The following is a 227303-nucleotide window of genomic DNA, read 5'->3' as shown; positions in this document are numbered from 1 at the left end:
CGACTGGCAACACGGGGCAAGTTTTCGCCCGGTCACGACTGCTTGCGCGGCCCCGCAGGGCGCGCAACCGGCAGCAACACTTGCCCACAGCGGCCGGCTGGTTCCTGGCCCGTGATCGGCGCCGCTTTCGGCCGTCGGCGGTTTCCCTGGTGGTGGTCAGCCATGCCGCGCTGGGGCTGCTGGCGCCGGTTCTGGGCCAGGAACGCGACGGGTGGATCGCCCTCGCCCGTCGCCCGGCGCTGGCACGCCTTGACGCTCAGGAAATCTGACCCCTTTGCGCTCACGAGAATGGATCCATTGTAGGCGCAGGTCGCGGTGCTGAGCGCGGCTGCAGACGAGGGTTGAAGCGGTTGAAGAAGCGGTGTTCGGCAAGCCGTGCGGTGGGTGTTCGGTCGTCTGTGGCATCGAGCCTTGTCTCTCACCACCACTCCCTCCACCCGGTCGATTTCCCCCCGCATTGGCGTAAAATGAGCCTTATCCCTCAGCTGGACATAGCCATGGCCAACCCCCCCCCCCGCAAGTGCGGCGCAGCGTGAAGCGCGCTGCCGAGGCCCCGGCAACCGCACCTGACACGCCCGCCGCGGCCATCTCGGCGAGCGACTTCCCCATCGTCGGCATCGGCGCCTCCGCCGGCGGGCTCGAAGCGCTCGAACAGTTTCTGAGCCATGTGCCGCCCGCCAGCGGCCTCGCCCATGTCGTCGTGCAGCACCTCGACCCAAACCACAAGGGCATCATGGTCGAACTGCTGCAACGCGCCACGACCCTGCCGGTGCGCCAGGTCACCGACCGCCTGACCGTCGAGCCGAATCACGTCTATGTCATCCCGCCGAACCGCGACCTGTCGATCCTGCACGGCGTCCTGCATCTGCTCGAACCCGAAGCGCCGCGCGGCCTGCGCCTGCCGATCGACTTCTTCCTGCGCGCGCTGGCCGCCGATCGGCAGGAGCGCGCCATCGGCGTCATCCTCTCCGGCATGGGCTCCGACGGCACGCTGGGTCTGCGCGCCATCAAGGAAAACGCCGGCGCGGTGTTCGTCCAGGACCCGGCCAGCGCCAAGTTCGACGGCATGCCCAGAAGCGCCATCGACGCCGGCCTGGCCGACGTCGTCGCCCCCGCAGAAGAACTGGCCGAGCGGATCGTCGCCTACCTAAACCATGTGCCGCTGCTCAGCCCGCCGGAGAGTGTCCCGTTGAGCGACAAGGAGCACAGCGGCCTGGAGAAAGTCGTGCTGATCCTGCGTGCGCAAACCGGCCACGATTTCTCCCTCTACAAGAAGAGCACGCTCTACCGCCGCATCGAACGGCGCATGGGCCTGCACCAATTGCCCAAGCTGGCCGACTACGTGCGCTACCTGCGCGAGAATTCGCAGGAAGCCGCGCTGCTGTTCAAGGAGTTGCTGATCGGCGTCACCAGCTTCTTCCGCGACCCGGAGTCCTGGGAACAACTCAAGAACGAGGCCATCCCGACGCTGTTGGCGGCGCACCCCAAGGGTGGCCTTCTGCGCGCCTGGACCACCGCCTGCTCCACCGGCGAAGAAGCCTATTCGCTGGCCATCGCCTTTCGCGAGGTGATCGATCAACTGCAACTGCGCGACCCGGGCGCGCCGCACTATGCGCTGCAGGTGTTTGCTACCGATCTCGACCCCGACGCCATCGACCGCGCCCGCATCGGCGCCTACCCGGCCAACATCGCTGCCGATGTTTCGGAGACCCGGTTGCGCCGCTTCTTCGTGCAGGAGGAACGCGGCTACCGGGTGAGCAAGGAAGTCCGCGAGATGGTCATCTTTGCGCCACAGAACCTGGTGATGGACCCGCCCTTTACCAAGCTCGACCTGCTCACCTGCCGCAACCTGCTGATCTATCTTGAGCCCGAGCTGCAAAAGAAGCTGTTCCCGCTGTTTCACTACAGCCTCAACCCCGGCGGCGTTCTGATGCTGGGCACCTCGGAGACGGTGGGCGCCGCCACCGACCTGTTTGCCGCGCTGCCCGGCAAGAGCCGGATCTACCGCCGTCAGGGCGCCGTGCGCGAGGCCGAATTGGTCGAATTCCCCACCGCCTTCGCCCAGAATCGTGTGCCCGCTACGAGCGCCGCAGGTGCGGCGTCGACCCGGGTTCTGGCACCGCAGCTGTCGGCTGCCAGCCTGCAGGCGCAAACCGAGGCGCTGTTGCTGTCGCGCTTTGCCCCGGCGGCGGTGCTTACCACGGCCCAGGGCGACATCGTCTTCATCAGCGGCAAGACCGGCAAATACCTCGAACCGGCCGCCGGCAAGATCAACAACAACCTCTTCGCCATGGCGCGCGAGGGCCTCGCCGGCGCGCTCAGCGCCGGATTTTCCCGCGCGGTGCGCGAGCACAGCGCGGTGACAGTGAAAGATATCCGCGTCGGCACCAACGGCGGCACCCAGAGCGTCGAAGTTACCGTGCAACCGCTCGCCGAACCGGCGGCACTGGCCGGCATGGTGCTGGTGGTGTTTGCCGATCTGCCCGCTGCCGACACACCGGCCATGGAGACCGGCAAGCGCGGCAACGGCACCACCTCGGCACGGGCCCGTGCCTACGAGGCGCAACTGGCGGTGCTGGCGCACGAACTGCAACAGGCCCACGAAGACCTGCAAACCACCCGCGAGGAAATGCAAAGCTCGCAGGAAGAGCTCAAGTCCACCAACGAGGAATTGCAAAGTACCAATGAAGAGCTGCAAAGCACCAACGAGGAACTGACCACCTCGAAGGAAGAAATGCAGTCGATGAACGAGGAACTGCAAACCGTCAATCACGAGCTGCAGGCCAAGCTGGACGAACTGTCGCGCGCCAGCGACGACATGAAGAACCTGCTCAACAGCACCAACATCGCCACCTTGTTCCTGGATGGCGAACTGCGCGTGCGCCGCTTCACCACCCAGGCTGCCCAGATCATCAAGCTGATTCCCGGCGATGCCGGGCGGCCGGTCACCGATCTCGCCACCGAGCTCGATTACCCTGGCTTGGCCGACGACACCCGCGAGGTGCTGCGCTCGCTGGTGTTTCAGGAAAGACAGGTGGCCAGCCGCGACGGGCACTGGTTCAACGTGCGCATCATGCCCTACCGCACCCAGGCCAACCATATCGACGGCGTCGTCATCACCTTCATCGACATCAGCGCCGTCAAGCAGTTGGAAGCGCAACTGCGCCAGGCCCAGGCCGAACTGGAGCGACGCTACGCCGATCAAACGATGGAACTCAAGCAGTCACAAGCGGATCTGAAAGAAGCCAAGGCGAGGAAATCATGAAGCCGCCCCCAATTGCCGTCCCGCCAGCGTCGGCTTTTGCCGACCCCGAGTTGCGCCGCCGCGCTGAAGCGGCGCTGCAGCGGCAGCCCGCGGCGGACAGCGCGCCGACGACGCAGGAGATGCAAAAGCTGCTGCACGAACTGCAGGTGCACCAGATCGAGCTGGATTTGCAAAACCAAGAGTTGCGCGCGGCACAGGCAGCGGTCGAAGCCGGCCTGGCGCGCTACACCGAACTCTACGACTTCGCCCCGGTGGGCTATCTCACGCTTGATCGCCAGGGCGTCATCAGCCAGCTCAATCTGGCCGCGGCCGCGCTGCTCGGCGCCGAGCGCGCAGCGCTGTGTGGCCGGCGCTTCGGTCTCTTCCTCGATGAAGGCGACCGCCGTGCCTTTGCCGACCTGCTCGGCCGGGTGTGGGCCAGCACCGTGCCGCAAGTCTGCGAAGTGCGCGTCGACGTTGCCGGACGAGCATCGCGCATAGTGGAGATTCACGCCACGCGCAGCGATGACGGGCTGAGCTGCCGGATGATGGAGATGGACATCACCGCGCGCAAGCTGGCTGATGAAGAATTGGACCGCCATCGCCATCACCTGCAGCAACTGGTCGAAGAAAAAACCGTCGAGCTTGAGCAGGCCAAAGTCACCGCCGAAACCGCCAACATCGCCAAGAGCGCCTTCCTGGCCAACATGAGCCATGAAATCCGCACGCCGATGAACGGCATCCTCGGCATGGCCAACATCCTGCGCCGCGAGGGCGTGACGCCGCAGCAGGCAAAACGCCTCGACACCATCGACGCCTCGGCCCGGCACCTGCTATCGGTCATCGACGACGTTCTCGACCTTTCCAAGATCGAGGCCGGCAAGCTCATTCTGGAGGAAGCCCCGGTCGCCATCGGCAGCCTGCTGGCCAATGTCGAGTCGATTCTTGCCGAGCGTGTCAAGGCCAAGGGGATCCACCTGCTGATCGAAAGCGGGCCCCTGCCGCATCAACTCCTGGGCGACCCGACGCGCTTGCAACAAGCCCTGCTCAACTACGCCACCAACGCCGTCAAGTTCACCGAAACGGGGACGGTAACCCTGCGTGCGATGATGCAGGAGGAAGCCGCCGCATCGGTCATGCTGCGCTTCGAGGTGCAGGATACCGGTATCGGCATCGCGCCCGAGGCCATGGCACGGCTGTTCAGTGCCTTCGAGCAGGCCGACAACTCGATGACCCGCAAGTACGGCGGCACCGGTCTCGGGCTGACGATCACCCGGCGCCTGGCCGAGTCGATGGGCGGAAAAGTCGGCGCTGACAGTACGCCAGGCGTCGGCAGCACCTTCTGGCTTACCGTGAAACTGAAAAAGTGCGGCGCAGCGGCCCTGGCACCGGCTGTGTCTGATGCCGAAGCCGAACTGATGCGGCGCTACGCCGGTCAGCGCGTCCTGGTGGTTGAAGACGAGCCGATCAACCGGGAAGTAGCCTTGATGCAGTTGGAGGCTGTCGGCCTGGTTGCGGACACCGCCGAGAATGGCGAAGAGGCCGTCGCCATGGCGCGGAAGACTCGCTACGCGGCCATCTTGATGGACATGCAGATGCCGCAACTGAACGGGGTGGAGGCAACGCGGCAGATCCGACAGCTGCCCGGCTATCAGGACATCCCGATCATCGCCATGACTGCCAATGCCTTTGCCGAAGACAAGGCGCAGTGCCTGGCTGCGGGCATGAACGACTTTCTGAGCAAACCCTTCATCCCCAAGGAATTGTTTGCGATCTTGCTGCAGGGGTTGAGTCGGCGGGAGGGTTGGCGGTCCCTGCCACCCGCCTGAGCTCGGAGATGTCCTGACAGAAGTCGATATCGCCGATGAAATCGCCAGCACAGTCAAAGCGCGGGGTGCCGGCATCCTCGATCCAAGGGTACTCACCGTTGCTGGCGCGCAGGCGATACGCGATCCGGAACGGCGGCTGGCGGTCGAAATGACTATCGTAGGTGCGCCGGCAGTGATCGGGCTCCAGCGGATGAAGGCCTGTGGCCCAGCCCGCGGCAAGCTGGCCTGCCGGCGACTGGCCGGTGAAACGCAGCCACGGATCGTTGAAGCAGGTGTCGCGGCAGTCCGTGCGGGAGGTCCAGATCAGCCCCGAACCACCGCAAGTTCTCGGCAAGTCACGACTGCTTGCGCGGCCCCGCAGGGCGCGCAACCGGCTGCACCACTTGCCGCGGTGGCGCGGGATCTCCTATCCTTTGAGCCAGTGACGTTCCACCCGACCCTCTGCGGCGTGAAGCGGCTCGACGGCGATGGCGACTGTGTATCCCGCGCGTCGCCGTAGCGGCCGCAACGAGTTCTCCATGCTCCCTCCACCCCCACCCGTCGTCCTGATCCTCGGCACGGACGCCGCGGGCAAGGATTACGTCGCAGAGTTCCTGATCAGCCGCTGGCGAGCGGCCGGCCATCGCGTCGAGAAGCGCGCCGGCGGATTCGTTGCGGCGGCCGCCGACGCGCGCTCCAGCAGCGAACGCAAGGGGAGCTGGGGTCGGTTTCAGGAGCGCGCGTTCCTCGGCCTGTTCCCGCTGCTGCGCCCGCTACTGCCCGCAGTGGCCGGCTGCTTCCTGCCCCCCGACCGGCGCCGCTTTCGGCCGTCGGCGGTTCCCCTGGTGGTGGTCAGCCATACCGCGCTGCGGCTGCTGGCGCTGGTTCTGGGCCAGGAACGCGACGAGTGGATCGCCCTCGGCCGTCGCCCGGCGCTGGCGCGTGCCCTGCGTGCGGTGGCGCCGCCCGGAACGATGGTCGTGGTGCTCGATGTCGCCCCGGAGACTCGCCGCCGGCGGATTGCCGCCCGGATTCAGTCGGGCACCGTCGATCCTTTCGACCACTACATGCTTGCCGACCCGGAACGTGCCGAGCGCATCGAGGGATGCCTGGTCGAGCTGGCGACCCACTACCTGAACGCGACCGTCATCGGGAACGATGACCTGGATGACGCCGCACTCGAAGGCGAACTCGCTCGCGCGCTCGGCGCGCCCGTTCCGTTCCTCACCCCTTGAAACGCGAGTGGCCGTCATCGCCGACGCGGCCTTGGTCTGCAGCTGCCGGCGCGGCGGCAGGTCGGGCCGGAGCGGCGTCAAAGCGGGCGAATGGCCGGCGATGTGGCACGCTTGGAGCCGCTGCCGCGAGAGAGTTGTACCGGCAGCAACCCGACCTCAGCGTCCTTCACCACGCGCCGCGAGGTAGATGCCGGCGCGCAGGAGGACGAAGCCGAGCGCCTGCATGCAGGCAAATGATTCGCCGAAGACGAGCCAGGCGAGGAGGGTCGGGTCGGTTTGGCTGCCGGGTCTCATCTTTCTGGCGGGTTTGGCAACTGGTGCGGGCAGCTTGCCCTTTGATCTTGCAGGCGTGCTGCTCATGTCGGGCATAGAGCAGATTTCGTGCCAGAATTGCGACGCTCTGCCATAAATGGAATTCATGCGGTGGTGGGGACTGGACTGTAAAGCAATCCAACGCTCGGCCGCCCGCTGACGACACTCTTTTCCTTCGCCCGATCAGGGTTCCCCGTCTTGGTCCTGATGGCAATGGGCCGCTTCGTCAACCGTCAAAAGGCTGTCCCGATGTCACGGGCGCTGTGCAGGACTCGCGCGATGCGAACGACGTCGCCATCGACCCGATAGAAGATGAGGTAGCGCCCGTGTGGCAGCAGTCGCAAGCCGTTGCCCAGCTCGGGACGTGCCGCACCGACGCCAGGCTGTGTGGCGAGCCTGGCGCAGTCGGCTGCAAGCTCGTCCACGAAGGATCTCGCGCGAGCCGGATTGTCCCGCGCAATGAAAGCCGCGATCTCAAGCAGGTCGAGCCGACTTTCCGGTGAGAACTCGATACGCATCATTCCGCTGCGCCGCCGGCAACCTCGTCAATCCGCCGCCGCAGGTCGTCGAACATCTGTTCGGCGGGAATGCCCGGTCCACCGTCGATACCACGCTGTAGTTCAGCTCGCAGCGCCTCGAGTTTCAGCGCGCGCAGCTTCTCCTGGTCTTCGAGCAGCCGCAGTCCTTCGCGGACGACTTCGCTGGCATTGTTGTACCGCCCCGAAGATAGCTGCGCCTTGATGAACTCTTCGAAGTGGAAACCGAGCGCGACACTGGTTGGCATGGCAGACCTCCAAACAACAGGTAACAACAAGTATTTTCATCCTCTCGCCGAACGGCTGTCAATGCGCAGAGGGCCCCGTCACCGGTGCGTCGCCGACCCAGCCGCGGCGGGTTGTCCTGCTGTGGTGGCCGCCCTTGCCGCCTCCTTGAGGGATCGCCGACCAGTAACACGGGGCACGTTTTCGCCCAGTTACGAATCCGCCGCTGGCGAGCGGCCGGCCATCGCGTCGAGAAGCGCGCCGGCGGATTCGTTGCGCCGGCCGCCGACGCGCGCTCCAGCAGCGAACGCAAGGGGAGCTGGGGTCGGTTTCAGGAGCGCGCGTTCCTTGGCCTGTTCCCGCTGCTGCGCCCGCTACTGCCCGCAGTGGCCGGCTGCTTCCTGGCCCGCGACCGGCGCCGCTTTCGGCCGTAGGCGGTTCCCCTGTTGGTGGTCAGCCATACCGCGCTGCGGCTGCTGGCGCTGGTTCTGGGCCAGGAACGGGACGGGTGGATCGCCCTCGGCCGTCGCCCGGCGCTGGCACGGGCCCTGCGTGCGGTGGCGCCGCCCGGAACGATGGTCGTGGTGCTCGATGTCGCTCCGGAGACTCGCCGCCGGCGGATTGCCGCCCGGATTCAGTCGGGCACCGTCGATCCTTTCGACCACTACATGCTTGCCGACCCGGAACGTGCCGAGCGCATCGAAGGATGCCTGGTCGAGCTGGCGACCCACTACCTGAACGCGACCGTCATCGGGAACGATGACCTGGATGACGCCGCACTCGAAGGCGAACTCGCTCGCGCGCTCGGCGCGGTTCCGTTCCTCCCCGGTTGACAGGCGAGTGGCAACCATTGCCGACGAAGCCCCGGTCTGCAGCTGCCGGCGCGGCGGCAGATCGGGCCGGAACGGCGTCGAAGCGGGCGAATGGCCAGCGAGGTGGCACGCTTGCAGCCGCTGCCGCGAGAGAGTTGTACCGGCAGCAGCCCGCCCTCAGTGCCCTTCGCCGCGCGCCGCGAGGTAGATGCCGGCGAGCAGGAGGACGAAGCCGACCGCCTGCAGCGGGGCGAACGCTTCACCGAAGAACAGCCAGGCGAGGAGTGCGCTGCCGACTGGCTCGCCGAGCGTGACGACGGCGATGAAGGTCGGCGAGACGTGCTTCAGCGACCAGTTGTACGAGCTGTGGCCGAGCAGTTGCGGGCCGACCGCCATGCCGAGGGCGACGAGCCAGGCGGCGCTGCCGTAACCGCTGAGCGGGGTGCCGCTGCCCAGGCAGGCGACGAAGAGAAAGCAGGCGGCGCTGCCGTAGGCGAGCCAGACGTAGGCCGGCAGTGGCAGGCTGGCGCGCAGCCGGCGGCCGAGCAGCAGGTAGGCGGAGAAGCACCAGCTGCCAGCGACGGCGAGGAAGTTGCCGAGCAGCGGGTTGCTGCCGGCGGCGCTGTGGCGGCTGTCGCTCCAGAAGATCAGCAGGCTGCCGCTGAGCGAGATGGCGATGCCGACGCTCATCAGCCGGCTCGGCCGCTCGCCGAAGAGCAGGAACGAAGCGATGCCGATCCACAACAGGTTGGTCGTCACCAGCGCCGTGCTGCTCGCCACCGAGGTGTACTCGAGCGAGCTGATCCAGGTGGCGAAGTGCAGCGCGAGGAAGAAGCCGGCACCGGCCGTGAGCAGGGCCTGCCGCGCGCTCAGCGTGCGCAGCGGGCGGGCCGACTGCCAGAGCGCGAGCGGCGTGATGATGAGTGCCGCGAGACCCAGGCGCAGCGTCGCGATGGCCAGCGACGGCAGCCCCTCGGCCTGCGCGAAGCGCGCCAGGATGGCACCGAAGGAGATCGCCAGCAGGCCGACGGCGAGAACCAGGAACGGCAGCCAGCGGGGCGGCGCGCCCGCCTGCTCAGGTGGCTCGGGCGGCATGGCCTCCTTCGAGATAGGCGGCATGCACCTCCGGATTCTCGAGCAGTTCGCGACCCGTCCCGGTGAGGATGATCTGCCCGTGCTGCAGGACGTAGCCGCGGTGCGCGACGCGCAGCGCGTGATGGGCGTTCTGTTCGACGAGGAGGATCGTCATCCCGTGCTCGCGATTGAGTTCGCGGACGATCTGGAAGATCTTCTTGATGTACAGCGGCGCCAGGCCGAGCGAGGGCTCGTCGAGCAGCAGCAGCTGCGGCCGGCTCATCAGTGCGCGGGCGATCGCCAGCATCTGCTGCTCGCCGCCGGAAAGGGTGCCGGCGCGCTGCTGGCTGCGTTCCTCGAGGATCGGAAAGAGGGCGTACATGCGCTTCAGGTCGACGGCAAAGTTCGCTTCCTCGCCGAGTACGGCGCCCATCTGCAGGTTCTCCAGCACCGTCATGCGCGCGAAGATGCGTCGCCCTTCGGGCACCAGCGCGATGCCGCGGCGGGCGATGTCGTGCGTCGCGAGGCGGGTGATGTCCTCGCCGTCGAAGACGATGCGCCCGCCGGAGGCGCGCGGCTGGCCGAAGATGCTCATCATCAGCGTCGACTTGCCGGCGCCGTTGGCGCCGATCAGCGTCACCACCTCGCCGACCTGCACCGACAGGTCGACCCCGTGCAGCGCATGGATGGCGCCATAGTGGGCGTGTACGCCCGCCAGTTCGAGCATCATGGGCGGACCTCCGCGGCGAGTTCCTCGTCGGCGTCTTCCTCACCGAGGTAGGCCTTGATCACGTTCGGGTCGCGCTGCACTTCCGCCGGCGTTCCCTCGGCGATCTTGCGGCCGTAGTTGAGGACGCAGATATGGTCGGAGACATTCATGACGACGCTCATGTCGTGCTCGATGAGCAGGATGGCGATGCCTTCGTCGGTTGCCAGGTGTTTCAGCAGGACGTTGAGTTCCGCCGACTCGCGCGGATTGAGGCCGGCGGCCGGCTCGTCGAGGCAGAGCAGCAGCGGGTCGACGCAGAGCGCGCGGGCGATCTCGATGCGTCGCTGCATGCCGTAGGGCAGGGCGCCGGCAGGCGAGTCGGCCTTGTCGATGAGCTGCAGCCGCGTCAGCCAGCCGACCGCCTTGTCGATTGCCGCCCGTTCGGCGCGCCGGTAGCCGGGCAGGCCGAGGAGGCCGGCGAGCGAGAAGCGCGAGGCTCCCTGCAGCATGTTGTGCTGGGCGACGATCAGGTTCTCGAGCACCGTCATCTGCGGAAAGAGGCGGATGTTCTGGAAGGTGCGCACGACCTGCGCCTTGCGCGCCACCTCGTGGCTGGCCAGTTGCTCGAGGCGCATGCTGCCGCGTTGCGGATGGTTGAGGCGGACGCTGCCGGTCGTCGGCTTGTAGAAACCGGTGAGGCAGTTGAAGAAGGTCGTCTTGCCGGCGCCGTTGGGGCCGATGACGCCGGTGATCCGGCGCGCACCGACATCAAGCGACAGGTCGTCGATCGCGAGCAGGCCGCCGAAGCGCATCGTCAGCCGGTCGACGCGGAGCAGCGGAGTGGTCGCCGGCGTCATCGTCCGCCTCCTCGCGCGAGATGGCGCAGCGTCGGTTCGCGGTGCGCGAGGATGCCGCCGGGTTTCCAGATCATGATCAGGATCATCGCCGCGCCGAAGAGCAGCATGCGGTACTCGGCGAAGTCGCGCCCGAGTTCGGGCAGCAGCACCAGCACCAGCGAGGCGAGGACGACGCCGAGCTGGCTGCCCATGCCGCCAAGGACGACGATGGCGAGGATGATCGCCGATTCGTTGAAGGTGAAGGACTCCGGCGAGATGAAGCCCTGGCGGGCGGCGAAGAAGACGCCGGCGAAGCCGCCGAGCATGGCGCCGATGGCGAAGGCCGAGAGCTTGACGTTGCGTGCGTTGATGCCCATCGCCTTGCAGGCGATCTCGTCCTCGCGCATCGCTTCCCAGGCGCGGCCGGCCGGCAATCGGCGCATGCGCGAGACGAAGAGGTTGGTGAGCAGCGCGAGACCGAGGATCAGGTAGTAGAGGAAGATGAGGCGCTGGTTCGGCGAGTACTCGAGGCCGAAGAACGAGGCGAAGGTCGGCGCGTCGCCGGGCGGCTTGAACGGCAGGCCGAAGAACGAGGGCCGCGGAATCGAGGTGATGCCGTTCGGGCCGCCGGACATCTCGGTCCAGTTGACGAGGATGACGCGGATGATCTCGCCGAAGCCGAGGGTGACGATCGCCAGGTAATCGCCGCGCAGCCGCAGCGTCGGCCAGCCGAGGAGGATGCCGAAGGTCGCCGCCATCGCGCCGGCGACCGGCAGCGACTGCCAGAAGCCCCAGCCGAGCTGCGTCGACAGCAGGCCGTAGGTATAGGCGCCGACGGCGTAGAAGGCGACATAGCCGAGGTCGAGCAGGCCGGCGAGACCGACGACGACGTTGAGGCCCCAGCCGAGCATGACGTAGATCAGCACCGTCGTCGCCGTGTCGACGACATAGCGGTTGTCGGCGAAGGCGATCGGCAGCAGCAGCGCGACCGCAAGCGCCAGCCAGCCGATCCAGTTGAGCAGCGCGCCGCCCGCCGCCGGGCGTGCACCGACGGTCGCTTCGGCTGCCGTCTCGCGCGCCAGCCGGCGCGCGCGCAGCAGGTCGAGGCCGTAGCGCAGCAGAAGGCGGCCGGCAAAACAGACGGCGACGAAGGCGAACAGCGTCGGCCAGCGGGTGGCGACGCGCAGCACGCCGCCCTGGTCGACAGTGGTCAGGCCGATCATCGGGATGCCCAGGAGCAGCGCGATGAGGGCGGTGGTGGCGGCGTCGCGCAGCCGTTCGGCCGGCGAAGTCGGCTGGCGGGCAATGACGAGCGTGTTCATCAGACCTTCTCCACTTCGGGCCGGCCGAGCAGGCCGGAGGGGCGGAACATGAGCACCAGGATGAGGATGCTGAAGGTCGCCACGTCCTTGTATTCGGCCGACAGGTAGGCGGCCCAGAAGGCCTCGATGAGGCCGATCAGCAGTCCGCCGAGCATCGCGCCGGGCAGCGAGCCGATGCCACCGAGGACGGCGGCGGTGAAGGCCTTGATTCCGGCGACGAAGCCGATGAAGAAATCGACGACGCCGTAATACACCGTCACCATGACGCCGGCGACGGCGGCCAGCGCCGCGCCGAGCATGAAGGTGAGCGAGATCGTGCGGTCGACGTTGATCCCGAGCAGCGCGGTCATCGTCCGGTCCTGCTCGCACGAGCGCTGCTGGCGGCCGAACGAGGTGCTGCCGATCAGCCAGGTGAAGGCGGCCATCAGCGCGATGGTGACGATGACGATGAGGATCTGCGAATAGGCGAGGCGGACGGTGAAGCCGTCGATGGTCAGCAGGTCGATGCCGCCGACGAGGACCGGCGCGATCGGCTTGACGCGCGCGCCCTGCGTCAGTTGCACCATGTTCTGCAGGAAGATCGACATGCCGATCGCCGAGATCAATGGCGCCAGCCGCGTCGAGCCGCGCAGCGGGCGGTAGGCGATGCGCTCGACGGTCCACCCGTAGACCGAGGTGAACAGGACGGCGACGAGCAGCACGAGCAGCAGCGAGAGCGGGATCGAGCTGATGCCGAAGCCGGCGAGCAGCGTGAACACGGTCACTGCGATGAAGGCGCTGACCATGTAGATGTCGCCGTGCGCGAAGTTGATCATGCCGATGATGCCGTAGACCATCGTGTAGCCGATGGCGATCAGGCCATAGACGGCGCCGAGGGTGAGGCCATTGATCAGTTGTTGCAAGGCCAGAGCCATGAGCTTCCTCCTCCTCGTTGCAGGCGCTCGCGCGCCGCTGGTTGTCGTGGCTGCCGGTGGTGGAGCTGCCGCACCATCGTCGGGGGCATCTCGCCGCCGTTCAGGGGCAGCGAACCGCGGCCATCCGGTGTCCGGCGTCGCTATCCGCCAGCGCGCGACAAAGCCGGAGCGGTTCGCCCGCAAGGGCAGCGGCGGTGTTCACCCGTCACCCTCGTCGAGCGCCATCAGCCCGGCGTTGCCGCCGGCGGCGGTGGTATCGACGCTCAGCGTGCGCTCGCAGGCGAAGCGGTAGAGGTAGTGCGGGCCGCCGGCCTTCGGGCCGGTCCCCGACAGGCCCTCGCCGCCGAAGGGTTGCACGCCGACGACGGCGCCGATGATGTTGCGGTTGACGTAGGTGTTGCCGACGTGCAGGCGGCTGGTGATGCGCTGGATGGTCTCGTCGATGCGGCTGTGGATGCCCAGGGTCAGACCGTAGCCAGTGGCGGCGATGGCGGCGCAGACGGCGTCGAGATCGTCGGCACGCCAGCGGATGACGTGCAGGATCGGCCCGAAGACTTCGCGCTCGAGGCGGCCCAGATTGTCGATCTCGTAGGCGCGCGGGGCGAAGAAGCTGCCGTGCCGCGTCGCCTCCTCGTCGATGGCGCAGGTGTGGATCGGCAGCGCGAAGCTGTCGAGCCAGCGGGCATGCGCCTGCAGCACCTGTCGCGCCGCTTCGTCGATCACCGGACCGACGTCGGTTTCGAGTTCGGCCGGGTTGCCGATCCGCAGTTCCTGCATGGCGCCGGCGAGCAGCTCGCAGACCCGGTCGGCGATATCGGCCTGGATGAACAGCACGCGCAGCGCCGAGCAGCGCTGGCCGGCGGAGTTGAACGCCGAGGCGACGACGTCGCGCACGACCTGCTCCGGCAGCGCCGAGGAATCGGCGATCAGCGCGTTCTGGCCGCCGGTCTCGGCGATCAGCGGCAGCAGTGGCCCCTCCTTGGCGGCGAGCGTGCGGGCGATCAACCGCGCCACCTCGGTCGAGCCGGTGAAGGCGACGCCGGCGCACTCGCGGCCGCCGACCAGCGCCGCGCCGATGCGCCCGTCACCGGGCAGGAAAGCGAGCGCCGCCGCCGGGATGCCGGCACTGTGCAGCAGTTCGACCGCCAGTGCCGCGACCAGCGGCGTCTGCTCCGCCGGCTTGGCGACGACGCAGTTGCCGGCGGCGAGCGCTGCCGCGACCTGGCCGACGAAGATGGCGAGCGGGAAATTCCACGGGCTGATGCAGACGAAGACGCCGCGGCCGTGCAGCGACAGGCTGTTGCGTTCACCGGTCGGGCCCGGCAGCAGGATGGGAGCGGAGAACTTTTCCTTCGCCTGCGCGGCGTAATAGCGGCAGAAGTCGATCGCCTCGCGCACCTCGGAGACGGCGTCGGCCTGCGTGCGGCCGCCTTCGCGGACGAGCAGCGCGACGAGTTCGGGCAGGCGTCCCTGCATCAGGTCGGCGGCGCGCATCAGTGCCGCCGCGCGTTCGCTGGCCGGCGTCGCTTCCCAGGCCGGGAAGGCCTGCTGCGCCGTGGCCAGCGCCTGGCTGGCGTCGTCTACGCTTGCCTCGATCACCAGGCCGACGATGTCGCGCTGATCGGCCGGTGAACGCACCGCTCGGCTGGTGCCGGCACGCGCGCGGCCGCCGATCAGCGGCGCCGCCACATAGCTGACGCGCGTGCTGTGTTCGATCGCGTGCCGCAGGTCTTCGAGGGTCGTCTTGTCGTTCATGTCCAGTCCTTCGCTGTTGGCGCGCTCGGCACCAAAGAGGTCGCGCGGCAGGGGAATCCGTGTCTGGCGCTTGTCGGTAAGGGCGGCGGCCTTGTCGACCGGGTCGGCGATCAGCGTATCGATCGGCAGATCGGCATCGGCGATGCGATTGACGAAAGACGAGTTGGCGCCGTTCTCGAGCAGGCGGCGAACGAGGTACGCCAGCAGGTCCTCATGACTGCCGACCGGCGCGTAGACGCGGCAGGCGCGCCCCCATTTGTCGTCGCCGACGATCTGGTCGTAGAGCTCCTCGCCCATGCCGTGCAGGCGCTGGTACTCCCACTCGTCGCTGCCGCCGGCGCTGATCGCCAGTTCGGCGACGGCCGCCAGGGTGTGCGCGTTGTGCGTCGCGAACGCCGGGTAAAAGGCCTGCGGATCGGCAAACAGCCGCCGCGCACAGGCGAGGTAGGAGAGGTCGCTCGACACCTTGCGCGTGAACACCGGGTAGTCGCTCAACCCGCGTTCCTGCGCCAGCTTGATCTCGGCGTCCCAGTAGGCGCCCTTGCACAGGCGGACCATCAGCCGCCGGCTGCCGCGGTGGGCGAGGTCGGCGAGCCAGTCGAGCACGGGCATGGCGCGCTTCTGGTAGGCCTGGACGGCGAGCCCGAGGCCGTTCCAGCCGGCGAGTTCGGAGTCCAGCGCCAGCGCCTCGATGAGGTCGAGCGAGAGTTCGAGTCGATCGGCTTCCTCGGCGTCGATCGTGAAGCCGATGTTGCGCACCTTGGCGCGCACGGCGAGTTCCTTGACCGCCGGCAGCAACTCGTGCCGCACTCGCTGCTCGTTGGCGACCTCGTACCGTGGGTGCAGTGCCGACAGCTTGATGGAGATCGACGGCGCCTCGAAGGCCGGCCGGCCGGCCGCGGCGTCGCCGATGGCGGCGATCGCGTCGCTGTAGGATTCAAAGTAGCGCAGCGCGTCGGCGCTGCTGCGCGCCGCTTCGCCGAGCATGTCGTAGGAATGGCGGTAGCCGGCCTTCTCGGCAGCGCGCGCCCGTTCGATCGCCTCGTGGATGTTGCGCCCCATGACGAACTGGCGGCCAAGGATGCGCATGGCGGTGATCACGGCCTGCCGGATCACCGGTTCGCCGGCGCGCGCGACCAGTCGCTTCAGCGTGCCGCCGAGATTGCGGTCCTGGTTGTCGAGATTGACGATGCGGCCGGTGAGCATCAACGCCCAGGTGCCGGCATTGACGAAGGTGCTGTGCGAGGCGCCGAGCCGTCTCTCCCATTCGGTGCTGCCGATCTTGTCGCGGATCAGGCGATCGACGGTTGCCGCGTCGGGAATCCGCAGCAACGCCTCGGCGAGACACATGAGGACGACGCCCTCGCGCGACGAGAGGTCGTAGGTGGCGAGGAAGGCGTCGATGCCGCCGGTCTTGAGGCGGCTGTCGCGCACCGTCTGTACCAAGGGTGCTGCCCGTGCGTGGATTCCCTGCTGCTCGGAGCCGCTGCAGCGGGCGAGCGCGACGAGTTCATCGACGACCCGTGCTTCGTCGATGCGGTGGTATTCGCGCAGCCGCTGGCGCAGGAGTTGGGTACGGGCTGGGGTGTGGGCTTCGCTCATGCTGCTGTCCAGTCGAGTTGCCGACGCCAGCGGGCGTCGCGCGGGATCGGCCATGGTGCCGCGGGCTGCCGGTGGTCGCCGTCGCCTGCCCGCCCGCAGCCCGCGCCCGCCGGCCTTGTTGCGACGAGGCTGGCGCAGCCGAGCGGCGATACACGCGCCGCCGTGCGATGCCCGTCCAGGCGCGACACACGGCGGTGGTCCACTGCCTTACTTCTTGACGTAGTCGTACTGGCCACCTTTCCACTGGTAGACCATGAAGCCCGGCAGCTTGTTGTCGCCCTTGCCGTCGAAGCTGAGCTTGCCGATGACGGTGTCGAAACTGCCTTCACGCAGCGCCTTCTCCATGTCGGCGTATTTGGTGCTCTTGGCCTTGGTGGCCGCTTCGGCGAACAGCTGCATGGCGGCGTAGGCGTACATGACGTAGCCCTCGGGTTCGACCTTCGCGTCGCGGAACTTCTTCACCACGCCGGCGGCGGCGGGGTTCTTGCGCGGATCGGGCGCGAAGGTGAAGAGGACGTTGTCCGCGGTCGGGCCGGCAGCGGTCACGAGTTCCGAGTTGGTCATCGTGTCGCCGCCCATGACCGTCAACTTCAGCCCAGCCTGCTGCGCCTGCCGCAGGATCAGCGCCACTTCCGTGTGGTAGCCACCGAATGCCATGACGCTGACACCGGCCGCCTTGAGCTTGCTGACCAGGCCGGAGTAGTCCTTCTCGCCGGCGGTGATCGACTCGCGCAATGCCGGCTTGACGCCCTTGGCTTCCATCGCCTTGGCGATCTCGTCGGCGAGGCCCTTGCCGTAGGCGCTCTTGTCGTCGACGACGGCGATCTTCTGGCCCTTGAAGTTCTCGGCGAGGAAGGTGCCGGCCACCAGTCCCTGCTGGTCATCGCGGCCCATGATGCGGAAGATGTTCTTCAGTCCGCGCTCGGTCACCTGCGGATTGGTCGATACGGTCGCCATCGGGATCTGCGCCTCGTTGTAGACGTCGGAAGCGGGGATCGTCGAGCTCGAACACCAGTGGCCATGCATGAAGCTGATCTTCTTGTTGACCATCGTGTTGGCCACCGAGACCGCCTGTTTCGGGTCGCAGGCATCGTCGCCAACCTCGAGTTTCAGTTTCTGCCCGAGGACGCCGCCCTTGGCGTTGATGTCGGCAATCGCCATTTCCGCACCCTTGCGGATCTGGTCGCCGGCCGATGCGTACTGGCCGGTCATCGGGCCGGCGATGGCGACGACGATGTCGGCGTAGACGCTTCCGGCGGCGAGCGAAAGCAGCCCGAAGCTGGCTGCGAGGATTTGCTTCTTCATCTGTGTCCTCCTTGGTTGCGGTGGTCGTTGAGATAGGTGACGAGTGAAACACCCGCATCGAGCACATGTGCCCGAGTGAGTTCTGCCGCCGCGTCGGCGTCCCGGCGGACAAACGCGTCGAGGATCCCGGCGTGTTCCTGCCCGGCCTTCGGCATTTCGCTGGTGACCGACAGCAGGGCGCGCACGTAGCGCTCGACCCGGTTGTACAGCGAGCGGATCTCGCCGAGCAGGATCGGGCGTGCGGCGGCCGCGTAGAGCGTCGAGTGGAACAGCCAGTTGAGCTCGCCCCAGCGGCGGCTGTCGTTGGTGCGCGAAAATTCGTCGAGATGCTGCCGCGCCTCGTCGATCGTCGGCTCGCTGATCAGTGGCGCCGCCAGTCGTGCCGCGCGGGCTTCGAGCAGCGCACGGATCTCCATGTATTCGCTGATCTCGGCAGCCGAGAGCGAGGCCACGACGACGCCGCGGTTGCGCTGGAAAGTGACCAGACCCTTGGCCTCGAGGTGTTTCAGCGCCTCGCGAACGGGAATCTTGCTGACGTGGAAGTGGGTGGCGATCTCGTCCTGTCGCAGCAGTTCGCCGGCCGGCAGCAGGCCATCGACGATCGCCTTCTTCAGCGTCTGCGCGACATGATCCGACGCGCTCAGACGAGGCACTTTCTGCGCAGCGACGAGGTCAAGGGCTGAAGACATGGGCAAGGGTCAGGGTCCCGAATATCGTATACGATATAAACTGCAGGGCGCGACCATACAGGTTCATTTCAGGTCTGGCAAGCTGCGCTGCAACATTTTCTGCCCTTGGTCGCAGTGCCCGCATGTGGCGCGACTTGCTGCACACGAGGGCTTCAAGGCCGGCCGCAGGTACATCGGCACCCTGGCAACGCGGATGGGCATCGAGGCCCTGTATCGGGAGGTCGACGCCGATTGAAAACCGACACACCGTTTCGCTCGCCACCGATTGAATCCTGATACCCCTCCAACGCTGCAACGCTGCGCGGGTTCCGTCCGGCAGGAAGGGCCGTGGGCCCGAACGGAGGGGCGGACCCGCACGTACTCGGACAGCCGCCGTCACCGCTCCTTTCGTGGCCCGAACCCTGCCGGCCTGGCGCTGATGCTTGAGCCGGCAACTCCTGCCGGCGATCGCGACGCTGGGCGCGTCATGCAGCAGGCGATCCAGTCGTGCGGCCGTCAGCATCGCCTCTTGGGCGAAGGTCGCATCGCGCTGGCCGAAGGGCAGGTTGCGGGTGACGATCAGGCTGCCTCTCGCGTAGCGCGCCGCGATCACCTCAGGCTGCTGCGCGACATACCCAGCAGCTGGCTTTGCCGTTGAAGGGACAGCTCCGCGTTCGGCTTGATCATTGCCCGCCTTTCAGCAGCCGGGCAATGGCGGGCTGTCCCGCCAAGAAATCCCGTTCGACCTGCAGTTGCCCAATCTTCTGGTGCAGCCGGTCGATGGTCTTCTGCGGATCGGCGGCCGTCTTGCCGCCGCGCTCGAACAACCCCCCAGCCCGCTTCACCAATTCCTGCTTCCAGGTGCGATCATCGTCGGATGCACCCCGTGTTCCGCCGACAGCTCGGCCAGCGTCTTCTCCCCTGACAGCGCCGCCATGGCGACTTGCGCCTTGAATTGCGCACCGTGTTGCTTGCGTTTCACGCCCATCTTTCATGCCTTCTCCGTTCCGTCGGCCTTAGCTGATCCAACTGTCCGAAAAACCGGAACCGCCGCACCTCGGAGGCGACTCGCTGCTGTAGTCAACCGGGCGCCGGCCGGCCGTCGCCCGGTTGATTGCTGGCGTCGATAAAGGGAATGAACGGGCGGGATTTCGGGACCGATCGCAAAGCTTGGGCACGAAATTCACGGTGGGCACTGAAGGGAACGGACGAGAGACTTTCCAGTGGGCATTGAAATTTCCATCCCTCCCGATCGGCGGGGCCGGAGTTGCCGCCGGCTTGACGCCATGCGCGCCATCGACCAGTGCACGCGCGCCGCCGTCGCGCTGTGACAAGGAAGAGCGGCAAATTCGCCGGGCTGATCCGCGGGGAGTCCAGATGACCCATGGTTTCCGGGTCGCGCTTCGGTTGCCGGGAACGACGAGTCCATGCAAACGGCAGTCCGCTTTCGGCCAATTGACATCTGATGCCACTCGCGGCCATCACCAGCCGGCCGCCGCCGGATCAGTCGGCAGAACGGCCGGCTGTCTGATTGTTGTGCCCGCCCGGCGGATTTCTCTGGCCGACCACAGCTTCGGCGGCAGTGCCGGACGAGGTGTCACCGCAGTCGTCCGGCCGTATGCGGCCACCGGCGAGGTAGGCGAGGCCACCGACAGCGCCGACGAGGACGCGATTGAGGAAAACCGTCAGTGCCAGGAGGGCGGCTGCTGGGGCACTGACCCCAGACTGTGCCAGGACGAACGCCATCGTTCCCTCACGGACACCGAGTCCGCCTGGTGACAGGGGCAGCACCGTCGCCAGGTAGACGAGGGGCATCGTCACGAGCAGGGTCGGTAGGCCAAGATCAATGGCGAGCGCACGGCCGATCGCCTGGACGACGACGATGTCGATCAACTGGAATCCAATCGACAGGGCGAGCGCCAGCAACAGGTCGGTGACCCGGATGTCACGCAGCGCGCCGATGGTCGCACGGAGGCGACCGAGGAGCGTCGCCCCACCTGAACCGCGTGCGCTCGCCGGGTCCGTCCAGCTGCGGTCCAACCAGCGCAGGCAGCGGGGCAGGGCGAGGAGCGCGGCGAGGAACAATACGCCCACTGCGGGCAGCCAGCGGGGAATTCCGGTGGCGGTGCTGCCGCCGACGGTGGCGATGCCGAGAGCGAGGATCGACAGCAGGGCAGCGACGCCGAGGGCGCGTTCGGCGACCACCGTGCTGGTTGCCAGCGCCAGTGGTGCGCGCGTCTCTCGGCTGCACAGAAGGATGCGAGCAGCGTCGCCGGCGATGACCCCCGGCATCGCCAAGCCGCAGAAGACGCCGACGAGGTAGGTTCGGTAGGCGGCCAGGAGCGGGTACTGCAGGTGCACCGCCGCCAGCAGGCGCTTCCAGCGGAGCGCAGCCGGGACGAAGCTGGTGAGCGACAGGAGAACGGCTGCAGCCAGCCAGCCGAGGTCGGCAGCTGCCCAGACGCCGGCGGCTGCTGGCCAGTCCACCAGCGCCGCGACCGCCGCCAGGGCGATGGCGGCAATGCCGAATTGCAGCCAGAGCAGCAGGCGGCGACGGCTGCTCACCGGTCGGTCCGGCGGCACGCGCGTGCAGTGGCCCGCCGCCCGGCGGCGGTAGCAGCTGCGGGCATCAGGCGCCTTGCCGCCGCAGGTCCTCGAGCGCTGCCCGCAGGTCCCACTGTCTCTCCCAGCCGAGCTGTCGTCGTGCCCGCTCGCAGTTCATGAACTGGCTGCCTGCCTCGTCCGGGCGCGTCGCGTCGAGCACCAGTCCGGCTGGATTGCCGAAGACCTCGTTGATCGTCTGCGCCACCTCGATGTTGGAAAAAGCGCGTTCGCCACCGATGTTGTAGATGCCACCGGCGCGCTCGTCGTCGAGCGCCAGCACGACGGCGCTGACCACATCCTCGACGTAGACGAGATCGCGTGCGGCGGCGCCGCTGCCCCACAGTGGCAGGCTTTGCTGGTGGTGGGCGCGGGCGATGAACTGCAGCAACATGCCCTGTCGTCGACGCCGGTCGTCACCGATGATCTGTGCCATGCGCAGGGCAACGACCCGCATGTCCGCCTGCTCGCCGTGCAGCGCGACCAGATGCTCGCAGGCCAGCTTGCTGATGCCGTAGGGGCTCTGCGGCGCCGGCACATCGCTTTCGCGCCAGGGTCGGGGGTGGTCGCGCCCGTAGACGGCGATCGATGAGGCGAGGCAGAAGCTGCGGACGCGGTTTGCCCGTGCCGCGATGAGCAGATTCTCCGTGCTGCGGACGTTGGCCTCGAAGTAGGGCCAGCAGCCGCTGCGATCCGCCTCGGCGTTGGCGCGCAGTGCGCCCAGGTGGATCACGGCTTCGACGTCGCGCAGGAGCGGCTGCAGATCGGCCAGGCTGTAGTCGGTGGTGCGTCGGGCAACGCCGGGCGGCATCGGCGCGTGCGCTGCCCCGTCGCCCCGTCCCAGGGCGACGACCTGGTCGCCGCGGGCAGCGAGGTGGCGCAGACACGCCCCCCCGAGCATGCCGCTGGCGCCGGTCAGGGCAATGCGCATGCCGGTTCCCGCAGCAGGCAGTAGCCGACCTTTTCGAGGTGGCCGTTGATCGGCGTAACGGGGTTGCCGTCCTGCAGGTAGAACTCGCTGTAGAGCGCCGTCGCCGGTGGGCGGTGGGAGGCGCGCGCGAAGCGCCCGCCGGGTGGCTGCTGGAAGAAGTGCAGGCTGACGTGGTCGGTCCGCCGTGGTCCGTCGAGGGCCTGCAATGGTTCGCCCGCGAGCAACTGGAAGCTGCCGGCCAGCAGGTCGATGCCGCGCGCCTCGCGGATCAGGCGCCAGATGTGGCAGCCGTCGAGGCGCGGCGTGATCTCGATCACGCGCGGACCGTTGGGGGTCATCTTCATCTGCAGGTAGACCGGGCCGTTGTCGATTCCCAGCGCGCGGACGCACTCTGCGGCGAGTACCCGGGCCTGTGCCAGTGCCGCCTCGCTGGCGCACCGCGCCGGCAGCACGTGGCCGCGCGGGATGCCACCGGGAAAGTCGGCGACCACCAGTCGGTCCGAAAGCTCATTGACGACGATTCCGCCGTCGACGACGAAGACGTTGGCCGAGACCTCGGGGCCGTCGAGAAGCTCCTCGACGATGGCAGTGGCGCTGCGCGATGCAGCCAGCGCCGGCTCCAGGCACGCCAGGAGTTCAGGCATCGAGTCGGCCCGGCAGACGCCGCGCTGCCCCTGGCTGTCGGCTGGCTTGACGATCGCCGGGAAGTGGTCCCAGGCAGCGGTGTCGGCGGGCCGTCGCAGCTGCCGGTAGTTGACCGGGCTGATGTTGCGGCAGCGCAGGTAGTCGCGCAGGCTGACCTTGTTCTGTGTCAGGTCGGCAAGCTCGGGCGAGACGAAGCACCGCAGTCCGAGGGCACCGGCAACCCGCGCGACGGCCGGCATGGCGAGGTCGGAGCCCACCGAATAGACGATTTCGACGCCTTCACTGCGCGCCAGATCCTCGAGCCCCACGACGTCGGTGATGTTGATCTGCCGGAACTCGTGCGCGAGCCCCAGCCCCGGGCCCTCGCACAGGTAGCTGCAGGCGACCACCCACCAGCCGGAGTCCCTGAGATGGCGGATGGCATCGACCTGCGCGGCGCCGGTGCCGAGGATGAGGGCTTTCCTCATGGTTGCTTCTTCTCCAGTGGTGGCCTGCTGCCCGTGTCCGTGCGGATGACGAAGGCCGGTTTGCCCAGCGTGCGGAAATGCATGCGGCCGAGGTACTCGCCAACGACGCCGATGGCCAGCAGTTACAGCCCGGCGAAGAGCGTGATCAGCGCGGCGAGCAACGCCAGGCCGGGCGTCTGGCCGTCCGCCAGCAGCATCCCGGGTAGCAGCCAGAGGAGCAGCCCGATGCCCAGCGCGGCCGACAGCAGCCCGAGGCCACTGGCCAAGCGCAGCGGCAGCGCCGAATAGCCGGTGAGCATGCCGAGGGTGATCGTCAGCAGCTTGCCCAGGTCGTACCCCGAGCGCCCCTGCCGCCGCGGATGATGATCGACGGCGACGCAGGCCACCCGGTCGGCGCTCCAGGAAAGGAGGACGTCGATCGACACCTGCGGATCGCGAAAGCCGGCGAATCCTTCCTTGAGTTCGGCGCGGAACATGCGGAAGGCGCTGCTCCGTTCCGCCATCTCTGCACCAAGCGCGAGCCGCATGGCGCGCTTGGTGAGGCGCGAGGCGAGGTTGCGCCACGGCGAATGCTCACGCCGCTGCGCCTTGCCGTAAGCGACATCGTTGCCGGCAGCGATCGCCGCCAGCAGTTTCGGCAGTTCCTCGGGCGGGTGTTGCAGGTCGTCGTCCATGGTGACGATGATCGAATTCCTTGCCCGCGTGATGCCGGCCAGCAGCGCATTGTGCTGCCCGTAGTTGTGCATCAGGTCGAGGCCACGCACCTGCGGTTCGCAGCGCGCCAGCGCCTCGATGAGTTGCCAGCTGCCGCGCCCGCTGCCGTCGTTGACCAGGAGCACCTCGAGGTCGCAGACCAGCGGCGACAGGGCGGCCTGTACCCGGCTGACGAGTTCGCGCAGGTTGGCCCCGCTGCCAAAGACCGGAACGACGACCGAGACCGAAGGTGGTGACGCGTCAGGCATGGCTGGGCCGCTCGTCTCGGCGGCTGCGGTGGTGCTCATCTCAGCCGCATCCCTGCTCCGGAATGCGGTAGACGTAGGCCGGCCGTGGCTGTGCCAGCGGGCGCAGCGCCTGTCCGGCACGCCCCGCCAGCGTCTCCGGCAGCAGCGTCGCGCCGGCGGCGAACTGCCGCAGGAGCCAGGCGCCGAAGCCGTATGCCGAGGGTTGCAGGACGCCTTCGCGCGTCCAGCATGCGGGGACCTGGCTGATGTCGCGCAGCGGCTCGTCGACGGCCCAGCTCAGCGTCTCGGTGTCGATCACCGCGTAGCGGGCGGCGGCCGGCTTCGTTGCGGCCTGCTCGCGGTCGCCGCCGGTGACGGCGAGCAGATCGGCAAGCGGATGGATCTCGACGAGCGTCGCGTGCGGCTGTACGAGGCGCGCGAAATGCGCCGCGCGAACGGCATTGGTGCTGCCGTAGACCTCGGCATCGGCGTGTGCCCGGGCGAAGTCGACGGCCGCCTTGCTGTTCGCGGTGAAGACGTGGATCAGACTCTGTTGCATTGCGGTCAGCAACAGCGCTGGTGCGGCGACGAGCAGCAGCAGGACGATGAACGCCCGACCGCGGGCACGGGCCAGTGCGTGGCCGGCGAGGAGCGCCAGCGGCGCGACGAACATCAGCATGTAGTTCGTCTGTTTCGGGATCAGGACGAGCGGTTGCCACGAGGCGACGAAGAGCGAAAAGACGATCAGCAGCCCGGCTGCCCACCAGACGAGGAAAAGCATCGCGTCGTCGTCGCCGCCCGCTTGCCGCCGGCGGCGCAACCACCAGAGCACGATCGCCGCCAGAGCCAGGTGGAAGACGATCCAGGTGTGATAGACGCGGCCGAGGAGATAGACGAGGTAGTAGCCGGCGGAGACATGGAACGGATCGGCGGCGGCGGCCGCTGCCCGGTCGACGCTCGTGTGGCGGGCGCGCATCGCTTCGACGAGGAAGAAGAAGTCGCCGCTGAGGAAGCGGAAGAGAAGGCAGTTGGCCACGATGATCAGGCCGCAGGCGGCGGCCATCGCCAGCCAGCGCCGGTCCCAGCGCCGGACGAGCAGCGGGTAGGCGGCAAAGACCGCGAGGTAGATGATGGCGTGTGGCTTGATCCAGAAACTGCATCCCGCCGCCACGCCGGCGATGACGAAACTCCGGCAGTCACGGGTGCGCTCGCCGTGCCAGAAGAAGAGGAAACTGGCGGTGATCATCAGTGCCAGCGGCGCGTCGGCCATCAGGCGTCCGGCATAGTGTGCGTGCAGCGGCAGCAGGGCGAGCAGCAGCGCGGCGAGGACGGCGGCGCGCAGGCCGAGCAGTTGGCGGCCGAAATGGAAGACCAGCGCGACCTCGCCCAGCGAGCAGAGCAGCGGATAGGCATTGGCGACCAGTTCATGGCGGCCGAAGAGGAAGGCCAGCGCGGCGAGCGGCAGGTTCATGCCGTAGCGGTTGCTGCCGACGTAGCTCGAGACCTGCCAGTCGCCGTCGAGGAGCCGGTAGGCGTTGGCGACGTAGGTCACCTCGTCCGATCCGAAGAATCCCGTGTAGAAGAGCAGCCGGATGCCCAGGGCGGCGCCGAGCAAGGCGGCAAGCACGAGCCAGTTGGCTCCTGCGCCGGCCTGCGGGCCGGCATGGGCGAGATCCATCGTGCCGTCGCTGGCTCTTGGATTCATCGGCGCCCCGCGGTGTGTGTCTGGCGCATCGTCTGCCTGGTGGTCATGAAGGAAGGTGATCGTGGTCGTTGGCCGTCGCTGCGGCCCGTCCCGGCTGCGGCCGGTGCGGCGCCGGGTCTTCGCGTAGCGCGACGAGTAGAGAGGGGCGCGTCCGCGCCGACAGGGACTATTTCTCGTTTCCGGCGTTGCCACGTCTGGCTGCCCGCGGCGTTGTCCGGTGCGCACGATCTTCGATTTGCAGCATAATCTGCCCTGCCGCGTGCCGCCGCCGGGGGTCAGCGCAGTCCAGTGCCGGCGGCAGGCGGGTGCGCGGCTGCCGGTGCCATGGCGGCCGCATGGCGATGACGAAGGGCTGGCCGGGAGAGAACGATGAGCCGATCGCTGTTCGGGGCCTGGGGTGCCGCTCTGCCGCAGGAGTCGTTCGCCCGCGCCGTCGCCGCTGCTGCCCTGCTCGGTGTCGGGCGCGACCAGGCGCCGCCGCTGGCCACCGCGCGCAGCCTTGGCGCCGCCGTTGGCGAAATCGCCGTCCTGCGGCTCGAGCGCCTCGCTGACGTGTTGTCGGCGATCGCCAACGGTGGCGTCGCCCTGCCGCCGGCAGAGGAGTTCGTCGCTGCCTGGCAGGGCTTCAGCGAGTCCCGGCCGCCAGCAGGCAATGGCGGGCGCCCGCTGCTGCGGCTCGAGATCGAGCCGCAGTCGGGCGCCGACCGCTCATCGATGATGCCGGAGTTGCCATGGTTGTTCGGACTGCTCCTCGGCAATGGCGGCGATGTCGCGAGTTCGGCCTACCTGCGTTTCGCCGGGCCATCGCGAGCGATCTCCTGGGACTGGCCGCTGCGCATCGCCATCGTCGGCGACACGCGCGCCGCGGATCTGGCGGCCGGGCTGGCAGCCAGCCGTTGGCCCGAGTTGCTGCGCATCGTCGCCGCCGGCGAGGATTGCCAGTTGCTGTTGTTGCCGCAGGATCTGCGGCGCGGCCTGGCGCGGGTGCTGCAGTCGACGCGACGATTGCGCGCCGCCAGCGTGTTGGTGCTTGGTGGCGCCGGCACCGACGGCGAGCGCATCCTGCCGCTTGCCGCTGCCCTGTGCGCCGAGGTGTCGGCGGGTGGTGCCGGCGTTGCTGCGGTCGAGCACGAGCGGCAGGGCGAGTACGTCGAATCGCTGCTGGCGCACCTCGCCCGCGACCTGCCATTCGACGTCGCGCTGCAGGGGGCGCTGCGGGCAGTGCAGGATGACGCCGGCGGCGAACCGGCGCTGCTCATCGCCTCCCGCCGGCTGGCAACCGAGGCTCGCCTGTCGGCGGTGGCGCAGCGGCTGGCGCGGCAGGTCGATCGCCTGCTGTCGGCAGGGCAGTCGTCGGTCGGCGGGGCCACCGCACGGTCGTCGGTGGAGCGCAGCGGCCAGCCGCTCGGCGACGCGGTGGCGGCGCTGGCACGGTCGCTTGCCGCCAGCACGGCACGCAGCTCGTGGGCGGACGATGCCGGTGCGGCCAGCGAGCTGGCTCGTCTGCGCAGTGCGCTCGCGGGTCGACTCGGCGGATCGCGCGGCGGACAACTGGCGGGGCGGGCGACGGCGGCCCGCGACGGCGGCGGCGATGCCGGGAGCGGGGCCGGCGAGCAGCGGCGGCTCAACGGCTGCGTCATCGACGTCAGCGACGCCACCCGACCGCTGCGCGTCGAGGAACGTCTGGCGGTTGACCGGGCTTACGTCATCGATCTCGACATCGGGCTGCCGCGGGCGCAGGTGTTCAGCGCCCCGGAAGTCTTTCCGAGTGGCCGTCTGCCGCCAGCGGACGCCGGTCACTGGCTCGACCTCTTCTTCGTGCCTCTGGTACGAGGCGCCGGCGGCCGCCTGCACACGCCGCAGCAAGGGCGCCTGTTCCTGCCGGCGGAGGGCGATAGCCAGGCTTGTCGCCTGAGCTTCCGCACGCATGGTGTGCGTGACGAGTACCGGGCTCGCATCCTGATCGTCCATGAGACCCGGATTCTGCAGACGCTGATCCTTTCCTCGCCGCTCGCCGGAGCCGCTGGAAGATTGGCGCTGACGGTGGAGAATCGGGTGGCGGCGTCCTTCGACCCGTCGCCGGCGGCGCCGCCATTCGATGCCGCCATCGTCGTCAATCACGCTGCCAGTGGCCAGGCGGGCTTCACCACCGTCGTCGGCAGCGAGGTCAGCTTCCGCGAGCCGCTCGGCATCGATCGGCTGGTCGACGAGGTCAAGGCGCTGCTTTCCGCCGAGGCGAGCTTCACGGCCGCGCGCGGCTCGCTCGACGATCCAGCGTTGCTGCAGCTCTTCGATGCACTCGCGCGTTACGGGCGTTCGCTCCTCAAGGCGATGCCGGCGCCGTTGCAGGGCCGGGTGCCCGAGGGGGCGCGCATCCAGATCGTCGAAGCGCGTGCCGGTGCCTGGCTGCCGGTCGAGATTCTCTACGCCGCACCGCTGCCACAGGCCGGCGCGACCCTCTGCCCGAACGCACGCGCGGCGCTCCTCGGCGAGGGCAGCCATGAGCAGTGTGTGCACCGCGACGATCGCAGTGTCCACTGTCCGTTGCGTTTCTGGGGGCTGAACTGCGTCATCGAGCGGCAGCCGGAAATGGCGGCGGCGAGCGGAGCGGACTACACGATCAGCCTGCCGCAACCCGCTGCCGATCGCCTCGATGTCCTGCGCTCGGTGCTCGTCGGCGCCAGCAAGCGCGTGCGGGCGCAGGATCTCGCCGACCCCGGCGGCATCCTCGACGCCGTGCGCCAGGCCGCGACGAGCGCGCGGACGGTGCGCGACTGGGCCGAGTGGGAGCAGGCGGTGGCCGCGGATTCGCCGTCGCTGCTCCTGCTGTTGCCGCATTCGCAGGAGGATCCGGCGCATCCCGGGATCAGCGGGCTGGAGATCGGCGGTGTGCTGCTGACCCGTCCCGAACTCGAGAGCTCGTACGTTGCCGGGCCGGCCGCGGCGGCGCCGGTGGTGCTGCTGCTCGGCTGCAGCACGCAACTCAGCGAGGTGCCTTTCCTCAACTTCGTCGAGGCGTTCAAGCGCGAGCGCGCCGCGCTGGTGATCGGCACGCTGGCGACGATCCGCGGCCGGCGCGCCGTCGCCTTCGTCGCCGAACTGCTGGCGGCGCTGCAGGCGGCGGCCGGCGGCGAGGAGAGTTTCGGCGAGGTCTTTCTCGCCACGCGGCGGCGCCTGCTCGCCGCTGGTGACGGCTTTGCCCTGAGCCTGACCGCCTACGGCGACGTCGGCTGGCGGTTGTGAAGCGGCGCCACGAGCGCCGACGAGGAGTGACGACATGTATCGCATCGACCTGTTGCCGGCCGAGTACGGCGACGCCATCTGGCTCGAGTACGGGCAAGGGCGGCGGATCAGTCGCCTGCTGATCGACTGTGGCACGGCGGCCGTCTACCCGCGCATCCGCGAGCGCATCCTGGCGTTGCCGGAGGGCCAGCGTCACTTCGAACTGCTGCTGGTGACGCACGTCGACCTCGACCACATCGGTGGCGCGCTCGCGCTGCTGCGCGACAGTGCCAGTCTCGGTGTCAGCTTCGGCGAGATATGGTTCAACGGCTACATGCACCTCAGCCCGGGCGGCGTCGTCCCGGCTGCCGCAGACGACACACTCGGGCCGCTGCAGGGCGAGGAGTTGAGCGACCTGATCGTCGCCCACGGTCGCCAGCGCTGGAATGCGGCAGTGCATGGCGGCGCGCTGCTGGTGCCGAAAACCGGACCGCTGCCGCAGCTGAGCCTGCCGAGCGGCATGCGGCTGACCCTGCTGTCGCCGTACCAGGAGCAGCTCGACGCGCTCCGGCCGGCCTGGGAGGCCGCGTGTCGCAAGGCGGGAATCGTCCCCGGCGTTGCCACTGCCGACGACGCCAGTCGTCTCGAGGAGGATGATGCCGCGCCGGAGGAAGACGATCTGCTCGGCGACCCGGATCCGGAGCAACTCGCGGCGCGGCCGTACAAGGCCGATCGCGCACGCCCGAACGGTTCGAGCATCGCCCTGCTGGCGGAGTACGGCGGGCGCCGCGCGCTGCTCACCGGCGATGCCTTCGCCGAAGTGCTGCTCGCTTCGCTGGCGCGGCTGCCCGGCAACGGCGGTGGCCGCCTGGCCGTCGACGCCTGCAAGCTGTCGCATCATGGCAGCCGTGGCAACACCAGCAGCGAACTGGTGCGCGCCCTGCACTGCCGCGACTGGCTGGTGTCGAGCAACGGCAAGCAGTTCCGCCATCCCGACGGCGAGGCGATTGCGCGCGTGTTGCGTGACGGCGGCGGCGACGTCCGTCTACACTTCAACTATCGCAGCGAGTTCAACGAGATGTGGTCGTCGACCGCGCTGCAGCGCCGTTATCGCTACGCCGCCACCTATCCCGCGAGCGAGGCCGGTGGCGTGCGGCTCGACCTGTCACGGCGACGCGTGCGGTGAAAGGCCAGCCGACGGTGCAGTCGCCGCCGACGACTTCGACGCCTCGCCACAGCCTGCTGGAAGACGTGCAGGCGCTGGTGGCGGCAGCCCTCGTCGGTTCGCTTGGCCTCGGCCTGCTCAAGCAGGCCGGGCTGATCACCGGTGGCACGGTCGGACTCGCCTTTCTTGCCCATTACGCCAGCGGCCTCAACCTGGGCACCCTGTTCCTGGCGATCAATGTGCCGTTCATGGCGCTCGCCTGGTTCCGTGTCGGCCATGCCTTCGCCATCAAGACCCTGTGCGCGATCGCCCTGCTGTCTGTGGCCACCGATCTGCTGCCGCGCTACGTCGGCCTCGCCGGCGTCGATCCGCTCTACGCTGCGGTCATGGGCGGCCTGCTGGCCGGCATCGCGATGATCATCCTCTTCCGTCATCAGGCCAGCCTCGGTGGGCTCAACATCGTCGTTCACTGGTTGCAGGAACGTTTCGGCTGGCGCGCGGGCTACATCCAGTTGGCGATCGACCTGGCGATCATCGGTGCTTCACTGGCCATGCTGCCGTTCGAGCGAATCCTTGTCTCGCTGCTTGGTGCGGCGACGCTGAACCTGACCCTGGCGATCAACCATCGACCGGGGCGATACATGGCTGCCTGAGCCCGGCCACTTTACGGGTGGCGATCGCCGGCAGCAGGGAAGCGAATTCCAGCCGTGCCGCCCCGGGTCGCTGGCGAGTCGCCGGGCGGCAGCTTGCCGGCAGGGCTGCGCAACGCCAGCACCTCGTTGCCGACCAGCGCCGCGAGGACCAGTGCGCCACCGGTCAGCGTACTCCCGCCCGGTTGCTCGCCGGCGCCGAGCCAGGCCCAGGTGACGCCGAAGACGACCTCGAGCAGTCCGAGCAAGGCAATCTCGGGTGCCGCCAGTTCGCGCGACAGGCGCACCACCAGCAGGCAGGGAATCGCCAGCTGGACGACGCCAAGCAGCGCCAGCAGCGCCAGATCATGCGGCGTGGCCTGCAGCGGATGGGCGAGTGGCAGGGTGCAGGCGGCGGAAAGCGCGGCGCCGATGAAGACCGCCGGCAGCATGTCCTGCGGCAGCGCCGCCGCTGCGCCGCTGCGCCGATGTCCGACATGCTGCAGGGTGGTGAAATTGAGCGCCGCCGCAACGGGCACCGCCAGCGCGACGATGCTGCCGGTCAGCGACAGGCCGGCCGCCGCTTCCTGGCCGAACATCCAGGCGATGCCGGCGCCGGCGACGGCAATCGCCAGCCAGGTGCGCGCCGGTAGCCGGTGCTGCAGGAAGAGACGGGCGAAGAGAGCGGTGATCAGGGGCCCGATCGCCATCGCCACGAGGACATTGGCGACGCTGGTCAGGGTGATCGCCAGCATGAAGGCGGTGAACATCACCGCCCAGCAGAAACCCGAGCACCAGAGCGGCCAGCCGCCGTCGATCAGGCTGCGCCACAGTCGCCGTCCGCGCAGGAGGCTCAGCGCGCAGCCGAGGGCGAGGGCGTTGAACAGGCTGCGCCAGAAGGTGACCTCGAAGCTGTGGGCGCTGTCGAGGTGGCGTGCGACGACCCCGGCGATGCTCCAGAGCAGGGTGACCAGTATCATCAGGCTGACCGCGCGACCGTGCGACATCGGGACTCCTTCAGCCGCTGCCGTTGCGCAGCGGTGGCGAAAGCTCGGCATCGTGCCGGCTTTCCCCGTTCGTCAAAGCGTCATCGCCGCCCGGCGCAGCTCGGCGGCTGCAGTCGTAGCGTTGGTGGACGAGGTAGCCGCCAGCGCTGCCCGCCAGCGATTCGACCAGGGTGTAGCTGTTCACCTGCCAGCGCAGCTCGGCGCCGGAGACAGGGGGGATGCTGCCGGCGGCGCGGCGGGCCAGCGTCACGTGCGGCCGAAAGCGGCGTCTCTCGGGGATCAGACCGAGCGACCGCAGCGCGTCGCCGAGCCTGCCGTGCAAGTCCTGCAGGGCAGCCGCCGGTGATCCCGCCCGCAGCACGACCAGGCCGTGCGGCCAGATCTCGGCGCGGTCGAGGACGAGTTCGAAGGGCTCGAAGGCGACCTGCAGGCCGCTGCTCAGCTCCGCCAGTCGCTGCCGTGGCAGCGAACCGAGGAAGTGCAGCGTCAGGTGCAGGCGCTCGCCGGCGATCGCTGCCGCTGCCGGCGACCATGACCATTGTCGTTGCCGCTGCAGGAGTTCGTCCCTTGCGGCGACGGTCGGCCAGACGGCGAGGAACAGCCGGCACGCTGCGGCGGCGTCGTCGGCAACGGGCGCGGCGGTCACCGGTCGCCGCGGCCGGGATGCGGTCCGGCGGCGTGCCTCATCGTCTGGCATGACTGGCCGGCCGGTCGTTCAGGCTACCGCCGCGATCTGCGGAGGCCGGAGCGCTGCCGTCGTTCCCGCTTCTAGCGCGTTCTCTTGCCCTTGCCGCCCTGCGCTTCCTGGGCACCCTGGACGCCCAGGTTGCCGCCGGTACCAAGACCGCCCTTGACTTCCTGTGCCTTGTAGTTGCGCACTGCGCGCACCAGGTTGTTGTAGGAATCGGTGAAGGCGGCAACGATCACCTTGCCTTCGGCAGTGTTCGTATAACCACCGCCGCCGGCACCGAAGCCGCCGCCGAAAAGCGCCCCCATGGCACCGAAATCCATGTTGCGGGCACTGCCCTCGGCTGCCGCCAGTTGCACGCCCGAGCGGTTGTCGACCAGGGTCAGCAGCGTGCTCGCCTCCTTGACATTCACCGCGCCGACGACCGCACCGAGTACTCCGGCGCCACGGCCCAGGCCGCCCAGGCCACCGCCCATGCCGCCGGCGTTGTTGTTGCTGAAGGTGATCGTCGGGCTCATCGTGTAATCGGCCGAGACCATCTGCCCCTTGCCGAACTTCGAGCCCCGGCGCAGCTCGCCGCTCTGCTCGAGCGCGCGCTCCTGCATCATGTTGTTCATCGCCCGGCCGCGGTCGACGACGACGAAGCAGTTCGATTGCTGGATCAGCAGCTTGAGCACCGGGCTCGTCGATCCCAGTTTCATCTGCCCGGTCAGGATGCCGTACCAGGGAGCGTTCGTGTCCTCGTAGACGGCAACCGTGCCGAGCGAACTGGCGCATTTCTCGAGCTGGCTGCTGGCGTTTTCGGTGGTTGAGCCGGCGGCGGAACCGGTGGCGGTGGTCTTCGCGTCGGGCGAGCCCATCTGCATCTGGGCGCAGCCGGCGAGCAGCAGGCCGGCAGTGGTGGCAAGTGCGACCCGTGCAGCACGCTGCGGACTTGGCAAGGGCATCGGTTCTTCTCCTTTCGATTCGCTGATGGTGGCGTCAAGGGCCGCTGACGGCTGCCAGGTTGCCCCGGAACGGCATTATGCCCAAACACCCGCCGTCTTGCATCTGCATGCCGCGGCTCCCGGTGGTGCGGCCCGCATCGGGCTGGCGCGCGTGGTCCGTCGTCGCTGCGCCTGCCGCGTGCCGCTGCCGGCGCCGCTGGTCAGGGCAAGGCGTGCATCGGCGGTGGTTCGGCGATGAGGGCGGACCGGTCGGCTCGGGGTGTCGAGGGCTTGACAGCGCTGGCTTGCCTGCGGATAATCCGTGCCGCTCCTGCCCGGCAGAGGCGGCGCCGTAGTCGGCGAGGCGCCTTGTCCGGGTCCAGGCAGGCTTTGTACGCGGGAATAGCTCAGTTGGTAGAGCGATACCTTGCCAAGGTATAGGTCGAGAGTTCGAGACTCTTTTCCCGCTCCAGATCACGAAGGGAAAGTGCCACCGGCACTTTCCCTTCTTCCATTTTCCGGCAGGTATAATGGCCTGCGGCGCCCGGATGGTGGAATTGGTAGACACAAGGGACTTAAAATCCCTCGGCCTTGCGGCCTTGCCGGTTCGACCCCGGCTCCGGGTACCACGTCCACGTCTCTTGCTGCGCGCTTCGCGCTCCGGGTCCCGATGATCATCTTTGACCTTGCATGCCGGCACGACCACCAGTTCGAGGGCTGGTTCCAGTCGCGCGAGGATTTCGACCGCCAGTTGGCAGCCGGTCTCGTCAGTTGCCCGCATTGTGGCTCGGTCGAGATTCGGCGCGTCCCGTCGACGGTGCATCTCGGACGTTCCGTCACGCCAGCGGATTCGCCTCGCCGTCCACTACCGGTCGCCGCGCCGGCAGTCGACGGGGGTGCGGGTTCGCTACCGTCTCTTCGCCATCTGACCGAGATGCTGCTTGCCCAGTGCGAGGATGTCGGCGACGAGTTCGCCGCGGAGGCGCGGCGGATTCATTATGTCGAGGCGCCCGAGCGTTCGATTCGGGGCGTTGCCACTGTCGACGAATATGAGGAACTGCTCGACGAGGGAATCGAAGTGTTCCGTCTGCAGCGGGTGAAGGCGGGTGATCTGCACTGACGGCCGCGCCGCGGCTGCTGTGGACGGCCGGCGACGCGGCGCGCGCCTGTCCGGCAGCGGGGACCGATTGCCGCCTGCCGGCGGCGCCAACTGGAGGGAGGGTTGCTGATGATCAAATCGCGTGCTGCGGTTGCCTGGGCTGCCGGGCAGCCGCTGGAGATTACCGAGGTGGATGTCGAGGAGCCGCGGCAGGGCGAGGTGCTGGTGCGCATCGTTGCCTCCGGCGTCTGCCACACCGATGCCTTCACGCTCTCCGGGGCCGACCCGGAAGGCGTCTTCCCGAGCATCCTCGGTCACGAGGGCGGCGGCATCGTCGAGGCCATCGGCCCGGGCGTCAGCTCGGTGGCGGTCGGTGACCACGTGATTCCCCTGTACACGCCGGAATGCGGACAGTGCAAGTTCTGCCGTTCGGGCAAGACGAACCTCTGTCAGGCGATCCGCGCGACGCAGGGCCGGGGACTGATGCCGGATGGCAGCAGCCGCTTTTCGCGGCACGGGCAGACGATCTTCCACTATATGGGGACGTCCACCTTCTCCGAGTACACCGTGTTGCCGGAGATCTCGCTGGCGAAGATCGCCCGCGAGGCCCCGCTGGAAAAGGTCTGCCTGCTCGGATGCGGCGTCACCACCGGCATCGGCGCCGTGCGCAACACCGCCAAGGTCGAGCCGGGAGCGACGGTGGCCGTCTTCGGCCTCGGCGGCATCGGTCTGGCGGTGGTCATCGGCGCCGTGATGGCCGGTGCCGCGCGCATCATCGCCATCGACACCAACCCGGCCAAGTTTCCCATCGCCCGGCAGCTTGGCGCCACCGATTGCATCGACCCGGCCGATCACGCGCGGCCGATCCAGGAAGTGATCGTCGAACTGAGCGACGGCGGTGTCGACTACTCGTTCGAATGCATCGGCAACGTCTCGGTCATGCGCGCCGCCCTCGAATGCTGTCACAAGGGTTGGGGCGAGTCGGTGATCATCGGTGTCGCGGGTGCCGGCGAGGAGATCTCGACGCGGCCCTTCCAGCTGGTGACCGGACGCGTCTGGCGGGGCTCCGCCTTTGGTGGGGTGCGCGGCCGCTCCGAGCTGCCGGCTTACGTCGAGCGCGCCCAGCGGGGCGAAATTCCTCTCGACACCTTCATCACCCACACCATGGGGCTGGCGGACATCAACCGTGCCTTCGAGCTGATGGCCGCCGGCCAGAGCATCCGTTCGGTGATCCTGTTCTGAGCCGCCCACCGCGGCAGCCGGCGATCAGCGCAGGGGCTCCCAGGTGGCAAAGCTCGCTGCCTGCCCGACGCTCGTCGCCGCTTCGCTGACGAGATTCCAGACCGTCGCGCCGCAGATGCGGAAGCGCTCGCCGCTCGCCGCGATGCGAACGCCGCCGTAATCGTCGATGAAACCGTCGCGGGCAACGCGATCAAGCAGCCGCTGCCGTTCCGCGCGCGCCAGCGGTTCGGCCGAAAGTCGCGACGGCAGACGGACGATTTCCCGCCACGACATCGCGAACAGTTCCTGCGCGGCGAGGTTGGCGTAGAAGAAGATCGGATCGGGTGCCGCATCGTGGGCCAGGACGACGAACGGTGCGCCGTAGAGCCGCCGCCCGAGATCGCCCGCTGGACCGTCGGGCAGGACGTCGCGGTGCAACAGCCGCGAATGGCTGGCGACTATGAGGCGTGCGCTTGCCGCCTGGAAGCCGTTGCCTGCACCCGGCTCGCTGCGGTCGAAGGAGGCAGCCGTCATTGCCGCTCTGCCGTTCGCAGGCAATTCACACCCTCTCGGCCCGTCGTCGCCGGGGTCGCGACCTCGGTGGGCGGCAGCGCCCCAGGGGGGTCTGCGCCGCCGCAACTGCAGGGACGCATCGCAGTCAGCAGCTGCAGTTCGCCGAGCAGGCGGTCACCCGGCGGCACCTCGTCGGTCGCTTCGCGGGTGATCAGCGCGTCACCGGTGGCGTCGCGCGCGCACTTCAGGTGGACTCGCCGGGACATCTCGTCAGGCGGCGACGACGACTCGGTTGCGTCCGCTGCGCTTGGCTTCGTAGAGCGCGGCATCCGCCGCCTCGATCAGCGCCTGGCTGTCCTTGAGGCCGCTCGAGAGGTTGGCAACGCCGATGCTGAGGGTGACGGGAATCGCCTGCTGCTCCCAGATGAAGGCGTACTTCTCGACCAGGCTGCGGATGCGCTCGGCGATCTGCGCCGCAGCGCGGACGCTGGCATTCGGCAGGACGGCTGCAAACTCTTCACCACCGTAGCGGAAGACCAGGTCCTCGACCCGCGAGGCGCGCTTCAGCAGGTCGGCGAGCTGCCGCAGGACGGCATCACCGGCGGCATGGCCGTAGCCGTCGTTGATGCGCTTGAAGTGGTCGATGTCGAGCAGCAGGCAGGCCATCGGCAGCCCGTTGGAGTGGGCGAATACCCACTCCGAGGCGAGATAGTCGAGGCCGTGGCGGCGGTTCGGAAGCTGCGTCAGGGCGTCGGTCAGCGCGTCCCGCAGGAGGCGGCGGTGGGTGACGGCGAATTCGTCGGTCGAGCGCATGATGCCGCGCCGCTCACGCTGGATCTCTTCGCGCAGCAGCAGCATGCGCGTCGCCGTGTTGAGGCGGACGCGCAGCGTATGGATACCCACCGGCTTGACGAGGACGTCGTCGGCACCGGCGTCGATGGCCTCGAGGACGTGCGCTTCACTGCCCGGCGAGGCGAGCAGCAGTGCGTAGCTCTCCTTGCCCGCCGGCGTCTGGCGCAGGATGCGGCAGAATAGCGCAGGTTTCAGTCCGGGCATGGCCATGTCGGCAATGACGATCTGGGCTGGCTCGCGGAGGACCTGCTTGAGGTCGTCGATGTGGCTGTCGACGAGCACCGGCTGGTGGCCGAGGCTTTCGATCTGCTGCATCAGCGTCGGCAGTTCCGCCACCGGGATGCCGACCAGTTGCACGTGCAGGCGCGGCGCGCTGAGCCCGCCGTCCGGTTCCTGGGTGGCCGGGCTGACCCGCCGGCTGGGGGGGCTGGCCGCGAGGATCTCGGCGAAAGGGGGCATCTCGTGCGTGCGCACCTGCAGCATGGCGCCCCACTCGCGCCAGCGGCGGACCGTCCGGTCAGCCATGTCGTTCAGTGCGTCACCGCTGATGCCGAGCCGCGCAGCGCGCGTCAGGAGGCCGGGCAGCAGGCTCCAGCGCGCATCCTCTTCGGCCATGCAGACTTCGGCCAGCGCCCGCGCAAAGTGCAGCGAGTGGGTCAGCGTCTGCGCCCGTGAGCCGTCGCGAAAGCCTGCGAGGTCCGGCTGTTCGTGATGGTAGGCGGCCTGGATCAGCAAGTCCGGTAGACCCCATTCGGCGAGCATCGTCGCGCCCAATTGCTGGTGGTCCATCTCCAGGCAATCGCGTTCGAGGGTCGCCAGACTGGCGCCGCCTTCTTTCGCCTTGAGCAGAATGACGGCGTATTCTTCCGGGTAGAGCGAAGCCATCGCCAACTCGCCGACGCGCGCCAGCAAACCGATGGTGAATAGCTCTTCGCTCGAGATCTGGGCAAACTGGGCGAGTTCCTGGCAGGCGATGGCGGTTGCCAGCGAGTGTCCCCAGAAGGCCCCATAGTCGAAGGCCGAACACTGTCCGCTGCTGTGCGTATGCATCACCGACAGGCTGATCACCAGTTCACGCACGCGGAACGCACCGAGGGCAACGATCGCCCGCTGCAGCGAGACGATCGGTCGCGTGCGGCCGAAGGCCGCGGCGTTGGCGAACTTCAGCAGGCGGCCGGCGATCGCCGGGTCGGACTGCACCAGTTGCACCAGATCGGGGACGCGAAAATCGTCACGTTGCAGCAACTTGATGATCGAGAAGGCGACACCCTTGGGTGAAGGCAACTTGCCCGTTGCCTTCATCGAGTCGTAGCGCTGTGGGGGGACGAAGTGGATCAAGCAGGCCTCAGGTCCGGGGTGTGCGCGCGATTATGCTACAAATCCGGTCACACCGCCGGAACGGGGTCCGCTGTCCCCGTTGTCGCGTGCGGTCGCTGTCGCGCTGGCGACGGTCGCCAGCGCGAGCGAGGCGGTCGCGAGGGCATAACGTTCGCACACGGCGCCAGTGTCGCTATACTTGCGCCGGTGCGCGCGAACTGCATGCCTGCAAAGGGGGGTAAGAATGAGATCAGTTGTTGGCCGGGAGGCACTAAGCGGCGTCATCGGTGCCTTTCTGATGCTGTCCGCGGACGCCGCTCTGGCGCAGGAATCGCCGCCGGTTGCAGCGGTGGCGGCGGCTGAGCCTGCGGCCGCTGCAGCAGCGTCGGTACCGCGGCAGCCGTTCCGTCGCAGCATCGAGGATGCTGCCAACCTTGCCGGTGGGCTGGCAGTGAGGTTGGGCAGGGCGACCTATCGCGAAGGCGAGCCGGTGACGCTGAGTATCGATGTGCCGCGCGCCGGCCATCTGAACCTCGTCAGCGTCGGCCCGGACGATGTCGCGACGCTGATCTTTCCGAATCGGCAGCAGACCGACAACCGAGTGGCTGCAGGAACCTTCCGCATCCCCGGCGAACCGCCGCAGTCTCCGGAACTGTTGGCGAAGCCTGCCGGGGTGACGCTGCTGGCCGCCTTTCTCAGTCAGGAGCCACTCGACCTGCAGCCGAGTGGCAGCGGGCCCGACGGACAGCCAGCGGCGGACGACGCGTTCGCGCGCCTGCTGCCGGCTGCCCGTACGCAGCTCGAGAAGCTGGCGGCGCGGAGCTTCACTGGACTGCCGCGGACGGCACCGTTGCAGGGCGGAGTCTCCTATCTGCTGGTGTGCGCGCCCGCTGGCACCTGCGACGCAGCGAGCCTGGCGCTGGCGACGGGTTCGCCGTCGCCCGCCGAGCGACTGTCGCCGGGCCTGCTGCTCGAAGGCGAGACCGACCTGGCGCTGCCCAAGGGGGCCTGGCTGCGGCGCATTCCGGAGAAGGGCCAGCGGCTGACGCGGCTGTCGGAAGGTTTCGTGCCACGCCTCTATACCAACGCCGACAACCACTGCAGCATCGGCTACGGGCACGTGGTGCGGCAGGCGGCGTGCTCCGGCGCCGAGCCAGAGGCGCTGCGCCGCGGCATCAGCGAGGCGCAGGCGGAGGCGATGTTGGCCGAAAACCTGCGGCGCGCGCAGCGGGCGGTGATGAGCCTGGTGAAGACCCCCCTCAGCGACGGGCAATACGCCGCGCTCTGCGACTTCACCTACAACGTGGGCGCGATGAAGCTGCAGAACTCGACGCTGCTGAAGCTGATCAATGCCGGCGAGCATGAGCGCGTCCCTGCCGAGCTGCGGCGCTGGACTCTCGTCGGCGGCAAGGAGCAGCGCGGCCTGAAGTTGCGCCGCGAGCGCCAGATCGGGCTCTACTTCGAGGGCCAGCCGGTTCCCAGGACACCGCCGGGAGGCGAACCGGCGACACCGATCGATATCCGGGTCGGCGGCTAGACGGCCGGGCAGGAGCGTGGCAGCGCTCGTTTCTTGATCAGCAGCAAAGCCGCGGGCAGCGCACGCTGCTTAAGATGAGCGGCATGAACAAGTACAGCGCCAGCCGGAAATGAGTCTGCTCGCCTCCTGGCTGCGTGCGGGTGCCTGCGGACGACCAGACGCCTGCGCCCTGCGCGCGGCGACCGGCGAATGGACATACCGGGAGCTTCTGGTTCTGGCCGAACGGGGCGCCGCCTGCCTGCGCAGCGCTGACGTCGCTGCCGGCGGGATCGTCGGCTGTGCGGCCGGTGCGCTCGACCTGGCGCTGGCTGCCGTGGCCTGTTCGGCGGCGGGGACGGCGCTGTTGCCACTCGATCCGCTGACCGCCCCTGGCGCTTGGCCACGCCTGCAGGAGCTGGCCGGCGGGCGATTGCACTGCCTGCGCACACGCTCCGGCGACTGGCCGCTGGATCGGGGAGCGCCGGCGCCCGCCGTCGGTCCCGACGACCCCGACGACCTGGCACTGGTCATCGCCAGCAGCGGCAGTGAAGGCGAGCCGAAGGCGGTGATGCTGACCGCCGGCAATCTTGCCGCCGCGGTCGCCGCGTCGCAGCAGCGCTTGCCGCTGGCGGCCGGTGACGTCTGGCTCGGCTGCCTGCCGCTGCACCACATCGGCGGCATCTCGCTGCTCTACCGTTGTCTGCGTGCCGGCGCCACGCTGCTGCTGCACGGCAGCTTCTCGGCGCCGGAAATCTGGCGTGACCTCAATGAACAGGCGGTCAGCCACATCTCGCTGGTGCCGGTGATGCTGGCGCGTCTGCTCGACGTTGCCGGCGGCCGACCCCCCCCGGCCAGCCTGCGACATGCGCTCATCGGCGGCGGTGCGCTGTCGCGGCCACTCTGCGAGCGGGCGCTGGCGGCTGGCTGGCCGATCCGTCCGAGCTGGGGTCTCAGCGAGAGTGCGGCGCAGGCGGCGACGCTGCTCAGCCCGTACGAGGAATGGTGGCCCGGGCTGGTCGGCGAGCCGCTGCCCGGGCTCAGCGCGCGCATCGCCGCCGACGGCCGCATCTGCCTGCGCGGCGCGCAGGTGATGGCGGGTTACCTCAATCCGGAGCGGCGCCCGGGCCTCGGCCTGATCGACGGCTGGCTGATCACCGGCGACCTCGGTGACATCGATGCCGCCGGCCGCCTGAGTATCCGCGGCCGTGCCGACGACCTCCTGGTCAGCGGTGGCGTCAATGTCCACCCGGCCGAAGTCGAGGATTGCCTGGCCGCGTGTCCTGGGGTGCGTGACGTCGCGGTGACGGCGATCGCCGACGCGGAATGGGGCGATTCGCTGCTGGCGCTGGTGGTCGGTCACGCCGACATCGAACTGCTGCGTGACTGGTCGCGGCGGCATCTGCCGGCCAGCAGGAGGCCGCGGCGATTCCGCTGCGTCGAATACCTGCCGCGCAACGGCATGGGCAAGCTCGAACGGGCCGTCCTGCGTCGCCTGGCCGCGGAAGCTGCATGACGCCACGCCAGCTGCTCGACGCGACGCAGATCGCCTTGCTCGGACGCCGCCTGCGTGCCCTGTTGGACGGCGCACGCGGCAACGACCTGCTGAGCATCAGCCTCGACCTTGGTGGCGGCGACGACGACTGGCTCGGGGTCGAGGAAGGCGCCTGGCCCGGCGTCGACCTGACGCGGCCGGCCTGCCACTGGTGGGCTGCGCCGGCTACCTCGGGTGGCCGCGAGTACCGCCTGGCAATGGGCCGCGCGATCGACTTCCGGAGCGCCGGCGCGGCGCGCTTCTCCGCCCTGCAGGCCGCCTTCGCCGGGCTGCGGGCGGTCTGGCGGCACGACGACGCGCAGCGGAGCGGCCGCAGCCCGCTGGCGTATCTCGGCTTCGCCTTCACCGGCGAGAGCGCTGACGGCTGGCCGAACGCGCAACTGGTGGTGCCGGCGATCCTCCTGCAGAGCGCCGGCGGGCGGCGCACGGCAACCTTCAGTTGCGTTGCGGCCGCTGGCGAGACGGCCCTGGCGGGCTGGCTCGACGGATTGCGGGGCAACGCCTGCCAGCCGCCTCGTTCGCTGGCGCCGCCACTGCCGGAGACGGTCGGACCGCTCGCCCGGCAGTCCTTCATGGCGCGCGTCGCCGCCGCGCTGCGCGCGATCCATGGTGGGCAGCTGGAGAAGCTTGTGCTGGCGCGCAGCCAGCGCTGCACCACTGATTGCGCGATCGATGTGGCAGCGTTGCTCGCGACGCTGCGCGACCGGCATCCCGGGTGCACCATCTATGGCGTCGCCCGCGCCGGCGAGGCTTTCGTCGGCGCCACTCCGGAGCGCCTGCTGGTCCTGCGGCGGGGCGCGGTGCAGGTCGATGCGCTGGCCGGCAGCGCGTGGCAGGCGGGTGACCTTGGCTGGGCCGCGTCGCCATCCTTGCACGATGCCAAGAACCGGCGCGAGCAGCAGTTCGTCGTCGACGCCGTGCGCGCTGCGCTGTCGCCCTTCTGCAGCACCCTGGCGGCGCCGCAGGCGGCAGAGGTGCTGCAGTCCGGCGGACTGCAGCATCTGCGGACGACGGTGCACGGCTGCCTGCAGCCGGGAGTGGCTTTCTTCGAGCTGCTCGCCGCACTGCATCCGACGCCGGCCGTCGGCGGCTGGCCGGTCGCCGCCGCCAGCCGCTGGCTGCAGTCGCACGGCGAACGGCGCGGCGCCTGGTACAGCGGCGGTATCGGCTGGCTGGATCGAGCCGGTGAAGGCGACAGCGTCGTCGCACTGCGCTGTGCGCGGATCAACGGCCGGCAGGCCGAGATCTTTGCCGGCGCCGGCATCGTTGCCGGTTCCGATCCGGCGCAGGAGTTGGCCGAGACCGAGGTCAAGCTGGCGGTTATCGCCGACGCCTTGCGGCAGGCTCGCCGCCGCCGGCCGCTTGCCGAACGGGCGGCGAGCGCGTGACGAAGCCGCCGGAGAATGGCGTGCTCAACCTGCGCTACGCGCAGGCGCTGGTCGATGGCCTGTGCGCGGCCGGTCTGCGCGACCTCGTCCTCTCGCCCGGTTCGCGCTCGAGCCCACTGGCGCTGGTCTTCCTGCGGCAGCCGGCGATCACCAGCCAGGTCGTGGTCGACGAACGCAGCGCCGCCTTCCTCGCGCTCGGGATCGCCAAGGCCGGCCGGCGGCCGGTGGCGCTGCTCGCGACATCGGGTTCGGCAGTGGCCAACTGGTTGCCGGCAGTCGTCGAGGCCGACCTCGCCGCCGTCCCGCTGCTGCTGCTGTCTGCCGACCGGCCGCCGGAACTCGTCGGCTGGGGCGCCAACCAGACGATCGATCAGCAGCGGCTGTTCGGCGCCCACCTGCGCGCCTGTCATTCGCCCGGGCTGCCGGCTCCCGACTTCGCGGTCGACTACCTGCGCAGTCTGGCGCGGCGCGCGCTGGCTGAATGCTGCTCGCCTTTGCCCGGCCCGGTGCAGCTCAATCTCGCTTTTCGTGAGCCACTGCTGCCGGTCGGTGCTCTGCCCGCCGGCGTCAGCGGCGGCGGCCAGGCGGTGGTGCCGGTCGGCCGGCCACGCCTGCTGCCGGACCGGCAACTGGTGGCGGACTGCGGGGCGGCGATCAGCGGCCGGCCAGGGGTCATCCTCTGTGGCGGCGACGACTACCCGCCAGGTTTCGCCGCAGCCGTGAGCGCGCTGGCGCGGCAGCTCGATTGTCCGCTGTTCGCCGAACCGCTGTCCAACCTGCGTTTCGGTGGCCACGATCGCAGCCGGATCTGCGTCCGCTACGACGCCTTCCTGCGCCCACCATCGGCACTCGCCGACAGGCGACCCGAATGGCTGCTGCGCTGCGGCAGCTTTCCCGTCACGCGGACGCTGCAGGACTGGCTGCACGCCAACAGGACGGCACGGCACATCGTCCTTGGCGCCGACAGCCGCTGGCGCGACCCGCTGCACTGCGCGGCTACAGTGATCCAGGGCGATCCACTGGCGGTCTGCGAGGATTGGCTGGCGACGCCGCTGCGGCCGGCAGCGCCGCGTTGGCGCGAGATGTTCGCGCAGGCCGAGCGGCGTGTCGCAGCGCTCGCTGCCGACTGGCGTTCGCGGGAAGATTTCGAGGGTGCGTTGATTCCGGCGCTGCTCGATGAGTTGCCCACCGGTCATCGCGTCTTCTGCGGCAATTCGCTGCCGATCCGCGATCTCGACGCGTTTTCGGGCAGTGGCGAGCGAGCGCTGCGGTTCTTCGGCAATCGCGGCGTCAGCGGCATCGACGGCAACCTGTCGACCGCCCTCGGCGTCGCCAGCACGGGCCCGTGCGTCGCGCTGCTCGGCGATCTGACGCTGCAGCACGACCTGACCGCGCTGGCCGCCGCCGGCGGCCGCGACATCGTCGTCGTCGTCATCAACAATGGCGGTGGCGGCATCTTCGAGTACCTGCCGATGGCGACGCTGCCCGAATTCGAGCGCGCCTGGCTGACGCCGCAAGCGGTCGATCTCGTCGCCGCAGCGGCTGCCTTCGGTGTTTCCGGCGAGCGTTGCACGTCGCTCCGCGGGTTCGCCGCCGCTCTGCGGCGCGCGCTGCAGCGCGGCGGCGCGACGCTGCTGGAGGTGCCGATCGATCGCCGGCGCAGCGTCGCGCAGCATCGGGCTTTTTGGCAGGAGGCGGTGGACGTTGCCGGCAGCCTGCCGGTGTTGCCCTGATCGGCTCGGCGGACGCGCGGCAGCGCCGTGTTCGATCACGACCGCGTCACGGCGGTCCACTCGGCGGTTCTGCAGCGATCGTCCGGCGCCGTCTTGGCGGAACGTCGCGGACGCGGTCGCGCACGATCGCGCGGAACAAGCGGATGCCGCCGGGATCGCCGTCGGCGACTGCGGTCGAGTGGCGAAAAAAAAAAGCCTGCCCCTGGCGGGGCAGGCCTTGCCGGCGAACCGGCCGGCAGCGTTGCTGCGCTGGCTCAGGCTTTCGTGCCGAGCGCGCGCTGCAGTTGCTCGAGGGCGGCCGGGTCCTCGATCGTCGTCAGGTCGCCCGGGTCGCGGCCTTCGGCCAGCGCCTGGATCGAGCGCCGCAGCAGCTTGCCGGAGCGGGTCTTCGGCAGCACGGTCAGGAAGTGCACGCGGCTCGGGCGGGCGATGGCGCCAAGGCTGTCGTCGACCTGCTTCATGACGGCCTTCTCGAGCGCCGCTGCGAGCTCCGGGGTGGCGATGCTGTCGGCGCTCTTGACGACGGCGAAAGCCATCGGCATCTGGCCCTTGAGCTGATCGGCAACGCCGACGACGGCGACTTCGGCGATCGCAGGGTGGCCCTGGATGGCTTCCTCGATCTCGCGCGTGCCGAGGCGGTGGCCGGCGACGTTGATGACGTCGTCGGTGCGGCCGAGGATGTAGTGGTAGCCGTCCTTGTCCTTGATGCCCCAGTCGAACGACGAGTAGACCTGCGGCTCGCGGAAGAGCGTGAAGTAGGTCGAGACGAAGCGCGCGTCGTCACCCCAGACGGTCGACAGGCAGCCCGGCGGCAGCGGCGGCAGGATGCCGACGATGCCCTTCTCGTCGGGATCACAGACCGTGCCGTCCTCGCGGAAGATCTTCAGGTTGTAGCCGTAGACCGGGAAGCTCGGCGTGCCGAAGCGGATCTCGGTCTTCTCGACGCCGGGCATCGCCGACAGGATCGGCCATCCGGTCTCGGTCTGCCAGTAGTTGTCGATCACCGGCCGGCCCAGCTCGCTCATGATCCATTCGTGCGTTGGCTGGTCGAGCGGTTCGCCGGCGAGGAACAGGTGGCGCAGGCTCGACAGGTCGTACTTGTGCATGTACGCCGGGTCGTGCTTCTTCAGGACGCGCGCCGCGGTCGGCGCCGAGAACATGACGCTGACCTTGTATTTCTCGACGATCTGCCACCAGATGCCGGGGTCGGGGCGCAGCGGCGTTCCCTCGTACATGATCGTCGCCATGCCGGCGATCAGCGGGCCGTAGACGATGTACGAGTGGCCGACGACCCAGCCGATGTCGGAGGTCGCGAAGTAGGTCTCGCCTTCGTTGCCGCAGTAGATGTTCTTGATCGACGAGGCGAGTGCGACGGCATACCCGCCGGTGTCGCGCTGCACCCCCTTCGGCTTGCCGGTGGTGCCCGAAGTGTAGAGGATGTACGACGGCTCGGAGGATTCGAGCCAGGTGACCGGCACTTCGGCATCCATGAACTGCGCGCGCAGCGTCGCGTAGTCGACATCGCGACCTTCGACCTTGTTGAAGCCCTTGTCGAGCCCGCGATCGATCATCAGCACCTTCGCCGGCTTGTGCTGCGCCAGCGCGATCGCTTCGTCGAGCAGGTGCTTGTAGGGCACCGCCTTGCCGCCGCGCATGCCGGCATCGGACGAGACCACGAGTTTCGGCGCGGCATCGTCGATGCGCGTCGCCAGTGACCCGGAGGCAAAGCCACCGAAGACGACCGAGTGGATGGCGCCGATGCGCGTGCAGGCAAGCATGGCGAACAGCGCTTCGGCGATCATCGGCATGTAGATCAGGACGCGGTCGCCCTTGCCAACGCCGAGGCTCTGCATGATCGCAGCCGTGCGCATGACTTCCTTCTTCAGCTCGGCGAAGCTGTAGACGACTTCCTGGTCGGTCTCGGTCGAGATGAAGACCAGTGCGCGGTCGTTCGGGCGCTTTTCGGCGTGCCGGTCGACGGCGTTGTAGCACAGGTTGGTTTCGCCGCCGACGAACCACTTGGCAAACGGCGGCCGGGAAAAATCGAGCACCTTGGTGAACGGCTTGTGCCACGAGACCAGCTTCGCCTGTTCGCCCCAGAACTCCTCCGGATTGTCGATCGAGTGCTTGTGAAATTCCTTGACTGTCGTCATGTGACTCCCTCTCCAAAAAGATGTAGCACCTGCACCAATGGTTTTCATGCCTGCCGGGTGTCTTCGGACTCGCGCTCCCGTTCCAGCATGCGTTCACGAATGCCTGCCAGAGGCAGGCCCAGCTTCCACTCCCTTTCCAGCAACTCGAGAAAGGGCAGTATTTCCCTGCCGAGCTGCGCCAGATGCGGGACCACTGCATCGGCGTGCCCGGCGCGGATGAGGTCGATCGCGTGCCCGAGCCGGGGCACCGGCGCCCGCGCTTGAGCCTGGTCGACGCAGGCCAGGACCCGGTTGCCTCCCGCCTGGCGGGCCGTCTTCAGTCGCTCGCCCGCCAGCGCGAGCAACGAAGTGGCCGATACCGCCCGATCGACTGGCGTGTTGGCGACACCGACGCTGACGGACAGGGTCAGTCGCTGTCCGTGCACCGCGATGTGGGCGACGGCGAAGGCCTCGCGCAGGCGATTGGCAAACGCCTCGCACGCCGGATACGGGGTGCCCGGCGAAACGACCGCCAGCTCTCCGTCCGAATAGTGGCCCAGGGTGTCTTCCTTGCGTACCTTCTGCGCCAGTATGCTGGCCAGCCTCTGCTGCAGCTTGCCGGCCAGATCGTCGCCGTGTTCAATGCGCAGGGCGTCGAAGCGGTCGAAGCCCATGACCAGGATACTTGCCGGAGCGTCGTGCCGAAGGGACTGGGTGAGGGCGCTCGCCGCCTGCAGCTCGATGTGCTGCCGCGTCGGCAGCCCGGTCAGCGGGTGTTGCGCCGGGTTCGTCGCCTGCCGGGCCAGCTCGCTTTCCACCTGTGCGAGATCGATCAGCGTGGCGATGCGCGACAGCAGCTCGTTGCCGTCGATACTGCGGCTCACGAGATCCGACGCCCCGAGCTCGCGCGCCCTCTGGTTGGCCTCCTGGTTGTCACCGGCGATCACCAGGACCGGCATCTGCCGCAGTCGCGCCAGTCGCGATGCGCGTACCCTGACCAGCAGCCCGTCACCTTCGAGCAACGGCAGCGTCAGCGAGCAGATCACCAACTGGATCGAGTGGTCGAGCACCAAGGCCTGCCAGGCTGCCTCGCCATTGACCTCCTCGCGAAAACCGTAGCGATCGCGGACCCGCTTGATCAGGGCCGCGCGGGCCATGCGCGATTCGTCGACGATCAGGATGCGCGGGCTCTGGGCCGGATCTTCCATCGCGCCTGACGTGTCCCGATCGCTGCTGATCGCCTCAGCTGCCAGCAATGGCGACAACGACACGGCCATGCGCATGGCCCCGGATGAAGTCAGCGAAGACCTGTGGCAGGTCGTCGAAGGCGATGGTGCGCGTCATCTGCTGCAGGTGCTGCGGTCGCAGGTCGCTCGCCAGGCGCTGCCAGACGCCGCTGCGGTACGGCTCTCCGATGTAGCCGGAATCGACGCCGAGCAGACAGGCGCCGCGCAGGATGAAGGGCATCACCGTCGTCTTCAGTTCGTGGCTGGCGGCGAGGCCGATGCTGGCGATCGTTCCGCCCTGGCGCATCGTGCTCGCCATCCAAGCGAGCACGTCGCCGCCCAGGTTGTCCACGGCGCCTGCCCAGAGTGTCCTGTCGAGGGGGCGGATGCGTGTCGTGTCGAGTTGCGAGCGAAGCATCACTTCGCTGGCGCCGAGGCGCAGCAGATAATCGCGCTCGCTCTCCTTGCCAGTGAGTGCGGTCACCTGATAGCCGCGCGCGGCAAGCATGTCGATCGCCAGGCTGCCGACGCCGCCGGTCGCGCCGCTGACCACCACCGGGCCCTTGGCGGGCCGCAGGCCATTCTCTTCCATGCGCACCACGCCGAGTGCGGCGGTGAAGCCCGCCGTGCCGAGGGCCATGGCATCGTGCAGGGACAGTCCGGCCGGCAGGGGCACGACCCAGCGTGCGGGGATGCGGGCATACTCGGCGTAGCCGCCGTGATGGGCGACACCGATGTCGAAGCTGGTGGCGATCACCTCGTCGCCCGGCCGGAAGCGCGGGTCGCTGCTGTCGGTGACGGTTCCGGAGAGGTCGATGCCGCCGACGCAGGGGTAACGGCGGATGATCCGGCCAGCGCCGGTGGCAGCCAGTGCGTCCTTGTAATTGACGCTCGAGTAGGCGACGCGGATGGTCACTTCGCCGGCATCGAGCTGCGCCGGATCCATCCGCATCAGAGCGGCGTGCGTGCGACCGTCGCGGTCCTCGATCAGAAAAGCCTTGAAGGGGTTCATGCGCACTCCATGATGTGGATCGGTTGCGACCGATGCGCCAGCGGCAGCCGGGCAACGCGCTGGCAGAGCGGCGATTATAAACACAAACCACGGTACGTACGTTCCTCTTCCGACCGTGCTTCGTGCCGGCTCCGGCTGCCCGCCGGAGGGGGAAGAACAGAGGCGTGGGCCGATGCCAGCGCCAGTGACGCGGCCAGCGCGGATTGCCGCAGAATGCTCCCGTGGAGCAGGCAGAAGGGTGCTTTTCTCCTTTGATTGATGCTCCTGCGCGGCGGCGGTGGGGTGCTCCGGGAGAGCGGCATTTGACCAAAGGGGGTTTACAGTGTGACTTTTTTCACATAAATTCCGGTCCCATGCTCAGAAAACATCTCCTCCGCACCGTCTTGAGCGCCGCCCTGGTGAGTATCGCCGGGATGGGCTCCGTCCACGCCAGCGAAGCGCAGGTGGCCCTCGAGGAACCGTCGTTGCTCGAGCGCTACAGCAACAGCGCGCAGGATCTGATCCTCAAGGGCTTCGAGCTGATCGGCATCAACTACCGTTTCGGCGGCACGAATCCGGATACCGGGCTCGACTGCAGTGGCTTTGTCCAGATCGTCTTCAAGGAAGCCATGGGCATCCTGCTGCCGCGCAGCGCGCGCGAGCAGAGCGAGGTCGGTTCGGTGATCGACCGCGACGAACTGAAGGCCGGCGATCTCGTCTTCTTCAATACCATGCGACATGCGTTCTCGCATGTCGGCATCTATCTCGGCGACAACCGCTTCCTGCACGCGCCGCGCACCGGCGCCGCGATCCGCATCGACGACATGCGGCAGAGTTACTGGGTGCAGCGTTACAACGGCGCCCGCCGCCTGCTGTCGCGCTGAGGCGCAACCCGGGTTGAAAAAAAGCGACCATTGCGGTCGCTTTTTTTCAAACATTGGCAAGAACGATTCGCATTTACAATGCTGCCGGCCGCTGCTATGATCGATGCTTCGAAACGGTTTTCATCGCCAACCATGGAGGCAGCACCATGCCACTCTCGTTCCTGCGTACCTGCATCGCCGTCGCCCTGGTCAGCGTCTCGCTGGCTGGCGCACAGGCGCAGGAGAAAGTCGTCAACCTCTACTCGGCCCGCCACTACCAGACCGATGAGGCGTTGTACAGCAACTTCACGCGGCAGACGGGCATCACCGTCAAACGCATCGAGGGCAAGGAGGACGAGCTGCTCGAGCGGATTCGCAACGAGGGTGCGAGCAGTCCGGCCGATGTCCTGCTGACGGTCGATGCCGCCCGTCTGGCGGTGGCGCACGAGATGGGCCTGCTGGCGCCGGTGCGCTCGAAGCTGCTCGAAGCGCGCATTCCGGTGCACCTGCGCACCGACGACTGGTTCGCCTTCTCGCTGCGCGCGCGCGTCATCGTCTACGCGAAAGGCGTCGTCGATCCGCAGACGGTGCAGAGCTATGCTGACCTGGCCAACCCGAGACTGCGTGGCAAGCTCTGTTCTCGCTCCGGCTCCCATCCCTACAACCTGTCGCTGCTGGCGTCGATCATCGCGCATCAGGGCGAGGTGAAGGCCGAGGAGTGGGCGCGCGGAGTGGTCGCCAACTTCGCGCGCGCACCGAAGGGCGGCGATACCGATCAGATTCGCTCGGTGGCTGCCGGTGAATGCGGCGTCGCGCTCGCCAACACCTACTACCTGGCGCGCCTGATGCGTTCCGACAAAGCCGAGGACCGCAAGACGATCGAGCGCATCGGTATCGTCTGGCCCGACCAGAACGGCAGCGGGACGCATGTCAATGTGTCCGGCGGCGGCATGCTGAAGACGGCGCCACACCGGGAAGCGGCGATCAAGTTCCTCGAGTACCTTGCCAGCGACGAAGCGCAGCGCTACTTTGCCGATGGCAACAATGAGTGGCCGGTGGTGCCCGGGGTCAAGGTCGGCAACCCGGCCCTGGAGGCGCTCGGCAAGTTCAAGGCCGACAACCTGCCGGTGGGCTCGCTGGCAACCTACCGCGCCAAGGCACAACTGATCTTCGATCGCGTGGGTCATCGCTGAGCGCAGAGCCGGCGGCATCGCAGCCGCCGGCTCTGCGCTCAGCCGGGGCGCCGCGAGATCTGTTGCGAGAGGACGATCAGCGGCAGCAGGCCGACGGCGACGATCGCCAGCGAGGCGCCTGCGGCCTCCGCCAGCCGCTCGTCGGCGGCCAGCGTATAGGCCTGCGTCGCCAGCGTGTCGAAGTCGAAGGGACGCATCACCAGCGTCGCCGGCAGTTCCTTCATGACGTCGACGAAGACCAGCAGAGCGGCGGTGAACAGGCTGCTGCGCAGGATCGGCAGGTGCACCCGGCACAGCGTCGCCGCCTGTCCCAGGCCCAGGCTGCGCGCCGCATCGTCCATGCTGTGGGTGATCTTCCCCAGGCCGCTGCCGACGGACTGCAGCGCCACCGCGAGGAAGCGGACGAGGTAGGCGTAGACCAGGGCCGCGATGCCGCCGGTGAGCAGCAGCCCCGGATTCTCTCCCGACCAGTTCTGCCACGTCGCCGCCAGCCAGTGGTCGAGGCGGGTGACCGGGATCAGCACGCCGACGGCGATGACTGAGCCGGGGACGGCGTAGCCGAGCCCAACCAGGCGGTTGAGCGCTGGCGCAAGGACTCCCTTTGCCAGGCGGGCGCCGTAGGCGAGAAGAACCGCCAGCGCCAGCGCGATGAAGGCCGTCAGTCCGGCGAGCAGGAAGCTGTTGCGCGCCAGGGTGACGAACTGCGCGCCGAGCCGCATCTCGCTTTCGGCCAGCGTCAGTCGCAGGAGCAGGGCCGCCGGCAGGACGAAGCCGAGGCAGAGTGGCAGCGCGCAGGCGGCGGTGGCCAGCCACGCGCGCCCGCCCGACAGCCGTCGCTCGGCGAGCTGACGTCGGCGGCCGGTCGTGTTGTGGAACCGGGAACGGCCGCGCGAGCGCCATTCGACGAGCAGCAGCACGACGACGAAGGCGAGCAGCGCTGCAGACAGTTGCGCCGCCGCGACGCGATCGCCGAGCGAGAACCAGGCGCGGTAGATGCCGGTGGTGAAGGTCTGGACGCCGAAGTAGGAGACCGTGCCATAGTCGGCGAGCGTTTCCATCAGGGCGAGCGTCGCACCGGCGGCGACCGCCGGTCGCGCGAGTGGCAGCGAGATGCGGAAGAAACTCTGCCATGGCCCGAGACCGAGCGTGCGGGCGGCTTCGAGCATGCCGCTGCTGCGCTCGATGAATGCCGTTCGCGAGAGCAGGTAGACGTAGGGGTAGAGGACACAGACGAACATCGCCGCGGCTCCCCCGAGACTGCGAATCTCGGGAAACCAGTAGTCGTCCCTGCTCCAGGCGAAGGTGTCGCGCAACCAGGTCTGCAGTGGGCCGACGAACTGCAGGAAATCGGTGTAGACATAGGCCAGCACATAGGCCGGCATCGCCATGGGCAGCACCAGTGCCCAGGCGAAGATCCGCCGGCCGGGGAACTCATGCATTGCCGTCAGCCAGGCGCTGGTGACGCCGACGACGATGACGCCGATGCCGACGGTGACGCACAGGAGCAGCGTGTTGGCAATGTAATCGGGCAGTACCGTTGCCGCCAGGTGTGACCAGGTGGCGCCGGTGCCGCCGCTGAGGACGTTGCTCAGGACGCTGAAGACGGGCATGCCGACGAGCGCGGCAATGCCGACGGCGACGAGGAGCAGGGGGCTGTGGTGGCGGCTGGTCATGGCTCGGTGGGTGAATGAGAATTATAATTGACCGGTCGCAGTTTCCGGGCACCTTGCCGCCGTTGGCAGCGAGTGGCCGGCGCGGCGCAGGGATCGGTCAACTGATGAGCAGGTTCTGATGGCACAGCTTGAACTGCAGGGCGTCGTCCAGCGCTACGGATCGCACACCGTGGTCGATGCGGTCGGTTTCCGCGTCGAGTCGGGGAGCATCGCCTGCCTGCTCGGCCCTTCCGGTTGCGGCAAGACGACCCTGTTGCGCTGCATTGCCGGTTTCGAGGACATCCTTGCCGGTGAGATCCGCGTCGACGGTGAGGTGCTCAGTCGCGCCGGGTACCGGCTGCCGCCGGAGCAGCGGCGGATCGGCATGGTGTTCCAGGAGTACGCGCTGTTTCCACATCTGACCGTCGCTGCCAACGTCGGCTTCGGTCTTGCCGGTCTTGCCGGCAGGCAGCGGCAGCAGCGGATCGATGAGCTGCTCGAGTTGGTCGGTTTGACCGGCCATGGCAAGCGGTACCCGCACGAGCTTTCCGGCGGTCAGCAACAGCGCGTGGCGCTGGCGCGGGCGCTGGCGCCACGGCCACGGTTGATCCTGCTCGATGAGCCGTTTTCAAACCTCGACGTCGATCTGCGCGAGCACCTGTCGCTGGAAGTGCGCGAGATCCTCCGGCGTGAGGCGACGACTGCCGTCCTGGTCACGCATGACCAGCACGAGGCCTTCGCCATGGCGGACGAGGTCGGCGTCATGGCCGAGGGCCGGATCGAGCAGTGGGACAGCCCCTACCGCGTCTATCATCAGCCATGCAACCGTTTCGTCGCCGACTTCGTCGGCCAGGGCGTCTTTCTGCCGGGTGTCGTCGTGGACCAGAACCGGGTGCGCGTCGAACTCGGCATGCTCGAATCGCGCCTGCCGCTCGAATGCAGCCAGGGATGCGCCGCCTGCGGTGAGGGTTGTGGCGTCGAGGTCCTGTTGCGGCCGGACGACGTGGTTCACGACGATCAGGCAGGGTTGCAGGCGGAAGTCCGGCACAAGGCTTTCCGCGGCGCCGAGATCCTGTACTCGCTGCGTCTTGCCAGTGGCCTCGAGGTACTGTCGCTGGTGCCGTCGCATCACGATCATGCGATCGGCGAGCGGATCGGCATTCGCCTCGACGTTGATCATGTCGTCGCCTTCAAGACGCCGCCTCGGCAGGTGGCCGATGCCCGGCAGCCGATCCGCTTCGCGCGATGATCCCGTGGCTCGAGCGGGGCGCGGCTTTTCCGCCGCTGGAACGGGCGCTGCGCGAACCGAACGGGCTGCTCTGTGCCGGTGGCGACCTGTCGCCGACACGGCTGCTGACGGCCTATCAGTACGGCATCTTTCCCTGGTTCTCGCCCGGTGAGCCCATCCTCTGGTGGAGCCCGGACCCGCGCATGGTGCTGTTGCCGACGGAGTTCCGCATCTCGCGCTCGCTGCGCCGCTGCCTGCGCTCGGGTCGTTTCCAGGTGCGGCTGGACAGCGATTTCGTGGCCGTGATTCGCGCCTGTGCCGAGGTGCCGCGCGCCGGACAGGGCGGTACGTGGATCACGCCGGAGATGCAGGAGGCGTACTGGAAGCTGTTCCAGCTCGGCGTCGCCCACTCGGTGGAGACCTGGCGCGACGGCCAGCTGGTCGGAGGTCTTTACGGCCTGGCCATCGGTCGCATGTTCTACGGCGAGTCGATGTTCTCGCTCGCTGCCGATGCCTCGAAGGTGGCCGCAGCCCACCTCGCCCGCTTCCTTGAAGAAGAGCGATTCGGCATGATAGATTGCCAGATGAGCACCCCGCACCTGGCCTCGCTCGGCGCGCGCGAGATGCCGCGGACGATCTTCCTCGAGCGCCTGCGGACCCTCGTCAGTCAGGCGTGGGAGCCTGGCCGCTGGCCGGTCGATGCCGCCGGCGAACCCTGGACCTAGACGAATGTCGCGACTCAACGATTCCAACCTGCCCTTCTCGCTGCTCCAGTTCTACTCGACGGCGCCGTATGCCTGCAGCTATCTGGCGGGGCAATCGGCGCGCTCGCAGGTGGCGACGCCGAGCCACCTGATCAGCAGCGAGGTCTATGGGGAACTCGTGCGCGGTGGCTTCCGCCGCAGCGGCGTCTTCACCTACCGGCCGAAGTGCGACCACTGCCGGGCGTGCATTCCGGTGCGCGTGCCGGTCGATCGCTTCGCGCCGTCGCGCAGCCAGCGCCGCAGCCTCAGATTGCACGGTGGCCTGCAGGCGCGCGAGCTGCCGCTCGCCTTTCGCGAGGAGCACTACCAGCTCTACCTGCGCTATCAGTCGGCGCGCCATGCCGGTGGCGGCATGGACCAGGACAGCCACGAGCAATACACCCACTTCCTGTTGCAGAGCCGGGTGGATACGCGCCTGATCGAATTCACCGATGACGGAGTGCTGCGCATGGTGAGCATCGTCGATGTGCTCAGCGACGGCTTGTCATCGGTGTACACCTTCTTCGATCCGGCGCTGCCGGCGGCGAGTCTGGGCACCTACAACATCGTCTGGCAGATCGCCCAGTGCGCTGCCAACGAGTTGCCCTATCTCTATCTGGGTTACTGGATTCGCGACAGCCGCAAGATGGCCTACAAGGCCGGTTTCCGGCCGATCGAAGGGCTCATCGACGGTCGCTGGTGCGATCTGCCGGTGCAGCCGGGCCGCACCGGCTGCTAGGCGCCGACGCCACGAGGGTTGCCGTCGTCGGTCGTAGCGGCGACGCTGTTCGCGGCAGCACCCGGCGTCTCCTCCTCGACCGCCAGCACGTCGAGCAGCGACTCCATCGCCTGCGCCGCATGTTCGAGCTGCCTGGCGTCGCCTGTCGACAGGCTGCCGGCAGCGCACAGGCGGCGGCCGACCTCGACCATGCCGTGTGCGTGGTGCAGCAGGCGGCCGCGGATCGCGTTCAGCTTGTGCACCTTGACGATGCTGGCGGCGCGCAGCTCGGTGAGCGTTTCGTCCCGTTCCTCGTCGCCGCTGCTGGCGAGCAGCGCGCGACGTGCGATCAGCTCGTCCATCGAAGCCTTCCACCAGCCGAGGAATGTGGCGCGATGATCGAGCAGCGCATTCAGCGACTCGCCCATGGCATTGATCTCGTTGCGTCCTCCGGGGACGGTCGGGACGCGCTCGGTGGGCGTGCCGTAGGCCAGGTCGTCGAGGATCCCGGCCATCTGGCGCACCGGGCGGACGATGCGGATGGTGGTGCCGAGCGCCAGCAGGGCGGCGAGGAGGAGCGTCGACGCGGCGACGATCAGGCCCAGCCGGACCCTGGCTTGTGCGTCTTCGTCTATTTCGCGCGCGCGCCTGACCATGGTCTCGTTGGCCTGCGCGACGTTGGCCTCGATCAGTGGCGCCACCTGGTCGGCGGCGGCGTTCATCTCGACCGTCAGGGCGGCGATGTTGGCACGTTGTGAGACCAGGACGAGGAAGCTTCGCTGGTAATCGCGCAGCAGGGCCAACAGCTGCGCCCGGTCGCTTTCGGCGAGAGCGGACTCGCCGATCTGCGCGCGGATCGCGCGCGCGATTTCCACCACCATCGGCGGGTACGACTCATCGCCGCGCAGCAGGAAGTCCTTCTCGCGGCGCCGCAGCTTGAGGATGTTGGTTTCCAGATTGGGTACGTAGTGGTCGTGGAGAATCGCTTCGATGCGCTGCGCGGCGTCGCGGAACGGCCCTCTGCCGGCGCCGTCGTAGCCCGGCTTGAGTGCGCTCAAGGCGTAGCCTTCGAAGCTCTTCGCGTAGGCCGCCAACTCGGCGAGCAGCTTTTGCCGCGTCGCCTCGGGCAGTTCCGAAGTGTCCACGAGCTGGCGGAATTCGAGCAGCAGGCGGCGCACGCGGTCCCGGTAAGCGGCGTCCTGGCGCAACGCGAGATCCTTCTCGTTGCGGCGAATCTGCAGCAGGACGGTGAGCAGGCGGTCGACGTTGTACTGCGCCGACAGCTCGTGCAGGCGATGGATTTTCTGCCGGAAGGCGCCCTGGATGCCCGAGTTCTCGTCCAGGCCCATCGCTCGCCATGCTTCGGCGACGGCGGCGAAACGTTGCTGGTAAACGTCCATCAACGCCTGCAGTTGCTCGGCGGTGCGCTGCGATGGCTCATCGACGGTACACAGCGCGCTGACCTTTTCGCGCATCGCCTGCAGGTGGCGATCGACGTCCGCCGCGAAGCGCTCCTGGTGCAGCAGCAGGAAGCTCTTTTCCGCGTCACGCGCAGCCGCCATCTCGATCTCGATGCCGACCGCGAGCGACTTGCGGACCTCGAACACCCGCTGCAAGCGCTGGTAATCGTCGATCACCGAGCGCAACGTCTGGTGGTAGTGCCAGATGACACCGGTGAGCAGCAGGCCGACGAGTGCAAAGCCGAGACCGATCTTCTCGCCGATCCGCAATCTGCTCGATAGCTGCTCCACCTGTCGCTCCTGGCGAAAAAGAAGGGTACCGATCCGGCGCTTGCATCGCTGTCGGCGACGCCTGGCGAGGACGCCGCGACTGGCCGGCATCGACCGGTGCACCGCAAGCAAGCTCATGTCGAGCGGCAGTATATCCGTAGCGCCGGAGACTTGTCGAACGCCCTTTTTCGCTGCGCAGCCATCGCTTTGCGGTGGCCAGAGGTGCGGCCGCAGGGATCTCTCGCCGACCTTCCGGAGCAGCGTCTTCGGCGCCGGCGATGCGGCGCTGCGGGACCGGCCGGCGCGCCACGGCGGCATCGTCGCCCAGTTCGTCGCCGGGGGCTGGCAGGCCATGCCGGGGCCTGAAATGGACCGGGTTTCGTGCTATCTTGGCGCCCTTTCTCTTGTTCTCTGCCAAAGGGAGGTTTCCACATGTCCAAGGAACGAGCGACCATCGGCACCAACGGCGTCGCGCTGCCTGTCCTGCCGCCGGAGCGCGATGCGCGCGTCTGGGCGCGGCTGGTGCGCGTGATGTTCTACACCCCCGGTTTCCTCGCCCTGCTGCTGATCAAGACCGGTGAACCGGCCGGCTTCGGGATTTCGGTGGAACTGCTGATGCTGTCGAGCATCGCGGCGATCGTCGGCGGGCTGTTCATCGGTGCCCAGTCGAACGAGGAGGGGTCGGACCATTCGTCGCGCGTCGGTACCTGGAGCGGTGCGCTGATTCTCGAGCTGCTCTCGGTCGTGCCGATCCTCTGCGCCATCCCCTCGCTGTTTCACGAGTTGGCGAACAGCCGCCTGCTGCACGCCATGGCGCCCGGCGCGGTCAATGTGTCGCTCGGCGCCTCCGAGCTGATCCCGGCGGTTGCCATCCTGCCGTTCATGCTCTACCAGCTTGCCGGCATGGGCACCCTGCACTTCGTCGTTTCGCGGCCGCTCAACTGGGCGATCAACCTGGGCATCGTCGCGCTCATCGTCGCCGCCACGGTCGCCAACCGGCAGGGGGCATACGACCTCGAGAAGAGCTTCGTCTCGTTGCTGGTGATCGCCATGCTGGTGACGGTCTTCCACGGTGTGCTCAAGCTGCGCCGGATGCAGACGCTCTACGATGCCTACACCCCGCCCAAGCCGGCGAAGGAAGCGAAGGAAAAGGAAACGCCCGCCACCTGAGCGTGGCCAGCGGCGGCGCCGCGACCGGCGACGCGCCGGCAGCCGCCTGCTGCCGGTGGCCACCACCGGTCTTGTGCGTGATGGATTGCAGCGGAGGTCGCGGACGCGGATGGTGGACCTCGAGTATCTGAGGCAGATTCTGGCGGCGCTCGTGCCGATGGCGCTGACCGTCGCCCTGCACGGCGTCGGCATGGCTGTGGTGCGCAACAGCTTCGAGCGCTTTGGCAAGCCGTTGCTGAAACGGGAGAGGAACCGCGGTGCGCGCACGCTATTCACCATCGGCATCGTCGGCGTGATGGTGCTGACCCATTTCTCCGGCATCGTCGTCTGGGCGGTCGCCTTCCGGCTGCTGGATCTCGTTCCGAGCACCGAAGTCGCGATGTACTACTCGATGGAGTACTACACGACGCTCGGCGTCGGTGTGCGCAAGCTGCCCGACGGCTGGGCCGGTTTCGGTGGTTTCGAGGCGATGACCGGCATGCTGATGTTCGGCTGGTCGACGGCCGTCCTGGCGGCGGTCGTGCAGCGGATGCACGCGATCGACGACTAGTCGCGCGCGACGCAGGCTGTCTGCCGCCGCGGGGCGGTCAGAGGTGCCGGGCGCACCGGCCGGGAATCAGCGGCGATCCTTTTCCGCCGCGCGCAGGCTCAGGCGGACGAGGTCGGCGATACTGCCGACCTGCAGCTTGGCCAGCAGTCGCGCCTTGTGCACCTCGACGGTGCGCGGACTGATCGCCAGCTGGCGCGCGATCTCGCGATTGTGCCGGCCGGCGACCACCTGCGCCATGACCTCCCGCTCACGCGGCGTCAGCGTCTGCAGCAGGTTGGCGACGGCGGTGTCGCGTTCGGCATCGTCCTGGCGCAGATGCTGTCGCGCGAAAGCGTCGTCGATCGCCGACAGCAGCCGGCTGTGATCGATCGGCTTTTCGAGGAAGTCGACGGCCTCGCTGCGGAAGGCCTGGCGTGCGGATTCGACGTCGCCGTGGCCGGTCATGACGATCACCGGCAGCCACGAGCCGCTCTCGCGCAGGCGCCTCTGCAGCGTCAGGCCGTCCATCCCCGGCATGCGGATGTCGACCAGCAGGCAGCCGTACCAGTCGGGACGGCGCGCCGCCAGGAAGCTCTCGGCGTCGGCAAAGAGCACCACCGAGAGACCGTTCAGGCCGAGCAGGAGCGCCAGCGCGTCGCGCACCGACGGGTCGTCCTCGACGATGAAGACGGTATTGCTTCTATGCGGCATCGCCCGTTGCCTCCTCGATCGGCAGCGTCAGGCGGAACAGGCCGCGGTCGGCGACCTCCGCCCACAGGGCGCCGCCGTGCGCCTCGACGATTGCCCGGCTGATCGCCAGTCCCAGTCCGAGGCCGCTGGCCTTCGATGACTGGAATGCTTCGAAGAGATGCTCCGCCATTTGTTCCGTGACCCCCGGGCCGCTGTCCTCGACGGTGATGCAGACCTGTGCAGCGCCTTCCCGCTCTGCCGACAGGCGCACCAGTCTCTCCGCCGGCGGCCTTTCGGCAGCCGCCTCGAAGGCATTGGCGAGCAGGTTGCGCAGTACCACCTCGAGCTGCAGCCGGTCGGCGAACAGGGCACAGGGTGGTGCCGGCAGCAGCGACAGTTCGATGCCCTGTTGCCGCGCCTGGGTGGCAAAGCGGGCGGCTGCCGAAGACAGCAGCTCGCGCAGCCAGATCCGCTCGAGCCGGGTGGTGCCGGTGCGGAAGAAGTCGCGCAGGCGGCTGACGACGTCGGCGGCGCGTTGCGATTCGGCGACGACGCGATCGATGACGTCGCGCAGCCGGTCGCCGCTTTCGCCCTGTGCGAGCAGCTGCTGGCAGGCGCGCGTGTAGGCGAGCAGCGCCGTCAGTGGCTGGTGCAGCTCGTGCGACAGCGCCCCCGCCATCTCGCCCGCCGCTGCCAGCCGCAGCGTCTGCTGCAGTTCGGCACTCACCCGTTGCTTCTCATCGACGACGACGCCGATGAAGAAGCCCGACAGGGCGAGCACCAGGATCAGTACCTCGAGTTCGATCAGCGCCAGCGGCGAGAGACCGAGCAGGTAGGTGCCGACGACGACGCCGACCTGCGTCAGGCCGATCGTCAGCACCGCACCGGCGAGTCCCTGGCGAGCGGCAGCCCAGGCGATCGGCAGGAAGAGGGCCGGGAAGTAGCGCAGCTCGCTCATCTCGCCGGCGAAGAAGGTGAGCACGAGGACGCCGCCGGTGGTCAGCAGGCTCAGCGATTCGCGACCGAGCAGGAGCTGGCGCAGGCGGCCACGGCTGCGCTCGTCGAGCAGCATCGCGAGCAGCGGCATCGAGATCAGGATGCCGGTGACGTCGGCCAGCCAGTGCGCCAGCAGCGTCTCGCCCACGGCTGCCTTCGGCAGGTAGCCGGTGAGGGTCAGCCCGCCGATCAGCAGCAGGCTGTTGAGCAGGGTGCCGGCGACGATGATCGTCACCCAGGTGATCAACCCCGGCCGGTTGGCGAAGACCCCCTTGCTGCCGATCCGGCGCCGCAGGACTTCGGCGATCAGCCAGTAGCCGGCGGTCAGTTGCAGCGCCTGGCCGCAGGCGAGCAGCCAGGGAAGCTGCGGCGCGCGCACCCAGGCGTCGCTGATGAAGATCGCGAGCGCCAGCAGCGGCGCGACGCGGCCGCGGAACCGGGCGAGAAAGAGCAGGCCAAGGGCCGGCGCCGGACTCCATGGTGTGACATCGAGCCCGTGCAGGCGGTGGATGTGACTCGCCCAGTCCAGGGCAACGTAGCCGCCGACGAGCAGCAGTGCGTCGCGCCAACCGGGTCGCCGGGTCGCCGATTTCGGCATCTTGCGCCGTCGCAGGTTGATCGAGCGCCCATTCTGCCGGCGCCACCGCAGTTTGGGAATAGGGAAGACTACGTAAGGGTTGCCCTTATGGGTGTCCGGAATGCCCGCCGCGCGCGCGGTCTGCGCCCGCTGCCGGGCTTGCGACGCTGGCAGTATCGCGTACGTCGTTGCCCGAATTTTCAGCCGCGCGGAAGCCTGCGATGATCAATCGTCCTGTCATCGGCAGGCGACGAATCCAGCCATCCAACGATACCCGGAGAAACGCAGATGAACTCTCGCTCGATGTTGTGCAAGCTTGCCGTCCTGACGCTTGGCGTGACGGCCGCCGCCGGCGCATCCGCCCGCACCGAAATCCAGAACAAGGGCTCCGACACCCTGGTCAATGCCGCGCAGGCGTTGGCCGAGCAGTACGGCAAGGTCAATCCGAAGGTTGCCGTCGCGGTTTCCGGCGGTGGTTCCGGCACCGGCATCGCGGCGATGATCAACGGCACCGTCGACATCGCCAACTCGAGCCGCAAGATGTCGGAGAAGGAGATCAAGGAGGCGCAGGCGAAGGGGCGCCAACCGGTCGAGCACATCATCGGTTACGACGCGCTGGCGATCTTCGTGCACAAGAACTTCCCGAACGATTCGATCACCGTTACCGACCTGGCGAAGATCTACGGTCGTGACGGTGGCGCCAGCAAGTGGGCCGACCTCGGCATCACCATTCCCGGCTGCAAGGGCGAGATCGTCGTCGTCAGCCGGCAGAACAACTCCGGCACCTACGCCTATTTCAAGGAGGCGGTGCTCGGCGAGAAGGGCAAGTTCCGCCAGGGGACGCTCGACATGCACGGTTCCAAGGACGTCGCCGACCTCGTCGAGAAGACCCCCTGCGCGATCGGCTACAGCGGACTCGCCTACGTCACCGACCACATGAAGGCGCTCTGCGTCGCGCCGGCGGCCGGCAAGCCCTGCGTCAAGCCGAGCGAGCAGACGGCTTTCGACGGCACCTATCCGATTGCCCGGCCGCTGTTCATGTACACCAACGGCGAACCGAGCGGCGAGACGAAGAAGTATCTCGACTGGATCAAGAGCGACACCGGCCAGTGCATCATCGAGAAGGAAGGCTATGCGCCGGTCAAGAAAGTGAAGTGCAAGTAAGTCCCGTCGGCGGCGGTGCGCCGACGCCGCCGGCGCACCGCCAGAGCCCGTGTTCCCGCGCCTGAGGAAGAAGACCGCGATGAGTCACTACGAAGAACGTCTCGAGAGAGACCTGTCCCAGATCAAGAAACAGTTGGCCCTGCTCGCCGGCCTGGTCGAGAAGGCCCTCGCCGATGCTGTCCATGCGCTGCTCGCCGACGATGATCCGCTGGCCTACGCCACGATTCTCGGGGACAACCGCATCAATGCCGTCAGCAACGAGTTGGATCGCATGCGCATGGCCTTCATCGGCGTGCACCTGCCGACCGGCAGCCACCTGCGCCTGATGGGCGCCGTCGTCCACGCCAACGTCGCGCTCGAACGGATCGGCGACTACGCCGTCACCATCTGTCGCGAGGCGGTACGTCTCGGTCGCCCGCAGGGGCTGATGGCGCGCGAGATCGAACTGATGGCGAGCGAGTCGCGGCAGATGCTGAAACAGGCCGTCGATGCCTTCCTCGACGGCAATGCCGAGGCGGCGAAGGCGACGATGGTCATCGCCGACCAGGTCGAGCGAACCTTCGACATGGCGTTCAGTGACCTGCTCGGCGAGGGCGATCATTGCAACATCCAGGACCTGTTCGCCTACCTGACGGTGTTCAACTCGCTGGAGCGGGTTTCCGACCAGGCGAAGAACATCTGCGAAGACACGGTTTTTGCGGTCACCGGCCAGGCCAAGGGGCCGAAGTTCTTCCGCATCCTCTTCCTCGACGAGGACAACAGCCTGTTCGGTCCGATCGCCGAGGCGATCGCGCGCAAGAACTTTCCTGAAGTGGGCGAGTACCATAGCCGCGGCCGCACTGCCGGTGTCGCCGACGAGCGCTCGGTCGCCCTTCTGCAGGAACTGGGGATCGATCTCGGCAGCCACCAGCCGCAGGCGATGCCGGCACACCATCAGGAACTCGCCGCTTACCAGATCATCGTCAGCCTGCAGGGACCGGTCAAATCCTACGTCGAGCAGATTCCCTTCCATACGGTGGCGCTCGAATGGGAAGTCAGCCGCGCCGCCGGCGGACCGCCGGACCTGCGGACGCTGAGCCGGGAGATCGCCCTGCGCGTCAGCAACCTGATGGGCGTCCTGCGTGGCGAGGAGGGCAGCTGAGATGAGTACCGGTACGCAGGCGCTGGGCAACCGCGCCACCAGCGCACAAGTGGCAGAGGACTTCGACCGCCGCAACCCGGATTGGTACGTCGACAAGCTGATCGCCGGCCTCGTCTTCATCTGCGGCATCTCGGCGATCCTCTTCGTGCTCGGCATCTTCTTCTTCGTCACCAGGGAGGGGATCGGTTTCGTCTTCGAGAAGATGGATTTCCGCGAATTCTTCCTGACCCCCTACTGGTCGCCGAGCGATGCCGAGGATCCCGAATACGGCATCCTCGCGCTGATGGCCGGAACGGCGAGCGTCACCGGGCTGGCGATGCTGGTCGCGGTGCCGTTCTCGCTCGGCGCGGCGATCTACATCGCCGAGTTCGCCACCGGCAAGACGCGTGAGGCGCTGAAGGTCCTCGTCGAACTGCTGGCGGCGATCCCGTCGGTGGTGTGGGGGTTCATCGGCCTGGTGATCATGAACCCGCTGCTCATCAAGTGGTTCGACGTGCCGGTCGGCCTCTCGGTGCTCAACGCCGGCGTCATCCTCGGCCTGATGGCGGCGCCGATCATGACCTCGATCGCCGAGGACGCACTGAAGGCAGTTCCCGACCGTTACCGCGAGGCCGCCGAGGCGATGGGCGCGACACGCTGGCAGGTGATCTACAAGGTGGTGCTGCCGGCAGCGAAGAACGGCCTGCTCGGCGGCGTCCTGCTCGGTGTCGGCCGCGGCTTCGGCGAGACGATGGCGGTGCTGATGGCCACCGGCCATGCGGTCAACATACCGGACAGCATCTTCGACTCGGTGCGCGCGCTGACCGCGACGATCGCCGCCGAGCTCGGTGAGGCGGTCGTCGGCGGCGAGCACTACCAGGTGCTGTTCACCATCGGCATCTTCCTCTTCCTCATCACCTTCATCATCAATCTGAGCGCCGATCTGATCGTGCGCGGCATCCGCAAGGGGTAAGACATGGCCACAGCCAACCCAACGATGTTTCAGGCGAGCGACCTGAACCGCCACAACGACAGCGTGCAGCGACGCTATCGACTGCTCTTCGGGCTCATGACCCTGCTCCTGATCACGCCGGTGATGCTGATCCTCGGTACCCTGGTGGCGAAGGGCGGCGGCGCGATTTCCTGGGAGTTCCTGTTCTCGCCGCCGACCGACGGCATGCGCAGCGGCGGAATCTTTCCGGCGCTGCTCGGCACCATCTGGCTGGTGACCGTCGCGCTGCTGCTGTCGGTGCCGATCGGCATCTTCGCCGCGATCTATCTCAGCGAGTACGCCGGTGACAACTGGTTCACCCGCATCATCAATCTGGCGATCATCAATCTCGCCGGCGTGCCGTCGATCGTCCACGCACTGTTCGGGCTCGGCGCCTTCGTCATCTTCTTCAAGTTCGGCACCAGCATCCTCGCCGCAAGCCTGACGCTGGCGGTGATGACCATGCCGGTGGTCATCGTCGCCACGCGCGAGTCGCTGCAGGCGGTGCCACAGGCCTTCCGCGAGGCGTGCTGGAACATGGGGGCGACGCGCTGGCAGACGATCCGCCGCGTCGTCCTGCCGAACTCGCTGACCGGCATCCTCACCGGCGTCATTCTCGAAGTCTCGCGCACCGCCGGTGAGACGGCGCCGATCATGTTCACCGGCGCCGTCTTCTTCACGCCGTTCCTGCCGCAGAGCGTCTTCGACCAGACGATGGCGCTGTCGCTGCACCTCTTCGTGACCGCGACGCAGGTGCCGGGCATCTCGGAAGAGGTTCCCTTCGGCGTCGCCCTGGTGCTGATCGGTCTCGTGCTGACCATGAACAGCGTTTCGATCGCCTTCCGCATGTGGCTCAGGGGGAAGAAGAAATGGTAGAGCTCGCAACCCCGGCGCCGGTCGCCGACGCCAGCCAACAGGCGCTCGCCGCCGTCCCGCACAAGCTCGATGTACGCAACCTGACGATCCGCTACGGCAGCGCGGTGGCGCTGCGCGACGTCAGCCTGTCGATTCGCGAGCACGAGATCTTCGGCATCATCGGCCCGGCGAACGCCGGCAAGACCTCGTTCCTCAAGGCGATCAACCGCATGGACGTGTTCACCAGCGGCATGCGGGTGGACGGCGAGATCCACTTCGCCGGCCGTGACACACGCCGCCTGAACAATGTCTATGCCCTGCGCAGCCGCATCGGCGTTGTCTTTCCGCTGCCGGTTGGACTGCCGATGACGGTGTACGACAACGTTGCGCTGTCGCCGCGCCTGCGCGGGATCAACGAAAAGTCGGAACTCGACGTCATCGTCCAACGCTGCCTGACCCGCGCCGCGCTCTGGGACGAGGTCAAGGATCGCCTGAATGCGCTCGGCAGCCTGCTCTCCGGCGGCCAGCAGCAACGCCTGACGATCGCCCGTGCGCTGTCGCAGGAGCCCGACCTGCTGATGCTCGACGAGTTCTCGATCGCCGTCGACCCGGTGACGACGATGCGCATCGAGGACGTGTTGAAGGAGCTGCGCAAGGAGGTGACGATCATCCTCGTCACCAACCTCGTGCAGCAGGCGCGGCGTCTCGCCGACCGCACGGCCTTCTTTCTCGGCGGCGAGTGTGTCGAGATCGGCGTCACCGAGGACCTGTTCACCGGCGAGGTGAAGGACCAGCGAACGCGCGATTACGTCGAGGGCCGCTTCGGCTAGCCAGCAGGCGTCGGCCCGCCGCGGCGAGGCCGGCGCCAGCCCACCAAGGACACGGAAACCACGCAAGATGAACAACCAACAGACCGCTGCACTGACGCAGCCGATTCCCCGCCATGCCATCGCCAGCGAGAAGCTCAATCTCTGGTACGGCACCTTCCAGGCGCTCTACGACGTCGACCTGCGCATCCGCGAAGGACTGATCACCTCGATGATCGGCCCTTCGGGTTGCGGCAAGAGCACCTTCCTGCGCAGCGTCAACCGGATCAACGAGCGTCTCGGTTACGTGCGCATCGAGGGCAGCGTGCACGTCATGAACGAGAACATCTACGACCCGCAGGTCGAACTGGTGCAGGTGCGCAAGCAGGTCGGCATGGTCTTCCAGCGCCCGAACCCATTGCCCATCTCGATCCGCGACAACATTCTCTTCAGCCACCGGCTGCACGCCAAGGGCGGTGGCGAGGTGGCGCAGGGAACGCCGGACGAGATCGTCGAGCAGTCGCTGCGGCAGGTGCTGCTCTGGGACCAGGTGAAGGACCGCCTGCAGCGCAAGGCGACCGAACTGTCGCTCGAGGAGCAGCAGAAGCTGTGCATCGCCCGCCTGCTGCCAGTCAAGCCGAAGGTCCTGCTGATGGACGAACCCTGCTCGGCGCTCGACCCCAAGGGAACCGAAGCGGTCGAGGAACTGCTCTGGGAACTGCGCGGGCAATACACCATCCTGATCGTCACCCACAACATGGCGCAGGCGCGGCGCGCCAGCGAGGAGTGCGTGTTCATGCTGATGGGCCGGGTCGTCGAGCACGGGCGGACCGAGGAGATGTTCGTCACCCCGGTGCACCCGGAGACGGCCGACTACATCGAAGGGCGTTACGGCTGAGCGGCGGCGCGGGGCCGCGCTGCGCGAGGCGGTCGCGCAGCCGTTGTGCCGGAGCCGTGCCGGCAGGCCGGCGCTGCGGCGTACCGAAGGCTCCGGCGAGGGCGCTGGAATCGGCACCGCCGGGACCCTGGCCGGGGTCGCCACCGGCGCGGCGAACGCAGCGCTCGTCCTGTGCGGTGCGGGTCGACCACCAGCCGTCGCTTTCGAGGACGAGGAACGTGAGAGGGAGAGCGTCGGGACTTGGGTATACTGTCGCCCTCGTCGCAGCCGTCGCCCGGCAACGAGACTTTTGCAAACTGGCGACGAGATGGCCGCCCCGGCGTCTGCCGCGGCCATCGCCACCCTCACAGGAAAGAAGAATGAAGAAGATCACCACGGTTCTGTCGTTCGTCCTCGTTGCCGCCGCATTGCTCGCCGCCTGCGGCCGCCAGGAGGATGCCGCCGCAGGCAAGCCGGCGGCGGCGCCGGCGCCGGCTGTCGCCATCGTCGTCGGGCTGGACGACAACTTCCCGCCGATGGGCTTTCGTGACGAGAGCAACGCGCTCGTCGGCTTCGACATCGATCTCGCCCGCGAGGCGGGCAAGCGGCTCGGCGTCGAGGTGCGTTTCAAGCCGATCGACTGGAATGCCAAGGAGGCCGAACTGAACGGCAAGCGGGTCGACGTGCTGTGGAACGGCCTGACGATCACCGAGGCACGCAAGGAGAAGATCCTGTTCACCACGCCCTACCTCGAGAACCGGCAGATCATCGTCGTCCGCGAGGCATCACCAATCCGGACCAAGGCTGACCTCGCCGGCAAGGTCGTCGGTGTGCAGGAGGGCAGCAGCGCGATCGAGGCCGTCGAGCGCGACGGCGCCACCGCAAAGTCACTCAAGGAGCTGAAGAGGTTCGGCGACAACGTCACCGCGCTGATGGACCTGGGCACCGAGCGACTCGATGCGCTGGTCGTCGACGAGGTCGTCGGTCGCTACTACACGGCGAAGAAGCCGGGCGAGTACCGCGTTCTCGACGAAAACTTCGGCACTGAGGATTACGGCGTCGGGACGCGCAAGGACGACGGCGAACTGATGGCGCGCCTGCAGAAGACGCTCGACGAGATGAAGAAAGACGGTTCGGCCGCGGCGATCTCGACCAAATGGTTCGGCAAGGACATCATCAGGAAATAGTGCCGGATGGATTATCTGATGCGGATCATCGGCCCGCTGGCGGAGGGCACGGGGGTCACGCTGCAGGTCTTTCTCATCAGCTTCGTCCTCGCCGTGCCGCTCGGCCTCGCGCTGGCCCTCGTCCGGGTTTCGCGCTTCGCCTTCGCCAGCGGGCTGGTGAATGGCTACATCTGGCTGATGCGCGGCACGCCCTTGATGCTGCAGATGCTGTTCATCTATTTTGCCCTGCCTTTCGTGCCGGTCATCGGCGTCCGCCTGCCGGACTTTCCGGCAGCCATCGTCGCCTTCGTCCTCAACTATGCGGCGTACTTCGCCGAGATCTTCCGCGCCGGCATCCAGTCGATCGATCGCGGCCAGTACGAAGCGGCGCGCGTGCTCGGCCTGAGCTATCCGCAGACGATGCGGCGGATCGTCCTGCCACAGGTCTTCAAGCGCGTCCTGCCGCCGCTGAGCAACGAGACGATCACGCTCGTCAAGGACACCTCGCTGATCTACGTCCTGGCGATGAATGACCTGCTGCGCGCCGCGCGCGGCATCGTCCAGCGCGATTTCACGACGATGCCCTTCGTCATCGCCGCGGCCTTCTATCTACTGATGACGCTGGTCCTGACACTGGCCTTCCAGCACCTGGAAAGGAAGCACGCGGTCTACGATGGCTAGTCCGATGATCGACGCGCGCGGCGTGCACAAGCGCTTTGCCGCGGTGGAAGTCCTCCGGGGCGTGTCGCTGGCGGTCGACCGGGGCGAGGTGGTTGCCATCATCGGCCCGTCGGGCTCGGGCAAGAGCACCTTCCTGCGCTGCCTCAACCATCTCGAGACGATCAGCAGCGGCCGCATCGACATCGCCGGCGAGACGCTGGTCAGCAGCACGACCGACGGCGTCTGTCGCCATGCGCCCGACGCCGACATCCGGCGCATCTGTCGCCGGATGGGAATGGTTTTCCAGCACTTCAACCTGTTCCCGCACCTGACGGTACTGCAGAACGTCATCGAGGCGCCGCTCACCGTCAAGGGCCTGCGGCGCGACGTCATCGTCCCGCGCGCCGAGGAACTGCTGCGCCGGGTCGGCCTGTTCGACAGGCAGGCGAGCTATCCGTCACGGCTTTCCGGCGGCCAGAAGCAGCGCGTCGCCATCGCCCGGGCCCTGGCGATGGAGCCGGACATCATCCTCTTCGACGAACCGACCTCGGCGCTCGATCCCGAACTCACCGGCGAGGTCCTGCGCACCATCCGCGAACTGGCCGAAGAGCACATGACGATGCTCGTCGTGACGCACGAAATGGCTTTCGCGCGCGAGGTGGCGAGCCGCGTCGTCTTCATGGACGGCGGCGAGATCGTCGAAGCGCGTCCGGCGCGCGAGCTGTTCGCCGCCCCCGAACACCCGCGTACGCGCGCCTTTCTCGAGAACATGCTGTAGCGCGCCGCGGTCGGCACCGCTTCAGGAGGCCGCGAGACGGGCCCGCAGTTCCTCGATGCGCCGGCGGTTGAGCCCGAAATCGCTGCGTCCGACGCGCGACGCCGAGCGCACCTGGATCACCCCGTTGTCGGTGTCGAACCAGAACTCGAGGTCATCGACGAACTTCATCAGTCGCGTTTCGCAGCGGACGTAGAGATAGTCGGCGCGGCGGTCGACGATGCTGACGCCGGGCTGCCCCTGCAGCAGTGCCTGCAGCCTGGCGATCGTCGCCGGGCCATCGCCGCGCAGCGCCAGCGGGGCGATCTGCGCGTGCTCCCGCTGTGCGTGCCCGGGCCAGAGGAACGCCTGGCTGCTGACACTGTTGGCGGTCTCCGACGGTGGCTTGAGTCGGCCCGCGTGCACCCCGAGGTCGCCGGGAGGCGTGCCGCGGAACCATCCGATCTGGCCGGCGAGAACGGCCAGCAGCGCCGTGGCAACGACGCCGATCACGATCCACCTGAGCATCCGCATGCCGCGACCCATCGGCCGCTCAGACGATCCGGCAGGCCTCGTCGAAAGCGAGTCGCGGTCCCCGGGGATGCAATCCGGCGGGGTCGCCGATACCGAGGTTGCAGAGGAAGTTGGCCTGGAAGCGGCCGTCGGCGAAGAAGGCGGCGTTGAGCTTGCCGGCGTCGAAGCCGGACATCGGGCCGCAGTCGAGGCCGAGCGCGCGCGCGGCCAGGATCAGGTAGGCACCCTGCAGCGTTCCGTTGCGAAAGGCGGTGCTGGCGGCGAGTTCGGCGTTGGCGGCAAACATCGGCCGCGCGTCGTAGGCGGGGAACATCGTCGGCAGGTGTTCGTGGAACAGGCTGTCGGTGGCGATGATCACCGTCGCCGGCGCGGCCAGCGTCTTCTCCAGGTTGCCCGCTGACAGCGCCGGCGCCAGCAGCGCCTTGGCTTCCGGGCTGGTGACGAAGACCAGTCGCGCCGGCTGGCAGTTCATCGACGTCGGCCCCCACTTCATCAGGTCGTAGAGCTGCCGCAGGGTGGTCTCGGGAATCGGCTCCGGTCGGAAGACGTTGTGCGTGCGGGCGTTGAGGAAAAGCTGCTCGAGTGCTGCGCTGGAGAGGGATGGCATGAAGGATCCTTCGGGTTGTGGTGGGGACGAGGGGTGATTGGCTTCGGCGGTGAAAGTGGGGTGATCGGCGTGCAGCCCGGGCGCCTGTTGCCTGCAGCGCTTCGACGGCGCCGGGCGGCAGGAGTTCATGCCTGCCCGGCAGTGGAAAGCATCACCCGCTGTGCTGGCGGCCGCTGCCACAAGGCACCGACAGCATCACTTCGTGGCTGTTGGCGTGGCTGTTAGAATCACTCACCTCCCAGCCGGTCCCCCGTCAGCCCATGGCCGCCGCCGACAACCCGATCCTGAATTCGCCCTACGACGAACCGGCGCGGCACTACGCCACCGACGCGCAGGGCAACCTGAATTATCGCGACGTTCGCCCCGGTCGCCGCATCTTCACGCTCCATGACCAGCCGGCGGTCGATTGGGCCAAGCTTGAGATCGAAATCGACGACGAAGCCTTCGACCGCCTCTACGGCTTCGTTTCCCACCCCATTCCTTGCCGGGCCGGCAGGCGCGTGGTCAGCCAGTTTGGCGAGGAATCGACCAAGGTGCTGCAAGCATGAACAGCCCACCGACGACTCTGCGCAGACGTCTGCGCCTGAAAATCAGCCTCGAGCGCTTTCGGCCGACGATCTGGCGCCGCGTCGAGGTCGACGACGGCCTCAGTTTCGAGGAATTCCACCGGGTCATCCAAGTGGCCATGGGCTGGCGCGATGCCCACCAGCATGAATTCCGCGTCGCCGGCCTGCGGATCGCCATGCCGCTTGACTCGGGCGGCATGGTCGACGATGACGAACCGGCGGTTCCCGAAGACACCGCGACGCTCTTCCCCTGGCTGTCGGGGCGGTCGGGTCCGAAGAGGTTCCGCTACTGGTATGACTTCGGCGACGACTGGTGGCACAGCATCAGCATCGAGAGGCGGCTGCCCTTCGATCCGGCGGCACCGCGTGCCGTATTGATTTCCGGCAAGGGGGCGTGTCCGCCCGAGGACTGTGGTGGCGTGTCTGGCTACGCCGAACTCCTCGCCACTTGGAGCGACCCGGCGGCCGCCGACTACGCCCGCATCCGGGAATGGCTCGGCGACGACTTCGACCCGAACGCGTTCGACCTGGCGGCGCATTCCCGACGCGTCGGCCAGCTCTTCGCCCGCCGAGGCTGATCGCGGCGGCCGGAAGCCCATGCTTCGAGGTGGTTGCCCGGCCGCCTCAGGGAAGCATCCTGACGCATCAGGGAAGCATCCTGACGCATCAGGGAAGCATCCTGACGCATCAGGGAAGCATCCTGATGCATCAGGGAAGCATCTCGATCCATCAGGGAAGCATCCTGATCTATCAGGGAAGCATCCTGATCTATCAGGGAAGCATCCTGACGCATCAGGGAAGCATCTCGATCGATCAGGGAAGCATCCTGACGCCTCAGGGAAGCATCCTGACGCATCAGGGAAGCATCCTGATGCATCAGGGAAGCATCTCGGTCGATCAGGGAAGCATCCTGAGGCCTCAGGGAAGCATCGGGATGCCGCGGGCAAGCAATCCGCGGCGTCGCGCCTCGCCGGTGTCGCTTCTCTGGCTCGACTCGTGGCGCGCCACTGCTCCGGCCTGCCGGCCACCGGCCGCTGCCGCTGCACGGCAGCAGCCTGCGGTAGAATCGCGCTGTCGCTGCGGCCGGGCAGTGACGGCGATGCCGCAGGGCGGTGGCCGTTCGCCAGTCTCTTCGGACTCGTTCGCGCAGGCGCCGCAGCGCCGACCCACCGCTTTTTCCCATCCACCACGCCGCAAGCACACGTGAAGATTCTCGAATACGACGGCCTCGACACGACGCGCGTCCGGGCCAGCTACCGCAAGGTGGCGGAGGCCATCGCGCGCGGCGATTTCCGCGCCGCGCAGGTGAAGAAGCTGGTCAATCTGAGCCACGGCAAGTTCTACCGCGCCCGCCTCGACGATGCCGACCGGCTGCTCTTCTCGCTCGTCCGCCACGGCGACGAGGTATGCGCGCTGATGCTCGAGGTGATCGCCAACCACGATTACGACAATTCGCGCTTCCTGCGTGGCGCGGCGATCGACGAGAGCCGGGTCGCCGACATCGACGCCGCGACGGCGGTCGGCGAAGCCGAGCCGCTGCGCTACCTGCACCCGCAACGGACGGCGATCCATCTGCTCGACAAGCCGATCTCCTTCGACGACACGCAGGAGGCAATCTACCGCCAGCCGGCGCCGCTGATCGTCGTCGGCAGCGCCGGCAGCGGCAAGACGGCGCTGACCCTCGAAAAGCTCAAGCACGCCGAAGGCGAGGTGCTCTACGTCACGCACTCGCGCTTCCTCGCGCAGGGCGCGCGCGATCTCTATTACGCCAACGGCTTCGAACACGCGGCGCAGGAGGCGGTCTTCCTCTCGTATCGCGAGTTCGTCGAGTCGATCCGCGTGCCGGCGGGCCGCGAGGCGAGCTGGCGCGACTTCGCCGGCTGGTTCGCGCGCCAGCGGCAGGCGTTCCGCGACTTCGACGGGCACCAGGCCTTCGAGGAGATTCGTGGCGTCCTGGCGGCCGGCGCCGGTGGCATCCTGGGTCGCGAAGAGTACCTGGCGCTCGGCGTCCGCCAGTCGATCTTCGCCGTCGAGCAGCGCGAGCGGCTCTACGAACTGTTCGACAAGTATCGCGCCTGGCTGGCCGAGGCGAAGCTCTACGACCTCAACCTCGTTGCCCAGGAGTGGCAGGCGCTGGCGGCGCCGCGCTACGACTTCGTCGTCATCGACGAGGTGCAGGACATCACCACCGTGCAACTGGCGCTGGTCCTGCGAACGCTGAGGAAGCCGGGACACTTCCTGCTCTGCGGCGATTCGAACCAGATCGTGCACCCCAACTTCTTCTCCTGGAGCCAGGTCAAGAGCCTCTTCTGGAAGGATCCGAAACTCGCCGAGCGGCAGCAGTTGCGCGTCCTCAGCGCCAACTTCCGCAACGGGCTCGAGGCGACGCGCGTCGCCAACCAGTTGCTCAAGATCAAGCACCGGCGTTTCGGTTCGATCGACCGCGAGAGCAACTTCCTCGTCGAGGCGGTCGGCGGCGACGCGGGCCAGGTCGCGCTGATCCCCGACCGGGAGGCGACGAAGCGCGAACTCGACCAGAAGATCCGCCAGTCGACGCAGTTCGCCGTGCTGGTCATGCGCGACGAGGACAAGCTCGAGGCGCGCCGGCATTTCGCGACGCCGCTGCTGTTCTCGATCCACGAGGCGAAGGGGCTCGAGTACGAGAACATCGTCCTCTACCGCTTCATCTCCGATCACCGCGCCGAGTTCGCCGAGATCGTCGATGGCGTTGCCGCCGCCGACCTCGAGGTCGAGACGCTCGACTACCGGCGGGCGAAGGACAAGAGTGACAAGTCGCTCGAGGTCTACAAGTTCTTCGTCAACGCGCTCTATGTCGCGTTGACGCGGGCGATCCGCAACGTCTATGTGATCGAGTCGGACAGCGCGCATCCGCTGGTCGGCCTGCTCGGCCTGAGCGTCGGCCAGCTCAACGTCGCGGCACAGAAGTCGACGCTCGAGGACTGGCAGAAGGAGGCGCGCAAGCTCGAACTGCAGGGCAAGCAGGAGCAGGCGGAAGCGATCCGGCAGACGATCCTGAAGCAGGCGCCGGTGCCGTGGCCGGTGCTCGGCGAGGAAAAACTCGTCGAGCTGCTGCACAAGGTGTTCCGCGAACAGGCGCCGGGTGCCAAGCTGAAGCAGCAGCTCTACGAGTACGCCACCTGCCATGACGAGCCCCAGCTGGCCGCCTGGCTGGTCGCCGAGGCGCGCTTCGAGCAGGCGGTGAACTTTCCGAAGCAGCGCGCGACCTTCGGCCGCAAGACCTACGTGCCGTACTTCGCCCGGCATTTCAAGGACATCCTGCGGCAGTGCGAGCAGTACGGCGTCGAGCATCGGCTGCCGATGAACCAGACGCCGCTGATGGCCGCGGCGGCGGCCGGCAACCTGGCGCTGGTCGAGGCGCTGCTCGAGCGCGGCGCCGACCGCGATGCCGTCGACCAATATGGCCACAACGCGCTGCACTGGGCGCTGCGCGAGGGCTTTCGCGATGCGGCCTTCGCCGCCGGCCCGCTCGCCGCGCTCTACGAGCGGCTGGCACCGGCCAGCATCGACCTGCGCAGCGGCGACCGCCTGGTCCGCCTCGACCGCCACCTGGCCGAGTACGCGCTCTTCCAGACGCTCTGGGTGCTCTTCAAGTCGCGCTTCACACACCCGCAAAGGCGCCGCATGGGGGCCTTCGAGACGAAGGACATCCTCGATGCCTGGCAGCACCTGCCGGCCAACATCGTCCGCCCGGAACGCCGGCGGCGGCAGTATCTCTCCTCGGTGTTGGCGCGCAACGAGATCGATCGCGACTACGCCTACAACCGGGCGCTGTTCCGGCGCCTGCAACAGGGCTGGTACCAGTTCGACCCCGGCCTGTCGGTGCGTCGCCGCCAGGGCGAGGACGAGATCTGGTTGCCGGTCATCGCCGCCCTCAACCTGCCGCTGATCAGCGAGGTCTCGCACTGGGATCACGGCGAATGGGACAGTGTGCAGAAGGCGATCGACCGCCTGCTCGAACTCGCCGGGCTGCCGGCGCGCACGGCGCCGATTGCCGCCGAGCGCCTGCTGGCGGCCGAGCGCGCGCGCGAGGAGGCGCTCCTGGCGGAAGCCAGGGCGCTGCAGGCGCAACGCGCGGCGGCACGCGCCGCCGCCGCACAGCGGCCGATCCCGTGGGGCTCGCCCGAGGCCAGGCGCCTCGAGATCGAACGGATCCGGCAGCAGATCGAGGCGCGCAAGAAGGGCTGAGCGATGCACTGCCGGCGGCGCTGCGCCAGCCGCCGCGCCGCTGCCTTGTGCAGCCGCAGCACCGTATCGCGGACGACCGGCGGGTCGATCGCGCCCTCCCGGCCTCCTTTTCCGAGCGCAGTCGGTCGCGCCATCGGCCCTCACTCCCCCTGGCACGAGGTGATCAGAGCCAACGCCGCACGCGTTGACAGGAACCCGCGTCGCCGCAGATACTCGCCGCTGGCAATCATGCGGTGGTTCTCCTTGGCGCAGCCCCTATGAACGAGAAGTACGACGAAGCCGCACAGCGCCACTGGCGCGACGCCGAGTGGTTGAGCGGCGCGCAACGAACCGAAAACGCCGACCAGCTTTACGGTCTTGCCGCGGAGTGCGCGGTCAAGGCAGTGCTGTCGAAGCTGCCCGGATGCTCCTCGGGCGGGGGTTTGGCTTCGGCTTACTGGAAACATATCGACGAACTGTGGGACAGGATCCCGCTGCAGGGCGTCGCCAAGCTTGCCCCCACACTCCAGTCGTTGGTACAGGCCGGCAATCCTTTTCAGGACTGGCGTGTCGAACAGCGTTACGCGGGCGACGGCATTGTTTCGTCTTCGAGCATGGCGAGCCACCGGCAGGCGACGAAACGCCTGCTCGGTGCCTGCGGCCTGAGTGGCAGTCGCGGAACGTGATTCGACGATGAGCACGACCGTTCGCTGTTTTGATCAGGCGCTGCCGGCCGTCCTGGAACTTCTGTCCGAGCAGTTCGCTCCGCTCGCCGAGAAGGCGCGACCCGAGACGACGATCGTCCGCGACGCTTTCGGCGGGTTGTTCGTCGTTCTGCCCGACGACGCGCTGGCGGACACCGCCGCGTGGCAGGCACTCGCCGCTCGCCTGCATGCCACGCTGGGTCGCTACAGCCCCGGCGAGCGACGCGTTCTGCTGGCAGTTGGCGATCTGATCGACGCCAACGACGTGCTGGCTTCCGCCGATCGCGTAAGCCTCCCGGATGCGCCCAATACCTGTCTGGTTGATCGTTTGCAGACGAATCAGGACTGGCTGCGAAACCCGCTGGGTGCGCGCCCGCCGCTGCCGACCGCGGTCGCTTTCAGCATCAAGGGCGGCGTCGGGAGAACAACCGCTTGCGCACTCTGGGCTTGGTTCCTGGCGCGCGAGGGCCGTGACGTGGTGGTGGTCGATCTCGATATCGAGTCGCCGGGCCTCGCCGGCGTCCTGCTCGGCGATGAGTGGCTGCCCGACTACGGGCTCGTCGACTGGCTGGTCGAATCGTTGCGCGCGCCGCCCGACGAGTTGTTGCTGCACGAATACCTGTCCAATTGCGCGTTGGCGCACGACGCTCCCGGCCGTATTCGTGTCCTTCCCGCGTATGGGAAGAAGACGCGCGATTACATCAACAAGCTCGGCCGCGTCTATATGCCGTCAGCGAGCGCCGATGGGGCCGTTCTGCTCGGCATCGCCGAGCGCCTTTGGCAGTTGCTCGAGCAGCTCGCGCGACTGCCCGAGCCTCCCGACGCGGTACTGCTCGATTCGCGCGCGGGGCTGCACGATATCAGCTCCGCGGTGATGACCCGCCTGGCGGCGCAGGTGTTTCTCTTCGCTCGTGACGACCCGGCAAGCTGGCAAGCCTATGGACTGCTTTTCGACCATTTGCGCCAGGCACGCAGCGTACAGTGGGGAATGCCGGATGACGATCTGCGCTGGCGGTTGACGATGGTCGTGGCGCAGGCGGACATTGCCGAGAACACGCGCCAGCGCGCCCGGATGCGCTGCTACGAGACGTGGCAGCCGCTCTACGATGACGAGAACTACGACAGCGACGAGAGCGACGAACAGGGCGTCGCTACAGGCGCCGCAGCGCACAGCAGCGCGTGTGTCGACGACCGAATGGCCCATGACGAGCAGCGAGTCGCGCGGGTTTTGGCCCCCCTCGACGAGGATGGGCCGCACTGGCCGCTGTTCATCGCTTTCGACCCCCGTCTGCGGACGATCGATCTTGCAGACGCGGCGGCACGGCCCGATTGGCAAACGATCGCACCCACCTTCGCGGCGTTTTTCGCTGCGGCAACGGAACGCCTGCTGCCTGCCAGCGAACCGGATGGAGCTGCGTGAGCGCATCGCCAGGGAGATCACCGATGTCTGAAGGAAAGCGAGCAGACGGTCGCTCACCCGTCTTCGCGGCTGCCGAGTACCGCGGCGCTTTGCGCGAGCTGCCGGATGTCGCGGCCTGGGAAAACCTGGAACCGCCGCAACTCAGTGAGATCAGCGTGCCACCGACGCACAGCAAGGCTCTGTCGCCCGAAACAACGATCGTCGAAGGGATGCGCGGCGCAGGCAAGAGTTTCTGGACCGCAGTGCTGGCCAACGACACGACGCGCGACTTCGTGGCCGCTGAGGCGCGCCTGGCCACCAACCAGCAACTCGTCGTGCGCGTCGGCTTTGGTCTCGATCTGAGTGGCGACGATTTTCCTCCTGAGCAGGTGATGGAGGCGCTCGTCGCTTCCCGGCAGGCTCCGGATGCGATCTGGCGCGCCGTGCTCCTGCGCCATGCGCTGAAACTCCTGGGCAAGAATCTGCCGTTCGACGACAACTGGCCGGCCGCAGTCGGCTGGGTCGCCGCACAGCCGGCGGCGGTCGCCGAGATGTTGGCGACCGTCGACCGCGAGTTGGCGGCACAACGCCGAACCCTGCTGCTGCTTTTCGATGCGCTCGACCGTCTGGGCGGCGATTGGTCGCGCATCCGTGGTCTGCTGACTGCGGCGCTCAAACTCGGTCTCGAATGCCGCTCGCGTCGCGCGCTGCGCTGCAAGTTCTTCCTGCGTCCCGACATGGTCGAGGAGGAAGACGAGGTCTGGCGCTTTGCCGACAGTGCCAAACTCCTGCACGCGAAACAGACTCTCGACTGGCGCGCCGACGATCTGTATCGCCTTGTCGCCCAGCATCTGGCGAATTCGCCAGCCGCTGGCGCCGCCTTCCGGGCAACGCTGGCGCAGCATCTCGGATTGCGTTGGTCGGCGGCGCACGGAGCCTACCCGTTGCCACGCGATCTGCCGCCAGATGCACTGCGTTGGGTGATCGAAGACCTGGCGGGCCCCTGGGTCGGTCGCAGTGCGACGCGCGGTTTCACCTGGACATGGATTCCCGCTCACCTGGCCGACGCCAAACGGCGTCTCAGCCCACGCAGCATTCTGCTCGCCTTTCGCGAGGCCGCCGAGTGGACCGAGCAACACCAACGCAGCGACCCTCGTGCGCTGCACTTCCAGGGAGTGCAGCAAGGCGTGGTAAAGGCTTCGGCAATCCGCGTGCGGGAACTGCAGGAAGACTACCCGTGGGTCGAACCGCTGCTGCGCGCGCTCAGCCGCAGCACCGTGCCGCTGAGCGTCGATGAACTCGCGCAGCAGTGGACGCCCGCGTGCATCAGCGAATCGCTGGCGGCGGCAGCGAGCAAGCAACGGCTGCCACCGCGCCGCTACAGCAGCGCCGGCGGGGGCAACCTTGGCACGCTGCTGGACGACTTGGTCGAGCTGGCTGTCCTGTACCCCACCGAAGATCGCAAGCGCTACAACATGCCCGACATTTTTCGTGTCGGCTTCGGCATCAAACGCAAAGGAGGGGTCCGCCCCCCGCGTTAGCGCTGACTTTTTGCCGCCAGTCCTCTTGCCGCGGAGCAGACGCCCAGTCCGCCGCTGGCGGCGGTCAGCGGCGGCGGCTTTCGGCGGTGCCGGTCATCGGCACGAAGCGTACCGGCAGGATGCGCTCGCGCTCGAGCCTGCCCCCCTTCTTCCGCAGCAGGAACAGGCTCTGCTCGCCGAAATCGCCGACCGGGATGACCATGCGGCCGCCTTCGCGGAGCTGGTCGACGAGCGGCTGCGGCACGTGGTCGGGAGCGCAGGTGACGATGATCGAGTCGAAGGGCGCGGCTTCGGGCCACCCCTGGTAGCCATCGCCGTGGCGGACGCGCACGTTGCCGTAGCCGAGCCGTGCCAGGTCGCCGGCGGCGCGCTTCGCCAGCGCTTCGACGATCTCGATGCTGTAGACCTCGCGCACGAGGCCGGCGAGGATCGCCGCCTGATAGCCGGAGCCGGTGCCGATCTCGAGGACGCGGTCGCTGGCCTGCGGCGCCAGCTGCTCGGTCATGAAGGCGACGATGTAGGGTTGTGAGATCGTCTGTCCGTGACCGATCGGCAGCGGGCGGTCCTCGTAGGCGCTCTGGCGGATTTCGGGCGGCACGAACTCGTGCCGCGGAACCGTCGCCATCGCCCGCAAGACCTCGGGGTTGCTGATGCCGCGCCAGTCGGCGATCAGCTGCTGGTCGACCATTCGCTGCCGGGCCGCGGCGTAGGGAGCGGCGCCGTCGGCAGCGGCCGACGGCTCGCCGACGGCGGCACCGAGCAGCGCCGGCAGCAGGCCCATCGCCAGCCGCAGGCGGCCCGGCGGTCGCGCGGTCGGTGGTGTGCCGGCAGCGGCGGCATCTGGCGGGGGATCGCTGGCAGCGGGCATCGTTCTCTCCGGCATGGGTTGCGGTGCGCGGCGGACGCTCGCCGCGGCAGTTGCGGTGCCGGCCGGTGGCGCCGTTCGGGCCAGGCTGCCGGGTCGCGGTCATCCTCGTCCCTTCGCCAGTATAGGACGCTGCCAGTGCATTCGCCATCGCGCGCCGTGGCGCGGCGGCGGGTTGGCGAGCGAGCGGGCGGCGCTGCCGCCCGGGCGGCATGCGGCCGTTCAGCGGACTGCGGCGAGCGGCGGCAGGCCGTGGCGCCGGCGGGCGCGTTGGCAGCGCTCATCACCAGCCTGCACTTCGCGGCAGGGCGACGGGCGCTGCGGGTAGACGGTGCAGCAGACGCGACAGCCGATCTCGCCGTGCAACGCCCGGCAGCGGGGCTTGCCGGACTGGGTGCCGGCGAGGCAGGCATGCCAGGGCGTGAGCTGCTCGACCAGTGCGTCGGGGAGGGCGAGGACTTCGGCTTCGGCCCAGTAGAAGGAGACCCGGTACGAAGCGCAGCAGGCACCGCAGCGGCGGCAGTCGAGGCCGCCGTGGGTCGGCGTCGCGGCAGGATCCGCGCGGTCCGCGATCGCCGTCGGGCCGGCGCCGGATGGCTGGCCGTCCCCGGCGGCGAGCGGCGCTGCCGCGGCAGCATCGGCCAACCGCGAATCGCCCGGCGGGTTCATCAGGGCAGCGGCTCGAGGCGCGCGAGGACGCCGCGCGCACTGTCGGTGAGGACGTAGATGAAACCGTCGGGGCCGTTGCGCACGTCGCGGATGCGGCCGATGCTGTTCTGCAGCAGTTGCTCCTGGTGCACGACGCGCAGCCCGTCGAGCTGCAGGCGCAGCAGCATCTGGTCGCGCAGGGCGCCGACGAAGAGGTTGCCGCGCCAGTGCGGGAAGCGCTCGCCGGTGTAGAAAGCCATCCCCGAGGGCGCGATCGACGGCGTCCATTGATGCAGCGGCTGCTCCATTCCGGGCTTGGCGCTTCCTTCGCCGATCGCTGTGCCGCTGCCGTAGTTCCTGCCGTAGGTGATGACCGGCCAGCCGTAGTTGCCGCCGGCACGGATCAGGTTGATCTCGTCGCCGCCTTGTGGCCCGTGCTCGTGCACCCATAGCTCGCCGCTGTCGGGATGCAGCGCGGCGCCCTGGATGTTGCGGTTGCCGACGGTGAACTTCTCGGGCAGCGCGCCTGGCCGGGCGACGAAGGGATTGTCCTGCGGCACGCGGCCGTCGTCGTGCAGGCGGATGACCGAGCCGGCGTGGTCGTCGAGCCGTTGCGCCCGCTGCATGTCGCCGCGGTCGCCGAGGGTGATGAAGAGGAATTCCTGTCGGTCGAAGACGAGGCGTGAACCGAAATGCTGTCCGCCGCCCGACTTGGGACGCATGCGAAAGAGGATCTGCACGTCGTGCAGCGCCTTGCCCCGCAGCCGGCCGCGCAGGACCTCGGTGCCGTAGCCGCCGGGTCCTTCGCCGACGTACGACAGATAGATCCAGCCATTTTCCCGGTAGCGGGGATGCAGCGCGACGTCGAGCAGTCCCCCCTGGCCGTATGCCGCCACCGCCGGCAGGCCGCGAACGGGTTCGGGGTCGAGCCTGCCGCTGGCGTCGATCAGCCGCAAACGCCCGGGACGTTCGCTGACCAGCATGCGGCCGTCGGGCAGGAAGGCGAGTCCCCACGGATGTTCGAGCCCCTCGCTGACGATACGCAGGCGGAAACGCTGCAACTCGCTGCTGAAGACCTGAGCCGCGGCAGTGATCGGCCAGTTTGCAGCGAACAGCAGGAGCAGGGCAGCCAGCAGTTGCCCCCGGCAGCCGATCGGCCGTGGATTCTGCGGCAGGAAGCATGGGGTCATCGGTCCTCCCTCGCGAAAGCGGTGCCGCGCCGGCAGTGCCCGCGGGCAGCTCGCCAAGTATCCGGCAGTGAGCGCGGCGCTTCAAGTCCGGTAGAATCCGCGAATCCGAGAATCCGAGCATGCGCAGCGGCCTGGCGGGCGATCGCCCCTTGCCGCATTCCTCCGAGACCGCCTCGCGGGCGGGTCGGTTTCCAACCCTCATCGACGGGCCACAGCATGAACACTCATCCCTCCGACTTGTTGCCACTGCAGCAGGGCAGCGCCGGTTTCATCCTCACACCTTGCCCGGGAACCCGCGGCGTCGACGCACCGGAGGCAGTCGGGCAGTTGCAGGCTGCGGGCGCGGCGGCCCTGCTGACGCTGATGCCGAGCAGCGAAATGGCGAGCAACGGAGTGAGCACGCTCGGCGAGATTTGTGCGCAGCGTGGGCTGCAGTGGTTTCATCTGCCGATCGAGGATGATCATGCGCCCGCGGCGGATTTCGCCGCCGCCTGGCAAGCGCAGCGCGATGCCGTGCACCGCTTGCTGGATACCGGCCAGCGGGTCGCCATCCATTGCAAGGGTGGCTCGGGACGCACCGGGCTGATGGTGGCCCAGATCCTGCTTGAACGGGGATGGGCGAAGGACGATGCGGTCACTGCCGTCAAGGCGGTACGGCCAAACGCGTTGAGCCTGCCGGTGCATCAGGATTACCTGGCACAACTGGCAGTCGGCCGGTGGGCGCGACCCTGATCGCGATCGGTGTGCGGCCGGCGAACGGCCGCGTGTTTCCTTGCGGAGGTTGTGATGCGGAAGACCCTGTGTTGCATGATCCTGGCAGCCCTGCCCATCGTGGCAGCGGCGGCCGATGTCCAGATCAATGTGGGAAGCGTTGATATCCAGGCCGGCGGTACGACCATCCGCTTTGGTGACCGCGACCGGCGCGGCTATTACTGGGACGGCAAGCAGTGGCGCGACCCGGTCTATTGGCAGAAATACCATGGCCAAGGGAAGCCACAGGGGCAGGGGAAAGGGGTGCACTGCCCACCGGGGCAGGCGAAGAAGGGCAACTGTTCACCGCCGCAACCAACGCCCTACCGGTGAGCGCAGCAGCCGGACCGATCAGGGATGGTGGATCGACGGACGGGGGAAGCCCCTGCTTCGCCCTCGTCGATCGATTGCATCCATCTCGTCGCCCGCTGCTTAACCGTCGCGCTGGCGGAGACGATTCCTGCACGACCGCTCAGGCGCAGGCCTGCAGGTCGCCGCCTTGCCAGAATCCGGGCGAAGGCATGAAGTTCGATGATTGCAGGTTGTTGATGAACAGGCGGTCGTCCTCGCTGATGTGACGCTCGAACCAGTACTCGCAGTAGCGCAGGAACGAGTGTGCGTCCCGCGCGCCCCGAATCACCTCCACCAGCGCCCGGCGGAGCAGGCGCAGGGTGTCCTCGTGGATGCGTGCGTGGTCGACGAAATCGAGTCCGGCTTCTTCAGCCAGCCGCTCTTCGGTGGCGAAGTGCATCGTGAAGTAGTCGAGGAGCGCTTCGAACTCGGCAACCGGCACGTGACTGCTCTCGAAACAGGCCGTCTTCAGGGACTCGATGCGGCAAAAAATCTCCTCGTGCTGGGCGTCGATTTCCGGCAGGTCGACCACCAGCTGCTCGGGCAGCAACCCCGGAAGGCAGATCTTCATGACATGTCTCCAGTCTGGATTTCTTCGAATGCCATTCTTGTCCTGCCAGTATAGGAAGAAGGCCGGGAAAAGGCTAGGGGAATCAAGTTAATTCAGCCAAATAGTGCCGCAATCGGCGTCGCTTTTCGCCGGCGGCGGCGCGTCCGCCCGTCACTGGCGCAGGAACAGCCAGGCGCCGGCGAGGCTGGCGACGACGCCGAGGAAGGGCAGCGACCAGGCGTGAAAGCGCCACCAGGCCTGTCGCTCGCCGAGCAGGCGGAGGGCGATCAGGTTCGCCAGCGAGCCGATCAACAGCCCGAAGCCGCCGACGTTGACCGCCCAGGAGATCACCCGCCAGTCGTCGGCATGTTCTGCCAGCAGGATGGCTGCCGGGACGTTGCTGATCACCTGTGAAGCGAACACCCCGGCGAGATAGAGGTGCTGCGGGTCCTCCAGACCGGCGGCGCCGACCAGTTCCTGAACGGCCGGCAACTCGGCGATCAGACGCAGGTCGATGAACATCAGGATGAAGACGAGCAGCAGAGCCCAGTCGATCTGCCGCAGGACGTTGCGGAAGGCGAACACGAATACCGTCAACACGGCAGCCAGGCCAAGCCATGGCTGCCGCAGTTCGAGCAGCAGCAGGAACAGCGGATAGAGCAGCAGGCTCGTATACAGCAGACGGCGCGCCAGTGGTGGCGGGCCGATGTCTTCATGTGTGTCGATACGGCGCGCGGGAAAGGCGAGCAGGGTCAGCAGCACCAGGGTGCCGAGCAGGATCGCCGCCAGTGGCAGCATTTCGCCGACGAAGGTGGCGAACGAGACCCCCGAGCGATGCCAGAGGAAGAGATTCTGCGGATTGCCCATCGGTGTCAGCACCGAGCCGGCATTGACCGCCAGGGCTTCGAAGATCACCAGGCGGGCAGTCGGCAGGGTGGCCATGCCGTGCAGGCCAAGCGTCAGCGGCACGACGATGAACAGCGCGATGTCATTGGTCAGCACGCTGGCGAGCATCGCCGAGACGATGACCAGCAGTAGGGCGAGGTGCCGCTCGCTGTGCATGCGGGTGATCAGGTGGAAGGCGAGGTGTTGCAGGAAACCGCTCTCCTCGAGACCGGTGGTCAGCAGCAGCAGGCCGGCGAGGGCGGCGATCGTCGGCCAGTCGACGAGTTGCGGGTAGCTGGCGATGGCTGCCGGGTCGAGCACGCTGAGCCCGATGCAGAGCAGGACGAGAATCAGCAACAGGAGATCGCGCTGCAGGCGGGCAGCAATCTCGACCGGAATCAGCAACAGGCGGCGCATCGATGGCTTTGACGGAGGGCAGCGGATTGTACGGCAGCTACCGCCAGTCCGGCCGCGCGACGCCTGCCGGCGACCCGCTCAGGACGCGCTGGGGTCGTCGGTGAGGCGATTGATCGCCGACCACTCCTCGCGCTGCGACAGACGGCAGCCGAGCTGCCGCGCCAGGCCGGCGGCACCGCCGGCCATCAGCGCGAAGTGGCGGCGGGCGAAGACACTCCGCAACAGTGGCGCCAGCAGCCGCATCCACGGCCGGCGGAGTTCGACATCCCAGCGGTAGGTCAGGCGCACCGCGTGTGGCCCCTCGGCCTCGATCAGCCACAGGCCGATGCCCTGCAGGTCGCCGCTGGCAGTTGCCTCGAGTTCGCGTGCACGCGCGACGCGCGTCGTACGCATGACGAGTTGTACGGAGTAGCCGACACCGCTGCGCCAGACGAAGGCATGGCGCGCACCGATGCCCTCGCGGTCGCCGCCGGCAAGCTCATCGACGCGCTGCAGGCCGGGCCACCATTCTGACCACTGCGTCGGTCGCGTCAGCACTTGCCAAAGCCGCTCGGCGCTCGTCTCGAGACGCCAGCGACTGATCAGCACGAAGCGCTGGCCGCCCCTGCAGCGGATCACGGTACGAAGGCGTGACCACGGACGAAGGCGACCGCGCCATGCTCGCTGCTGATCTCACCGTGCGCGCTGCCCGCCGGCGCGAGATGGAACTCGCCCGCCCGTACCAGAATGTCGCCAAAGTACGCGTCGCCAGCGAGCAGCATGCACTCCTCCTCGTGTGCGTGCGCATGGGCCGCCAGGTGGCTGCCCGCTGCCAGGCGGTAGAAGCGCGAAACGACGTCGCCGGCGCGCCAGAGGATCTTCTGTTCGACGCCGTCGGCGATCATCTGCCAGTCGTCGTCGGCAGCGCGGACGGTGTGCGCCGCCGGCCCGGCGCCGGGCAGCAGTCCGCCGATGAGTTCGCCGAGGGCGGCCCGGGTGTGGCCGAGCGAACTGCCGCGCAGGTATGCCAGCCCGCCCGAGCGGGATGATATGCGCCCGTGGCGGCTGCCCGCTGGCGAGGCGTGGTAGTCGCCCGGAACCAGGTTCAGGTCGCCGAGTTGCAGCGAGCCGCGCAGGACGATGCCTTCCTCGAGATGCTGGTGGCGGTGCACCGGCAGGACCGCGCCGGCAGCCAGTTCGATCAGCACCGAAGCACCGTCGGCGCCAGCGTGCAGCAGCTTGCTGCGCACCCCCTTGACGAGCTTGCGCCAGGTACCGTCGCCGGTGCGCACGGTGATCAGGCCGGTGTGGCGGCGGGCGCTTTCGCCGACACGCTGCAGCAGGCGGCTGCGCAGTCCACCGGCAGCGCCGGGGGGAAGGGCGATGGGCGCCAGTCCGTCACAGATCATTCCTTGCAGCGCCTCCTGCTCGTCATTTTCGGCTGCAGTGCTGCCGAGGTGGGTGGGCGGGCTGTTCATGGCGTCACCATCGGAAAACGGCAATCATCGGTGCCGAGCAAGTCGCGCAGGCGAAGCAGGGCGCGGCGAATGTGTGACTTGACCGTGCCGAGCGGCATGCTCATCTGACTGGCGATCTCCTCGTGCGACAGGCCACGGAAGAACGCCAGCGCCAGCAACTGTCGCGGCACGGCATCGAGCGTGCCGAGCGCCGCATGCAGCCGGTGTTGCTGCTGCACCGCCAGCAGCAGATCCTGCGGGTCGCCGTCGCCGGCGACGGCTGCCAGCCTCTCCTCGTCAAGCATTTCGGTCGGTTCGCAGCGGCGCAGGGCATCGAGCGCGCGACTGCGGGCGATCGTCAGCACCCAGGCCGCGACGCTGCCGCGCAGCGGGTCGAAACGCGGTGCCTGCCGCCAGACCTGCCAGAAGGTATCCTCGGTAACCTCCTCGGCGGTCTGCACCTGGCGCACGATGCGCAGCGCGAGGCCATAGACGCGTCCGGCGAGCGCGTCGTAAAGCTCGGCCAGTGCCTGTTCGTCCTGGCGGACGACGCGGGCCACCGCAGCCTGCAGGCAGGAATCGTCGGCCGCCAGCGGCGGCGGGCCGCTGCCGGCGGCGATCGCTGCTGGCGCCTCGCTGGCAGCGGCTGGCTCGGCGGCCAGGTTGTCGGTGTCGTCCATCGGCTGCTCACTCCATCGTGCTCGCCAGCGGCAGTTTGCCGGATGCCGCCAACCGGGCCAAGGGTCGCGCGCCGCGCTCCGGGCGTCCAGGATGCCGTTGCGGCCGCTTGGGGCGGCTGCTCCGCAGCCGCCTGTCCTGAATACGCACGCCCGTCGGAACTGGATGCAAGGTCAGGCTCGATAGCCTCGCCACCCGCCACTGCGGCGTCGCTCGACGAGGACGGATGGGGAACGCCAGCGCACCAGGGTGAGCCCACGAGTACTCGCCCAGTGAGCTCTCAAACACCGTTTCGGCAACCATGGCGATGATCAACGCGGGCTGGACGCCAGTCCGACCATGCGGGCGATGACGATGGCCGGGAACATGACGCCCAGTGTGGACAGGAAGACGGCCAGCATCCTGGCAGAAGGGCTGACGGCATAGATGTCGCCGTAGCCGACGGTCGTCAGTGAAGCCAGGCTGAAATAGATGAAGTGAGCGTAGTCATTGTCGGTGCCAGTGAGCACGACATTGCCCCCGAGGGACATGCCGGTGGCGGCATGAATGACTTCCAGCGTCAGCGCTCCCATGAGTGCCAGCAACAGGTACACATTGACCGCTCCGACAATCCGGTAAGCGTTGACGCTCTGGTCGCGAAAGAGCAGCCGGAGGTTGATGAAAATGAAGACCAGGGTATTGGCGATGCCGATCAGATTCTCCAGGACAAAATACGAGTACGGGTTTTCTCCGAAGCGGATGATGCGCAGTGCCAGATTGATGCCGAAAAGAACCGAGGACACGGCGATGAGCCCCATGCTGCGCGTCGAGAAGATCCCCGAAAAGAACACGCTGAGCAGGAGGATGTTGAACAGCCGTACTCCGTAACCACTGTGTTCCATGATGATCGGAAGGACGAACACTGCCGTGAGGAGCATGACCAGCAAGGTGAGGAAACTGGCGTCCGCCAGCCAGTAGGACTGGAGATTTCTGATCAGATTTCGCATGGGGTATGGGCGCTGGAGTCTTTGGCAAGCGGGCCGGGCGAGCACATTCCAAAGCCGTCGCACGGCGCCCGGTGGTTGGCTGGGGCACGGGCGGACCATCGCCAGGGGCGACCAACCGCCGCCTCGCGAAGGACTGACAACTCGATCGCGCCGCGATGAGTATAGGAGTGCGCACGAAGCGGCGTCAATCTCCAGACTGGCGGCAAGGGCTCCTGAAAAGCCCCCTCGCTTGCGGGTGTATCGTCAAGGTCTGACGCGCCGGTACCGCGCGGGCCTGGTCTGGTCCGGCTCCAGCACGACGAGGTGATCGGCGTCCACGCTTCTGAGAGTCATTCGCATCGCGCTGGCATCTGGTTCGCCGGGCAGCAGCAGGCGCAGTTCGCAGGCCTCCAGCTGCCAGCGACCGTTCACGAATTCGGGGCGGCGGTGCAGCCACGTATCGAAGCGGCCCTGGCGCGGGTTGTTTCCCGCCGCGAAAGCGATTTCCTCGAACGAACCAACCGCGGAGGCCTGCCGCCAGGCGCCGATCAGTCGCTGCTCAACACCGGCGCAGCCTCCGGCGCGGCATTGCCGGGCGTGCAGCTCGGCGATGCGGCTGCGGTAGGCCGGGGCCAGACACGCCACGTCGCGACAGACGTTGCGCACCTCGTGCAGCCACCGCTGCTGCGCGGTCCTGAGCCCGGCGTCCGGGCAGCGCTGGCCGGCGTCGCGGTAGGCCGCCGCAAGCTGCTCGTCGAGAGCGCTGGCCACCGGATCCTGACAGATCGTCCTCTCCAGTGGCGTGCCGGCCTTGCGGCAATCGAAGCCGGCGGCGCGGGCAAGGATGGCGTCGCCGCCGATGATCAGCGCCAGCAGCACCGGCGGCAACCAGAGCGCCGGGATCATGGAAGCGAGCTCGCGCTGCGGGCGGGCAACTCATCACGTCGGCCCGGCGCCAACTGGCGACGCCTGTGCGCGAATGTCGCCGCCGGATGGGTCGTCACGGCTGCATGTCCTTGTGCATCAGTTGCAGCAGCGTGACCCCTTCGCCGTAGTCGATGTCGACGATGCGCCAGCCGACCCCGTCGCGGCGTTGCAGCCGATACGCCAAGCGGTGCTGACGGCCGCCTCCGGCGTCGACCAGGACCACCTGCGTGGCCTGCTCGCCGCGCCGCTCGAGTTCGCCCAGGGCCAGCGACGGCGGTGGTTCCTGCGTGTCGGTGAACGGATCGCCGTCGAGGTAGGGTGCTTCGTCGGGACGCGGCGGTCGCGCAAACCAGCGCCTGAAAGCCTGGCTCAGCGACGGTGCGAGCCACGCCTGCAGGCGCGACACTCGCGCGGCGTCGAAGGGGCTGCCCTGCTCGGACAGGTGCTGCAGCAGCAGCTCGCGCACCGGCGCCTGTGCGTCACCGGCAGTGGCGCGGTGACGGAGCACGAGCACCCGTCCGTCGAGCGCGGTGAGCAGCCGGTCGGCTGACGCGCGATGCAGGTCGAAACTGCCATTGGCGCAATCCAGCCGCAGCGTGGTCGTGTCGGGCCCGGAGATGCCCAGTGCGGCAGCCTGCTGCCGTGCCTGCGCCACGCCGTCGGCCTGCCAGGCGCCCTGGAAAAGCCCCAGGGTGGGGAGCAGAAGAATCTGCTGCCGCGCCCGCGGGCACGCCAGCGGCTCGGGGCCGTGCAGGCCGCTGGCATCGAGCCGCCAGCGCGTGCCAGCCGGCCAGGGTGGCGGCGCCGCGCTGGCGCCGGCAGCGAGCGGCCGGCTGCCTACCAGTGTCAGGGTGGCGCCGGATGCCGCCGGCAAGGCTGCGAGAGCCAGCGCGAACGCACCCAGGCATCGGGCCCTGCCGAGTCGGAACGCGCTGCGGCAGGGCAGGGGGCTGGCGGGTGACGGGCGGTCATGCATCGTTGCACTCCGGTCTCGGGGTGGATGCGATCGCGTGCGCACCGTTTGCCGGCGTTCCGGCTGACGACGAGCGCCAGCTGTTCACGGCCGGAACAAGGGAAACGGCGTCCTCCAGCCCGAGCGCGTGTCAGGCACCTGCAGCCACAGCGCGGTGATGTCCGTCTGGATGCGCTCGCCCCAGCTGTCGTCCAGCAGGTTCTGGCGGATCGCCGGTTCGTCTGGCCAATTCTGCAGGAACTGGCCGAGATCGGCGGCAAAGCGGGTGCCCGCTGCCAGCTGCGGCGAAAGCCTGGCCAGATCATCGCGGTAGGCAGCCAGCCGCAGCGCGGTCCTGTCGGCTGCGGCGGCGCGGGCATCCGCAGGCATGCCGCCGCGCCTGAACTGCAGATCACGGTACTGCTGTCCCAACTCCTTCATGCCGCCGAGCAGGGCGCCAGCCCGCTCTGGCAGGTCGCGCGGGCCGTCACTGGCCGGCACATGCGCTGACGCGAACACCCAGGCCATGCCCAGGGCCGGCAGAAGTGCACTCACCCAATTCTTCATCCAACGCCCTCCCTGCTGGTCCATTGTGGCCGATGGCCTGGTGTGTCGGCCAGTTCCGGTAGAAGAAGGATGGTCCGGCGAAGGGAGGCTGCCATGCCCCGGCCGTCGCCGTTCTCCGGATCCTGAGGGTAGACTAGAATGAATGGGTCGCATCGACAACCAGCCCGATCACCTGAAAGGAGTCGCCATGGCACGAATCGAGAGAGATTTTCTGGGCGATAAGGAACTGCCGGACGGTGCCTACTACGGCGTGCAGACGCTGCGTGGCAAGCAGAACTTCCACATCACCGGGATTCCGATGTCGGCCGAGCCGTTTTTCGTCAAGGCTTTCGGCTACGTCAAGAAAGCGGCGGCGCTGGCCAACCGCGACCTCGGCGTGCTCGACGCGCGGCTCGCCAACGCCATTGCCGGCGCCTGCGACCGGCTGATCGCCGGCGAGCTGTGTGAGCAGTTCGTCACCGATTTCATCCAGGGTGGTGCCGGTACCTCGACCAACATGAATGCCAACGAGGTGATCGCCAATCTGGCTCTGGAGAGCCTCGGGCATCGCAAGGGCGAGTACCAGCACCTCAACCCGAATGATCACGTCAACTACGGACAGTCGACCAACGACGTCTATCCGACTGCCTTTCGCCTGGCGCTGATCCTGCGCCTGGCGAGCTACATGGATACGCTGCGGCTGCTGCAGGAAGCATTCCGGCGCAAGGCCGAAGAGTTCGACCGCGTGCTCAAGATGGGGCGGACCCACCTGCAGGACGCCGTTCCGATGTCGCTCGGGCAGGAGTTCAATGGCTGGGCGACGACGATCGGCGAGGAAGTGAGCCGCCTCGCCGAGGTACGTCAGTTGCTGCACGAGATCAACCTCGGGGCGACGGCGATCGGTACGTCGGTGACGGCGGCGCCCGGTTACCCGGAGCTGGCGACGCGCTACCTGTCCGAGCTGACCGGGACCCGCTTCATCCTCGCCGGCGACCTAGTCGAGGCGACCTCCGATACCGGCGCCTACGTCCAGCTTTCGGGAGTGCTCAAGCGTACCGCCGCCAAGCTGACCAAGATCTGCAACGATATCCGCCTGCTCGCCTCGGGGCCACGTTGCGGCCTGAACGAGATCAACCTGCCGCAGATGCAGCCGGGTTCGTCGATCATGCCGGGCAAGGTCAATCCGGTCATCCCGGAAGTGGTGAACCAGACCAGCTTCCTGGTCATCGGCCTCGACCTGACGGTGACGCTGGCGGCGTCGGCCGGCCAGTTGCAGCTCAACGTGATGGAGCCGGTGATCACCTTCGCCCTGTTCACCTCGATCTTCACGATGGAGAACGCGGTCACCAGCCTGCGCGTGAACTGCGTGGACGGGATCACCGCCAACAGCGAGCGCACGCGGCAGATGGTGCTCAATTCGCTCGGCATCGTCACCGTGCTGAAGCCGACCCTCGGTTACAAGCAGTGCGCGGAGATCGCCCGCGAGGGCTACGAGAGCGGCAAGTCACTGCAGCAGATCGTCGTTGAGGAACGCAAGCTGTTGAGCCAGGAGCAGTGGGACGAGATTTTCTCCTTCGAGAACCTGATCAGTCCGCAAAGCGAGTAATCCTGGCGGCGGCAGTCTCGCCATGCAGCAACCCTGGCGCCGCGGCATCGGCCGCAGCAGGCCTGATCGAGGCGACTGCGGCGGCAGACTGGAGAACGGATCATGAGCATCAGCATTGCGCTGCAGTTCGTCGTCGTCCTTGCGGCGATCTGGATGGGGGCGCGTTACAGCGGCGTCGGACTCGGCCTCTGGTGAGCGGTCGGATTGTTGCTGCTGGTCGTCGGCTTCGGCGTCACGCCGACTTCGCCACCGATCGACGTCATGCTGATCATCCTGGCGGTGATCATGGCGGCGTCGGTGATGGACGCCGCCGGCGGCATCGACTATCTGGTGCGTGTGGCCGAACGAATCATTCGCGCCAACCCGAAATACGTCACCATCGTCGCGCCGCTGACCACCTGGAGCTTCAGCTTCGTCGCCGGCACCGGACACATCGTCTATCCGTTGTTGCCGGTGATCTACGAAACGGCACACCAGAACGGCATTCGTCCGGAACGGCCGATGGCGATCGCGACCATCGCCTCGCAGCAGGCGATCACCGCCAGTCCGGTGGCGGCGGCGACGGCGGCGATGATCGGTCTCTTCGCCGAGAAGGGGATGAGCCAGTGGGGCTTGCCGCAGATCCTGATGATCTGCGTGCCGGCGACGCTGACCGGTGTCGTCGCGGCGGCGATCGTCTCGATGTTCGTCGGCAGGGATCTGCGCGACGACGCGGCGTATCAGGAGCGGCTGCGCTCCGGACAGATTCCGGCACCACAGTCGGCCGGCGAACGGCCGCCGCTGAAGCCGGCCGCGCAGCTGTCGGCCTTCCTCTTCCTTGCCGGCGTGGCGCTGGTCGTCCTCTTTGGCTTCTTTCCCGAGTTGCGTCGCCTGCCGGGGGCGAAGAGCCCGCTCGGCATGCCGATCGTCATCGAGATCGTCATGATGGCGGTCGCTGCGATCATGCTGATGCTGACCCGGGTGAACGTCGACGAGGTGCCGAAGACCGCCACTCTGCGCGCCGGCGTCGTCGCCGTGATCGGCATCTTCGGTCTCGCCTGGCTCGGCGACAGCTTCATCGCTGCGCACAAGGACGTCATCGTGCCGGCGATCGGACACTGGGCGGAGGCAGCACCGTGGACTTTCGCCTTCGGCCTGTTCTTCGCTTCGGTGCTGCTCTACAGCCAGGCAGCGACGACCCGTGCGCTGATGCCGCTCGGTATCGCACTCGGCATCCCGCCACAGTTCCTGATCGCGATGTTCCCGTCGGTCAACGGCTATTTCTTCATCCCGACCTATGGTTCGCTGATCGCCGCGATCAACTTCGACCTCTCCGGGACGACGCGGATCGGCAAGTACGTGCTCAACCACTCGTTCATGATCCCCGGCCTGGTCGCCACCGGTGTGGCCGTCACCAGCGGTCTGCTGCTCGCGCGCCTGATGTTCTGATGCGCCGCGCGCGCCTGGCCTTTGCCCCGGCGCGCGCCGGGTCGTCCGGGAGCGTGCGCTGCTCCCGCCGGTCGCTGACGATGGCTGGGCAACCCCGCGCTCAGACTGTCGTTGCCGGCACGGGGAAGTGGAAGCTGACGAAATCGGCCGCCGGGCACGGCGCGCTGAACAGATGGCCCTGCACGACGCGGCAGCCGTGGGACTGCAGGAAACGCAGCTGTTCGACCGTCTCGACACCCTCGGCGACCGCCTCGATGTTCAGGCTCGTCGCCATGGCGACGACGGCGGCGACGATCGCAGCATCATTGGCGTCGGTCTGCAGGTCGCGTACGAACGAGCGGTCGATCTTCAGCCGCGAGACCGGGAAACGCTTGAGGTAGGCGAGGCTGGAGTAGCCGGTGCCGAAGTCGTCGATCGCCAGGCGGACGCCGAGATCCGCGACGCGCCGCAGCAACGTGCTGGCGCTTACCGGGTCGGCCATCAGCATACTTTCGGTGAGTTCGATCTCGAGGCTGCTGGCGGCAAGCCGCCAGCTCGCGAGCGTCGCGGCGATCCCTTCGGCAAGGTCGGCCTGCTGCAGTTGCCGCGGCGAGAGGTTGAAGCCGATGCGCATGCCGGTATGGCCGGCATCGTGCCAGGCGCGCAGCTGCCGGCAAACCTGTTGCAGAACCCAGGCGCCGATGGGGACGATCAACCCGGTTTCCTCGGCGATGGCGATGAAGCGGCTTGGCGACACCAGGCCGAACTGCGGGTGGTGCCAGCGCAGGAGCGCTTCGCAGCCCTCCACGCGCCCATCGCGGCTGTCCACCTGCGGCTGGTAGACGAGCTCGAATTCGTCGCGCTCGATCGCCAGGCGAAGCTCGTGCTCAATGGACACGCGTTCACGCAGCGCCTCGTTCATGGCCGCGGTGAAGAACTGGAAGTTGTTCCGCCCGCGCTCCTTGGCGTGGTACATCGCCGTATCGGCGTTGCGCAGCAGGGTAGGGGCATCCTCGCCGTCGTCCGGGTAGACGCTGATGCCGATGCTCGGCGTCACCTGGAATGGCCTTTCGTCGATCACTTGTGGTGCCGACACCACGTCGATCAGCCGCCTCGCCAGTTGCGCCGTGCGCGCCGCGTCGGCCACTCCGGGTACGACGATGACGAACTCGTCGCCGCCCAGCCGCGCGACGGTCTCATGCTCGTCGAGCACGCTGCTGAGGATCTCGGCCACCCTGCTCAGCAGGCGGTCGCCGACGTCGTGGCCGAGGGTGTCGTTGATCAGCTTGAAACGGTCGAGGTCGATGAAGAGCACGGCTGCATGCAGTTGCTCGCGGCGCGAGCGATCGATCGCCTCGCGGATGCGTTCGTCGAGCAGGCGGCGGTTCGGCAGCCGCGTCAGCGCATCGTGGTGGGCGAGGAAGTGGATGTGGTCCTGCGAGCGCTTGCGCTCGGTGATGTCGTGGAAGCTGCCGATGTAGTGCGTGACCGTGCCCTCGCTGCCGGTGACGGCGGTGATCGTCAGCCACGCCGGAAAGATCTCGCCGTTCTTGCGCCGGTTCCAGATCTCGCCACGCCAGGCGCCGCTGCTGCGGATGCAATTCCACATCTCGCGGTAGAAGCCGACCCGCTGCCGACCCGAGGCGAACAGGCGCGGCGTATGGCCGATGATCTCCTCGCTGTCGTAGCCACTGATCGTCGACAGCGCCGGGTTGATGGAGATGATCCGTTGCCCGGCATCGGTGATGCAGATACCCGAACTGCTGGCCGAGAAGACGGTCGCGGCCAAACGCTGCGCCTGCTCGGCGCGGTGCCGGTTGACGATGCGCCAGATGTCCTGGCTGAGCAGGCGGGCAGTCTCGATCTCGTTCTCGTCGTAGGCTTCGGCCTTGTTGCCGACGCCGAGCATCATCCGGCCCATGCCTCCCTCGATGACCGGCACGCTGATCAGCCGCTCGAGTCCGGCGCTGGCTGCCAGCGGGCTGGTGGCGAGGACGGCCTGACGGTCCGGGTAGAGTACCGGTGCCCGCCGCTGCAGTGCTTCCTTCCAGATCCCGGTCAGTGTCCCGGCGCACAGTCTCTCGCTGATCGCCGGCAGGCTGTGCGGGGTGGCGGTCGACCACCTGATCTCGGCCTCCGCCTGCTGCTCGTCGGCGAGGAAATGGACGAAGGACAGTCGGCTGCCGGTCAGCCTTTCCACTTCGGCCAAGCCGTGCCGGATGAACTCGCTTTCGCTCATCCGTTCGGCGGCCTTCGGCAGATCGAGCATCGCCAGCGCGCGCGCCGCCTGATGCTCGAGCAGCGCTGCCGCGCGTTGCCGGGCTTCCTCGCTTCGCAGGCGCTCTCTGATGTCGGTGAGGATGCAGTGGGTCCGCGCCTGGCCATCCGCGCCGCGGTGGATGCGGCCGTTGATCAGCACCGGGATCGTCCGGCCATCCTTGTCGTGGAACTCGCAGCCAAAGTCGTTGATGCGGCCACAGGCGATGAAAGCGGGAAAGACTTCAGCAAGCCGTCCTTTCGACTCTTCGGCGAGGAAATCGCTGAGCGGACGGCCGACCACGTCGGCGTTGTCGTAACCGAGCAGGCTGAGCCAGGCGTCATTGACCGCGGCCAGCCGCAGGCTGTCGACCTCGACCGACTGATACGCCAGTGGCGCATCACTGAAGAGGGCGCGGTAGCGCTCCTCGGAGGCGGCGATCGCCGCCTCACGTTCGAGGACGGCGTTCGCCATCCGCCGCAGGTTGTTCGCCAGGCTGACCAGCTCGAGGGCCCGCGAGGCGGGCAGGCTGGCGCCGTAGTCGCCATCGGCGATCGCTTGCAGGTGCCGGTTGAAGGCGGCGATGCGCCGCACCAGGCGCTCGCCATAAACCACTGCGGCGACGACGGCGAGGGCGAGGGCGATGGCCGATCCGGTGGCAACCCCGATCAGGGCCGTGTGCATCGTCGCGAAAGCCTGCTCTTCCGGCTGCGCCACCAGCGTCAGCCAACCAGAATTCCCCACCGGGGTCACCGTACCGATGTAGTCCCTGCCAGCCAGAGAGAAACACTCGGTGGTGAAGCGGCCGGCCAAGCCAGCCTGGACCAGCGGCAGGTGCGTGAGGTTCTCCTGGCGCGTTGCGGCTGAGGGGTCGGGATGCGCGACCACCTGGCCGACACGGTCGACGATGATCGTCAGCAGGCTGTCGCCCTCGCCCAGCTCGGCGATGTGCCCCGCGAGGCTCTCGAGATCGATTTCACCGACCAGCGACCACGGCTCGTCACCGGCTGCACCCACGGGCGGACGCAGCGGCACGGTGACGGCGACGACGATCCGGCCATGCTGTGACAGGTAGCTGTCCGACCAGCGTACGCTGCCGGCAGGCTTCGCCGTACGGACGGAAGCACGCGCCGAGAAGTCGAGCCCGAGCAGTTCGCTGCGCTGCCCTCGCCGTTGGCGCGGCAGTCCGACTTCGATCACCCGCCCGCGCGCATCGAGAAGGTGCAGCGCGGCCAGCGGCGGGTGTGCCTGCGCCAGCGTGTCGAGGAGAATGCGGGCGCTCGCAGGGGAACCGTGAGGACCAGCCTCGATTTCTCTGGCCAGGCGTTCGACAACCTCTGCCGAATCGCGCAGGAGATCGTCGACCTGCCGCGCGAGCGAGAGGCCCAGTGCGCGATTGCTGCTCTCGACCTGGTCGTTGAGGCGGGGCACGAGGACGACGACGAGGACGGCGACGACCGCGCCGGTGGCGGTGGCGACGACACTCGCCAACGCCAGCGCCAGCCAGAAACGCAGGGAACGAACCATTCCGCGATCTTAAACCAGACCGTCGCCGTCCGCCGTCGCTTTTCCGCCGGCAAACGGGACCGGGCAACGAGGCGACGTGACGGTGCCACCAGGCAGCGCTGCGCGCGGATGCCGGCCGGCATACCCGCCGGCATCGCCGGTGTGTCTACGGCAGCGATTGGAACTCGCCGTCGTGGATCCGGGAAAGGAAGGTGTCGCGCTCGGTATCGCCGTTGGCGTCGAAGCGGATCGGCGATTGCGCGCCGGCGAACTCACCATGCGCGAGCAATGCCTGCTTCAGCGTCTGTTGCTTCTGCCTGCTGGCGAGGGCATCGAGGGCAACATTGGTGGCGTCGAAAGCAGTCAGTCCAGCGAAGCCGGGGTCATGGGCGAAGCGCTCGCGGTAGGCCTTGCGAAAGGCGAGGTAGGCAGGGTTGCGGTTCTGCCGATCGACGTACTGTGCGACCACCAATCCTTCGACCGCCTGGCCGCCGAGCTCGATCAGGCGTTCGGTGGCCGCCCATTCGGCCGTGGCGAGGCGAACCTGGCGGTCACGCAACCGGATCTGTTGTACGAGCAGGCCGGTATCGACCGAGTTGGCGATGATCAGCACCCCGTCCGGCCGGCTGGCGAGGGCGCGGGCCGCGACCATCGACAGTGCGTCGTCGCCGGCGAAACCGATCTCGTCGATGACGGCGCCGCCGAGAGCGACGAAAGCCCGGCGGAAGTCACCTGCCCAACTGGCCGTGTACGCCTCGTTGCGCAGATCGCAGACCAGCACCACGCGTCGCATTCCGAGCTGCCGGTAATGGAGGTCGGCCGACTTGAAGACGTGCCGGGCGGTCGGCGCGACGACCCGGAAGAACTGGTCGTCGATGCCGGTGAGCCCGTTGGTCGTGACCGTGGGCGAGATCAGGGGTACCGCCGTGGCGTTGATCTGCGGTACCACGGCCATCGCCATGGCGCTCGTCATCGGGCCGATGATCACCTCGACCGGGCGGGCGAGAAGGCGGGCCACCGCCTGTTTGGCGACCTCGGGGTCCTGCTGGTCGTCTTCGGCAATCAGCTCGATCGGCCGGCCGTTGATGCCGCCGCGCTGGTTGCGCTGCTCGACGGCCAGGATGGCGCCGTTGCGGCCGCCGATCCCGAGGTCGGCGACACGGCCCGAAAGGCCGCCGAGGAAACCGATGCGGACCGGTTCCGGTGGTGCGCAGGATGCGGTCGCGAGCACCCAGGCGACCACCAGCAGCAGCTGCCGCCAGCGACTCCTGCCGATCGCGGTGCAGGTGGTGTGCGGTTGCGCGCGCATGGGAAGCTCCGCGTTGCGATCCATCGGGTGGGCGGGCGTGCGTCTGCCCGGGTCAGCACTGCAGTATAAGCGACCGAGTTGCTGATGGCGATGCAACCGGACGGTTGTGGTGGTCGTCGGCAGTCGTCGTCCCGGCTGCCGTTTGCGTCGGCGCGTGCAGCTTTCGCCATCGTGTCGGCCAGCGACCCGAAAAGTCCGCAAAAGAGTGTTCCGACGGCCTGCAAGCAATTGAACTGTCTGACATGTCGGCGCTATCATCACAACTCACGTCGAGCAGGTATTCGACGCGTTTTCGAGTTGCACGACACCTTCCACTGGAGAGAGATAGATGGAGAAGAGAACGCCGCCCGTTGCAGATGGCACCGACAACAGCAAGCCCGCAGGCACCACGGCAGCCGGGGATGCCGGGGCTGCAGCGGCCAAGCCGGCGGGACGGGCACCACGGGCGCGCGCCACCGCGTCGACGCGCGCGGCGCAGCCGCGCAAGGCGTCCGCCGGGGACGTCGCGCCGGCGCATACGGCGAGCGGCATGGAAGCCTATGACGTTGCCGAGGCCGCCAGTTCGGCGATCGAGCAGAAGAAGGTCGCCCTGCAGGACATCATCGCGCATGCCAAGGTCGGTGACACGGCTTCGCTGGCCAAGACTCTGGAAGCGATCATGACCGGCTCGTCGCCCGACGACGCGATGGCGCTGCGCAAGGCGCTGCTCGGCAAGGAGCAGCCGGCGGCGAAGCCGGCAACCAGCCCGGACGACGAACTGGCGAGTGGCTGGCGCGACAACAACTCCTACCCGTACCGCAACCTGATGTCGCGCAAGGCCTACGAGAAGCAGAAGTACCGCCTGCAGGTCGAGCTGATCAAGATGCAGAACTGGGTCAAGGAGACCGGCCAGCGCGTCGTCATCATCTTCGAGGGCCGCGACGCCGCGGGCAAGGGTGGGTCGATCAAGCGCTTCACCGAGAACCTCAACCCACGCGGGGGACGGGTGATGGCGCTCGAGAAGCCGACGCAGGAGGAACGTGGGCAGTGGTACTTCCAGCGCTATGTGCGCCACCTGCCGACTGCCGGCGAGATCGTCTTCTGCGACCGTTCGTGGTACAACCGGGCCGGTGTCGAACGGGTCATGGGTTTCTGCTCCGACGAGGAGTACAGCGAGTTCATGCGGCAGACACCAGAGGTCGAGCGGACGCTCGTGCGCAGCGGCATCCACCTGATCAAGTTCTGGTTCTCGGTCAGCCGCAAGGAGCAGCGCCGGCGCTTCAAGGAGCGCGAGGTGCACCCGCTGAAGCAATGGAAGCTGTCGCCGATCGATCTTGCGTCACTGGACAAGTGGGACGATTACACGAAGGCCAAGGAGGCGATGTTCTTCCACACCGACACCGCCGAAACGCCGTGGACCGTCGTCAAGTCCGACTGCAAGAAGCGCGCGCGGCTGAATGCGATGCGCTACGTCCTGCACAAGCTCAACTACACCGGCAAGGACATCGAGGCGATCGGCCCGATCGACCCGTTGCTGGTTGGCCGCCCGCACGTGGTCTATGAGCCCAGTGGGTCGGCGCCGTCGGTCGACCATCAGCCGATCCTCTGAGCGATCCGCAGCGGGACGCAAAAGGGCGCCGCCGCCGGGCGCCCTTTTTTCGCGGTCGCCAGCGTCGCCAGCGTGGCGAGAGCGAGCACCCAGCCTTGGCCAGCCTGCACCTGCAACAGTTTGCCACCCATCACGTCGGTCCGCTCGGGCTGTCGGTCGCCGCCGCCGAGTGCGTTTGCGTCGCAGGCCCGTCGGGCAGCGGCAAGACGCTGCTGCTGCGGGCGATCGCCGATCTCGATCCGCACCGCGGTGAAGCCCGTTGTGACGATGCCGTCTGCTCCGCGATGCCGGCGCCGGCATGGCGACGCGCGGTGGCGCTGGTGACGGCCGAGAGCCAGTGGTGGTCGGAGCTCGTCGGCGATCATTTCGCTCACGGGGTCGACGCCGACTGGCTGGCGCGGCTCGATCTGCCGGCAGCGGCGATGAGCTGGCAGGTCGCCCGCTGCTCGACCGGCGAGCGGCAGCGGCTGGCCCTGCTGCGCACGCTGATGCAGACGCCGGCAGTTCTCCTGCTCGACGAACCGACCGGCAATCTCGACGAGCAGAACACGCGGCGGGTCGAATCGCTGCTCACCGATTACCGGCTGCAGCGGCAGGCGGCGCTGCTTTGGGTCAGTCATGACAAGGGTCAGATCGGGCGCGTCGCGCAACGCCACTTCGTCCTCGAGCAGGGGCAACTGCACGAGTGCGGGCGGCGATGAACGTCGTCTCGCTGTCGCCATTCGATCTCGCGCTGGCCGCATTGCTCATCCTGGCGCTGGCCGGCCTGTCGTGGCGACTGCGCATCGGCAGCGAGCGGCAACTGCTGATCTCGGCAGTGCGCAGCACTGTGCAGCTGGTTCTCATCGGTCTCGTGCTGAAGCTCCTGTTCGCCAACGCGCATCCGCTGTGGGTCGGACTGCTGGCGGCGGTGATGCTGGCGGTTGCCGGACGCGAGGTGATGGTTCGCCAGAAGCGTCGTTTCGTCGGCGGCTGGGGTTTCGCGGTCGGTACCCTGTCGATGTTTGTCTCGTCGTTCGCCGTGAGCGTTCTGGCGCTGCTGCTGGTCATCGGCAACGACCCCTGGTACGCCCCGCAGTACGCCATTCCGCTGCTCGGCATGATTCTCGGCAACACGATGAACGGCATTTCGCTCGGGCTCGATCGCCTGACGCAGGATGCGGCAGAAAAGCGGCAGATCATCGAAAGCCGGTTGGCACTGGGGCAGGACGCGCGACGGGCGATCGCCGACAGCCGCCGCGAGGCGATCCGTGTCGGCATGATTCCGATCGTCAATGCCATGTCGGCCGCCGGCATCGTCAGCCTGCCGGGAATGATGACCGGCCAGATTCTCGCCGGGACGCCGCCGGTGGAGGCGGTGAAATACCAGATCCTGGTGATGTTCCTGATTGCCGCCGGCACCGGTTTCGGTACGATGGTTGCGGTCAGCTTCGCCGCCCGGCGCCTGTTCGACGAGCGGCAGCGATTGCGGCTCGATCGCCTGCGGCCACCCCGGGCCTGATCTTCAGTCCATGAACGGGTCGACAAGGCGCTCGAGCTTGTCCGACAGGTCCGGCGCCAGGCAATCGACGATCTGCGGGCGCAGGCTGTTGGCGATCCAGGTGAGCTGTCGCTTGGCCAGCTGGCGGGTGGCGTAGATGCCGCGATCGCGCAGCTCGTTGCGCGGCGCGATGCCATTCTGCACTTCCCACACCTGCCGGTAGCCGACGCAGCGCATCGACGACAACCCGCCGTGCAGCCGGTAGCGGGCGCGCAGTGACTCGACCTCGTCCTCGAGCCCAGCGCCGAGCATGGCCGTGAAACGGTCGGCGATCCGTCGGTGCAGGACGCTGCGCTCACTCGGCACGAGGCCGATCGACAACATGCGGTATGGTGGCGGCGCCTGGCTCGCGGCGGCGATCAGAGCGGACAGCGGCTGGCCGCGGAGACGAAAGACCTCGAGCGCGCGCTGGATGCGCTGCGCGTCGGTGGTGTGCAGGCGTGCCGCCGTGCTCGGGTCGACGGCGGCGAGTTCGGCGTGCAGCGCCGGCCAGCCGCGTGCCGCCGCCTCGCGGTCGATGATCGCACGCGTCGCCGGGTCGGCTGCCGGCAGGTCGGCGAGGCCTTCGCACAGGGCCTTGAAATAAAGCATCGTGCCCCCGACCAGCAGCGGTACGCGGCCGCGGGCAGTGGCTTCGGCCATTGCTGCCAGTGCGTCGCCGCGAAAACGCGCGGCCGAGTAGCTCTCCTCGGGGCTGATCAGGTCGATCAGGCGGTGCGGGAACTCGGCGAGGGTCGCCGCGTCAGGCTTGGCGGTGCCGATGTCCATGCCGCGAAAGACCTGCGCCGAGTCGACGCTGATCAGTTCGACCGGGAAGCGGCGGGCGATCGCCATCGCCGCCATCGTCTTGCCGCTGGCAGTCGGCCCGAGCAGCAGGATCGCCGGCGGCAACCGCTCGACGGGCGTTGCCGGCGACCTCATCGGCCGCGCAGGAACTGCCGGTCGAGATCGGCCATGCTGAGCTGCATCCAGGTCGGCCGGCCGTGGTTGCAGTGGTCTGCCCGCTCGGTTTCCTCCATCTGCCGCAGGAGGGCGTTCATCTCGGCGAGCGACAGCTGGCGGCGCGCGCGGACCGCGCCCTGGCAGGCCATGCTGGCGAGGAGCTGGTTGCGCTGCGCCGTTGCCAGCTGTGTCGCGCCGTGCTCGCGCAGTTCGTGCAGCAGCGAACGCGCGAGAGCGGTCGGATCGGCGGCGAGGAGCAGCGCGGGGACGCTGCGCACCGCGAGCTGTCGCGGGCCGACCGGAGCCAGGTCGAAGCCGAGTCGCTGCAGCGCTGGCGCGCTTTCCTCGGCGGCGGCGACGTCGATCTCGTCGGCGCTGAAGACGGCCGGAATCAGCAGCGCCTGCGATGCCACGTTCTGTTGCTCGAACGCGTGCTTGAGCTTCTCGTAAAGGATGCGCTCGTGCGCCGCGTGCATATCGACGACCACCAGGCCGGCTGCGTTCTGCGCCAGGATGTAGACACCGTGCAGTTGCGCGAGGGCGTATCCCAGCGGCGCCGTCGCGCCATCACCCATCGTCGGCGCCGGTTCGCTCGCCGTTGCCGCTGCCGTGGGCATGCGTGCCGCAGCGACGAAAGCCTCGTAGGCGGCGCTGCGGGTCGCCTCGCTGACGCCCAGCGAAGTCTGCCACGGCGGGCGGCCGCTGCTGGCTGCGAAGGGCTGGCCACGAACGCCGGCCGTTGCCGGCGGCATCGGCAACGGCGAGGCGGCGTCCTCCGGTGTCGCGACCGCCTGGTCTGCTGTCGCTGTCAGCGGTCCGGCGAGACAGCGCTGCACGGCGTGGAAGACGAACTGGTGGATCGCCCGCGAGTCACGAAAGCGGACCTCGGTCTTCTGCGGGTGCACGTTGACGTCGACGGCCGCCGGGTCGAGTTCCAGGAACAGGCAGTAAGCCGGGTAGCGGCTGGTGTGCAGCAGATCCTGGTAGGCCTCGCGCAACGCGTGTGCGAGCAGCCGGTCGCGTACGAAACGACCATTGACGTAACAGTACTGGGCGTCGCCGCGGGCGCGTGAGTAGGCCGGCAAGGCACAGTAGCCGGCGAGGCGGAGTGGCCCGCCGGTGGCATCGACGCAGCGCGACTCGGCGAGAAACTCCTCGCCGAGGATCGCGCCGGCTCGCCCGCGCGCATCGCTGCGCGCCAGGTGCAGGCTGACGCGGCCATTGTGGGCCAGGGTGAACGCCACTTCCGGATGCGCCAGCGCGATGCGCCGCAGGGTTTCGGAGCAATGCGCGAACTCGGTACTCTCGGACTTGAGGAACTTCCGTCGCGCCGGCGTGTTGTAGTAGAGATCGCGCATTTCGACCACGGTTCCGGCGGCGAGAGCGGCCGGTTCAGGCGTCGCGCCGCTCTCGCCGCCGAGTCGCCAGGCATGCGGCTGCACCGCACCGTCATCGCCTTTCGCCCGCGTCGTCAGGGTCACGCGGGCGACGGCAGCGACCGAAGCGAGCGCCTCACCGCGGAAGCCCAGTGTGCCGACGCGTTCGAGGTCGTCGAGCGAGGAGATCTTCGATGTCGCGTGGCGCAAGAGCGCCAGTGGCAGTTCGTCGGCGGCAATGCCGCTGCCGTCGTCGCTGACGCGGATCAGCTTGACGCCACCTTCCTCGAGCTGGACCTGGATCGACGAGCTGCCCGCATCGAGGGCGTTCTCGAGCAGTTCCTTGAGCACCGAGGCCGGTCGGTCGACGACCTCGCCAGCGGCGATCTGGCTGACCAGCAGGTCCGGCAGGAGATGGATTCGCGCTGTTTCGGGCATCTCCGGATTATACCGGCGCGGCTTCCGGTAGAATCGCGGCTTGCCGACAGCTCACCCTCCCGCGCCGATGGAATACCTCGCCAGCTTCATCGACATCATCCTGCACCTCGACAAGCACCTCGCGGTCTTGGTACAGGAATACGGCCAGTGGATCTACGCCATCCTCTTCGTCATCATCTTCAGCGAGACCGGCTTCGTCGTCACCCCCTTCCTGCCAGGCGACTCGCTGCTCTTCGTTGCCGGCGCCCTCGCTGCACTGGGCGGCATGGAAATCGTCGTCCTGCTTGCCGTCCTCGGCGCGGCGGCAGTGCTCGGCAACATGGTGAACTACCAGATTGGCCGTTTCCTCGGGCCGCGGGTGTTTCAGTGGGAGCAGTCGCGCTTCTTCAACCGGGCGGCGCTCGAGAAGACGCACGCCTTCTACGAGAAGCACGGCGGCAAGACACTGGTCATTTCGCGCTTCCTGCCTCTGTTTCGCACCTTTGCGCCGTTCGTCGCCGGCATCGCTGCGATGAGCTATTCCCGCTTCACCTTCTTCAATCTGGTCGGTGGGCTGGGCTGGGTCGGCTCTCTGACACTGGCCGGTTACTGGTTCGGCAACCTGCCCTGGATTCAGAAGAACCTGTCGCTGGTGATCCTGGCGATCATCGCCATCTCGCTGGTGCCGGTGGTCGTCGGCTGGCTCCAGAATCGGCGGGCCTGAGGCATGTCGCAGCGCTGCCCAGTGAAGCCGGCGCCGGTTGCCGTGTGCGCGACCAGCCGGTGCCGCGACCGGTCCTGTGGCCTTCACCGACGGGGGCTGTGGTTGCCGGCAGGGGAGGGGAGATGACCCGGGTCGTCATCCTCATCTCCGGCCGCGGCAGCAACATGGCTTCGCTGCTGGCGGCGGGCGAGTCCGGCGCCCTGCGGGCGACGGTCGTCGGTGTCATCGCCAACCGTCCCGACGCCCAGGGCCTGCTGACTGCAGCGGCGCGTGGCGTACCGACGCGTGTCGTCGATCATCGCTCGTTTGCCGAGCGCGAGGACTTCGACTCGGCGCTCGCGGAGGCGATCGAGACCTTCTTGCCCGACCTCGTCGTTCTCGCCGGATTCATGCGCATTCTCGGTGCTGCCTTCGTGCGTCGCTTCGACGGTCGCCTGATCAATATCCATCCATCGCTGCTGCCGGCCTTCCCTGGTCTGCACACGCATCTGCGCGCACTGTCCGAGGGGGTAAGGATCCACGGTTGTACGGTGCATTTCGTCACTGCCGATCTCGACCACGGGCCGGTCATCATCCAGGCCGCTGTGCCGGTGCTCGATGGCGACGATGAGGCGCTGCTCGCGGCGCGCGTCCTGGCGCAGGAGCACGTCATCTATCCGCAGGCCGTGCGCTGGTTTGCCGAGGGGCGGCTGCGCCTGCAGGACGGCCGCGTGTTGCTCGAAGCGCCGCCGGCTGGCGCCGGCGCCCTGATCGCTCCGCAGCCCGACCCATGCCCGCGCTGCTGATCCTGGCGCTTGCCGCATCGCTTGGTCTGCATACTGTCGTACTGTTCGTGCCGGAGGTCGATCTGTCTTTTCCCGTGGAGCCGCCACCGCTGTCGGCCGAATTGAAGCCACAGGTCGCGACGCCGCCCGCGCACGCCGCGGCACCGGCAACGCCGCGCGCAGCGCCACCACCCCTTGCCCGCAAGAGACGACCGACGGCAACGTCGGGCAGGCCGCCGGAGTCGACGCGGCTGACCACGGCTGATGGGTCAGCCGAAGCGCCGGCACCACCGCCAGCGGCGGCGGCTGCGGAAGAAGGGGATGGCGCGGCCGAGGCGATGGCCGAGCCCGGCACGATGGAGCTGGATGCCGCCCCGGCAACCGATGCAGCGGCCCTGGCCGTTTCCTCCCTGCCGCGGCGCGGGGTCATCCGCTATCGTGTCGATCGCGGCGACCAGGGCTTCCAGATCGGTCACGCGGTGCACTCGTGGCAGGCCGGGGACGGGGTCTACCGCATTACCGCGGTCACCGAGACCAGTGGCCTCATCGGCTTCTTCCGGCCGCTTCGGGTGGAGGCCGAAAGCGTCGGCCGGGTGACCGCAGCCGGTTTGCAGCCGGAACGCTTCGTCACGCGCCAACCGGGGCGGGAAAGGAACGAGCAGGCGGACTTCGACTGGCAGCAACTGCAGGTGCGTTTCGCCGATCGGCCGGCGCAGGCGCTCAGCCCCGGAGCACAGGATCTGTTGTCGCTGAATTACCAGCTTGGCTTGCTTGGGGGCCTCGCGACGGGTCAGGAGCTGGCGGTCGTCACTGGCCGGAAACATGCGCGCCATAGGCTCGAGGTCCTTCCCGACGAGGAGGTCGAGACACCCGCCGGGCGTTTCAACGCCATGCACCTGCGGGTTCCCGGCGTCGCGTCGACCGAAGTCTGGCTGGCCCGCGAGCGCGGCTTGTTGCCGGTCAAGATTCGTTACGTGGACCGCAGGGGCAACCTCTATGTACAGGTGGCGATTGCAATCGAAGTCGGCGAGGAGCCCTGAGCGTGCGCGTGACGCCGGCGTTGTTTGACCATGCGCAAACGCTGCTCGGCGAATTGCTGCGCCTGACGTCCGCCGCCGACCAGGTGGTTGCCGCCTACTTCCGGCAGCATCGCGAACTGGGTCATGACGAGCGCGGCTTCATTGCCGAACTGGTGTTCGCGGTCTTGCGGCGCCAGCGTTCGCTGGCGGCCCGTTGCGCCGACGACCTGAGTTCGCGCCGCCTGCTTCTGGCGGCGCTCGCCTGCGTGCAGGGAATGAACCGGCGTCAACTGGCGGAGGTCCTGAGCGAGTCGGAGAGCAAGTGGCTGGCGCAGGCAAAGGCGGTGCGGATCGAGGATCTGCCGGCTGCCGTGCGCCTCGATCTCCCCGACTGGCTGTACGCCGAGTTGCTTGCCGGTTTCGCCGCCGATGAGCTCGAGCGGCTGGCAGCCGCGCTCAATCAGCCGGCACCGCTCGACCTGCGGGTGAATCCGCTGCGGGGCGGGCGCGATGAGGTGCTGGCGAAGCTGCTGGCGAGTGGTCTGGCAGCCACTGCCTGCCCGTATTCGCCCCTGGGGATACGCCTGGCGGGCAAGCCGGCGCTGGCGAAGCATCCGTTGTTCGTCGATGGCAGCATCGAGGTGCAGGACGAAGGCAGCCAGTTGCTCGGTTTTCTGCTGCAGCCCCGGCGTGGTCAGATGGTCGCCGACTTCTGTGCCGGCGCCGGCGGCAAGACCCTGCTGCTCGGGGCACTGATGCGCTCGCAGGGCAGGCTCTATGCCTTCGACGTTGCCGAACGCCGGCTGGCGAAGCTGAAGCCACGCTTGGCGCGTTCCGGGCTGTCGAACGTCTACCCGGTGCGCATCGATTCCGAGCGCGACCCGCGCGTCGGCCGGCTGGCCGGCAAGCTCGATCGCGTCCTGGTTGACGCGCCGTGCTCGGGTCTTGGCACGCTGCGGCGGAATCCCGACCTCAAGTGGCGACAGAATCCGGCGAGTGTCGGCGAACTGGCGGCGAAGCAGGCGGCGATCCTCGTCGCCGCTGCCAACCTGGTGAAGCCGGGCGGACGGCTGGTTTACGCCACGTGCAGCCTGCTCGACGCGGAGAACGACCGTGTCGTCGATGCCTTTCTGGCGCAGAACCCGCAGTTCGTCGTCCGTCCGGCGGCGCGGATCCTGCAGCAGCAGGACATTGCTCTCGATACCGGTGAGCGACTGCGACTGCTGCCGCATCGGCATGCAACCGACGGTTTTTTTGCGACAGTACTGGAGAGGCGATGAACGAGAAGGAGATGTTTGCCCTGTTGCTGGAACTCTGGCGTGATCTGCGCAATCCGGGCTTTCTCTGGCAGGTGTTTGCCCTCGCGCTCAGCCTGCTCGCCGCCTGGGGCGCGACGCGTACCTGGCAGCGGCGCGCGGCCGCCGTCGCGGCGGAGCCCTACGGTGCCCTGCGCGCCTTTGGCAGCGGCAGCCTGAAGCGTGTTTCGTTCCCGCTGCTGGCGTTGCTGCTGGTCGTGGTTGTCCGGCGCGCCTTCCGCTACTGGCAGCTCGGGCCGGTCAGCCTGCTCGACCTGGCGGTGCCGTTGCTGCTGTCGATGGCGCTCGTGCGCGCCGCGGTCTATCTGTTGCGCCACGCCTTCTCGCCGAGTGGCTGGCTGGCGACCTCCGAGCGCTGGATTGCGACCGTCGTCTGGCTTGGTTTCGCTCTGCACCTGACCGGTCTCGCCGGTCCGCTGATTGACCTCCTGCAGCAGGTGAGCTTCACTGCCGGCAGGCAGACGCTCGACCTGTGGACGCTGCTCAGCGGGCTGGTGACGGTGGTGGTGACGGTGCTGCTGGCATTGTGGCTGTCGGGCGAGATCGAGGCGCGGTTGCTGGCGAACGAGGCGATGGACTCCAACATCCGCGTCGTCCTCGGCCGCCTGGTCAAGGCCGTCCTGTCGGTGATCGCGCTCCTGCTCGGGCTGTCGATCGTCGGCATCGACATCACCGCGCTGTCGGTCTTCAGCGGCGCACTCGCCGTCGGCCTCGGCCTCGGCCTGCAGAAGATCGCCAGCAACTATGTCAGTGGATTCATCATCCTGCTCGACCAATCCATTCGTCTCGGTCACCTGGTGGCGCTCGATACCAACACCGCGGGCGTCGTGACCAAGATCACCTCGCGCTACACCGTCCTGCGGATGCTCACTGGAACCGAAGTGATCGTCCCGAACGAGTACCTGGTCTCCAATATCGTCCGCAACGAGTCGTACAGCGATTCGCAGGTTCGCGTCGTCGTTTCGCTGCAGGTGAGCTACGGTGCCGACCTCGAACTGGCGATGCGACTGATGGACGATGCGGCAAGGGCGCAGCCGCGGGTGTTGGCCGAGCCGGCACCGCAGGTATTGCTGACCAGTTTCGCCGACAGCGGCATCAACCTCGACCTGGGCTTCTGGATCGGCGATCCGCAGCAGGGAACCGGCGCCGTCCGTTCGGCGATCAACATGGCGATCTGGCGCTCGTTTCGCGAGAACGGCATAGAGATTCCCTTCCCGCAACGTGAAGTGCGGCTGATTGGCAGTCCGGCGGCAGTGGCCACACGGGCGGCGGACTGAGGACTTCCCGCCAGCGCCGGGGCAGCGGCCAGGGAGAAAAAAAAAGCCCCGCGCAAGATTGGCGCGGGGCGGAAGTCCGTCGTTCGGACGGGCGGAAGGGAGGGGCAACCAGGCACAGCAGAAAAACTCGGATTACAGTTGCACAACACAGGGTACAGCGCTGCAAGGCGGACGGGATTCAGCGTCGTTTGCCGCGAACCCTTGCTCGCCAGCAGCGGAAGGCGTACCAGGCCAGCGAGCCGACGGCAGCGGCCAGCGCCGCCTGGAGCAGGTTCATCTCGCCGGCACTGAGCAGATCCCAGGCGACGATGCCGACGAAAAGTCCGACTCCTTCGCTGATGGGGAACGGCTCGGACGGCACCGCCAGCGAATTCATGCGCAGTTGTGACCACGATGCTCGACGCGGCCACAATGGACCGCCGCATCGTCCTCGCGGGACTCCGGCGACGCGCCGGGGGCCGGTTCGCCGGAAAAAAGGTGCTGCCGCGTCGCGGCAAGGAATCGCTCGCAATTGAGTTTGAACTCGCTCATCTCGTCTCCTGGGTCATTGCTTCATCAACGGGACGGATGATAGTCGGCGGATGGCTTGCAGGTCTGCAGCGATTGCGTCAGCTTTCCGTGACGTTCTGTGACAGTGGCCAGTTCAGCGTCAGACGGGCGCCGCCGAGTGGCGACTCGCCGGCGCTGGCGCGGCCGTTGTGCTGTTCCAGAACCAGGCGCGCGATCGCCAGGCCAAGGCCGTAGCCACCGGTCGAGCGGTCGCGCGAACGGTCGAGGCGGGTGAAGGCCGAGAAGACGCGGTCGCGCTCTTCGACCGGGATGCCGATGCCATCGTCGTCGACATGCACCCGGATCTCGCCATCGGCCACCTCGGCACTGACACGGACTCGCGTCCGGGCGTAGCGGATCGCGTTGCGCAGCAGGTTGCCGATGGCGTAGGGCATGCTCCTGCGATCGAGTTCGACGTGCAGCAGGGGCGGCAGGGTGGCGCTGTCCACCTGCAGATCGAGCTTGCGCGCGAGGACGCGGACGGCCTCCACCTGTGCCTCGAGCCAGGGAGCAAACTCGACCTCGGTCAGCTGCAGCTCGGGCTGCTCACGTTCGAAACGGGCATAGGTCAGGCTTGAGTCGATCAGTCCGTCCAGTTCATCGAGGTCACCTTCCATGGCTCCCGCCATGCGCTCGCGTTCAGCCCGGTCGTCGGTGGCGGCGAGCATCTCGAGCGCGAAGCGCAGACGCGCGATCGGTGTCCGCAGTTCGTGCGAGATCGCGCTCGACAGCTCCTTCTGCGTGGCGATCAGGCGCTGGATGCGCTCGGCCATGCCATTCAGGGTTTCGGCCAGTGGCCTGAAGGCGCTGCTGCGCATCGCCGGTGCGCGCGCAACGAAGAATCCCTCGCCGAGTGAACGCGCGGTCTGGCGCATCGCTTCCAGATCCCGCCAGACGGGATGGACCCACAGCCAGACGACGATCGCCAGGCAGACGCCGATCAAGCTCCAGGTCAGCAGGCTGATGCGCAGGTCGAGCGGCATGCCACGCTGATACTCCGGATTCCGTTCCGGGGAGATCGGTCCGACGACGAGGATCTGCGGCGTCTGTTTCAGGCGGTGATAGATGATGTCCCCTTGGGCGTCGATCGCCAGTTCGCCGCTGTCGAGCTTTTCGGCCTCTTTCGGGGGCAGCATCAGCGTCCAGCGGTCGACGATGTCGAGGCGATAGGCGAACTTCTGATCGAGAGCCTTGATCGCTCGCATCCACTCCGAGCGTGGTCGGCGGAACAATTCCTCCTCGATCAGCAACACCGTGCCGCGCATGAAGCGGCTGGTGTAGTCGTCGGTGATTCCCTTCACTGCGGTCGAGATGACGAAGTCGGCAAAGATCGCAATGGCGACGAAGGACCCCATGACCAGCAGGTAGAAGTTGAAGAACAGCCGGGACAGGCTGTAGCGGCCGCGCCAGGGTTCCGGCTTGTAGGTGCCGAGGATGGCGAGCAGCCTGTTGTTGCCGCTATTGCCAGTCATGTCTGCTGAAGAGGTAGCCCTTGCCGCGCACCGTCTTGATTCGCGTCGGGTTTTCCGGATCGTCGCCAAGCTTGCGGCGCAGGCGGGAGATGCGCGCGTCGATCGAGCGGTCGAGGCCGTCGAAACCGATGCCGCGCAGTTCCTGCAACAGGTCGTCGCGCGACAGGATGCTGCCGGCGTGGCGTGCGAGCAGCCAGAGCAGGTCGAACTCGGCGGTCGTCAGGTCGATCCGATCGTCGCCGAGCGAGGTGCTGCGCGTCGCCTGGCTGATGCGAAAGCGGCCGAAAGTCAGTTCGACCGGTGCGCCGGCATCGCCCCCCTCGCCGCTGCCCGGCGTTGCCGGCGCGCGCCGCAGCAGCGCCTTGATGCGCGCGAGCAGCAGGCGTGGCTGGACCGGTTTGGCGATGTAGTCGTCGGCGCCGAGTTCGAGACCGAGGATCTGGTCGAAGTCCTCATCACGGGCGGTGAGCATCAGGATCACGCCGGCGTAGTGCGCGCGCACCGCCCGGCAGACCTCGAAACCATCCTTCCCCGGCAGCATCACGTCCAGAATCACCAGATCGGGACGCTCGTCGAGGATGCGCGTCTCGGCGCGCCCACCTTGCGGCTCGATCGAGACCTCGAAGTCGTTCTTGCGCAGGTATTCGGCGGTGAGGTCGGCGAGGCGCGCATCATCCTCGACGAGCAGGATTCGTGTCTTCATGGCTCAATGATAACGGCTTGTGCGCGTGCGAGAAACGTCTGCCGCGCGAAGCACCGCTGCGCGGTGGCCGGCCGGGCCCTGCGACCGGGAGCCGGGCGGCGCGTCCTCACCGGCGTTTGGTGGTGGCGCCCGATTGCCTTAAAATCGCCGGCTGCCCAACTTTTCCGGAATGTCGCGCATGTACGCTGGAATGGTCGATTGGCCCTGGTGGGGCTACGTCCTGATGACCCTCGGCCTGACCCACGTCACGATCGTTGCGGTGACGGTCTTCCTGCATCGGCAGCAGGCGCATCGTGCGCTCGAGTTGCACCCCCTGGTGGCCCATTTCTTCCGTCTCTGGTTGTGGTTGACCACCGGCATGGTGACGAAGGAGTGGGCGGCGGTCCACCGCAAGCATCACGCCCGCTGCGAGACGGTGGATGATCCGCACAGCCCGCAGGTGCATGGCATCCACCGGGTCCTGTGGACCGGCGTCTTCCTCTATGTCGCGGAGGCCAGGAAGCGCGATACCCTGCAGCGTTACGGTCACGGCACACCGGATGACTGGCTCGAGAGGCATCTGTATACGCCGTGGCACAAACTGGGCGTCGCCATCATGCTGGCCGTGGATGTGCTGGTCTTCGGCATTGCTGCCGGGTCGCTGATCTGGCTGGTCCAGATGGCCTGGATTCCCTTCTGGGCAGCCGGCGTCATCAACGGCCTCGGGCATTTCTGGGGCTACCGCAACTTCAGCCCGGCCGATGCGAGTACGAACATCAGCCCTTGGGGCCTCCTGATCGGCGGCGAGGAACTGCACAACAACCATCATACCTTTCCCACGTCGGCCCGATTGTCGATCCGGTGGTACGAGTTCGATCTCGGATGGCTCTACATCCGCATCCTGGCAGCGCTTCGCCTGGCACAGATCAAGCGGGTCGCGCCCAGACCGCGCCTGGGAGGCCTGCGGCCGGTGGTCGACGCCAACACCCTGCAGGCGGTGATTGCCAACCGCTACGACCTGCTGGCCCAGTATGCCCGCTCGCTGAAGCAGGTGTATCGCGAGGAACTCGCCCGACTGCAGCACGGCCGGCGCTTCCGCGGCCTGAAGCGCTGGCTCGCTGCCGATTCACGGACGATCCCGCAGGAGGCTCGCGGCAGGCTCGAAATGATGCTGGACGAAAGTCGAGCGCTGCAGACCGCATACGCCATGCGCGATGAACTGATCGCGCTCTGGGAGCGGTCGAACGTCTCCGGCGAGTTCCTCCTCAAGGCGCTGCAGGACTGGTGTGAGCGGGCCGAGAACTCGGGCGTGCGGCAGTTGCGGGAACTGTCTCTGCGCCTGCGCAGCTATGTCCCGGTCTGAGCGGTGAAACCCCTGGTCGGGCGATCGCCGCGCACGATCCTGCTCCTGCTGGCCGCGGCGGCAATCGGTCTGACTCTGGCCGGCTGGGGGATCGGCGAGATCATGCGCCTGCAGCCCTGCCCACTGTGCATCTTCCAGCGCCTGCTCTTCCTGTCGATCGCCTTGCTCGCGCTGGTCGGCGCACTGTTGCCCGCTGCCGCCCGCGTGTCGAGCATCCTGTTGGCCGTGGTGGCGGCCGGCGGCGTGGCGACCGCGGCTTATCAGAGCTGGCTGCAATACCTGCCGCAGGAGGGGATGGAGTGCGGTTTCGGCGAGCCGACGCTGATCGAGCGGATCGTCGACTGGTTTGGCGCCCTGTGGCCACAGATGTTTCTCGCCACCGGTTTCTGCTCGAGCAAGGACTGGGTCCTGCTCGGCCTGTCGATGGCCAACTGGTCGGGGCTTTGCTTCATCGGCTTCCTCGCCGCCGCTGGCGTGATGCTGCGACGGCGCAGCGACTGACGGTGCCCATGCGCCTGGCGGCACAGCGGCGGCAGAGGTTGTGAAGCAACCCCCCGCGCGACCGATCTGCGGCGTTGCGCACGCGCTCACCCCTTGCCCATCGATCTGACAGGTCTCGTCTTTCGCTCGCTTGCGACTCGCATCACGGCCTGCTGGCGACGATTTCTTCACAAGCTCTCAGGCGTGCCCGGTGCTGCCAAAACCGCCATCGCCACGGGCGCTGGCGGCGAAGTCGTCGACGACGTTGAACGACATCTGCAGCACCGGTACCACCACCAGTTGCGCCAATCGGTCGAGCGGTCGCAGCATGAAGGGTTCGTGCCCGCGGTTCCAGGTCGACACCATGATCTCGCCCTGGTAGTCGGAGTCGATCAGGCCGACCAGATTGCCGAGCACGATGCCATGCCGGTGGCCGAGGCCTGAGCGCGGCAGGATCATCGCTGCCAGTCCCGGATCAGCCAGGTGGATCGCGATGCCGGTCGGAATCAGGCGCGTCTCGCCGGGTGCGATGACGAGCGGCTGCTCGATGCAGGCGCGCAGGTCGAGCCCGGCCGATCCCGCTGTCGCGTAGTGCGGCGGCTGCTCGCGCAGGCGCGCGTCGAGCAGTTTGATGTCCACCTTCTGGCCGCGTCCGCTCATCCGCGTTTCGCCAGCAGGCCGGCGATGTGCGCCACCAGTTGCCGGGCGAGCACGAGCTTGGAAGCTGCTGCCAGGGGGTGCTGGCCGTCGTCGTCGAACAGGATCAGCCGGTTGTCGTCGCCACCAAAGCCGTCCTGGATCAGGTTGCCGACGATGAGCGGAATGCCCTTGCTGCGGCGCTTCTGCTCGGCGTAGAGGGCGAGGTGCTCGCTCTCGGCGGCGAAACCGACGCACAGCGGCGGCGCGGGCAGGGCGGCGACCTCGGCGAGAATGTCCGGATTCAGCACCAACTCGATCGCCGGTGGTGTCACCTGCGCGCCCTTCTTGATCTTCTGCGTGATGGTCCGCGCCGGGCGGTAGTCCGCGACCGCGGCAACGGCGATGAAGACCCCGTGCCGGGCCACATGCGCCATGACCTCGGCGTGCATGTCGCGTGCACTGGTGACGTCGATGCGGTTGACACCGGTCGGGCAGGGCAGGTGGACCGGGCCCGAGACCAGGGTCACCCGTGCACCCGCCTCGCGCGCCGCGCGCGCGATGGCGTAACCCATCCTGCCGCTCGACAGGTTGGTGATGCCGCGTACCGGATCGATCGCCTCGAAGGTCGGGCCGGCCGTCAGGAGGACGTCGACGTCCGGCAGCAGACGGGGCTGGAAGTGGGCGATTAGTCCGTCGAGGATGTCCTGCGCTTCGAGCATCCGGCCGAGGCCGCTCTCGCCACAGGCCTGGTCGCCACAGCCCGGACCGAGGATGGCGACGCCGTCGGCGCGCAACGTCGCCACGTTGCGCGTGGTTGCCGGGTTCTCCCACATCTGCCGGTTCATCGCCGGTGCCAGCAGCAGCGGGCAGTCGCGCGCGAGCACCAGGGTCGTCAGCAGGTCGTCGGCGAGGCCGTTCGCGATCTTGGCCATGAAGTCCGCCGAAGCGGGAGCGATCAGCACGGCATCGGCGGCGCGCGACAGGTCGATGTGCGCCATGTTGTTCGCCACCCGTGGATCCCACTGGTCGCAGAACACCGGCTGCCCGGAAAGCGCCTGAAAGGTGACCGGGGTGACGAAACGTGTGGCGGCTTCACTCATCACCACCTGCACCGAGGCCCCCTCGCGGCTCAGCAGGCGAAGCAGTTCGGCCGCCTTGTAGGCGGCGATGCCGCCAGTAACCCCGAGAAGGATGCGTTTTCCAGCCAGTTCCATGCAAAGCCCGCCTGCCCGTTCATGATCCCAGGCGGCACATTCTACTGGAGATGCGGCGGTGAAGGCAGCAGCCGTCCTGCCGCGCGCGAATGCTTCTGCCGCATCGCCGACACCGCTACAATGAAAGCCCAGGAAGCTGCAGCGAGGGGGCGGAGATGGCGATCACCGACTGGCCGGAGGACGAGCGACCGCGCGAGCGTCTGCTCGCGCGTGGCGCGGCGTCGCTCTCCGATGCCGAACTGCTGGCGATATTCCTGCGTGTGGGCAGCAGGGGCACGAGCGCCGTCGACCTGGCGCGCGACCTGATCCGTCGTTTCGGCAGCCTCAACAGCCTGTTCGCCGCCGGGCGCAACGAGTTCACCGATGTGCCCGGGATGGGCCCGGCGAAATATGCCCAGTTGCAGGCCGTTCTCGAGATGGCGCGGCGGGCACTGACCGAGGAAATGAAGCAGCGCAGCACCTTTGCCTCACCCGGCGCCGTGCGTGATTATCTGCGACTGCATCTGGCCGGCCTCGAGCATGAGGTCTTCGTCGCCCTCTGGCTGGATGCGCAGAATCGCCTGATCGCTGCTGAGGAACTGTTCCGCGGTACCCTGACGCAGACCAGCGTCTATCCGCGCGAGGTCGTCAAGCGGGCGCTGTGGCACAATGCGGCGGCAGTGGTCCTGGCACACAATCACCCGTCGGGGGTCGCCGAACCGTCGCGTGCCGACGAGTTGTTGACCAGCGAACTGAAGCAGGTCCTGGCGCTGGTCGAGGTGCGGGTGCTCGATCACTTCATCGTCGCGGCACAGGCCGCACCGCTGTCCTTTGCCGAACGCGGGCTCCTCTAGCGGTATGGTGGAAATCGCTTGAAAACAACTGCCTGCATCGGCTAGAATCGCGGGCTTTCTTCCTGAATCAATTGGAGCAACGATCATGGCGCGTGTTTGCCAGGTGACGGGCAAGAGCCCGATGGCGGGGAACAACGTTTCCCATGCCAACAATAGAACGAAGCGCCGCTTCCTGCCGAATCTGCAGTATCGCCGTTTCTGGATCGAGAGCGAGAAGCGCTGGGTGCGCCTGCGCGTCTCGAATGCCGGTTTGCGGACCATTGACAAGAACGGTATCGACGTCGTGCTCGCCGAGTTGCGGGCGCGCGGCGAGATCTGAGGGGGAGAACGGACATGCGCGACAAGATCAAACTCGAGTCCACGGCCGGTACCGGACACTTCTACACCACGACCAAGAACAAGAAGACCATGCCGGGCAAGATGGAGATCAAGAAGTACGATCCGAAAGCCCGCAAGCACGTGATGTACAAGGAAATGAAGCTCCGCTAGGGGCTGCCTTCGGCTCGGCGGGAAGCACCGCGCCAGCCGCTTCCGGCGGCGATCCCCGCCTCACCTTCCGCATTGTGCCGCTGCCAGGCGCTGGCCCGATGCCAGCCGCCTCCCGGCGCCCTGCGACTACTGCGCGGCTCCGACCAGCCGCCGGTCGCGGACGCTCTTGGCCAGGATCTCGAGGACGGCCAGCGAATCCTCCCATCCAAGGCAGGCATCGGTGATGCTCCTGCCGTACTCGAGCGGCTGTCCCGGCACCAGGTCCTGCCGCCCTTCGACGAGATGGGACTCCAGCATCAGGCCGATGATTCGCTCGTCACCCGCCGCGACCTGGCTGGCGACGTCGCGCGCCACCTCGATCTGCTGCTTGAAGCGCTTGTTGCTGTTGGCATGCGAGGCGTCGACCATCAGGCGTGCCGCCAGGCCGGCCGAGGCAATCTCCCGGCACGCGGCTTCGACATGAGTTGCGTCATGGTTCGGTTCCCGGCCACCGCGCAGGATCACGTGGCAATCCTCGTTGCCGCCGGTCGAGACGATGGCCGAATGGCCGGCCTTGGTGACCGACAGGAAGTGATGCGGTGACTGTGCGGCGCGGATCGCGTCGATGGCGATGCGGATGTTGCCGTCGGTGCCGTTCTTGAAGCCGACCGGGCAGGAGAGGCCCGAGGCCAGTTCGCGGTGCACCTGCGATTCGGTCGTACGGGCGCCGATCGCGCCCCAGGCAATCAGGTCCGCGGTGTACTGCGGTGTGATCGTGTCGAGGAATTCGGTGGCGCAGGGCAGCCCCATGTCGTTGATCTCGAGCAGCAGGCCACGCGCCAGGCGCAGCCCCTCATTGATCCGGAAGCTGTTGTCGAGCCGCGGGTCGTTGATCAGCCCTTTCCAGCCGACCGTTGTCCGCGGCTTCTCGAAGTACACCCGCATGACGAGCAGCAGATCATCCTGGAAGTGCGCAACCTCCGCCTGCAGCCGGCGTGCGTAATCGAGCGCCGAGTCGACGGCGTGGATCGAGCAGGGGCCGACGACGACCAGCAGGCGGGTATCCGCCCCGTGCAGGATGCGGTGGATGCTCTGGCGGGTATTGTAGGTCGTCAGCGCAGCGCGTACCCCGACCGGGAACTCGCGGAAGACATGGGCCGGTGGGACCAGTTCCTTGATCTCCCTGATGCGGACGTCGTCGGTCGTGGGCTTGCTCTGCAAGGTCATCGTAGTGCTCTCCTGACTGCCTGCGGCGGTGCAAAAAAGGCTGGATTCTAATCGAAAGCTGCCCTTGATGACGCTGCGGCACGGTCATGTCGGCGTCACCCTTCGCACCGTGCGCGAGCGAACCACTCGTTGCGTCATGGACAGCGGCCTGGCTCCCGACCGGCCGCTGGCGGTTCGACAGCCGCTGCCACCCGCTCGCCCGCGACGGCCAGGCTCGCTCGCGCGTGCTCACGGGCGATGGCGATGAAGTCCGCCTCTCGGGCGGTGAAGGCGTCGACGATGTCCGGGTCGAAATGGCTGCCGCGGCCTTCGCGGATGATGCGTCCGGCCTGCTCGAACGGCAAGGGGCATTTATAGATCCTCGCGGCGATCAGCGCATCGAAGACGTCGGCAAGGGCCATCAGGCGCGCGGCGATGGGAATCGCGTCGCCGGCGAGACCGTCCGGATAGCCCGAACCATCCCATCGTTCGTGGTGCGAGCGCGTGATCTCCTTGGCCATGCGCAGGAAGTCGACAGGCTGCTCGCTGTCCTGCTCCGCCTGTTGGATGGCCTGAAATCCGAGCAGACTGTGGGCCTTCATGATCTCGCGCTCCTCCGCTGTCAGCCTGCCCGGCTTGAGGAGGATTTCATCGCGGATGCCGACCTTGCCGATATCGTGCAGCGGTGCGGACTTGGCGAGGAGCTCGGTGTTCTGCCGCGTCAGAAAGGCGGCAAAGCGTGGGTGGCCGCTGAGCTCTTCGGCCAGGATGCGGACGTAGCGCTGTGTGCGACGCAGGTGGTTGCCGGTTTCCGGATCGCGAACCTCGGCCAGCCGGGCCAGTGCGCGAATGCCAGCATCCTGGATCAGGAGGTTGTCCGCCAGTCGGCGGGCGACTTCCGCCGTCAGGCTTCGATCCTGATCCAGCAGTCGGGCGCGAGCCGACTGCAGCTCGAGCTGAATGCCGACCCGCGCGGCGACGGTCGCCGGTCGCAGCGGCCGCTGCAGGTAATCGTCAGCTCCCTGTTCGAGCCAGCTCGCTTCGTCGGCGCCCTCACCCGAGCTGATGACGATGATCGGGGTGGCTGCGCTGGCCGCGCACTGCCGCAGGCGATCAAGAAACGGACGGCGGTCGATCGCCGCCATCGGTGCATCGAGCAGGACCAGATCGGGGCGAGGCGCATCTGCGGTGAACTGCAGCGCCTGTTGCAGCGAGGCGGCAACTCGCAGCCTGTGCCGTGTGGCAAGCACGTGATCGACTGTGGCCAAATCATCGGCCCGGTCGGTGATGATGAGTATGGTTGCCATGCGTCCCCCAGCAGAGGTCGGGTGGAGCCTCGCGCCATTATCGCATCACTGCTCCTGGCCGACAGCTCAGTCTTGACGGGCGGCACACGAATGTCTAAGATCCTGCCCGCACGTTCCTCGATAGCTCAGTCGGTAGAGCGTCGGACTGTTAATCCGTAGGTCCCTGGTTCGAGCCCAGGTCGGGGAGCCAAAGAAATCAAGCACTTAGGCCACTTTAGAAGGTGGCCTTTTTGCTTTCTGGCCTTCATGTAGCCACCATGTAGCCAAATCAGAGCAATTTGAGGCCACCCCGGCCGGCAGACTGGCGCCGACGTCGATCGGTTATCGATCGACCACAGGTGGCGCCACGTCGCACTGGAGCAGATCAGCGCGACGTTGCTGCCTGATTGGCAGCAGCAGCGCTCGCGTCAGCCCAGGTGATCGCTGGCTCCGTGTGCTCTTGCTCGTCGCCTTCGCTCGCAGAATGACCAGGCGCATAGGCTCCGGCTTGCGGCCTTGGTTTGAACACATTGCCGCGCAGATCCTCGAGCACGTCGCTCAGGAGGCTCTTGTTGCCCCGACTGGACGGATGCATCGACGCCGCAGCAAGCTGCGCCTCGAACTTGCTGCCGCAGTAGGTCACACCCTTCTCGGTTCGCGGCCTGTCGGTCGGCTTCATCGGCACCAGCAGGATGAGGAAGTCCCCGCGAGCTGTCGCTTCCTCAACCTGTCGCCGGTATTCCGCCCATGCCTCGGCCGGCGCATCGCTCGCCGGCTCACTCAACATGCAGACCGCCGGTCTCGGCTTCGGGAGCAGGACGTCTTCCAGTTTTGCGAGGCGCCGTTGCAGGGCGCTCACTGGAGTGCCTGCTCAGGCAGCAGGAGCACGCGGCACGGACGCCGCTCCGTGCGTGCCAGTGCTTCGGCCTTCGCCCGTTCCACGAAGTCGTCTTCGGCCTCGTCGGCGCAGCGGTCGACGATCTGGTCACCGCTGACGGCGCGAACAACCTCATCACCATCGGGGTCGATGATGCGGCGGATGATGATGGCGATGGAGTTCGCATCGGGGTGTGCGGCCCGTTCCAGCTTGGCCGTGCGTCGTGCGAGCGGATTCATTGCAATACCTCTTTCCGGGAAGAGAGACTCGCGGGAGGGGCGCCGGTCTGTAGCGCCTCGTGCCGTTCAACAATCGCATCCCATTTCGCCGATACCGCGCCGTCGCCTTGCCACTGCCGATAGTTCGAGGATGTTGTCTGCCGCACCTCGCCCTGACGGTCGGTCGCCGAAGTTCGCCCGGCCAGCCAGTCACGAAACGCGACCAGACTACCGAAGTCGGCCAGCATTTCGGTGCGGCTCGTTCCCATCTTCTCAAGGCTTCTATCCACTTCGGTGCCAATTTCGCCACGTGCGGAAATTTCTTCGAGCTTGGACAGACGTTTGTTGAGTGCCGCGATCATGCTTCACCCCGTGCCATGCGTCGCTCATGGATTAGGTCAGCGATGCGACTCTGGCCCGGCACGTACTCCCGCCGTGGTCGCGTGATACCGGCCTGCCTGTCGGCATACACTTGTCGTATGGCATCGGCGACGCTCGTTCCAGGATTCGCTTCCTGTTCGAGCTTCGTCAATCTTCGTCCAAGTGCTGCCGTCACTTCTTGCTCTCCAGTGCTGCGATGCGCTGTTCAAGCTCAAGTGTCTCAACGGCCTTCCGGCGCGCTTCGACGATGCCGGCCAGAGTCGCGGCCTCGCCGGGCAGAAGGTCGCCGGCCGCCACCGCTTGCAAGATGGCGTTCTGCGCTTCAGCGATACCCTCGGCAGATCCCGTATCTGGCAAGGCGAGGAAGATCGGGCGCTCCTTCGCAACCGGAACCAGCCGCTCGATCACCAGCCGTGCAGCGCTCATGTCACCTTCCTTCGCCAGGTCCACCACCTTTCTGGCGATAGCATCGGCGCCTTCCTCCATCGCGGCCAAGGCAACCAAAGTGACACGGTTGCGGCTTCCCCTTGGTCGCCCCTTCGGATTGCCGGACTGGCCAGGCTTCCAGCCAGGACGCAGGTTTTCGGCTTTCGTCGTTTCGTTCATCCTTTGTTCCTCGACGGTGTTTTTTCAGCGCCGGGTTGTTCCGTGACACTCACGAACTCATAGCGCCGGCCGATTTCAGCCCAGGCGCGTTGTGCAGAAAGCCGAGCGGATTCTGACGCTTCGACCCGTCCCAGAACCGCCAGCAGCGCCCGCAGTGGCGCGTTCTGCTCATCGCCGATGGCGTCTAGCGCCGCGCGGCTGTCACGCTGGCGCTGCGCGCGCTTGCGCTCCGCAGCGCTCAACGCTTGCTCACCCAGGCGCGGGCGGCCGCGTTTCGGGACTGTCACAGATTTGTCGGACATCGGTTCCCCGTTGGTTTCGTGACAATCACAATATTACCAGATCGACCGACGTCGGGGACGTTCGTTCCAAGGAGCGTGTCGCGGTTGTCAACAACGAGAACACGGGGAGCGCCGTGACGTGGACGTTTCGAGAGGGTGGCGTGTCCCAGACTGTTGAAGCAGCAACCCTCCGGCGACGACAAGCTTTTGACACGGGATGATGCTCGCGTACAATCTGGCCGCGTGCCGCCCTCTGGACGCTTCACACAAGCCGCGATACGGAATGCTCGCCGTCCTGCAGTGCCGTTTTTTCCGGCGGCAATCAGGCTGTCGCCGCCGTGTGCATACCCGTACTCGCCGTCAGCCAGTGAGAAACGGGAATCACGACAGGCGCCTCGACACCTGCCTCCGAAAGAACCGATCCCTGCGCCGATGATCCTGACCCCGCACCACGCCAAGTACTTCGCCCACGACCTCACCCGTCGCGCGGCGACTGGCATGGACCGTCTGTCGATGTCGCTTTTCGATGCGGCGGTGGATCTCAACCCGCACCAGATCGAGGCGGCGCTCTTCGCCTTGCAGTCGCCGCTATCCAAGGGCGTGATCCTGGCCGACGAGGTTGGTCTCGGGAAAACGATCGAGGCGGGTATCGTGCTCTGTCAGTTCTGGGCTGAGCGCAAGCGCCGTCTGCTGGTGATCTGCCCGGCATCACTGCGCAAGCAGTGGGCAATGGAGTTGCAGGAGAAGTTCAACCTCCCCACGCGGGTGCTCGACGCCAAATCCTATCGCGAGGCACAACGGAGTGGCGGCGCGCCCTTGGGCGAGAAGGCCGTACTCATCCTGTCGCTGAACTACGCGAGCACCTTGCGCGAGGAACTCAAGACCTTCGCTTGGGATCTGGTGGTCATCGACGAAGCCCACAAGCTGCGCAACGCTTATCGGCCGAGCAACAAGCTGGGCCAAGGCATACGCTGGGCGACCGAAGACTGTCGCAAGATCCTGCTCACGGCAACGCCGCTGCAGAACTCCCTTCTCGAACTGTACGGGCTATCGACCCTCCTTGACGAGCATCTGTTCGGGGATCTCAACTCCTTCCGATCTCAGTATGCCAGCGCTGGCAGTAGCGTCAGCGAGTTGCGCCAGCGGCTCGCCGGTTTCTGCAAGCGCACACTGCGTAACCAGGTCACCGAGTACATCCGCTACACCGAGCGGCGGCCGATCACGCGGCCGTTCACGCCCAGCGACGACGAACACGCGCTCTACGAGGCGGTGTCTGGATTCCTGCAGCGCGAAGACAGCTACGCGCTGCCCTCGCGCCAGCGGCATCTGACCGCGCTGATCCTGCGCAAGCTGCTGGCCTCCTCCTCGCCAGCGATCGCGGCTACCCTCGACACCCTGCGTGCCCGTCTCGAAAAGCTGAGCGACGACAAGATAGTCGACGACCCCGAGTTGACCGAGGGTCTGATCGATTCCGAGGAGATCGAGGACGACCTGCTCGATGAGATCCTCGGGGAGTCTGCCGAAGCCGACGCCGGCAACGCGCCACACACCATTGATCGCCAGCAGCTTCGGGAAGAGATCGAGATTCTGCAGCGGCTCGCAGACTGGGCGCGCAGCATCGGCACCGACACCAAGACAAGAACATTGCTCACCGCGCTGGACATCGGTTTCGCACAGATGACTGCCACCGGAGCCGCACGCAAGGCGCTGCTCTTCACCGAGTCCCGCCGTACGCAGGAATACCTGAAGACCTTCCTTGAATCGAACGGCTACCGCGGACAGGTGGTGCTATTCAACGGCAGCAACAGCGGGCCGGAAGCCAGCGCCATCTACCAGAGCTGGGTCGAGAAAAACCAGGACAGCGGCCGGTCCTCTGCTTCCCGCGCCGTCGATGTGCGTACTGCGCTCATCGAACACTTCCGCGACGACGGCATGATCCTCCTCGCCACCGAAGCCGCGTCGGAAGGCATCAACCTGCAGTTCTGCTCGCTGGTCATCAACTACGACCTGCCCTGGAACCCGCAGCGAATCGAGCAGCGGATCGGCCGTTGTCACCGCTACGGTCAACGACACGACGTGGTGGTGATCAATTTCCTGAACGAACGCAACGAGGCCGACCGCCGCGTGCTGGAGTTGCTGGGAGAAAAGTTCAGCCTCTTCAACGGCGTCTTCGGCGCCTCCGACGAGGTGCTTGGAACCATCGAGTCCGGCGTCGACTTCGAGAAGCGTATCCTCGCCATCTACCAGGGATGCCGAACGCCCCAGGAGATCGATGCGGCGTTTCACACCCTGCAAGCGGAAATGGACGAGCAGATCCGCACCCGTCTGGACGACACGCGCCGGACACTGTTCGAGCACTTTGACGAGGACGTGCATCATCGCCTTCGGCTGCAGCTTGATGACGCCAAGGCGCAGCTCGATCGCTTTGGCGAGCGCTTCTGGTCCTTGACCCGCTTCATGCTCGCCGGTCGGGCCAGCTTCGACGACGGCAAGCTGGTATTTGACCTCGAACGTCCACCACGAACGGACATCGCGCGAGGCCATTACCACCTGATGTCCAAGTCGCGCCCCCGGTCGCAGCAGCCTGCCAACGCGGACGATGGCGAGGAGAGCACCCAGTTTCTCTATCGCGTCTCGCATCCGTTGGGCGAGCATGTCATCGAGAGCGCCAAGGCGATGGCGACACCTCCGGCGCGGATCGTGTTCGATGTGTCGCATCATCCGACGCGCATCCATGCAGTTGAAGCACTCCGTGGGAAGATGGGTTTCCTGACACTTGCCCGCCTCGTGGTCGAGTCCTATGAGCGCGAGGAGTACCTGCTGTTCTCCGGCTTTGACGATGGCGGTGCCTCGCTCGACCAGGAAACGATGGAGAAGCTCTTCGGCTGTTCGGGGCGCCTGCAGGGTGATGAGGAACTCCCGGCCAGCGTGCAGCAACGGCTGGACGCGGATGCCGAGAGGCACGCCAAGGCGACGATCAGCCGTTCGCTCGAACGGAACAGCGTCCACTTCCACCAGGCGCGCGAGAAGCTGGAAAAGTGGGCCGACGACATGGTGCTGTCGGCGGAAAAGGCGCTTGCAGCGACCAAGGAACAGATCAAGGCCCTACGACGGGAGGCACGCCAAGCGGTCACGCTTGAAGAGCAGCACGAAATTCAGCAGCAGTTGCAGAAGCTGGAAAAACAGCAACGCCGCCAGCGGCAAGACATTTTCAAGGCAGAGGACGAAATCATGGAGAAGCGCGATTCCCTGATCGAATCCCTGGAACGGCGCCTCGCGCAGCGCACCGTGAGCGAGGCGCTATTCACCATACGCTGGGCCGTTCAGTAGTCCGCCGCATGCCGAACATGAATCACCGAGGATAGACGTCGCGATGAGCCAGAAATATGAAAAGCTGAAGACCCTCCTTCAGGAGCTGTTCCAGCTTGACCAGCCAGACCTGGACTTCGGCCTCTACCGCGTCATGCACGCCAAGAGTAACGAGGTGTCGCAGTTCCTCGACAAGGATTTGCTGCCGCAGGTGCAGGCGGCATTCGGTCAATACAGGACCGCCAACAAGGCCGAGATCACGAACGAACTGGCCAAGGCCATCGAACAGGCGCAGTCACTCGGCGCCGACCCCGAGACCCTGCCCAAGGTCAAGGACCTGCGCGCCCGGCTCAAGAACGACGCCGTGGACGTCGGTGCGCTGGAGAGCGAGGTCTACGACCACCTCTACAGTTTCTTCCGCCGCTATTACTCCGAGGGCGACTTTCTCGCCAAGCGGGTCTACAGGCCCGGCGTGTACGCCATCCCCTACGAGGGCGAGGAAGTCACGCTGCACTGGGCCAACAAGGACCAGTACTACATCAAGACCAGCGAATACTTGCGCGACTATGCTTTCCGCCTGCGGCCGGACGACGAGCAGAAGCCGATGCGCGTGCACTTCCGTCTGGCGGACGCCGTCGAGGGAGAGCACGGCAACGTCAAGGCCGCCGAAGGCAAGGACCGCGTGTTCATGCTGGCAGCCGCCGGTGATTCCAGTCGGGATTTCATCGCCGAGGCAGATGGCGAGCAGGGGAAGGAACTGATCATCCGCTTCGAGTATCGTCCGGCGACGCTCACCGACTGGCCAGACGATGCTCGCGACGGCAAGACCAAACCGCCGGCGCAGAAGGACTTGATCGCGTTCGCCGCCAAGCGCGTGCTGGCGGTGGCGGACGCATCGCTCGCCGCGTGGATCACAGAGTTGGGCAGGTCGCACGTTACGAGGGGCGGCGAGAAGGCCGACTACACACGGTTGGAGGCGCACCTCAGGCGCTACACGGCGCGCAATACCTTCGACTACTTCATCCACAAGAACCTGGGCGGCTTCCTGCGCCGCGAACTCGACTTCTACATCAAGAACGAGGTCATGCACCTCGACGATGTGGAAAACGAGACGGTCCCTCGCGTCGAGCAGTACCTTTCCAAGATCAAGGTCATCCGCAGGATCGCCGGCAAGATCATCGACTTCCTCGCCCAATTGGAAGACTTCCAGAAGAAGCTGTGGCTGAAGAAAAAATTCGTCGTCGAAGCACAGTACTGCATCACGATCGGCTGCATCCCAGAGGCTTTCTACGCGGAGATTGCTGCCAACGAGGCGCAACACGAGGAGTGGGTGAAGCTCTTTGCGATCGACGAGATCAGGGGCGACATGGTGACGCCGGGCTACAGCAAGCCGCTGAAGCCTGAGTTCCTGAAAGCGCATCCGACGCTGGTGGTGGATACGCGGCACTTCGATGCGGGCTTTACGGCGCGGCTACTCGAAGCATTAGGCGATGTGGGCGAGTATGTTGACGGCCTGCTGGTTCACGGCGAGAACTTTCATGCACTCTCTCTGATACAGGCGCACTATCGGGAACAAGTACGGTGCATTTACATCGATCCGCCGTACAACACAGATGCGGGGCCAATCGACTACAAGAACGGCTACAGAAGCTCCTCGTGGATGTCCATGATTCAGAACCGACTCTCGTTGGCACGCTCGTTCTTGTCGAATCGAGGGGTGCTATGCGTCACTATCGATGACTATCAAGTTCATGAGTTGGCAAGCCTCATCGACCAAGAATTCGGAAAAGGCAACCAGCTTGGTACGGCCGTGATACGAAATAACCCGTCAGGCCGACCGTCCGTACGTGGGTTGTCCGTCTGCCATGAGTATGCTTTCTTCTACACGAACGGGGACAGTTCTCTCGAACGACTTCCTCGGTCCGAGAAGCAGTTGGAGAGATTCTCCGAGGAAGACGGCGGCTACGTCAATTGGCAGCCATTTCGGAAGGGCGGTGGGTCTGTAACGTACCGCGTGGCACGACCAAAGCAGTACTATCCGATCTACGTTTTACCTGCCGTGGGCGCGATGCGTATACCAGCGCTCTCGTGGAACAACGCGTCGAGAACATGGAATGTCCTTGAGCAACCCGCTGAGGGGGAAGTCGTAGTCTGGCCTACGGACGAGAAGGGCCAGCAGCGAATATGGAGCTTCAACCACCTTTCAGCGATTGAGAACCTGTGCGACCTTGAGGTTCGAGTGGCCAAGGATGGTACTCCTCAGGTGTATCGCAGGCACCGCCCGACTGATGGTGTTCTGCCGAGATCATGGTGGGACAAGAACACCTACGCCGCTCGCGAGTATGGCAGCGCGGCACTGACCGACCTGTTTGGCGGGGCAGCCTTCTCATTTGCGAAGTCACCATTTGCTGTACAGGACAGCCTTTGGGTGTCTGGCTTGGCGAGCGAGTCAGATGAGGAAGTCCTCGACTTCTTCGCTGGTTCGGGAACCACCGGCCACGCCGTGATCAACCTCAACCGGGAAGACGGCTGCCGACGCAGGTTCATCCTCGTTGAAATGGGCGACTACTTCGACACGGTGCTCCTGCCGCGCATCAAGAAGGTTACCTTCACGCCGGAGTGGAAGGACGGCAAGCCCAAACGCCTCGCCACGCCCGAGGAAGCCGAGCGTAGCCCGCGCATCGTCAAGGTCCTCCGCCTCGAATCCTACGAGGACGCGCTCAACAACCTGGAAACCCGCCGCACCCCCGTGCAGCAAAGCTTGCTCGATTCCCCCGAGGCGCAAGGCGCCGGCGGGTTCAAGGAACAGTATCTGTTGCGCTACATGCTCGATGTCGAGACGCGCGGCAGCCAGTCGCTGCTCAACGTGCAGGCGTTCAGCGATCCCACTGCCTACAAGCTCAAGGTCAAGCGCCCCGGCTCGGACGAAAGCCGCGAGGTCAATGTCGATCTGCTGGAGACCTTCAACTGGCTCATCGGCCTGACCGTCCAGCACATCGCCGCGCCGCAAAGTTTCAGCGCGGCATTCGAGCGCGATGGGGAGGGGCGGTTGCGGGTGAAGGGGAGGTTGGCCATGGCTAGTGTTCAGTTTTCAGTGTTCAGTGTTCAGGAAGAGGGGCGACTGCAAACTGAACCACTGAAAACTGAAAGCTCCTACACCTTCCGCACGGTTACAGGTACCACGCCCGACGGCCGCAGGACGCTGATCATCTGGCGCAAGCTCACCGGCGAGCCCGAGCAGGATAATCTCGTTCTCGACGAGTGGTTCACCAAACAGGGCTACTCGGCGAAGGACAGCGAGTTCGACCTCATCTATGTCAACGGCGGCAACAACCTGGAGAACCTCAAGACACCCGACGATCTGTGGAAGGTCCGCTTGATCGAGGAGGACTTCCACCGGCTGATGTTCGAGGCCGAGGGCGTATGAGTACCACCCCCCCGGCCGCCGCTGCACTGTCTTTCGAACGTCTGGTGACGACCATCGGGAACGCGCACGCCAGGCTGGCGGCGCAGGCGTCGCGGGCGGTCAATACCAGCCTCACCCTGCGCAACTGGCTGATCGGTCTGTACATCACGGAGTACGAGCAACAGGGGTCGGACCGCGCCCAGTATGGCGACACGTTGATCGAGCGATTGTCGGAACGGCTGATGGTGGCCGGCGTCAGCCGCGCCGAGGCGAGAGAACTGCGGCGCTACCGCCAGTTCTATCTGAGTTATCCGCAGATTCGGGAGACGCTGACTCCCGAATTGGGCGTTGCTCTCTTGCCGCAAACGAATTTCGGCAACAATCGGGAGTCACCGACTCCCGGATTCGGTGTTGCCGCCGGCGATGTCCTGAGCAGGCTCTCGTTCAGCCACATCGTGGAGCTGCTGCAATGCGACGACACGACCAAACGGGCCTTTTACGAGCTGGAGTGCATTCGTGGCAACTGGTCGGTGCGGGAGCTGAAGCGGCAGATTGCCAGCCTTTACTACGAGCGATCCGGGCTTTCGACGGACAAGGCGAAACTGGCCGCTCTGGCTCAGGAAGATGCCGAGCGCGCCGAGCCGACGCTGACTATCCGCGACCCCTACGTCTTCGAGTTCCTGGGCTTGAAGCCGCAGGAGGTGATGAGCGAATCGCATCTCGAAGATCAGCTCCTGAACAAGCTGCACGACTTCCTGCTCGAACTCGGCCACGGCTTCTGTTTCGAGGCGCGACAGAAGCGCATCCTGATCGGCGACAGCCACAACTTCGTGGACCTCGTCTTCTATCACCGCATTCTCAAATGCCATGTCCTGCTGGAACTGAAAATCGCCGCATTCAGCCACGAGAACATCGGCCAACTGAACACCTATGTGAGCTGGTATCGCAAGAACATGATGACGGCCGGCGACAATCCGCCGGTGGGCATCCTGCTGTGCACGCAGAAGGATCATGCCTTGGTGGAATACGCGCTGGCCGGCATCGACAACGGGCTGTTCGTATCGAAGTACCTGCTGGAACTGCCGAAGAAAGAGGAGATGCAACGCTTCATCGAGCAACAACTGGCGGCGGGGGTACTCGGTGAAACGAGCGCTGGCCAGATTCCGGCTGGCAAACCCGGACCCGCTGGGGGAGAGCACTGATGCCACGAGGGCGCCCACGCAACCCGGCGGCCGCAGCACCGGCCGCACCGCGAAGCCGCACCAGCAGGCAGCCACAGGTGCCATTCCCCCACAAGCTGGTGCTGAATCAGTGGTTGCTGTCGCTGTTCAACGTCAAGCACTTCGACGATCTGGCCGAGCACCTGCGCCACGAAAGCCTGGAGGGCCTCGATGAGAACCAGGTTCACCACTTTCACCACGCGCTCACCGCCCAGCTTTTCAACCTGACGCAATTGCCGACCGAACTGTTGCTCGAATACGACCAGAACATCGTCAGGCACACGCAGCGGCTGAACGAGCGACGACTCACGCACGGCGAGCAGCCGATCGTCTGGAAATATTTCCAGTACCTCACCCTCCTGTTCACCGAAATCTATCTCGACCGTTACTTCCGCGATCCCCAGGCGCTGCTCGCCGCGCTGAACACGCAGATCGCCGTCTACAACGCCGACAAGCCCGAGGCTGACCAGATTACGCCCTTCGACGAAACCGCCGAAGCCTGGTCGCAGCTCAACAAGCTGGCCTACTGGAGCGCCACCGGTAGCGGCAAGACGCTCCTGATGCACGCCAACATTCTCCAGTACCAACACGCGCTGAAGACGCACGGGCGACGCCGGGAACTGAACCGCATCCTGCTGCTGACGCCCAACGAGGGGCTTTCCCGGCAGCACCTGCGCGAGTTCGAAGCGGCGGGCATCGACGCCGAGCTGTTCAGCAAGAAGGGGCGCGGGCTGTTCTCCGGCCAGGCGGTGGAGATCCTCGAAGTGACCCGGCTGCGCGACGAGATGGGCGACACGACCATCGCCATCGATGACTTCGAGGGCAACAACCTGGTACTGGTGGACGAAGGCCACCGCGGCACCAGCAGCGGCGAAGAGGGCGCGTGGATGCGCTTTCGCAACGCGCTGTCCGAGAAGGGCTTTTCGTTCGAGTACTCGGCCACTTTCGGGCAGGCGGTCAAGGGCAGGCCAAAGCTCATCGATCTCTACGCCAGGAGCACGCTGTTCGATTACTCGTACCGCTACTTCTACGGCGACGGTTTCGGCAAGGACTACCAGATCCTGAACCTCGACGAGGGAACACAGCAGAAGCACCTTGAACTGTATCTGGTGGCGTGCCTGTTGTCGTTCTTCCAGCAGCAGCGACTCTACCGCGAGCAGGGCGCGACCTTCCGGCCCTTCCACATCGAGAAACCCCTGTGGATCTTCGTCGGCGGCAGCGTGACGGCGACGCTGGCCACGCGGGATGCTTCGGATATCGTCGAGATCCTGCAGTTTCTCGCACGCTATGTGGCAAACCGCGCGACCAGCATCCAGCAAATCGAACGCATCCTGCATCAGGGCCTGGTCACCGCGACGGGCAGGAACCTGTTTGCCGGACGCTTCGCCTATCTCAACACCTGCGGGCTGTCGCCGGCACAGGTCTTCGATGAAACGCTTGAAACGCTCTTCAACGCGCCGCGCGGCGGACTCCTCTATGTCGAGAACCTGAAGGGCGCGGCCGGCGAAGTGGCGCTACGACTCGGCGCCGACAACCCGCCCTTCGGCGTCATCAACGTCGGTGACGACGCCAAGCTGGTGAAGCTGTGCGAGCAGCATCACCTGGCGACCGGCGAACGTGAATTCTCGGGCTCGCTGTTTCAGGAGATCAACAAGCCGCAGTCGACGGTGAATCTCCTGATCGGGTCGAAGAAGTTCACCGAGGGCTGGAGCAGTTGGCGCGTGTCCACCATGGGCCTGATGAACGTCGGCAAGGGGGAAGGCGCGCAGATCATCCAGCTCTTCGGACGCGGCGTGCGGCTCAAGGGCTACGACCTGAGCCTCAAGCGCAGCAGCAGGGCACGCCTGCCCGACGGCGTCGATCGGCCCAAGCACCTCAGCGTGCTGGAGACCCTCGGTATCTTCGGCATTCACGCCGACTACATGGCGCAGTTCCGCGATTTCCTTGAAGAAGAGGGCTTGCCGACGAACGACGATCGACACGACTTCCTGCTGCCGGTGATCAGGAACCTCGGCACGCAGAAACTCAAGACAGTCCGCCTCAAGAAGACGATCAACGGTGTCAGCACCGATTTCGGCGACGCGTTCCGCAAGCTCGGTCCGGTGCCGACCCTGGCCCGGCCGGACCCGACCCGCGACCCGAGCACGGCGTACCTGCAGAAAAACCAGGTGGTGCTCAACTGGTACCCCAAGATTCAGGCGATGAAAGCGGGTGGTCTGATTGGCGGCGATGCGAATGCCGCGCTCAACGAGACCCACCTCAGCGCCCGGCATGTGGCCTTCCTCGACTTCGACCGGATGACCTTCGAGCTGGAGCGGTTCAAGGCCGAGCGCGGCTGGTACAACCTGAACCTGGCACGATCGGCCATCGAGCGACTGCTCGCCGATCAGAGCTGGTACCGGCTGCAGATTCCTGCCGAAGAACTGGCCTTCGATTCTTTCGAGAAAGTGCGTCTGTGGGATGAGATCGCCGTCGCCCTGCTCAGGAAGTATACCGAGCGCTACTACACGTTCCGCAAGCGCGAATGGGAACTGCCGCACCTGGAGTATCGGGATCTCGCCGAGGACGACCCGAACTTCCTGAGCGTCCGAGAATCTCCCGAACAGAGCGGCTACCGCATCCTGATCGACAAGTCGGAGGAAGCGATCGCCGCCAAGCTCAGGGAACTGAAGGTCGCGATCGCGAATGGCGACCTGCAGCCGTGGGCATTCGCGGGCATGAAGGCGATCTGGTTCGGCCAGCATCTGTATCAGCCGCTGCTCTATCTCGACACCAAGATCGTCGAGATCAGCCCCACGGCGCTGAACAAGGGCGAGCGCCGCTTCGTCGAGGATCTCAAGGCCTTTCACGACGCAAACGCCGACTTCTTCAGAACCAGAGAACTCTACCTGTTGCGCAACCTGAGCAAGGGTCGCGGCGTGGGATTCTTCGAGGCCGGCAATTTCCACCCCGACTTCATCCTCTGGCTGCTCGCGGACGGCATCCAACATGTGATCTTCGTGGACCCCAAGGGTATCCGCAATCTCGGGCCGAGCGATCCAAAGATCCAGTTTCACGAGAGCATCAAGGAGATTGAACAACGCCTCGGTGATGCCAGCGTGCGCCTGCAGTCGTTCATCGTCTCGAACACGCACTCGCACACGATGACGATGCTGTGGAACATGGAGAAGAGGGAGATGCAGCGGCGGCACATCCTGTTCCAGGAGGAGGACAGCGACAGCTACATCAAGAGCATGATCGACGCGGCCTACGCCGGTGGTGTGGCGCGCTGAGCAGGGATGACGGCAAAGTGAACAGGGCTGGGCCGAGTTCAACGCCATGAAAAAGCGAACAGGGAAGGAATACGAGCTTTCACCGATCAATCTCTGGTCGCCGCTCCAGCGGCAGCTTGTCGCCACTGGCCAGGCGAAAGGAACGCCGCAACAGTGGATTGGCAGCATCCGCAACTTGCAGGGAAGAGGAGTCAGCGGTGTCGAGATCGAATGGTCCAACGTCATCCCGGAGCTGGAAGAACACCATGCGACCCTGCTGCACATCGACGAACTGCTCGCCTTTCTGAAGCACGCGCCTCCCTGCGAACTCGTTCTACAGCGCCGTGTCACCGATGAATACCAGCCGATCGTCCGTTACGAAAAACAACAACGCCCGACCGAATTTCCATCCATCGTCGTGTGGCGAGGTCGACGCGAGGCCCGCCTGTTGCATTACATGGATCGCGCCTTCGGGTTGTGTATCTGGTTGCATCTGGAAGTCGACCCCGGATTGTTTGGCCGGCATCGGTACTGGTCGTTGTCGGTTCCTCGGGGACGAAGAAAACTGGCGTCGCACCCGGTAGAGCGGCGCTTTGCCAGCTCCCAGGAGGCGATGGCCTACGGCCGGGCTCTGGTTGAGCGCATGGCGCGGCGCCTTGCCGCCGTGGGATTCATCGGCCAGACGAGGAGCCTCAATCGCTTCGCGCTTTACGTACTCCCCGAGGGCGAAAACTACACCGAATGGCTCATTACCGCTCCCAATCTCCCGGTGCAGTATGTTGGACCGCACTTCGACATTCCCAACATCGTTGCCCATGTGCGCAGCACCGAGCGCAAGACGCCCGCCGGCGCGCGTCTGCTCGTCCTCGAAGAGATCCAGAGTGACTGGAATCAGGAACTTCGGGCGGCTATCCAGCAGGCAAGCCAACGACGGTCAATCGATGATGCGGCCAGCGACAGCTTCGAATGGGACGATGACCCGCAGCCGCCCCCTTTCAATCCCTACCTCAATCATTGGCTGGAAGCTGCGCTCAGAATCATGCTGCTGCTTGCCGCAGATCGAGGGTTCGCAGGAATAGCTTGGTTGCCGGGGAGCCTGCACGCCGAGCGATTTCCATGGGCAAATGCCGACGGCCTGCGAGCTTTCTATGACCGAATCGTCCCAGCCGCAGTCGCCAAGCTGGTCAAGTCATGGGGTGCGCAGTTGGAAGAGGCGCAGTTCCCGACATTGAGTCGGCGATTCGAGCTGCGGTGGGTGGCGAGTACCAGGAAATGGAAAGTCTTGCATCGGGAGTCAGGGAGCGTTGGCGACGAAGAGTTTTTCGATCAGGATGCCGCCGAGGATTTCCGCCGATCGCAGGAGGTTCCCGTACTTGAGAAGATTACTGCGGTGTACCTGTCCGACGCGATGCGGGTCGACATTCGGCAGCGTGGCTTGCCCTATTTGGGCGCCGTCGGCTCGCGGCAAGTGCCCGAGCCTCTCCTACGGTAGCAGACACGCCCGGCGCCACGAAGGCGACCGGCTGGCTTTGTGGCGCACCCTATGCTTTGCTCCAGATCTTTGTTCTGCACGGCCCGGAACGCTTTGCCGCTGGGACCTCCGTGCGCAACGACTATGAGCGCGAAAATGTCCAGGGGAAATGTATTCGCTGACTTTCCTGGCGATTGTACACCGACCACCCTGGTACGAATTACCGACGCAGATCGGGCAATCCCGACTGCGAAGCCGCTCACCACAAGGACCATCGTTCGCACGAAGCTCCGCCGTTCTCAGGCAATTGGCGCAACGGGTGCCCATCGCCGTACGCCAGCGCCAAATCGGCTCGGCCGGCGGAGCAGTACAGAACGACGCCGCCAGGCCGGCGCGCGTGCTGGCAGTTGGCGCACTGTCGCCCGACGGCCTCGACGGACCGATCCATGAAATAATCCCGCGCGTCAGCGCCCCGAAAACAAGCGGCCAGTACCTCGGCGATCGTCGCCCCGTCAGTCTCACCGATGTGATCCAGCCAAGCCATCACAGTTGCATGTATTTTGCTGCTGAGCGCGCTATCGAGAGGCGCGCTTGGTCGCTCCCGGGCGTTGACCTTCTGCGGATTCGACGCAGGGTGAACTTTCTCACTCGCGGTTGATGGTGCGCGGGCCGGAGTCAAACAGTGGGAATCGAAGTTCACCAGGTTCACCAGGTTCACCGGCTCCCGCCGAAGCCCTCGCAGCTCCTCGATCAGCCTGGGTTTGGCCTCGACGATCGCCTGTTTGAGCTGTGGAGTCAGTACGCCGGGCGCGGCGCGCAGGCGTACGTTGCCCTCCATGCCCAGGCTGACCTCGACGCCCAGAGCGCGCAGGTCGGCGAGATTCACAGTTCCACCTCCTCGTCATCCGCGGCGGGTGAATCTGGTGAACTTCGTGAACCTGCTGGCGTATCGTTTACCCCATCCGGCGCGGAGTATCCCGGCTCTTGCCGAAGTTCGCAGTGAACGCCGTCGCGCTTCGGCTTGCTGTCGATTTCGACATGAACGCCAAGTTGTCGCAGTGCCGGGGCCGCGCGGCGCAGCGCGTCGGCAAGACCTTTGGGGGACTTCGGCCAGTAGTCGCCGCGCTCGATGCTGGTGGCCGACGACTGCCTTTCGAGCCGTTCGAGCAAGCCCTTGACCGTTCCCGCGTAGCGATTGCAGCCGGCCACGAATTCGAGACACGCGGCCGCGACGGGGGAGGCTTCGATCGTGCGCTGTACCGCCTCCTGCCGGTGCGCAACGTACCGTTTCAGCCAGGCCCCCGGCCTGCCACCGCACGACTGGTGCATGGCCTCGCCGAGCATCGCGAAATCGGCCATGCGCGGACGCTCCACGGCGTCGATGCGCACCGTGGGCAGTTTGGCCAGCGTCCTGACGAAGAGGTCGAGCAGCGCGCCCATGATCTCGCCAGCGGTCTTGTTCAGTAGTTCGCGGTGCTCTGCCTCGGTCATCCGCTGCTCGATCTTCGGCAGGCAGATCGCGACGGCCCGGTCGAGCAGGTCGGAGCGCGTGATCACGGCGCCGATGCCGTTGAGCATCACCGGGTTGTGCGCTTCGATGATGTGCTCCTCGCCGTTGGTATAAAACTGCCGGCCGGCTGTCCCGCCACCCGTGGCGATCGTGCACAGGGCGTCGGAGATCTCCGGCGAGATGCCGGAGAGGTTCTCCAACGACACCACGTGGTTCGCTCCGGCGGCCACATAGACGTCCTCGACAGACTTCGGCCGGCCACGGAGCATTGCCTTGTTCGGATCGATGAACGTGCGTAGCGTCTTTTGCGTCGTGCTCTTCGCGCAGCCGTGTTCGCCGATCAGTTCGAGGACGGGGTACGGCGTGTCACACCGATAGCACTCGATCAGCCACGCCAGCAGCAGGTCACGGTCTTCCTTCGGGATGTTGAGCAACGGCCAGATCGTGTCGAGACTGCCCCCGCACACCGGGCAAGGAAGCGGGCGCATCGCCCTGCTGCGAACGAACCGCGGCTCGGGTACGTCGCGAATCGTCCACCCGACCGCCGTGATCAGCACTGCGCGCCACTGCTCGTCGCCGAGGTCGAGCCAGTAGCCCGCCTCGGTGCGGCCGACACGCTTTGCCGGCTCGCGCTCTTCGCCGTCGAACTTCGCCTTTCCGGTAAGCGCGTTACACGTGGCTTTGATGACCTCGGAGGCCGGAGCGCCATCGAGTTCCGTATGGCACAGCCAGCCGAGCCACTCCCTGTAGCCGCGCGATTCGATCAACCAGTGCTCACGATGTGTTCCGCCGTCCTGCACACGGTCGAAGCTGGCGTAGCCGTTGCCGTCCGCGTCGTGCCAGAGTTCGCAACGCTCGGCCGCCAGATCGGTCAGCCTCGACGCCAGGCTGTCGCTGCAGCGATCGGCCTCTCCGGCCGCCTGCGTCAGTTCGTCGAGCTTGGTGACCCGGATCTTGGGATTCGCGCTCTTGAGCAGGGTGCGGACCCGCTCGTACTCGACTGAGTCGGACTCGCGAGTTCGCCGGAACGCGTCCAGGGATTCCTTGGTCAGGTACGCGGTCGGATCCGTCGCCGATGCGAAGAGGATCCGCTCGACGGTCGCGGCATCGTCGTCCGCTTGTGAAGGCACGGCAGGGGCGTCGGCGACGAGGTCGCCAATGTCCGGGATCGGCGCCGACGGCTGGATAGGCTGTTCGTCGTAACTCATGCCGCCCTCCGCTCGGAGAGGATTCGCGCGAGATCGTTGAAATCGGTTCCCGTCGTGCCGTCCGGAAACTCGGGAATTGCCAGCCGGGCGCCGACGGTCTTCGCGGCGCTGGTCGCCGCGGTAACTCCCGGATTGCCCGGCGTGCCCCAATCGTTGTCGGCGCAGATCGTCAGTTCGGCGTCTGGCCAGGTCGCTCGTGCGGCGCGCGCGACGACGACCAAGTTGTGAGCGCTCATCGCGCAAAGGACGGCGTGCCCGGCGGAATCGTGCAGCGTACTTCCGGTGGCCCAACCCTCGCAAATGAGGAGTTGGCCTGGCTGTTCGAGACGGCCGATCGGGCAGAACAGGCCCCCTGCGCGACCGCGATGGAACAGCTTGCTGCCGTCGGGGAAGATCCTCTGAACGTTCCAGAGGCGGAGGTGTTCATCGACGAGCGGTACGAGCAGGGCGACGCCGTGCTGGCGCAACGCATGCGCTCGGACGGCCTTGGCGACCAGATAGGGGTGCAGCCGATCGGGATCCGATCCGAGTTCCCACTGCTGCTGCGCTTCGACCGCCCGCGCTGCCTGCTCGTCCTGCCGTTCCGCCTGTTCCTTCGCCCGCGCCGCTTCGACGAGCCGGGCGAAACGCCGTTGCTGCGCCGCGGAGATCGTCGTCTGGTCGCTGCTCCAGGTGTGCGTGCCCCAGAGCTTCCAAGTGCCGAACGCGCCCGCGGTGTGCCTGTCGAGATGCAGAACGTACCAGCCGTTGCGGCTGCCCGGCTTGTCACCCGCGACATGGAAGCGGTGTAGTCTGCCGTCGGCCTCGATGTGCTCCGGCGGAACCAGGCCGGTCGAGGCGATTGCCTCGCGGAACCGTTCGATGGGACGATCGTCCGCCGTCGAGCCATGGGATGCGGTGGTGGAGAGCAAGCGCGTGTTCATCGCTAGACCTGCACTGCGGGAAAGGCCAGGCGGCCGTTGGCGAGCTTTTTCGGTACAACTCCAAAATAGCTCCCGGTTCGGCAAATCCTCGCCCGGACCGACTGCCCCTTGACTTGATTGAGGGCTGCGAACTGGTCACAGCTCCGATCGTATGGGATCCGCTCTTCGCGGGTACTCTTCTTTTCCATTCGCTGCTTTCCTTTCTGGATGGAAAGCCTGCGGTGATCTCCTGCGGGATTGCATGGTTAATCAACCTCGGCGAACAGATTTATATTGCTTTGTGCTGACTAATGCGCAAGCCGGGAAAAATGGGATTCCCCCGGGAATCCCCCGGGAAAAAATCAGGGAATCAACTTTTGCTTGCGAAGATCGATTAGGCGGTTTCGGATTGTCTTGAGAGATGGTTCGCTTTCGCGATTGTCGGGCTGGTTGCGCAAGAACCGCGCTACCTGAGCGCCTTTCGCTCTTGGTCCATGTAGTTTTTCGATGGTGTCCCAGTGTTCCAGAATCATGCGACGACAGCCTCTCTCGGCCGCGATGTCGTGCTCTTGGCGGTTTTGTCTTGCAACCTCACTCGACACCGGGGCGCCCGCGTCGCCAGATTCGTCTGCCTTCTTGGCCAACACCTCGTGTTCAGGATTCGCTTCCGACGGTTTGCAACCCTGATCTTGACTCACCTGCTCGATGGCCTCGGCCGCAACATCTGTCGAGTGCTCTGAAGCTAGTACCGCCCGTCTGAAAGCCTCCATGGCGTTCGATGCTTGCGTCGCGGCTTCGCCTTGCCCGTCGTTACCATCAAGCGTTACCTCTGTCGCTCCAGAAGTGGCAGCCTGCCCCCGCGCTTCCTCCGGTACCTGCGGCGCGGTGTTGGCCGTCGGCACGCTCTCGGACACCGCCTGCCGAAACGCGTCCGGTACGCGGAATGCATGGACTCCTACGTGCAATGTGTCGACGAACTGAAGAAGTTGCTCGGGCGTGCAAGGAAAGGGCAAGGGTAGAGTCTTGTTGTCCCGAAGCATGGCAGGTTGCCAACCTGTCGGCGCGTCTGTGATGGCTTCATCACTCCATTTGACAAAACTGACGCTTGATTGCTCTACGAAATAATGCTCGTGCTTGCCCAGCCGAACCCCGGTCAGCTCGATCCAATCCGCTACTTGAAGACAAGTAGAACGCGCTAGTTCGAGACACCTTTCGTCAGATATATTGACGGCACGCTTTCCCCTCGGGTACAAGGAAGCAAGGACTGCCAGCCCCATCTGCTCGTGATAGCTGGAAGACTCCAATTCATCCCAAGCAGAATCATATTCTTCGTCGTGCCTCGCCCGCTCCGGTTCTTCGCCAACAATCGGGGCGGCAGTAGCGGCCAGCGGGAGACCCTCGAATCCCTCCATAACTATCGCTCGCGTTTCTGGCGGGGAGATTAGCGGCGAGAAGTTCAGCATCCCATCATTGGGGCGCTCGCCTTTTCGAGTGCCCGCCTGCGCGCTGAATCGATGCCATGATGTCTGTAGATCATCCCTCCACACAAAAACTCCAGCAGGCAGTATCGGCACAGATTTTTTTAGCCATTGCGGTCGGGCTATGTGGCGGTTGTTGTTCTTGGTCTTCAAGGACTCGCTCAAGCCTCGTAGGCGATCCTCAATGCCGTCCCATTCCTTAGGCAAGATTGGCGTATGGCTGCCATTAGCGTGGTGTTGGTAGGCGGTCAGTCGGTATAGGCGTAAGCCATCGGAAGAGTTTGCCAGCGACTTCGCAACCATGTCTGGCGAAACATCCCACCCCGTCACGAAAGGAATGGCACGAACCGGGATAGCCTCGCGGCCATTGATAGGAACGACAACGCTCATACTGCGCTCCTTCTCGCGCTCCTTCAACGGGGTGCCGCGCCAGCCGGGGAAGGTGCCCGGTTTTCGATTGGCCGATCTAGGCGCGGCAGTAGTGCTCGTTGCCTGAGTCCGTCAGGCGTCGGTGATTCGGTCAGGCGGCGATTCGTGCCACCGGTGCGCGTTCCTTGGCTTTCTCGCCAGGGGTCCACAAGTCGCGCTGAGCTTGCAGGCGCAGCCAGTAGCCGGGCGAGGTACCCAGGGCTTCATGCAAGCGCAGGTCCATGTCGGCGGTGACGGCGGCGTGTCCGTGCAGGATGCGGGACAGCATGACCCGGCTGATACCCTTGTGGGCAGCAAACGCGGTCACGCTCATGTCGAGGTCTTCCAGCCAGCCCGCAAGCAAGTCGCCGGGCGGCGCGGGTCGTGCATTCCCGTCATGCCGCCTGGCGCCACCCATGCTCTGTGTCCTCGAACACCCGGCGCAGTTCATCCTCTTGGCGATCGGTGTCATTCCACTGCGCGATCAGCTCAGCAACCTTGGTCGCTCCGTCCACGTGCTCCAAGTAGAGCAGGCGCAACATCCGTTCCGCCGCAATGGCCGGCCGGCGCTTGCCACGCTCCCACAGCGAAACGCTTTGCTCATCCACGCCCAAGCTGTCCGCCAACCGCCTCTGAGACATGCCCATTTCAACGCGCAGGAAGCGGATCTCGGCGCCCGTCAGTCGCTTCTTGTAATTCACAAGGCGGTGCCCGATGGCCCGGTGCAAGCCGTCGATGTCGTCGATTTCCAGGCAGCGGCCGATGCCCTCCAGATCCTCGTAACGGAAACCGTTCGCCAGCCAAATGTTCTTCAGTCCGCAATCTTCGTACTTCAGCATTTCGCTCATGTCACCCCTCGAATACCGTCGCGATCACCACCCACTCGCCTTTGTTGGACAGCTTGAAAACCACGCCCACAGTCAAGCGAGCCCCAGCATGGAACCAACTGACGTTGCACCGCCAATCGCCCTTGATGTCTTGATGCAACGGTTCGCTGATGTGCCCATTCCTCAACGTCTCCAGCACCTGCCGGCGGCCGATGCGGCGTTCTTTCATTCGCAACTCCGCATGGTCAGTGAAAACAAGGCGGCGGTGCTGGCTGCCGGCCTCCTTGACCCACTCGATAGCCTGCCTATCGGTTGGCTTGATGCAGGAAATCTTGCTCATGGCAATACATTGTATGCCTCAGAAGGCGATAGTTCAACGCAAGTTCATGTGGCTTGCCTGAACCGTCAGACAGCACTGACGACTCGCAAGCCGGGCGCTCGATCTTCGGCAGGCTGCTCGATACCCGCCTCGGTGAGAATCCACGCCTCGATCTTGGTGTGCCACATGCGCAGCAAGTCGAGCGGGCGCACGCGGTAATGCTTCTCGGCGGTCGCGCTTGGCTTGTGTCCCATGATCTGCGCCGATACGCCAGCCGGACACTCCACCCATTCCGCCAGCGTGCCAAAGGAACGGCGCAGACCGTGAATCGAGAGTGCAGGCAAGCCGGCAGTGGTCAGCGCCTTGTTGTGCATGATGCGCGGCTCCTGCAGCCTGCCAGATGCCGCTGTGACGCTGCTGAACACCCATTCATTGCGACGAGGCAGAGCGGCCAGCAAGGACGCGACGTATGGCGTCAGCGGGATCGTGCGCTCGCCGTCGACCTTGTCCTTGATGGTCATGGACCGCCACTGAAAGTCCACGTCTTCCCAGCGGATGCCGGCCACCTCTTCGCGACGGGCGCCAGTCAGCAGCGCGGTCTGGAGATAGGCAGCGATGACCGGATTCCCGATCTGGCGGACGGCGGCGAACCATGCCGGCAACTGCTCACGCTGTAGGCAGTCGTCCTTGGCAGTCTTCTTCGGCAATTCGTCCTTTGCCATGCGCGTGATGCAGGCGTCGGCGCGGACTTGGTCGCGGTACTCGGGGCGATCCGAGCACCAGTTGAGGAAGGCGCGCAGATACCTGAACGACAACGCGGCGGCTGTCGGGCGCTTGGTGGCTTCGTCCTGCAGCCAGGCGCGCACGCGGTCAGTGTCGATCTGTTCCAGAGGATGACTCAGCAGTGGCAGCAGGATGCCCGGCAGCGTCGTATCGCCTTCGCCGGGCCGGCGTCCTCGGGTCTTGAGTTGTCCGCCAGCATCGACAAGTCTCTGATGGTCAAGCAAGGTGCGCTCGCCCCATCGCGGCGCGCGGGCGGCAAGGTAGGAGCCCCAGGCGTCGAGTGCCGGCGTTGCGATCCGCTTTGCTTCTTCCCGCTTTACCTTGGCGGCGGTGATGCGTTCAAGCTTCTCTTGGCGCGGGTCTATCCCCTGGTCGATCATCGTTTGCAGCCGGCGCGCTTCGTCGCGGGCTGCCGCGAGTGTCCATGCCCGAACGTCGCCGATGGTCACGCGGACCGTCTGCCGGCTCAGCTTGGATTCAAAGATGAACGACTTGGCGCCGGCGGTCACACGAACGGCCAGCCGCGGCGCGTCGGTGTCCCAGGTGAAGGATTGCCCGGCGCCTTCGGGCAGGGTCAAGCGGCGGATGCGGTCGGGTGTCAGGCGTTCGCGGTTCATGTCATCGTCTCCGGGTTCGGCTACATGGGCGATTCCGTGTAGCCACCATGTAGCCATTTTACAGCAACCCGGTTCAACATCAAGCAATGCCTGTTTTGCTCAACGTCTTGTTTTCAAGGGTTTTGACTACAGTTCGCGCATACCCTTCAACGTCAAAAAACGCCTAGAAGTTCAGACTGTTAATCCGTAGGTCCCTGGTTCGAGCCCAGGTCGGGGAGCCAAGGAATCAATGCATCAGCCCAACTCAAAAGGTTGGGCTTTTTTGCGGGCCAGCACCGGTCTAGCACCACGGGGAAAAAAGGCCCAAGTCAGCCACCACGCGCGCCACGGGATCGCCGGCCAGCCGCCTGTATCCTCTTCTCCGCCGATCAGCAGAGCGCGCCAGGAAAGATCGCGGGAGCGCTTCGGGAAGCTTCGGGAGGCCGGCCCGACCTGTACGACAGAACCCATGCCCGCACTCTGCCGAAGACGGGCCGCAAGACCTGCTCATCAAACGGCATGAGCGCCGGCACCGCGAGATCATGGACGAGGCGCCGAGCGAACTGGTGGAGGCGGCCGGCTGCTGCGCGACGTGCGGGTTCCTGGGTGGCTGCGGTTTTCTCTCCGCCGAGATAGGCGCGGCAAGACTCCGTTTTTCTCAGTTGCCCTCGGGCAGAAAATCATCCGCCATCGTTTGCTCCATCGAGTATGGCGATTGCTTGGGGAAGGTCATTTCGTCCATGCCGGTTTCGTTCGCCGCCAGCAGCCGAGCCTTGCGATAGGCTTTTTCCAACGCTTGGGGAATTTCCGGCTTCAGTCCCGGCTCGTCGTTGAGCAGATCGGCAATATCCATGCGTTGCACGCGGATGGTCAGCGACCATGCCGCGCCTCGCCTCGCTGGTTGAAATTGCCACTTCAGCAGATGCATCAGCAAAACCGTCAACCTGTTCGTCAGTTCGCGCCGTTCGCTTGCCCCCATGGCTTCCAGCTCCTCAATCAGGTGCGCCGCGTCAAGGTCATCAAAGCGTTCCGCACGCAGCAGTTCGGCTTGCTGGCGCACCCACGTGTAGTAGTCCGACTGGTACAGGGTCGTTTCCATCGTTCGTTCCTTGTGTCAGCTCATCATGCGGCCCCGCCGCTTCGCTGCGCCTGCAGCAGTTCGAGCAGGAATTCAGGGGCAATGTCCGCACCGTTGGCCCAGGCCACCGTGCGCATGACCGGGTGCTGGCCCGCTACGGTGAGTGTAGCTGCAAAGCCTTGCTGCGGCTATGTTGATCAAGCTTCGTCAATCCGCAGGTTTGCCAAGACTCACCGACCATTGATCCGCATGGCGACCATCGGCGCGGCGGTCTGGCACCGCAAGGCCGGTTCGCCGCGGCATGTCAGCGACTGAGGCTGGTGCTTTCCGGTCGGGAGACTGGCGGTATTGAGCCGGTGCTCGCAACCTGTCAGGAATTCGTCGTGCCGCGGGCGAAGCCGGCATCCATCCCGTCCCGAGCCCCGCAGAATCCATCGCAGCGCTGGCAGAGGCTTGGCCGTTCAGGCGCCTTGGGCCGCCGGCCGCCAAACGGAGTCTCTGGCAATCAATGGGGGTGGGACTTCTCGTACCCGTGTTGCTTCGTCCGCGGCCATGCAGGCATGCGGGCGGCTCCCGCCGAGCCAGGGTCAGCGAGCGCCCGACTGCGTTTGCCGCTCGCTGTTTGCCCCGCAGCTCATCTGGTGGAAGCCTGCGGTTCGTGTCGGGTATCGAACCCACGTGGCCTGCTCTCGGCGCCGTGCACGCTGTAATTGAAAGCCAGCCGGCCGGGCAGGTCCACGGTGTTGCCCGTGTGCGCCTGAACGGTCGCGGGATGAACCAGGGGTCTGCCTGCTTCCACTGCAGACGCGGCTGACTGCGAGCGTTGCGCATCCTTGCCGTCCCTTTCGGCGCAGACCGGCTTCACCGGCTGGCAACGACGATCACTGAACTCGACTCGGCCGTTGACCTCGCACCTGAACATCGGGCCGGCGCTGGCCGGCTGGCAAATCTGCAACCCGAGAACAACCACGACGAGGACTCGCACGTTCATCGCTCACTCCCATGTTGGTTTGTCCGCTCACCGCGAGGCTGATCTTCACACGCCGCAGACGCTGGCCGAGTGTCGAAAGTCACGGACTGTGGCAAGGAACGCGGCCGCTGCGCTGTCGCCTGACGAATCTCGGCCGGCGCGCCAGCGGCAGAGCGGCGTCGGTGGCCAGCCAGGGAAGCAGGAGCGGAGGCCTTCGTTGGCCATCGACGGCTGCTGCGGTGTGTCGCGGTGGGCAAAGGGATCGTGCGCTGGTACAATCCTGCATACTGGCACAAGGGGTTTTTTCGGCGCGGCATCGCTGGCGCGCTGACCGGTTTCGGCAGCGGGCCGTTCGTTCCGCTTGACTCGCAGGACACCCTGGCAGGCTGCTCGGTAGAACCGCCCCGCGCGTTGCTGCAGACGCAGCGGTAACTGGCTCGGATGGTGATGGAAAGAGTATCGATGGAGCGGCGAGCTCGCGCCGGCGTTGCTCGCAACGCGGGTCAGGGAGCTGCTCGCATGCTCCTGGATCGGCGGCTCCAGCGTCGGGGGGCCGTGCTCGCGAGAGCGGTACTGATGAGCCGGTTGGAAAGCCATCGCGATGCGTCTGGGCTGGCGTGCGCTGGCCAGCGTGGCCGGGGCCCGCGAGTGTGTCAATCGACCGTCCCGCGGCTGCCGGAAGGTCGCGGCAACACGCGGTGGTGGATCGTCGGCGATTCCCGGCACGGCAACGCCAGCCGCTTTCCGGCTTCGCCGGCAGACTCCTGCTGCCGCCATGTCTGACGCACTGGTGGCCGTCTGGCCCGGCAAACCCTATCCCCTGGGCGCCACCTGGGACGGCGAAGGGGTCAATTTTGCCCTCTTCGCGGAGCACGCCGACAAGGTCGAGCTGTGCCTGTTCGACGACGGCGGACGAGACGAGCGACAGCGCATCGAGCTGCCCGAGAAGACCGACCAAATCTGGCACGCCTATCTGCCCGGATTGCGCCCCGGGCAACTGTACGGCTACCGCGTCCATGGTCCCTATCGGCCTGAGGAAGGGCACCGCTTCAATCCGCACAAGCTGCTGCTCGACCCCTACGCCAGGGCGATCGTCGGCGCCATCGAGTGGTGCGATGCCCAGTTCGGTTACCGCATCGGCAGCCCGCGTGAGGACTTGAGCTTCAGCCGCCGCGACAGCGGACCCCGCATGTTCAAGTGCCAGGTGATCGATTCCGCCTTCGACTGGCAAGACGACCGCCGCCCGAACGTTCCCTGGCACCAGAGCGTCATCTACGAGCTGCACGTCAAGGGCTTCACGCGCCTGCACCCGCTGGTGCCGCCCGGGCTGCGCGGCACCTATGCCGGTTTGGGCAGCCCGCCGGTCATCGAGCACTTCCGGCGTCTGGGAATCACCGCGGTGGAGTTCCTGCCGATCCAGACCTTCGTCGATGACCGCCACCTGCTGCAACGGGGGCTGAAGAACTACTGGGGCTACAACTCCATCGGCTACTTCGCCCCCGACCCCCGCTACTCCGCCAGCGGTCGTGTCGACGAGTTCAAGCAGCTGGTCAGGACCCTGCACGCCGCCGGCATCGAAGTCATCATGGACGTGGTCTACAACCACACCGCCGAGGGCAACCACCTGGGGCCGACGCTGTGCTTTCGCGGCATCGACAATGCCGCCTATTATCGGCTGGTGCCGGGCGCTGCCCGCTACTACATGGACTACACCGGCTGCGGCAATACCCTGAACATGATGCATCCCAGGGTGTTGCAGCTGATCATGGACAGCTTGCGCTACTGGGTCAGCGAAATGCACGTCGATGGCTTTCGCTTCGATCTGGCAGCCGCCCTGGCCAGGGAACTGCATGAAGTGGACCAGCTCGGCGCCTTCATGGACATCATCCACCAGGACCCGCTGCTGTCGCAGGTCAAGCTGATCGCCGAGCCCTGGGACCTCGGCGACGGCGGCTACCAGGTCGGCAACTTCCCGGTCGGCTGGACCGAGTGGAATGGCAAGTACCGCGACGTCGTGCGCGATTACTGGCGCGGCGAGGGGGGGCTGATCGGGCAACTCGCCTACCGCCTGACCGGCTCCAGCGATCTCTACCAGCACAGTGGCCGCCGACCCTATGCCAGCATCAACTTCATCACCGCGCATGACGGCTTCACGCTGCACGATCTGGTCAGCCACAACGAGAAGCACAACGCGGCCAACGGGGAAGAGAACCGCGATGGCGAGTCGCACAACCGCAGCTGGAACTGTGGCGTCGAAGGCGAGACGACTGATGCCGATGTGCTCCAGCTGCGGCAGCGGCAAAAACGCAGCCTGCTGGCGACGCTGCTGCTTTCACAAGGAGTGCCGATGCTGCTCGCGGGTGACGAGATGGGGCGGACCCAGCGCGGCAACAACAACGCCTACTGCCAGGACAATGAACTGAGCTGGGTCGACTGGGATCTCGCCACGCGGCCCGACAACCAGGAGCTTCTGCAATTCGCCCGTCGCCTGGTCGAGCTGCGCCGGCAGCATCCGGCGCTGCGGCGGCGGCAATTCTTCCAGGGGCAGCGCATCCGCGGCGCAGGCGTGCGCGACATCATCTGGCTGCATCCCGACGGCAGCGAGATCAGCGACCAGGACTGGCATCATCATCATGCCCGTTGCTTCGCGCTTTACCTGATCGGCGAAGCCCTGGAAGAACAGGATGAACGCGGTCAGTGGGTGAAGGACGATGATTTCCTGCTGCTGCTGAATGGCCATCATGAGGCGATCCACTTCACGCTGCCGTGGAAAGGAGACTGCGAACTCGTGCTCGATACCGCGCTCGCCGACTGCGGCGAGCTGCAGCCGTTCAGCGACCCGTCGTATCGCCTGGCGGGCCGTTCGCTGGCGCTGCTGACGCAGCCGCGCCGGGCTGGCCGAGTCGCCGAGCCCATCCGGCGCCGGCGCTATTTCATGCCCTTCGGCGCGCAGGTGCTGGAAGGTGGGCGGGTGCGCTTCCGCCTGTGGGCGCCGGCGGCCGAACGCGTCGAGCTGTTGCTGCAGAAGCCGGAGGCCGGCGCCATCGCGCGGCCGATGGAATCCAGGGAAGCGGGCTGGTACGAACTGACGAGCGACGAGGCGACGGTCGACGACCTCTACCGCTACCGGATCGATGGTTCCTGCGCAGTGCCCGATCCGGCCTCCCGCTGCAATCCGGATGGCGTGCATGGCGCCAGCCAGGTGATCGAGCCGGGGCTGTTCGCGTGGACCGACGGCAACTGGCGCGGCCGGCCCTGGGAGGAGGCGATCATCTACCAGCTGCATGTCGGTGCCTTCACCGCGCAGGGCAGCTTCGCCGCAGTCACGGAACGACTCGATCACCTGGTGGAACTCGGCGTCACCGCGATCCAGTTGCTGCCGGTCGCTGCCTTTGCCGGGGCGCACGGCTGGGGTCACGACGCTGTGCTGCCCTTCGCCCCCGCCGCCACCTATGGCCATCCGGACGAGTTGAAGGATCTGGTGCAGAGCGCGCACCACAAGGGCCTGATGGTGTTGCTCGATCTCGCCTGTCAGCATTTCGGACCAGAGGGCAATCACCTGTCCGCTTACGCGCCGGAATTCTTCGCCCCACCGACGACCGGTCGCGCCGGCAGGAGCATCGACTGCACTCGGGCAGTCGCCGGCGAATTCCTCATCCACAATGCCCTGTACTGGCTGGAGGAGTTCCATGTCGACGGTCTGCGACTCGATGCCGCCTGGCTGCAGGAAGGTGCGGGCGAGTCCGATCTGCTCGAGACGCTCGCCGACGCGGTTCGTGAGGGGCCGGGCAAGCACCGGCATTGCCACTTGCTGCTCGGCCATGACCCGCGCGCCGTGCGCTATCTCCACTGGCCTGATCACAGCGCTCCGCGCCGCTATGCAGCCGTCTGGAACGACGCCGTGCAGCAGGCGATGCAGGACGTGTTGACCGGTGCAGCGGCCGGCGCGGCCGGCACCGTCCGGCCACTCGAGCAGTTGGGCGCCTGCCTGAGCCGCGGCTTTGCCGACAGCGGCGCCGGTCGCCTGTTGCCCACCGCTTTCGTCAGCTTCCTGCAGGACTACGCGCGGATCGGCGACCGCGCCCTCGGCGAACGCCTGCACCAGTTGACCCCGGCGCGGCCGCTGGGTGTGCTGGTCGCGACGGCTCTGCTGGCGCCGATGCCGCCGGCGCTGTTCATGGGCGAAGAATTCGCCGCTGCGCAGCCGTTCCTGTATTTCTGCGACTTCAACCCGGACCTGGTCAAGGACGTCGCGCGCAACCGGCGCCAGTCCTTTGCCCATCTGCAGGGCTTTCGCAGCGCGCGGACGCGGGCGCGCATCCCCGACCCAACCGACCCGGCGACCTTCCAGCGCTGCAAGCTCGACTGGAACAGCATCAACCGCTCGCCGCATGCCGACTGGCTCGATTTCCACCGCCGCCTGCTGGCGGTTCGCCGACGGGAAATCTGTCCGCGGCTTGCCGGCATGCATGAAGAAGCCGTTCGCCACAGCCTGATCGCCGGGCGCGGCTTGTCGATCCGGTGGACGCTCGGCGACGACTCGGTCCTCAGCCTGTTGGCCAATTACAGCGGCGTGCAACTCGACGGACTGCAGCGTCCGGCCGGTTCCGTCCTCTGGGCCGAGCCACGCGAGGCCGAGCAGGCGCTGCCGCAGGGGCGGCTGCCGCCCTGGTCACTGCTCTGGTTCCTGCAGGATGCCGCCTGATGCCGGTTGCGAGAATCCTTTCCGGTGACGTCCGCTTGACGTCACAACCGATTGACCTTCACCGAGGCAAGACAGAATCATGAGAGAGAGCAAGTTGAACGACGAGATGATCCGCATCGCCGAAGCACGCCACCACGATCCGTTTTCGGTACTGGGAAGGCATCCGTGTCCGGAAGGCGTTCTCGTGCGGGCCTACATCCCGCACGCGATGGAAGTCTCCATCGCCGAAGGCAATCTGCCGCTGGCGCGGGTGCCGGATTCCGACTTCTTCGAGTGGCGGGGTTCCGGCAAGAACCTTCCCGAGCACTACCGCCTGATCTGGCGCGACACCTGGCACCACGACCACATCGCGCACGATCCCTACAGCTACCTGCCGCAACTGAGCGATTTCGACCTGCACCTGTTCGGCGAGGGCAGGCACAGCCACGCCTATCGCTTCCTCGGGGCCAACGAGCACGAGGTCGACGGCGTCGCCGGCATCCTCTTCGCCGTCTGGGCACCCAACGCCGAGCGGGTGAGCGTGCTCGGCGATTTCAACCACTGGGACGGTCGCCGCCACGCGATGCGCGTGCGCCCGGGGAGCGGCGTCTGGGAGCTGTTCATCCCCGACATCCCTGCGGGCATCTTCTATCGCTTCGAGATCCGGAACCGCAACAGCGGCGAGGTGCTCACCAAGTCCGACCCCTACGGGCGACGCTTCGAGATGCGGCCGGGCAACGCCTCGATCGTCACGCCGCGCTCGACCTACGCCTGGCAGGACGCCGCGTGGATCGAGCGGCGCGCCACCGCCGACTGGCAGCATGCGCCGATGTCCACCTACGAGGTCCATCTCGGCTCCTGGCAGCGCGGCCACGAAGGGGAGTTCCTCAACTACCGCGAACTGGCGCGACAACTGGTCGAGTATGTTTGCCGCATGGGCTTCACCCACATCGAGCTGCTGCCGGTCACCGAGCATCCCTTCGACCAGTCGTGGGGCTACCAGGTCACCGGCTATTTCGCGCCGACCAGCCGCTTCGGCACCCCCGACGATTTTCGCTACTTCGTCGATCTCTGCCACCAGAACGAGATCGGCGTGATCCTCGACTGGGTTCCCGCGCATTTCCCCAAGGATGCCCATGCGCTGGCGCGCTTCGACGGCACGGCGCTCTACGAGCACGAGGATCCGCGCAAGGGCGAACATCTCGACTGGTCGACGCTGATCTTCAACTTCGGCCGCAACGAGGTGAAGAACTTCCTGATTTCCAGCGCCGTGTACTGGCTTGACGAGTTCCACATCGACGGCCTGCGGGTCGATGCCGTCGCGTCGATGCTCTACCTCGACTATTCGCGCACCGAATGGGTGCCCAATCAGTACGGCGGCCGCGAGAACATCGAGGCGATCGACTTCCTGCGTCAGCTCAACGCCACGACGCACAGCGAAGCGCCCGGCACACTGGTCATCGCCGAGGAATCGACGTCGTGGCCGCAGGTGACGCGCCCGACCTACATTGGCGGGCTGGGTTTCGACATCAAGTGGAACATGGGCTGGATGAACGATACCCTGCGCTACATCGGACAGGAACCGATCTTCCGCCAGTACCATCATGACCTGCTCACCTTCAGCATGCTCTACGCCTTCTCGGAGAACTTCATGCTGCCGTTCTCGCATGACGAAGTGGTGCATGGCAAGGGATCGATGCTCAACCGCATGCCCGGCGACGAGTGGCAGCGTTTCGCCAACCTCCGCCTGCTCTACACCTACATGTTCACCCATCCGGGCAAGAAGCTCCTCTTCATGGGCACCGAGTTCGGCCAGGGCCTGGAGTGGAACAGCGCCGGCGTCCTCGACTGGTATGTGCTCGAGTACCGCTTCCATGCCGGCATGCAGACGCTGGTCAAGGATCTCAACCACCTCTATCGCGGCTCGCCCGCCCTGTACGGCAACGAGTTCGACTGGCAGGGTTTCGAGTGGATCGATTGCCACGATTCGCAGCAGTCGATCCTCAGTTTCGTGCGCAAGGCCGGCGACGAATTCGTCGTCGTGATCGTCAACTTCACGCCGGTGCCGCGGACCGATTACCGGATTGGCGTGCCGCAAGCGGGCACCTATCAGGAGATCCTCAACTCGGATTCGCAGTTCTATGGCGGTAGCGACATGGGCAACAGCGATCGGCAACTCGTCGCCGAGGAGATGCCGTGGATGAACCGTCCGTACTCGTTGACCATCACCGTGCCGCCGCTCGCCGGCGTCGTCCTCGCGCTGCGCGCCTGATGCCGCGCGACGGGGGCGGCGAAAGCGCCCTCGGAGCAAGTGTGCGTGCCCGGCCGCCGACGCCGGGCACGCGCGAAGGCTGCCAGCGAAATTCTTGCGTTCGGCGTGGAAGCGCAGGCGGACCGTCGCCGGGACGGTGGGGCAAGCATCCACGCGCTGATGCAGCCGAGCAGGCATGGCGATCGCCAGCAGAGCCCCCGGCCGAAGCCACCGTCGTCTGGATGCTTCCCTGATCGATCGAGATGCTTCCCTGATGCATCAGGATGCTTCCCTGACCGATCGAGATGCTTCCCTGATGCATCGAGATGCTTCCCTGATGCATCGAGATGCTTCCCTGATGCATCGAGATGCTTCCCTGATGCATCAGGATGCTTCCCTGATGCGTCAGGATGCTTCCCTGACCGATCGAGATGCTTCCCTGATGCATCAGGATGCTTCCCGGGTCGGTCGGGATGCCTTCCCAGCGCTCGAGCATCGCTGCCGCGTTCGTCAACCCGGCGGCGCATTGACACGACTGCCGGCGGCAACCTACCATTTTCGACGAGGGGCAATCCGTCCCTCGTGACTTCATCTGCGTGGGGGAGTGCCATGGCAAAGAACGAAACCGTCCGTCTGGCGCAGGAAAAATCCGAGCGCAAGGCGCCGGCCCGCAGTGGCAAGGCCGGCAAGTAGTTCGGCGCCCGCCCGAGCACAGCGCATCGACGACGGCGGGGGAAAGGACGTGGCACCTCATCCCCTGCCGGAGCGAAACCCCACGCTGCGCCAAGGCTGTGCGTCAAGCAGGATTGCGACCGCACCTCCTGCCGACAAGCGAACCCGAACAAGATGAGCACGCCCCCCTTGGTTGCTGCGTTCTATGAGCAGATCTGGAATTGCGGCAAGGTCGAAGCTGCGCGCGAGCTGCTGAGCGAGGCATTTGTCTTCCGCGGCTCGCTGGGGGCTGAAGTGCAGGGGCGCGCTGGTTTCGTGGCCTACGTCGGCGCAGTCCGGTCCGCGCTCGCCGACTACCGCTGCGAGATCCTGGAGTGCGTCAGCGAGGGCAATCGCGCCTTCGCTCAGATGCGCTTCTCGGGCCGACACGTCGGGGTCTTTCGCGGCTACGCACCCACCGGCAAATCCGTGTACTGGCTGGGGGCGGCACTGTTCGAGTTCGCAGGGCCACGAATTGCCCAACTCTGGGTCCTGGGCGACCTGGCCAGTCTCGACGGCTTGCTGCAGGCCAACCAAGGAGCATGAGCCACGCATGCAGCCGACGGCGGTCGCGCGTCATGGCTGGATGGGGCGCATCCGACCGCCGCGGCTGATGCGCGGTGGTTGCGCCTCTCGGGTCGCTGCTGACAATGTGCCAGCGTCTTGCACAAGTACGTTACGGGTCGCCTCGCTGAGCGGCCGGATTCCATCACGAGTGAGACTCGCAAGCCCGCAGCAAGACGTCGCACAACATCAGGTCGCTGATGCATCCAGACGGCCAAGCCTTCGCTCAGCCGGAGCCCGCGCAAGCTTCGCCGGCGCCGTCCCTATGCGCTTGGCGCCTCTGCGTGCGCTTGCCTGCAAGCTTCGGCCGCAACGGCACGCGCCCTCATTCGCTTCTCGGCATGGAGAGTCGCTGCCGGGTTCGTCAGCCCGGCGGCGCATTGACACGACTGCCGGCGGCAACCTACCATCTTCGCAGAGGGGCAATCCGTCCCTCGTGACTTCATCTTCGTGGGGGGAGTGACATGGCAAAGAACGAAACAGTCCGTCTGCCGCAGGAAACCAGACAGGCCGATGAAGAGGCCTTTCTCGCGCTCAAGGCGATCGCCGGCTACAGCCCGGCCAACCAGACGTACAGCCTGGCAACGGTGACGGCCCGCTACGACGCGATGCGCGCCGCCGAGGAAGTCGAGCTGCGCGCGCAGAATGCACTCGACGCCGCACGCGATGCGGCGATCGCCACGCAGTGGGAACACCACAACCTCATCCTCGGCGTCAAGGACCAGGTCATCGCCCAATTCGGTGCCGATTCCAACGAAGTCGCCTCGCTGGGTCTGAAGAAGAAATCCGAGCGCAAGGCGCCGGCCCGCAGCGGCAAGGCCGGCAAGTAGTTCGGCGCCTGCCGGAGCACAGCGCGTCGACGACGGCGGGGGAAAGGACGTGGCGCCTCATCCCCTGCCGGATCGAAGCCCGACGCCAGCCGTCGTTCGTTCGGTTGCACGGCGGGCACCGGGCGAAGGGAGCGCGGTGGTGACGAAATTGCCGGCTTTCTTTTACTGGCCAATGCGCAGGGTCCTGTTTCGTCGGGGAATCAGCGGCTTGTCGTCGATGGCGAATGCATTTTGACGCGAGGCTTTGCGTCCTGTAGGATTCCGACGTCTAGTTCGGCGCCAATTGCTAGAGTCGGGAGCCGAAGGGTTTCCATGGAAATTTGAAAGTAACGTGGAAGGGCATCATGAGTGCATTCATGGATAACCAATCAAGATTGCGCAAACTCGTTGATGATCTAGGGTTTGAGAATCGCGGAGAGGTATCAATTTCAGCGAGGAAACCACAGTTCTTAGATGTACCAAGCAATCTTCATCAAATAGTTCGAAATGAGTTGCGCTCACGACTTCCGAGCGGGATGTATGGACATCAAGCAAAGGCAATTCAGGCTGCCCTGGATGGATCGGACGTATGCGTCGCAACTCCAACGGCTTCGGGGAAGAGCTTAATCTTCATGTCGGTATCGGCCCATGTTCTCAAGGCAGATTCGAATGCAAAAGTGTTGGCTTTGTATCCGGCTCGAGCATTAATTCAAGATCAGTTCTCGAAATGGCAATCTCTCTTAGCACCAATGGGACTGAGGTGCGTACAAATTGATGGTGGGGTCGCAGTAAACGAGCGTGCGGAGCTTTTAAGAAATGGTCGCTTAGTCTTAATGACGCCTGACGTTGCGCATGCTTGGATGATGAGTCGTCTGCACGACGAGCCGATAAGAGAATTTCTTTCTTCCATCAAGATCGTGGTTTTAGACGAGGCCCATGTATATGACGGCGTGTTTGGAACAAATATGGCGTACTTCATGCGGCGCCTACAGGCCGTAACGCGGGTAGATAGGTTCATATCGAGCACCGCGACAATCGGTGATCCAGAACAGTTCATTGGAAATCTGATCGGAAGGCGGCCAACTGTCTTTGGCCCGTCGGATGATCAAGGGCCATCGCCAGACAAGTGGCTAGTAATGGCAAAGCCGGGCGGCGGTGATCCGTTCGGAAAATCCGTAGCTCTACTCAAGGCTGTCGCTGACGCTGGGTATGGAAGGTTCATCGCCTTTGCCGACTCACGGCGAATAGTTGAGCAACTCGTAGTAATCGCCGAGAGAAAGGAAAGTGAGCGGGGTGTTGTTGAAGTTGACAATGAAGAGTCCGAACCTGAGCCAAGCGAGCATGTGATTGAGCATGGAAGAATTCTTCCATATCGTGCGGGATACGAAGATGAGGATAGAACTCAAATTCAGAGAGCACTCACAGAAGGGAGGCTTTCTGGTGTTGTTTCAACAAGTGCAATGGAGCTTGGAATTGATATAGGTGAAATTGATACGGTACTTATGTTAAGTACCCCGCCAACCATGAAATCATTCTGGCAACGATTTGGTCGTGCTGGTAGAAAAAGCCCCGGCTATTGCATATTTATTGATACGCGCGAAGTGATCAATGAAGAAGGAAACCCTCTAGAAGAGTTTTTGAAGAAAGCTGTCGAGCCGGCGTGGCTCTACTTAGATAATCCATACCTGCAATATTCTCAAGCACTCTGTGCAGCGCAAGAGTACGCAGAGTATGGCGGCGCTCAATACAACCGAGTTCCATTGCGTTCTCTGCCAGAACAGTTCCTCCAATACTTGGACAATGAAATAAATCCAGTGCAGGGCATACCTGATGACCTTTATCCATTAAAGCAGAGGGCCCAATCGGGTGCACATTATGAGTTTCCCATTCGAAGCGGGATTGAGAAAAATTTCGCCGTAAAACTAAGGGGGGCGCCAGGTGAGCCCCGTCTCGGTACTCTCACCATGGCGCAAGCAATGCGAGAGGGATATCCAGGCGCAATCTACTATTACATGGCTAAGCCATTTAGGGTGGTTTCATTCAACTACAGAACCGCAGAGATATCGGTAACAAGAACAAGGCTTTGGACAACGCGAGCAGATTCTCGCTGCATGGTCTTCCCCAAATTTCCGGGCGGCGTAATTGCGTCGAGGAAATCCAGCATAGGATTTTTAGTAGAGACCGGCATGCAGATAAGTGAGCGGGTGACTGGTTTCATAGAAAAAAGGGGGAGAACGCAGACTCCTCATGCTTATGATCACCTGTCGCCCTATTCACAAAAGCCAATAACCAGATATTTTGAAACAACCGGGGTTTGTTGGTTATTTCCAGAGAAGGAGGTTGTTTCTGATGCCGTCGCCTTGAGATTGCACGAGGCTTTTTGTGTCTTGTGCGGCATTCAACAGAGGGACATTGGCTATGGAATATTCCATTGCAAGCCATCTCCATACTGGCAAAGTGAGTGCTCAGGGATGAGCATTTATGACAACGTACATGGAAGTCTCCGCCTTACAAAGCAGCTTCATGAACGGTTCCCAGATGTTGTTGAGTTGTCTATTACCCTTGCTCTGGAGCGTGATAACTCTCATGCGCCTTTGGTTATTGAAGCGTTGAGACGGTTGAAGCAACTCTCTTCTGAGTGCGAGGTGAATGACCCTCAGGAGTCAATGCGTGTTAGCTCAGAGAGCGATGACTGGGTCAGCGTGATTGATGAAGACCAGAGCGCAGTACACGTTGAAAATAGTGAAGAGGTTAGAGTCATTTCGCATCGTTTTACTCCTCAAGGGTTGATGTATGAACTGGCGTCAAATCGACCGGGAGTTCGGTGGCTGGTAAAAACAGGCTTGGTTCGGCCAATTCCGGGAACGACCAAGATGACTCGGGTTAATTGGGTCACAGGAGAAAAAGCGTCGAGTTGACGGCGCCCAACAATTCGCTGCTGGCGCGACGGCCCTGACGGGCCGCGGCCTGAGCTCACACGTTAGGCCTCACACTTCACCATGAACAAGCGCATCCTCCTCATTGCCCTCTTCGCTTGGTCTGGCCACGCGCCAGCCTCGCTCGTGCTATCGTCCGATCCAGCATGGGGACCCGGCACGTTGACTCGAGACACTTCGACCGGTCTTGGATGGCTGACGCCAACAGTGACTTCTGGACTGTCCATTTCCGAGGTTCGAGGTCTGCTTCAATTTGATCCTCGATACGTAGGGTTCCGTGTGGCAAGCACTGCTGAGTTGACCGAACTGTTTGCGAATGCAGGTATTCCGGATATTAATGTTGCAGGTTACGGAGCGCTGTATGGGACCACGGCAAATGTGGCTGGCGTAAGCGCACTGCAGTCGCTCGTAGGAGTGACGTATCAGTATCAGTACTCCGCGCTTGGGTTCCTGTATGAGACCGCCGGCTATGTTGACAATGACTTTGTGAGTCCGGTCAATGGCTTTCTCTCAGTCAATATCGGCAATGTAGTCGTGCGCACTGCGGTCAATACTGTGAGCGGCGTTCTTGACTTTGCCTCTGCATACTCAACGTGGGGCTCGGTCCCGGTTGGGAGCGCGCTACAAGGCGTAGGTACTTGGCTCGTAAGACAAGACGTTCCGGAACCGCCGACACTCGCATTGGTAGCTATGGCTCTTGCAGTTGCGCTCAAGGTCCTGCGCCGTGAGGCCTAACCCCCACTCAAGCGGAGTGCCAACGGCAGGCCAACAGGCCCGGGCTGGCGGTACGCGGGACATTCTCGCTAGCCCGGGCCTAGTCGCCTGCTGTCGTCGCCCGTTCAGCTCGAACGTTAGAGCGAATCATGCGCGATGATCCAGAGCTGACCACACCCATTGGCCTTGCGCGGTACGCCCATGATTTTTTTGACTCATCTCGCGCGGTCGATTATCACTACGGAAAGAGTGACGGATTTGACCTGGTTTCGCAAATGCCTGCGCTATATCTGATCGGGCATTCAATTGAGTTGGCGTTTAAGTCCTACTTGCTTCATCGTGACATTACGCTTCGCGAGCTTCGGTCTAGGAAATTCGGGCATGACCTTCATTCCTGCCAGAGAAAGGCCGAGGAGCTTGGCTTATCAGGCTTGGTCAAGTTCGACTCGGCCGAAGCAGCAGCAGTCGAACTGCTCAACAGTTTGTATTCGAAAAAGCAGCTCAATTACATAGAGACGGGGATAAAATGCATTCCAGAATTTGGTCTGCTAAAGTCATTCGCCATCAAGCTCATTCACGCAGTTTCCTCTGAGGTTGGCTACGAGGACTTCAACCGCTGATGCCCGCAATTCCGTCTAACAATTCCGGGTAGAAATAGGGGGCAGACCACGGTTTGTTTGACCCACAGCGAAAATCATGAAGCGCAAAATCTACGTTGAAACCTCCGTCATCAGCTATCTGACGGCACGCCCCACCAAGACCATTGTTGGAGCGGCTCATCAGCAAATCACGCTGGCTTGGTGGGAAACGCGCAACCGATACGAATTGTTGGTGTCGGAGCCGGTTTTGCGGGAGTGTGGCGCTGGTGATCCAGACGCGGCCGCCAAACGGCTGGCTGGCTTGAAGGATGTCCCTCTGCTCTTGATTACGGAGCAGGCGCTCCTGATTGCGGAAGCGTTGGTACAACTGGGAATTGTCCCGATCCAGGCCGCCGAAGACGCGCTTCATATTGCGGTCGCCACGGTGCATGCTGTGGACTACCTGCTGACATGGAACTGTCGGCACATCGCCAACCCGGAGATACAGAGAGGGATTGCAGAGTACCTCGACCGGATTGGCTTGTATCTGCCGTTCATCTGCACGCCAGAAGAGCTTCTGGGAGAAGAAAATGCTCAATGACGAAATGATCGATGAGGTTCGGGCTATTCGTGATGCCCATGCCGCCCAATTTGCTTATGACCTGCGGGCGATCTATGCCGACCTGAAAAGGTCGGAAGCTGCACGTATTGCTGCCGGTCATCCTTTTGTTTCCCCACCATCTGGAACTCCCGCGCCGAAATCGGTATTGCAGCGGACTCGCTTCGCTCCCCGCTGAATTTGACGTGAGGCCTGAAAGCACATGACCGAACTGCGGTGCTACTTCGGACTCATCGCCACATTGGCGTGGCTAACCACAATGGCAATCCTTTTCGACTGGAGCGGCACACAGGCTAGTCAGCTGAAGCCCAATGAGTGGGGCGACTTCTTTGCGGCCGTCTGTGCTCCTCTTGCCTTTTTGTGACTGGTGTTGGGCTACCTTCAGCAATGCGAGGAACTGAAGCTAAGTACAGAGGCTCTGCGATTGCAGGCGGAAGAACTAAAGAAATTTGTCGAGCAACAGCGTGAGTTCGCCGAAGTAACCCGCCTGCAGGTCGAAGGCGAAAGGGAGGCTCTTGCCTATGAAAGGCGCCAACGAGAGGAAGAGGAAAGGCCATCCTTCGTCGTCGTTGGGGTGGGTGGCTCTTTCAGGGGCGACGGTTATTGCAATTATGGTTTCGTTATTTCAAATAAGTCCGCACACGGACAATGGCGGGTGTCGCAGACGCCGGCTCTGTCGATCGCGCTCCCGTTGCGCTTCTTCAAGCAAATGGGACTACCGAGCCTTGCGCCGCGGTAGGAATTTGCTTCATCGAACCGCCGGATACGTGACCCGTTCGTCCGGTGGTGTGGGAGGGGGAGGCCGCGAGGATTTCTCCTATCCCGATTATGCATGAAGATGCCATATGTCTGAAAGACTAGATTTCTATCAAGTGCTTGGCGTTTTACCCAACGCAGAGCCTCCTGTCATAAGAGCCGCATACAGGGCGCTAATAAGCATTTATCACCCAGACAGAAATCAATCCACTGATGCTATTATCAGAACAAAAGAACTGAATGCCGCCTATGCTGTGCTAGGGGACAGTGCAAAGAGGGCTGAATACGATAAATCAAGCGAACCCACTAGAACCAAGGCAAACATCTTAGAATTTGAGGAGAAGCAGCCATTCCAAGAGGACCCACTCGAGAAAGATTGGAAGGTGGCCATTGAGTTCTATCCGGATGTTCAGAAACATCACCTTGACCTTGAAAAGATATCATGGAGACTTGCATTCACATTTAAGATCAAGATCCTTCAGAGTCAGGAATTCAAAGACTCACAGGAAATTGCCGCACAACTGAAACATGACTATTTGTGTCGCTATTTTGGCCGCAATGCGGATATTGTTATCTATGCTGAAAACATAATCAAAGCCAGAGAAATTGAGGTCGCACTATATTTGAATAATGTCATCGGGGTAATGGGCAAGAGTGTTGACATACGGAGTATTCGTGCCAACATAAACAATAAGTTTCCATCACTAGCGAGAAAACTCGAAGGCAGACGGCTTTTCCAGCAGATTTTTAGAGAACCCTGGAATGTGGGCGACGCAGTCGCAGCAACCCAACTTATTAGTTTGCATGGAGGCAAGGTAGAGCAAAGGGTTTTCAGTTCCAAAATAACGCTGCATTTGCATGATAAGACGTTTAAATTTAATAGTTCATACGATTTCTGCAAGTTCGTTAAAGGAGAATTTTCTTCGAAGTATGCATAACGGGTGAGGGTTGATCGTGCGACCGATGCGAAGCCACGATCTGAACCGTTTGTTGGACGAGCCCGGTGGGGGCAGCTTGGTTGGCAAGCGTATTACGGGATCACCGAGGTGCCGAGCCCTCTGCGCGACCTCGACAAGTGGGTCCGGCGCAAGTTACGCTGCGATTTCTGGAAACAATGGGGTCGAGCGGGCTATCGGGAACTGCGCCAACGCGGCGTGTCGGTGCGTGAAGCGTGGCATACCAGCAAGTCCGCACACGGTCCATCGCGGGTGTCGCAGACGCCGGCCCTGTCGATCGCGCTCCCGTTGCGCTTCTTCGACCAAATGGGACTACCGAGCCTTGCGCCGCGGTAGGAATTTGCTTCATCGAACCGCCGGATACGTGACCCGGTTCGTCCGGTGGTGTGGGGGCGGCCGCGAGGCCTTCTCCTATCCCGATTGGGCGCTGACGGTGCTGAACCGCTACAATTAACGAGTGGCTCAATCTACTATCGTCCGAATCCGCAACTGTGTTCGTTCACTGAACTACGTTGTGTCCATCCACGCTGTAGAAGAACTTGACGATGACAACCTTACGATCCTCGATCTCGAAAACATCCTTCTCACCAGCGAAATCATCGAGCGCCAGCGCGACTGCAAGACGCACGAGCGCAAGTTCGTCGTCCGCGGCACCACCGTCGGCGGACTCCAGGCCGAGGCAGTCGTCAAGTTCGGCCCGCTCGGCAATCTCTTCGTCATCACGGTCTACCTTGTCTGAAATGCTCTGTGCCTCATGCGGCCATCCAGGCGTGCAACTGCGGAGGGTAACTCGCAGTTCCGGTCGAGGTGCTTCGCTTCTGGTGATAGAGAACATCCCCATGTGGTCGTGTCCTCGCTGCGGAGAGTCGTACTTCTCGGCTCAGACACTCCACGAAATCGAACGTATCAAGGCTCTTCGGAAGTCTGTCGCTGTCGACCGCCCGGTTCCGGTCGCTGTGTTTCAAGAAGCGCACGCCCAACCCGGCGCTCCAAGGGACGCTGCGCGATAAAGCCGCGCAGCGTCCCTGAGCGGCTCATCCGCAGATCACGCTGGCTTGGTGGGAAACACAGACCGCGCACGGTCGATGGCGACAGGCCGCTACGCCCTGGCCGTTCCTGAACGTTCCTGCAGATGCGCTTCGAGAGCGCGACACAGTTCCTGCAGTTCGGCATCGATCCCGGACAACATCGCGTCGATCGTGCCTTCGGGCGGCTGCTCCTCGACCAGGGTGAGTTGCATGACGAGGCGTTCGGCATTGAAATGGGCAACCAGGCCCTTCAAGCCGTGCGCCAGCCGCCGCAGTTCTGCCCAGTCGGTGGCCATTGCGGCGGCACGCAACGCAGCCATCTCGTTGGGTGCCTGTGCCAGGAATGCGTGGCCGATGATGTCGACGACTTCTGCGTCCGCCTGCGCGAGGCCGGCACGGTAGCTCGTCGACAGCTCGACGGCGTGCCCGCGCCGCAAACCGGCCAGGACATCCTGCAACTCCTCCCTTTGCAGTGGCTTGCTCAGGTAGCCGTCCACCCCGGATGCGAATCCTCTTTCCCGGTCATCGGGGAGCACGGCAGCGCTGAGCGCATAGATTGGCGTGCGGCGCTGCGGGCTGCCCTGTTCGCGAGCACGAATCTCGCGGGTGGCTGAAAATCCATCGATTTCGGGCATCTGCATGTCCATGAGGACGATGTCGAATCGATCACGGGCCCACAGTTCGATGGCTTCGCGACCGTTGGCGGCAAGCGTCACCAGGTGCCCCCAACTGCCGAGAAGCTCGACCATCAGCTTCTGATTGATCGCGTTGTCCTCGGCAACCAGGATTCTCAGTGCCCCGGCATGCTCGCGCAGTGAATGCCGCGTGATCAATTGTCCGGGAACGCGCGGCGCCTGCGACAAACCGAGCAACGCCATGATCGACGTTTTCAGCTCCTCGGGACCGACCGGCTTGCTCAGGTAAGCGCCAATGCCAACCTGGCAACAGCGGCTGGCGTCGCCGCGCGCGCCGCCCGACGACAACATCATCAGCAGGGGGCTGGCAGCGGTCTTCGCTTGCGAGAGCCGACTGGCGACCTCGAAGCCGTCCATTCCCGGCATGTGGCAGTCGAGCAGAACGACGTCGAACGGCCTGTCTTCTGCAACGCTCGCGGCATGCATTGCGAGCGCCGTCGGTCCGTCCGGCGCTTCGACGACATCCATTCCCCAGAGCGTCAGATGGCGGGCCAGGATGCGGCGATTCACCCGATTGTCGTCCACGATCAATGCGCGCTTGCCGCACGCGTCGACCCGTGCCGGAGTGGTCGCGCTGCCTGGCGCGATGCCGAATGGAACGACGGCATGGAAGGTGCTGCCTTTCCCCACCTCACTGTCGACCCAGATGTGCCCGCCCATCAACGCGACCAGGCGGCTCGAGATGGTCAGGCCCAGTCCGGTGCCACCATAGTTGCGGGTGGTCGAGCTGTCCTGCTGGGTGAATGCCGCGAAGATGGCTTCCTGCTTTTCCAACGGGATGCCGATGCCGGAGTCGCGTACGCTGAAATGGATCCAGGGACGGTCGGCCGCCATGCGCTCCACTTCGACCAGGAGAACGATCTCCCCCTTCTCGGTGAATTTCACGGCGTTGTTCAGAAGGTTGATCAGCACTTGCCGCAGTCGCCCGGGATCGCCCAGCAGATGGCGCGGAACGGCGGGGTCGCAGTCACTCAGCAGCTCCAGCTGCTTCGCTTCGGCGGCGAGCGCAATCGGCTTCAGCAGGTCGCCGATCAATGCGCTCAGATCGAAGGGAATCACTTCGACGCTCAGTTTTCCCGCCTCGATCTTGGAGAAATCCAGGATGTCGTTGATGATCGTCAGCAAGCCCGCGGCGGAAGACTTGACGATGTTGAGGTATTCGCGCTGCTCGCCGGTGAGGTCGGTGTCGAGCGCCAATTCGGTCATGCCGATGACCCCGTTCATGGGCGTCCTGATCTCATGACTCATGCTGGCGAGGAAATCCGACTTGGCGCGATTGGCATCCTCGGCACGGGCCACACTGCGCCTGAGGTCGTCCGCCATCTGCTCCAACTCCCGGCTCTTCTCGCGCAGTTGCCGCTCGCTCAGTTCGCGGCGTTCGATTTCGTCGGAGAGCGAGGCGTTCAGTTCCTGCAGGGCGGTCCGGCGCAGACCCGATTCAAGCACATCTTCCTGCAGCCTTTCGGCACGTTGCCGCATGCGGTCATACATGATCGCAGCGAACAGTACGAGCAAGGGGAATGCGCTCGCGAAATAGAGGAAAAGCCGCGAGGTGAGGTGGCCGTACAGGTATTCGCCCGAGAACAGGGTCAGCAGTGACAAGGGCATGCCGGCAACCGGGGTCCTGACGGCAAGCAGTTCCTGGTCGTCTGCAGCGGCAGCGTCTGATCCTGCCGCAAGGAGGTCGGAAGGAATCCGTGTGATCTGGTTCTCGGGGAGTTGGACCAGGTTCCAGGCGACGCTCCTGCCGAGTGTCGCGTGCTGTCCCGGGAACTTGAGTTCGACAGCGTCGTCGGTGATCAGCAGTTCCTGGTATTCCTTCCCCGCCGACAATGCAAGCAGGTAGCGTGAGAGCTGCCCGAGGTCGCCCATGGTGACCACGGTGCCGGCCACGGCGTCCTTGTAGCGGACTGGCGCCGCGGCGATGATCCGCCGGGCATCGGCATCGATGAACAGCTTCGCGGCGTGCGCGGCATCCGCGAGGGAGATCGCTGCGCCACCGGGCGTCAGCGCGACGTCGACGAGAATCTCGCCGGCGTCGTCGACAAAGAGGACGCGATTGTAGATCGGCTCACCACGAAGCCTCTTTTCCATCTGCCGCCGGAAACGGACCTCGATCGCGTCCAGGTTGGCGCTGAGCCCGTACTTCAGCGACATCCCGAGGGCTCTGTTGGCCAGGAAGTTGTGGATTTCGGGGACGTCGGCAAGCTCGGCGGCACCGCTCAGCCGATCGGCGGCAAAGTCGGCAAGAGCCGCGGCTCGCCGGTTGCTGTCGGCGACGATGCGCACATCGGCCGCCGCCCGCAGTTGGTCCTGCGAATTGAACGCCTCCCACAGGAGCAACCAGGAATAGCCGCAGAAGACGACTGCAACCAGCAGTGGCCAGCGCGCGCGAAGTCGTTGCAGCACGATTCGTGACCGGGACCCTCAACCCTTCCTGGCGAAAAAGTCCGGGAAATACCTTCTGATTCCTGGATAGTACTTGTTGACCAGCTGGTCGTAGGTGCCGTCGGCCTTGATCTTCCTGAGATAGTCGTTGAAAGCGGCGCGCAGTTCCGGCGCGGACTTGGGGAAAGCGGCAGCCAGGTCCTGTTCCTCCGATATCGGCCCGAGGACCTTGATCCTGCCGGCCCACTTCTGCAGGTCGAGGATCGCGTCCGGGACGTCCAGCAAGGTCAATTCCGCGTCCTTGTTCAGCAACGCCGGCACCATTTCATTGAGATTGGTGCTCCTGGTATAGGTCCGCAAGTCGAGGCCCACTCCCTTGAGTCCATAGTTTGCCGGATCGAGACAGGTTCGCTCCATGACCAGAAGGCTCTTCTTGCCGATCATTGCCTTGGTCTCCTGGATGTCCCTGGTGAGGTTGCTGCTGCCCTTGATCGGCGACTGGGGGGAGTCGGCGCGGGCAACGAGCAGGACCTGCGACGGGAAAGTGGGTTCGGAATAGAGAAGAACCCTTTCACGCCACGGCAGCACGGTGAATCCGGTCGCGATGATGTCTCCCCTGACCGGGAAGTCGCCCTCCAGTGTCACTTCCTCGCCCTTGCGCACGACATTCTTGCCCAGCAGGTCGCGGATGACGTTGTAGAAGTCGGTGTAAACGAGTTGATAGCGGACACCGATGTGTTTGGCAAAACCCTTCACCAGATCCACGTCGAAGCCATCACCATCACCGGTCACGAAGTTGGCGTAGCGGATGCCCAGATGACGAAGCTCGCCGCGTGCCTGGATCTCCTTGAGGTCGGCCGCTACGGAATTGCCGACGAAAAGACTGGTGAAGAAGATCAGGAGGATACTGAACAACATCCTGGGCATGGTCATGGTCGGATCTCCAGTGGGAGAAGTTGGTGAAGTAGGTGAAGTCAGGAAACGTCTGTCATTCGTGCTGCTCGTCATCCGTGTCGCCATAACGCGCGCGGATGTCGAGAACTTTCTCCCAGGCATCAAGAAACACCGCCACGCATGCCGGGTCGAAGTGAGAACCGGACTTTTCCCGCAGATAGTCGGCGGCGCGGTCGACGTCCCAGGCCTTCTTGTATGGGCGACTCGAGGTGAGGGCGTCAAAGACATCCGCTACTGCGACGATTCGCCCGTAAAGTGGAATCTCCTCACCAGTCAGGCCGTTCGGATAACCGCTGCCGTCGTATTTTTCGTGATGGGTGCCGGCAATTATCGCAGCCGTCCGCAGTATGGGCGAACTGCTGTCGCCGAGGATGTCGTGGCCGATGCTCGCATGCTGCTTCATGATGGCGAACTCGTCGGTCGTCAAACGACCAGGCTTGAGCAGGATCTCGTCGCGCGTCCCGACCTTGCCCACGTCATGCATCGGCGCGGCTTCGAAGATCAGCTGCTGCTCTTCCTCAGGCAAGCCCAGCCGCGAGGCAATGAGGCGCGAATAATGGGCCATGCGCATGATGTCTCCGCCGGTTTCCGGATCGCGGTATTCTGCGGCCCTGGCCAGACAGAAGATCGTTTCGCGCTCGCGCTCGGCGATCGTTCGGGTGGCCGCGGCGACTTCCACGGCCAGCAGTGCCGCACGATCCGCGAGCAGCTTCTGGCCGCGCCGCAAGGCGGCCATGTTCTTCATTCGCGCAGTGAACTCGTGCCTGTCAACTGGCTTCGTCAGGAAATCGGTTGCGCCCGCCATCAAGGCATTGTAGCGAGTCTCGACGAGATTGTTCGCAGTCACCATGACTACCGGGACTTCGCCCATTCCCGGAATCTCGCGGAAGCGACGGACGAACTCGATGCCGTCAGGGGCAGGCATCATGTAATCGACGACGACGATATCGGCGCCGTGTTCCTGGCACCATTCGAGGCCGGCCGCCGAGGAGCTGAAACAGCGGGGCTCGATGTCTTCGTTGCGCGTCACGAGATGCTTGAAGAGCAACAGGTTGATTTCTGAATCGTCGATGATCACGGCAGTGAGTTTCACGGCTGGCGTCCTGGCTGATGGGGATCACGAAGCTGCAAGGCCGAGTGGCACGTCCCACAGGGCCGCGCCTGGGCCCTCCTCTGGATCAACGACATGGGTGCAAGCGGGATCGATTGGCAAGCGCGATCACAGGCAATGGGTCGACAAAAGTCAGCAGTCTTGGCGAGGTCGGCCTGAGTATAGGTTCCGCGTCAACCGCGGTCAATCGGAGGCTTGCACGGTGCGGCGTTGCCCGCTCCGGATGACCGGTCGGCAGGTGGACGCGGCGCTGGCGGCACGTGCGCTGCCCTGGTCGAAAAGCCGCCCAGGCTGGCCCATCCGCTGCATCTTGCCGGGGTGCCTGGCGGCCGAACGCCATTCGTCGCGGGCCTATTGTTTGCGGCTTGGCCGCTTGACGGCGCACGCCTTTCCGGGCAGCACCAGGCTCGACTGGTAGGCGGCGACCGCGAGCAGTTCATCGTCACTGTAGCTGCCGATGATCCGGACCATTTCGCTGTGGGCGCCGGAACGTCTGCCGTCGCGGATTTCCGTCATCTGGCGCAGCAGGTAGCGGTGGTGCTGCCCCGCCAGCATCGGATAGCCCTTGTGGCGCGAACCTTCTCCGTTCGGCCCGTGGCAAGTCCTGCAGGCCTTGTCGTAAAGTGCCCTGCCGGCCGCCACTTGCTGCTCGGCGTCGGCAGCGCCGTAACGGCCGTCGCCGGCCTGGATGCACAGCCCTTCGAGATAGGCGGCGAGATCGGCGAGATCCTGCGGATCGGCCAGTACGGCGGCAAAGGGGTACATCGTCGAGTTGTGCCGCACACCGCTGCGGATGTCGGCCATCTGCTTGATCAGCACGCTGCTGTGCTGGCCCGCGAGTCGGGGAACGGCGCCGTCGGGACTCCCGCCTGCCGATGCCAGGTGGCAACTGCGGCACAGCGCATAGAGCCGCTCGCCGCGCTTGCGTTCACCCTTGCGTTCCAGCGCTTCGTTGGTCTCGCCCGGCAGCGCCTGCCATGGGTACTCCTTGACCGGGACACCTTCAGGCCCGACAGGCGAGGGCGCTGCATGCGGGAGCGCCGAGGCATGGAGTGCCAGAGAAAGCGCGAGGACCAGTTTCTGCATTGCCGACTCCCTGCTGTTCGAGAATGGGCGCTTGCCATCTGGCAGACCGATCCCATGCCGGTCGCCGACAGGACCCGCTGCGGCGGTGTGTGCGTTCCCGCTGCATGGCAGCACCACACGTCATGTTGCCATAGCGCGCTTGCCCATGCACTGGATACGCGACCGCGCAGCCGCACTCATTGCCTTGGCGTGTCACAAACGCATCGGCACTTCATGCGGCAACGAAACGGTAGCCGACGCCCGCTTCCGTGATGATGTGTCTTGGCTGCGACGGGTCGTCTTCGATCTTCTTGCGCAGCAGCCCCATATAGACCCGGATGTAATGGCTGTCTTCGGCATGGGATGGCCCCCACACCGCCTTGAGCAGTTGTCGATGGGTCAGAACACTGTCCGGATGGGTGACCAGGAAGGCGAGCAGGCGATACTCGATGGGTGTCAGGTGCAGGTGCTCGCCCGCTCGCTCGACCCGTCGCTTGCCGAGATCGACCCGCAGCTTGCCGAATTCACAAACCGTCGATCCGTGGCCGCCGGCACTGGACCGGCGTCGCAACTGGGCACGAACGCGAGCCAGCAGTTCCGCTGCCCCGAATGGCTTCGTCAGATAGTCGTCGGCGCCCGCGTCCAGAGCGCCCACCTTGTCGGTTTCGGTCGTCCGTGCCGACAGCACGATGATGGGGACATCGGACCAGGTGCGCAGGTCGCGGATGAAATCCACGCCGTCGCCGTCAGGCAGGCCAAGGTCGAGCACCACCATGTCCGGTCGGCGGGTGCCGGCCGCGATCAGGCCGCGCTGCATGGAGTCGGTCTCGTAGACCTGGCAGCCTTCTGCTTCCAGCGACATCCTGACGAAGCGCCGGATGTTGGGCTCGTCCTCGATGATGAGAACGACGGGGAGCGAGTCGCTCACTGCAGGCTATCCTCCTCAGCGCCATCCAGTGAAGGCGGTTGGCCTCGCGGCAAGGAGAACACGAAGCGCGCTCCGCCACCGCGGCGGTTCTCTGCCCGAATGGTGCCACCGTGCGCCGTGACAATGGCGCGGCAGATCGCCAGCCCCAGACCCACTCCCGATGTCGCACTTTCCTTCTGGCCGCGCTCGAACTTGCTGAAGATGAGTTCCTCCTTCCCAGCCGGCAGCCCGGGTCCGTCATCCTCGACCCAGATGTCCACCTGATCGCGCGCGCCCGGCGCGGCGCCGATCTCGATCATGCTTCCGGCGGGTGTGTAGTTGACGGCGTTCTCCAGGAGGTTGCACAGCACCCGTTCGACCAGTACGGCGTCAAATTCCAGCAAGGGTAGTCCGTCCGGCAGGTTGACGCCAACACGATGGCCAGCCATCGTCGATCGCATGGCCTTGATGGCGCTGCCGACCACTTCCTCCAGTGGTTGCCACTGTCGATTGAGCTTGACTGCACCGGCTTGCAGGCGAGCCATGTCGAGCAGGTTGTTGACCAGGGAATTCATGCGCAGCGCCTCGTCGCGCATCGACGCCGCGATGTCGCATTGCTCTCCCGTCGGCGGCGGCTGCGTCATGGACATCGAGTCGGCCAGGCCGACCAGCGCCGCGAGCGGTGTGCGCAGGTCATGCGAGATGGCTGACAGCAGTGAATTGCGCAGGCGCTCCGACTCCATCTGCACCGTGGTCGCCCGCGCCACATCGACGTAATGGACCCGTTCGAGGGAAATGGCGACCAGCCGGGCGAAGGTATCGAGGAGGCGACGCTGCTCCGGGGCCATCAGCCGCCGCGAGTGCTTCGGCTCCAGAACCAGCACGCCGCGCGTGCGCATCGGCGCCTTGAGCGGAACATAGAGAAGTGGACTGCCGGCGAGGGTGTCGGTGCCCCAACCGGCTTCCGCACTGTGGTCGAAGGCCCACTGGCTGATGCCCACGTCGACCGCGGGCACGCCACCGGGCACCTGAATCGGTTCGTGCAGCCGGTCTCGCTCGTCGGCGAGCATGATGGCGGCGCGGGCGCCGAATCCGGTCGCGGCGAAACGCTGGCTGATTTCGGCGATCTGCTCCGGCATCAGCGCGCCCGAAAGATCGCGCGACATCTCATAGAGTGCCCTGACCCGCTGTTCGCGGCGGCTGGCGACGCGGGCCTGGAACTTGAGGTCCGCGGTCAGCTTGGCGGTGACCAGGCCGACGGCCAGCATGACGGCGAAAGTCATCAGGTATTGGACGTCGCCGACGGCGAAGGAGAATCGCGGCGGCACGAAGAAGAAATCGAAGGCTGCCACATTGAGGAAGGCCGCCGCGACTGCCGGGCCGAGACCGTAGCGAACTGCCGAGAGAACGACCGCCATCAGGAAGAGCATGGCGATGTTGGCGCGGTCGAACACCGTGTGCAGTGGCATCGCAATGAGCGTCACCAGCGCACAGAAGACCGAGCTCATCGCGAAAGACTGCCAGGGGGCGTGCAACCGGTCGAGCAGCGACTCGCCGCTTGGCTTCTCCTCCTGCCGCCTGTCGGCCGGCGTTTCCGCGCCTGCGACCTGGATGATGTCGAGATCGGGTGCAAGCTTGCCGACACGGTCAGCGAATGACCGCTTCCAGGGCCGCCAAGCCTGCGCCTGGTCGCGGCCGACAAGGACCTTCGACAGGTTGTGGTCGCGCGCATAGTCGATGATGGTCGCGATCGGGTCGCTGCCTGGCAGGCTGGCCGTTTCTGCCCCCATCTCCTGTGCCAGCTTGAGACTCCTGAGGATCTGCAAGCGCCGCTTGTCCGAGAGATGTCGCAGTTTCGGCGTCTCGACGTAGATCACGTGCCACGGCACGTCGAGCTTGGCGGCAATGCGGGCGGCGCTGCGGATGATTCGGTCACTGCCATCTCCCGGGCCGATGCAGGCCAGCAGCGATTCACTGGTGTGCCAGGCGCGGGTGACCGATCGGTCACGCCGATACTGGATCATTTCGCTGTCAACGCGGTCGGCGGTGCGGCGCAGTGCGAGTTCACGCAGCGCGATCAGGTTGCCCTTGCGGAAGAAATTCTGGATCGCGCGCTCGGCCTGCTGCGGCAGATAGACCTTGCCTTCCTTGAGGCGCTGCAGCAGTTCGTCCGGCGTCAGGTCGACGAGAACGACTTCATCGGCGGCATCGAAGACATGGTCCGGAACGGTCTCCCAGACCCGGATGCCGGTAATGCCACCGACCACGTCATTGAGGGTCTCCAGGTGCTGCACGTTGACGGTCGAATAGACGTCGATACCGGACGACTGCAGTTCCTCGACATCCTGCCAGCGTTTGGCGTGGCGCGAACCCGGCACGTTGGAATGGGCGAGTTCGTCGACCAGGAGAAGGGCGGGCTTGCGCGCCAGCGCTCCGTCGATGTCGAACTCCGGCAGCACCCGGTCACGGTAGGCCGCCGCCTTCAGCGGCAGACGCTCCAGTCCCGTCAGCAAGGCTTCCGTCTCCTTGCGGCCGTGGGTTTCGACGACACCGATGACGACGTCCGTGCCTTGCTCGGCCTGCTGGCGCGCGGCCGACAGCATGGCGTAGGTCTTGCCGACACCCGCCGAGGCGCCGAAGAAAATCTTCAGCTTGCCGCGGGCGGCGCGCATCTCCTCGTCCTTGATCCGGTCGAGGATCAGGTCGGGATCGGGGCGGCCGTCCTTCATTTCCCGTCCGAGCTGCGGCGCCATACGGGTTGTGCCCGCTCAACGCGCATGTGCGTCGAGCGCGAGGTTGAGCTTGAGGACATGGACGCGCGCTTCGCCGAAGACGCCGAACTCGCGACCCTCGGTATTCTCGGCGAGCAACTGCCGTACGGTCGTTACCTCGAGGTGGCGGGTACGGGCGACGCGCTCGGCCTGGTAGTCGGCAGCGGCCGGGCTGATGTGCGGGTCGAGACCGCTGGCCGACGCCGTCACCAGGTCGATCGGTACGGGGCGCCGGTTGCCCGGGTCGGCGGCATGCAGCGCCGCGACCCGAGCCTTGACGGCATCGGCGAGGGCCGGGTTCAAGGGTCCCTGGTTCGAGCCCGATGATGCGGCGGCGTTGTAGGGCTGCGGCGCCGTTGCCGACGGGCGGCCCCAGAAGTACTTCGGATCGCTGAAATCCTGGCCGATCAGTGCCGAGCCGATCGGCTTCCCATCCCGGATGATCAGGCTGCCGGCGGCGGCATCGGGAAAGGCGATCCGCGCCACGCCGGTGACCAGCATCGGATAGAGGAGACCGGTGACGACCGACAACAATACGAACAGGGAGATGGCAGGGCGCAGCAAGGCTTTCATGGATGCCTCCTCAGGCAAGACCGGCGGCGGCCAGCGCCATGTCGATCAGCTTGATACCGATGAAGGGGGCGACCAGGCCACCGAGGCCATAGATCGCCAGATTGCGACGCAGCAGGGTCGCTGCGCCGACGGCGTGGTAGCGAATCCCCTTGAGGGCCAGCGGAATCAGCGCAATGATGATCAGTGCGTTGAAGATGACCGCCGAGAGGATCGCCGAGGCCGGGCTGGCCAGCCCCATCACGTTGAGCGCTGCAAGCGCCGGGTAGGTGCTGACGAAGGCAGCCGGAACGATTGCGAAATACTTGGCGACGTCGTTGGCGACGCTGAAGGTGGTCAGCGCGCCGCGCGTCATCAACATCTGCTTGCCGGTCTCGACGACTTCGATCAGCTTGGTCGGATTCGAGTCGAGGTCGACCATGTTGCCGGCTTCCTTCGCGGCCTGGGTGCCGGTGTTCATCGCCACGGCGACGTCGGCCTGGGCCAGTGCCGGGGCGTCATTGGTGCCGTCGCCGGTCATCGCCACCAGGCGGCCTTCGCTCTGGTACTGGCGGATCAGTGCCAGCTTGGCTTCCGGCGTCGCTTCGGAAAGAAAGTCATCGACGCCGGCCTCGGCGGCGATTGCCGCTGCCGTCAGGCGGTTGTCGCCGGTGATCATCACCGTCTTGATCCCCATCTGCCGCAGTTCGGCGAAGCGTTCCTTGATGCCGCCCTTGACGACGTCCTTCAGTTCGACGACGCCGAGTACGCGCGTCTCGTCGGCCACGACCAGCGGCGTGCTGCCGCGGCGCGCCGCCGCGTCGACCGCCGTCAGGACCGACGGTGGCATGGCGCCGCCGAGGGCCTCGACATGCTGGCGGATGGCATCGGTTGCCCCCTTGCGGATCTGTCGGCCGGGCAGATCGACGCCGCTCATCCGGGTTTGCGCCGAGAAATGAACGAACTGCGCTGCGAGTGCATGGACATCGCGCTCGCGCAGGTTGAAGCGCTGCTTGGCGAGGACGACGATGCTGCGTCCCTCCGGCGTTTCGTCGGCCAGTGACGCCAGTTGCGCGGCGTCGGCGAGTTCGGCCTCGCTGACCCCGTCGGCGGGCAGGAAGGCCGCTGCCTGGCGGTTGCCCAGCGTGATCGTGCCGGTCTTGTCGAGCAGCAGCACGTCGACGTCGCCGGCGGCTTCGACTGCGCGGCCGGATGTGGCGATGACGTTGGCCTGCATCATGCGGCTCATGCCGGCGACGCCGACGGCCGAAAGCAGGCCGGCGATGGTGGTCGGAATCAGGCACACGAGCAGTGCAATGAGGACGGTGATGCTGACTGGCGAACCCGACCCGGCCACCGCGACGCTGAACTGGGAGAAGGGAAGCAGGGTCGCGGTGACGCCGAGGAAGACGATGGTCAGCGCCGCCAGCAGGATCGCCAGCGCGATTTCGTTCGGCGTCTTTTGCCGTTTCGCCGTCTCGACCATGGCGATCATCCGATCGACGAAGGTCTCGCCCGGATTGACAGTGACGCGCACGACCAGCCAGTCGGAGAGCACGCGCGTGCCGCCGGTTACCGCCGAGAAATCACCGCCTGATTCGCGGATGACCGGCGCTGATTCGCCGGTGATGGCCGATTCATCGACCGAGGCGACGCCTTCGATCACCTCGCCGTCAGCGGGAATGGTTTCACCGGTGGCGACCAGCACGACGTTGCCGACGCGCAGGTCGTCCGCGGGCACCGTGTGCCACTCGGCGTCCGCGCGCGGGGCGCTCAACCGCTTTGCCCAGGTTTCCTTCTTCAGGCCGCGCAGTGACGCCGCCTGCGCCTTGCTGCGCCCTTCGGCGAGCGCTTCCGCGAAGTTGGCGAAGAGCACGGTGAACCACAGCCAGATCGCGACAGCGAGGATGAACGCCGTCGACTCCTGACCCGGGCCGCTGAGCGCCGGGACCGCTGCCAGCGTGCTCAGGATGGAACCGATGAAGACGACGAACATCACCGGATTGCGCCACTGCACGCGTGGGTCCAGTTTGCGGAACGAGTCGATGATGGCGGGCGTGACGAGCGCCGGGTCGAACAGGGAAAAGGTCTTGCGTGTCATGAGATTCTCCAGCGGATCATCGCGTCGGCCACAGCATCAGGTGCTCGACCAGCGGGCCGAGCGCCAACGCGGGCACATAGTTGAGCAGGCCGACCAGCAGCACGACGCCGATCAGCAGCGCGACGAACAGCGGGCCGTGCGTCGGCAGGGTCCCGGCGGTCACCGCGATCCGCTTCTTGGCGGCCAGCGAGCCGGCCATCGCCAGCACCGGCACGATCACGGCAAAGCGGCCAAACCACATCGCCAGTGCCAGCAGCACGTTGTAGAAAGGCGTGTTGGCCGAGAGTCCGGCGAAGGCGCTGCCGTTGTTGTTGGCTGCCGAGGAGAAGGCGTAGAGGATTTCGGCAAAGCCGTGCGCGCCCGGGTTGGCGATTCCGGCCCGGCCCGCCTCGGTCATCACGGCAGCGGCGGTGCCGACGAGGACCAGCAGGGGCGTCGCGAGGATGGCGATCGACGTCATCTTCATCTCCTGCGCCTCGATCTTCTTGCCCAGGTATTCCGGCGTCCGTCCGATCATCAGCCCGGCGATGAATACCGCCATCACGGCAAAGAGCAGCATGCCGTAGAGGCCGGAACCGACACCACCGAAGACGACTTCGCCGAGCTGCATCATGACCAGTGGCACGGCACCGCCGAGCGGCGTGAACGAGTCGTGCATCGAATTGACCGCACCGCAGGACGCGGCCGTGGTGATCGTCGCAAAAAGGGCCGAATCGGCGATACCGAAGCGCGCCTCCTTGCCCTCCAGGTTGCCGTCGGTCAAGGCGGTGGTGCGTACGCTCGTCGCCTCGCTGTCGCCGACCTTCGCCAGCAGGGGATTGCCTTGCTGCTCGAAGCTGATCGCGCCGATGGCAAAGCTGACGAAGAGCAGCGCCATCGCGGCAAACACCGTCCAGCCCTGGCGCTCGTCGCCGACGATGCAGCCGAAGGCAACGCACAGCGCGCCGGGAATCAGGAAGATCGACAGCATCTGCAGGAAGTTCACCAATGGCGTCGGGTTCTCGAAGGGGTGAGCCGAGTTGGCGTTGAAGAAGCCGCCACCGTTGGTGCCCAGCATCTTGATCGCTTCCTGCGAAGCAACCGGGCCCATGGCCAGGGTCTGGGTGGTCGTCGATGCAGCTTCCGTCACCGGGTTGCCCTGCTCGTCCTGCACGGCCTGGCCGTCGGCGTCGAGCTTTGGCGCCTGGTATGTGGTCACGTCGAGCGTGCTCACTTCCTGGTAGGCGGCAAAGTTCTGGATCACGCCCTGACTGCTCAGGAACAGCGCAAACAGCAGCGACAGCGGCAGCAGAATCCAGATGGTGGCGCGAAAGAGGTCTGCCCACGCATTGCCGATGCCAGCCGCCGAATGCCGTGCAAAGCCGCGGATGAGCGCGATGGCGACGGCGATGCCGGTTGCCGCGGAAACGAAGTTCTGCACCGTCAGGCCGAGCATCTGGACCAGGTAGCCCATCGTCGATTCGCCACCATAGCCCTGCCAGTTGGTGTTGGTGACGAAGCTCACCGCCGTGTTGAAGGCCGAATCGGGGCTGACATTGGCCATCGCCTGCGGATTCAATGGCAACCACAATTGCAGGCGCTGCAGGGAATAGACGGCGAGCAGGCCGAGCGCGTTGAACAGCAATATCGCCCGTGCATACTGCAGCCAGCCCATCTCTTCGTCGCGCTGGATACCGCAGGCCCGGAACACTGCTTTCTCGACGCCGCTGACCCAGGTCTCGTGGTTCCCCATGGTCATCACCCGGGAGATGTAGATGCCCAATGGTCGGGCGAGGAGCAGCAACATCGCCATGAAGAGACCGAGCAGGATCCATGCATGGTCGTTCATGAGAAGTCCTCCGGAAAGAGCAGCGCCGCGATCAGATAGACCAACAGGCCGCCGGCGGCGAGGCCGGCGAGGATGGTGAGCAGGCTCATGCGCGGCCTCCGGTCAGGCGGGCGCAGCCATTGGCGAAAGCCACGACAAGCCCGAACAGCGCGGCCAGCGCGGCCAGATAGACGACATCCATCGCATTCCTCCAGTCAGGGTGTTGACAAACGGAATGCTAGGCCGGCGGCCATCAAAATGGTCGCAAAGGAGGTGAACCGCGTGTAAAGACAGGATAAAGATCACGCGTCGGCGGCAGTCGTCGTGGCTGCCACTGCCGACTCGCAACGGGCGCCCTGGCTGATCGGGTTGGCCCGCCTCGCGTGGGCGCCGGCCGCGACGCAGCGCATGCCGGGCGAGCCTGTGGGTGCGCAGGCAGGCAATGGACGCCGGCATGCGTCGCCGGCGTCCGGCAGCGGTGCGGCCAGGCCATCCGATCAAAGGCTGGCCATGTCAATCACGAAGCGGTACTTGACGTCGCTCTTCAGCATCCGCTCGTAGGCCGTATTGATGTAAGCGATCGGGATCGTCTCGATGTCGGAAACGATGCCATGGTCGGCGCAGAAATCGAGCATCTCCTGCGTTTCGCGTATGCCGCCGATCAGCGAGCCGGCGATGCGGCGGCGCTTGAAGATCAGGTTGAAGACATTCGACGGCGGGTGCGGCTCTGCCGGGGCGCCGACCAGTGCCATCGTGCCGTCGCGCCTGAGCAGTTGCAGATAGGCGTCGAGGCTGTGCGGTGCCGCCACCGTGTTCAGGATGAAATCCAGTTGGTTGGCCTGGGCAGCCATCTGTTCGGGACTGGTGGAAATGCATACCACATCGGCGCCAAGCTGCTTGCCGTCGGCGATCTTGCCCGGTGAGGTGGTGAACAGGACGACGTGGGCGCCCATCGCGTGCGCGATCTTGACCCCCATGTGGCCAAGTCCGCCGAGACCGACGATGCCGACCTTCCTGCCCGGTCCGGCGCCCCAATGGCGCAGCGGCGAGTAGGTCGTGATGCCGGCGCAGAGGAGGGGGGCGACACGCGCCAGATCCTTCTCGTCGTGCCGGATGCGCAGGACAAAGGACTCCTTGACGACGATCGTTCGCGAATAGCCGCCGAAGGTATTCTCGCCGCCGAACACCGGACCGTTGTAGGTTCCGGTGAAACCGTTTTCGCAGTACTGCTCTTCGCCCTCATGGCACGAATGGCAATGCCCACAGCTGTCGATCATGCAACCGACGCCGGCCAGATCACCGAGCTTGAAGCCGCGAACGCCATCACCGACGGCGACGACCCGGCCGACGATTTCGTGCCCGGGAACACAGGGGTACTGGGTGTTGTGCCACTCGCCGCGAACCGTGTGCAGATCCGAATGGCAAACGCCGCAATACAGAATCTCGATCTGCACATCCTCCGCGCCCGGGTTGCGGCGGTGCAGTTCAAAGGGTGCCAGCGCGCTCGAGCTGCTTTGCGCTGCGTAGGCTTTGGTCTTGATCATGGCTGAATCCTTCCTCTGGACGTTGGGCAGACAGATGTTCCGGCTCGTGACCACCAGGGCGGGCGGTGCCGTGGCCGAGTGCCGTCAATGGTACGCCAATGCAGCGGCTGCGCATGCGCTGCGAAACCGTCGGCAGATCAGCCAGAAACTCCCGAGGATGGGCTCGCCGCGGGCGGCGGTGGTCGACGGCCGTCGTTGGCGGTGCCTCGGCTCACAGCCGTGGCGTCAGGCCGTCGGCGAGAGACAGGCGATAAGCGGAATAACCGGGCACGAGACTGGCCAGCAGGCCGGCGGCGACGACTGCCGCCAGCAGTCGCAGTTCGTCGCTGCTGACCCAGCGCGCGCTCAGCGAGAGGCCGAAGTGGGCCTGCACGAGCGGCGCCAGCACGGCGCTGAGCAGCGCCAGCAGCGCGACGCCGAGCAGGGCGCCGAGGAGCGTGACGAACAGCGCCTCGGCGCTCAGGAGGAGGAACAGCTCGCGCGGGCGCGCACCCACCGAGCGCAGGATCGCCAGTTCACGGCGCCGTTCGCCGAGGCTGGCGAGGACCACCGCAACGAGACCGGCGAGACCGACGGCGAGGACCATCGTCGACACGGCCAGCAGCGTCCGCTCGGCAAAGCCCACCATCTGCCAGAGTTGGTCGAGGGCGACACCGGGCAGCACGGCCAGCAGCGGCTCGCCGGGGTGATCGTTGATCTTGCGCTGCAGTCGGAAGACGGCGGCGCGGCTTTTCAGGCCGATCAGCGCGGCGGTGATCTCCTTCGGCTGCAGGTCGAACTTGCGCACGTGCTCGGCAGGGATCGACAGGCCTGGCAGCGGCGCGCCGCCTGCCCAGTCGAGATGGATCGCCTGGATCGCTTGCAGACTGACGTGCAGCGTGCGGTCGACCGGCGTGCCGGTCGGCGCGAGGATGCCGACGACGGTGAACGGCTTGTCCTCATGTTCCGCGAGGCCGACGTCGCCCATGCCGTGGCTGATGATGATCCGGTCGCCGATCCTGTAGGAGAGCCGCTTGGCCACCTCGGCACCGAGAACCGTCTCGAAGAGGCCGTCGAACGGCCTGCCGCTGGCAAACTGCAGCGCTTGCCCATCGCCGTAACGGAAGTGCTCGAAATAGGCGCCGGTCGTCCCGAGGACCGGCAGGCCGTGGTGCGAGTCGCCGAGCGACAGCGGGATGGCCCAGGCCACCGCCGGATCGTCGGCGATCGCCTGGTAGCTCTGCCAACGGATGTTGTTGCTCGCATCGCCGAGACGGAAGACCGCGTAGAGCATCAGCTGCACGGCGCTGGTGCGCGCCCCGACGACGAGATCGGTTCCCGACACCGACAGCGCAAAGCTGTTGCGCGCCTCGTGGCGGACGCGCTCGACGCCGAGAAGCAGGGTCACGCTGAGGGCGACGGCAACCAGCGTCATCCCGAGCGTCAGGCGCCGGTTCCAGGCGCTGCGCACGGCCAGGCTGAGCAGCCACTTCATCGCGCGCTGCCGTTGTCGCTGCTGGCGCCGAGTGTCGGCAGCGACAACTCACGGTCGAAGCCGGTCGCCAGGCGGCGGTCGTGGCTGACGAAGAGCAGGGTGCTGCCGCTGCGTTCGCATTCGTCGCGCAGCAGCTCAAGGAAGGCGCCCTGTCGCTCGGCATCGAGCGCCGAGGTTGGCTCATCGGCAATGACGACCTCGGGTTGCCCGATCAGGGCGCGGGCGGCGGCGACCCGCTGCTGTTGGCCGACGCTCAGCCGCGTCACCTGGCGACGGTGCAACGCCGGGTCGAGGTCGAGCCGTGTCAGCAGGCGCTGCGCTTCGCCTGCCGGCGTGTTGCCGGCGGCGGTTGCCCTTGCCAGCCGCCGCGGCGAAAAGCGGCAGGAAAGGAGGACGTTGTCGACCACCGACAGATAGGGAATGAGGTTGAAGAGCTGAAAGAGAAAGCCGACATGATCGGCCCGGAAGCGGTCGCGCGCCGCCGGCCGCAGCTGCGTCAGCTCGTTGCCGAGCAGCTGCAGGCGGCCGCGCTCGGGGACGAGGACGCCGCCGAGCAGCCCGAGCAGGGTGCTCTTGCCGCTGCCGCTCGGCCCATGAAGAAAGATCCGTTCGCCGGCCTGCGCCTCGAAGAACGGGATGTCGAGGCAGAAGTCGGCGTCGTCGGCCCAGCGGAAACGCAGGTTCTCGATGCGGATGAGCGCCGCCGGCATCGCTCTACCAGGAGATACGCCGCTGTTGCGGCGACAGCCGGGCGGCCGACTGTCCGCGCGGCCCGGCAACCTGAACGTCGATGCGGCGCAGCCTCGGGAAGGTGGCGAAGAGGCCGACTTCGATGTCGCGCAACGCTGCTGCGTTCTCGCAGCGGAAGACAAAGCTGCCGTCGAGGTCGGCATGGCCGTCGCCCTCTGCTGGGGGCGACGGCTGCAACAGCGGCGATTCGAGTTCGACCGAGACCGTTGTGCAGCGCGCCGCCGGTGTCGGGGTGAAGATCTCGCCGGCCTGGCGCAGGCGATCGGCCATGGCGCGCAGCGCCTGCTTCTGCTGTGCCGTCCGCGGCGCGTGCTCGAAACCGACGAGATTGGCGAGCGGCGTTTCCAGCTGCAGGCTGAGCGTGTTGCCGTCGACGGCGACCTGCAGGCTTGCCGCCCCGTGGACGTGGGCTCCGGGAGGGCCGGCGAGCGCCGGCACAGGGAGCAGGCAGGCCATCACAAGCAGGCAGGACCAGGGTGATGTGTTCATCGGCAGTCTCCATTCGATGGGCCGATTGAAGCACAAGGATCCTGCAAATGCAACGGGATTGCGTTTGCGATGTCCTGTGGTCTCGCCAAGCCCGATCGGCGGGCGAGCCCCGGGGCTTTCGTCACTGGGCTGCAGTAGCAGCCAGTGCTGCACCTTGCGCCTGGCAGGGATACGATCAGGGGGATGGCATGGACGTCATCGTCGTGAAACATCGGAAAATAGGCGTTCACGCCCGACAGTCGCGTCCGTCACCCGAGCAGTGGCGTCGTGCGTAAGGAAGGAACTCCGTGGGCTCGTGGACGATGCGCTATCGCGTACCGGGGCGCCGCTTACGGTGGAAAAGTCTGGCGACTTTCCACTTCACGCTCCACCGAACTCCAGCTCCTTCGTCTGCCGTTCGATGAGGTCAACACCAACCGCGTTACCGGTCAGCCGACCGAAACTGGCGGTGCTATACTTGCTCCAGAGCGTTTCCTGCCGAATAGCAACATGACGACAACTACTACAGCACGGCTTACCCGTTCGGACAACGAAGTTGCGGTCTCGCACTACGCACCCAGCGACGTTATTGAACGACTCCCGAGAGCAGTCGGCGTGCTGCTCTTCGTCCTCGTTGTTCCGTACCCGGTGTTTGGCCAGACGTACTATAAGTGCCGGACCGCTTCAGGAAGCATCGCATACTCGGATGCACCGTGCCTTGGTGGGGCACAGCCGAAAAGGGTCGTAACCGACAATGCTCGGCCAGCGTATCCCTCACCATCTGCCTACGGGCCTCAACCTCAATACGCACCTCAACCGCAGTACGCACCCCAATCGCAGTACGCACCCCAATCGCAGTACGCACCCCAATCGCAGTACGCACCCCAATCGCAGTACGCACCCCAATCGCAGTACGCACCCCAATCGCAGTACGCACCCCAACCGCAGTACGCACCCCAACCGCAGTACGCGCCCCAACCGCAGTACGCACCCCAACCGCAGTACGCACCCCAACCGCAGTACGCACCCCAACCGCAGTACGCGCCCCAACCGCAGTACGGGGTGCCGCCGATAGACCCGAACGCCCGGATACTCGACGCCAAGATTATGGAAGCGCTTGGTTCTGGGGACTTCCCCCGAGCCAAGGGACTGGCAGTGACACCAGAGCATTGGCGGATGATCGCCGAGGCAGAGCAACGACAAGGAAGAAGTGTTACGGGGCGAACCAGCGCCGATTTGCGCGCGGAGCTGCAGAACAGCACGCGGTGCCGCGAAGCACAGCGGAGCTATGAGACTGAGTCAAGCTCAGTAAAGAAAGACTTCGCGATGATCAACGCCACCAAGCACCGCATGTACGTCGCGTGCGGAATGAACGAACCGACGGTCATCGAAAACCGCACCGTGATTAACGACAATCGGCGGGTCATGAGATTGAGTCCGTAATTCGGTAGAAGACACGGACCGCCGGTATATGCAGTCCTTCGCGATGATCACCAGCGAGCCGACGGTTCGCGGCAACAGGTCCTTCGAGCGTCGCTTCGATCGTAGCAGCCTCGCTCCCGGCGCCGAAGGGATAAGCCGGTGGAGACCGGCCTGCGGCGGCGCGTGGACGTCGTCTTCGGCGATGAACACATGCGAACGCACGTAGCGATCATGCCCTCCACAACCTCGCAGTCTTGCGCCAACTCTTGCTCAATCTCCTGCGCACCGCTTCGGTGAAACGCAAAGGTGGCCTCCACATCCAGAGCCTCGTTGCCGCGACTCCCAACAGATTCCGGTGCAACTCCAGGGCCTTGGACGGCGTTCCTGCAATTGCCCCAGGGCGTGCCTTGGTTGTCCGCCTACGCCGCTGAATTGGGCGATGATCCTTGGCCGGGTTCCCACCGTCGCGCCGACAGCAGCAGAATCACGTCGCGCCCTCTGCCCATGGCCCATCAGTGTCGGTCGAATGCGCAAGTGGCGATATCGGAACCTTCGACGGGAATTGCACCGCTCGTCCGTCGGCGGTTCGCTGCAGTCTCCCAAACTTTCCGGCACGACTCGGACGATGTCGCTCCAGGAGAGACAAGAAGATGCCTGTGAACCATCGCGACGGGAGTCACCGTAAGCCTCGGCCGGCCTTCGGCTGCGGGCAGTCGTCGAGCACCGTGGCTACCGTGACTGACAAGCTAGCGCCATGAGTCAGTACGCCAGCCGATCGCCGAGCTCTTCATTGGGCGAGTTCCTCGCCGCGGGCGTCGTCGCCGAGGACGTCCCCTCGCTCTTTCCGCTGCTTTCGGCGCGGCCCCTGCTGGCGGCATTCGTCGCCCTGTTTCGCGGTGGCGACGAGGAGGTGCTGATCCGCCTGGCGGTGCTCAAGGGCATCGGTACCCGTGCCGAGTCACCCTTCTGGTCGCCGCACGAACTCGAGGAGCAGTTCGTCTGGCTCGATGCGGTCAAGCTCGACACGGTGCTCAAGCGGCTGCGCGAGCACGAACTGCTGGTCTGGGACGGCGAGCAGCGGCTGTACCATCTGGCGCCGACCGGTCGCATGGCGCTGGCGGCGATCGACCTGATGCTGCAGTTCGCCGCCGAGGAGGACGCGGAACTCGGTTTCCTCGCCTCGCAGGTGGCTGCCGGCGGTGCCGTCGGTCGGCTGTCGGCGGATACACTGCGCCACCTGCTGGCGCGCCTGGCGGAGCTCGAGGCACAGTTCGCCGCCGCCGTCGCTTCCGGTTCCGAGTTCCGCCTCATCGCCGCGCAGACGCGACTGCAATCGGTCTGGCAGTGGATGGAGAAGGGTACCGCCATCCTTGCCGGCCTGTCGGAAGAAGGTTTCGACGACGCCACCTGGCGGCTGGCGCAGGAGATCGGCGCGCGCCAGTCGCGCATCATGCGCATGACCTCGGTGTTCCAGCGTGAGCTGGCGGCGATCGCCCGCCAGCGCGTGCATCTTTCGCAGGGTGGCCTGTCGTCGTCGGAAGTCGCCGCCTGGCTGAAGGGGCTGGATGTCGATCGACTTGCGGCGCTCGCCGAGGGTGCCCTGAACGTCGTTCCCGAGCCGGTCTTCGTGCTGCAGGACGTGCTGCTCGACATCGCCGAGGCCGAGCTGATCGACCGCCAGCATCCCGACCGCCGCCGCTCGAGCCTGCCGCCGCCGGCAGCGGTTGTGACGACGCACGAGCTGCCGCTCGAGCCACCGCCCGAGGTCGCAGAGTTGCTGCAGGTGCTGCAGCATCTCGACGGCCCGCTGCCCATCGCCGATGTGGTCGTCGGCGGCAACTTCCGTGCGGCGTCGTACCGCTTCTCGCTGCTGCCTCTCCTCGGCGAGGACAAGGCGCCGTCCGAACTGGCGCCGCTGGCTGCGCTGCCGGTGCAACTGCTGTGGTCGGCCGACGCGGCGGCGGGGGAACTCGCCGCGGTCAATCGCGCTGAAGTGGCGGCGATCACGCCCGGCGTCATCGCACCGCTGCCGGCGCGGCCCTGAAACTGCAACCTGCCTGGATGACCCGTCGATGGACGCTGCACCACTGATTGCCCGCCTGCTTGCCCGTCGCAGCCTGCCGCGCAGCGATCCCGGCGTTTCCCGCCTGCTGGTCGACGCCGGCCTGCGCGGCGAGGTCGAGGCGCGGCTGGCCGCCTGTGGTCTCCGCCTCCTCGACCATCCGTACGCGGCACACGTCGCGATCGGCGTCGACCGGGCTGCGGAGAGCGCCGTCTTCGAGACCGACAAGGACTGGCAGGCGAGCAACATCGGCCTTGCCCGCGATGTCGTGGCGTTGCTGGTCCTGCTCTGGGCGCTGATCATCCTGCCCAAGCGGGAACGCCAGATCAGCCGCGACAGCCTCGAAAGCCAGGGGCAGAGCGACCTCTTCGGTGCTGCCTCGCGGCCGGTCGACCGCGACAGCGCGGCCGTTTCCGGCGTCGTCGCCGAGAGCGCGCTGCTCGAGGACTACGGCAAGCTCCTCGGCGGCAAGGCACGCGTCCGGCAGTTCATGCTGCCGACGCTGAACCGGCTCGGCTTCATCGAGCGCCGGCTGGGGATGATCCACGAGGGCCCGTTGCTCGACCTGGCGCTCGACTACGCGGAACTGGCGCCGCGCATCCTGCAGGGCGCGCTCGGCGACCTGCTGCGGCAGCGCGCCGGGGGGGCAGGCTGATGTTCCGCTTCGACAAGCTGGAGCTGGTCCACTGGGACTACTGGCAGCGGCTCGAGATCCCGCTCGCGGCGCCAATCGTCACCATCGTCGGTCCCAATGGGTCGGGCAAGACGACGCTGCTCGACGCGCTGCGCACCCTGCTGGCACTCGAATGCTCCGGGCACGGCAGCCGCAAGCGTGACTACAAGCGCTACGTGCGGCGCAATGGCGAAGACTTTGCCTGGCTGCGGGCGGTCGTCGACAATCGCCGGCTGCCCAACCACCGCCGTCCGTTCTGGCCGCCACACCAGGAGGAGCAGGTGACGCTGGCCTGCCGCATCGAGCGCAGGGGCGGCGACTGGACGCGCGTCTACTTCCTCGCGCCGGGAGATGTGGCGATCGAGCGCATCGAGGCCGAGGGAACCGAGTACGGTGTCCGCGACTGGCGACAGCTGCTGCACCAGGCCGGGCTGACGCCGGCGCTGGCGCGGGTGCTGTCGCTCGAGCAGGGGCAGACCGACAAGCTCTGCGAGCTGTCCGGCCGCGAACTGCTCGATCTCGTTTTCCAGGTCTTTGGCGACAAGGAGACGCTCGACCGCTACGCCGAGGCACGCGCGCACCAGGAACTGGTGACTGCCGAGCTGAAGGCGATGCAGGGCGAGGAGTCGCGGCTGGCCAACGAACTCGAACGCTTCGAGCAGAAGGTCAACCGTCACCTCGAGTGGCAGGCGCTGGCGAGCGAGCGGCAGGCACTGGTCGGCGAGACGCGGCCCCGGCTCGAATTCCACGCCCTCAACGAATCGATCCGCGGTGCGCGCCGCCCGCTGGCGGCAACGCGCCGCGACTGGCGGCGGCTGCGCGCCGAGCTGCAGGCGTGCATCGACCAGCAGCCATCGCGACGGCACGCCGTACAGCACGCGGCCGACGCGAGGGGCGCCGCCGAGACCGCCGAGCAGGCGGCGAACGCGGCGCTGAACCAGGCCAATGCCGAGCGCACCCGCTGGCTCACCCGGCTCGAGGAGCGTCAGCGCCTGCTCGCGGCGGCCCGTGTCGAGGGTGGTGATCCGCTGGCCGACCAGGAGACGCTGGAAGCGGCCGAAGCCGAACGCGATGCCCTGCGCCTGCAACTGGCCGCCGCTGACGCCGAACTGAAGCGGCTTGGCGAACTGCTGCACGAGCTCGCCGCCGGCCGGCGCGCTGATCCGCAGGATGTCTGCCGGTTTCGTGCGGCTCTCGATGGCGCCGGCATTGGCCACACGCTGCTCGCCGAGCGGCTGGAAATGACCGACGAAGGCTGGGCGAATGCCGTCGAAGCGATCCTCGCACCGTTCGCGCACATCGTTCTCCTGGACGACGCGCGCCAGGCCGAAGAGGCTTTCGTCCTCGGCGAGCGCCTGCGTTACCGGCACTACCTCGTGCCCGAGAGCGTCGCTGTTCCAGCGGCCGGTGCCGGCTCGCTGCTCGAGGTGCTGCGGCTGCGCGGCCCGGTTCCCGAGTGGCTGATCGGCCTCCTGCAGCGCACGCAACGCGTCGCGGACGCTGCCGCCGGCGCCCGCCTGCCGCGCGGCCAGGACTGGGTGACCCGCCAGGGCTACCTGCGCGAGCGGCGCGGCGGCCGCCATGCCGCACCCGAACTGCCGCGCTTCGGCGAGGCGCGGCTGGCCGCACTGCGCGAGCGCGCGGAGCAACTGGCGAACGAGGCGCAGCCGCTGCGCGCGCGCCTGCGCGCCGTCGACGCCAGCCTCGCGGCGCTGCGCCAGCGCGTTTCGGGCAGCGACGCGCGCCGCGACCTGGCGGCGCGCGCCGGCGAGTTCGCGGCGGCGGCCGACAACCTGCAGCGCGCCGACGAGGCGCATCAGGATGCCGCACGCGCCGTCCTCTGCGCGCGCCAGGCACGCCAGGAGTCGGAAGAGGCGCTGCGCGCCGCGCAGCTTGCCGAGACGGCGCTCGCCAGCCAGATCGCCGGTCTGCGCAGCGCCTTGCCCGGTCTCGAGAACTTCGCCGGCCGCCGCGAGCAGGCAGAGCGGCTGCGCCGCCTGCGTCGGCAGCGCCGCGAGCTGCCGCCTGCCTGGCAGGAGGCGGCAGCCAACCAGGCGCTGGCCGAGCAATGGGGCGACGTGCGCGCGATCGAGCGGCGGATTGTCGAGATCGAGCGCCGCTTCGCGCAGGAATCGTGGGAGACCGACGCCACCGTCATCGCCCTGCGCGACAATCTGCGGGACAGCCTGCAACGCCAGCAGCGCGAGGTCAGCGACCGCCGCCGCGACAACGACATGGCGCGGGCGCAGACCGATGCCGCGCGCAACGAGTACGTCAAGGTGCTGCGCCACACCGCCAGCCGCTACGCGAAGAATCTGCGCCTGCTCGGCGAGATGGCAGGCGTCCGTGTCGAAGTCGAACTGCCGCCGCTGGCAGCCGACGAGGGCGCTCTGGCGCAGGCGGCGCTGGTCGTCCGCTTCGAGTTCGATGCCAAGGGCCTGATGGGAATGAATGACTCGGACGCCTCCGGCGGCCAGCAGGTCGTCAAGTCGCTGATCCTGCTCGTCGGGCTGATGATGGAAGAATCGCATCCGGGCGGCTTCGTCTTCATCGACGAACCCTTCGCCCACCTCGACATCATGAACATCGAGCGCGTCAGCGCCTTCCTCAAGGCGACCCGGGCGCAGTACCTGCTGACCACGCCGGTGACCCACAACGTCGGCGTCTACGACCCGGCGGCGATCACCCTGGTGACCGCCAAGAAGCGTCCCGACGAGCACTGGGCGAGCCGCGTCGGCGTCCTCGTGCGGGCGCCAGACAGCGCCGCCGGGCTTGCCGGCGATGCCTGAGACGATCGAGCTGCTCGGCAGCGGGCCGCCGTGGCGTCGGCGCCGACGCAGCGTCGATGGCCCGCGACAGGCACCCGACACGCTGCCCGCCGAGCGTCGCGAACTGCTCGTGCGCTGGCTGCGGCGCGGCGGCAACAGCCGCTGGCAGACGCTGGCCGGCGACGCCGGTCACGCCTACCCGCTGGCGCAGGCGCTGCTCGAATGGCTCGTGCAGGCCGGCTGGGCGGTGGTCAGCGAAGAGCGCCGCGGGCAGGGCTGGTGGCCGCAGCGGGTCGAGATCGTCGATCCCGGGGCGCTGCGCGTCGCGCTCGGCCTGTCCGATCCGCAGGCCGCACGGCAGGCCTGGGAGAGCGCCGGCCACACGCACTTCGTCCATCCGGAACTCCTCGCCGCCGCCGGCACGCTGGCCGCGCTGCCGCCGGCGCGCGCGCTGCGCCGCCTGTCGCTGCTCGAACAGCTCGCGCGCTGGCACGCCGAAGAGCGCAGCGGCACCCGCCGCGATTTCGCCTGGTTCGCCCGCGGCGATACGAAGAGCCTCAGCGAGGCCGAGTGGAACTGGCTCGCCGAGCACTGCGACCTCGCCGGCTTCGGCATCAGCGGCCATACGCCGCTCCTCCTGCTGGCGGCGCCCCTGCTGCTGCACGTACAGCGAGCGGGAGGCAGCGAGGGCCGAATCGCACTCGACGCGGCAGACGACTGGATCGGCCTGACGCCGGCGACGGTGGCCGCCATGGTGCGCGCCGACGGTTGCCCGCGCTGCTGGCGACTGATCGAGAACCGCAGCAGTTTCGAGCGCGTTGCCCGCCAGCGAGCGTTTGGCGACGGCGTCGTCTGGCTGCCGGGTTTTCCGCCGGGCTGGTGGCGGACGGCGATGGCGCGGCTGCTCGCCTGTGCGCCGGCAGCCGCCGACATCGCCTGCGACCCCGACCCGGCCGGCATCGCCATCGCGCTCGAGGTCGGCCGCATCTGGCAGGCCGCCGGTCTCGAATGGCAGGCGCCGGAGATGGCCGCCGAGCGCTTGCGCAACCTGCCGCAACGCAAGCCACTGACGGAGGGGGACCGGCAGCAGCTCGCACGGCTGCGCGCCGCCGGACTGCCGCCGACGCTCGCCGGACTCGCCGCGGCGCTCGACGAACTCGGCGAGAAGGGCGAGCAGGAGGGCTACCTGTGACGCCGCCGCCAGACAGCGACGTGGCCAACCTGTTCGCCGGACTGCCGCCGATGGGCGAAGCCGAGGAGCAGTTCGTGCAGCTCCTGCGGCGACCCGGTCTGGTCATCGAGCGCATTGTCTCGAGCGGTCAGGCAAGCCCGCCGGGCTTCTGGTACGAGCAGCCACAGGCGGAATGGGTGCTGCTGCTGCAGGGCGAGGCGCTGCTGCGCTTCGCCGACGAGGACGAGGCTCGCCGGCTGCGGCCGGGCGACTGGCTGGACATTGCCGCACGCCGTCGCCACCGCGTCGAGTGGACGGCGCCCGATCGCCTGACGATCTGGCTGGCGGTGTTCCATGGCGAGGAGGCAGCGCCGCTGGCCGCAGCGGCCGGAGCACAGGGCTCGTGAGCGCACTCGCTTTGCCGCTACCCGTCCTGACCGGCCCGCTCAAAGCGCTCGTTGGGCGGCGTGACGCCACACGGGTGGATAATCCTGCTCTCAGACGGTCAGGCTTGTCCGACGACTTCGTAGTGGACGACCGTTGGCTCATACTCAAGTAGATACTCTCCGTCTTCCGGATAATACTTCGCCTGCTCCACATCCTCGCCGGCGAAGCCCCGAATAGCGTTCATATCTTCCCAAAAAGTCAGCGTGACGAAATGCGTAATCTCATCGGTCTGACGCTCCAGGATGTGGACACTGATATTGCCGGGAACAGCTTGATAGTCTGGAATGGCTCGCTGATTCAGAAACGCTCGATAAGCCGGTGCTTTACCGGCCAGCACGCGCCCGTGCCATACTCTCGCAACCATTCTGACCTCCGTTATCCGTGCGCTTAGTCACGCTGGCTTAGTCGACCCCAGTTTGATAAAGGGGTACCACAAACCTCGTACAATCATTGGCCCCATCTGCGCCCGAACAAAACGGTCGAGCAGCTCGGGTGTAACCGCTTCGGTGATGTTGAGCTCGATTTGTCTTCTGGCAACTGATAACCCAAGCCCATGATAATTCGGAAGGCATCGTCCAAGTCAAACGCTGTGACTCCGAACCCGATCGGGCCATGTGGCGAAGGTGGCACAATCCAGTAAGAAAGTAGAGTATTTTCATCCATCGCGCATTTACCTTGGATAAGGTTCAGCCGCCCAACGTTGGAGCTCAGGGACGCGCCGCTTGCGGCGGGTCCCCTGGAGCGAAGGGTTGGGCGGGGATAAACATATATTCCACGATGCTTTCTGCAGCAGGAGGGCCAAGACCATCCTCACGAAGGCCATCGAGATGGAATTGGATTGCCAAAAGCAGCTCGTTTTCAGTTTCCTCTACAGTGGCTCCAGTGGCGACACAACCCAATGCTCTCAATCTAACAGAACATGGTCATACCGATCCCTTGTAGGCGTGTGATAAATGAGGTTTTTTGGTAAAGTTTCTTGGGTATGATCGGTTTGGCTTGATCTGGACGAGATTCTTGATGAGTTGGTTGAAGACGGAGGCGACATTGTCGAGAGCACCGAGGCCTTGGAGAAGCCAGCGGCCGAGGGTGCGCTTGATTCGAGAGAAGGTGTCGCCGCGGTTGATAAAGTAGCGAGCGCGGGTGTTGGGATCGAGGGCTTCGCTGGCGACATGGACGGCCAAGGCGTTGAGGTTGTCGCAGAGGACCTTTGCGCCGAAGTCCTGCTGTGCCGCCAGCCAAGACATGCCGGACAGGTGCTCCAAGGCCAGACGGTGCTTGATCCGGCGGAAGGCCTCCTCAATTCTCCATCGGGAGTGATACAGTGCCCCGAATTGGCGAGCGGGGTAGGCGTCGAAGTCCAAGAGCGAGGTCACGAGGACGCGGACCTTCTGGCCGAACACTTGGCGAATGAGGCGCACTTTGCAGGGCGTTGCGGCAATTTCGTAGTCGAGCGCATCCTGTTTGCCAGGGGCGGGCAGGGTCACGATTTGCTCGACGAGCCCGGATCGGCGGAAGGTTCGGATGGCGCCGAAATTGAGGCTGTCGGCACGCATACAGAAGTGGCGTCCTCGCTGCGTCAAGGCGGCGAAGAGCCAGTAGGCTGGGTAACCGCGATCAAGCACCAAGATGTCGTTGTCACGCAGCTTGTCGAGGTGCTCGAAGAGCATCTGACGCTCGCCGACGTCGGGAGAATACAGCTTGGCGGCGAGGGTCATTTCGATCCCTGGCAGGTACAGCGCGAAGCCGATGGCATCGACCACATGGCGAGCGAACGACTTGCCGTCGCGGGTCTTGCCGAACAGGGTCAAGCGCAGGACGGTCGCATCGCCGGCCACCACGCGCAGCCCGTTCCACAATGGAAAGCCGAACTGCTCATCGACCAGGGTGAGGAACTGATGGTTGAGCAGTCCGAAAGCGGTGGCCGACACCTGCTTCCGGGCTTGCGCAAAGGCCTGCGCGGAGACTTTTCGCAGCAGGTCGGCGCGGTTCGCCAGATTGGCGAAGAACGCGTCCAGTTCAGACTGCACTTTCGACGTGTATCCGCCGAGCAGGCAGGCCATCAGGCGGGCAAAACTGAGAACGCCGGTCCGCGAAAAGGCTTTCTCCGAAAGCCGAGCTTGAAGGAAAAACGCCTGAGAAACAAGATACTTGGAGAACGAGTCAACGACGTTGACATAAAGATCGCGGCATATAAAATTTTACATCCATATCAAGGGGATACCTACTTTGCCCTGTGCTCGCCTAGCGCGCAAGCGGCTTCTCAGTCGGCCTATCGATTTATGCGTATTGGGTGTTAGGTTGAGAGCATTGCGACACAACCTGGCAGGTCCGGCACATACCCGGAGAAATTGCTTTCGGATTTTTCGATAACAATCGCATAGCGCATAACTTCAACCTTTCAGTGAGGCCTGCTTCAGAATGCTGTTGAGTGTTCCCGGAGCCAGATCGTCACTTGGCTTCCCAGCGACGGTGACGCGACCGGGTTTTATCGGGTGTTTAAACTGGCGATGACTCCCTCTGGTTGCGACCAGAAGCCACCCGTCGTTACGGAGAACAGCCAATATGTCGCTAACTTTCATGCGCCCGAGTGTGCCATGGCTTTGGCCTGAAGGGCCCAACATGGAGCTGACCGGCGCTGCGCGGCTTTATCGCGCAGCGTCCAGCGATCGAAGGGAGCGAGGTCGGGCGGAGGGTTAGAGCCCATTGGGTGCACTCTTGAGTGTTTCATCGCAAGCCAAGATGAGACCCTTGAAGCTCTCAGAAACATCGCTTCGGGCCTTCTTGTACTCCTCAGACGTTTCGTGCTTCATGTCTTGGCTGATATACCAGCCGGCGGCGTGCTCAAGATCACGAAGCGCGCGAGCAACTTTTTCATAGCGAAGAAAACGACCTGTAGCTTCCCTGATGTATTGCAGCTTTTGATAGGCGCTCTGACGTTCACCATCTTCTCGAATATTGAAGCGAAGCAGGTCTTCAACAAGGCGCCCTGCAATGTCTTCGAGTTCGGAAAAGCGCGCCAACTCACGCTCCCAAACAACCTTACGGCGCTCGCGCCTCTCCGTGAGCCGGGTAGTCCACGCTAGGTTGACGAGAGATACGGCCGCAGCGAGACACGCAACAACAATCGCTGTGTAGTCCTTGAGGGTGGCGAAGAATTGGTCCATGGGCTCTAACGTCGAAGCTCAGCGGCGCGCCGCTTGCGGCGGGTCCGGCTGGAGCGCAGGGTTAGCCGATGCTCCCGAGACGAGCGGGAAATTTTCCGGGTGTCGGATGGATGCAACGGACAAATCCACATCCAGCAGCGGCCAATACAGATGATCCGGGCTTGGCCATTCGATGGTGGTCAGTTGCTCGATGGTGGCCTGCCGGAACCAAGGAAATTCAGCGAACGGCAAGAGAAGCTCTTCATCGCCAAGAAGCAGCCAGAAACCGTGTACTGAGACGTGGGTGACTTCAGCCGCCGAAATGTTCGTGCCAGGCATCGATGACCTCCTGAAGGTGGCGAGCGACGATGCGCTCAGCGTAGGCCAGTTCCTGCTTGGACAGGCCGGTGTGGTTGGCCAGCGTCAGACTTGGTTGCAGCCAGAACTTGGCCTCCCCATGTGGGTGGGCCACATGGATGTGCATTCTCGGCTCTTCGCGTGAAAAGAAGAAGAGCCTATACGAGCCGTCGCGGACAACGGTAGGGGCCATGGTGGCTACTCGCGGCTAGTGTTTGAGCTCAGGCCGCGGCCCGTCAGGGCCGTCGCGCCTGCAGCGAATGGTTAGCTGCCAGCACTAGCCCTGGGACTCTACATGCTGCCGGAAGCGATTAAGGATGGCCTGCCAACCTTCGCGTTGCTGCTCGACGGAGTGGGTTTGCTCGGCGTCGAACGTGACTGTAATTGACACCCCGGATCGACTCCCGGAGAACTCTACCTTGGCCTTGCGGTCACCGAACTCATATTCAATAAGGCTGTTGGGGATGATGTTGGTATAGGTTCCTTCGAAGTCGAACCCAAAGCTCCCGTCCTTTGCCTCCATACGCGAGCAGAAGGCCCCACCAGCCCGCAGATCGACTGTTGCCCTGGTGGTATGCCAGTCGTCAGATGCGGCATTCCATTGGACGATATCCTCTGGGCTCGTATACGCCTTCCATACCGAGTCCATGGGAGCTCGCACTGTCGTTTGAACTGTAATCTTCATGATCACCCCGAACTTTCCATGGCAGCTAACGTTTGAATTCACCGGACCTGCGCGGCTTTTCTCGCAGGTCCGGTGCAATGATGGGTTAGCCCCAATTGATGTGGTTCTTCGTGAGTTCTTTGTACTTAGAGTCACCATGAATTTTGTGAAGCACGTGGGCATTGGCTCTTACGTACTCAAGGATTTCTTTGATCCTATCGCTGATCGCATTCCTTTCAACTATCGCAATGACATCGAGCATGTGCTGCTGACAAATCTTGTTATCGAGCATCCCGCGCGCTTCGTTGGAGTGCATAGCCAAGAGCAACAAAATGATGTTATAGTCACCGAGCAACGAAAAGAATTTGTCGTAAAGGGGCTTGCCGGATGGCGACACACCTTGACAGTACGGGATTCCTTTACCAACCCGACAAATCAACACTGTCTTGATGATCTTCTGAGCGCGCTCTGGGGGAATGTCCTTCTCGCTCGTAAGGTAAGACAGGATATGCCTCATATGCTGCGGTTCGTTGTAATAGTTGTCCCAGCTATATCGGGCATCCAGCAAATTATCAATATGCTCATCTAGCTCAATAATTCTAGATTCAAGCGACTTGTACTTGTTGCCGCCACAGAAACCGAAGAACTCGCTGCCAAGTTCATGCTTTTCTTGATACAGGTTGTTCTTGTAGCCGTCTATCGCCACGCCCAATTTGTACTTAACGTCATCGCTTGCCTTGCTCCAGATGTACGGAGCGACAAGCGAAATATTCTTTCTTACGATTGCATCCGTCTTATCAGACACGTAAACGCCGAAGATGCTGTTAAGCAGGTTATCGGTGTTCTGCAAAGACAGTTCAGCAAGTGGCTTCTCCATGCTTTTTATTGCAGCAGGATCAAGCACCGCTGTGGACTTCTTGAGATTGTCAATGAACGCTCGAATCTGAATTGCGGACTCGGAAGGCTGATCGTTCAATACGTCTGAAACGCAGGTTTGCAGCCAGCCGAGTAATTCGTATGCGTTAATTGAGTACGAGTTCGGATGAGATGCGCCGATGTCGTTCCGCATCGTGAGGATGTGCATCAGCTTTGTGTAAACAATGTCGGAAATCAGTTCTAACTTCCGGCAGGTATTGATGAGGGTGTTGTCCTTCAGTCCCGCCAAGTCGTCCTCTGTCTGGTAAAACTCTCTACGTGTTCCACCTGTCGCAGCATCGAAGAACATATCGAGACCGTATATAACAGCTTTCTTTCTTAGGGTTAGGACGACCTCATTCCAGATGTAATTGAGCGAGGCATCAAATAGTCCAATTGCTGCTCCAGCCACAAACTTGGAAAGGTACCGGGCCTCATGGCGAACTTTGGGGTCAAGGGATTGAACGAAGGCGGGAAGATTTGCCTCGATCTTCTGCCTCTCTGGAAGAGAGGCAATGATGTTGGCAGTTGGCAATCCGAGATAGGAAAGATATTCCTCAAACCGCGTGGTGTCGGCCGTTGTCAGCGAGGTGGACTGCTGCGTAACGATGGCATTCTGCATGTCGGAGACCTTCGTGAGGTTGGTTAATTGGGGCTAACGTTTGAGCTGAGGCGACCCCAGCGGGGTGGCGCCCGGGCCGCGCAGGGCAAGATAGTAAGCCGCCCGGAGCGGCCCGGGCGCCACGCCGTTGGGGGTCGCCTCGAGCGAAGGGTTAGGCCGCACTTGCCGCATTGGCTACAGCACGCGAAGTGCGAGCGCTACAGCTACGAGCACCACCGCCGATATGCCCACCAGCCAGATGCCACCGCCAAGGATGACCGTTTGCAAGTGTCTGCCGCTTGTGAAGGGACTGATGGCAATTACACCTACAAGCGCGAGAAGGGGATAGGCGATAGCGGTCCACCAGCAGATTACGCCGGCGAGAACGAAGCAATCGGCTGCTGCAACCACGAATGTAGGAATCAGAAACCGCCTGGAAAACGACGAATCAAAGTTGACCTTGAGCGTTGGCCAGAAGGCTCCAACGCACACTGCAGACAGTGCGGCCAAGGCAACGGCGGCTACAGACATGGCAAGTACTCTGATGTGAATGCCGGCTCAGTGTATCGGGCGACGTGCTGCTTGCAGCCGCGCCGTTTCGTGACAGTTCGATTCACGCCGAAGGCGCTGATACTGTAGGAGCAGCGCATGGTTTCGCTGTGCGGCCTAACGTGGAAGTGAGGGGCAGCCGGAGCTGCGAAGCAGCGTAGGGAACCACAAGCGCAGCTTGTGGCTGTCCCTCTCGACGGCAGGGTTAGGTTCGGGGCTTGCAAATACGGGCTTGGTTTTCCTAGATTTTGGGCAAGCCATCATTGCGCATCCAGTCGTCAAATTCTTTTTCGTTAAAACCCATCCATTCCTGGATGCTCGTGCCCATTCCATCTAGACCTTGCTGATACGCGAGCTTGAACGCGCCCCTAGCTTCATCTTCATTCTGATAGTGACCGTTTTTGTACCAATAGCTCACGGGACTGACTTGCCCCATTCCCGGCCCTACATCAATGCTTTGCCTCTTTTCCTTTTGAGTGATAGCAGGGACTGCCCCCGATTTTCTAGAGGCGGCTTTCGGCATATTTGAAAACTCCAAAGTGATGATGCGGCTCGTTGCCTTGAGGTGAGAACCTAACGTTGGAGCTCAGGGACGCGCCGTTTGCGGCGCGTCCCCTGGAGCGAAGGGTTGGGCGGGGATAAACATATATTCCACGATGCTTTCTGCAGCAGGAGGGCCAAGACCATCCTCACGAAGGCCATCGAGATGGAATTGGATTGCCAAAAGCAGCTCGTTTTCAGTTTCCTCTACAGTGGCTCCAGTGGCGACACAACCTGGCAGGTCCGGCACATACCCGGAGAAATTGCTTTCGGCTTTTTCGATAACAATCGCATAGCGCATAATTTCAACCTTTCAGTGAGGCCTGCTTCAGAATGCTGTTGAGTGTTCCCGGAGCCAGATCGTCACTTGGCTTCCCAGCGACGGTGACGCGACCGGGTTTTATCGGGTGTTTAAACTGGCGATGACTCCATCTGGTTGCGACCAGAAGCCACCCGTCCTTACGGAGAACAGCCAATATGTCGCTAATTTTCACGCGCCCGAGTGTGCCATGGCTTTGGCCTGAAGGGCCTAACGTCTGAATTCACCGGACTGCGCGGCTTTTTGCGCAGGTCCGGTGGAATGATGGGTTCGGCCACAGCAGCAGAATGGATGACCACCTGACACTGGCAGCAATGCGTCAAAATGACGTTGAGATGGAACCCAAGAAAAAGCACTCATGGTGTTAGCCCTCGAAAGAACCACAAAACACGATAGGTGCGATTCACGATGCGTGCGCGACAGAAAAAGGGTGGGATGACCAGAGCGGAAGCAATTGCGCCGAAAAAGCAGAACGCGGCTGCCGCAAACCCGGATGAACCGTCGGTGCTGATAATGAACGCCAAGGCTCCTGGAAGTGCGAGCAGTGTTGCCAATAAAGGGAATACTCCAGCAACAACCAAGCCTCCCCTTCGGCTATTGATACATCGGCGGAGTTTGCGAAGCTGACTCATGTGGCCCAACGTTTGAGTTAAGCGGCGCCTTCAGGCATCCGCTTGAACGAAGTGTTAGCTTCTTTCAGCCAATGCGAGCTTGATGCCGAGCGAGACAAAAACTGTGCCGATGAGCCGATTGAGCCAAAGTGTGACGAATCTACTGACTTGCAAGCGCTGGCTGGCAAATGCCGACGATACAGCGAGAAAGTGACACCAGAGGATGCCATTGAAGTTGAAGATTAAGCCCAGTACAACGAAAGCGAGCGCCTTGTTGGATGCCTCAGGCGAAATGAACTGAGGGACGAATGCGAGGAAGAACACTGCGACCTTCGGATTCAGAACGTTTGTAAGAAAGCCCTGAAAGAATATTTGGCGGTACCGAAGTGATGGCAGAGAAGGGGGCTGGGCTATTGCTTCTGCGGTGGGGTTGCTCTTGGTTCGAAATAACGCAATGCCGACATACAACAAATAGGCTGCACCTACGTACTTGACCACGGCGAAGGCGGTGCTTGAAGTGGCGAGCACGGCAGACAAGCCCAAAGCTGCAGCAAGAATATGAACGAGCGTACCTGCGGCGATGCCGAGCGCGGCCGCTGACCCTGCACGCCAGCCTTGAGTTGCACTGCGCGACATGACAAGCAGTGAGTCGGGTCCTGGGGCCATGTTAAGCAGGAGGCCAGCGACGACGAATAGAGCGAGATTTTGTGTTCCAAACATCGGCGATGTGCTCCAAGAAGCTAACGTGGAAGCTCAGGCGACGGACGCGGCTTTATGCGGCCGGTCGCCTGCAGCGCAGGGTTAGGCGTCTGGTTCGGGATTGCGGTGCACATAGCCGCAAGCACTACAAACGCTCCTGCCAGTATTTCGGATCGCGGTGCTGGTGAGCAACTGCGTAGATCTGTGGACCCGATGAATTTTCTCGGTAGACCAGCGAGTAGGGAAACCGCTTGAACGGATACGTGCGAAGCCCGTCGTCTGCCGGCGTGCCCAAGCGCTGGTTGGCGACCAGCAAGGTAAGGACACGCTCAAATTCGGTGACAAAGGAGGATGCGATCGCCTTGCTTGCGTGCTCGGCGTAGTAGACGGCAGCGTCGCCAAGCTCGGCCTCTGCTCCAGGGTGAAGCCAGCAGCTCACGCGATTCTTGCGCGGACGCGAGCTACTGCTTCGGATCCGGGCACCAGGGCAGCCTTACCGGATTTAATCTCGGCTTCACGCGTGAGGGACAGCGCGATCCACGCATCTCGTACACGAGACTCGGGCTCGAAGCTCTCGATCAGGCGTTCGAGCAGCCGCGCCCTCTCCTCAGGCGGCAAGCCCAGTACTTCAGCCTCAAGCTCATGAACGGGGATGGACATATTGCCTCCGAGCGGGAACGCTACCCGTAAAGATACCACAGTGCGCGACTCGCTATCGTGCGCCGAGCGGCCACAACAAGCGACATCCGCGTGAAATGGGCGCGCGGGAAGTCGAGTCCTTCCTCACGCACCTTGCCGTCACGGGGCGCGTTGCGGCGTCGACGCAGAACCAGGCGAAGAGTGCGCTGCTCTTCCTCTACAAGGAGGTGCTCGGCAGCGAGCTGCCCTGGCTCGACGAGGTCGAGTCGGCGAAAGCTTCGCGGCGCTTGCCGGTCGTCCTCACTCCGGAAGAAGTGCAGCGCTTGCTGGTGCTGTGCGAGGGAACGACGGGTCTGATCCTGCGGCTGCTCTAAGGCACGGGCATGCGCATCATGGAATGTCTCCGCTTGCGCGTGAAGGACCTCGACTTCGCGCGTGGCGAGATCGTGGTTCGCGAGGGCAAAGGCGCCAAAGACCGCGTCACGATGCTGCCGCGGACGCTGGCCGACCCGCTGCAGGCCGACCTCGGGCGCGTCAGGGCGCTGCACGAGGCGGACCTGGCCGAGGGCTTCGGAGAAGTCTTTCTGCCGTTTGCGCTGGCACGCAAGTATCCGCATGCGGCGCGCGAGTGGGCCTGGCAGTATGTCTTCGTCGCCGCCAGGCGATCGCTCGACCCACGCTCGGGAGCGATTCGTCGGCACCACGTCGAAGCGCAGAGCATCCAGCGAGCGATGCGCGCGGCGCTGCGCCAAGCGGGGATCAGCAAGCCGGCCACGCCGCACACCCTGCGCCATTCGTTCGCGACCTCGCTCCTGGAAAGCGGCCGCGACATCCGCACCGTGCAGGAGCTCTTGGGGCATGCGGATGTGTCGACGACGATGATCTACACGCATGTGCTCAATCGCGGCGGGCTGGGCGTGCGCAGCCCGCTCGACGACCTGCACTGATCTCCTGGCCGCATCGAGGCACCCTCGACGCCCGGGCGGGCGCCATTGCGTTGCGTGATCAACACTTGGCGGCGGCCGGCGACGTTCGCTTCAGCCGGCCCTGGCGCGCCCCGCAGCCGTCGATCCCGCCATCGCCGCCGCTCCCCGGCGTGTCGACGGCCGCGGGGTAGCCAGCCGCGCGCCCGCGTCCGCAGAGTGGCTCGCGACGGTCATGAGTGATGAGGCTCGTGACCGTCGCCGTCATCCCCGGCCCTTCTCCCGCGCGTCCCCTGCCAGCCCTCGGCCGGCCGGCTCCACGATCGGGCTCGCACGCTTCTCGCTCCAACTCGCACGCCCCTGGCTGCATCTCGCACGTCCCTCGCTTCACCTCGCACGTCCCTGGCTGCATCTCGCACGTCCCTGGCTTCATCTCGCACGTCCCTGGCTTCACCTCGCACGTCCCTGGCTTCATCTCGCACGCCCCTGGCTTCATCTCGCACGTCCCTGGCTTCATCTTGCACGTCCCTGGCTTGATCTCGCACGTCCCTGGCTCCATCTCGCACGTCCCTGGCTGCATCTCGCACGTCCCTGGCTCCATCTCGCACGTCCCTGGCTCCATCTCGCACGTCCCTGGCTCCATCTCGCAGGCCCCTGGCTTCAACGCGCACGCTCCTGGGTTCAATTCGCACGTCCCTGAAGCGAGTGGTCCGCTTGACGCCGAGGAGGAGGCTCCGGGCGGTCCGCGGTTTCTTGACCACTTGCCAGACAGCCACACCCGCTGTCGATCCGGCCAAACCGGCCGCTGCGGCGAAATGGACACCCACCCGACCGGATGTTGACACCCGGCAACCCGGCCGCTGGACCCGCTTCGCACAGCGATTTGCTGGCGCCGCTACCGCATATGAACCGAGACACGGTGGTCCCGTGGTTTGGCGCCTCGCGGCCTTGTCGTCGTCCCCTGGCAGGCGCCACCCGCGGGAGGTCGCGCTGGCGCGAGACGTCTTTTCGCGGCGGAACGCTGACAGCCGGGAAGCGATGACCGTCCGTTCTCCCGCCCTCTTGCTCCGCCGCCTTCTCCTCCTTGCCTCCTCGGCTTCCCTCGTCCCGCGCGCCGTCCGTCCTGCCGGCAATGCCCCATCGCCGCCAGTCCGTAGAGCACCGCGGGGATCGCCCGGGGGACCATGGCGCTGCGGCCCGCGCAGTCCCGCCGCCAGCAACCGCCGACGCTCGAGCGCCGCGGCGGGGGCGGCGATCGGTCGCCGCTTCGACGGCCCGGCCGGTCCCATGCTGCCGCCGGAGCCGACGGAGCCGCCGCCAGCCTGCACGGACGATCCCGACAGCAGCTACCATGTCGTCTTCAGCAGACCCTGCGCGCCGGCCAGCCTGCCGGTCCGTTGCTTCGGCAGCCAGCCGCGGCGGCCATCGCCGCCTGATCCGGCCGGTCCCCGGCTTTTCCTGGAGAACCCCATGCACGAAATCGTCAAGGACTACTACGGTCGCCAACTGCAGTCATCGGCGGACCTCAAGACTTCCGCCTGCTGCGACGCCGCCAGCGTGCCGGCCTGGCTGAAGCCGCTGCTCGCCCGCATCCACCCCGAGGTGCTGTCGCGCTACTACGGTTGCGGGCTCGTCTGCCCGCCGGCGCTGGCCGGCTGTCGCGTGCTCGATCTCGGCAGCGGCTCGGGGCGCGACGTCTATGCGCTGGCGCAACTCGTCGGCGCCGAGGGCGAGGTCGTCGGCGTCGACATGACCGAGGAGCAGCTGGCGGTCGCCGAGCGCCACCGCGTCTACCACCGCGAAGCCTTCGGCTACGACAACGTGCGCTTCCTGCACGGTTACATCGAGCGCCTCGATGAACTCGGCCTCGCAGCGGGCCATTTCGACGTCATCGTCTCCAACTGCGTCGTCAATCTCTCGCCCGACAAGGAGGCCGTCCTGCGCGGCGCGCTGCGCCTGCTCAAGCCCGGCGGTGAGTTCTATTTCGCCGACGTCTATGCCGACCGCCGAGTGCCGGACGAGCTGCGCAACGACCCGGTGCTCTACGGCGAATGCCTCGGCGGCGCGCTCTACTGGAACGATTTCCAGAACCTCGCCAGGCAGGTGGGTTTCGCCGATCCGCGCCTGGTCGACGACCGGCCGCTGGCGATCACCGACGCCGCGCTGCAGTCCCGCGTCGGCTCGCTGCGCTTCTTCTCCGCCACCTGGCGGCTGTTCCGCATCGCCGGCCTGGAGGCGGCCTGCGAGGACTACGGCCAGGCGGTGATCTATCGCGGCAGCTTGCCCGAAGCGGGACCGGTCTTCATCCTCGACAAGCACCACGCCATCGAGGCCGGCCGCGTCTTCCCGGTCTGCGGCAACACGTTCCGCATGCTCGCCGAAAGCCGCTTCGCGCCGCACTTCGACTTCATCGGCGACCGCGCGCGCCACTTCGGCATCTTCGCCGGCTGCGGCAGCGCCATGCCATTCGGCAGCGCCGGGCAGCCGGTCCGGCGCGCCGACGACAACGGGGGCTGCTGTTGAGCACCGGCAAGGATCCGCGACGAGCGTCCGCAAGCTGCTTCTCCTCGCCGGCATCGCTGCCGCCGACGCTTGCCGGACTCGCCGCGGTGCTCGACGAACTCGGCGAGAAGGGCGAGCAGGAGGGCTATCTGTGATGCCGCCGCCGGACAGTGGCGTGGCCAAGCTCGTCTCCGCGCTGCCGCCGACAGGCGAGGCGCTGCCGCGCTTCGCCGGCGAGGACGAGGCCCGCCGGCTGCGCCCGGGTGACTGGCTGGACATCGCCGCGCACCGCCGTCACCGCGTCGAGTGATCTGCTGGCAGGGCGCTCACCTGACGATGTGGCTTCCCCGCCAACCGATTGACCCGCCACGCGACGAAACTGCCGGCCATCTCGCGGCGGGCCTGCAGCGAAAGCCCCGGTTGACAGTGGGCCAGGAGAATCCGGATACTCGCCGGACGACGTTCGAATCGTGCCTCCGGCGGCCATTGCGGCAGGCATCCACACCCAGGGAGACTCGCATGCGCATCCTCTCACTGACCCTGCTCAGTCTGGCCGCCATGGGCGCTCAGGCTGGCACGGCCTACCTTGATCTCAGTCCGCAATCGCCCACGACGGTGCCTGTTGGTGGCACGGTCAGCTTCCTGGTCGAGTTCCGCCAGTACCAGGAGAACTGGAGTTTCGACAACGGGGCTGGCGAACCCTCGCCGGACATCGGCTTCCAGACCTGGCAGTCGTACTTCTACGAGTCCTGGCACGATACGTTGACGGCGCTGAAGCTGCAGGTAGGTCTGCTTGGCGGTGTACCGCTGGAGCACTCATTGCAGCCCGGCGCACTGCCGGGCACCGACTACAGCACCAACTGGCTGGTCAGCCTGCCGTTCACTCAGCCGGGCAGCTACACCGTTCGGGCTGGCGCACAGATCACCCAGGACAAGGATCTGCGCCGCGGTGCAACGGTGGGCACGCGGGAATGCGTGGGCTTCGAGAACTCCGTGCAGTGCGACTCATGGTCGTTCCATGATGAGCTGTGGGAAGACGCCGCCTGGACCGAGCTGACGTGGGCCGAGAGCACGGCGGTGTCGGTCTTTGTGGTGCCCGAGCCCTCATCCCTGATGCTGTGGGCGGCCGCTGTCGCCGGCTTGGCCGGTTTGGCCAGGGTGCCGTGCCGCGGCCGCGGCTGAGGAAGCCCACCGCAGGCTCGGACAGGGCGGGACGCAACGATGGCGACGACATGAGCCTGTCACAGAATGCCTTTAGGGTTGATCCTGCGGCCAATGCTTCACAACCGGGCCGGACGATCAACCCCAACATTGGAGCTCCCCATGCGTCAATCAGTAATTGCCATGAGCATCGTGGCTACCACGGCCCTCCTGACATCACAGGCCCATGCTGCCAACACGGCCTTTGAAAACTTCACCCCGCTGATTGGGAATGTCGCTGCCGGATCGCTACCGGAAACCGCGCCGTTCCAACTCTCTTCTCCGAACTTCTCACAAACTGCGTTGGCAAACCGCAAGAACCAGAACGCGCTGGTGCCGGGCTCCAACAGCGGTAGCTGGGACATGATTTCCGCCAACGAAACGGGCCCCAACGCCGGGCGCTATCTCTTCATGCCCTTTGAAAGCAGCACCGGCGGGGTCCAGCGTGTCGACCTGCGTGACCAGGACTACAACACCCGGACGGTCACCATCGTTGCACCGGGCACCCAGGGCTTCGTCTCCGGCGATGCTTCGCGCTGGACGCCATGGGGAACCTACCTCACTGCCGAGGAGTCCTGGGGCACCGGAAGCAACAAGGGGCGTCTGTTCGAAGTAACCAATCCGACAACCGCAACCGTCAATGGCGGCGACTTCGTTCAGCGCAGCGTCATTCCCCGCGTCTCGCACGAAGGTCTGACGTTCGACAGGAACAACACGCTCTACTTCATCGACGAACTGAATGGCGGTTCCGTTTACAAATACGTTTCAGCAAAGCCGAATGCCAACAACGGCAACGACTTGTTCGCTGCCGGGCAAACATTCGTCCTCAAAGTCGGCAATGGCGGGCAAAACGAGGGAAACAACGGCCCGGCCATCACTGGCAACAGCACCTGGGTTGCCATTACCGACGCTCAGGGCAGGGCACTGCCGGGGATTTCCACCGTGCTCGCGGATGGCACCATCGACGGGCGCGCAACTGCCGATCACGTCAGCATCAATGGGACCGGCTTCAATCGTCCTGAAGATCTCGAAATCAAGACGCTGGCCAGCGGGCAGCAAGTCATCTATTTCACCACGACAGACTCAGATGACAACGGCAACAGCGCCGATGGCCGCGGCCGGGTGTATGTCCTCAACCTTGCAACCGGAGCGGTTCAACTTGCCGCTGACAACACCACCGGGGACATGGCGACCAAGCTTGCTGTCGGTGCCTCGTGGAGCAATCCGGACAATCTGGCAATCGATGCCAAAGGCAATATCTATGTCATCGAAGATCAGGATGGCGGCAAGGCAGACATCTGGTTCATCCGTGACATCAACGACGACGGAATCGCCGATGAAGTCGGCAAATGGGCTTCACTATCGACCACGGGTGCAGAACCGACCGGTCTGTATTTTGACCCGTTCGATCCGAATGTCGCCTACGTGAACGTCCAGCATCCCAGAAGCGGCGACGACATGCTGATCCGTATCAGTGCAGTCCCGGAACCCGGGTCCATCGCGCTACTCCTTGGCGGCATCGGCGTGCTTGGCGGCACGATGCGCCGCAGGAAGGCGAATTGACACGACAGATATGGCACACATCGTGCTTCAAGATGATGCCAAGCAGTACGTGTCCCCTGTCGTATCGCCTCTTTGTTGCCAGCTTGCCTGACCGGCAAACCGTTTCGAGGAAAGCAACGATGCGTGGATCGCTGACGACACACCGGAACCGTCACCTGACTGGGTGTCGCGGCCGCTCTGGCAAGGGTCAGTTGCGCTGCGCAGGCGTCGACCGTGGGCGGGGGTCAGGCGGCGCCGTGCGCCGAGCAGGCCTTTGCGCGCTCGGAAGCGTGCGATGGACTGCTGCCCCATCCGCGATGCAGAGGCGCTCCGTCACATGTCTGTCACACGCCAGCCGCAGCATCGCCCTTGCGCTCGCGCCGTCGACCGTCACCCATGCAGCACAGTCCTGCCCTTGGCCTCACCCCGCCACGCATGCCACTCGTCCCGTCGCTTCACGCCGGGCGCGCGGCACCATTGCAACCAACACTGGAATCCCGACATGCCCCGACCCTTCCGCTTGACAGCCCCCGCCCTGGCTTGCGCCATCCTGATGCCCGTGGTCAGCGTCTCTGCGCTGGCCGCGCCGACGCTGAACAGCAAGGCCTGGACCTACACACACGACCCCGCCCATGGTTACCTGTCCGAGATCGTCTCTTTCGACAGTTCCAGCCAGACCCTGTGGGTGGCCGGCGTCAGTGGTGTGGACGTGCTGAATGCCCGCACTGGCGCGCTGGTGCAGCGCATCGATACCCGTGCCTACGGCAGCATCAACAGCGTGGCGATACACGGAGGCATCGCGGCCATGGCCTTTGAGGCACCGGTGCGCACCGACCCGGGCAATGTCCGGCTGTTCGACACCGCCACCCGCAGTCTCCTGGCCGGCACGAATACCTTTGCCGTCGGCGCCTTGCCCGACATGCTGACCTTCACGCCCGATGGCAGCAAGATCCTGGTCGCCAACGAAGGCACACCCAGTACCTATGGCGCCATCACGTCGGCGCCGGGTGCCTTTCCACGTACCTACGGCGCCGCTGCGCTGGACCCGGCGGGCAGCGTCAGCATCATCGACCTGGCTACCCGCAGCGTCAGCGCCACGGCTACGCTGACCGGCGTGGCCAGCACAGGTACACACATTCGCTCGAACACGGGCATGGATTTCGAGCCGGAGTACATCGCCGTCAATGCCGCCGGCACAAAGGCCTACGTCTCGTTGCAGGAGGCCAACGCCATGGGCGTGCTGGACATTCAGAACGGGTCCTTCGAACGGATCGTCGGCCTCGGCGTAAAGGACTTCAGCCTGCCGGGGAACCGCATCGATCCCCTGAACGACGGTAACGCGAGCCTGATCAGCGTCAATGCCAAGGGCCTGTACCAGCCTGATGCCTTGGCCACCTTCGAACGTGGTGGCCAGACCTTCGTGGTGATGGCCAACGAAGGCGATTTCCGCGAAGATGATGGCGATCGCTCGCGAGCGGGCTCTGCAGGCCTGAATGCCGCGACACCACTGGACGAGCTGCGCGTGTCGAACACCGACTCGTCAGCGGGCAACCTGTTCACCGCCGGCGCACGTTCGTTCTCGATTCGCGACGCCAACGGCGTGCTGGTTTACGACAGTGGCGAGATCCTCGACCGCGAAGCGATCGCCGCCGGCATCTACGACGACGCTCGCAGCCGGGACAAGGGCGTCGAGCCGGAAGGCGTCGAGCTGATGGAAATCGATGGCCGCGTCTTCGCCTTCATCGGTCTGGAACGGACGCTGCAGGCGGCCATTGCCGCGTTCGACATCACCGACCCGGCCCACTCGACCTTCATCGGACTGATGATTGCCAATGGCGATCGCGCGCCCGAGGGCCTCGAGGGCTATGTTCTCGACGGGCAGTATTACCTGGCCTTTTCGAATGAAGGCTCGAGCACGACGTCGGTCTTCCGGCTGTCGGCGGTGCCGGAGCCCGGCAGCCTCGCACTGGCTGGCCTGGCGCTGTTCGCGGTGGTGGGGACGCGGGTGCAGCGGGCGCGCCGCGGCCTGAGCTGAAGGCGGCTCAGGCCGCCTGCCGCACTGGCTGATCGCGCAACGCACGATCCCGGGATGCGCCGGATGAAGAAGGACAGCCCGTCGCACCTCGGGACGCAGGTGCCGCCACCTCAACGCCGGCGACGGCCGTAGATCCGCGCCAGTTCGGCGAGCCGCCGGGCGTGCCCGTCCTGCACCTGTTGCCAGTCGAAGCGCCACTCCCAGGATCCTTCACTCTGGCTCGGTTCGTTCATCCGGTGTGCCGAGTCGAGGCCGAGGACGTCCTGCATCGGGATGACGCAGAGCGTCGCCACCGAAGCGCAGGCGAGGCGGATCAGTTGCCAGTGCATCTCGCTGTCCGTGTCCTCATCGACGCCCAGATAGGAGCGCACGTAGGCCTGCTCGGGATGGCCGAGCGACTCCCACCAGCCGCGCGTCGTGTCGTTGTCGTGCGTGCCGGTGTAGACGACCGTATCGACTTCGTAGTTGTGCGGCAGGTAGGGGTTGCGGGCATCGCCGTCGAAGGCGAACTGCAGGATGCGCATTCCCGGCAGGCCGATCGCCTGCCGCAGGGCATTCACTTCCGGCGTGATGATGCCGAGGTCCTCGGCAATGATCGGCAGCCGCCCCTGGCTGTCAGCCAGCTCGCGGCGCATGGCGGCGAAGACTGCTTCGCCCGGTCCGGGCCGCCACTGGCCGTCGATCGCCGTCTCGGCAGCGGCGGGAATCTCCCAGAACGATTCGAAGCCGCGGAAGTGATCGATGCGAACGATATCGCACAGGCTCATCGTCTGGCGCATGCGGGCGACCCACCAGCGGTAGCCTTCGGCGGCATGCGCCGACCAGCGGTAGAGCGGATTGCCCCAGCGCTGGCCGGTGGCGCTGAAATAGTCGGGCGGCACGCCGGCGACGACGCGCGGACGACCCTGCAGATCGAGGTCGAAGAGGCCCGGATTCGCCCACACATCGGCGCTGTGCGCGGCGACGAAGATCGGCAGGTCACCGACGATCTCGATGCGGTGCGAATTGGCGTAGCGCTTGACCGCCGCCCATTGTTCGGCGAAGCGCCACTGGCAGAACTTCCAGAAGGCGATCTCGTCGGCATGTTCGGCCTGCGCCTTACGCAGTGCGGCGGGCTGCCGGCCGGCCAGCGCCGACGGCCAGTCCTGCCACATCCTGCCGTCGCCGCCGTGCGCGCGGTCGAGCGCCATGAACAACGCGTAGTCGTCCAGCCACGCGTCGGCTGCGCCGCAGAAACGGGCAAAGGCCTTGTCCTGGGCTGCGTCACGCCGTTCGCGAAAACGCTTCGCCGCCTGTCGCAGCCGCGGCAGGCGATAGCGTCGGCAGGCGTCGTAATCGACCCGCCCGGCGGGGAAGGCCGGCAACGGCCGGAGATCGGCCTCACTCAGCCAGCCGAGGTCGCGCAGCTGGCCGAGGTCGATCAGCAGTTCGTTGCCGGCGAAGGCAGATGGGCTGATGTAGGGCGAGTTGCCGGGTCCCACACTGCCGAGTGGCAGCACCTGCCACAGCGCTTGGCCGGCGGTGCGCAGCCAGTCGACGAAATGGTAGGCTGCCGGGCCGAGATCGCCACAGCCGTGGCTGCCAGGAAGTGAGGTCGGGTGCAGGAGAATGCCGTTGCGGCGGGGAAGGGAGGTCATGCCGGTCCTTGTCGGTGTCGTCGGTCGGTGCCCGCGGTCGGGGCGTTGAAGTGCCGTAATGCTAACCTGCAACGGCCTGCGCGGTCACCGTGATTGGTGCTGGGGGTGGCTCGTCGATGAAGACGAGGTCGTCGTTGTCCGAGATCTTCCATCCCGCTTTCCACTGTGGTTAAAGGGTGTCCCTGGCGGCGCGATACGGCCCGGCCACGTCTTGGGCCGGATGGGCGGGTGCAAAGCGTTGCGGGTGGCGGGCAAATCGGCCTGATTCCGGTGCCAGACACGGGGAATTGGTGGCTGTCCACCGGCATGCGCCGAGCCGCATCGCGTGCGGCGCATGCTGCTGCCGGATGGGTGCCGCTGCCGCCGGTTATCATCGCGTCCATGAGCGATACTTCTCCACGGGGCAGCGGCGAACGGCCGTTCAGGCCGCGCTGCCTGTCGATCGATCTGGAGGTCGGGCTGCGCAGTGGACGCATCCGGCAACTGGCTGCGGTGCGCGGCGACAGCGGCGAGCGCTTGCACTGCCGCATCGGCGATCTGGCAGTGGCGCTTGCCCGTCTCGATGCGCTGGCCGAGGGTTGCAGCTTCGTCCTCGGGCACAATCTGCTCGCCTTCGACCGCCCGCATCTCGCCGCGGTCGCGCCGCGCCTGCGACTCCTCGAACTGCCGGTCGTCGATACGCTGTGGCTGAATCCGCTGGCCTTTCCGCGCCACCCCTATCACCACCTCGTCAAGCACTACCAGGACGGCGGGCTCAGGCGTGCGCAAGTGAACGACCCGCTGCTCGATGCGCAGCTGACCCTCGACCTGTTCCACGATCAGATGCTCGCGCTGCAGCAACGGCAGCGCGAGGAACCCGACCTGATGCTCGCCTGGCACTGGCTGACGACGTCGGAGCAGCCGTCGGACGCGGTGCACAGCCTGTTCGCGACGCTGCGCCGGCGACCGCGCCCGGACGACGCCGCGGCGCGACAGGCGATCGCCCGCCTGCTCGCCGGCCGGGGCTGTGCGCAGCATGCCCTGGCGGTCGTGGACGAGGCTGCGGCGAGCGGCTGGTCGCTGGCCTACGCGCTCGCCTGGCTGTCGGTTGCCGGCGGCAACTCGGTGCTGCCGCCGTGGGTGCGCCACCAGTTTCCCGCTGCCGGCAAGCTCATCCGCCATCTGCGCGACGCGGCCTGTGCCCGGGCCGACTGCTGCTGGTGCCGCGAACACCACGACGCACGCCGGGAACTGCGGCGCTGGTTCGGCTTTTCCGACTTCCGGGCAGAACCGGCTGCGGCCGACGGGAGTTCGTTGCAGCAGAGCATCGTCGAGGCGGCGCTGCGTGGCGAGCACCTGCTGGCGATCCTGCCGACCGGCACGGGCAAGTCGCTGTGTTACCAGATTCCGGCGCTGTCGCGCTTCACCCGGATCGGGGCACTGAGCGTCGTGATCTCGCCGCTGGTGGCGCTGATGGCCGATCAGGTGGCCGGCTTGCGCAGTCGCGGCATCGATGCCTGCGTCGCCATCAACGGCCTGCTGTCGATGCCCGAACGGGCCGACGCGCTCGACCGTGTGCGCCTCGGCGATGTCGGCATCGTCATCGTTTCGCCGGAACAGCTGCGCAGCCCGATGCTGCGCAAGGTGCTGGCGCAACGGGAGATCGGCGCCTGGATTCTCGACGAGGCGCACTGCCTGTCGAAATGGGGTCACGACTTCCGGCCCGACTACCGCTACGTCGCGCGCTTCATCCGCGAGCACGCCGGCGATGCTCCGCTGCCGCCGGTGATGTGCCTGACGGCAACCGCCAAGCCCGACGTCGTCGCCGACATCGTTGCCCACTTCGCTGACAGGGTCGGCATCGAGCTGCGCCTGTTCGACGGCGGCGCGAGTCGGCACAACCTCGACTTCGCGGTGCTGCCGACGACGCCGGCCGAGAAGCTGGCGCACATCCATGAGTTGCTGGCCGCCGAGTTGCCGCGCGACGGATCGGGTGGCGGCGCCATCGTCTATTGCGCGACGCGTGGCAACAGCGAGGAGGTGGCTGCCTTCCTGCGCCAGAAAGGGATGGCGGCGGCCCATTTCCATGCCAGGCTGCCGCCCGAAAGCAGGAAGAACGTCCAGGAGGCGTTCATTCGCGGCGATCTGCCGGTAATCGCTGCGACCAACGCCTTCGGCATGGGCATCGACAAGCCGGACGTGCGTCTGGTGGTGCACGCCGACATTCCGGGATCGCTCGAGAACTACCTGCAGGAGGCGGGCCGTGCCGGCCGCGATCAACGGGCGGCACGCTGCGTCCTCCTGTACACGACCGATGACGTCGAGCGGCAGTTCGGCATGTCGGCGCGCTCGCGACTGAGCCGCCGGGAAATCCAGGCGATCCTGCGCGCCCTGCGGCAGCTCGATCGTCGCCAGCGCCGGGGTGGCGAAGTCATTGCCACCGCCGGCGAGATCCTGGCCGAGGAAGACGAGGGCGAGTTCGAGCGTGACGCCACGACCGATGACACACGTGTCCGCACCGCGGTCTGCTGGCTCGAGGAAGCGCAGCTGCTGACGCGCGAGGAGAACCGGGTGCAGGTCTTCCCGTCGTCGCTGCGCGTTGCCTCGCTCGACCAGGCGCGACAGCGGCTGGCGCGCGCCAGACTGCAAGCCGAATATCAACGGCAGTTGCTGGCGCTGGTCGAAGCGCTGATCGGCGCGTCGCCGGACGAGGGGTTGTCGACCGACGAACTGATGGCCGTCAGCGGGCTCGCCCCGGAACGGCTGCGGGCCGCCCTGTACGATCTCGAGCGGCTGGGGATCGCGAGCAACGACACGGCGCTGACTGCCTATCTGCAGGTCGGCGTCGACAAGCCGTCGGCGCAGCGACTGGCCAGCGCCGCGCAGCTCGAGCAGGCGCTGATCGACCTGTTGCGCGAGCAGGCACCCGATCTCGCCCGCGGCGAGTCGTCGCTGCTCCACCTGCGACGACTCAGCCAGCGCCTGCAGGACGATGGCCACCGGCAGGCGCTGCCGGCGAGGCTGCGGCAGCTGTTGGCCAGCCTTGCCGCCGACGGTCGCGGCGACGAGGGAGGCGTCGGCAGCCTCGCGATGCGGCGACTCGATGCCGAGACGGTGAACATCGTCCTGCAGCGCGAGTGGTCGACGCTGGCGCGAACGGCCGAACTGCGCCGGGCGGCTGCGACGCAGCTGCTCGACCATCTGCTGGCCTGCCTGCCGCCAGGTGCCCGCGGCGCCGACCTGCTGGCCGAGACGACGCTCGGCCGGCTGCTTGCGGCGATCGAGGGCGACCTGCTGCTGCGGTCGGAGGTCCGGGAGTGCACCCGTCTGCTCGACCGGGCGCTGCTCTGGCTGCACGAGCAGGAGGTGATCCGTCTCAACAAGGGGCTCGCGGTCTTTCGGCCGGCGATGACCATCCGCCTCGATGCGGACTGGAAGCGCCAGTTCCGGCAACCGGACTTCGCGCCGCTGCAGCTGCACTACGAGGAGCAGGTGCTGCAGATTCACGTCATGGCCGAGTACGTGCAGCGCGGACTGCAGGCGATGGCGGATGCCCTGCAACTGGCGCTGGACTACTTCCGGCTGTCACGGACTGAGTTCATGCAGCGCTGGCTGCCGGCGCGGCAGCACGAGGTGGCGCGGCAGACGACGGCGCAGTCGTGGCGCCAGATCGTCGAGGTCCTGGCGAGTCCGGAGCAGCAGGCGATCGTCGCCGACGAGCGCGAGAGCGGCAATGTACTCGTTCTCGCCGGTCCCGGTTCGGGCAAGACGCGCGTCCTCGTCCATCGCATCGCCTATCTGCTGCGGGTGCGGCGCGAGAATCCGCGCGGCATTCTGGCGCTGGCCTACAATCGCCACGCCGCGGCGCAGATTCGTCAGCGGCTGGCGGCGCTGGTCGGTGACGACGGGCGGGCGGTCAGCGTCCTGACCTGTGACGCCCTGGCGATGCGGCTGGTGGGCGCCAGTTTCGCCGGGCGCGAACGGGAGCTTGCCGACGGCGGTCTGGAGGCCGCGTTGCAGACCATCCGGCAACGTGCCATTGCCCTGCTGCGCGGCGACGAAGGGCCGCCCGAGGAAGCCGACGAGCAGCGCGAGCGGCTGCTGTGCGGTCTGCGCTGGATCCTGGCGGACGAGTACCAGGACATCGGTCCCCGGCAGTATGAGTTGATCGCCGCGCTGGCCGGGCGCAACCTGGCCGCCGGGGATGCACGGCTGAACCTTTTTGCCGTCGGCGACGACGATCAGAACATCTACGCCTTCAGTGGTGCATCGGTCGAGTTCATCCGCCGCTTCGCGGCCGACTACGGCGCCCGGACGCTGCATCTGGTGGACAACTACCGCTCGACGGCACACCTGATCGAGATCGCCAACCACGTGATCGCGCCAGCAGCGCAGCGCATGAAGGCCGCCCAGCCGATCCGCATCGACCGTGCGCGCCGGCAGCAGCCGGCGGGCGGCGAGTGGGCGCGCATCGACTCTGTGGCGCAGGGTCGCGTGCAGATCCTGCCGGCGGGAGAGGACGCGCGAACGCAGGCGCTGGCGGTGATCGGCGAACTGCAGCGCCTGGCCGGCCTGACGGCGGCATGGGACTGGGCACGCTGCGCCGTGATCGCGCGCGAGTGGCAATGGCTGGAGCCGGTGCGCAGCCACTGCGAGCAGCAGGGACTGCCTGTCCAGGTCGCGCGTGAGGAGGGCCTGCGCTTCTGGCGGCTACGGGAAACGCAGCAATTGCTCGATTGGCTGCACGACACTGGTTCCCTGGTCACCGGGCGAACGGTCGCCGAGTGGGTTGCCGGGCAGGCGTCGACATCGGTTTGGGCGATGCTTGCGGAAGCGGTTGCCGAATACCGCGATGAAACCGGTGATGCCGAGCTGCCGCGGCAGCATTTCATCGAATGGCTGGTCGACTGGGGCCGTGAAGCCCGGCGTCGGCAGAGCGGGTTGTTGTTGCTCACGGCGCACCGGGCGAAGGGGCTCGAGTTCGATCATGTCGCGGTCCTCGATGGCGGCTGGGGACCGGGCAGCCGGCACGAGACTCAGGCGGAGGCCGACGCCGAACGGCGCCTGTACTACGTGGCGATGACCCGCGCCCGGCTGACACTGCTGCTGGCGCAGTTCGCCCGGCGTGCGCCACTGCTCGACGCACTGCCCGCGTCTGCCGCCCTGCTGCGCCGACCGCCGGTGGCGCTGCCGGCGCGGCCGCCCGAGCTGTCCTGGCAGTACCGGCAGCTCCACCCGGGCGAGGTGGACATCGGTTTCGCCGGGCGCCAGGCAGCGGGCCATCCGGTGCAGCGAGCGATTGCCGCGCTGCAACCCGGAGACCCGCTGCACTTGCGCCATGAGGGCCGGCGCTGGCTGCTGCTGGACGGGAAGGACCGGCTGGTCGGCCGTCTCGCCGCCAGCTACGCGCCGCCGGCCGGGATGGACTGCGTCGCCGCGCGCGTTGCAGCGATCGTGGTTCGCTGGCGCAGCGATGACCGATCGACCGAACACGCGCACCGAATCCGCTGCGAACGCTGGGAGGTCGTCCTGCCGGAGCTGGTGTTCGCCCCGGCGCACCACCGGGCATAGGCTGGTCCATTTCGCCGACGAGAATCGCCTTTCGCATTGCGGAAGGCGCCGCCCAAGCGGCTGTTTCGGTTCGCAAAAAAATATATCTTATGTCTTATATAAGACTGTTGCCGGCGTGGCAAAAGATCTCTATACTTCTCCCCATTGGCCGCCCCGGGTTTGCCATTCAACGGTTCCCCAGCCAAGCCGCGGGCGTCGCCATAGCCCCCTCTGCACTTGCCAATTTTTCGTGAGGACAATCATGAGCACTAGAGAGCAACAGATCGCTGAACTTGAGAAGGACTGGGCCGAGAACCCCCGCTGGAAGGGAATCAAGCGCGGCTATTCGGCGGCCGATGTCGTCCGCCTGCGCGGCTCGTTCCCGATCGAGTACACGGTCGCCCGGCGCGGCGCGGAGAAGCTCTGGAAGCTGGTGAATAGCGAACCCTATGTCAACTGCCTCGGCGCGCTGACCGGCGGTCAGGCGATGCAACAGGTCAAGGCCGGCGTCAAGGCGATCTACCTGTCGGGCTGGCAGGTTGCCGCCGACAACAATTCCTACGCCGCGATGTACCCCGACCAGTCGCTGTACCCGGTCGACTCGGTACCGAAGGTCGTCGAGCGCATCAACAACTCCTTCCGCCGCGCCGATGAAATCCAGTTCTCGAAGAACGTGAACCCGGGCGACAAGGGCTACATCGATTACTTCGCACCGATCGTGGCGGACGCCGAGGCTGGCTTCGGCGGCGTGTTGAACGCGTTTGAACTGATGAAGGCGATGATCCGGGCCGGGGCGGGCGGCGTACACTGGGAAGACCAGCTGGCGTCCGTCAAGAAATGCGGCCACATGGGCGGCAAGGTCCTGGTGCCGACGCAGGAAGCGGTGCAGAAGCTGATCGCCGCCCGTTTCGCTGCCGACGTCTGCGGTGTGCCGACGCTGGTGATCGCGCGTACCGACGCCGAGGCGGCCGACCTGCTGACTTCCGACTGTGACGACAACGACAAGCCCTTCGTCACCGGCGAGCGGACCTCGGAAGGCTTCTACAAGACCCGCAAGGGTCTGCAGCAGGCGATCTCGCGTGCGGTTGCCTATGCCGAGTATGCTGACCTCGTGTGGTGCGAGACCGGTACGCCGGATCTCGAGTTTGCCCGCCAGTTCGCCGAGGCGGTGCGCGGCAAGCACCCGGGCAAGCTGCTGGCCTACAACTGCTCGCCGTCTTTCAACTGGAAGAAGAACCTCGACGACGCGACGATCGCCAAGTTCCAGCGGGAACTCGGCGCCATGGGCTACAAGTATCAGTTCATCACCCTCGCCGGCATCCACAACATGTGGTACCACATGTTCGACCTGGCGCAGGACTATGTCGTGCGCGGCATGACGGCCTACGTCGAGAAGGTGCAGGAACCCGAGTTCGCTGCCCGTGATCGTGGCTACACCTTCGTCTCGCACCAGCAGGAGGTGGGTACCGGTTACTTCGACGAGGTGACGACGGTCATCCAGGGCGGCACCTCATCGGTCACCGCGTTGACCGGATCGACCGAGGAAGAACAGTTCCACTAGGTCGCTGGCGCGGCCTGCAGCGACCGGGTGTCCGTACCCGATCGCTGCAGGCCTTGCGATGGCCGAAGCCGCGCCGCGAGCGCGGCTTTTTCGTCTGGTGCCAGCGCAGGTGTCGCCAGGCGTTCCCGTCCCATGCGGTCGAATCTGCTGCGGCGCAGCAACCGAGCCTTGTGGTGGCAATCAGACGGAACTGCCGCGAAAGCATCACGCGGCTGGCGATGGACTTGAGCGGGCAACGGCGCGCGCGCTATGATCGCCCGGTTTCGCTGCCGGATCGCTGAGCGGCAGCGGACACTCCACTTTCTCTGATCCTTCGCCGGGAGACCCGTTTGGAAGACGCGACAGGCCTGCTGCCCCACCTCTCCTCACTCTTTGGTGCCGGCAGTGTCATCGAGATTTCGGCTGCCGCGGCAACCAGTTTCGCGCTCATCGCTGCCGCCGAGATCGGTGACAAGAGCCAGCTGGTCTGCATGACCCTGGCCTCGCGGCATCGGCCACTGCCGGTGATGCTCGGTGCCCTGGCGGCCTTCGCGCTGCTCAACACCCTGGCCGTCGTCTTCGGCGTCGCCATCGCCAGCTGGTTGCCGGAATGGGTGGTCAGCGCCGTCGTCGCCCTGCTGTTCTTCGCCTTCGGCTTGCACGCCCTGCGCGCGACAGCCGAGGACGACGACGACGAGGTCGAGGAAAAAAGCGGGCACGGCATCTTCTTCACCACCTTCCTGCTGCTGACGGTGGCGGAGTTCGGCGACAAGACACAGCTCGCCGTCGTCGCCATGAGCAGCACGCACGTCCCGGCCGGCGTCTGGCTTGGGGCGACGCTCGCGCTGGCGACGACCTCGGCGCTCGGCATTCTTGCTGGCAGGACGATCCTGCAGAAGATTCCGCTGCAGTTGCTGCACCGCATCAGCGGCGCCTTTTTCGTCGCCCTGGCGGTATTCGCCGCCTATCAGGCGTATTCGGCGTTCGTCGCCGGCTGAGGCGGCAGCGCGCCCGCACGGCCGCCACCGATCGGCTGCAGCGAGCAGGCGAGCGGGGCGGAAACCTCGCTCGAAAGGTGGAATGCTTCACGGCTGGCGTGGTTCTCACGGGCTATGCTGCAGGCAGATCGGGAGGTCATGGTGTCAGGAAAATGACAGCGCAGCCTCCCGGATCGGCCGGCTGGAGAATGGTTCAGGGGCCCTGTCGGGCACGTTCAGTCCGGCACTTGCGAGGAGATCCCGCCAATGGCTTGAAGCCGGTCGCGTGACCAGCAGTCTAGAGGAAATTACTCACTTTTCCCGCGGACATTCGCTATAATCATGCTGCACTGCAACAGAGCTCCGCGGCGGGGCGGACGATCCGCCCCCGCGGTCGAGCAGTACCCGAACTTCAGGAGTACCTTGATGAAAGCACCGAAAATCCTGCCGTGGATCGCGCACCGCACCCGTATCAGCGAAGAGCTGGCGCTCAAGCTGTGGCGCCGGGCTGCCGGCGAGGCCGAAGTGATCGCCGGTTGCTGCACGGGTTCCGAATATCATCGCCTGGCGGTAGAGCGTTTCATCGACTATGCGGAGGCCGAGGGCGACCGTTCCGTGGCCCGTGACGCGCTCGCTTCGCGAACCTGCGTCTCCTGGCTGCTGCGCCACCAGAACCGCATCTCGAAACTCAACCTGATCACGGCGCACAGCCTCGTTCGCCTGTGGCAGTCGCAGTGGGTGGAGTTCTTCGGCCCGCAGCGGCACGCTTTCTAGCCGCAGTCCCCGAGCAGGCGTCGCGCCCTGCCTGTCCGGCAAGGCGCGAGCGTAGCGGCTCCATTCTTCCGGTCTCGATCCGCAGGGGCCGTCGCTGCTGCACCGGTCGGCAGTTGCGAGCGGGACTCAGTTGCGAACGAGGCTCAGCGGCGCAGCCGGCAGTGCGTTGCCGATTTCCGCGGCGAGGGCCGCTGCCTCGGCTTCGGAGGACAACGGTCCGAGGCGCAGCGCGTAGCGGTAGCCACTACCGGCTGCGGGCAGGGGCTTGATGCGGACGCCGTAGCCGGCAGCGCGCGCGCGGTCGTGGATCGAGAGCGCGTCGGCTTCGCCATCGACGGCAGCCACTTCGACCGACCAGCTACCGGGACGTGCGGTGCGCGTCGTGCGCCCGGGCCTCGACATTTTCGCCGTCTCTGCCGGGCTGGCAGCCGCTGCCGCGGGCGGCATTGCCGTCTGTGCCGCCGACCACGCCAGCTGCGCCGCGGTGACCGTCTGCAGAACGGCCGGGCTGCCATCCTTTGCCGCCAGATAGCAACTGCCTTCTTCGCTGACCTGTCGCGCCTCGCGATCCGGCTGGAGCAGCGTGATGTGGCCCTCGAGCAGGCAGATGCGATCGCCGGCGCCGTCGGCCGTGCCCCAGAGGTCGGTGCCACGGACGCTGGCCGTGAGCGCGCCGATGCGCAGATTCACCGCCCGTTGCCGCAGGCTGCGCGCCAGATGGCCGGTGGTGAAGCGTACGGCGCCCTGCGGCACGTCGATCGCGGCGGTGAATACCTCCGGCTCGCGTACGCCGAGCGCATTCAGTTCGCAGTGCGTGTCACCGGCCAGGCGCAGCACGCTGCCGTCGCGCAGGCGGACCTCGACGCGCGCATTGGTGCCGGTGAGCAGCCGGTCCCGGTTCTGCAGCGCGATACCCGCCGTCAGCTCCTGCCGCGAGCCCTGACGCTCGAGCCAGGCCGGCATGAGGACGCCGGCGACGACGGCGTCGGCGCCCGAGCCGGACACTGACGGCGCGGCGATCGGCGTCTGGGCGCCGGCAAGCAGGCAGCAAGCGACGAGAGCGTGTAGGCGACTCCGGTTCATGAGCAGCTCCTCGCGACGATGAAGCGGCGATTCTAGCACTGCCCGCAGCGACTCCGCTGCGACGCGGCGGTGGCTTGCGTTTGCCGCCGCAGTGGCTAGACTGGCGCCATGCAGACGGACTGGAGCGACGAACGACTGATGCTGGCCTACCGCGCAGGCGATGTCGATGCCTTCACCATCCTCTATCGCCGCCATCGCGGCCCGCTCTACCGCTATCTGGCGCGGCAGTGCGGCAGCGCCGCCGAGGCCGATGAGCTGCACCAGGACGTTTGGTTGAAGGTGGTCCATGCGCGCCGCCAGTACGAACCGTTGGCGCGCTTCCCGACCTGGCTCTTCCGCATCGCCCGTCACCGCCTGATCGACCATTATCGCCAGCATGCCCGGCATCTGCTGGCGCATGACGAGTCCGCCGCCGACGAGGATGCCGAGGGGGGCGAGGATTGGATCGAACGGTTGCCGGCAGCGAGTGAGGAAATGCCGCATGTGCTGCACGAGCGGCATGATACGGCGCGCCGGATCAGTTTGGCGCTGGCCGAGCTGCCACCGCTGCAGCGTGAGGTCTTTCTGCTCGCCGAGGAGGGGCAGCTGACGCTGGAAGAGATTGCTGTCGCCACCGGTTGCGGGCGCGAAACGACCAAGAGTCGGATGCGCTATGCTCTTGTCAAACTCCGGAAGAGCCTGCAGGATCTGTTATGAGCGAACTGCCAAAGGATTTGCCGGGCGACCCGCAACTCTCGGCACTCTACCGGGAGCATGCCCGCGATGAGCCCTCGGTAGCGATCGACGAGCGCATTCTCGCGGCGGCGCGGGCGGCGGTGACTGCGCCGGTGAGCGCCGCGCGGCGCAGCTGGTGGCAGCGCTGGCGAACGACGCTGGCGCTGACGACGACCCTGACATTGACCCTGACGCTGGCGCTGCTGCATGAGCGGCAGCCCGGCGACTCGCAGCCGGAGGCCGCCGTCGCACCGCCGCCGGTGGCGCCAGGTGTCACGCCGGCATCCGTCGCGCGCGACACTGCTGTGCCCGCAGCCCCGCCGACGGCCCTCAGTGGCGACGCCGTGGCTGCCGCCGGAAAGGCAGCGGCGGGCGTGCTGCCGAAGCTGCCGGCCAAGGATGATCGCGTTGCTGCACCACGCGTGGCGCCGGTGGCTGGCGAAGGCGGGCGGCTTCCCGCATTTGGCGATGCGCCGGGCCAGGCCGGCAGCCCGGCCATCGCCCGGGAAGAGGCTCCCGGATCGGCGCCACCTAGGGCGAGGCAAGGCAATGCGGTTGCGGGCACCGCCGCCACCGCCGCGGCACCGGCAGGGGCGAGCGCAGAGCAGGAGGCCGCCGCCGTCGGACAGGCGCCGGCCGCTCGCAAACAGGCGAGGACAGTGGCACCGTCGCGCGCCGACATTGCGCGCAGTGCCGACGACTGGCTCGACGAGATCCGCGCCTTGCGTCGCGCGGGTCGCAGCACCGAAGCCGCGAAGCAGCTTGCCGACTTTCGCCTTGCCCACCCCGACTACCCGCTGCCCGAAGAATTTCACCAGTGACTTGACCCCGTACGGCGGTCGGCGACGTTTACACGGTCACCAAGCCCATCCAGGAGACCATCATGAACAGATTCGCCACCCTGCTTGCCGCCCTGCCACTGGCAGGCTGCCTGAGTATCGCCGACGCCGGCGCACTGGTTGAGGTCAGCGTCGTCGATCGCCAGACCGGCGAGCGACTCGATGTCCATCGCCACCAAGGCCGCTTTTACGTTGCCGGCACGCCCGGCAGCGGCTATGTCGTACGGCTGCACAACCGAACTGCCGGGCGGCTGCTGACGGTGCTCTCGGTCGACGGCATCAACGCCATCAGCGGCGAGACTGCCGCGACATCACAGTCAGGCTACGTTCTGCCAGCGGGACAGTCGGCCGAGGTTGCCGGCTGGCGCAAGAGCATGGACGAGGTCGCTGCCTTCTACTTCACCAGCCTCGCCGACAGTTACGCCGCTCGTACCGATCGGCCACGCAACGTCGGCGTGATTGCCGTCGCCGTGTTCCGCGAGGGCGTCGCGCCGGCGCCGGCGGTGGCGCGGTCGTCGCGCGACGGCGAGGCTGACGCGGCTGGCGAGAGTCCGTCGGCGGCTGCGGCAGCGAAGGCAGCGCCGGCTGCCGAAGCGTCCGCCAACGACGCGGCGCGTGCCAGGCAGCAGGCGGCCAGTCGTCTCGGCACGGGCCACGGCGAGCGCCTCAGCGCGCCGACGAAGTACACCGATTTCCGTCGGGCCAGCGACCATCCGGTCGAGATCGTCAGCATCCACTACGACAGCCGCGCGCGCCTGCTTGCCCAGGGCATCATCCCGCGGCCACGCCAGTCGCCGCAGCCGAACCCGTTCCCGGGCGGCTTTGCTCCGGATCCGCGAAGCTGAGAGCTCCCGTCGCGCCCGGCGGCCAGCCAGCCTGCAGATCGTGGCGCGCCGGGCAGCGGGGGAGGAGGAGGGCGATGCGCGTATAATTCGCCCCTCAGCCACTTTCGGGATCGCAGCCGGCCATGCAGGAAAAGTACCAGCCCGCGGAAGTTGAAGTCGCCGCCCAGGATCTCTGGCAACGCAGCGGCGCAGCGCGCGCCGTCGAGGATGCGGAACGGCCGAAGTATTACTGCCTGTCGATGTTTCCGTATCCGTCGGGCAAGCTGCACATGGGGCACGTGCGCAACTACACGATCGGCGATGTGCTGGCGCGCTTCCACCGCATGCTCGGGTACAACGTCCTGCAGCCGATGGGCTGGGATGCTTTCGGCATGCCAGCGGAAAACGCGGCAATGCAGAACAACGTTCCGCCGGCCGAATGGACCTATGCCAACATCGGCTACATGAAGGCGCAGCTGCAGCGCCTCGGTTTCGCCCTCGACTGGGAGCGCGAACTGGCCACCTGCCGGCCGGAATACTATCGCTGGGAACAGTGGCTGTTCACCCGCCTGTACGAAAAGGGTCTGATCTACAAGCGTCTGGGAACCGTGAACTGGGATCCGGTCGACCAGACGGTGCTCGCCAACGAACAGGTGATCGATGGCCGCGGCTGGCGTTCAGGGGCGCTGATCGAGAAGCGCGAGATCCCCATGTACTACATGAAGATCACCGCCTACGCCGAGGAACTGCTGGCGGATCTCGACCGGCTGCCGGGTTGGCCGGAGCAGGTTCGCCTGATGCAGAAGAACTGGATCGGCAAGAGCACCGGGGTCCGTTTTGCCTTTCCCTACGAACTCGATGGCCGGCCCGGACAGCTCTGGGTGTTCACCACCCGCGTCGATACCATCATGGGTGTCACCTTCTGCGCCGTCGCCGCCGAGCACCCGCTGGCGACGCACGCGGCCGCGCGCGATCCACGGGTGGCGGCTTTCGTCGACGAGTGCAAGCGCGGCGGCGTCGCTGAGGCCGACTTGGCGACGATGGAGAAGAAGGGCATCGCCACGGGCATCTTCGTGACCCATCCGTTGAGCGGTGAGCAGGTGGAGGTTTGGGTCGGCAACTATGTCCTGATGGGTTATGGCGATGGCGCGGTGATGGCGGTGCCGGCGCACGACGAACGGGACTTCGCCTTTGCCCGCAAGTACGGGTTGCCGATCAGGCAGGTGATCGCGCTGGCCGGCGAGCGTTTCTCGACCGATTCCTGGCAGGACTGGTATGCCGACAAGCAGGGGGGCGTCTGCGTCAACTCCGGCCGTTACGATGGTCTCGGCCATGCCGCCGCGGTCGACGCGATCGCTGCCGACCTGGCCGCCAGGGGCCTCGGCGAGAAGAAGGTCCAGTTCCGCCTGCGCGACTGGGGAATCTCGCGGCAGCGTTACTGGGGCTGCCCGATCCCGATCGTCCACTGCGCCACCTGCGGCGACGTGCCTGTGCCGGATGCCGACCTGCCCGTCGTCCTGCCCGAGGACGTGACGATCACCGGCGCCGGCTCGCCATTGGCGCGGCTGCCCGAGTTCCACGAATGCGCCTGCCCGAAGTGCGGCCAGCCGGCGCGACGCGAAACCGATACGATGGACACCTTCGTCGAGTCCTCGTGGTACTTCCTGCGCTACTGTTGCCCGGACAACGAGCAGGCGATGGTCGACCAGCGGGTGGCCTACTGGTGTCGCGGTGGCATCGATCAGTACATTGGCGGCATCGAGCACGCCATCCTGCACCTCCTGTATTCGCGCTTCTGGACGAAGCTGATGCGCGACCTCGGACTGTTCGGCGATGCGCCGCTCGATGAACCCTTCGCCAACCTGCTGACGCAGGGAATGGTCGTCGCGCCGACCTTCTACCGCGAGGACGCGCACGGCAAGAAGCAATGGATCAACCCGGCCGAGGTCGACGCGGTGCATGACGAGCGCGGGCGTGCGATCGGCGCCAGCCTGCGTGCCGATGGCCTGCCGGTCGTCGTCGGCGGCATCGAGAAGATGTCGAAGTCGAAGAACAACGGCGTCGACCCGCAGGCGCTGATCGACCAGTTTGGTGCTGACACCGCTCGACTGTTCATCATGTTCGCGAGTCCGCCCGATCAGTCGCTCGAGTGGTCGGATGCCGGCGTCGAGGGAGCCTTCCGTTTTCTCAAGCGCCTCTGGCGAATGGTCTGGGAGCATCTCGCCGCCGGCCCGCTGCCACCGGCTGCGGCGGCCGAGTTGAGCGGCGAGCTGAAGGCGCTGCGCCGCCAGTTGCACCAGACGATCGGCAAGGTCGCCGACGATTACGGCCGGCGCAAGCAGTTCAATACGGCCATCGCCGCGGTGATGGAACTGCTCAACGCCTGCAGCCGGATCAGTGACGACTCGCAAGCTGCGCGTGCCGTCCGCCAGGAGACGCTCGAGGCGGTGACGCTGATGCTCAGCCCGATCGTCCCGCATGTGTGCGAAGCGCTTTACGCCTCGCTCAGGCCGGGCCAATCCGCGTCCGAGCAGTCGTTTCCGCAGGCCGATGCCGGCGCTCTCGAGCAGGACGAAATCGAGCTCGTGCTGCAGATCAACGGCAAGCTGCGTGGCAGCCTGCGCGTTGCCGCCGCTGCCGACCGGGCGACGATCGAAGCCGCCGCGCTGGCCTGCGAGGTCGCGCGCAAGCATCTGGCCGGCGCCCCGCCGCGGAAGCTGGTCGTCGTCCCCGGTCGCCTGGTCAACATCGTCGTCTGAGACCGCGAGGAAACCTGCCATGCCCGCCGCCCTGCGCTCTCTCGTCCTCTTTGCCGCCGGCACGCTGCTCGTTGCCGCCTGCGGCTTTCAGTTGCGCGGTTCCTACTCGTTTCCCTTTGAAAGCCTGTATCTGTCGGTTGCCGACTACTCGGTGATCGGCGCCCAGCTCAGGCGATCGATCAAGGCGTCGAACCCGAACCTGCTGGTGGCGACCGCGAGCGAAGCGCAGGTCATCTTCGTTCCCGGCAACGAGTACCGTGACCGTGTGATCCTGACCGTCTCGGGTACCGGCCGGGTCAGTGAACTGCGCCTGCGCTATCTGTTTCCCTACCGGTTGACCGACAACAAGGGCCGCGACGTAGTGCCGCCGGCCAGCGTCGAGCTGGTGCGTGACCTCACCTACGACGATTCGCAGGTGCTTGCGAAGCAGCAGGAAGAGTCGCTGCTCTGGCGCGACATGGAGCTGGATCTGGTGCAACAGCTGATGCGTCGCCTGGCTGCGGCCAAGCCGGTGTTCGTGGACGCCGGCACGTAGGGCTGGCCGCGTGCAGCTCAAGGGCGAACAGCTGGCTGCCCACCTCGCCCGCGAACTGCAGCCCGTCTATCTCGTCCACGGCGACGAGCCTCTGCTGGTCATCGAGGCGTCGGACGCGATCCGTGCCGCCGCCCGTCGTCGGGGCTTCGACGAGCGCCAGGTGCTCATCGCCATCGCCGGCTTCAACTGGCACGAGCTGCATCACGCGGCTGGCAGCATGTCGCTGTTCGGCGGCCGGACGCTGCTCGACCTGCGCATCCCGGGCGGCAAGCCGGGGCGCGAGGGCAGCCTGGCGCTGCAGGAATATTGCGCGCGTCCGTCACCCGATTCGCTGTTGCTGGTGAGCATGATCGGCGTCGAATGGCGGGAGGAGAAGTCCGCCTGGATGGCTGCCGTCGCCGCTGCCGGCGTCGTCGTCAAGCTGCTCGCGCCAGGTTTTGCCGAGCTGCCCGGCTGGCTTGCCGGCCGCCTTGGACGGCAGCAGCAGAGCGCTGATGCAGCAGGCCTGAGTTTCATTGCCGAGCGGGTCGAGGGCAACCTGCTGGCGGCCCATCAGGAGATCCTCAAGCTCGGCGTGCTCTACCCGGAAGGCCGGCTGAGCCTGGAACAGATTCGCGATGCCGTGCTCGATGTCGCCCGTTACGACCTCGACGCCTTGCGCGAAGCACTCTTGAATGGCGATTTGGCACGACTGACGCGCACCCTTGATGGCTTGCAGCAGGAAGGTGAGGCGCCGCCGCTGATCCTCTGGGCCTTCACCGAGGAGGTGCGGGCACTGGCGCAGGTGTGCGCCGGTCTCGAACGGGGTCAGCCGCTCGACGGGCTGCTGCGCGCAGCGCGTGTCTGGGGGCCGCGACAGGCGCCGTTCCGGCGGGCGGTGCAGCGGCTGCGGGCGGTTCAGGCGAGCGCCGCCCTCGAGCACGCCGCGCGCATCGACCGGATGATCAAGGGGGTATCGCGGGGAGACGTGTGGGACGAATTCCGGCAACTGGCACTGCGGCTCGTCGCAGCGTGAGCGGTGAGCGGCAAGCGGCTGCGGTCGTTCGCAGCCTGCCGGCGAGGCGGCGCTTCTCAGCCGCCGGCCGGTGGGTCGCCGGGAGATGGATCGGCGCCCGCAGCATCCGGGGCCAGGTGTTCCCAGACGCAATCGTCACGGCTCTGATGCCGGACATCACTGAGGCCGTGGCTGTCTTCGCCCCGTACCAGACACTCGCCGGCGCAATCATCGGCAATGACGACCAGTCGCAGTTCGGTATCCACCCGTCGCTCGCCGTCCCAGTAGCTGCAGGTGGCACAGACTTTGGCCTCGGCGGGCAGGATCAGCTTTTTCTTCATGGTCGGTCCGGGCAAGAGGGGGCGGCAGGTGGCGGCGACGATGGTCCTGAGAGTGCGCCTGGCACCAGAGGTTCCGTTGACGTTTGCCGACTTGCGCTGGCTATAATCGATCCTTGCCGATGACAGAGGGTCAGATGGATATCGAGAACTATGTGCAGCAGCTGGGTCGTGAGGCGCGTGCCGCGTCGCGCATCATCGCACGTGCCGACAGCAATGCCAAGAACCAAGCACTGCGCGCGATCGCCTCAGCGATCCGCCGCGAGAGCGAGGCGCTCGTCGCCGCCAGCCGGCAGGACGTGGACGCCGCCGGATCGGCCGGGCTGGAAGCGGCACTGCTCGACCGGCTGACCCTCTCAGCGCAGGGTGTGGCGGCGATGGCAGAGGGGGTCGAGCAGGTTGCCGCATTGCCCGATCCAGTCGGTGAGATCAGCGACTTGCGCCGGCGGCCGAGTGGCATCCAGGTCGGCCGCATGCGCGTACCGCTGGGCGTCATCGGCATCATCTACGAGGCGCGGCCGAACGTCACCGCCGATGCCGCCGCGTTGTGCCTCAAGTCGGGCAACGCCTCGATCCTGCGTGGCGGCTCGGAAGCGATCCACTGCAACCAGGCGATCGCCGCGCTGGTCCACGAGGGACTCGCCAGCGCCGGCCTTCCGGGCAGCGTGGTGCAGGTCGTCTCGACCACCGACCGCGCCGTCGTCGGTCACCTGATCCGCATGCGCGAGCATGTGGACGTGATCGTGCCGCGCGGCGGCAAGGGACTGGTCGCGCGTCTGCTGGCCGAAGCCAGGGTGCCGATGATCCAGCATCTGGACGGCAACTGCCATGTCTATGTCGATGACGAGGCGGACCTCGGGCAGGCGCTGCGCATCGTCGAGAATGCCAAGACGCAGCGCTACGGTACCTGCAACACCGCCGAGTCGCTGCTGGTCGCGCGCGCGGTGGCCGGCCGGCTGCTGCCGCCGATCGCCGCCATGCTGACGCGCAAGGGGGTCGAAATCCGCGGCTGCCCGGAGACCAGGGCACTGGTCAGCGAGGCGTCGGCGGCCAGCGAGGAGGACTACGCCAGCGAGTTCCTGGCGCCGATCATCTCGGTACGGGTGGTCGACGGCATCGGGCAGGCGATCGAGCACATCAATCACTACGGCTCGCATCATACCGACGCCATCGTCACCGAAAATTACAGTGCGGCGATGCGCTTCCTGCGCGAGGTCGATTCGGCCTCGGTGATGGTCAATGCCTCGACGCGTTTTGCCGACGGCTTCGAGTACGGTCTCGGCGCCGAGATCGGCATTTCGACCGACAAGATTCACGCCCGCGGCCCGGTCGGTCTCGAGGGACTGACCAGCCAGAAGTGGATCGTCCTGGGCCAGGGCGAGGTGCGTGGCTGAAGCCGAGGCGAAGCCTTTCCTGTCGCCGGCAGAGCCTGCCGGCGACGACGCAGTGACGGCAGGCGGGTGCCGCCACTGCTTCTTCCCCTGACCGCCAAATCAGCCTGTTCAGCCTCTTGCAGGCCAAGGAGACGACATGAAACACCTGCTTCTGGCGGCCGTTGCCGCCCTTGCGTTCAACCTGGCCAGCGCCGTCGAAGTCGCTGGCGTCAAGTTCGAGGACAAGTCGCACGTCGGCGCTGCCGACCTCGTGGTCAATGGCGCCGGCCTGCGCAAGAAGGCGGTGTTCAAGGTGTATGCGATGGCGCTCTACCTGCCCGAGAAGCGCGGTGACGCCGAGGCGGTGCTTGCCGCCAAGGGCGGCAAGCGGGTGGCGATCACGCTGCTGCGCGATCTCTCGGCACAGCAGTTCGTCGAAGCGCTGCAGGAAGGCATGGCGAGCAATCATTCGGAAGCCGAGATGGCCGGTCTCAAGGATCGCCTGAAGCAGTTCTCGGACAGCCTGCTGGCGGCCGGTGAACCGAAGACCGGAACCGTCGTCCTGATCGACTGGTTGCCGGAGAGCGGCACACGGCTGACGGTCAATGGACAGGTCAAGGGCAAGGACATCGCCGGCGAGGATTTCTACCGCGCGCTGCTGAAGGTCTGGCTCGGCAGCAAGCCGGTGCAGGACGATCTCAAGCAGGCGCTGCTCGGCAAGGCATCTTGAGCGCGATGAGCACCGCCGGCCCGTCGCCGTGGCAGGCGGTGATCGCGGCGCCGGGTTTCAGGCTCGGCGTACGCTGCGACGAAGTGGCGCTGCACGGCATCGTCTTCCTGCCGCCGGGTCCTGCACAGGCGCCGGCCAACGCGCTCGCCGCGGAGGCGGCGCGGCAGCTCGCGGCTTACCTGACGGACCCGGAGCATGCTTTCGCGCTACCCTTGCTGCCGGTCGGAACGCCCTTCCAGCGCCGCGTCTGGCGCGAGATTGCCGACATTCCGGTGCACCAGACGCGCAGCTATGGCGACATCGCCCGCGAACTCTGCAGTGCGGCGCGCGCCGTCGGCCAGGCCTGCGGTCGCAATCCCTACCCGGTGGTCGTTCCCTGTCACCGCGTCCTCGCTGCCGCCGGTGGCCTTGGCGGCTTTGCCCGGCAGCGCGACGGCTACCTGCTCGACGCCAAGCGCTGGCTGCTGGCGCATGAAGCCCGCTGAGCCCGCTGCGGCCGACCTCGCCGCGATCGATTCGTTCTGCGATACGCTCTGGCTCGAGGATGGGCTGGCGCGAGCTTCGCTCGCCAGTTATCGCAGCGACCTCCTGCAGCTCGCCGGCTGGCTTGCCGGGGAGCAGCGCGGCAGCCTCTGCGACCTCGACGAGGCGACGCTGCTGGCCTTCGTCGCGACACGCTTGCAAAGCCTGCGTGCTTCATCGCAGGCGCGTTACCTGTCGACCCTGCGCCGCTTCTATCGCCATCGGCTTGCGCGTGGAATGCGCCCAGACGATCCGACGTCGCGCATCGCCATGCCGGCGAAGCCCTCACGCTTGCCGAAGGTGCTGTCCGAGGCGCAGGTCGAAGCCCTGCTCGCCGCACCGGGGAGCGAGACGACGCTCGGCCAGCGCGATCGCGCGATGCTCGAAACGCTCTACGCCACCGGCCTGCGCGTCAGCGAACTCGTCGGCCTGCGGTTGCACGAGCTCAGCCTCGACATGGGCGTGTTGCGCGTGTTCGGCAAGGGCAGCAAGGAGCGCCTGGTGCCGCTGGGCGAGGAGGCGGCCGACTGGCTGTGGCGCTACCTTGCCGAGGGGCGGCGGGCGCTGCTCGACGGCAGACAAAGCGACGACCTCTTCGTCACCGCCCGCGCGGCGGCGATGACGCGGCAGGCGTTCTGGCAGTTGATCAAGCGCTACGCGGTCGTCGCCGGGATCGACCCCGCCCGGCTGTCGCCGCATGTCCTGCGCCACGCCTTCGCCACGCATCTCATCAACCACGGCGCCGACCTGCGCGTCGTCCAGTTGCTGCTCGGTCACGCCGACATCTCGACGACGCAGATC

204 protein-coding genes, 3 tRNA genes and 4 pseudogenes (1 of these 211 only partly in view) are annotated in these 227303 nt (G+C 65.9%); 106 read left to right on the top strand and 105 right to left on the bottom strand.

Features of this window, described 5'->3' with window-relative positions; translation table 11 throughout:
• The first annotated feature begins 80 nt into the window (after positions 1-80).
• The 3 genes from V5B60_RS21845 to V5B60_RS21835 all read left to right on the top strand — a co-directional run bounded on the left by V5B60_RS21845 (position 81) and on the right by V5B60_RS21835 (position 5073).
• Positions 81-269, top strand: coding sequence for a hypothetical protein (locus V5B60_RS21845; RefSeq protein ID WP_332350254.1), 189 nt, complete (start codon positions 81-83; stop codon positions 267-269).
• Positions 270-532: 263 nt separating this feature from the next.
• Positions 533-3265 (top strand): chemotaxis protein CheB, encoded by a 2733-nt coding sequence (locus V5B60_RS21840; protein ID WP_434735350.1) that lies wholly within the window; start codon positions 533-535, stop codon positions 3263-3265.
• Between the two features lie 119 nt (positions 3266-3384).
• On the top strand, positions 3385-5073 hold the full coding sequence (locus V5B60_RS21835) for a response regulator (RefSeq protein ID WP_332350252.1): 1689 nt from the start codon (positions 3385-3387) through the stop codon (positions 5071-5073).
• Here V5B60_RS21835 and V5B60_RS22315 read toward each other — a convergent pair.
• Positions 4994-5407 (bottom strand): PAS domain-containing protein, encoded by a 414-nt coding sequence (locus tag V5B60_RS22315; protein ID WP_434735386.1) that lies wholly within the window; start codon positions 5405-5407, stop codon positions 4994-4996. The two genes, V5B60_RS21835 and V5B60_RS22315, sit on opposite strands and share 80 nt — an antisense overlap.
• A gap of 184 nt (positions 5408-5591) precedes the next feature.
• Between V5B60_RS22315 and V5B60_RS21830 the strand changes: the two genes are divergently transcribed.
• Positions 5592-6287: a hypothetical protein gene (locus V5B60_RS21830; protein ID WP_332350250.1), complete on the top strand. Its 696-nt coding sequence runs from the start codon at positions 5592-5594 to the stop codon at positions 6285-6287.
• Between the two features lie 156 nt (positions 6288-6443).
• On the opposite strand, the gene V5B60_RS21825 is transcribed toward V5B60_RS21830, so the two are convergent.
• From V5B60_RS21825 to V5B60_RS21815, 3 genes are all read right to left on the bottom strand, one after another.
• Positions 6444-6581: a hypothetical protein gene (locus V5B60_RS21825; RefSeq protein ID WP_332350248.1), complete on the bottom strand. Its 138-nt coding sequence runs from the start codon at positions 6579-6581 to the stop codon at positions 6444-6446.
• A 251-nt stretch (positions 6582-6832) separates the two neighbouring features.
• Positions 6833-7120 (bottom strand): type II toxin-antitoxin system RelE/ParE family toxin, encoded by a 288-nt coding sequence (locus V5B60_RS21820; protein WP_332350246.1) that lies wholly within the window; start codon positions 7118-7120, stop codon positions 6833-6835.
• The gene (locus tag V5B60_RS21815) at positions 7117-7383 is read right to left on the bottom strand and encodes a type II toxin-antitoxin system ParD family antitoxin (RefSeq protein ID WP_332350244.1); all 267 of its coding nucleotides are present in this window, start codon (positions 7381-7383) and stop codon (positions 7117-7119) included. The genes V5B60_RS21820 and V5B60_RS21815 overlap by 4 nt, the downstream gene beginning before the upstream one ends.
• Positions 7384-7809: 426 nt before the next feature.
• On the opposite strand from V5B60_RS21815, the gene V5B60_RS21810 reads away from it, so the two are divergent.
• Positions 7810-8193: a hypothetical protein gene (locus tag V5B60_RS21810; RefSeq protein ID WP_332350242.1), complete on the top strand. Its 384-nt coding sequence runs from the start codon at positions 7810-7812 to the stop codon at positions 8191-8193.
• A 156-nt stretch (positions 8194-8349) separates the two neighbouring features.
• Here V5B60_RS21810 and V5B60_RS21805 read toward each other — a convergent pair whose 3' ends face one another.
• The 16 genes and pseudogenes from V5B60_RS21805 to V5B60_RS21730 all read right to left on the bottom strand — a co-directional run bounded on the left by V5B60_RS21805 (position 8350) and on the right by V5B60_RS21730 (position 25647).
• Entirely contained in the window at positions 8350-9291 is a 942-nt protein-coding gene (locus V5B60_RS21805; RefSeq protein WP_332350239.1) for a DMT family transporter, read from the bottom strand.
• Positions 9248-9973, bottom strand: coding sequence for an ABC transporter ATP-binding protein (locus V5B60_RS21800; RefSeq protein ID WP_324602213.1), 726 nt, complete (start codon positions 9971-9973; stop codon positions 9248-9250). Before V5B60_RS21800 ends, V5B60_RS21805 begins: the two co-directional genes overlap by 44 nt.
• Positions 9973-10812 carry an ABC transporter ATP-binding protein gene (locus V5B60_RS21795; protein ID WP_332350237.1) on the bottom strand — a complete coding sequence of 280 codons (840 nt, stop codon included), beginning with the start codon at positions 10810-10812 and terminating at the stop codon, positions 9973-9975. Before V5B60_RS21795 ends, V5B60_RS21800 begins: the two co-directional genes overlap by 1 nt.
• A complete protein-coding gene (livM, locus tag V5B60_RS21790; RefSeq protein WP_332350235.1) occupies positions 10809-12113 on the bottom strand; it encodes a high-affinity branched-chain amino acid ABC transporter permease LivM in 1305 nt (434 codons plus the stop codon). The genes V5B60_RS21795 and livM overlap by 4 nt, the downstream gene beginning before the upstream one ends.
• Positions 12113-13027, bottom strand: coding sequence for an ABC transporter permease subunit (locus V5B60_RS21785; RefSeq protein ID WP_287698637.1), 915 nt, complete (start codon positions 13025-13027; stop codon positions 12113-12115). The genes livM and V5B60_RS21785 overlap by 1 nt, the downstream gene beginning before the upstream one ends.
• 198 nt (positions 13028-13225) lie before the next feature.
• Positions 13226-16438: a bifunctional proline dehydrogenase/L-glutamate gamma-semialdehyde dehydrogenase PutA gene (gene putA, locus V5B60_RS21780; protein WP_434735349.1), complete on the bottom strand. Its 3213-nt coding sequence runs from the start codon at positions 16436-16438 to the stop codon at positions 13226-13228.
• 153 nt (positions 16439-16591) lie between these two features.
• Entirely contained in the window at positions 16592-17689 is a 1098-nt protein-coding gene (locus V5B60_RS21775; RefSeq protein WP_332350229.1) for a branched-chain amino acid ABC transporter substrate-binding protein, read from the bottom strand.
• Positions 17686-18378, bottom strand: a complete 693-nt coding sequence (locus V5B60_RS21770; protein ID WP_332350227.1) for a GntR family transcriptional regulator — start codon at positions 18376-18378, stop codon at positions 17686-17688. The genes V5B60_RS21775 and V5B60_RS21770 overlap by 4 nt, the downstream gene beginning before the upstream one ends.
• 388 nt (positions 18379-18766) lie before the next feature.
• A pseudogene (locus tag V5B60_RS21765) lies at positions 18767-18973 on the bottom strand (ATP-binding protein); the annotation flags it as partial.
• A 67-nt stretch (positions 18974-19040) separates the two neighbouring features.
• Positions 19041-19184 (bottom strand): hypothetical protein, encoded by a 144-nt coding sequence (locus V5B60_RS21760; RefSeq protein ID WP_332350225.1) that lies wholly within the window; start codon positions 19182-19184, stop codon positions 19041-19043.
• A 14-nt stretch (positions 19185-19198) separates the two neighbouring features.
• A complete protein-coding gene (locus V5B60_RS21755; RefSeq protein ID WP_332350223.1) occupies positions 19199-19339 on the bottom strand; it encodes a hypothetical protein in 141 nt (46 codons plus the stop codon).
• 521 nt (positions 19340-19860) lie between these two features.
• The gene (locus tag V5B60_RS21750; protein WP_332350220.1) at positions 19861-20922 is read right to left on the bottom strand and encodes a lysylphosphatidylglycerol synthase transmembrane domain-containing protein; all 1062 of its coding nucleotides are present in this window, start codon (positions 20920-20922) and stop codon (positions 19861-19863) included.
• Positions 20923-20986: 64 nt separating this feature from the next.
• A complete protein-coding gene (locus tag V5B60_RS21745; RefSeq protein ID WP_332350218.1) occupies positions 20987-21889 on the bottom strand; it encodes an NAD-dependent epimerase/dehydratase family protein in 903 nt (300 codons plus the stop codon).
• Positions 21874-23001, bottom strand: a complete 1128-nt coding sequence (locus tag V5B60_RS21740) for an ATP-grasp domain-containing protein (protein ID WP_332350216.1) — start codon at positions 22999-23001, stop codon at positions 21874-21876. Before V5B60_RS21740 ends, V5B60_RS21745 begins: the two co-directional genes overlap by 16 nt.
• A 122-nt stretch (positions 23002-23123) precedes the next feature.
• A complete protein-coding gene (locus tag V5B60_RS21735; RefSeq protein ID WP_332350214.1) occupies positions 23124-24002 on the bottom strand; it encodes a glycosyltransferase family 2 protein in 879 nt (292 codons plus the stop codon).
• 1 nt (position 24003) lies between these two features.
• Positions 24004-25647 (bottom strand): ArnT family glycosyltransferase, encoded by a 1644-nt coding sequence (locus V5B60_RS21730; protein ID WP_332350212.1) that lies wholly within the window; start codon positions 25645-25647, stop codon positions 24004-24006.
• 369 nt (positions 25648-26016) lie between these two features.
• Here V5B60_RS21730 and V5B60_RS21725 point away from each other — a divergent pair, with 369 nt between their 5' ends.
• From V5B60_RS21725 to V5B60_RS21715, 3 genes are read left to right on the top strand one after another with little or no spacing between them, the layout of a single operon-like run.
• Positions 26017-28890: a hypothetical protein gene (locus V5B60_RS21725; RefSeq protein WP_332350210.1), complete on the top strand. Its 2874-nt coding sequence runs from the start codon at positions 26017-26019 to the stop codon at positions 28888-28890.
• Positions 28891-28924: 34 nt separating this feature from the next.
• Positions 28925-30055, top strand: a complete 1131-nt coding sequence (locus V5B60_RS21720; RefSeq protein WP_332350208.1) for a ComEC/Rec2 family competence protein — start codon at positions 28925-28927, stop codon at positions 30053-30055.
• Positions 30052-30687 (top strand): YitT family protein, encoded by a 636-nt coding sequence (locus tag V5B60_RS21715; RefSeq protein ID WP_332350206.1) that lies wholly within the window; start codon positions 30052-30054, stop codon positions 30685-30687. The genes V5B60_RS21720 and V5B60_RS21715 overlap by 4 nt, the downstream gene beginning before the upstream one ends.
• Positions 30688-30698: 11 nt before the next feature.
• On the opposite strand, the gene V5B60_RS21710 is transcribed toward V5B60_RS21715, so the two are convergent.
• From V5B60_RS21710 to V5B60_RS21700, 3 genes are all read right to left on the bottom strand, one after another.
• Complete coding sequence (locus V5B60_RS21710; protein ID WP_332350204.1) at positions 30699-31670, bottom strand: DMT family transporter; 972 nt, start codon at positions 31668-31670, stop codon at positions 30699-30701.
• A gap of 10 nt (positions 31671-31680) precedes the next feature.
• On the bottom strand, positions 31681-32316 hold the full coding sequence (gene thpR, locus V5B60_RS21705; protein WP_332350202.1) for an RNA 2',3'-cyclic phosphodiesterase: 636 nt from the start codon (positions 32314-32316) through the stop codon (positions 31681-31683).
• Between the two features lie 122 nt (positions 32317-32438).
• A complete protein-coding gene (locus V5B60_RS21700) occupies positions 32439-33305 on the bottom strand; it encodes a CsgG/HfaB family protein (RefSeq protein ID WP_332350200.1) in 867 nt (288 codons plus the stop codon).
• A gap of 375 nt (positions 33306-33680) precedes the next feature.
• On the opposite strand from V5B60_RS21700, the gene V5B60_RS21695 reads away from it, so the two are divergent.
• The 4 genes from V5B60_RS21695 (at position 33681) to V5B60_RS21680 (ending at position 35625) form a co-directional block, all read left to right on the top strand.
• Positions 33681-33756 (top strand) — tRNA-Gly (locus V5B60_RS21695).
• 70 nt (positions 33757-33826) lie between these two features.
• Positions 33827-33913 (top strand) — tRNA-Leu (locus V5B60_RS21690).
• A 41-nt stretch (positions 33914-33954) separates the two neighbouring features.
• Positions 33955-34404 carry a DUF1178 family protein gene (locus tag V5B60_RS21685; RefSeq protein ID WP_332350198.1) on the top strand — a complete coding sequence of 150 codons (450 nt, stop codon included), beginning with the start codon at positions 33955-33957 and terminating at the stop codon, positions 34402-34404.
• Between the two features lie 108 nt (positions 34405-34512).
• Complete coding sequence (locus V5B60_RS21680; RefSeq protein WP_332350196.1) at positions 34513-35625, top strand: S-(hydroxymethyl)glutathione dehydrogenase/class III alcohol dehydrogenase; 1113 nt, start codon at positions 34513-34515, stop codon at positions 35623-35625.
• A 24-nt stretch (positions 35626-35649) separates the two neighbouring features.
• On the opposite strand, the gene V5B60_RS21675 is transcribed toward V5B60_RS21680, so the two are convergent.
• The 3 genes from V5B60_RS21675 to V5B60_RS21665 are packed head-to-tail and all read right to left on the bottom strand — an operon-like array spanning position 35650 to position 38307.
• Positions 35650-36138: an MEKHLA domain-containing protein gene (locus V5B60_RS21675; protein WP_332350194.1), complete on the bottom strand. Its 489-nt coding sequence runs from the start codon at positions 36136-36138 to the stop codon at positions 35650-35652.
• Positions 36135-36383 carry a hypothetical protein gene (locus V5B60_RS21670; protein ID WP_332350192.1) on the bottom strand — a complete coding sequence of 83 codons (249 nt, stop codon included), beginning with the start codon at positions 36381-36383 and terminating at the stop codon, positions 36135-36137. The genes V5B60_RS21675 and V5B60_RS21670 overlap by 4 nt, the downstream gene beginning before the upstream one ends.
• Positions 36384-36387: 4 nt before the next feature.
• Entirely contained in the window at positions 36388-38307 is a 1920-nt protein-coding gene (locus V5B60_RS21665; RefSeq protein ID WP_332350190.1) for a sensor domain-containing diguanylate cyclase, read from the bottom strand.
• A gap of 223 nt (positions 38308-38530) precedes the next feature.
• On the opposite strand from V5B60_RS21665, the gene V5B60_RS21660 reads away from it, so the two are divergent.
• From V5B60_RS21660 to menD, 4 genes are all read left to right on the top strand, one after another.
• Positions 38531-39823 carry a glycoside hydrolase family protein gene (locus V5B60_RS21660; RefSeq protein WP_332350188.1) on the top strand — a complete coding sequence of 431 codons (1293 nt, stop codon included), beginning with the start codon at positions 38531-38533 and terminating at the stop codon, positions 39821-39823.
• A 109-nt stretch (positions 39824-39932) separates the two neighbouring features.
• Positions 39933-41315, top strand: a complete 1383-nt coding sequence (locus tag V5B60_RS21655) for a class I adenylate-forming enzyme family protein (protein WP_332350186.1) — start codon at positions 39933-39935, stop codon at positions 41313-41315.
• On the top strand, positions 41312-42742 hold the full coding sequence (locus tag V5B60_RS21650; protein WP_332350184.1) for an isochorismate synthase: 1431 nt from the start codon (positions 41312-41314) through the stop codon (positions 42740-42742). The genes V5B60_RS21655 and V5B60_RS21650 overlap by 4 nt, the downstream gene beginning before the upstream one ends.
• Complete coding sequence (menD, locus tag V5B60_RS21645; protein WP_332350182.1) at positions 42739-44475, top strand: 2-succinyl-5-enolpyruvyl-6-hydroxy-3-cyclohexene-1-carboxylic-acid synthase; 1737 nt, start codon at positions 42739-42741, stop codon at positions 44473-44475. Before V5B60_RS21650 ends, menD begins: the two co-directional genes overlap by 4 nt.
• A 254-nt stretch (positions 44476-44729) precedes the next feature.
• Here menD and V5B60_RS21640 read toward each other — a convergent pair whose 3' ends face one another.
• The 3 genes from V5B60_RS21640 to V5B60_RS21630 are packed head-to-tail and all read right to left on the bottom strand — an operon-like array spanning position 44730 to position 48845.
• Positions 44730-46628 (bottom strand): propionate--CoA ligase, encoded by a 1899-nt coding sequence (locus V5B60_RS21640; protein ID WP_332350180.1) that lies wholly within the window; start codon positions 46626-46628, stop codon positions 44730-44732.
• A 44-nt stretch (positions 46629-46672) separates the two neighbouring features.
• Positions 46673-47815, bottom strand: a complete 1143-nt coding sequence (locus V5B60_RS21635; protein ID WP_332350177.1) for a GGDEF domain-containing protein — start codon at positions 47813-47815, stop codon at positions 46673-46675.
• Positions 47816-47849: 34 nt separating this feature from the next.
• On the bottom strand, positions 47850-48845 hold the full coding sequence (locus tag V5B60_RS21630; protein WP_332350175.1) for an oxidoreductase: 996 nt from the start codon (positions 48843-48845) through the stop codon (positions 47850-47852).
• A 353-nt stretch (positions 48846-49198) separates the two neighbouring features.
• Between V5B60_RS21630 and V5B60_RS21625 the strand changes: the two genes are divergently transcribed.
• Positions 49199-49708, top strand: a complete 510-nt coding sequence (locus V5B60_RS21625; protein ID WP_332350173.1) for a C40 family peptidase — start codon at positions 49199-49201, stop codon at positions 49706-49708.
• A gap of 146 nt (positions 49709-49854) precedes the next feature.
• Complete coding sequence (locus tag V5B60_RS21620; protein ID WP_332350171.1) at positions 49855-50880, top strand: Fe(3+) ABC transporter substrate-binding protein; 1026 nt, start codon at positions 49855-49857, stop codon at positions 50878-50880.
• A 38-nt stretch (positions 50881-50918) separates the two neighbouring features.
• Here V5B60_RS21620 and V5B60_RS21615 read toward each other — a convergent pair whose 3' ends face one another.
• Positions 50919-52553 (bottom strand): ABC transporter permease, encoded by a 1635-nt coding sequence (locus V5B60_RS21615; RefSeq protein WP_332350169.1) that lies wholly within the window; start codon positions 52551-52553, stop codon positions 50919-50921.
• A gap of 118 nt (positions 52554-52671) precedes the next feature.
• On the opposite strand from V5B60_RS21615, the gene V5B60_RS21610 reads away from it, so the two are divergent.
• The 3 genes from V5B60_RS21610 to V5B60_RS21600 are packed head-to-tail and all read left to right on the top strand — an operon-like array spanning position 52672 to position 55242.
• Positions 52672-53781, top strand: a complete 1110-nt coding sequence (locus tag V5B60_RS21610) for an ABC transporter ATP-binding protein (RefSeq protein ID WP_332350167.1) — start codon at positions 52672-52674, stop codon at positions 53779-53781.
• Positions 53778-54485, top strand: coding sequence for a leucyl/phenylalanyl-tRNA--protein transferase (gene aat, locus V5B60_RS21605; protein ID WP_332350164.1), 708 nt, complete (start codon positions 53778-53780; stop codon positions 54483-54485). The genes V5B60_RS21610 and aat overlap by 4 nt, the downstream gene beginning before the upstream one ends.
• Before the next feature lie 4 nt (positions 54486-54489).
• The gene (locus V5B60_RS21600) at positions 54490-55242 is read left to right on the top strand and encodes an arginyltransferase (RefSeq protein ID WP_332350162.1); all 753 of its coding nucleotides are present in this window, start codon (positions 54490-54492) and stop codon (positions 55240-55242) included.
• Here V5B60_RS21600 and V5B60_RS21595 read toward each other — a convergent pair.
• Positions 55239-56972, bottom strand: a complete 1734-nt coding sequence (locus V5B60_RS21595; protein WP_332350160.1) for a hypothetical protein — start codon at positions 56970-56972, stop codon at positions 55239-55241. The genes V5B60_RS21600 and V5B60_RS21595 overlap by 4 nt on opposite strands.
• 411 nt (positions 56973-57383) lie before the next feature.
• On the opposite strand from V5B60_RS21595, the gene V5B60_RS21590 reads away from it, so the two are divergent.
• Together V5B60_RS21590 and V5B60_RS21585 are read left to right on the top strand one after the other, a co-directional pair.
• A complete protein-coding gene (locus V5B60_RS21590; protein WP_332350158.1) occupies positions 57384-58121 on the top strand; it encodes a hypothetical protein in 738 nt (245 codons plus the stop codon).
• A gap of 109 nt (positions 58122-58230) precedes the next feature.
• The gene (locus V5B60_RS21585; protein WP_332350156.1) at positions 58231-58671 is read left to right on the top strand and encodes a hypothetical protein; all 441 of its coding nucleotides are present in this window, start codon (positions 58231-58233) and stop codon (positions 58669-58671) included.
• A gap of 66 nt (positions 58672-58737) precedes the next feature.
• Here V5B60_RS21585 and V5B60_RS21580 read toward each other — a convergent pair whose 3' ends face one another.
• Together V5B60_RS21580 and V5B60_RS21575 are read right to left on the bottom strand one after the other, a co-directional pair.
• A complete protein-coding gene (locus tag V5B60_RS21580) occupies positions 58738-59361 on the bottom strand; it encodes a response regulator transcription factor (RefSeq protein WP_332350154.1) in 624 nt (207 codons plus the stop codon).
• Positions 59351-60934 (bottom strand): ATP-binding protein, encoded by a 1584-nt coding sequence (locus V5B60_RS21575; RefSeq protein WP_332350152.1) that lies wholly within the window; start codon positions 60932-60934, stop codon positions 59351-59353. Before V5B60_RS21575 ends, V5B60_RS21580 begins: the two co-directional genes overlap by 11 nt.
• A 267-nt stretch (positions 60935-61201) precedes the next feature.
• Here V5B60_RS21575 and V5B60_RS21570 point away from each other — a divergent pair, with 267 nt between their 5' ends.
• From V5B60_RS21570 to V5B60_RS21530, 9 genes are all read left to right on the top strand, one after another.
• Positions 61202-62077: a phosphate ABC transporter substrate-binding protein gene (locus tag V5B60_RS21570; RefSeq protein ID WP_332350150.1), complete on the top strand. Its 876-nt coding sequence runs from the start codon at positions 61202-61204 to the stop codon at positions 62075-62077.
• Between the two features lie 79 nt (positions 62078-62156).
• Positions 62157-63218 carry a PhoU domain-containing protein gene (locus tag V5B60_RS21565; RefSeq protein WP_332350148.1) on the top strand — a complete coding sequence of 354 codons (1062 nt, stop codon included), beginning with the start codon at positions 62157-62159 and terminating at the stop codon, positions 63216-63218.
• A gap of 1 nt (position 63219) precedes the next feature.
• Complete coding sequence (gene pstC / locus V5B60_RS21560) at positions 63220-64170, top strand: phosphate ABC transporter permease subunit PstC (RefSeq protein WP_332350146.1); 951 nt, start codon at positions 63220-63222, stop codon at positions 64168-64170.
• A 3-nt stretch (positions 64171-64173) separates the two neighbouring features.
• Positions 64174-65064, top strand: a complete 891-nt coding sequence (pstA, locus tag V5B60_RS21555; RefSeq protein WP_332350144.1) for a phosphate ABC transporter permease PstA — start codon at positions 64174-64176, stop codon at positions 65062-65064.
• Complete coding sequence (locus V5B60_RS21550; RefSeq protein ID WP_332350142.1) at positions 65058-65873, top strand: phosphate ABC transporter ATP-binding protein; 816 nt, start codon at positions 65058-65060, stop codon at positions 65871-65873. Before pstA ends, V5B60_RS21550 begins: the two co-directional genes overlap by 7 nt.
• 67 nt (positions 65874-65940) lie before the next feature.
• A complete protein-coding gene (locus V5B60_RS21545; RefSeq protein WP_332350141.1) occupies positions 65941-66747 on the top strand; it encodes a phosphate ABC transporter ATP-binding protein in 807 nt (268 codons plus the stop codon).
• Positions 66748-67106: 359 nt separating this feature from the next.
• Complete coding sequence (locus tag V5B60_RS21540; protein ID WP_332350139.1) at positions 67107-67913, top strand: amino acid ABC transporter substrate-binding protein; 807 nt, start codon at positions 67107-67109, stop codon at positions 67911-67913.
• A 6-nt stretch (positions 67914-67919) separates the two neighbouring features.
• On the top strand, positions 67920-68573 hold the full coding sequence (locus V5B60_RS21535; protein ID WP_332350137.1) for an amino acid ABC transporter permease: 654 nt from the start codon (positions 67920-67922) through the stop codon (positions 68571-68573).
• Positions 68574-68577: 4 nt separating this feature from the next.
• The gene (locus tag V5B60_RS21530; protein ID WP_332350690.1) at positions 68578-69330 is read left to right on the top strand and encodes an amino acid ABC transporter ATP-binding protein; all 753 of its coding nucleotides are present in this window, start codon (positions 68578-68580) and stop codon (positions 69328-69330) included.
• Between the two features lie 21 nt (positions 69331-69351).
• Here the strand turns inward: V5B60_RS21530 and V5B60_RS21525 are convergent, their stop codons facing one another.
• Together V5B60_RS21525 and V5B60_RS21520 are read right to left on the bottom strand one after the other, a co-directional pair.
• Positions 69352-69834 (bottom strand): DUF1499 domain-containing protein, encoded by a 483-nt coding sequence (locus V5B60_RS21525; protein ID WP_332350134.1) that lies wholly within the window; start codon positions 69832-69834, stop codon positions 69352-69354.
• Between the two features lie 25 nt (positions 69835-69859).
• On the bottom strand, positions 69860-70447 hold the full coding sequence (locus V5B60_RS21520; protein WP_034942895.1) for a malonic semialdehyde reductase: 588 nt from the start codon (positions 70445-70447) through the stop codon (positions 69860-69862).
• A 260-nt stretch (positions 70448-70707) separates the two neighbouring features.
• Between V5B60_RS21520 and V5B60_RS21515 the strand changes: the two genes are divergently transcribed.
• The 7 genes from V5B60_RS21515 to V5B60_RS21485 all read left to right on the top strand — a co-directional run bounded on the left by V5B60_RS21515 (position 70708) and on the right by V5B60_RS21485 (position 78863).
• Positions 70708-70995 carry a hypothetical protein gene (locus V5B60_RS21515; RefSeq protein ID WP_332350131.1) on the top strand — a complete coding sequence of 96 codons (288 nt, stop codon included), beginning with the start codon at positions 70708-70710 and terminating at the stop codon, positions 70993-70995.
• Complete coding sequence (locus tag V5B60_RS21510; RefSeq protein WP_332350129.1) at positions 70992-71591, top strand: plasmid pRiA4b ORF-3 family protein; 600 nt, start codon at positions 70992-70994, stop codon at positions 71589-71591. The genes V5B60_RS21515 and V5B60_RS21510 overlap by 4 nt, the downstream gene beginning before the upstream one ends.
• Positions 71592-71620: 29 nt before the next feature.
• Positions 71621-72220 (top strand): hypothetical protein, encoded by a 600-nt coding sequence (locus V5B60_RS21505; RefSeq protein WP_332350127.1) that lies wholly within the window; start codon positions 71621-71623, stop codon positions 72218-72220.
• Positions 72217-75240, top strand: coding sequence for an ankyrin repeat domain-containing protein (locus V5B60_RS21500; RefSeq protein WP_332350126.1), 3024 nt, complete (start codon positions 72217-72219; stop codon positions 75238-75240). The genes V5B60_RS21505 and V5B60_RS21500 overlap by 4 nt, the downstream gene beginning before the upstream one ends.
• 257 nt (positions 75241-75497) lie before the next feature.
• On the top strand, positions 75498-75905 hold the full coding sequence (locus V5B60_RS21495; RefSeq protein ID WP_332350124.1) for a hypothetical protein: 408 nt from the start codon (positions 75498-75500) through the stop codon (positions 75903-75905).
• 7 nt (positions 75906-75912) lie between these two features.
• The gene (locus V5B60_RS21490; RefSeq protein ID WP_332350121.1) at positions 75913-77343 is read left to right on the top strand and encodes a KGGVGR-motif variant AAA ATPase; all 1431 of its coding nucleotides are present in this window, start codon (positions 75913-75915) and stop codon (positions 77341-77343) included.
• A gap of 23 nt (positions 77344-77366) precedes the next feature.
• Positions 77367-78863 carry a hypothetical protein gene (locus tag V5B60_RS21485; protein ID WP_332350119.1) on the top strand — a complete coding sequence of 499 codons (1497 nt, stop codon included), beginning with the start codon at positions 77367-77369 and terminating at the stop codon, positions 78861-78863.
• A gap of 64 nt (positions 78864-78927) precedes the next feature.
• On the opposite strand, the gene V5B60_RS21480 is transcribed toward V5B60_RS21485, so the two are convergent.
• The 3 genes from V5B60_RS21480 to V5B60_RS21470 all read right to left on the bottom strand — a co-directional run bounded on the left by V5B60_RS21480 (position 78928) and on the right by V5B60_RS21470 (position 81566).
• Positions 78928-79731, bottom strand: coding sequence for a protein-L-isoaspartate(D-aspartate) O-methyltransferase (locus V5B60_RS21480; protein ID WP_332350117.1), 804 nt, complete (start codon positions 79729-79731; stop codon positions 78928-78930).
• Positions 79732-79950: 219 nt separating this feature from the next.
• On the bottom strand, positions 79951-80301 hold the full coding sequence (locus V5B60_RS21475) for a YkgJ family cysteine cluster protein (protein WP_332350688.1): 351 nt from the start codon (positions 80299-80301) through the stop codon (positions 79951-79953).
• Between the two features lie 95 nt (positions 80302-80396).
• Positions 80397-81566 carry a PQQ-dependent sugar dehydrogenase gene (locus V5B60_RS21470; protein ID WP_332350115.1) on the bottom strand — a complete coding sequence of 390 codons (1170 nt, stop codon included), beginning with the start codon at positions 81564-81566 and terminating at the stop codon, positions 80397-80399.
• Between the two features lie 216 nt (positions 81567-81782).
• Here V5B60_RS21470 and V5B60_RS21465 point away from each other — a divergent pair, with 216 nt between their 5' ends.
• Together V5B60_RS21465 and V5B60_RS21460 are read left to right on the top strand one after the other, a co-directional pair.
• Complete coding sequence (locus V5B60_RS21465; RefSeq protein ID WP_332350113.1) at positions 81783-82298, top strand: phosphatase domain-containing putative toxin; 516 nt, start codon at positions 81783-81785, stop codon at positions 82296-82298.
• A 54-nt stretch (positions 82299-82352) separates the two neighbouring features.
• Positions 82353-82649 carry a DUF2502 domain-containing protein gene (locus V5B60_RS21460; protein ID WP_332350111.1) on the top strand — a complete coding sequence of 99 codons (297 nt, stop codon included), beginning with the start codon at positions 82353-82355 and terminating at the stop codon, positions 82647-82649.
• A 139-nt stretch (positions 82650-82788) separates the two neighbouring features.
• On the opposite strand, the gene V5B60_RS21455 is transcribed toward V5B60_RS21460, so the two are convergent.
• The 9 genes from V5B60_RS21455 to V5B60_RS21415 form a co-directional block, all read right to left on the bottom strand.
• Positions 82789-83238, bottom strand: coding sequence for a bacteriohemerythrin (locus V5B60_RS21455; protein WP_332350110.1), 450 nt, complete (start codon positions 83236-83238; stop codon positions 82789-82791).
• A 150-nt stretch (positions 83239-83388) separates the two neighbouring features.
• Positions 83389-84519, bottom strand: a complete 1131-nt coding sequence (locus V5B60_RS21450) for an SLC13 family permease (protein WP_332350108.1) — start codon at positions 84517-84519, stop codon at positions 83389-83391.
• Between the two features lie 78 nt (positions 84520-84597).
• Complete coding sequence (locus tag V5B60_RS21445; RefSeq protein WP_332350105.1) at positions 84598-85137, bottom strand: SRPBCC family protein; 540 nt, start codon at positions 85135-85137, stop codon at positions 84598-84600.
• Positions 85134-85976 carry a cupin domain-containing protein gene (locus V5B60_RS21440; protein WP_332350103.1) on the bottom strand — a complete coding sequence of 281 codons (843 nt, stop codon included), beginning with the start codon at positions 85974-85976 and terminating at the stop codon, positions 85134-85136. The genes V5B60_RS21445 and V5B60_RS21440 overlap by 4 nt, the downstream gene beginning before the upstream one ends.
• Positions 85973-86635 (bottom strand): sigma-70 family RNA polymerase sigma factor, encoded by a 663-nt coding sequence (locus tag V5B60_RS21435; RefSeq protein WP_332350101.1) that lies wholly within the window; start codon positions 86633-86635, stop codon positions 85973-85975. Before V5B60_RS21435 ends, V5B60_RS21440 begins: the two co-directional genes overlap by 4 nt.
• Before the next feature lie 309 nt (positions 86636-86944).
• Positions 86945-87619 carry a potassium channel family protein gene (locus V5B60_RS21430; RefSeq protein ID WP_332350099.1) on the bottom strand — a complete coding sequence of 225 codons (675 nt, stop codon included), beginning with the start codon at positions 87617-87619 and terminating at the stop codon, positions 86945-86947.
• Positions 87620-87862: 243 nt separating this feature from the next.
• Positions 87863-88477 carry a lysozyme inhibitor LprI family protein gene (locus V5B60_RS21425; RefSeq protein WP_332350096.1) on the bottom strand — a complete coding sequence of 205 codons (615 nt, stop codon included), beginning with the start codon at positions 88475-88477 and terminating at the stop codon, positions 87863-87865.
• A gap of 121 nt (positions 88478-88598) precedes the next feature.
• On the bottom strand, positions 88599-89501 hold the full coding sequence (locus tag V5B60_RS21420; protein WP_332350095.1) for a hypothetical protein: 903 nt from the start codon (positions 89499-89501) through the stop codon (positions 88599-88601).
• Between the two features lie 81 nt (positions 89502-89582).
• On the bottom strand, positions 89583-90032 hold the full coding sequence (locus V5B60_RS21415) for a hypothetical protein (protein ID WP_332350092.1): 450 nt from the start codon (positions 90030-90032) through the stop codon (positions 89583-89585).
• A gap of 199 nt (positions 90033-90231) precedes the next feature.
• On the opposite strand from V5B60_RS21415, the gene V5B60_RS21410 reads away from it, so the two are divergent.
• Positions 90232-91629, top strand: coding sequence for an aspartate ammonia-lyase (locus V5B60_RS21410; protein ID WP_332350090.1), 1398 nt, complete (start codon positions 90232-90234; stop codon positions 91627-91629).
• Between the two features lie 102 nt (positions 91630-91731).
• Positions 91732-93057, top strand: a pseudogene (locus V5B60_RS21405) (anaerobic C4-dicarboxylate transporter family protein).
• A gap of 100 nt (positions 93058-93157) precedes the next feature.
• Here V5B60_RS21405 and V5B60_RS21400 read toward each other — a convergent pair.
• Positions 93158-96820: an EAL domain-containing protein gene (locus V5B60_RS21400; protein ID WP_332350088.1), complete on the bottom strand. Its 3663-nt coding sequence runs from the start codon at positions 96818-96820 to the stop codon at positions 93158-93160.
• 145 nt (positions 96821-96965) lie between these two features.
• Positions 96966-98108, bottom strand: coding sequence for an ABC transporter substrate-binding protein (locus tag V5B60_RS21395; protein WP_332350086.1), 1143 nt, complete (start codon positions 98106-98108; stop codon positions 96966-96968).
• 328 nt (positions 98109-98436) lie between these two features.
• Here V5B60_RS21395 and ppk2 point away from each other — a divergent pair, with 328 nt between their 5' ends.
• From ppk2 to V5B60_RS21380, 3 genes are all read left to right on the top strand, one after another.
• A complete protein-coding gene (ppk2, locus tag V5B60_RS21390) occupies positions 98437-99696 on the top strand; it encodes a polyphosphate kinase 2 (RefSeq protein ID WP_332350084.1) in 1260 nt (419 codons plus the stop codon).
• Between the two features lie 95 nt (positions 99697-99791).
• Positions 99792-100397: an ABC transporter ATP-binding protein gene (locus tag V5B60_RS21385; protein WP_332350082.1), complete on the top strand. Its 606-nt coding sequence runs from the start codon at positions 99792-99794 to the stop codon at positions 100395-100397.
• The gene (locus V5B60_RS21380; RefSeq protein ID WP_332350080.1) at positions 100394-101197 is read left to right on the top strand and encodes an ABC transporter permease; all 804 of its coding nucleotides are present in this window, start codon (positions 100394-100396) and stop codon (positions 101195-101197) included. Before V5B60_RS21385 ends, V5B60_RS21380 begins: the two co-directional genes overlap by 4 nt.
• A 3-nt stretch (positions 101198-101200) precedes the next feature.
• Here the strand turns inward: V5B60_RS21380 and miaA are convergent, their stop codons facing one another.
• Both miaA and mutL read right to left on the bottom strand, forming a co-directional pair.
• Positions 101201-102157 carry a tRNA (adenosine(37)-N6)-dimethylallyltransferase MiaA gene (miaA, locus tag V5B60_RS21375; protein WP_332350078.1) on the bottom strand — a complete coding sequence of 319 codons (957 nt, stop codon included), beginning with the start codon at positions 102155-102157 and terminating at the stop codon, positions 101201-101203.
• A complete protein-coding gene (gene mutL, locus V5B60_RS21370) occupies positions 102154-103992 on the bottom strand; it encodes a DNA mismatch repair endonuclease MutL (protein ID WP_332350077.1) in 1839 nt (612 codons plus the stop codon). The genes miaA and mutL overlap by 4 nt, the downstream gene beginning before the upstream one ends.
• Positions 103993-104059: 67 nt before the next feature.
• Here mutL and V5B60_RS21365 point away from each other — a divergent pair, with 67 nt between their 5' ends.
• The 5 genes from V5B60_RS21365 to V5B60_RS21345 all read left to right on the top strand — a co-directional run bounded on the left by V5B60_RS21365 (position 104060) and on the right by V5B60_RS21345 (position 109071).
• Positions 104060-104695: a DedA family protein gene (locus V5B60_RS21365; protein WP_332350686.1), complete on the top strand. Its 636-nt coding sequence runs from the start codon at positions 104060-104062 to the stop codon at positions 104693-104695.
• Between the two features lie 122 nt (positions 104696-104817).
• Positions 104818-105480 (top strand): phosphoribosylglycinamide formyltransferase, encoded by a 663-nt coding sequence (gene purN, locus V5B60_RS21360; RefSeq protein WP_332350075.1) that lies wholly within the window; start codon positions 104818-104820, stop codon positions 105478-105480.
• The gene (locus V5B60_RS21355; protein WP_332350073.1) at positions 105465-106499 is read left to right on the top strand and encodes a DUF3108 domain-containing protein; all 1035 of its coding nucleotides are present in this window, start codon (positions 105465-105467) and stop codon (positions 106497-106499) included. Before purN ends, V5B60_RS21355 begins: the two co-directional genes overlap by 16 nt.
• A gap of 2 nt (positions 106500-106501) precedes the next feature.
• On the top strand, positions 106502-107758 hold the full coding sequence (locus V5B60_RS21350) for an RsmB/NOP family class I SAM-dependent RNA methyltransferase (RefSeq protein WP_332350071.1): 1257 nt from the start codon (positions 106502-106504) through the stop codon (positions 107756-107758).
• A complete protein-coding gene (locus tag V5B60_RS21345) occupies positions 107755-109071 on the top strand; it encodes a mechanosensitive ion channel family protein (protein ID WP_332350069.1) in 1317 nt (438 codons plus the stop codon). The genes V5B60_RS21350 and V5B60_RS21345 overlap by 4 nt, the downstream gene beginning before the upstream one ends.
• A gap of 178 nt (positions 109072-109249) precedes the next feature.
• Here V5B60_RS21345 and V5B60_RS21340 read toward each other — a convergent pair whose 3' ends face one another.
• The 4 genes from V5B60_RS21340 to V5B60_RS21325 form a co-directional block, all read right to left on the bottom strand.
• The gene (locus tag V5B60_RS21340; RefSeq protein WP_332350067.1) at positions 109250-109447 is read right to left on the bottom strand and encodes a hypothetical protein; all 198 of its coding nucleotides are present in this window, start codon (positions 109445-109447) and stop codon (positions 109250-109252) included.
• Positions 109444-109602 carry a hypothetical protein gene (locus tag V5B60_RS21335; RefSeq protein ID WP_332350065.1) on the bottom strand — a complete coding sequence of 53 codons (159 nt, stop codon included), beginning with the start codon at positions 109600-109602 and terminating at the stop codon, positions 109444-109446. The genes V5B60_RS21340 and V5B60_RS21335 overlap by 4 nt, the downstream gene beginning before the upstream one ends.
• Before the next feature lie 77 nt (positions 109603-109679).
• A complete protein-coding gene (locus V5B60_RS21330) occupies positions 109680-111092 on the bottom strand; it encodes an ATP-binding protein (RefSeq protein WP_332350063.1) in 1413 nt (470 codons plus the stop codon).
• Positions 111079-111795, bottom strand: coding sequence for a winged helix-turn-helix domain-containing protein (locus tag V5B60_RS21325; protein ID WP_332350060.1), 717 nt, complete (start codon positions 111793-111795; stop codon positions 111079-111081). The genes V5B60_RS21330 and V5B60_RS21325 overlap by 14 nt, the downstream gene beginning before the upstream one ends.
• 178 nt (positions 111796-111973) lie before the next feature.
• Here V5B60_RS21325 and V5B60_RS21320 point away from each other — a divergent pair, with 178 nt between their 5' ends.
• Both V5B60_RS21320 and V5B60_RS21315 read left to right on the top strand, forming a co-directional pair.
• Positions 111974-113137, top strand: coding sequence for a DesA family fatty acid desaturase (locus V5B60_RS21320; protein ID WP_332350058.1), 1164 nt, complete (start codon positions 111974-111976; stop codon positions 113135-113137).
• 3 nt (positions 113138-113140) lie between these two features.
• Complete coding sequence (locus V5B60_RS21315) at positions 113141-113638, top strand: disulfide bond formation protein B (protein WP_332350056.1); 498 nt, start codon at positions 113141-113143, stop codon at positions 113636-113638.
• A gap of 177 nt (positions 113639-113815) precedes the next feature.
• On the opposite strand, the gene dut is transcribed toward V5B60_RS21315, so the two are convergent.
• Both dut and coaBC read right to left on the bottom strand, forming a co-directional pair.
• Positions 113816-114277: a dUTP diphosphatase gene (dut, locus tag V5B60_RS21310; protein ID WP_332350055.1), complete on the bottom strand. Its 462-nt coding sequence runs from the start codon at positions 114275-114277 to the stop codon at positions 113816-113818.
• A complete protein-coding gene (coaBC, locus tag V5B60_RS21305; RefSeq protein WP_332350053.1) occupies positions 114274-115470 on the bottom strand; it encodes a bifunctional phosphopantothenoylcysteine decarboxylase/phosphopantothenate--cysteine ligase CoaBC in 1197 nt (398 codons plus the stop codon). Before coaBC ends, dut begins: the two co-directional genes overlap by 4 nt.
• Before the next feature lie 155 nt (positions 115471-115625).
• Between coaBC and radC the strand changes: the two genes are divergently transcribed.
• From radC to rpmG, 3 genes are all read left to right on the top strand, one after another.
• A complete protein-coding gene (radC, locus tag V5B60_RS21300) occupies positions 115626-116303 on the top strand; it encodes a RadC family protein (protein ID WP_332350051.1) in 678 nt (225 codons plus the stop codon).
• An 85-nt stretch (positions 116304-116388) separates the two neighbouring features.
• Positions 116389-116622, top strand: coding sequence for a 50S ribosomal protein L28 (gene rpmB, locus V5B60_RS21295; protein ID WP_295401179.1), 234 nt, complete (start codon positions 116389-116391; stop codon positions 116620-116622).
• Positions 116623-116636: 14 nt separating this feature from the next.
• Positions 116637-116792: a 50S ribosomal protein L33 gene (gene rpmG / locus V5B60_RS21290; RefSeq protein WP_034896676.1), complete on the top strand. Its 156-nt coding sequence runs from the start codon at positions 116637-116639 to the stop codon at positions 116790-116792.
• 126 nt (positions 116793-116918) lie between these two features.
• Here rpmG and aroG read toward each other — a convergent pair whose 3' ends face one another.
• Entirely contained in the window at positions 116919-117998 is a 1080-nt protein-coding gene (aroG, locus tag V5B60_RS21285; RefSeq protein WP_332350044.1) for a 3-deoxy-7-phosphoheptulonate synthase AroG, read from the bottom strand.
• A gap of 134 nt (positions 117999-118132) precedes the next feature.
• Positions 118133-119284: an HD-GYP domain-containing protein gene (locus tag V5B60_RS21280; RefSeq protein ID WP_332350041.1), complete on the bottom strand. Its 1152-nt coding sequence runs from the start codon at positions 119282-119284 to the stop codon at positions 118133-118135.
• A gap of 114 nt (positions 119285-119398) precedes the next feature.
• Between V5B60_RS21280 and V5B60_RS21275 the strand changes: the two genes are divergently transcribed.
• Positions 119399-119474 (top strand) — tRNA-Asn (locus tag V5B60_RS21275).
• A 174-nt stretch (positions 119475-119648) separates the two neighbouring features.
• On the opposite strand, the gene V5B60_RS21270 is transcribed toward V5B60_RS21275, so the two are convergent.
• The 5 genes from V5B60_RS21270 to V5B60_RS21250 all read right to left on the bottom strand — a co-directional run bounded on the left by V5B60_RS21270 (position 119649) and on the right by V5B60_RS21250 (position 121647).
• Positions 119649-120050: a hypothetical protein gene (locus V5B60_RS21270; protein WP_332350039.1), complete on the bottom strand. Its 402-nt coding sequence runs from the start codon at positions 120048-120050 to the stop codon at positions 119649-119651.
• Between the two features lie 68 nt (positions 120051-120118).
• Entirely contained in the window at positions 120119-120379 is a 261-nt protein-coding gene (locus tag V5B60_RS21265) for a hypothetical protein (protein ID WP_332350037.1), read from the bottom strand.
• The gene (locus tag V5B60_RS21260; protein WP_332350035.1) at positions 120376-120720 is read right to left on the bottom strand and encodes a hypothetical protein; all 345 of its coding nucleotides are present in this window, start codon (positions 120718-120720) and stop codon (positions 120376-120378) included. The genes V5B60_RS21265 and V5B60_RS21260 overlap by 4 nt, the downstream gene beginning before the upstream one ends.
• A gap of 190 nt (positions 120721-120910) precedes the next feature.
• Entirely contained in the window at positions 120911-121345 is a 435-nt protein-coding gene (locus V5B60_RS21255) for a DUF5681 domain-containing protein (protein WP_332350033.1), read from the bottom strand.
• Positions 121342-121647: a hypothetical protein gene (locus V5B60_RS21250; protein ID WP_332350031.1), complete on the bottom strand. Its 306-nt coding sequence runs from the start codon at positions 121645-121647 to the stop codon at positions 121342-121344. Before V5B60_RS21250 ends, V5B60_RS21255 begins: the two co-directional genes overlap by 4 nt.
• A gap of 411 nt (positions 121648-122058) precedes the next feature.
• Here V5B60_RS21250 and V5B60_RS21245 point away from each other — a divergent pair, with 411 nt between their 5' ends.
• Genes V5B60_RS21245 through V5B60_RS21225 form a run of 5 tightly spaced genes read left to right on the top strand, consistent with a single transcriptional unit; the run spans position 122059 to position 134304 of the window.
• Positions 122059-124956 carry an SNF2-related protein gene (locus V5B60_RS21245; protein ID WP_332350029.1) on the top strand — a complete coding sequence of 966 codons (2898 nt, stop codon included), beginning with the start codon at positions 122059-122061 and terminating at the stop codon, positions 124954-124956.
• Between the two features lie 43 nt (positions 124957-124999).
• Positions 125000-128362, top strand: coding sequence for a site-specific DNA-methyltransferase (locus V5B60_RS21240; protein WP_332350027.1), 3363 nt, complete (start codon positions 125000-125002; stop codon positions 128360-128362).
• Positions 128359-129543: a PDDEXK nuclease domain-containing protein gene (locus V5B60_RS21235; RefSeq protein ID WP_332350025.1), complete on the top strand. Its 1185-nt coding sequence runs from the start codon at positions 128359-128361 to the stop codon at positions 129541-129543. The genes V5B60_RS21240 and V5B60_RS21235 overlap by 4 nt, the downstream gene beginning before the upstream one ends.
• Positions 129543-132833: a DEAD/DEAH box helicase family protein gene (locus tag V5B60_RS21230; protein WP_332350023.1), complete on the top strand. Its 3291-nt coding sequence runs from the start codon at positions 129543-129545 to the stop codon at positions 132831-132833. Before V5B60_RS21235 ends, V5B60_RS21230 begins: the two co-directional genes overlap by 1 nt.
• A gap of 46 nt (positions 132834-132879) precedes the next feature.
• Entirely contained in the window at positions 132880-134304 is a 1425-nt protein-coding gene (locus V5B60_RS21225) for a hypothetical protein (protein WP_332350021.1), read from the top strand.
• 238 nt (positions 134305-134542) lie between these two features.
• On the opposite strand, the gene V5B60_RS21220 is transcribed toward V5B60_RS21225, so the two are convergent.
• The 8 genes from V5B60_RS21220 to V5B60_RS21185 all read right to left on the bottom strand — a co-directional run bounded on the left by V5B60_RS21220 (position 134543) and on the right by V5B60_RS21185 (position 143413).
• Positions 134543-135169: a hypothetical protein gene (locus V5B60_RS21220; RefSeq protein ID WP_332350019.1), complete on the bottom strand. Its 627-nt coding sequence runs from the start codon at positions 135167-135169 to the stop codon at positions 134543-134545.
• Between the two features lie 1828 nt (positions 135170-136997).
• Positions 136998-137924 (bottom strand): toprim domain-containing protein, encoded by a 927-nt coding sequence (locus V5B60_RS21215; protein WP_332350017.1) that lies wholly within the window; start codon positions 137922-137924, stop codon positions 136998-137000.
• Positions 137925-138265: 341 nt separating this feature from the next.
• Positions 138266-139771, bottom strand: coding sequence for a hypothetical protein (locus V5B60_RS21210; protein WP_332350015.1), 1506 nt, complete (start codon positions 139769-139771; stop codon positions 138266-138268).
• Between the two features lie 130 nt (positions 139772-139901).
• Entirely contained in the window at positions 139902-140207 is a 306-nt protein-coding gene (locus tag V5B60_RS21205) for a HigA family addiction module antitoxin (RefSeq protein WP_332350013.1), read from the bottom strand.
• Positions 140185-140637, bottom strand: a complete 453-nt coding sequence (locus V5B60_RS21200) for a helix-turn-helix domain-containing protein (RefSeq protein ID WP_332350011.1) — start codon at positions 140635-140637, stop codon at positions 140185-140187. Before V5B60_RS21200 ends, V5B60_RS21205 begins: the two co-directional genes overlap by 23 nt.
• Before the next feature lies 1 nt (position 140638).
• On the bottom strand, positions 140639-140956 hold the full coding sequence (locus V5B60_RS21195) for a DUF4258 domain-containing protein (protein WP_332350009.1): 318 nt from the start codon (positions 140954-140956) through the stop codon (positions 140639-140641).
• Positions 140957-141021: 65 nt separating this feature from the next.
• Positions 141022-142335, bottom strand: coding sequence for a tyrosine-type recombinase/integrase (locus tag V5B60_RS21190; RefSeq protein WP_332350007.1), 1314 nt, complete (start codon positions 142333-142335; stop codon positions 141022-141024).
• A gap of 637 nt (positions 142336-142972) precedes the next feature.
• Positions 142973-143413 (bottom strand): DUF29 domain-containing protein, encoded by a 441-nt coding sequence (locus V5B60_RS21185; protein WP_332350005.1) that lies wholly within the window; start codon positions 143411-143413, stop codon positions 142973-142975.
• A 1724-nt stretch (positions 143414-145137) separates the two neighbouring features.
• On the opposite strand from V5B60_RS21185, the pseudogene glgX reads away from it, so the two are divergent.
• From glgX to V5B60_RS21105, 16 genes and pseudogenes are all read left to right on the top strand, one after another.
• A pseudogene (gene glgX / locus V5B60_RS21180) lies at positions 145138-147273 on the top strand (glycogen debranching protein GlgX); the annotation flags it as partial.
• 24 nt (positions 147274-147297) lie between these two features.
• Positions 147298-149067, top strand: coding sequence for a DUF3459 domain-containing protein (locus V5B60_RS21175; RefSeq protein ID WP_332350685.1), 1770 nt, complete (start codon positions 147298-147300; stop codon positions 149065-149067).
• 79 nt (positions 149068-149146) lie between these two features.
• A complete protein-coding gene (glgB, locus tag V5B60_RS21170; RefSeq protein WP_332350003.1) occupies positions 149147-151318 on the top strand; it encodes a 1,4-alpha-glucan branching protein GlgB in 2172 nt (723 codons plus the stop codon).
• A 175-nt stretch (positions 151319-151493) separates the two neighbouring features.
• Positions 151494-151883 carry a hypothetical protein gene (locus V5B60_RS21165; protein WP_332350000.1) on the top strand — a complete coding sequence of 130 codons (390 nt, stop codon included), beginning with the start codon at positions 151494-151496 and terminating at the stop codon, positions 151881-151883.
• A gap of 260 nt (positions 151884-152143) precedes the next feature.
• A complete protein-coding gene (locus tag V5B60_RS21160) occupies positions 152144-152554 on the top strand; it encodes an ester cyclase (RefSeq protein WP_332349998.1) in 411 nt (136 codons plus the stop codon).
• 482 nt (positions 152555-153036) lie between these two features.
• Complete coding sequence (locus V5B60_RS21155) at positions 153037-153402, top strand: hypothetical protein (protein WP_332349996.1); 366 nt, start codon at positions 153037-153039, stop codon at positions 153400-153402.
• A gap of 344 nt (positions 153403-153746) precedes the next feature.
• A complete protein-coding gene (locus V5B60_RS21150) occupies positions 153747-156299 on the top strand; it encodes a DEAD/DEAH box helicase (protein WP_332349994.1) in 2553 nt (850 codons plus the stop codon).
• Positions 156300-156614: 315 nt separating this feature from the next.
• A complete protein-coding gene (locus V5B60_RS21145; protein WP_332349993.1) occupies positions 156615-157052 on the top strand; it encodes a PEP-CTERM sorting domain-containing protein in 438 nt (145 codons plus the stop codon).
• 128 nt (positions 157053-157180) lie between these two features.
• Positions 157181-157651, top strand: a complete 471-nt coding sequence (locus V5B60_RS21140; RefSeq protein ID WP_332349991.1) for a hypothetical protein — start codon at positions 157181-157183, stop codon at positions 157649-157651.
• A 76-nt stretch (positions 157652-157727) separates the two neighbouring features.
• Entirely contained in the window at positions 157728-158210 is a 483-nt protein-coding gene (locus V5B60_RS21135) for a type II toxin-antitoxin system VapC family toxin (protein WP_332349989.1), read from the top strand.
• Positions 158200-158406: a hypothetical protein gene (locus V5B60_RS21130; protein WP_332349987.1), complete on the top strand. Its 207-nt coding sequence runs from the start codon at positions 158200-158202 to the stop codon at positions 158404-158406. Before V5B60_RS21135 ends, V5B60_RS21130 begins: the two co-directional genes overlap by 11 nt.
• Before the next feature lie 192 nt (positions 158407-158598).
• Positions 158599-158967: a hypothetical protein gene (locus V5B60_RS21125; RefSeq protein ID WP_332349985.1), complete on the top strand. Its 369-nt coding sequence runs from the start codon at positions 158599-158601 to the stop codon at positions 158965-158967.
• A 106-nt stretch (positions 158968-159073) separates the two neighbouring features.
• Positions 159074-159922, top strand: coding sequence for a J domain-containing protein (locus V5B60_RS21120; RefSeq protein WP_332349983.1), 849 nt, complete (start codon positions 159074-159076; stop codon positions 159920-159922).
• Between the two features lie 3 nt (positions 159923-159925).
• Positions 159926-160276, top strand: a complete 351-nt coding sequence (locus V5B60_RS21115) for a group II intron maturase-specific domain-containing protein (protein ID WP_332349980.1) — start codon at positions 159926-159928, stop codon at positions 160274-160276.
• Positions 160277-160454: 178 nt separating this feature from the next.
• Positions 160455-160679 (top strand): DUF4258 domain-containing protein, encoded by a 225-nt coding sequence (locus tag V5B60_RS21110; protein WP_332349977.1) that lies wholly within the window; start codon positions 160455-160457, stop codon positions 160677-160679.
• 1 nt (position 160680) lies between these two features.
• A complete protein-coding gene (locus tag V5B60_RS21105) occupies positions 160681-160950 on the top strand; it encodes a type II toxin-antitoxin system MqsA family antitoxin (RefSeq protein ID WP_332350683.1) in 270 nt (89 codons plus the stop codon).
• 89 nt (positions 160951-161039) lie between these two features.
• On the opposite strand, the gene V5B60_RS21100 is transcribed toward V5B60_RS21105, so the two are convergent.
• From V5B60_RS21100 to V5B60_RS21035, 14 genes are all read right to left on the bottom strand, one after another.
• Positions 161040-164072 (bottom strand): hybrid sensor histidine kinase/response regulator, encoded by a 3033-nt coding sequence (locus V5B60_RS21100; protein WP_332349975.1) that lies wholly within the window; start codon positions 164070-164072, stop codon positions 161040-161042.
• A gap of 18 nt (positions 164073-164090) precedes the next feature.
• Positions 164091-164969, bottom strand: a complete 879-nt coding sequence (locus V5B60_RS21095) for a transporter substrate-binding domain-containing protein (RefSeq protein ID WP_434735385.1) — start codon at positions 164967-164969, stop codon at positions 164091-164093.
• Positions 164970-165039: 70 nt separating this feature from the next.
• Positions 165040-166083 carry a response regulator gene (locus tag V5B60_RS21090; RefSeq protein ID WP_332349971.1) on the bottom strand — a complete coding sequence of 348 codons (1044 nt, stop codon included), beginning with the start codon at positions 166081-166083 and terminating at the stop codon, positions 165040-165042.
• Between the two features lie 384 nt (positions 166084-166467).
• Positions 166468-167202, bottom strand: a complete 735-nt coding sequence (locus tag V5B60_RS21085; protein ID WP_332349969.1) for a c-type cytochrome — start codon at positions 167200-167202, stop codon at positions 166468-166470.
• A gap of 211 nt (positions 167203-167413) precedes the next feature.
• Positions 167414-168109, bottom strand: a complete 696-nt coding sequence (kdpE, locus tag V5B60_RS21080; RefSeq protein WP_332349967.1) for a two-component system response regulator KdpE — start codon at positions 168107-168109, stop codon at positions 167414-167416.
• Positions 168106-170817, bottom strand: coding sequence for a two-component system sensor histidine kinase KdpD (gene kdpD / locus V5B60_RS21075; protein WP_332349965.1), 2712 nt, complete (start codon positions 170815-170817; stop codon positions 168106-168108). The genes kdpE and kdpD overlap by 4 nt, the downstream gene beginning before the upstream one ends.
• Before the next feature lie 39 nt (positions 170818-170856).
• Complete coding sequence (gene kdpC, locus V5B60_RS21070) at positions 170857-171432, bottom strand: potassium-transporting ATPase subunit KdpC (protein WP_332349963.1); 576 nt, start codon at positions 171430-171432, stop codon at positions 170857-170859.
• 10 nt (positions 171433-171442) lie between these two features.
• Entirely contained in the window at positions 171443-173509 is a 2067-nt protein-coding gene (kdpB, locus tag V5B60_RS21065; protein ID WP_332349961.1) for a potassium-transporting ATPase subunit KdpB, read from the bottom strand.
• A 16-nt stretch (positions 173510-173525) separates the two neighbouring features.
• Positions 173526-175337, bottom strand: a complete 1812-nt coding sequence (gene kdpA / locus V5B60_RS21060) for a potassium-transporting ATPase subunit KdpA (protein WP_332349959.1) — start codon at positions 175335-175337, stop codon at positions 173526-173528.
• The gene (locus tag V5B60_RS21055) at positions 175334-175426 is read right to left on the bottom strand and encodes a potassium-transporting ATPase subunit F (RefSeq protein WP_295356110.1); all 93 of its coding nucleotides are present in this window, start codon (positions 175424-175426) and stop codon (positions 175334-175336) included. The genes kdpA and V5B60_RS21055 overlap by 4 nt, the downstream gene beginning before the upstream one ends.
• 387 nt (positions 175427-175813) lie before the next feature.
• Complete coding sequence (locus tag V5B60_RS21050) at positions 175814-176860, bottom strand: NAD(P)-dependent alcohol dehydrogenase (protein ID WP_332349955.1); 1047 nt, start codon at positions 176858-176860, stop codon at positions 175814-175816.
• Positions 176861-177071: 211 nt separating this feature from the next.
• Positions 177072-178334, bottom strand: a complete 1263-nt coding sequence (locus V5B60_RS21045) for an ABC transporter permease (protein ID WP_332349953.1) — start codon at positions 178332-178334, stop codon at positions 177072-177074.
• A complete protein-coding gene (locus V5B60_RS21040; RefSeq protein ID WP_332349951.1) occupies positions 178331-179044 on the bottom strand; it encodes an ATP-binding cassette domain-containing protein in 714 nt (237 codons plus the stop codon). Before V5B60_RS21040 ends, V5B60_RS21045 begins: the two co-directional genes overlap by 4 nt.
• Positions 179045-179048: 4 nt before the next feature.
• Positions 179049-179573 (bottom strand): DUF2796 domain-containing protein, encoded by a 525-nt coding sequence (locus V5B60_RS21035; protein ID WP_332349949.1) that lies wholly within the window; start codon positions 179571-179573, stop codon positions 179049-179051.
• Positions 179574-180614: 1041 nt separating this feature from the next.
• On the opposite strand from V5B60_RS21035, the gene V5B60_RS21030 reads away from it, so the two are divergent.
• From V5B60_RS21030 to V5B60_RS21005, 6 genes are all read left to right on the top strand, one after another.
• Positions 180615-180995 carry a hypothetical protein gene (locus V5B60_RS21030; RefSeq protein ID WP_332349947.1) on the top strand — a complete coding sequence of 127 codons (381 nt, stop codon included), beginning with the start codon at positions 180615-180617 and terminating at the stop codon, positions 180993-180995.
• Positions 180996-181728: 733 nt separating this feature from the next.
• Positions 181729-183018 (top strand): hypothetical protein, encoded by a 1290-nt coding sequence (locus tag V5B60_RS21025; RefSeq protein WP_332349945.1) that lies wholly within the window; start codon positions 181729-181731, stop codon positions 183016-183018.
• A gap of 28 nt (positions 183019-183046) precedes the next feature.
• Positions 183047-183691 carry a hypothetical protein gene (locus V5B60_RS21020; RefSeq protein WP_332349943.1) on the top strand — a complete coding sequence of 215 codons (645 nt, stop codon included), beginning with the start codon at positions 183047-183049 and terminating at the stop codon, positions 183689-183691.
• Positions 183691-186498 carry an AAA family ATPase gene (locus tag V5B60_RS21015; RefSeq protein WP_332349941.1) on the top strand — a complete coding sequence of 936 codons (2808 nt, stop codon included), beginning with the start codon at positions 183691-183693 and terminating at the stop codon, positions 186496-186498. Before V5B60_RS21020 ends, V5B60_RS21015 begins: the two co-directional genes overlap by 1 nt.
• The gene (locus tag V5B60_RS21010) at positions 186491-187669 is read left to right on the top strand and encodes a hypothetical protein (RefSeq protein WP_332349939.1); all 1179 of its coding nucleotides are present in this window, start codon (positions 186491-186493) and stop codon (positions 187667-187669) included. The genes V5B60_RS21015 and V5B60_RS21010 overlap by 8 nt, the downstream gene beginning before the upstream one ends.
• Before the next feature lie 50 nt (positions 187670-187719).
• Positions 187720-188055 carry a cupin gene (locus V5B60_RS21005; RefSeq protein ID WP_332350681.1) on the top strand — a complete coding sequence of 112 codons (336 nt, stop codon included), beginning with the start codon at positions 187720-187722 and terminating at the stop codon, positions 188053-188055.
• A 98-nt stretch (positions 188056-188153) separates the two neighbouring features.
• Here the strand turns inward: V5B60_RS21005 and V5B60_RS21000 are convergent, their stop codons facing one another.
• From V5B60_RS21000 to V5B60_RS20925, 16 genes and pseudogenes are all read right to left on the bottom strand, one after another.
• Positions 188154-188459 carry an antibiotic biosynthesis monooxygenase family protein gene (locus V5B60_RS21000; protein WP_332349937.1) on the bottom strand — a complete coding sequence of 102 codons (306 nt, stop codon included), beginning with the start codon at positions 188457-188459 and terminating at the stop codon, positions 188154-188156.
• A gap of 559 nt (positions 188460-189018) precedes the next feature.
• Positions 189019-190287: an IS4 family transposase gene (locus V5B60_RS20995; protein WP_332350679.1), complete on the bottom strand. Its 1269-nt coding sequence runs from the start codon at positions 190285-190287 to the stop codon at positions 189019-189021.
• A gap of 104 nt (positions 190288-190391) precedes the next feature.
• Positions 190392-190481, bottom strand: a pseudogene (locus V5B60_RS20990) (type II toxin-antitoxin system HicB family antitoxin); the annotation flags it as partial.
• A gap of 4 nt (positions 190482-190485) precedes the next feature.
• On the bottom strand, positions 190486-190674 hold the full coding sequence (locus V5B60_RS20985) for a type II toxin-antitoxin system HicA family toxin (RefSeq protein WP_332349935.1): 189 nt from the start codon (positions 190672-190674) through the stop codon (positions 190486-190488).
• 114 nt (positions 190675-190788) lie between these two features.
• Positions 190789-191259, bottom strand: coding sequence for a hypothetical protein (locus V5B60_RS20980; RefSeq protein ID WP_332349933.1), 471 nt, complete (start codon positions 191257-191259; stop codon positions 190789-190791).
• An 18-nt stretch (positions 191260-191277) separates the two neighbouring features.
• On the bottom strand, positions 191278-191577 hold the full coding sequence (locus V5B60_RS20975; protein WP_332349931.1) for a DUF2442 domain-containing protein: 300 nt from the start codon (positions 191575-191577) through the stop codon (positions 191278-191280).
• Positions 191549-191722: a DUF4160 domain-containing protein gene (locus V5B60_RS20970; RefSeq protein ID WP_332349929.1), complete on the bottom strand. Its 174-nt coding sequence runs from the start codon at positions 191720-191722 to the stop codon at positions 191549-191551. Before V5B60_RS20970 ends, V5B60_RS20975 begins: the two co-directional genes overlap by 29 nt.
• 150 nt (positions 191723-191872) lie before the next feature.
• Complete coding sequence (locus tag V5B60_RS20965; protein ID WP_332350677.1) at positions 191873-192280, bottom strand: SRPBCC family protein; 408 nt, start codon at positions 192278-192280, stop codon at positions 191873-191875.
• Positions 192281-192365: 85 nt separating this feature from the next.
• Positions 192366-193796, bottom strand: a complete 1431-nt coding sequence (locus V5B60_RS20960; protein ID WP_332349927.1) for a hypothetical protein — start codon at positions 193794-193796, stop codon at positions 192366-192368.
• A 174-nt stretch (positions 193797-193970) separates the two neighbouring features.
• On the bottom strand, positions 193971-194306 hold the full coding sequence (locus V5B60_RS20955) for a hypothetical protein (RefSeq protein ID WP_332349925.1): 336 nt from the start codon (positions 194304-194306) through the stop codon (positions 193971-193973).
• 259 nt (positions 194307-194565) lie between these two features.
• Positions 194566-194847 carry a hypothetical protein gene (locus V5B60_RS20950; RefSeq protein WP_332349923.1) on the bottom strand — a complete coding sequence of 94 codons (282 nt, stop codon included), beginning with the start codon at positions 194845-194847 and terminating at the stop codon, positions 194566-194568.
• Between the two features lie 63 nt (positions 194848-194910).
• Positions 194911-195165 carry a type II toxin-antitoxin system HicB family antitoxin gene (locus V5B60_RS20945; protein ID WP_332349921.1) on the bottom strand — a complete coding sequence of 85 codons (255 nt, stop codon included), beginning with the start codon at positions 195163-195165 and terminating at the stop codon, positions 194911-194913.
• A gap of 4 nt (positions 195166-195169) precedes the next feature.
• Entirely contained in the window at positions 195170-195358 is a 189-nt protein-coding gene (locus V5B60_RS20940; RefSeq protein ID WP_332349919.1) for a type II toxin-antitoxin system HicA family toxin, read from the bottom strand.
• 511 nt (positions 195359-195869) lie between these two features.
• The gene (locus V5B60_RS20935) at positions 195870-196514 is read right to left on the bottom strand and encodes a LysE family translocator (RefSeq protein WP_332349917.1); all 645 of its coding nucleotides are present in this window, start codon (positions 196512-196514) and stop codon (positions 195870-195872) included.
• A 124-nt stretch (positions 196515-196638) separates the two neighbouring features.
• Positions 196639-196932: a type II toxin-antitoxin system RelE/ParE family toxin gene (locus tag V5B60_RS20930; protein WP_332349915.1), complete on the bottom strand. Its 294-nt coding sequence runs from the start codon at positions 196930-196932 to the stop codon at positions 196639-196641.
• Entirely contained in the window at positions 196929-197153 is a 225-nt protein-coding gene (locus V5B60_RS20925; protein WP_332349912.1) for an addiction module protein, read from the bottom strand. Before V5B60_RS20925 ends, V5B60_RS20930 begins: the two co-directional genes overlap by 4 nt.
• Before the next feature lie 32 nt (positions 197154-197185).
• Between V5B60_RS20925 and V5B60_RS20920 the strand changes: the two genes are divergently transcribed.
• From V5B60_RS20920 to V5B60_RS20885, 8 genes are all read left to right on the top strand, one after another.
• Entirely contained in the window at positions 197186-197506 is a 321-nt protein-coding gene (locus V5B60_RS20920; RefSeq protein ID WP_332350675.1) for a phage integrase N-terminal SAM-like domain-containing protein, read from the top strand.
• A gap of 9 nt (positions 197507-197515) precedes the next feature.
• The gene (locus V5B60_RS20915) at positions 197516-198079 is read left to right on the top strand and encodes an integron integrase (protein WP_332349910.1); all 564 of its coding nucleotides are present in this window, start codon (positions 197516-197518) and stop codon (positions 198077-198079) included.
• Positions 198080-199525: 1446 nt separating this feature from the next.
• The gene (locus tag V5B60_RS20910) at positions 199526-200578 is read left to right on the top strand and encodes a methyltransferase domain-containing protein (protein ID WP_332349908.1); all 1053 of its coding nucleotides are present in this window, start codon (positions 199526-199528) and stop codon (positions 200576-200578) included.
• The gene (locus V5B60_RS20905) at positions 200575-200712 is read left to right on the top strand and encodes a hypothetical protein (protein ID WP_332349906.1); all 138 of its coding nucleotides are present in this window, start codon (positions 200575-200577) and stop codon (positions 200710-200712) included. Before V5B60_RS20910 ends, V5B60_RS20905 begins: the two co-directional genes overlap by 4 nt.
• Positions 200712-200867, top strand: coding sequence for a hypothetical protein (locus tag V5B60_RS20900; protein WP_332349904.1), 156 nt, complete (start codon positions 200712-200714; stop codon positions 200865-200867). Before V5B60_RS20905 ends, V5B60_RS20900 begins: the two co-directional genes overlap by 1 nt.
• A 209-nt stretch (positions 200868-201076) precedes the next feature.
• Complete coding sequence (locus V5B60_RS20895) at positions 201077-201739, top strand: hypothetical protein (RefSeq protein ID WP_332349902.1); 663 nt, start codon at positions 201077-201079, stop codon at positions 201737-201739.
• Positions 201740-201880: 141 nt separating this feature from the next.
• The gene (locus tag V5B60_RS20890) at positions 201881-203320 is read left to right on the top strand and encodes an alkaline phosphatase PhoX (protein ID WP_332349900.1); all 1440 of its coding nucleotides are present in this window, start codon (positions 201881-201883) and stop codon (positions 203318-203320) included.
• 481 nt (positions 203321-203801) lie between these two features.
• A complete protein-coding gene (locus tag V5B60_RS20885; protein ID WP_332349898.1) occupies positions 203802-205334 on the top strand; it encodes a choice-of-anchor I family protein in 1533 nt (510 codons plus the stop codon).
• Between the two features lie 110 nt (positions 205335-205444).
• Here V5B60_RS20885 and malQ read toward each other — a convergent pair whose 3' ends face one another.
• Positions 205445-206971: a 4-alpha-glucanotransferase gene (gene malQ / locus V5B60_RS20880; protein WP_332349896.1), complete on the bottom strand. Its 1527-nt coding sequence runs from the start codon at positions 206969-206971 to the stop codon at positions 205445-205447.
• A 381-nt stretch (positions 206972-207352) separates the two neighbouring features.
• Here malQ and V5B60_RS20875 point away from each other — a divergent pair, with 381 nt between their 5' ends.
• The 4 genes from V5B60_RS20875 to V5B60_RS20860 all read left to right on the top strand — a co-directional run bounded on the left by V5B60_RS20875 (position 207353) and on the right by V5B60_RS20860 (position 215791).
• On the top strand, positions 207353-212521 hold the full coding sequence (locus tag V5B60_RS20875) for a RecQ family ATP-dependent DNA helicase (protein ID WP_332349894.1): 5169 nt from the start codon (positions 207353-207355) through the stop codon (positions 212519-212521).
• A 241-nt stretch (positions 212522-212762) separates the two neighbouring features.
• Positions 212763-214061, top strand: coding sequence for an isocitrate lyase (aceA, locus tag V5B60_RS20870; protein WP_332349892.1), 1299 nt, complete (start codon positions 212763-212765; stop codon positions 214059-214061).
• Between the two features lie 347 nt (positions 214062-214408).
• On the top strand, positions 214409-215038 hold the full coding sequence (locus tag V5B60_RS20865) for a TMEM165/GDT1 family protein (protein WP_332350673.1): 630 nt from the start codon (positions 214409-214411) through the stop codon (positions 215036-215038).
• A 405-nt stretch (positions 215039-215443) separates the two neighbouring features.
• Entirely contained in the window at positions 215444-215791 is a 348-nt protein-coding gene (locus tag V5B60_RS20860; RefSeq protein WP_332349890.1) for a hypothetical protein, read from the top strand.
• Positions 215792-215917: 126 nt separating this feature from the next.
• Here the strand turns inward: V5B60_RS20860 and V5B60_RS20855 are convergent, their stop codons facing one another.
• Positions 215918-216874, bottom strand: coding sequence for a FecR family protein (locus V5B60_RS20855; RefSeq protein WP_332349888.1), 957 nt, complete (start codon positions 216872-216874; stop codon positions 215918-215920).
• Positions 216875-216982: 108 nt separating this feature from the next.
• On the opposite strand from V5B60_RS20855, the gene V5B60_RS20850 reads away from it, so the two are divergent.
• From V5B60_RS20850 to holA, 6 genes are all read left to right on the top strand, one after another.
• The gene (locus V5B60_RS20850; protein WP_332349886.1) at positions 216983-217570 is read left to right on the top strand and encodes an RNA polymerase sigma factor; all 588 of its coding nucleotides are present in this window, start codon (positions 216983-216985) and stop codon (positions 217568-217570) included.
• The gene (locus tag V5B60_RS20845; protein ID WP_332349883.1) at positions 217567-218409 is read left to right on the top strand and encodes a hypothetical protein; all 843 of its coding nucleotides are present in this window, start codon (positions 217567-217569) and stop codon (positions 218407-218409) included. The genes V5B60_RS20850 and V5B60_RS20845 overlap by 4 nt, the downstream gene beginning before the upstream one ends.
• A gap of 62 nt (positions 218410-218471) precedes the next feature.
• Positions 218472-219272, top strand: coding sequence for a hypothetical protein (locus V5B60_RS20840; protein WP_332349881.1), 801 nt, complete (start codon positions 218472-218474; stop codon positions 219270-219272).
• Between the two features lie 122 nt (positions 219273-219394).
• Complete coding sequence (leuS, locus tag V5B60_RS20835) at positions 219395-222010, top strand: leucine--tRNA ligase (RefSeq protein WP_332349880.1); 2616 nt, start codon at positions 219395-219397, stop codon at positions 222008-222010.
• Between the two features lie 19 nt (positions 222011-222029).
• Complete coding sequence (lptE, locus tag V5B60_RS20830) at positions 222030-222545, top strand: LPS assembly lipoprotein LptE (RefSeq protein ID WP_332349878.1); 516 nt, start codon at positions 222030-222032, stop codon at positions 222543-222545.
• 10 nt (positions 222546-222555) lie between these two features.
• Positions 222556-223560: a DNA polymerase III subunit delta gene (gene holA / locus V5B60_RS20825; protein WP_332349876.1), complete on the top strand. Its 1005-nt coding sequence runs from the start codon at positions 222556-222558 to the stop codon at positions 223558-223560.
• Between the two features lie 56 nt (positions 223561-223616).
• On the opposite strand, the gene V5B60_RS20820 is transcribed toward holA, so the two are convergent.
• Positions 223617-223880, bottom strand: coding sequence for a hypothetical protein (locus tag V5B60_RS20820; RefSeq protein ID WP_332349874.1), 264 nt, complete (start codon positions 223878-223880; stop codon positions 223617-223619).
• 134 nt (positions 223881-224014) lie between these two features.
• Between V5B60_RS20820 and V5B60_RS20815 the strand changes: the two genes are divergently transcribed.
• The 4 genes from V5B60_RS20815 to xerD all read left to right on the top strand — a co-directional run.
• Positions 224015-225271 carry a glutamate-5-semialdehyde dehydrogenase gene (locus tag V5B60_RS20815; protein WP_332350671.1) on the top strand — a complete coding sequence of 419 codons (1257 nt, stop codon included), beginning with the start codon at positions 224015-224017 and terminating at the stop codon, positions 225269-225271.
• 136 nt (positions 225272-225407) lie between these two features.
• Positions 225408-225980, top strand: coding sequence for a chalcone isomerase family protein (locus tag V5B60_RS20810; protein WP_332349873.1), 573 nt, complete (start codon positions 225408-225410; stop codon positions 225978-225980).
• Between the two features lie 5 nt (positions 225981-225985).
• Positions 225986-226465 (top strand): methylated-DNA--[protein]-cysteine S-methyltransferase, encoded by a 480-nt coding sequence (locus tag V5B60_RS20805; RefSeq protein ID WP_332349870.1) that lies wholly within the window; start codon positions 225986-225988, stop codon positions 226463-226465.
• Positions 226452-227303, top strand: partial view of a site-specific tyrosine recombinase XerD gene (gene xerD / locus V5B60_RS20800; RefSeq protein WP_332349868.1) — the 5' portion only. 63 nt of this gene lie beyond the right edge of the window; the window shows 852 of its 915 coding nt (coding positions 1-852); the start codon lies at positions 226452-226454; the stop codon falls past the right edge of the window. Before V5B60_RS20805 ends, xerD begins: the two co-directional genes overlap by 14 nt.

It is taken from the genome of Accumulibacter sp. (assembly GCF_036625195.1).
Classification (GTDB): domain Bacteria; phylum Pseudomonadota; class Gammaproteobacteria; order Burkholderiales; family Rhodocyclaceae; genus Accumulibacter.
Note: the sequence above shows the minus strand (reverse complement) of the source record. Positions and strands in the feature narration are given on the sequence as shown.

Bases quoted from the DNA above. Each gene is read 5' to 3' on its own strand.
- V5B60_RS21625 (WP_332350173.1), top strand. From the start codon at position 49,199: ATGCTCAGAAAACATCTCCTCCGCACCGTCTTGAGCGCCGCCCTGGTG.
- V5B60_RS21530 (WP_332350690.1), top strand. From the start codon at position 68,578: ATGATCGACGCGCGCGGCGTGCACAAGCGCTTTGCCGCGGTGGAAGTC.
- V5B60_RS20970 (WP_332349929.1), bottom strand. From the start codon at position 191,722: ATGCACATCCATGTGGCCCACCCACATGGGGAGGCCAAGTTCTGGCTG.
- V5B60_RS21155 (WP_332349996.1), top strand. From the start codon at position 153,037: ATGGCAAAGAACGAAACAGTCCGTCTGCCGCAGGAAACCAGACAGGCC.
- V5B60_RS21545 (WP_332350141.1), top strand. From the start codon at position 65,941: ATGAACAACCAACAGACCGCTGCACTGACGCAGCCGATTCCCCGCCAT.
- V5B60_RS21610 (WP_332350167.1), top strand. From the start codon at position 52,672: ATGGCACAGCTTGAACTGCAGGGCGTCGTCCAGCGCTACGGATCGCAC.
- V5B60_RS21550 (WP_332350142.1), top strand. From the start codon at position 65,058: ATGGTAGAGCTCGCAACCCCGGCGCCGGTCGCCGACGCCAGCCAACAG.
- kdpA (WP_332349959.1), bottom strand. From the start codon at position 175,337: ATGAACGACCATGCATGGATCCTGCTCGGTCTCTTCATGGCGATGTTG.
- V5B60_RS21570 (WP_332350150.1), top strand. From the start codon at position 61,202: ATGAACTCTCGCTCGATGTTGTGCAAGCTTGCCGTCCTGACGCTTGGC.
- V5B60_RS21785 (WP_287698637.1), bottom strand. From the start codon at position 13,027: ATGGCTCTGGCCTTGCAACAACTGATCAATGGCCTCACCCTCGGCGCC.
- kdpC (WP_332349963.1), bottom strand. From the start codon at position 171,432: ATGAAAGCCTTGCTGCGCCCTGCCATCTCCCTGTTCGTATTGTTGTCG.
- V5B60_RS20860 (WP_332349890.1), top strand. From the start codon at position 215,444: ATGAAAGCACCGAAAATCCTGCCGTGGATCGCGCACCGCACCCGTATC.
- V5B60_RS21165 (WP_332350000.1), top strand. From the start codon at position 151,494: ATGGCGATCGCCAGCAGAGCCCCCGGCCGAAGCCACCGTCGTCTGGAT.
- V5B60_RS21775 (WP_332350229.1), bottom strand. From the start codon at position 17,689: ATGAAGAAGCAAATCCTCGCAGCCAGCTTCGGGCTGCTTTCGCTCGCC.
- V5B60_RS21085 (WP_332349969.1), bottom strand. From the start codon at position 167,202: ATGCAGAAACTGGTCCTCGCGCTTTCTCTGGCACTCCATGCCTCGGCG.
- V5B60_RS21440 (WP_332350103.1), bottom strand. From the start codon at position 85,976: ATGAACAGCCCGCCCACCCACCTCGGCAGCACTGCAGCCGAAAATGAC.
- rpmB (WP_295401179.1), top strand. From the start codon at position 116,389: ATGGCGCGTGTTTGCCAGGTGACGGGCAAGAGCCCGATGGCGGGGAAC.
- V5B60_RS21120 (WP_332349983.1), top strand. From the start codon at position 159,074: ATGTCTGAAAGACTAGATTTCTATCAAGTGCTTGGCGTTTTACCCAAC.
- V5B60_RS21055 (WP_295356110.1), bottom strand. From the start codon at position 175,426: ATGAGCCTGCTCACCATCCTCGCCGGCCTCGCCGCCGGCGGCCTGTTG.
- V5B60_RS20850 (WP_332349886.1), top strand. From the start codon at position 216,983: ATGCAGACGGACTGGAGCGACGAACGACTGATGCTGGCCTACCGCGCA.
- V5B60_RS21735 (WP_332350214.1), bottom strand. From the start codon at position 24,002: ATGAGCACCACCGCAGCCGCCGAGACGAGCGGCCCAGCCATGCCTGAC.
- V5B60_RS21335 (WP_332350065.1), bottom strand. From the start codon at position 109,602: ATGAGCGAGTTCAAACTCAATTGCGAGCGATTCCTTGCCGCGACGCGG.
- V5B60_RS21035 (WP_332349949.1), bottom strand. From the start codon at position 179,573: ATGAACACATCACCCTGGTCCTGCCTGCTTGTGATGGCCTGCCTGCTC.
- pstA (WP_332350144.1), top strand. From the start codon at position 64,174: ATGGCCACAGCCAACCCAACGATGTTTCAGGCGAGCGACCTGAACCGC.
- leuS (WP_332349880.1), top strand. From the start codon at position 219,395: ATGCAGGAAAAGTACCAGCCCGCGGAAGTTGAAGTCGCCGCCCAGGAT.
- V5B60_RS21590 (WP_332350158.1), top strand. From the start codon at position 57,384: ATGTCCAAGGAACGAGCGACCATCGGCACCAACGGCGTCGCGCTGCCT.
- V5B60_RS21725 (WP_332350210.1), top strand. From the start codon at position 26,017: ATGAGCCGATCGCTGTTCGGGGCCTGGGGTGCCGCTCTGCCGCAGGAG.
- V5B60_RS21580 (WP_332350154.1), bottom strand. From the start codon at position 59,361: ATGCCGCATAGAAGCAATACCGTCTTCATCGTCGAGGACGACCCGTCG.
- V5B60_RS21835 (WP_332350252.1), top strand. From the start codon at position 3,385: ATGCAAAAGCTGCTGCACGAACTGCAGGTGCACCAGATCGAGCTGGAT.
- V5B60_RS21135 (WP_332349989.1), top strand. From the start codon at position 157,728: ATGAAGCGCAAAATCTACGTTGAAACCTCCGTCATCAGCTATCTGACG.
- rpmG (WP_034896676.1), top strand. From the start codon at position 116,637: ATGCGCGACAAGATCAAACTCGAGTCCACGGCCGGTACCGGACACTTC.
- V5B60_RS21280 (WP_332350041.1), bottom strand. From the start codon at position 119,284: ATGGCAACCATACTCATCATCACCGACCGGGCCGATGATTTGGCCACA.
- V5B60_RS21520 (WP_034942895.1), bottom strand. From the start codon at position 70,447: ATGCCATCCCTCTCCAGCGCAGCACTCGAGCAGCTTTTCCTCAACGCC.
- V5B60_RS21025 (WP_332349945.1), top strand. From the start codon at position 181,729: ATGAGTCAGTACGCCAGCCGATCGCCGAGCTCTTCATTGGGCGAGTTC.
- V5B60_RS21050 (WP_332349955.1), bottom strand. From the start codon at position 176,860: ATGATCAAGACCAAAGCCTACGCAGCGCAAAGCAGCTCGAGCGCGCTG.
- V5B60_RS21200 (WP_332350011.1), bottom strand. From the start codon at position 140,637: ATGAGCGAAATGCTGAAGTACGAAGATTGCGGACTGAAGAACATTTGG.
- V5B60_RS21730 (WP_332350212.1), bottom strand. From the start codon at position 25,647: ATGAATCCAAGAGCCAGCGACGGCACGATGGATCTCGCCCATGCCGGC.
- V5B60_RS21600 (WP_332350162.1), top strand. From the start codon at position 54,490: ATGTCGCGACTCAACGATTCCAACCTGCCCTTCTCGCTGCTCCAGTTC.
- V5B60_RS20820 (WP_332349874.1), bottom strand. From the start codon at position 223,880: ATGAAGAAAAAGCTGATCCTGCCCGCCGAGGCCAAAGTCTGTGCCACC.
- V5B60_RS21355 (WP_332350073.1), top strand. From the start codon at position 105,465: ATGCCCGCGCTGCTGATCCTGGCGCTTGCCGCATCGCTTGGTCTGCAT.
- V5B60_RS21490 (WP_332350121.1), top strand. From the start codon at position 75,913: ATGAGCACGACCGTTCGCTGTTTTGATCAGGCGCTGCCGGCCGTCCTG.
- V5B60_RS20890 (WP_332349900.1), top strand. From the start codon at position 201,881: ATGCGTCAATCAGTAATTGCCATGAGCATCGTGGCTACCACGGCCCTC.
- V5B60_RS21565 (WP_332350148.1), top strand. From the start codon at position 62,157: ATGAGTCACTACGAAGAACGTCTCGAGAGAGACCTGTCCCAGATCAAG.
- V5B60_RS21265 (WP_332350037.1), bottom strand. From the start codon at position 120,379: ATGAATCCGCTCGCACGACGCACGGCCAAGCTGGAACGGGCCGCACAC.
- V5B60_RS21210 (WP_332350015.1), bottom strand. From the start codon at position 139,771: ATGAGCGTTGTCGTTCCTATCAATGGCCGCGAGGCTATCCCGGTTCGT.
- glgB (WP_332350003.1), top strand. From the start codon at position 149,147: ATGAGAGAGAGCAAGTTGAACGACGAGATGATCCGCATCGCCGAAGCA.
- V5B60_RS21800 (WP_324602213.1), bottom strand. From the start codon at position 9,973: ATGCTCGAACTGGCGGGCGTACACGCCCACTATGGCGCCATCCATGCG.
- V5B60_RS21495 (WP_332350124.1), top strand. From the start codon at position 75,498: ATGAACGAGAAGTACGACGAAGCCGCACAGCGCCACTGGCGCGACGCC.
- V5B60_RS21650 (WP_332350184.1), top strand. From the start codon at position 41,312: ATGACGCCACGCCAGCTGCTCGACGCGACGCAGATCGCCTTGCTCGGA.
- V5B60_RS21250 (WP_332350031.1), bottom strand. From the start codon at position 121,647: ATGTCCGACAAATCTGTGACAGTCCCGAAACGCGGCCGCCCGCGCCTG.
- V5B60_RS21640 (WP_332350180.1), bottom strand. From the start codon at position 46,628: ATGACGACAGTCAAGGAATTTCACAAGCACTCGATCGACAATCCGGAG.
- V5B60_RS21245 (WP_332350029.1), top strand. From the start codon at position 122,059: ATGATCCTGACCCCGCACCACGCCAAGTACTTCGCCCACGACCTCACC.
- V5B60_RS21045 (WP_332349953.1), bottom strand. From the start codon at position 178,334: ATGAAGTGGCTGCTCAGCCTGGCCGTGCGCAGCGCCTGGAACCGGCGC.
- V5B60_RS20900 (WP_332349904.1), top strand. From the start codon at position 200,712: ATGCCGCCGCCGGACAGTGGCGTGGCCAAGCTCGTCTCCGCGCTGCCG.
- V5B60_RS21820 (WP_332350246.1), bottom strand. From the start codon at position 7,120: ATGATGCGTATCGAGTTCTCACCGGAAAGTCGGCTCGACCTGCTTGAG.
- miaA (WP_332350078.1), bottom strand. From the start codon at position 102,157: ATGAGGTCGCCGGCAACGCCCGTCGAGCGGTTGCCGCCGGCGATCCTG.
- V5B60_RS21575 (WP_332350152.1), bottom strand. From the start codon at position 60,934: ATGCCGAAATCGGCGACCCGGCGACCCGGTTGGCGCGACGCACTGCTG.
- V5B60_RS21740 (WP_332350216.1), bottom strand. From the start codon at position 23,001: ATGAGGAAAGCCCTCATCCTCGGCACCGGCGCCGCGCAGGTCGATGCC.
- V5B60_RS21365 (WP_332350686.1), top strand. From the start codon at position 104,060: ATGGAATACCTCGCCAGCTTCATCGACATCATCCTGCACCTCGACAAG.
- V5B60_RS21240 (WP_332350027.1), top strand. From the start codon at position 125,000: ATGAGCCAGAAATATGAAAAGCTGAAGACCCTCCTTCAGGAGCTGTTC.
- radC (WP_332350051.1), top strand. From the start codon at position 115,626: ATGGCGATCACCGACTGGCCGGAGGACGAGCGACCGCGCGAGCGTCTG.
- V5B60_RS21700 (WP_332350200.1), bottom strand. From the start codon at position 33,305: ATGCCCTTGCCAAGTCCGCAGCGTGCTGCACGGGTCGCACTTGCCACC.
- V5B60_RS21675 (WP_332350194.1), bottom strand. From the start codon at position 36,138: ATGACGGCTGCCTCCTTCGACCGCAGCGAGCCGGGTGCAGGCAACGGC.
- V5B60_RS21465 (WP_332350113.1), top strand. From the start codon at position 81,783: ATGAACACTCATCCCTCCGACTTGTTGCCACTGCAGCAGGGCAGCGCC.
- V5B60_RS21825 (WP_332350248.1), bottom strand. From the start codon at position 6,581: ATGAGACCCGGCAGCCAAACCGACCCGACCCTCCTCGCCTGGCTCGTC.
- V5B60_RS21340 (WP_332350067.1), bottom strand. From the start codon at position 109,447: ATGAATTCGCTGGCGGTGCCGTCCGAGCCGTTCCCCATCAGCGAAGGA.
- purN (WP_332350075.1), top strand. From the start codon at position 104,818: ATGACCCGGGTCGTCATCCTCATCTCCGGCCGCGGCAGCAACATGGCT.
- V5B60_RS21680 (WP_332350196.1), top strand. From the start codon at position 34,513: ATGATCAAATCGCGTGCTGCGGTTGCCTGGGCTGCCGGGCAGCCGCTG.
- V5B60_RS21105 (WP_332350683.1), top strand. From the start codon at position 160,681: ATGCTCTGTGCCTCATGCGGCCATCCAGGCGTGCAACTGCGGAGGGTA.
- V5B60_RS21000 (WP_332349937.1), bottom strand. From the start codon at position 188,459: ATGGTTGCGAGAGTATGGCACGGGCGCGTGCTGGCCGGTAAAGCACCG.
- V5B60_RS21430 (WP_332350099.1), bottom strand. From the start codon at position 87,619: ATGCGAAATCTGATCAGAAATCTCCAGTCCTACTGGCTGGCGGACGCC.
- V5B60_RS21160 (WP_332349998.1), top strand. From the start codon at position 152,144: ATGAGCACGCCCCCCTTGGTTGCTGCGTTCTATGAGCAGATCTGGAAT.
- V5B60_RS20910 (WP_332349908.1), top strand. From the start codon at position 199,526: ATGCACGAAATCGTCAAGGACTACTACGGTCGCCAACTGCAGTCATCG.
- V5B60_RS21795 (WP_332350237.1), bottom strand. From the start codon at position 10,812: ATGACGCCGGCGACCACTCCGCTGCTCCGCGTCGACCGGCTGACGATG.
- V5B60_RS21330 (WP_332350063.1), bottom strand. From the start codon at position 111,092: ATGACTGGCAATAGCGGCAACAACAGGCTGCTCGCCATCCTCGGCACC.
- V5B60_RS20950 (WP_332349923.1), bottom strand. From the start codon at position 194,847: ATGCCGAAAGCCGCCTCTAGAAAATCGGGGGCAGTCCCTGCTATCACT.
- V5B60_RS21805 (WP_332350239.1), bottom strand. From the start codon at position 9,291: ATGCCGCCTATCTCGAAGGAGGCCATGCCGCCCGAGCCACCTGAGCAG.
- V5B60_RS20960 (WP_332349927.1), bottom strand. From the start codon at position 193,796: ATGCAGAATGCCATCGTTACGCAGCAGTCCACCTCGCTGACAACGGCC.
- putA (WP_434735349.1), bottom strand. From the start codon at position 16,438: ATGGCCGATCCCGCGCGACGCCCGCTGGCGTCGGCAACTCGACTGGAC.
- V5B60_RS21410 (WP_332350090.1), top strand. From the start codon at position 90,232: ATGGCACGAATCGAGAGAGATTTTCTGGGCGATAAGGAACTGCCGGAC.
- V5B60_RS21175 (WP_332350685.1), top strand. From the start codon at position 147,298: ATGCCCTTCGGCGCGCAGGTGCTGGAAGGTGGGCGGGTGCGCTTCCGC.
- V5B60_RS21320 (WP_332350058.1), top strand. From the start codon at position 111,974: ATGTACGCTGGAATGGTCGATTGGCCCTGGTGGGGCTACGTCCTGATG.
- V5B60_RS21515 (WP_332350131.1), top strand. From the start codon at position 70,708: ATGGCCGCCGCCGACAACCCGATCCTGAATTCGCCCTACGACGAACCG.
- V5B60_RS20915 (WP_332349910.1), top strand. From the start codon at position 197,516: ATGCGCATCATGGAATGTCTCCGCTTGCGCGTGAAGGACCTCGACTTC.
- V5B60_RS21225 (WP_332350021.1), top strand. From the start codon at position 132,880: ATGAAAAAGCGAACAGGGAAGGAATACGAGCTTTCACCGATCAATCTC.
- V5B60_RS20975 (WP_332349931.1), bottom strand. From the start codon at position 191,577: ATGCCTGGCACGAACATTTCGGCGGCTGAAGTCACCCACGTCTCAGTA.
- ppk2 (WP_332350084.1), top strand. From the start codon at position 98,437: ATGGAGAAGAGAACGCCGCCCGTTGCAGATGGCACCGACAACAGCAAG.
- V5B60_RS21140 (WP_332349991.1), top strand. From the start codon at position 157,181: ATGCGCGATGATCCAGAGCTGACCACACCCATTGGCCTTGCGCGGTAC.
- V5B60_RS21325 (WP_332350060.1), bottom strand. From the start codon at position 111,795: ATGAAGACACGAATCCTGCTCGTCGAGGATGATGCGCGCCTCGCCGAC.
- V5B60_RS20845 (WP_332349883.1), top strand. From the start codon at position 217,567: ATGAGCGAACTGCCAAAGGATTTGCCGGGCGACCCGCAACTCTCGGCA.
- malQ (WP_332349896.1), bottom strand. From the start codon at position 206,971: ATGACCTCCCTTCCCCGCCGCAACGGCATTCTCCTGCACCCGACCTCA.
- V5B60_RS21630 (WP_332350175.1), bottom strand. From the start codon at position 48,845: ATGAACCCCTTCAAGGCTTTTCTGATCGAGGACCGCGACGGTCGCACG.
- V5B60_RS21255 (WP_332350033.1), bottom strand. From the start codon at position 121,345: ATGAACGAAACGACGAAAGCCGAAAACCTGCGTCCTGGCTGGAAGCCT.
- V5B60_RS21540 (WP_332350139.1), top strand. From the start codon at position 67,107: ATGAAGAAGATCACCACGGTTCTGTCGTTCGTCCTCGTTGCCGCCGCA.
- V5B60_RS21460 (WP_332350111.1), top strand. From the start codon at position 82,353: ATGCGGAAGACCCTGTGTTGCATGATCCTGGCAGCCCTGCCCATCGTG.
- V5B60_RS21710 (WP_332350204.1), bottom strand. From the start codon at position 31,670: ATGTCGCACGGTCGCGCGGTCAGCCTGATGATACTGGTCACCCTGCTC.
- V5B60_RS21770 (WP_332350227.1), bottom strand. From the start codon at position 18,378: ATGTCTTCAGCCCTTGACCTCGTCGCTGCGCAGAAAGTGCCTCGTCTG.
- V5B60_RS21040 (WP_332349951.1), bottom strand. From the start codon at position 179,044: ATGCCGGCGGCGCTCATCCGCATCGAGAACCTGCGTTTCCGCTGGGCC.
- V5B60_RS21150 (WP_332349994.1), top strand. From the start codon at position 153,747: ATGAGTGCATTCATGGATAACCAATCAAGATTGCGCAAACTCGTTGAT.
- V5B60_RS21190 (WP_332350007.1), bottom strand. From the start codon at position 142,335: ATGAACCGCGAACGCCTGACACCCGACCGCATCCGCCGCTTGACCCTG.
- V5B60_RS21005 (WP_332350681.1), top strand. From the start codon at position 187,720: ATGGGCGAAGCCGAGGAGCAGTTCGTGCAGCTCCTGCGGCGACCCGGT.
- V5B60_RS21830 (WP_332350250.1), top strand. From the start codon at position 5,592: ATGCTCCCTCCACCCCCACCCGTCGTCCTGATCCTCGGCACGGACGCC.
- V5B60_RS21745 (WP_332350218.1), bottom strand. From the start codon at position 21,889: ATGCGCATTGCCCTGACCGGCGCCAGCGGCATGCTCGGGGGGGCGTGT.
- V5B60_RS21485 (WP_332350119.1), top strand. From the start codon at position 77,367: ATGTCTGAAGGAAAGCGAGCAGACGGTCGCTCACCCGTCTTCGCGGCT.
- V5B60_RS20885 (WP_332349898.1), top strand. From the start codon at position 203,802: ATGCCCCGACCCTTCCGCTTGACAGCCCCCGCCCTGGCTTGCGCCATC.
- V5B60_RS21130 (WP_332349987.1), top strand. From the start codon at position 158,200: ATGCTCAATGACGAAATGATCGATGAGGTTCGGGCTATTCGTGATGCC.
- V5B60_RS21525 (WP_332350134.1), bottom strand. From the start codon at position 69,834: ATGCTCAGGTGGATCGTGATCGGCGTCGTTGCCACGGCGCTGCTGGCC.
- V5B60_RS21205 (WP_332350013.1), bottom strand. From the start codon at position 140,207: ATGGGTGGCGCCAGGCGGCATGACGGGAATGCACGACCCGCGCCGCCC.
- V5B60_RS21655 (WP_332350186.1), top strand. From the start codon at position 39,933: ATGAGTCTGCTCGCCTCCTGGCTGCGTGCGGGTGCCTGCGGACGACCA.
- V5B60_RS21435 (WP_332350101.1), bottom strand. From the start codon at position 86,635: ATGGACGACACCGACAACCTGGCCGCCGAGCCAGCCGCTGCCAGCGAG.
- V5B60_RS21535 (WP_332350137.1), top strand. From the start codon at position 67,920: ATGGATTATCTGATGCGGATCATCGGCCCGCTGGCGGAGGGCACGGGG.
- V5B60_RS21380 (WP_332350080.1), top strand. From the start codon at position 100,394: ATGAACGTCGTCTCGCTGTCGCCATTCGATCTCGCGCTGGCCGCATTG.
- V5B60_RS21685 (WP_332350198.1), top strand. From the start codon at position 33,955: ATGATCATCTTTGACCTTGCATGCCGGCACGACCACCAGTTCGAGGGC.
- V5B60_RS21010 (WP_332349939.1), top strand. From the start codon at position 186,491: ATGCCTGAGACGATCGAGCTGCTCGGCAGCGGGCCGCCGTGGCGTCGG.
- V5B60_RS21635 (WP_332350177.1), bottom strand. From the start codon at position 47,815: ATGGAAGATCCGGCCCAGAGCCCGCGCATCCTGATCGTCGACGAATCG.
- V5B60_RS21585 (WP_332350156.1), top strand. From the start codon at position 58,231: ATGGTGGACCTCGAGTATCTGAGGCAGATTCTGGCGGCGCTCGTGCCG.
- V5B60_RS21510 (WP_332350129.1), top strand. From the start codon at position 70,992: ATGAACAGCCCACCGACGACTCTGCGCAGACGTCTGCGCCTGAAAATC.
- V5B60_RS21660 (WP_332350188.1), top strand. From the start codon at position 38,531: ATGAGATCAGTTGTTGGCCGGGAGGCACTAAGCGGCGTCATCGGTGCC.
- livM (WP_332350235.1), bottom strand. From the start codon at position 12,113: ATGAACACGCTCGTCATTGCCCGCCAGCCGACTTCGCCGGCCGAACGG.
- V5B60_RS20815 (WP_332350671.1), top strand. From the start codon at position 224,015: ATGGATATCGAGAACTATGTGCAGCAGCTGGGTCGTGAGGCGCGTGCC.
- V5B60_RS21185 (WP_332350005.1), bottom strand. From the start codon at position 143,413: ATGGAAACGACCCTGTACCAGTCGGACTACTACACGTGGGTGCGCCAG.
- aceA (WP_332349892.1), top strand. From the start codon at position 212,763: ATGAGCACTAGAGAGCAACAGATCGCTGAACTTGAGAAGGACTGGGCC.
- V5B60_RS20895 (WP_332349902.1), top strand. From the start codon at position 201,077: ATGCGCATCCTCTCACTGACCCTGCTCAGTCTGGCCGCCATGGGCGCT.
- V5B60_RS21095 (WP_434735385.1), bottom strand. From the start codon at position 164,969: ATGTTGTTCAGTATCCTCCTGATCTTCTTCACCAGTCTTTTCGTCGGC.
- V5B60_RS21720 (WP_332350208.1), top strand. From the start codon at position 28,925: ATGTATCGCATCGACCTGTTGCCGGCCGAGTACGGCGACGCCATCTGG.
- V5B60_RS21235 (WP_332350025.1), top strand. From the start codon at position 128,359: ATGAGTACCACCCCCCCGGCCGCCGCTGCACTGTCTTTCGAACGTCTG.
- V5B60_RS21455 (WP_332350110.1), bottom strand. From the start codon at position 83,238: ATGAAGATCTGCCTTCCGGGGTTGCTGCCCGAGCAGCTGGTGGTCGAC.
- V5B60_RS20925 (WP_332349912.1), bottom strand. From the start codon at position 197,153: ATGTCCATCCCCGTTCATGAGCTTGAGGCTGAAGTACTGGGCTTGCCG.
- V5B60_RS21260 (WP_332350035.1), bottom strand. From the start codon at position 120,720: ATGATCGCGGCACTCAACAAACGTCTGTCCAAGCTCGAAGAAATTTCC.
- V5B60_RS21230 (WP_332350023.1), top strand. From the start codon at position 129,543: ATGCCACGAGGGCGCCCACGCAACCCGGCGGCCGCAGCACCGGCCGCA.
- V5B60_RS20945 (WP_332349921.1), bottom strand. From the start codon at position 195,165: ATGCGCTATGCGATTGTTATCGAAAAAGCCGAAAGCAATTTCTCCGGG.
- mutL (WP_332350077.1), bottom strand. From the start codon at position 103,992: ATGCCCGAAACAGCGCGAATCCATCTCCTGCCGGACCTGCTGGTCAGC.
- V5B60_RS21345 (WP_332350069.1), top strand. From the start codon at position 107,755: ATGAACGAGAAGGAGATGTTTGCCCTGTTGCTGGAACTCTGGCGTGAT.
- kdpB (WP_332349961.1), bottom strand. From the start codon at position 173,509: ATGACACGCAAGACCTTTTCCCTGTTCGACCCGGCGCTCGTCACGCCC.
- V5B60_RS20955 (WP_332349925.1), bottom strand. From the start codon at position 194,306: ATGTCTGTAGCCGCCGTTGCCTTGGCCGCACTGTCTGCAGTGTGCGTT.
- V5B60_RS21400 (WP_332350088.1), bottom strand. From the start codon at position 96,820: ATGGTTCGTTCCCTGCGTTTCTGGCTGGCGCTGGCGTTGGCGAGTGTC.
- kdpD (WP_332349965.1), bottom strand. From the start codon at position 170,817: ATGAAGGACGGCCGCCCCGATCCCGACCTGATCCTCGACCGGATCAAG.
- V5B60_RS21815 (WP_332350244.1), bottom strand. From the start codon at position 7,383: ATGCCAACCAGTGTCGCGCTCGGTTTCCACTTCGAAGAGTTCATCAAG.
- dut (WP_332350055.1), bottom strand. From the start codon at position 114,277: ATGAGCGGACGCGGCCAGAAGGTGGACATCAAACTGCTCGACGCGCGC.
- V5B60_RS20965 (WP_332350677.1), bottom strand. From the start codon at position 192,280: ATGAAGATTACAGTTCAAACGACAGTGCGAGCTCCCATGGACTCGGTA.
- V5B60_RS20985 (WP_332349935.1), bottom strand. From the start codon at position 190,674: ATGAAAGTTAGCGACATATTGGCTGTTCTCCGTAACGACGGGTGGCTT.
- V5B60_RS21450 (WP_332350108.1), bottom strand. From the start codon at position 84,519: ATGCGCCGCCTGTTGCTGATTCCGGTCGAGATTGCTGCCCGCCTGCAG.
- V5B60_RS21195 (WP_332350009.1), bottom strand. From the start codon at position 140,956: ATGAGCAAGATTTCCTGCATCAAGCCAACCGATAGGCAGGCTATCGAG.
- V5B60_RS20855 (WP_332349888.1), bottom strand. From the start codon at position 216,874: ATGAACCGGAGTCGCCTACACGCTCTCGTCGCTTGCTGCCTGCTTGCC.
- V5B60_RS21215 (WP_332350017.1), bottom strand. From the start codon at position 137,924: ATGAACACGCGCTTGCTCTCCACCACCGCATCCCATGGCTCGACGGCG.
- V5B60_RS21015 (WP_332349941.1), top strand. From the start codon at position 183,691: ATGTTCCGCTTCGACAAGCTGGAGCTGGTCCACTGGGACTACTGGCAG.
- V5B60_RS21620 (WP_332350171.1), top strand. From the start codon at position 49,855: ATGCCACTCTCGTTCCTGCGTACCTGCATCGCCGTCGCCCTGGTCAGC.
- aroG (WP_332350044.1), bottom strand. From the start codon at position 117,998: ATGACCTTGCAGAGCAAGCCCACGACCGACGACGTCCGCATCAGGGAG.
- V5B60_RS21020 (WP_332349943.1), top strand. From the start codon at position 183,047: ATGGACGCTGCACCACTGATTGCCCGCCTGCTTGCCCGTCGCAGCCTG.
- V5B60_RS20805 (WP_332349870.1), top strand. From the start codon at position 225,986: ATGAGCACCGCCGGCCCGTCGCCGTGGCAGGCGGTGATCGCGGCGCCG.
- coaBC (WP_332350053.1), bottom strand. From the start codon at position 115,470: ATGGAACTGGCTGGAAAACGCATCCTTCTCGGGGTTACTGGCGGCATC.
- V5B60_RS20840 (WP_332349881.1), top strand. From the start codon at position 218,472: ATGAACAGATTCGCCACCCTGCTTGCCGCCCTGCCACTGGCAGGCTGC.
- V5B60_RS21395 (WP_332350086.1), bottom strand. From the start codon at position 98,108: ATGCGCGCGCAACCGCACACCACCTGCACCGCGATCGGCAGGAGTCGC.
- lptE (WP_332349878.1), top strand. From the start codon at position 222,030: ATGCCCGCCGCCCTGCGCTCTCTCGTCCTCTTTGCCGCCGGCACGCTG.
- V5B60_RS20875 (WP_332349894.1), top strand. From the start codon at position 207,353: ATGAGCGATACTTCTCCACGGGGCAGCGGCGAACGGCCGTTCAGGCCG.
- aat (WP_332350164.1), top strand. From the start codon at position 53,778: ATGATCCCGTGGCTCGAGCGGGGCGCGGCTTTTCCGCCGCTGGAACGG.
- V5B60_RS21480 (WP_332350117.1), bottom strand. From the start codon at position 79,731: ATGCCCGCTGCCAGCGATCCCCCGCCAGATGCCGCCGCTGCCGGCACA.
- V5B60_RS20980 (WP_332349933.1), bottom strand. From the start codon at position 191,259: ATGGACCAATTCTTCGCCACCCTCAAGGACTACACAGCGATTGTTGTT.
- V5B60_RS21470 (WP_332350115.1), bottom strand. From the start codon at position 81,566: ATGACCCCATGCTTCCTGCCGCAGAATCCACGGCCGATCGGCTGCCGG.
- V5B60_RS20935 (WP_332349917.1), bottom strand. From the start codon at position 196,514: ATGTTTGGAACACAAAATCTCGCTCTATTCGTCGTCGCTGGCCTCCTG.
- V5B60_RS21615 (WP_332350169.1), bottom strand. From the start codon at position 52,553: ATGACCAGCCGCCACCACAGCCCCCTGCTCCTCGTCGCCGTCGGCATT.
- pstC (WP_332350146.1), top strand. From the start codon at position 63,220: ATGAGTACCGGTACGCAGGCGCTGGGCAACCGCGCCACCAGCGCACAA.
- V5B60_RS21670 (WP_332350192.1), bottom strand. From the start codon at position 36,383: ATGTCCCGGCGAGTCCACCTGAAGTGCGCGCGCGACGCCACCGGTGAC.
- V5B60_RS20810 (WP_332349873.1), top strand. From the start codon at position 225,408: ATGAAACACCTGCTTCTGGCGGCCGTTGCCGCCCTTGCGTTCAACCTG.
- V5B60_RS21420 (WP_332350095.1), bottom strand. From the start codon at position 89,501: ATGCATGACCGCCCGTCACCCGCCAGCCCCCTGCCCTGCCGCAGCGCG.
- V5B60_RS21270 (WP_332350039.1), bottom strand. From the start codon at position 120,050: ATGTTGAGTGAGCCGGCGAGCGATGCGCCGGCCGAGGCATGGGCGGAA.